Source organism: Cellulomonas hominis (assembly GCF_014201095.1).
Classification (GTDB): Bacteria; Actinomycetota; Actinomycetes; order Actinomycetales; family Cellulomonadaceae; genus Cellulomonas; species Cellulomonas hominis.
This window is the reverse complement of the sequence record NZ_JACHDN010000001.1, coordinates 55,405-281,252: the sequence shown is the minus strand read 5'-3', so window position 1 is coordinate 281,252 and position 225,848 is coordinate 55,405. Positions and strand designations below refer to the sequence as shown.

Below are 225,848 nucleotides of genomic sequence, written 5' to 3'. Positions count from 1 at the left end.
GCGGGGCTCGTGGTGTCGCTGGACCTCATCTACGGCACGCCGGGGGAGTCCCTGGACGACTGGCGGGCGTCCCTCGAGGCCGCGCTCGCGACCGGCGTGGACCACGTGTCGGCGTACGCGCTGGTGGTCGAGCCCGGCACCCGGATGGCGGTGCAGGTGCGCCGAGGCGAGCTGGCGCTGCCCGAGGAGGACGACCAGGCGGCCAAGTACGAGCTCGCCGACGACCTGCTCACCGAGGCCGGGCTGCACTGGTACGAGGTCAGCAACTGGGCGCGCACCCCCGCGGACGCCTGCCGGCACAACCTCGCCTACTGGCGGAACGACGACTGGTGGGGGGTCGGCCCCGGGGCCCACAGCCACGTGGGCGGCGTCCGCTGGTGGAACGTCAAGCATCCGCGCGCCTACGCCGCCCGGCTCGCCGAGGGCGTCAGCCCGGCCGCGGGGCGCGAGACGATCGAGCACGAGTCGGCGCAGCTGGAGCGGGTCATGCTCGGCGTGCGGCTCAGCGAGGGGCTGCCGCTCGACTCGCTCAGCGCCCGCGCGCGGTCCGCGGTGGGCTCGCTCGTCGCGGACGGGCTGGTCGACGGCCGCGCCGCGCTCGGCCGGGGGGACGTCCCGGGCGCCCGCGTCCTGCTCACCCGGCGGGGGCGGCTGCTCGCGGACGCCGTCGTGCGGACCCTCGCGGACTGACGATCAGCTGACGAAGCGGATGGTCACCGGGTAGCGGTACCACTCGTACCGGCCCGCGGCGACGGCCGCGAGGATCTGGAACACCAGCTGGCAGACGCCGACCACGGCCAGGACGGGCGAGCCGATGCCGAACGTGACGAGGGCGAGGATCCCGGCCGCCACGTAGGCGATGACCACCGTGATCTGGAAGTTCAGCGCCTCCTTGGCCTGGTCCTCCAGGTAGGGACCGCGGCCCCGGAACACCAGCCAGACGACGAGCGGCGCGACGAAGCTGAAGAACAGCCCGCCGAGGTGCGCGAGCACCGCCCAGGTGCGCTCCTCGTCGGGGCGCAGCGGCGGCGGCCCGTAGGCGGGGTGGGGCGGGGGGTAGGTCACGACGTGCTCCCGGGTCGACGGCGGTGCGGCCGTCCCGAGCGTACCCAGCCGAGGGCCCGGGGAGGCCGGCGGGCGGGGTCCGCGGACAGGGGTGTCCGGTTCGTCCGGATCGTGGCACGCCCGGCGGGTTCCTTGACACGCGACCTGCGGCTTCGGTTCGCTGACGCGACGGACGAGCGACGTCCGGACCAGGAGGACTCTGATGCGCGAGAACCCCGGCACGAACCCGCCGCGCGACGACGACCCGTCGACGCCCGCGCCGCCGCCCCCGCCGAGCACCCCGGAGCAGCCGGGCACGCCGGCCCCCGAGCCGCAGTCCCCGCCCGCCGCGCCGCCGGTCCCGCCGGCCGAGCCCCCCGCAGCGCCGCCCGTGCCGCCCGCGCCGGAGACCGCCCCGGGCGGGGCGTACCCGCCGCCCCCGGCGCCCGGATACGGCCCGCCCGCCGGCGGGTACCCGCCGCCGCCCTCGGGTGCCGGCTACGGCCAGCCGCAGGACCCGTACGGCCAGCAGCCGTACGGCGCCCCGCAGCAGCCCTACGCGCAGCAGCAGCCCTACGGCCAGCCCGCGGGCTACGGCGCCCCGGCCCCCGCGGGCGTCGGCGAGGCGTTCAACTGGGGCTGGACCAAGTTCACCCAGAACGTCGGCCCGATCGTCCTGGCGGTGCTCGCGTACCTCGCGGTCATCTTCGTCGTGTCGATCATCGCGTTCTCGCTCTTCGCGGGCGGCGCGGCGGCCAGCACCGACGCGTACGGCAACCTCCGCCCGGGCGGCGGGTTCGTGCTCGGGTTCGGCACGCTCGTCGTGCTGGCGATCTACGTGCTGCTCACGGCGTTCATGCAGGCGGGCGTCACGCGTGCCTCCCTGGACGTGGCGAACGGCCGGCGCCTGGAGTTCGCGAGCTTCTTCCGGTTCGAGAACCTCGGCGCCGTGGTCGTGGCGGTGCTGCTGGTCGGTGCCGGCACCGCGGTCGGCACGCTGCTGTTCGTGCTCCCGGGCCTGGTGTTCGCGTTCTTCGCCCAGTTCACGCTGTTCTTCGTGCTGGACAAGGGCCTGGGCGCGGTCGACGCGCTGAAGGCCAGCTTCACGCTGGTGAACCGCAACCTCGGCACCGTGGTGCTGCTGTTCCTCGCGGTCTACGCGGCGAACCTGGTGGGCGCCGCGGTCTGCGGCATCGGCCAGCTCGTCACGTACCCGCTGGGCCTGCTGGCGACGACGTACATCTACCGCCGCCTGCAGAACGAGCCGGTCGCGGCCTGACCCCGCGCCCTCGGCGCCGTCCCCGTCCACCGGGGGCGGCGCCGTCGTCGTCTCAGGGCGCGGTGACGAAGTCGATGAGCTCCTCGACCCGCCCGAGCAACGACGGCTCCAGGTCGGCGTACGTCCGCACGCTGCGCAGGATGCGCTGCCAGGCGCGCGACGTCGGCCTGCTCGTCGGCGGGCCAGCCCAGCTCGCGCAGGATGCCGCGCTTCCACTCGGTGCCGCGCTCGATCGTCGGCCACGCGGTCAGCCCGATCCGCTCGGGGCGCACGGCCTGCCACACGTCGACGTAGGGGTGCCCGAGCACCAGCACCGTGCCGGCCGGGGCGGCCCGCACGGCCTCGTCGGCGATCCGGCGCTCCTTGGACCCGGCGACCAGGTGGTCGACCAGCACCCCGACGCGCCGCCCCGGCCCGGGGCCGAACTCGCGCAGCGCGTCGACGAGGTTGTCCACGCCGTCCAGCAGCTCGACGACGACGCCCTCCGCGCGCAGGTCGTCGCCCCACACCTTCTCGACGAGCTCGGCGTCGTGCTTGCCCTCGACCCAGATCCGGCTGCCGATCGCGACCCGCGCGCGCTGGTCCGGCGCCGCCAGCGACCCCGACGCGGTGCGCCGCGGCCCGGTCGGCGCGGCGGGGCGCGGCGGGACGAGCTCGACCGGCCTGCCGTCGACCCAGAACCCCGGCCCGAGCCGGAACGTCCGCGTCTTCCCGCGCCGGTCCTCCAGGACCACGACGTGCTCACCGCCGGACTTCTCCACCCGGACGACGGCGCCGACCCAGCCCGTCGTGACCTCCTCCACCACCAGCCCCGGCTCGGCCGGGGTGGGGACGGAGGTGGGGCGGCGGTGGCTGCTCGGGGAGGAGCCGGACAGCACGTCGGGTCCGTAGCGGTCGGTCACCCGCGGCAGCCTAGGTGCCGACCCGGCGCGGCCGTGATACGACACGACGGTGACGTCGCCGCAGCAGGCCCCCGCCCCGGACGCCTCGGACCCGGACGCCCCCGACCCGGACCGGTGGCGCGCACTCGCCGTCTGCCTGGCGATCGGGTTCATCACGATGCTCGACGTCTCGATCGTCAACGTGGCGCTGCCGTCGATCGAGCGCAGCCTGGACGCGGGGGCCAGCCAGCTCCAGCTCGTGGTCGCCGGGTACACGCTCGCGTTCGGCCTGGTGCTGGTCCCGGCGGGGCGCCTCGGCGACGCGCGCGGCCGGCGGGCGCTGTTCCTCGTCGGGCTGTCCGGGTTCGCCCTGACCAGCCTGGGCGCCGGCCTGGCGCCGTCCGACGAGGTGCTGGCGGGGATGCGGCTGCTGCAGGGCGTCAGCGCGGGCCTGCTGAACCCGCAGGTCGTGGGGACGATCCAGCAGCTGTTCCGCGGGTACGAGCGCGGGCGCGCGTTCGGGTTCTTCGGCGCGACCATCGGGGTGTCGACCGCGATCGGGCCGCTGCTCGGCGGGCTCATCATCCAGGCGGCGGGCCCGGAGGACGGCTGGCGCTGGGTGTTCTTCGTCAACGTCCCCGTGATCGCCGTGGTGCTGCCGCTCGCCGTGCGGTTCCTGCCGCGGGGCCGGGTCGGCGTCCCGGCGGGCGTGGCGGGCCCGGGCGGCCGGCCGCGGCTCGACGTCCCGGGGCTGGCGCTGGTCGCGCTGACCACGACGGCCGTGATGGTCCCGTTCGTGGTGACGTCGGGGTCGGGCGGCGACGACCCGGCGCGCTGGTGGTGGCTCGCGGCGGCCGCCGCGCTCGCGGTCGTGACGGTGGTGTGGGAGCGGGGGTACCAGCGGCGCACGGGCGCGGCGGTGCTCGACCCGCGGGTGCTGGGCGAGCCCTCGTTCCGCAACGGCGCCCTGCTCGGCATGGCGTACTTCGCGGGGTTCACCGCCGTGTTCCTCGTCACCACGCTGTACCTGCAGCAGGACGCCGGGTTCACGCCGCTGCAGGCGGGGCTCGTCGGCATGCCGTTCGCGGTGGCGTCGGCGGTCGCCGCGCAGCAGTCCGGCCGCCTGGTCGCGACCCGGGGCCGGGCGCTCGTCGTCGTCGGCCTGGTGCTGGTGCTGCTCGGCCTGCTGGGCACCGACCTCGCGATCCGGCTGGTCGACCCGCCCGCGGTCGGGTTCGTCGTCGCCGCGACGCAGATGGTGGCCGGTGCCGGCAGCGGCCTGGTGATCGCACCGAACCAGACGCTCACGCTCGCGCACGTGCCGCTCGACCGCGCGGGTGTGGCGGGCAGCATGCTCCAGGTCGGGCAGCGCATCGGCTCGGCGCTCGGCGTGGCGGTCGCGCTGTCGACGTACTACGCGGCGCTGGCGTCCGGGCTGGCCGGGAACCAGGCGGCCGGCCGCGCGCTGCTCATCACCGTGGTGCTGGTGGCGGTGGCGCTGGTGATCGGCGTCGCGGACCTCGTCGCCCGCCGCCGGGACGCGGCCCGCGAGCCCGTCACGACGACCGCTCGCGGAGCCGAGTAGAATTGGCACTCGGACCGGGGGAGTGCTACCAGCGCTGGCCCCGGTGGGGCGCGCGAGGTGTCGGGAGGTGGCGATGAGCGAGGACCGCAGGCTGGACGTGCTGCGGGCGATCGTCGAGGACTACGTCGCGACCCGCGAGCCGGTCGGCTCCCGCGCCCTCGTCGAGCGGCACTCCCTGGGCGTCTCCCCGGCGACGATCCGGAACGACATGGCCGCCCTCGAGGACGCCGGCTACATCGTGCAGCCGCACACCTCGGCCGGGCGGGTGCCGACCGACACGGGCTACCGGCTGTTCGTGGACCGGCTGGCGACGGTGAAGCCGCTGTCCGCCCCGGAGCGGCGGGCCATCGAGTCCTTCATGGAGGACGCCGCCGACCTGGACGACGTCGTGGACCGCGCGGTCCGGCTGCTCGCGCAGCTCACGCACCAGGTGGCCGTCGTGCAGTACCCGTCGCTGCGCCGGACCGCGGTGCGGCACGTGGAGCTCGTCCCCGTGGGGGAGCGGCACCTGCTCGTGGTCATCATCACCGACCACGGCCGGGTCGAGCAGCGCACCCTGGAGCTCGCGGACCCGCTGGACGCCACCGTCGTGGCCCGGCTGCGCACGCGGCTCAACGTCGCGGCGGCGGGCCGGCGGCTCGCCGAGCTGGACGGCGTGCTCGCGGACCTGGCCGACGCGTTCGCCGACGCCGACGCCCCGCTGGTGCGCGCCGTGGTCGGCGTGGTCGAGGACACGCTGGCCCGCGAGAGCGAGGAGCGCGTCGTGATGGCCGGCACCGCGAACCTCGTCCGGGGCGGCGGCCACGACTTCGCGCACACGATCAGCCCGGTGCTCGAGGCGCTCGAGGAGCAGGTGGTGCTGCTGCGGCTGCTCACCGAGATGGCCGAGGACGAGGCCGCCGTGTCCGTCCGGATCGGCCGCGAGACGCAGCACGAGGGGCTCGTCGAGACGTCCTTCGTGACCACCGGCTACGGCGGCCCGGGCGACGGCGGGGGCGCGGCCGTGGCCCGCATCGGCTCCGTGGGCCCGCTCCGCATGGACTACCCCGGCACGATCGCGACGGTGCGTGCCGTCGCGCGGTACCTCTCCCGGATCCTCGCGGGATGAGCGCCGCCGGTCCCCGACCCGCGCCGGCGCGCGCGACCGACACAGGAAGTGACGAGTGAGCGACTACTACGAGGTGCTCGGCGTGCCGCGCGAGGCGACGCCCGAGCAGATCAAGAAGGCCTACCGCCGCCTGGCCCGCGAGCTGCACCCGGACGTGGCCGGGGCGGACGCCGCGTCGGAGGAGCGGTTCAAGGACGTCTCCCGCGCGTACGACGTGCTGTCGAACCCGGAGAAGCGCCGGATGTACGACATGGGCGCCGACCCGGCGTCCCCCGGCGGCGGGATGGGCGGGGGCTTCGGCTTCCAGGACATCTTCGAGACGTTCTTCGGCGCCGCGGCGGCCGGCGGGCCGCAGCGGGGGCCGATCCCTCGGGCGCGGCGCGGCCAGGACGCGCTCGTCCGGCTGGACATCGACCTCGCCGAGGCGACGTTCGGCACGCACCGGGAGGTCCCCGTCGAGACGGCCGTGCTGTGCCCGACATGCGGCGGCACCTGCTGCCGCCCCGGCACGTCGCCGCGCACCTGCGACGTCTGCGGCGGCCGCGGCAGCGTGCAGCGCGTCGCCCGGTCGTTCCTCGGCCAGGTGATGACCTCGCAGCCGTGCGCCGCGTGCCACGGCTTCGGCACGGTGATCCCCGAGCCCTGCACCGAGTGCGCCGGCGAGGGCCGCGTGCGCTCGCGCCGGACGCTCGAGGTCGACGTCCCGGCGGGCGTGGACACCGGCACCCGCATCAAGCTGACCGCGCAGGGCGAGGTCGGCCCGGCCGGCGGCCCGGCGGGCGACGTGTACCTCGAGGTCCGGGAGCGCCGGCACGACACGTTCGTCCGCGAGGGCGACGACCTGCACTGCACGCTCCAGGTCCCGATGACGGCCGCCGCGCTCGGCACCGTGCTGACCCTGGAGACGCTGGACGGCCCGAAGGACGTCGACCTGCGCCCGGGCACGCAGCCGGCCCAGGTCGTCACGCTGCGGGGCCTCGGCGTCGGCCACCTCCACGCCGGCGGCCGCGGCGACCTGCACGTGCACGTCGACGTCCAGGTGCCGACCGCGATGGACGACGAGCAGTCCGAGCTGCTGCGCCGCCTCGCGGCCCTGCGCGGCGAGGAGCGCCCCGAGGCGCGCCTGTCGGCGTCCAGCCCCGGCGTGTTCGCCAAGCTGCGCGACAAGCTCTCCGGGCGCTGAGCCGGTGACCGCACCCGTCTTCCTGGCCGAGCCGGGCACGCTCTCCGCGCTCGCGGCCGGGGACGCGTACCTGCTCGACGGCACCGAGGGCCGGCACGCGGGCGTCGTGCAGCGCCGCGCCGCCGGGGAGCGGGTCGACGTCGTGGACGGCGCGGGTACCCGCGTGGTCGGCGAGGTCGAGTCGGTCGGCCCCGAGGGCGTGCACCTGCGGGTGCGCGAGGTCGTCGTCGAGCCGGTGCCCGCACCGCGGCTGCTGCTGGTCCAGGCGCTCGCCAAGGGCGACCGGGACGAGCTGGCGATCGAGGCGGCGACCGAGGTCGGGGCCGACGGCGTCGTGCCGTGGCAGGCGGAGCGCTCGATCGTGGTCTGGCGCGGCGACCGGGCGGCGAAGAGCCGCGCCAGGTGGCTCGGCACGGTGCGCACGGCCGCGAAGCAGTCCCGCCGCGCGCACGTGCCCGCGGTGGACCTGGCGCTCGACACGGCGGCCCTCGCCCGGCGGGCCCGCGAGGTCGTCGAGGCCGGCGGCGCGGTGCTGGTGCTGCACGAGGAGGCGACGGTCCCGCTGGCCGCGGTCGCGCTCCCCGCCCCGGGGACCGTCGCGGACGTGCTGGTCGTCGTCGGCCCGGAGGGAGGCATCGCGGAGCGCGAGGTCGCGGCCCTGGTGGACGCCGGGGCGGTGCCGGTCCGCCTGGGCCCGCACGTGCTGCGCACGTCCACGGCGGGCCCGGTCGCCCTCTCCCTCCTGGCGGAGCGCCTGGGCCGCTGGTCCTGACCGGCCCGCGCGCGCGAGCGCACACCGGGGCGCCTCCCCGCGCACCCGGGACGTCGGTCCTGGGCCGTACGTCTCATCCGTGACGCGCGTCACGGTCCTAGCGTCGAAGGTGGCAGCGAAGGCGCTCTCACCAGGGAACCGACCGTGAACACTGAAGTCCGGACCGGCAACGACGAGCACGGGGCGAGGGCTGCGGCCTCCTCGCCCGCACCGAGCGGGGCGCGCCGGCGGCGCGCCCTCACCGGCGGGACCGCCGCGATCCTCACGCTCCTGCTGGCGGGCTGCGCGTCCTCCGGCGAGGCGGGCGAGGGCGGGGTGCACGGCGGCGAGGCGAGCCTCGTCCTGCCCGACCTGGGCGCGGTCACCGTGCTGGGCGGCGTGTCCGGGCGGCTGCTGCTGGGCCTCGGCCTGGTGGTGTGCGTGCTCGGCCTCGCGTTCGGCGTCGCGACGTACGTGCAGCTGCGCAAGCTGCCGGTGCACGCGGCGATGCGGGAGATCTCCGAGCTCATCTACTCCACGTGCCGCGCGTACCTCACGCAGCAGGGCAAGTTCCTCATGCTGCTGTGGGTGTTCATCGCCGCGGTGATCGTCGTCTACTACAAGGCGCTCGTCGGGTTCGAGTGGGGCCGGGTCGCGATGATCATCGCGTTCAGCCTGCTGGGCATCGCCGGGTCCTACGCGGTCGCGTGGTTCGGCATCCGCGTGAACACCTTCGCGAACTCCCGCACGGCGTTCGCGTCCCTGCGCGGCCGGCCGCTGCCGGTGCACCGGATCCCCATGCAGTCGGGCATGTCGATCGGCATGGTCCTCATCAGCCTCGAGCTGGCGATGATGCTGGTCATCCTGCTGTTCCTGCCGGCGGACGTGGCGGGCGCGTGCTTCATCGGGTTCGCGGTCGGCGAGTCGCTCGGCGCCTCGGCGCTGCGCATCGCGGGCGGAATCTTCACGAAGATCGCCGACATCGGCTCGGACCTCATGAAGATCGTGTTCAAGATCAAGGAGGACGACGCCCGCAACCCCGGCGTGATCGCCGACTGCACCGGCGACAACGCGGGCGACTCGGTCGGCCCCAGCGCGGACGGCTTCGAGACCTACGGCGTCACCGGCGTCGCGCTCGTGACGTTCGTCCTCCTGGCGGTCGACAGCCCCGCCGTCCAGGCGACCCTCCTGGTCTGGCTGTTCGTGGTCCGCGCGGTCATGGTCATCGCGTCCGCGGTGTCCTACCTGGCGAACGACGCCTGGACCCGCCGCCGGTACGCCGGGGTCGACCGGATGGACTTCGAGAAGCCGCTCACCTCGCTGGTGTGGCTCACCTCGGCGGTGTCGATCGCGTTCACCTACCTGACCACGTGGGCGGTGCTCGGGCACATGGACGGCGCCGGCGCCGGGCTGTGGTGGAAGGTCGCGACGATCATCTCCTGCGGCACCCTGGCGGGGGCACTCATCCCGGAGCTGGTCAAGGTCTTCACGTCGACGAACAGCCGGCACGTCCGCGAGGTCGTCACGTCGTCCCGCGAGGGCGGGCCGTCGCTCAACATCCTGTCCGGCCTGGTCGCCGGCAACTTCTCGGGCTACTGGCTCGGCATCACCGTCGTCGGACTCATGGGCGGAGCCTTCCTCATCAGCGAGCAGGGCCTCGACCAGCTCATGGTCGCCCCGGCGGTGTTCGCGTTCGGGCTCGTGGCGTTCGGCTTCCTCGGCATGGGCCCGGTGACCATCGCGGTCGACTCCTACGGCCCGGTCACCGACAACGCGCAGAGCGTCTACGAGCTGTCCCTCGTGGAGGAGGAGCCCGGCGCGGCCGAGAAGATCGACGCCGAGCACGGCTTCCTCCCGCAGTGGGAGAAGGCGAAGCGGATGCTGGAGGAGAACGACGGCGCCGGCAACACCTTCAAGGCCACCGCGAAGCCGGTGCTGATCGGCACCGCCGTTGTCGGCGCCACGACGATGATCTTCTCGATCATCGTCGCGCTCACCCAGGGCCTCACCACCGGCCTGGAGAACCTCTCCCTGCTGCACCCGCCGTTCCTGCTCGGGCTCATCACGGGTGGCGCGATCATCTACTGGTTCACCGGCGCCTCCATCCAGGCCGTCACGACGGGCGCCTACCGCGCGGTGGAGTTCATCAAGGGGAACATCAAGCTCGACGGCAGCACCCGCGCGAGCGAGGAGGACTCCCGCAAGGTCGTGGAGATCTGCACCCAGTACGCCCAGAAGGGCATGCTGACGATGTTCCTCGCGATCTTCTTCGCGACGCTGGCGTTCGCGTTCGTCGAGCCGTTCTTCTTCATCGGCTACCTGGTGTCGATCGCGGTGTTCGGCCTGTACCAGGCGATCTTCATGGCGAACGCCGGCGGCGCCTGGGACAACGCGAAGAAGATCGTCGAGGTCGACCTGCACGCCAAGGGCACCGCGCTGCACGACGCGACCATCGTCGGCGACACCGTCGGGGACCCGTACAAGGACACCTCGTCCGTCGCGCTGAACCCGGTCATCAAGTTCACGACCCTGTTCGGCCTGCTGGCCGTCGAGCTCGCGGTCAGCCTGGCCGACGAGGGCCGGGGCACCCTGGTCCACGTGCTCGCCGCGGTGTTCTTCGTGGCGTCCGCGTTCTTCGTGTACCGCTCGTTCTACGGCATGCGGATCGGCAGCACCCCGGCGGGCGACGACGAGCCCGCCGAGCCGGTGGACGGCGGCACGCACGACGCCGACGAGGCGCCCGTCCCGGTGTCCGCCCGCGCCGGCGGCGCCGGCCTGCCCCGGCAGACCGCCAGCGAGGACGACGCCCTGCCCGACAACGTCGTGGACGACGCCGACACGCTGGTCGAGGGGCGGTGACCCGCCGTGGTCCGCGTCGCGGTCAAGCACGACGCCGCCGGGGTCGACGCTGAGGGCCGGGTCGCCGGCCACGACGCGGGCGCCACGCTGGTCCGGCGGCTGCTGCGGGTGTTCCCGGGGTCGGTGCTCGTCGGCCCCGGGCCCCGGCGGTGCGCGGGGTTCGACATGCTGCCGCTCGAGTTCGTCGACGGGGACCGCACGGTCGTCGTGACGATGGACGTGCTCGACTCGGTGCACGTCTGGCAGACCCTGCGCGCCGGCGGGTGCGAGCAGCCGCGGATCATGAACTTCGTGTGGTGGGACGCCACCCGGTACACGCACGACGTCGAGCGGGCGGCGCTCGCGCTGTCCTGCGCGCTGTTCCCGACCTTCGCGAACTCGTCGCGCACGGCCTCGGAGATCCGGGAGCTCGTCGCCCGGGACACCGTGCCCGCGCTGGGGGAGCGGGCCCGGATCGCCTGGGTGAACCTCGGGTTCCGGGTGGAGCACGTGCAGCCCCGGCGCGAGCCGGACGTCCCCGTGGTGCTGTACCCCGCGATCTACGTCTCCGAGCGCAAGCAGCCGCGGCTGTTCCTCGAGGTCGTGGACCGGGTGCACCGGCGCATCCCGATCCGGGTGGAGGCGCGGCTGCACGAGTCGCACCTCGTGTCGGAGACCGCGATGCGGATGTCCGAGCGCGACTGGTGCTGGGTCGGCCCGCTCACCGCGAACCGCGACTCCTACTGGCAGGCGCTCGCCCGGACCACCGCGTTCCTGGCGACTGCGACCGAGGAGTCCTACGGCCTGGAGTACGTCGAGGCGCTCGCGGCCGGCGCGGTCGGGGTGTTCCCGGACCTGCCGTGGGCGCGGGCGCTGCTGCCGGCGGGCTACCCGTTCCTCTACCGGACGCCGGACGAGGCGGTGGAGGCGCTGCACCGGGCGGTCACCGACACGGCCACCTGCCGCAAGGAGCTCGACGAGGTCGCCGGTGGGTCGTTCGTGGCGTGGCTGATGGCGCACCACGACGACGACACGTTCGACCGGGCGGTCGCCGACCGGGTGCGGGAGTGGTTCGGCACGGACTGAGGCACAGACGCGCGCGGGCCCGGACGACAGCGTGGTCGTCCGGGCCCGCGGCGTGCCGGCTCAGCCCTGGCGCAGCTCCAGGTACCGGGCGATCAGCGCGCGGGTGGACGGGTCCTGCGCGTCCAGCGCGGTGGCGTCGCCCTCGACCGCCGGGGCGATCTCCAGCGCGAGCTTCTTGCCGAGCTCGACGCCCCACTGGTCGAACGAGTCGATGCCCCAGACGACGCCCTGCACGAACGTGATGTGCTCGTACAGCGCGATCAGCTGGCCGAGCACGGACGGGGTCAGCGACGGCGCGAGGATCGACGTCGTCGGCCGGTTCCCGGAGAAGACGCGGGCCGGGACGATGTCCTCCGAGGTGCCCTCGGCGCGCACCTCGTCCGCGGTCTTGCCGAACGCCAGCGCCTTGGTCTGCGCGAAGTAGTTCGCCAGGAACAGCGCGTGCACGTCGGTGCCGCCGTCCTTCAGCGGGTGCGCGGGGTTCGCGACCGCGATGAAGTCCGCCGGGATCAGCCGGGTGCCCTGGTGGATGAGCTGGTAGAACGCGTGCTGGCCGTTGGTGCCGGGCTCGCCCCAGAACACCTCGCCGGTCTCGGTGGTGACGGGGGTGCCGTCCCAGCGGACCGACTTGCCGTTCGACTCCATCGTCAGCTGCTGCAGGTACGCCGGGAACCGGTGCAGGTACTGGGCGTAGGGCAGCACCGCGTGGGTGTGCGCGTCGAGGAAGTTGACGTACCAGACGTTGAGCAGGCCCATGAGGACCGGCACGTTCTGCGCGAACGGGGTGCTGCGGACGTGCTCGTCGACCGCGTGGAAGCCCTCGAGGAGCTCGCCGAACGCGTCCGGGCCGATCGCGATGGCCAGGGAGGTGCCGATCGCGGAGTCCATCGAGTAGCGGCCGCCGACCCAGTCCCAGAAGCCGAACGCGTTCTCCGGGTCGATGCCGAACGCGGCGACCTTGTCCAGCGCGGTCGACACGGCGACGAAGTGCTTCGCGACCGCGGCCGTGCGGGCCTCCTCGGTGTCCTCGATCGCACCGGCGGCGACGAGCCCGCGCCACAGCCAGTCGCGGGCGAGGCGCGCGTTGGTCAGCGTCTCCAGCGTGCCGAAGGTCTTGGACGCGACGATGAACAGCGTCGTCGTCGGGTCGAGGTCCTTGGTCTTCTCGGCGATGTCGGTCGGGTCGATGTTCGACACGAACCGCACCTCCAGGCCGTCCTGCACGTACGGCTTGAGCGCCTCGTACGCCATGACCGGGCCGAGGTCCGAGCCGCCGATGCCGATGTTCACGACAGTCGCGACGCGCTCGCCGGTGACGCCGGTCCACTCGCCGGAGCGCACCTTGTCCGCGAACGCGGCGACCTTCGCGAGCACCGCCTGCACGTCGGCGTCCACGTCCTGGCCGTCGACGACCAGCGGCGGCTCGGCGTCCGCGGGCCGGCGCAGCGCGGTGTGCAGCACGGCGCGGTCCTCGGTGACGTTGATGTGCTCGCCGGCGAACATCGCGTCGAGGCGGGTCTTGAGGTCGACCTGCTCGGCCAGCGCGACCAGCAGGGCCAGCGTCTCGTCGGTGACGAGGTTCTTCGACAGGTCGACGGTCAGGTCCGCGAGCTGGTGGGTGAGGCGGGTCGCCCGGTCCGCGTCGGCGTCGAACCAGCCGCGCAGGTCGGGGGTCAGCGCGTCGCGGTGCGCGGTCAGGGCGGTCCAGGCGCCGGTGGTGGTGGCGTCGACGGGTGCAGTCACGGGGAGTCCCTCTCGGAAGCAGATCCAACGGGACCAACCGTACTTGCGCGCGCCCGCGGCCGAGCAGGACCCGCGGGCCGGCGACCCGCGGGTCAGCCGCCCAGCGCCTCGCGCACCAGCGGGGCGACGCGGGTGCCGAGCAGCTCGATCGCGCGCAGCGACTCCCGCTGGGGGACGCCGGACAGGTCCATCTGGAAGATCTGCCGGTCGTGGCCCAGCACGCCGTGCAGCGCGACGATCCGCTCGGCGACCTCCTCGGGCGATCCCACGAAGTACGCCCCGCCCCTGGCCGCCTGGGACTCGAACGCGATGCGGTTCGGGATGGCGAACCCGCGCTCCGCGGCGATCCGGCGCATCGAGTCCAGCCAGTAGGGGAAGAAGAACTCCCGCGCGGCCTTCGCGTCGTCCGCCACGTAGCCGATCCCGGCCACCTCGACCCGTCGCGTCGCCGGGTCGTGGCCCGCCTCCTCGTGGGCGCGCCGGTAGAGCTGCACCAGCCCGGCGAAGTCCGCGGGGCGCCCGCCGATGATCGCGTAGGACACGGGCAGGCCCAGGCGGCCGGCGCGCTCGGACGACGCGGGGTTGCCGCCGGTGGCGATCGCGATCCGCAGGTGCTCGCCGAGGCCGGGCTTGTCGAGCGGCCGGGGCAGCACCTCGGCGGCGTGCAGCGGCGGGCGGAACCGGCCGGACCAGGTGACGGGGTTGCCGCGGTCGATCCGCAGCAGCAGGCGGATCTTCTCCTCGAACAGCTCGTCGTAGTCGTCGAGGGAGGCCCCGAACAGCGGGTAGGACTCGATGAACGACCCGCGCCCGGCCAGGAGCTCGACCCGGCCGCCGGACAGCAGGTCCATCGTCGCGAACTGCTGGTGGACGCGGACCGGGTCCTCGGTGGACAGCACGGTCACGGCGCTGCCGACGCTGATCCGCTCGGTCTGCGCCAGGGCGGCGGCGATCACGGTCGCGGGGGAGGAGATCGCGTAGTCGGGGCGGTGGTGCTCGCCGACGCCGACGTGGTCGAGGCCGACCTGCTCCGCGAGCCGGACCCGCTCCAGGACGTCCCGCAGCCGCTGCGCGGGGGAGGTGCGCGCGCCGGTGACCGGGTCGGGGTGGATGTCGCCGAAGGTGTACAGACCGAGCTCCATGCCGGTGCAAGGCGGGGGCGGACCGGGGCATTCCCGGCGGGACCTGGGTCCCGGGCGTCGCGGTGTGTCGAGGCGGTGAACCCCCGGTCACGATGTGGTCACGGTCACGGGAACTCCTTGACGCGGATTAGTAAGGAAGGTCTACTAACAAACATGACCACGACGACGCGGTCCGCCGGCCCCGCACCGAGGGGTGTGGGACGGACGCTCCGGCCCACGGCGAAGGTGCTGCCCGAGCACGCCCGGGCGCACAACCGCGCGATGGTCCTCCAGCACCTGTTCCACCAGGGCCCGTCGTCCCGCGCCGACCTCGCGCGCAGCACCGGCCTGACCCGGGTCACCGTCTCCGACCTGGTCTCCGTGCTCATCGCCGAGGGCCTGGTCGCGGAGCTCGGCATCCGGCCCGAGGGGCGCGTCGGCAAGCCCGCGACCCTGGTCGGGATGCGCACCGAGGACCACCAGGTCGTGGCCGTCGACCTGGCCGACGACGCCAGCCTGCGCGGGGCCGTCATGACGCTCACGGGGACCGTCGTCGCCCGGCGCGCCGTCTCGCTCGACGGGCGCACCGGGGACGACGCCGTCGGCGTGCTCGAGGACCTGTGCCGCGAGCTGCTGGCCGCCGCGGACCGCCCCGTGGTGGGCGTCGGCGTCGGCTCGCCCGGCGTCATCGACTCGTCCGGGTTCGTCGTCGCCGCCCCCAACCGGGGCTGGTACGACCTGCCGCTCGCCGCCCTGCTCACCGAGCGGCTCGGCCTGCCGGTGCAGGTCGCGAACGACGCGAACACGCACGCGCTGGGGGAGTACACCTACGGCGGCGCCACCGGCACCGGCCTCATGGTCGTCACCGTCGGCCAGGGCGTCGGCGCCGGCATCGTGCTGGACGGCGCGCTCGTGCGCGGCCGGGCGCACGCGGCCGGCGAGATCGGGCACGTCACCGTCGTCGACGACCGCGACGTGCGGGCCGGCGACCCGCTGCCCCTGCCGTGCGCGTGCGGGCGCGCCGGCTGCCTGGAGACCCTGCTCTCCCTGCCCGCGCTGCGCCGCGCCACCGCCGGTCGCAGCCCCCAGGAGTCCGACGCGGTGCTCGCGTCGGTCGGACGGAAGCTGGGCATCGCCCTCGCTCCCGTCGTCAGTGCGCTCAACCTCGCCGAGGTGCTGCTCTCGGGTCCCCCGGAGCTGCTGGACGGGGCCCTGAGGGTGGAGGCGCTCGCCACCGTCCGGGCCCGGACCATGCCCCTGCTGGGGCAGGACCTCGTGCTGCGGATGGGCTCGTTGGACGAGGACGGGGCGCTCTCCGGCGCCGCGGCGCTCGTGCTGTCCGGTCAGCTCGGGGTCACGTGACGACCCCGAGCCGACCGCTTGCAGTGCCGGTATCACCACCCCGGCGACGCCCGGACGGGCCTCGCCTCGCATCAGGGAGGAACACCAACGTGAAGATCGTACGGATGGCAGCCGTCGGTGTGGCGGCGGCGCTCGTGCTGACCGCCTGCTCGTCGGGCGGCGACGACCCGTCGACCACCTCGGACGGCACGCCCGAGGCCGCCGACATCACCCTCTGGCTCGCGGGCGCGGACACGCCCGACGAGCTCCGCGACTACCTCAAGACGACCTTCGAGGAGGAGAACCCCGGCTCGACGCTCACGATCGAGGAGCAGGACTGGGGCGACCTGGTCACGAAGCTCACCACCGCGCTGCCGGACGCCGAGAACTCCCCCGACGTCGTGGAGATCGGCAACACGCAGTCGCCGACGTTCACCACGGTCGGCGCGTTCCGCGACCTGACCCCGCTGTACGACGAGCTGGGCGGCGACAACCTGCTCCAGTCCTTCGTCGAGGTCGGCAAGGCGGACGGCAAGAACTTCGCGCTGCCGTACTACTTCGGCTCGCGCTACATGTTCTACCGCAAGGACATCTGGTCGGCGGCGGGCATGGAGCCCCCGACGACCCTCGCGGAGTTCGCCGAGGACGTGACGAAGCTCCGCACCGACAGCCAGTCGGGCTTCGCGATCGGCGGCCAGGACTGGCGCAACGGCATCTCGTGGGTCTTCGCCAACGGCGGCGAGCTCGCCACCGAGGACGGCGGCGAGTGGACCTCCACGCTGTCCGACCCGAAGACCATCGCGGGCCTCGAGCAGTGGCAGGCCGTGTACCAGGGCTCGTCGAACGTGCCGGCCACCGAGCGCGACGTGGCGTACTGGGACTTCCTGAACGACGGGACGGACGGCGCCGCGCCGGCCGCCGCGACGATCATGGCCCCGGGCTGGGCGCGCTGGTCGATCGGCGACCTCACCACGAACGACGACGGTGAGGAGGTCCGCGACGGGATGGCCGACACGAACAAGTTCGGCATCTTCGCCCTGCCGGGCGCGGACGGCGGCCTCGCGCCGGTGTTCGCGGGCGGCTCGAACATCGCGATCTCGGCGAAGTCCCAGCACCCGGAGCTCTCCGAGAACCTGCTGCGGATCATCTTCTCGCCCGAGTACCAGCAGATGCTCGGCGAGAACGGCCTGGGTCCGGCGAACAAGGAGTACGTCGACGCGCTCGGCGACGACGAGTTCGCCTCCACGATGATCGAGACGGCTGCCGCGTCCAAGCTCACCCCGGCGGCGCCGGGCTGGGCCGCGGTCGAGGCGGCGTTCGTCTACGAGGAGCTGTTCCAGAAGATCGCCGAGGGCGGTGACGTGACCGAGCTCGCCGCGCAGTACGACGAGCAGATCACGCCGATGCTGAACGGCAAGTGACCCTCCGCCGGCCGCGGGGCCCTCACGCCCCGCGGCCGGCGCGGTCCGGCTCGTCGCCCGTCAGGAGAGGTCCCATGTCCACGACCGAGGCGCGCCCCGCGCCGCCCGCCGCCCCCGCGCCCGCCGCCCGCCGGCGCCGCGGCCCCCGCACCACCCCCTACGTCCTGCTCGTGCCGGCCGTCGCCGTGCTGGCCCTCGGGATGGGCTACCCGCTGTTCTGGCAGGTGGTCACGTCGCTGCAGGAGTTCGGCCTGGCCCAGCAGTTCGGGCAGCCGCCCACGTTCGTCGGGCTCGACAACTACGCCCGCATCTTCACCGACGACGCGCTCTGGGCCGTCGTCGTCCGCTCGATCGTGTTCTGCCTGGTCAACGCCTTCGTCACCGTCGGGATCGGCATCCTGTTCGCGCTGCTGATGAAGGCCGTGCACCCCGTCGTCCGGGTCGTGCTCCAGGTGTCCCTGCTGCTCGCATGGGCCATGCCGCTGGTCGCCGCGGTGACCGTCTGGAAGTGGCTGTTCGACTGGCGCACCGGCGTCATCAACTGGCTGCTCGTCCAGATGGGCTTCGACTCGTTCGACGGGCACTCGTGGCTCGCGCAGCCGCTGTCGTTCTTCTTCGTCGCGACCGTCGTCATCGTCTGGATGTCGGTGCCGTTCGTCGCGCTGTCGGTGTACGCCGCGCTGACCCAGGTGTCCGACGAGGTGCTCGAGGCCGCCCGCATCGACGGCGCCCGGCCCGCGCAGATCTTCTGGCACGTCACCATGCCGCTGGTCCGCCCCGTGCTGTCCATCGTGCTGCTGCTGCAGATCATCTGGGACCTGCGGGTGTTCGCGCAGATCCGGCTGCTGCAGGACAGCGGCGCGCCCGTCAGCGAGACGAACCTGCTGGGCAACTTCATCTACGAGCTGGGCATCGGCCGGCAGGACTTCGCCGGCGCCGCGGCCGTCTCCATCTTCGTGCTCGCGCTCACCGTCCTGCTGAGCTGGCCGTACGTCCGCAGCCTGCTGAAGGAGGACCGATGAGCGCCACCACCTCGACGCCCGGCCCCGTCGCCGCCGGCCCCGCCCGGGCCGGCACCCCCGCCGCCCCGGCCGGCACCCCCGGCCGGCGCGCCACCGGGCCGCGCCTCACCCGCCGCCTCGGCCGCGTCGCGCTCGGCGCCGTCGCCGTCCTGGTCGCCCTGCTCTGGGCGTTCCCGGTCTACTGGATGGTGCTGTCCGCGCTGACGCCGAACGCCCGGCTGCGGTCCGCGACGCCCTCCTTCCTGCCGACCAGCCCGACGCTCGGCAACTTCCGCTCGGTGCTCGACGGCGACTCGTTCGCCTCCGCGCTGCGGATGAGCCTGGCGATCACCGGCACCACGGTCGTGGCGGTCCTCGTGTTCGCGTTCCTCGCGGCGCTGGCCATCAGCCGGTTCCGGTTCCGCGGGCGCCTGACGTTCGTCATCGCCGTCCTGTTCGTGCAGATGCTGCCCGCCGAGGGCCTGTTCATCGCGCAGTACAAGATGCTCTCGTCCGCGAACCTGCTGAACAGCGTCATCGGCGTCTCGGTGCTCTACACCGCGGCCGTCGTGCCGTTCACGATCTGGATGCTCCGGGGCTTCGTCGCCGGCGTGCCCATCGAGCTGGAGGAGGCCGCCATGGTGGACGGCCTGTCCCGCACGAAGGCGTTCATCCGGATCACGTTCCCGCTGCTGGCCCCCGGGCTGGTCGCCTCCGGCGTGTACGCGTTCCTGCAGGCCTGGAACGAGTTCACCGTCGCGCTGGTCGCCCTGCCCGCGGAGTCCGCGCGCACGCTGCCCCTGTGGCTGCGGTCGTTCCTGGCCGCCAGCGCGAACCGGGGCGTCGACTGGGGCGAGGTCATGGCCGCGTCCACGCTGATCGCGGTCCCGGTGATCATCTTCTTCCTCATCGTGCAGGGCAGGATGACCTCGGGGCTCGTGTCCGGAGCGGTGAAGGGCTGACGTGGACGAGGTGATGACGGTCCCGGCGGCGGGCGCCCCCGCCACCGGGCCGGGTACCGGCTGGTCCGTCGGGCTCGACGTCGGCGGGACCAAGACGCTCGGGGTGCTCGTCGCCCCCGACGGCACGAGCGGTCCCGGGCTGCGGCTGGAGTCGCAGCGCGGGTCCCTCGCGGTCGCCGCCACCGCGGCGCAGGCCGTGCGCCGGCTGCTCGACGAGGCCGGGCTCGCGCCGGACGACCTGGACGGCGTCGGCATCGGGCTGCCCGGGATCGTCGATCCCTCGACCGGGCGCGTCGAGCACGCCGTGAACCTCGGCATCCAGGGCGCGTTCCCGCTCGCCGACCGGGTCTCCGCCGCGCTCGGCGGGGTGCCGGTCCGGCTGGAGAACGACCTCAACGTCGCGGCGCTGGGGGCGGCGCACCTGCTGCCCGACACGGCGCCGGACCTCGCGTTCCTCGCGCTCGGGACGGGGCTCGCCGCGGGGCTGGTGCTCGACGGCCGGCTGCGCCGGGGTGCCAGCGGCGTCGCGGGGGAGATCGGGCACCTCGTGCACGTGCCCGGCGGGCTGCCCTGCCCCTGCGGCCAGCGCGGCTGCCTCGAGCAGTACGCTTCCGGGAGTGCGCTGGGCGCCGCCTGGCCGTCGCCGGACGACCGCCCCGCACCCGTCGCGCTGTTCGCGGCGGCCGCCGCGGGCGACCACGGCGCGCTGGCCGTGCGCAGCCGGTTCGCGGAGGCCGTCGCCGCGGCCGTGCGGGTGCTGCTGCTGACCACCGACGTGGCGCACGTGGTCATCGGCGGCGGGGTGAGCGAGCTCGGCGACCCGCTGCTCGAGGTCGTCCGCGCCGAGCTGGACCGGCAGGCCCGGGACTCGGCGTTCCTGGCCGCGATGCAGATGGCGGAGCGGGTCACCCTCGCCCCGCGCGGAGTGCCGGTGGGCGCCGTGGGTGCCGCACTGGTCGGACGGAAGGAGTCCTGATGGAGGTCGTCATCGCACCCGGGCCCGAGCTGGCCCGGCTCGCGGCGGACGCGATCGAGCGGGTGCTGCGCGCCCGCGCGGCGGAGGGGGGCCGCGCCGTGCTCGGCGTGGCCACCGGCTCCAGCCCGCTGGCGGTGTACGACGAGCTCGCGCGCCGGCACACCGAGGAGGGCCTGTCCTTCGCCGGCGTGCGCGCCTTCATGCTGGACGAGTACGTCGGCCTGCCCGCCGACCACCCCGAGCGCTACCGCAACGTCATCGAGACCGAGTTCGCGTCCCGCGTCGACATCGACCCGGCCGACGTGCACGGCCCCGACGGCCTCGCCGAGGACCTGCCCGCCGCGTGCGCCGCGTACGAGGCGGCCATCGCGGCCTCCGGCGGCGTCGACGTGCAGCTGCTCGGCGTCGGCACCGACGGGCACATCGCGTTCAACGAGCCCGGCTCGTCCCTCGCGTCCCGCACCCGGATCAAGACGCTCACCCGGCAGACCCGCGAGGACAACGCCCGGTTCTTCGACGGCGACGTGTCCCGCGTCCCGACGCACTGCCTCACGCAGGGGCTCGCGACGATCATGTCCGCCCGGCACCTCCTGCTGCTCGCCACCGGCAAGCACAAGGCCGAGGCCGTGCACCAGATCGTCGAGGGCTCCGTCAGCGCCATGTGGCCGGGCACCGTGCTGCAGCACCACCCGCACACCACCGTCCTCGTCGACGAGGCCGCCGCGAGCCGCCTGCAGCTCGCCTCCTACTACCGCGAGACGTTCGCGGCGAAGCCGGACTGGCAGGGCATCTGATGGCCGGGCACCGGATCTTCGGCACGCCGTTCGGGTCGATCTACCCGCTCTACGTGCAGAAGGCCGAGCGCAAGGGCCGCACCCGCGAGGAGGTCGACACCGTCCTCACGTGGCTGACCGGGTACGACGAGGCCGGCCTCGCGGAGGCGGTGGGCGACGAGCGGGACCTGGAGACGTTCTTCGCGCAGGCCCCCGGCCTGAACCCGGACGCGGCGCTCATCACGGGCGTGGTGTGCGGCGTGCGGGTCGAGCAGATCGAGGACCCGCTGATGCAGAAGATCCGGTACATGGACAAGCTCGTGGACGAGCTGGCCCGCGGAAAGCGCCTGTCGAGCATCCTCCGCACCTGAGCGCGCGGGGGTCGCCCCGGAAGCACGAGGTCGTCGGTTCCGCCCGAGGTCGTCGGTTGCGCACCCCCTCTGAGCGGCGCAACCGACGACCTGGGCGTGCGTCATCCACAGATCGAGGCGGGGCGGCCCGTTCGGGGCTACGGGCGGGCATGGTCGGGGGATGACCTCCGAGAAACCGAACCCGGTGCTGCTGGTCCGTGACGCCCCGCCCGGCGGGGGGCGGCTGCGGACGCGTGCGGGGCTGGAACGGGTGCGTCGAGGGGCGTACGTGGCGCGGCTGCCCTCGCAGGGGCCGGCGCGCGACCGGCGCGCGCTGGCTCTGGCCCGCATCCGGGCGGTGCACGCGCAGCTGCAGGTGGCGAAGTGGTTCAGCCACGAGTCCGCCGCGCTGCTCTGGGGCTGCGACACCGTCGGCCTCAGCGGGCTCGTCCACGTCACCCAGGCGACCCGGCCGCGCTCGCGCGGTGACGACCCCGTGGTGCGGCACCACACCGACCTGCCGGCGCACGAGCGGGCGGAGGTCGGCGGGCTGCCCGTGACGAGCCTCGCGCGGACCGTCGTCGACTGCGCGTGCTCGCTCCCGGCCGACCGGGCGCTCGTGATCGCGGACTCCGCGCTGCGTCTCGGTCTGGACCCCGGCGAGTCCGCCACCGTGCTCGCCTCACGGTCCGGCGGGCGCGGGGTGGCGCGGGCGCGGGAGATCCTCGCGTCGGCCGACGGACGCGCGCAGTCGCCGGGGGAGACGCTCACGCGGCTGGCGCTGCTGTCCGGCGGTGTGCCCGCACCCGACCTGCAGGTGGAGGTCGCAACCCGGCGCGGGCGGTTCTTCGTCGACCTCGCCTGGCCCGCTCGACGGGTCGCGCTCGAGTTCGACGGGCTCGTGAAGTACTCCGGCGCCTTCGGCGGGACGGCGCCGGAGGTGGTGTTCGCCGAGAAGCAGCGCCAGGACGCGATCGAGGACGAGGGCTGGCGTGTGCTCCGCGCGACATGGCCGGACCTCCGCGACCCGGCAGGGCTGTCGGCGCGCGTGGCCCGCGCCCTGGCGAGCCGGCCCCGCTGACCGCCCCGACCGGTGGTTCCGGCGAGGTCGACGGTTCCGCCCGAGGTCGTCGGTTGCGCACCCCGTCCGGCAGGCGCAACCGACGACCTCGGGCCCGGGCCCACGCCCGGGCCCGGGGGGTGTCCGAGGGGGGACGTACGATGGGCGGCATGAGTGAGCCCCTGCCTCCGAACGCCGAACCGGACCGACTCTCGGACCCCGGCACGGGCGGCGGGGCGACCGGCCTGCTCGAGCGGGTCGAGGAGACCCAGGCCGTCGAGCCGGGCGACCACGAGCGCTTCGCGCACTACGTGCGCAAGGAGAAGATCATGGAGTCGGCGATGTCCGGCAAGCCCGTGGTCGCGCTCTGCGGGAAGGTGTGGGTCCCGGGCCGGGACCCGAACAAGTTCCCCGTCTGCCCGGTGTGCAAGGAGATCTACGAGGGCCTCCGCGAGCCGCAGGACGGCGACGACGGGCCCGGGGCGGGCGGCGGCGGGGGACGCCGCTGGGGCTTCGGCCGCGGCAAGGGTTCGGGCGACTCCTCCGGCGGACAGTGACCGCCGCGGACCGCCCGTCGTCCGCATCCGCCTCGCACGCCTCCACGTCGGCTGCCTCGCACCTGCCGCCGGCGTTCCCGGGGCGTGCGCCGTGGGGGACGGCGGGGAAGCTGCGTGCCTGGCAGGCCGAGGCGCTGGAGCAGTACCTGACGACCGCGCCGCGGGACTTCCTCGCCGTCGCGACGCCGGGCGCGGGCAAGACGACGTTCGCGCTGCGGATCGCCACCGAGCTGCTGCAGGCCGGGATCGTGCGCCGGGTGACCGTCGTCGCGCCGACGGAGCACCTCAAGCACCAGTGGGCCGACGCCGCCGCGCGGGTGGGCATCAAGCTGGACCCCAACTTCAAGAACGCCCAGGGCCGGCACGGGCACGGGTTCGACGGCGTCGCGCTGACCTACGCGGGCGTCGCGGCGAAGCCGGCCCTGCACGCCGCCCGCACGACGGCCGCGCCGACGCTCGTGATCCTCGACGAGGTGCACCACGGCGGTGACGCGCTGTCGTGGGGCGACGCGGTCCGCGAGGCCTTCGAGGGCGCGACCCGGCGGCTGTCGCTGACCGGGACGCCGTTCCGGTCGGACACCGCGGCGATCCCGTTCGTCGAGTACGAGCGCGGGGCGGACGGCATCCGGCGCAGCAAGGCCGACTACACCTACGGGTACTCCGAGGCGCTGCGGGACCACGTGGTCCGGCCGGTGCTGTTCCTCACGTACTCGGGGTCGATGCGCTGGCGGACGAAGGCCGGCGACGAGATCAGCGCCCGGCTCGGGGAGCCGCTGACCAAGGACATGACCGCCCAGGCGTGGCGCACGGCCCTCAACCCCGAGGGCGAGTGGATCCCGTCGGTGCTGGCGGCCGCCGACCGGCGCCTGACCGAGGTCCGCCGCTCGGTGCCGGACGCCGGCGCCATGGTGATCGCCACGGACCAGACGGACGCGCGCGCCTACGCCGGGCACCTCGCGCGGCTCACCGGGAAGTCGCCGACGGTCGTGCTGTCCGACGACGACGGCGCGAGCGCCCGGATCGACGAGTTCTCGGCGTCCGACGACCGGTGGCTCGTCGCGGTCCGCATGGTGTCCGAGGGCGTCGACGTGCCGCGGCTCGCGGTGGGCGTGTACGCGACGAGCGCCGCGACGCCGCTGTTCTTCGCGCAGGCCATCGGCCGGTTCGTGCGCGCCCGCAAGCGCGGCGAGACGGCGTCGGTGTTCCTGCCGAGCGTCGCGCCGCTGCTGGCCCTGGCGAACGCGCTGGAGGTCGAGCGCGACCACGCCCTCGACCGGCCGCTGACCGCGGAGGAGCAGGGCGAGGGCTACAACCCCGAGGACGCGCTGGTCGCGGACGCCAACCGGTCCGAGAAGGCGTCGGACGCGCTGCAGGGCACGTTCGAGGCGCTGGAGGCGCAGGCGTCGTTCGACCGCGTGCTGTTCGACGGCGGCGAGTTCGGTACCGGCGCCGACGTCGGCTCGGAGGAGGAGCTCGACTTCCTCGGCCTGCCCGGGCTGCTGGACGCGGACCAGGTGACGACGCTGCTGCGGCAGCGCCAGGCGAGCCAGCTCAACGCGAAGAAGGGCAAGGGCCAGCCCGGTCCCGACCGCGCCGAGATGGACCACCGGCGGCAGGCGGAGCTCCGCAAGGAGCTGTCGCAGCTGGTCGGGGCGTGGTCGCGGCGCAGCGGGCAGCCGCACGGCGCCGTGCACGCCGAGCTCCGGCGCCGGTGCGGCGGGCCCGAGGTGCCGCTCGCGGACCCCGCCCAGCTCGAGGCCCGCGTGGCGATGGTGCGCGGCTGGTTCGTCGGCAAGCGCTGACCGACGCGTTCCCGCAGGTGAGCGCACCGGATTAGCACCGCTGATGCGTGCCCGCAACCGGAGCGTTCGACGTGCCGACCTGGCGTTTCGGTGAGAGCGTCGTCCTCATGAACAGGGAGTTCGCCGGTTCCGGCCGGCGGACCACGGAGCAGGGGGACGAAGGGAGCGACACATGCCCGCGTGGCTGATCCTCATCATCATCGGTGTGGTCCTGCTGATCCTGGGTGTGGCCGTGGAGGCCGCGAAGTTCCTGCTGTGGATCGGTATCGCCGTCCTGGTCGTGAGCCTGATCCTGGGCCTGGTCGGCCGGGGCCGCTCGCGCGTGTAGCCGCGCGGCTGCCGCAGACACGGAGCCCGCACCCCCCTTCGAGAGGGTGCGGGCTCCGTCGTGTCCGGGGCGGCCATTCGGCCTCCACTCGGCCGCCGGTCGGCCGCCGACCGGCGCGGTCAGAGCGTCAGCGTCACCGTGGGCAGGGCCGCCTCGTCGGCGGACAGCCGCCGCGCCCCGCGGGGCAGCTCGTCCCGGGAGGCCGCGTGCCGGGCGGTGGCCGCGGCGACGCCCTCGGGGCCGGTCCACCCCGGGCGCACCTCCCCGTCCGTCACCAGCGGCACCACGAGCCCTCGCAGGTCGGCCTCGGCGGGCGCCCACGCGCGCACCGCCTCGTCCTCGCCGCTGACCACGACCTCCGCGACGGCGCGCCCGGACTCGTCCAGGCGCCTGGCCGCCGACTTCCGCCCGCCGACCGACCCCTTCGCGACCGAGGCCTTCGCGACCGGCTCCAGCGTCCCGTCGCGGCCCTCGCGGGCGACGAGCTTGTAGACCATGCCGCACGTCGGGGCCCCCGAGCCGGTGACGAGCGAGGTCCCGACGCCGTAGGAGTCGACGGGCGCGACCGCCAGCGCGGCGATGGCGTACTCGTCGAGGTCGGACGTGACGACGATCCGGGTGTCGCGGGCGCCGAGCCCGTCGAGCTGCGCCCGGACCTCCTGCGCGAGCACCCCCAGGTCGCCGGAGTCCAGCCGGACCGCGCCCAGGCCGGTGCCCGCGGCGGCGATCGCCCGCTCCACCCCGCGCCGCACGTCGTAGGTGTCCACCAGCAGCGTCGTGCCGGGGCCCGAGGACGCGACCTGCGCGGCGAACGCGGCCTCCTCGTCGTCGTGCAGCAGGGTGAAGGCGTGCGCGGCGGTGCCGATGGTCGGCAGCCCGTACCGGCGGCCCGCCTCGAGGTTCGAGGTGCCGGCGAACCCGGCGACCGCGGCGGCCCGCGCGGCCGCGACGGCCGCCTGCTCGTGCGCGCGGCGCGCGCCCATCTCCAGGCAGGGCCGGCCGATCGCGGCGCTCGTCATCCGGGACGCCGCGGACGCGACGGCGGAGTCGTAGTTGAGGACGGACAGCACGACGGTCTCGAGCAGCACCGCCTCGGCGAACGTGCCCTCGACGGTCAGGACGGGGGAGTGCGGGAAGAACATCTCGCCCTCGGCGTACCCGCTGACCGAGCCGGTGAACCGGTAGCCCGCGAGGTAGTCGAGCGTCGCGTCGTCCACCACGCGCTCGCGGGCCAGCCAGTCGAGCTCCTCGGGGCCGAACCGGAAGTCCGCCAGCGCCTCGAGCACCCGGCCGGTCCCGGCGAGCACCCCGTACCGGCGTCCGTGCGGCAGCCTCCGGGTGAACACCTCGAACACGCACCGGCGCCCGGCCGTCCCGTCGGCGAGGGCGGCCTGCAGCATGGTGAGCTCGTAGCGGTCGGTCAGCAGCGCGGTGCTCGACGACGTCATGACCACACGGTATGCGGGCGGGCGGCCGTGCGCCGCACCCGGGGGCACCTACAGTGGACGGGTGTCGATCGCACCCGAGCAGATTGCCCACGCGGAGAGCGCCCTCGGCGACCCGTGGGTGACGATCGTGTGGAACGACCCGGTCAACCTCATGTCCTACGTCACCTACGTGTTCCGGTCGTACTTCGGCTACTCGCAGACCAAGGCGGAGCGGCTCATGCTCGAGGTGCACGAGCAGGGCCGGTCCGTGGTGTCCTCGGGGAACCGGGAGCAGATGGAGGTGCACGTGCAGGCCATGCACGGCTTCGGGCTGTGGGCGACCCTGCAGCGCAGCGGGGCGTCGGCGTAGTGCGGGCGTTCCGGCGGGAGGGCGACCGGTTCGTCGCCGAGATGGAGGCCGGCGAGCGGGACGTGCTGGCCACGGTGGTGTCGGACGTCGCGGAGCTGCTCGGCATCGGCGAGCGGCTGGAGACCTGGGAGCCGGTGCACCCCGACGGGGAGGACCACGACGTCGACGGGCCGGGCCGGCCGGACTGGGCCCGGATGGCGCACCTGCCGTACCGCACCCCCGAGGACCCGGCGGTGCGCCGGCTGCTGCCCGACGCGTCGAGGGACGACCGGGAGGTCGCGCGGGAGTTCCGCCGCCTCACCGAGGACGACCTGCGCCGGGAGAAGGCCCTGCGGCTGGTCGAGGTGTACCGGGCGCTGATCGCGGACGACGTGGACCCCGCCACCGGCGAGCGGTACCGGGCCCGGCAGTCCGACACCGCCGTGGTCCGGGTGCGCGCGCACCGGGCGCCGGCGTTCGCCGCCGCGCTGACGGACATCCGGCTCGTGCTCGGGGAGCGGCTCGGCGTGACCGACGAGGAGGCGAGCGCGGCGCTCGAGGACGAGGTCGTGCACGCCGACCCCGCGGCCGACGACCACGCGGCCCAGGCCCGGCACTACCTCGGGTCGGTGTTCCTTGCGCTGGGCTGGTGGCAGGAGACGCTGATGGCCTGCCTGCTGGCGGACCTGCCGGACGGGCCGGGCCGCGACGAGCCGGGCCGGGACGACCCGCGGACGGGGCTAGGCTCGGGGTCGTGAACGACGCACCCATCGGGATCTTCGACTCGGGGGTGGGCGGGCTCACCAACGCGCGGGCGATCATCGACCAGCTCCCGCACGAGGCCGTGCTGTACATCGGCGACACCCTGAACACCCCGTACGGGCCGAAGCCGCTCGCGGCGGTGCGCGCCCACGCGCTCGAGGTGATGGACGACCTCGTCGACGCCGGGGTGAAGATGCTGGTCATCGCCTGCAACACCGCGTCCTCGGCAGTCCTGCGGGACGCGCGCGAGCGGTACACCCTCCGCAAGGGGCTCCCCGTGGTCGAGGTGATCCTGCCCGCCGCGCGCCGCGCCGTCGCCGCCACCCGCAGCGGGCACATCGGCGTGATCGGCACCCGCGCGACCATCGAGTCGCGGGCGTACGACGACGCGTTCGCCGTCGCGCCCGGCGTGCAGCTCACGACGCAGGCGTGCCCGCGGTTCGTGGAGTTCGTCGAGGCGGGCATCACGTCCGGCCCCGAGCTGCTCGGCGTCGCGGCGGAGTACCTGCAGCCGGTGAAGGACGCGGGCGTCGACACGCTCGTCCTCGGCTGCACGCACTACCCGCTGCTGACCGGCGTCATCTCCTACGTGATGGGCGAGGACGTCACGCTGGTGTCCAGCGCCGAGGAGACCGCGAAGGACGTGTACCGCACGCTCGTCGCGCACGACCTCGAGCGCGACCCGGCCGCCGGGCCGCCCGAGCACCGGTTCCTCGCGACCGGCGACCCCGAGCCGTTCGCGGCCCTGGCCCGCCGGTTCCTCGGGCCCGAGGTGCGGCACGTGGAGGAGCGCGCCGCGCTGCGCTGAGGGCCGGAGCCGCCCGTGCCGGCCCGCGCCGCCCCCGCTGCGGCCGTGACGAGCGCCACGTCCCCGGCAGGACCCTCGTCCGCACACGGCCGGGGCCCGCACGGCATCATGGCTCCGGGGCCGTCGCAGGACGGGGTCGTCCCGGCCCCCTGTCGCGCAGGGGAGAGGTGCCGATGAGGCTCGTGGTCGTGGGCAGTGCCGGGTCGTTCCCGGGCCCGGACGCGGCGGCGTCCTGCTACCTGGTCCAGGCCGAGGGGCCGGACGGGTCGGGCGGGACGCGCACGTGGAGCGTGCTGCTCGACCTCGGCAACGGCGCGCTCGGCCCGCTGCAGCGGTACCTGGAGCCCGCGACGCTGGACGCGGTCGCGATCAGCCACCTGCACGCGGACCACGTCGCTGACGTCGTGGTGCTCGGCGTCATGCTCCGCTACGACCCGCGCGGGGCCCGGCCGGGGCCCCTGCCGCTGTGGGGGCCCGACGGGACGCGCGAGCGGCTGGCGCAGCTGTCCGGCCACGACCCGGCGACCGACACCGCCGACCACCTCGCGCTCGGCACCTGGCGCGCCGGCGAGCCGGTGCGGGTGGGGCCGCTCACGCTCGAGCCCGTGCCGGTGGAGCACCCGGTCCCGGCGTTCGGGCTCCGCGTGACCGGACCGTCGTCCGCCGACCCGGGCCGGACCGTCACGCTCGCGTACACCGGCGACACCGACGCGTGCCCCGGGCTGGACGACCTGGCCCGGGACGCGGACCTGCTGCTCGCCGAGGCGGCCTACCTGGAGACGACCGCCGGGGCACCGCGGGGCGTGCACCTCACGGGCCGCCGCGCGGGCGAGGCGGCGGCGCGCGGCGGCTCCCGCCGGCTGCTGCTCACGCACCTCGTGGCGTGGAACGACCCGGCCGCGAGCCTGGCGGAGGCCGCGGCGGCGTACGCCGGCCCGGTGGACCTGGCCCGCCCGGGCCTGACCGTCGACCTCTGACCCGTGGTCCGCCGGGACCCGGGCCCGGGCCCCTCTGTCGGCGGACTGCGGGGTCGGCGGGCCGCGGGGTGGCGGGCGGCGGGCCGGGGGGTGTCCCCGGGCCGGGCTACCCTCGGGGGCATGACCACCGACTCCCCGACCTCGTCCGCCGCGCCCGCGACCGCCCCGCGCGCCGACGGCCGCGCCCCGGACGCGCTGCGCCCGATCTCGATCACCCGCCGGTACCTCGACGCGGGCGAGGGCAGCGTCCTGGTGGAGTTCGGCGGCACGAAGGTGCTGTGCGTCGCGTCCTTCACGGCCGGCGTGCCGCGCTGGCGCAAGGGCTCCGGCGAGGGCTGGGTGACCGCGGAGTACGCGATGCTGCCGCGCTCGACGAGCACCCGCTCGGACCGCGAGTCGGTGCGCGGGAAGATCGGCGGCCGCACGCACGAGATCTCCCGGCTGATCGGCCGGTCGCTGCGCGCCGTCGTGGACGTCGCCGCGCTGGGCGAGAACACGATCGTGCTGGACTGCGACGTGCTCCAGGCGGACGGCGGCACCCGCACCGCGGCCGTGACGGGCGCGTACGTGGCGCTCGCGGACGCGGTGGCGTGGGGCGTCGCGCAGAAGCAGGTCGACCGGAAGCGCACCGTGCTGCGCGACTCGGTGGCGGCGGTCAGCGTCGGCATCGTGGACGGCCGGCCGGTGCTGGACCTGCCGTACGTCGAGGACGTGCGCGCCGAGACCGACATGAACGTCGTCGTCACCGGGTCCGGGCACTTCGTCGAGGTGCAGGGCACCGCGGAGCACGCGCCGTTCGACCGCGCCGAGCTCGACGCGCTGCTGGACCTCGCGCTGGTCGGCACGTCGGAGCTGGCGCGCGTGCAGGCCGAGGTGCTGGCCCTGCCGGGCGACGCCCCGGTGACGGTGCGCGGCGGCTCGGCGGTGCGCGCGTGACCGGCCCGGCCCGCCTGGTCCTCGCCACCCACAACGCCCACAAGGTCGGCGAGCTGCGGGCGATCCTCGTCCCGGCGCTGCCGGACCTGGACCCGGACTCCGTGGTCGGCGCGCGCGACGTCGGCGCGCCCGAGCCGGTCGAGGACGGGGTGACCTTCGCCGAGAACGCCCTGATCAAGGCGCGCGCGCTGGCCCGGCACACCGGCCTGCCCGCGGTCGCGGACGACTCCGGCCTGTCGGTCGACGTGCTCGGCGGGGCGCCGGGCATCTTCTCGGCGCGCTGGTCCGGCCGGCACGGCGACGACCGCGCGAACCTCGACCTGCTGCTCGCGCAGCTGTCGGACATCTCCCCGGAGCACCGCGCCGCGCGGTTCACGTGCGCGGCGGCCCTGGTCACCCCGGACGGGGTCGAGCACGTCGAGCTCGGGCACCTGCCCGGCACGCTCGCGACCGCCCCGCGGGGCAGCCACGGCTTCGGCTACGACCCGGTGCTGGTGCCCGAGGGCGACACCCGGACGTGCGCGGAGCTGGAGCCGGCCGAGAAGAACCGCATCTCGCACCGCGGCCAGGCGTTCCGCGCGCTGGTGCCCGCGATCGTCGCCGCGCTCGGCGGCCCGCGGGACGGCTGAGGCGCCCGTGGCCGACGTCCACCTGGTCGCGGACGCCCTGACGTTCGGCTACCCGGGCCGCCCGGTGCTGAACGCGGTCGGCATGTCCGCGTCCGCCGGCGACCGCGTCGGCGTGGTGGGGGAGAACGGCGCGGGCAAGACGACGCTGCTCCGGCTGCTGGCCGGGGACCTGCTGCCGACGTCCGGCGAGGTGCGCCGGGCGGGGTCCGTGTCCGTGGTGCAGCAGGAGCTCGACGTGGCCCCCGGCGCGACGGTCGGCGACCTGGTGCGCCGCACGCAGCGGCACGTCCGGGAGGCCGCTGAGCGCCTGGACGCGGCCGTCGCGGCGTTCGACCACGAGCGGGGCGACCTCGCGGCGCTCACCGAGGCGCTGGCCGCGGCGGAGCGGCTCGCGGCCTGGGACGTCGACCGCCGGGTGGACGAGGCGCTGACCCGGTTCGGCGCGCCGCGCGACCCGGCGCGCCGCCTGGACACGCTCAGCGTCGGCGAGGCGTACCGGGCGCGGCTGGCGTGCCACGTCGCCGAGCGGGCGGACGTGCTGCTGCTGGACGAGCCGACGAACCACCTCGACGTCGGTGGCATCGAGTACCTGACCGCCCAGCTGCAGCAGTGGCCCGGCGTGGTGGTCATCGTCACGCACGACCGGCGGCTGCTGGACGACGTGATGACGGCGATCCTCGACCTCGACCCGTCGATGGACGGGCGGCCGGTGCTGTACGGCGCGACCCGGTACGCGACCTACCGGTTCCAGAAGGACCAGGCGCTGCGGCGCTGGCGCGCCCGGTACGCCCAGGAGCGCAAGCGGGCGGCTCGCCTGGCCGAGCGGCTGGACGCGTCCTACGAGGGCCTGTCCGACGAGTGGCGCCCCGCGAAGGGCTCCCAGAAGCACCGCCGCGCCACCCGCGCCCGGATCCACGTCAAGGCCGCCGACCGGCTGGTGCAGAAGCTCGAGGCCGAGGCCGTCGAGGTGCCCGTGCCGCCGCCCGCGCTGACGTTCCCGGACCTGCCGAGCCTGCCCGCGGACTACCGCGGCGGACCACTGCTGGAGCTGCGCGCGCCGCGCGTCACGGGGCGGCTGGACCTGCCCGGTGTCCGGGTCGACCTCCCGCCCGCCGGCCGGCTGCTGGTCACCGGCCCCAACGGGTCGGGCAAGTCCACCCTGCTGGGCGCCCTGACCGGGCAGGTCGCGCTCGACCGGGGGCACCGGTCGGTGGCGGACGGGGTGCGGCTCGGCGTGCTGGTGCAGGACGACGACAGCCCGGCGCGCCTGGCCATGACCGGGTTCGAGGCCGCCGCCCGCCGCGCGCTGGACCTGCTCGGCTCCGGCGCGCTCGACCCGGCGCACGTGCTCCCGGTGGCCGCACTCGGGCTGCTCGAGGAGGAGGACCTGGACCGGCCGCTGCGCGAGCTGTCGGTCGGGCAGCGCCGGCGGTTCGAGCTCGCGGCCGCGCTGGTGGCCGCGCCGCACGTGCTCGTGCTGGACGAGCCGACCAACCACCTGTCGATCGCGCTCGTCGACGAGCTGACCGAGGCGCTGCGGCTGACCTCGGCGGCCGTGGTGGTGGCGACGCACGACCGGGCGATGCGGGTGGACCTCGCGGACTGGCCGGCGATCGAGCTCTGAGGTGCCGCGCCGGCCGGGCCCGCCGTCAGACGGCGGGCGCCTCGGGCCCCGGCGCGGCGCTCGGCACCCGCGGCGTCCCCGGCAGCACCCGCTCCAGCAGCCGCACGAGCGCCGCGAGCACGAGGAAGCCGGCCGCGACGACCGCCGTGTTCAACGCCGCCGCGCCGTACCCGATCGCTCCGACGTCGAGGAACGGGTACGGGTACCAGCCGCTCGCCGCCCCGTGCAGGAACGTGTACGCGATCCAGGTCAGCGGGAACACGACGGCCCACCCGACGGTCGCGCCGCCGAACCGCGGCCGCGGACCGACCAGCAGCCACGCCAGCCAGGCGCCGACGGGCGCGACGGTGTGCAGCAGCAGGTTCGCCACCGCGCCGCTCGGCGTGAGGGGCAGCCCGGCGCCGGCGAGCACCGCGTGGTAGACGACGCCCGTGACCGCGATGCACAGCAGCGCGTCCAGGTGCAGCACGGCCACGACCCGGCCGGCGCGCGCGGGCCGGCCGGCCAGCAGCGCGGACGCGACCAGCACGAGCACGTTCGACTGGATCGTGAAGTAGGACAGCAGCCGGACCACGCGCTCGCCCGTCGTGCCGGCGTCCCCCGGGTCCTCGACCAGCGCGCGCACCAGCTCGGTCGCGACGCCCGCTCCCGCCGCGAGCGCGACCAGCGGGCGGGCCGGCGCGGCGGCACTCACCGGGGCCGGCCTCAGGGCATCCGGCCGACGTGCGCCATGGCCTGCCGCAGCAGGAGGCCCTGGCCGCCGTTCATCTCGACCTGCACCTGCTCGCTGCACGCCTCCTCGGGCGTCAGCCAGGCCAGGTCGAGCGCGTCCTGCTGCGGCCGGCAGTCGCCGGTCACCGGCACGACGTAGGCCAGCGACACGGCGTGCTGCCGGGGGTCGTGGTACGGCGTCACGCCCGGGGTGGGGAAGTACTCGGCGACGGTGAACGGCTGCGGCGTCGGCGGGACCTGCGGCAGCGCGACCGGGCCCAGGTCCTTCTCGATGTGCCGGAGCAGCGCGTCCCGCACCCGCTCGTGGTACATGACGCGCCCGGAGACCAGCGCCCGGGACATCACGCCCTCCGGGGTGACGCGCAGCAGCAGCCCCACGGCGACGACGTCGCCCGAGTCGTCGACGCGCACCGGGATGGCGTCCACGTACAGCAGGGGCAGCGAGCGGCGGGCCGCGGCGATCCCCTCGGGGCTCAGCCAGCCGGAGGGGCGCTCGGGCTCGCGGGGCAGGTCGGCGGTGTCGGTCACGTGGCAGTTCTACCCCGCGACCGGCCTGGGAGCCCACCCCGACGCGCCCGGGCGCGCGGACGGTGGTGCGGCCGGGAATACTGGAACGGTTCCGGGCGCTCTACTGGCGTCAACCCGACAACAGGAGGCGTTATGGCCACGACCGAGCTGACGGCCGAGAGCATCCAGAAGACGATCAGCGAGAACGACATCGTCCTGGTGGACTTCTGGGCCGACTGGTGCGGCCCGTGCAAGCGCTTCGGACCGATCTTCGAGCAGTCGTCGGAGCAGCACCCCGACGTCGTGCACGCCAAGGTCGACACCGAGGCCGAGCAGCAGCTGGCTGCCGAGCTGCAGATCACGTCGATCCCGACCCTGATGGCGTTCCGCGAGGGCATCCTCGTGTTCAACCAGGCGGGTGCCCTGCCGGCGCCGGCGCTGGAGCAGGTCGTCGACGCGGTCAAGGCGCTGGACATGGACGACGTCCGCGCGCAGATCGCGGCCGCCGGGGCCGCGCAGAACTGAGCCCCCGCGCACCGAGCGCGCCGCGGCCCCGCACCCCCGAGGGTGCGGGGCCGCGGTCGTGTCAGTGCCGGAACTGCGCCACGCGGGTCGTGAGCTCCTCGGCCATGCGAGCGAGGTCGGCGATCGACTCGCCCATCCGGCCGAGCTCCTCGGTGCTGCCCGCGGCCGCGTCGGCCACCCCGGTGATCGTCGCGGCGATCTCACCGGACCCGGTCGCGGCGTCCCCGACGGACCGGGTCATCTCCGACGTCGTCGCGGTCTGCTCCTCGACGGCGGACGCGATCGTCGTCTGGTAGTCGTCGATCCGGGCGATGATCTGCCCGATCTCCCCGATCGCGGCGACGGCCCCGTCGGTGTCGGCCTGGATGGCCTCGACGCGGCGCGCGATGTCCTCGGTCGCCTTCGCGGTCTCCTGGGCCAGCTCCTTGACCTCGCCGGCCACGACGGCGAAGCCCTTGCCCGCCTCGCCGGCCCGGGCTGCCTCGATCGTCGCGTTGAGGGCGAGCAGGTTGGTCTGCTCGGCGATGCTCGTGATGACCTTGACCACGTTGCCGATCTCGGCCGAGGACGTGCCGAGCCGGGTGACCTGCTCGTTGGTCCGGGCGGCCACCGCGGTCGCCTGCCCGGCCACGCCGGCTGCCTCGGAGGCGTTGCGGGCGATCTCCCGGATGCTCGCGCCCATCTGCTCGGCGCCGGCGGCCACGGTGTGCACGTCGCGGTTCACCTGCTCGGCGGCTCCGGCGACGACGCCCGCCTGCTCGGAGGTCCGGTCGGCCGTGGACACCACCTGGTGCGCGGACCGGTCCAGCCGGCCGGCGGCCTGGGCGACCGTCTGCGCGGTCCCGACGATGCCGGACACCGTCTCGCGCAGCGCCGCGGTGGCGTGGTCGAGCGCGGCGGCGGTGCGGCCGATCTCGTCGGCGCCGGTGACGCCGCTGGTCACCGTGAGATCGCCGCCTGCCAGGGCCTGAGCGGCGTCGGCCACCCGGTTCAGCCGCCGGCTGAGGCGCCGCGCCACCACCACGCCGGTCACGGCCGGCAGGACCGCGGCGATCGCGAGCGCCGCGAACTCGAGCTGCACGCTGCGGTCGCCGGCCGCGGTCGCCGCCCGGGCGGCCTCCTCGGCGGTGCTCGCCTGGGCGTCGATGAGCTCGTCCACCCGGTTCGCCGCCTCCCGTGCGGCGGTGTCCGCGCCCTGGCTGGAGCCGGCGAGGTCGCGGTACATGCCGAGCGCCTCGCGGACGTCCGCGGCGATCGAGGTGAGCTCGTCGGTGAGGTCGGGCATCGCCGTGTACTCGTCGAGCGCGGCGAGGGCTCGCCGATCGCGGCGCCCCGGTCGTCGGCCAGCGCGGACGCGCGGAACGGGTCCCCGTCCTCCTGCGCGGCGCGCATGTCGCTGCCGATGGCCTGGGCGCCGCTGAGGTGCGACGCCACCTGGCTGGCGAGCACCAGCCCGGCGACGTGGTCGGCGTACATCTGCTCGGTCCGGGCGGTGCTCTGCCACAGCGTGAGGATCGAGATCCAGCCCAGGAGGCCGGTCATGGCGACCGCGGTCGACACGGTCAGCAGGATCTTCCCCGTGAAGCCCATCCCGCGCCGCCGCGGGGCCGGCTGCGGCTCCACCGCCGCCGTCGCCTCGTCCGGTTCCGTCGCGATCGTCGCCGTCATCGTCGGCCTCTCGTCGTGCCACCGCGGCCGTCCTCGCCCGCGTCGGACGTCGTCGGACGTCCCGCCTCCCTGTCGAGCGGGTGACGCGCGGTCTGAGCGGACGGGCGACGGGTCACCCGGACGGGCCCGTGTCGACCGGCGCATCCGGGTGGTGAGCGGTTCGGGCGGGTGAACCGCCTCCCGCGGACGGGGGAGTGCGGGAGACGGGAGTCGAACCCGCACGCCCTTCCGGGCACCAGGACCTAAACCTGGCGTGGCTGCCGTTACACCACTCCCGCGCGCTGGCTACTGTGCCAGACGCCGGCGCTCAGTCGATGCCGAGGTCGCGCCGCAGCTTGGCGACGTGGCCGGTGGCCTTGACGTTGTACTGCGCGAGCTCGACGGTGCCCTCGGGGTCGACGACGACGGTCGAGCGGATCACGCCCGTGACGGTCTTCCCGTACAGGGACTTCTCGCCCCACGCGCCCCAGGCCTCGAGCACGGCCTTGTCGGGGTCGGACGCGAGCGGGAAGGTCAGGTCCTCGGCCTCGGCGAACCGGGCGAGCGCGGGCACGGCGTCCGGGGAGACGCCCACGACGCGGTAGCCGTGCGCCTGCAGCGACGCCAGCGAGTCCCGGAAGTCGCAGGCCTGCTTGGTGCAGCCCGGCGTGCCGGCGGCCGGGTAGAAGTACACGACCACGTGCTGCCCCCGGAGGTCCGACAGGGTGACGGAGCCGCCGTCGGCCGTCGGGAGGGTGAAGTCGGGGGCGGTGTCGCCGGCGGCGAGGCGGGGCATGGCGTCTCCTGCGTCTGCGGGTGGGGTGGGCGCCGCCAGCGTACGTCGCACCGCCGACGCAGTACCGTCGGGCGGGTGAGTGCACAGCGCCCCGAGACCCCCGCCGCCCGCCCCGAGCTGCCCATCCGGATGCTCAACGACCGCCTGCTGGTGCAGCTCGACCAGGACGCGTCCGAGCGCCGGTCCACGGCGGGCATCGTCATCCCGGCGACGGCCGCGGTCGGCAAGCGGCTGACCTGGGGCGCCGTCGTCGCGGTCGGCCAGCACGTCCGCCAGGTGACCGTCGGGGACCGGGTGCTGTTCGACCCGGACGAGCGCGCCGAGGTCGAGCTGGAGGCCCGGACCTACCTGCTGCTCCGCGAGAAGGACGTGCACGCGGTGGCCGAGCCGCGCGGCGACGGGCAGGGCACCGGGCTGTACCTCTGAGCAGGCACGACCCGCCGTCCCGGCACTGTTGCGCGCCCGCGGGACGGGTGTTCCCATGGTCGCCAGGAACGAGCTCGGGGGAGTGGACGTGAGGGACGACGAGGCGCGGCCGGACCGGGGCGAGGGTGCCGGCGAGCCTGCGGCGCAGGAGGACGCGGCGGCGGTCGTGATGGACCTGCTGGCGGAGCACGTGCCGCTGACCCTGCTGGCGGACCTGGCCGTGGCCGAGCCGCGGTCGGACGCCATCCTCGAGTCCGAGGGGCTGCCGGAGGACGCCTGGTGGGAGGACGACGCCGCCCCCGCGCGCCCCGAGCCCCGCGCGGAGGACGACGTCCCCGCCGACCCCGACGCCGCCGTGGACCCGCACCCGGCGTGACGTGCGCCACTGCGGGGCCGTGGAGGGCGGATCGGATTCGCGTTCCGGGCGGGGGCGGTGCTAGCGTTCTCAATCGCGCGCCATTAGCTCAATTGGCAGAGCAGCTGACTCTTAATCAGCGGGTTCGGGGTTCGAGTCCCTGATGGCGCACAGCGGGAGGCCCCGGCCGGTGGAGACACCAGCCGGGGCCTTCGTCGTTTTCGCCCCCGCCGCCGCATCCCCTGCCGCTACGCTGGGGCGCACTCGTGTGCGGGAGCGCTCCCACACCCGCTGACCTCGAAGGAGAGCGTCCGGTGTCGTCCCTGTCCCGTCCCCCCGTCCCCGCCGGCGCGCGCTTCGCCGGCCCCGTCCTCGACCGCCGGACCGCCCTGGGTCTCGGCGCGGCCGCCGCCGGCGCGGTGCTGCTCGGCGGCTGCTCGTCCACCCCCGCCCCCGACCCGGCACCGAGCGCCTGGGCGCCCCCGTCGGCGCCCCTGACCTTTCCCGCGGGATACACCTGGGGCGCGGCGACGTCGGCCTTCCAGGTGGAGGGCTCCACCACCGCGGACGGCCGCGGCCCGTCCGTGTGGGACACCTTCTGCGCCACCCCCGGCAAGATCCGCTCGGGCGCCACCGGCGACCCCGGCGCCGACGTCTACCGGCGGTGGGCCGACGACATCCGGCTCATGACGGAGCTCGGGATCGGGTCCTACCGGTTCTCGGTGTCCTGGCCGCGCGTGCAGCCGACGGGCTCCGGCGACGTGAACCAGGTCGGGCTCGACTGGTACCGCCGGTTCGTCGACGGGCTCGTCGACGCGGGCATCCGGCCGGCCATCACGCTGTTCCACTGGGACCTGCCGCAGGCGCTGCAGGACGCCGGGGGCTGGGCGGTCCGGGACACGGCGCAGCGGTTCGCCGACTACGCCGGGATCATGGTTGACGCCCTCGGCGACACCGGGGCGGACTGGTTCACCATCAACGAGCCGAAGACCCACGCCTACGTCGGCCACTGGTACGGCGCGCACGCGCCCGGCCTGAAGAACCCGCAGACCGCCGTCACGGCGGTGCACCACCAGCTGCTGGCGCACGGGCTCGCGGTGCAGCGGTTCCGCGACGCCGGGGCGGACGGGCGGATCGGGATCGCGCTGAACCTGCTGCCGGTGTACCCGCTGGAGGGCGCCGAGGAGGCCGCCACCCGGGTGGACGCCGCGGAGAACCGGCTGTTCCTCGACCCCGTGCTGACGGGCTCGTACCCCGACGACGCGATCGGGATCCTCGCGGGCCAGGTCCCCGCCGAGCCCAGCCGGTTCGAGGCGCTGATCGAGGACGGGGACATGGAGACCATCAGCACCCCGTCGGACCTGCTCGCGATCCAGTACTACGGCGTCACCGGCGTGGCGACCACCGGCGCGCAGGTGACCATCCACCCGACGTCGGCGGCGTCCTGGCAGCAGATCTGGCCCGAGGGCCTCTACGACCTGCTGACCCGGCTGCGCGACGAGTACCCCGCGATCCCGCTGCTGCTCACGGAGAACGGCATCCCGGACGAGTCCGCGGCGCTCACCACCGACGACCCCTACCGGACCGAGTACCTGCGCACGCACTTCCAGCAGGCCGCGCGGGCCGTCGCCGACGGGGTGCCGCTCGAGGCGCACTACGTGTGGTCGTTCCTCGACAACTTCGAGTGGGGCGAGGGGTACGAGCAGCGCTGGGGCATCGTCGGCGTCGACTTCGACACCCAGGAGCGCACGCCCAAGGACAGCTTCCGCTTCTACCAGCAGGTCATCGCGGACAACGCCGTCCCGCCGGCCTCCTGACGCCGGGACGCCAGGATCCGTCGGCGCACGGGCGCCCCGAGCCGGCGGATCCTGCGGTCTCGGTGAGCCGGGGTTCGTCAGTCCGCGTCGGGGGTGCGGGCGCGGCCGGCGCGGGCGCGGACGTCGTCCGCGAGCTGCTGGGCCTGGGCGTGGACGAGCAGGCGCAGCACCTCGTACCGCCGCGCCACCTCGGCGTCGGTCGCGTCTCCGTCACGGGCCGCGACCCACTCGCGCTTGGCGGCGCGGATGTCTGCGTCCGTGACGTCGATCCGCCACTCGTCCGGTTCCATGGGACAAAGGTCCCACCGGCAGGAGGGTCGGCACAGGGGAACGGGGCAGTTTCACCCGGGTGTGGTCCGGCGACGGCTCAGTTCACCTGATCGCCGTCCGACGCGCGCTGGTCGTCCTGCCCGTCGACATGCCGTCCCGCCGACCTGCCGTCCCGCCGCCGGCAGGCCACGATGGAGCGACCGCGCACCCCAAGAACGGAGCGAGCACATGAGCGAGGACAGCCAGCAGCCCGGGTCTGGCGACCCGGGGGCCGTCACGTACGACGTCGTGGTGGTCGGCGCCGGGGCCGTGGGCGAGAACGCCGCCGACCGGGCGGGGCGGCTCGGCCTCTCGGTCGCCGTCGTCGAGCACGAGCTCGTCGGCGGCGAGTGCTCCTACTGGGCCTGCATGCCCTCCAAGGCGCTGCTGCGCCCCGGCGCGGTCCTCGCGGCCGCGCGTGCGGTCCCGGGCGCCGCCGAGCTGGTGTCCGGGACGCCGGACCCGCAGCAGGTGCTCGCCCGGCGCGACGAGTTCACGTCGCACTGGGACGACCACGGCCAGGTCGAGTGGCTCGACTCCACCGGCATCGCGCTGCTCCGCGGCACGGCGCGGTTCACCGGCGCGCGGACGCTGCTGGTCGAGACCGAGGACGGAGACGTCCGGGTGACCGCGCGGCACGCGGTCGTCCTCGCGACCGGGAGCGAGCCGGTGATCCCGCCGGTCCCCGGCCTCGCGGAGGCGCAGCCGTGGACCTCCCGGGAGGCCACGGCCGTGAAGGACGTGCCCGCGCGGCTCGCGATCCTCGGCGGCGGCGTGGTCGGTGTCGAGATGGCCGTCGCCTACCGCGACCTCGGCGCCGAGGTGACGCTGCTGGTGCGCGGCGACCGCGTGCTCACGGGCTCCGAGCCGTTCGCGGCCGACGAGGTGGCGACCGGCCTGCGCGACCTCGGCGTCGACCTCCGGTTCGGCACCTCCGCGACGTCGGTGCGCCGCGACGAGGCCGGCGTGCACCTGAGCGTGACGGGGCCGCAGGGGGACGACGAGGTGCACGCCGACGAGGTGCTGGTCGCGACCGGACGGCGTCCGCGGACGACCGACCTCGGGCTGGAGGTGCTGGGGCTGGAGCCCGGCGCGGCGCTCGCTGTCGACGACGCGCTGCAGGTGCCCGGCGTCGACGGGGGCTGGTTGTTCGCCGTCGGGGACGTCACGGGACGCACCGCGACCACCCACCAGGGGAAGTACGACGCCCGGGTGGCCGGCGACGTGGTGGCGGCGCGGTACTCGGGCGACGACGCGGCTGCCGGGTCCGAGACCGGTGCGCGGCCGTGGACCCGGTACCGGGCCAGCGCCGACGCGGCCGCCGTGCCGCAGGTCGTGTTCACCCGGCCCGAGGTCGCCTGGGTGGGCCGGACCGAGCGGGAGGCGCGGGACGCGGGGATCGGCGTGCGCACGGTGCAGTACGCGATCGGGTCCGTGGCGGGGGCGTCGGTCGCGGCCGACGGGTACGCCGGGACGGCGCAGCTCGTGCTGGACGACGCGCGGGGCGTGATCGTCGGGGCGACGTTCACCGGGCCGGACGCCGCGGAGCTGATGCACGCCGCGACCGTCGCCGTCGTGGGGGAGGTGCCGCTGGACCGCCTGTGGCACGCGGTGCCGGCGTACCCGACGGTGAGCGAGGTCTGGCTGCGGCTGCTGGAGTCGGCGGGGCTGTAGGGCCGCGCCCGGGCCTCGGACGCGAGGACGGGGCGGGCCGGGCGCGGAGTGGTCCCCGTCCGGCCCGCCCCGTCGTCGTGGTGCGGGAGCCGCGCTCGGCGTCAGCTCGCGAGCGAGCCGTCGCTCGACAGCACCAGCCCGATCGAGGCCTCGCCCTGCCGCACCGCGTCGCCGATCAGGCCGAAGTCGTACGACCGGAACTCGGTGAACGTCAGCCCGTAGGTCTCCTCGAGGCCCGGCTGGCAGAACGGCCGCTCCGGGCACTCCGCCGGCCCGGCCAGCACCAGGCCGCCGCCGCACGCCGTCGCGAGGTCGGACAGCGTGGCGACGTCGTGCTCCTCGGCGAACGCCGACGTGACGGCGAACGCGTTCTGGTCCTGCGCCGCGGAGACCGCGCCGAACGTCAGGCCCGCGTCCGTGCCGAGCGTCGTCAGGGCCTCGACGGTCGCGTCGGGGTCGGAGCTGGCAACCGGCTCGGCGTCCGGCCCGTTGGCGCTCGTGTTGAGGAACTCCGCCAGCGTCGCCGCGTACTCGGGCGTGAGCGTGATCTGGCCGCTCTGCAGGGCCGGCAGGTAGGTCTCGCGGTTGCCGATGGTCTGCACCTCGGCGGTGTACCCGGCGGAGCGCAGCACGGCGGCGTAGATCTCGCCGAGCGTCGCGCTCTCGGAGAAGTTCGCGGCGCCGACGACGACGCTCTTCCCGGTCCCCGCCGACGTGTCGGCCGCGGCCAGGCCCTCGTCCTCGACGAACTGGGCGGCGGCCTCGGAGGAGGTCTGCCGGTCGATGTCGACGGCCTTGTTCAGCGCGATGAGCTTGTCCGTGTCCAGGGCCTCGGAGACCGTGTCCAGGAGCGGGATCAGGCCCGGGTCGGCCTGGGCGGCCGCCGCGTTGACGGCCGGGATGACGTTGTCGGCGTTCTGCAGGCCCTGGTCGTCCTCGAGGACGACGAGCTGGTCGCCCGCCACCGGCTCGCAGACCGCGCCGGAGGCGTCGCCGCCCGAGGTCGGGTCCGCGGTGCCGCCGCCCGAGCCGGGGTCGCCGCACGCCGCGACGAGGAGCAGGATCCCGGCCGCCGCGGCGGGGAGGGTGGTTCGACGGAGGTTCATGTGCGTTCCTCTGTTCTCGGGGTGTCGGGCACACGGACGGGATCGCGCCGCTCATGGAACCGGCGATCCGGGGGGTCGGCAACCGCTGCGGCCGACGACGGGCGCCGGCGCCGGGCGGCCGCGCGCATCGGCGCGGGGGTCAGGGCGCGCTGCACGAGCGCGAGCACGGCCTCGACGACCAGGCAGAGCCCGGCGACCAGCACGGCCCCGGCGACCACCTGGCCGTACCGCTGCAGGGCCATGCCCTGCACGATGATCGAGCCCAGGCTGGTGCCACCGACCAGGGCGGCCAGGGGGACCGTCGCCAGCACCTGCGTGGTGGCGGTCCGCAGCCCGGCGCCGACCAGCGGCAGCGCGAGCGGCAGCTCGACGAGCGCGAGTGACCGCGCGCCGGACATGCCCACGCCGCGGGCGGCGTCGCGCACGTCGCCGTCGACCTCCATCAGCCCGGTGAACGTGTTGCTGAGGATGGGCGGCACGGCGAACACCGCCACCGCGAGCACGGTCGCCGTGGCGCCGAACAGCCCGGTCGACGCGAAGATCGTCAGCAGCGCGAACGTCGGCAGGGCGCGCGAGGTGTTCGAGAGCACGACCGTGAGCGCGCCGCCGCGCCGCCGGTGGCCGAGCCAGATGCCGGTCGGCAGGCCCACCAGCGCGGCGAGCAGCACGGCCAGCCCGCTGATCCGCAGGTGCTCCGCGGTGAGCGCGAGCACGCCGTCCCGGCCGGTCCAGTTCAGCGGGTCGTTGAGCCACGCGACCGCGTCCTGCAGCACGTCCACCGCTCAGGCCTCCCGTCCGCGCGCCCAGGGCGTCACCGCGCGCCCGATCAGCCAGAGCACGAGGTCGAGCACCAGCGCGAGCGCGAGGCACAGCAGCGTCGCCGTGAGGATCTCCGCGTGGTACTTGTTGTTGCGGAAGCCGCGGAACATGAGGTTGCCCAGCCCGCCGTACCCGACGACGACGCCGACGGTGACGAGGGCGACCGTGGTCACCGTGGCGAGCCTGATGCCCGTGATGATCGCCGGCAGCGCGTTCGGCAGCTCGACGGTCAGCAGCAGCCGCAGCCGGCCGTACCCGAGGCCCCGGGCCGCGTCCCGCACGCTCTCGTCGACGCCGCCGAGCCCGACCAGCACGTTCCGGACGAGCACGAGCAGCGCGTAGACGACCAGCCCGACGAGGACCGGCGTCCGGCCGATCCCGGTCCAGGGCACGAGCACCGTGAACAGCGCGAGCGACGGGATCGTGTACAGCACGCCGGTGGTGCCGACGATCGGCGCGGCCAGCCGGGGCCGCAGGTGCGCGAGCATGCCGAGCGGCAGCGCCACGGCGCAGGCGATGAGCACCGCCTGGACGGTCAGGCTCGCGTGCTGCTCCAGCGCCCGGCTGATGTCGCCCCAGTTCCGCTGCACGTAGTCCCAGGACAGCCACGGGTTCGCGGCCGGGTCGCCCGCCACGGTGGCGAGCGCGCCGGTGGCGGCCGAGGTCAGGGGTCCTGTCACCCGCTCGACGCTACCGGCCACCACCGACACGCGCGGCCCGGCGTGTGTCGGTGGCCGCGGGTAGCGTCGTCGCCATGGCGACGGCGATCGGGTTCGAGCACGTGCGCAAGGAGTACCCGGACGGGACGGTGGCCGTCGGCGACCTCTCGCTCGAGGTGCAGGAGCACGAGCTGCTCGCGCTCGTCGGGCCCTCGGGGTGCGGCAAGTCGACGACGCTGCGGCTGGCGAACCGCCTGGTCGAGCCGTCGTCGGGCCGCATCCTGCTCGACGGCGAGGACGTCACCGACGTCGACGCCGTCGCGCTGCGCCGGCGGATCGGCTACGTCATCCAGAACGTCGGCCTGTTCCCGCACCGCACCGTCGAGCAGAACGTCGGCACCGTCCCGCGGCTGCTCGGCTGGGACCGTGCCCGCACCCGCGCGCGGACCGGGGAGCTGCTCGAGCTCGTCGGGCTGGAGCCCGGCCGGTACGCCCGCCGCTACCCGCACGAGCTGTCGGGCGGCGAGCGGCAGCGCGTCGGCGTGGCCCGGGCGCTGGCGACCGACCCGCCCGTGCTGCTCATGGACGAGCCGTTCGGCGCGGTCGACCCCGTCGGCCGGCGGCGGCTGCAGGGGGAGTTCCGCCGGATCCAGCAGGAGCTCGGCACGACGGTGATGCTCGTCACGCACGACGTGGACGAGGCCGTGCGGCTCGCCGACCGCGTCGCGGTGCTGAGCCGGGGCGGCCGGCTCGAGCAGCTCTCCGACCCGGTCCGGCTGCTGGCCGCGCCCGCGAGCGCCGCCGTCGCCGACCTCGTCGGCACCGGGGCCGGGGTCCGGCTGCTCGCGCTCGGCGCCGTCGAGCGCCGCGACCTGCGGCCGGCCGGGGGAGCGCCCGCCCCCGACGCGTCGACGCTGCGCGTCGGCGACCCCCTGGATGCCGCGTTCGCCGCCCTGGCCGCCGAGCCGTCGGGGCGCGTGCCCGTCCGGGACGGCGGCGCGGTGGTGGGGGAGCTCGACGCCGCGGGCCTGCTCGCCGCGCTGCACCGCCTCGTGGACGACGCGCAGGAGCGGGGGCCGGCCGTCGCCGAACCGGAGCCGTCCGCCGGGGCGCGTGGGTAGTCTGCCCAGGGTGAGCACACGGATCGCCCTGGCCACCTGCGCCGCCCTGCCGGACCTCGACCCCGACGACGCGCCGCTCGTGGCGGCGCTCCGCGACCGGGGACTCGAGGTGGAGTCGCCCGTGTGGAACGCGGGCGACGTCGACTGGTCCTCGTACGACGCGGTCGTCGTCCGCTCCACCTGGGACTACACCGAGCACGCCCGCGACTTCCGCTGGTGGACCCAGCGGGTCGGCCAGGCGACGCGGCTGATCAACCCCGCCCAGGTGCTCACCTGGAACATCGACAAGATCTACCAGCGCGCCATGGAGGCGGCCGGGCTGCCGATCGTCCCGACCATCTGGATGGACCCGGCGCGCAACTTCAACGCCCGCGCGATCCACACCCGGTTCCCGGCGTTCGGCGACTTCGTCATCAAGCCGACGATCAGCGCCGGCTCGCGCGACACCGGGCGGTACGACGCCAGCCAGACCCCGTCCCGCGCGCTGGCCATCCAGCACGTGAAGCGCCTGCTCGACCAGGGCCGGCACGTCATGGTGCAGCGGTACCTGCGCGAGGTCGACACGGTGGGCGAGACGGCGCTGGTCTACTTCGACGGCGAGCTCAGCCACGCGGTCCGCAAGGCGCCGCTGCTCGAGGGCCCGTACCGCGAGGGCACGATGGACGGCGTGCTCTACAAGGAGGAGGTCATGACGGCCCGCGAGCCCTCCGCGGCGGAGCTGGCCGTCGGGCAGCGCGTGGTCGACGCGATCGGCTCGCTCATCACCGGCGTCGAGCAGCCCCTCGCGTACACGCGCGTGGACCTCATCCCGGACGACGAGGGCAACCCGGTCGTCCTCGAGCTCGAGCTGATCGAGCCCAGCTTCTTCTTCGCGCAGGCCCCGGGCGCGGTCGACCGCTTCGCGGACGCGATCCTCAAGCGCCTCTGACGACCCCGGGCGGGCGCGAGGTCGGCGGTTGCGCCCGAGGTCGTCGGTTTCGCACCCCGTCGCGCGGGCGCAACCGACGACCTCGGCGGGGCTCCGCCCGGCCGGGGGGCCGGGACGACGAACGGGCGCCGTACCCGAGGGGTACGACGCCCGTCCGTGCTGGGGTGCCTGAGTAGGAGGTTCGGCAACTCCGCCCCCAAGACAAAGACCCTGGTCAACCGCCTAGACCGTGGGGTCTACGAGGTCTCTCGACGTCCCCAGGATACCGCTCCGAAGGACGATCGTGGCCCTGTTGTGAGGACTGTCGAGACGGCTCAGACTTTTCTCACCGCCTCCGAGGTGGACGCCCTCGTCGGCGACTACCTGGCCGGGATGAGCGTCAAGGCGCTCGCTGAGAGGTACGGCATCCACCGCGCAACGGTGTTCTCCCACCTGCGCCGCCGCAACGTGCCGAGCCGCCGCCCGGGGCTGGGGATCGACGAGAAAGCAGAGGCAGTGCGCCTCGCCCGAGCAGGTGTCTCGATGCGCGCCATCGGCCGTCGGATGGGAGCGGACCGTAAGGCCGTACGCGCAGCACTGGTCGAGGCGGGACTCATCGTGGACGAGGCGCGATGACTCGTAGCTGCGGTTCCGAATTGCTGATCCGTCGGTAGCGCTCGGCGCACCTCGTCGGTAACGAGCGCCGAGAGGAACCGATGATGACCAGCTTGGGTGATGTCGCGAGCGACGAGCGCACCGCGAGGATGGTGCTGTCCATGCTGGTCGAGCCCAATGACCCTGTGACAGGTCGCATCCTGTCCAGGCTGGGAGCAGTCGAGACGCTTTGGCTCGCTGAGCGTGACGGTGCGGTGGTGGGGCTGAGCCCCGTGGACGCGGAAGTCTGGCGCGACCACCTCAGCGTGCCAGGTGCGAATGAACTGGCCGCGCGTGTCGACCAGGTGCAGCAATCAGGCGTTCGAGCGCTCATCCCAGGCGATAGAGAGTGGCCCACCGCAGTCGACGATCTTGGTGAAGTCGCCCCCCACGTGCTGTGGACCCGCGGTGCGTCATCCTTCCTCTCGCGTCCGGTGAGCGATCTCGTCACGATCACCGGCGCTCGGGCATGCACCTCCTACGGAGAGTATGTTGCCCGGGAGCTCGCCAGTTCCGTTGCCGCCGACGAACGGGTTGTCGTCGCGGGAGGTGCCTACGGGATCGAAGGCGCGTCTCACCAGGCCGCGCTCGCCGCAGGTGGCGACACGATCGCCATCCTCGCCAACGGAGTTGATCGCCCGTACCCTGTCGGCCATCGCGACCTGCTCGATTGCGTCGCCGATGTCGGCCTTCTCGTTAGCGAGGTTCCGCCCGGTGCCGTTCCAACCCGACACCGGGTCATCGCCCGCGCCCGACTGATGGCTGCGCTGTCCTCCGCGTCGGTCATCGTCGAGGCGGGCGCTCGATCTGGCTCGCTGCTGGTTGCCCAGCGAGCCGGCGAGCTCGGCCGACGTGTCGGTGCCGTCCCCGGTCCAGTCACGAGCGCTGTGAGTGTGGGACCGCATCGTCTGCTGCGCAATGGCATCAAATCCTTGGTGGCGGACACTTCGGATCTTGCCAGGTTGGTGGAACGAGACCAGACGCCGCGAGTAGGGCTCGACATGGAGCTCGTCCGCCCTTCTTCGCCCGCTCGGACGCGCACGCTGTAGCGCGCCGGTCAGCGGTGGACGCCGGAGCCTGAACTCAGCGAGAGCTTCGAGTGAGCTCACCCAGTGGCACATCCTCGGAGAGCTCCTGCCGCTGCGCGCGGTACTCACGGGCGCGAGCCCTTACGAGGAGAACGACGCTCACTGGGCCGATGGCCATCATCTTGAGAGCGTTCCAGAGGCAGACCAGCACGACGAGGTGGAGCCATCCTGGGCCGCCGTTCTCGATGAGTGTGGTGCACCAGAAGGCGATGGCCAGGTAGGGACCGGCCAGGAGCATCGCGGGGACGCCCCACTTCAGTCCCTTCCTCGTGCGGATCAGATCGAGCAGGATGTTGCTCGGCATGTAGCAACGCAGGAAGTAGCGAACCTCGGCGCTGGCTGTCGGGCCCGTCGGCGTAGGAGGCGCATGGCGTTGATGATGACGATGAGGACGGATGCTTCGTGGACGAGCATGCCGATAGCCATTGTGACGCCGCCGAAGAGGACGCCGACGAGCAGCAGGGTGACGGTGATCATGGCGATGGTGATGTTCTGGCGCATGTTGTTGACGGTGCGTTTGGCCAGCGATATCGCTTCGGGGAGTTTGAGCAGGTCGTCGCCCATGAGGGCGATGTCGGCGGTCTCGACGGCGACGGCTGATCCGGCGGCGCCCATGGCTACACCGATGTTGGCGGTGGCCAGGGCGGGGGCATCGTTGACGCCGTCGCCGACCATAGCCACGGTGTGTCCGCGGCGTTGCAGCGCGGCGACGGCGTCGAGTTTGTCCTCGGGCAGCAGACCGGCGTGGACCTCGTCGATGCCGGTCGCGGTGGCCACGGCGTGGGCGACCTGGGGGGCGTCGCCGGTGAGCATGACGACGGTGCGCACGCCAGAGTGGTGCAGGCGGTCGACCATCGCTGCGGCATCGGTCCGCAGAGCGTCGGCGACGGCAATGACGCCTGCGACGGTGTCGTCGATGGCGACGATCATCGGTGTCTGCCCGGCGGCGGCGAGTTCTTCGGCGACGCGGGTTGCTTGGAGGGTGTCAGGCAGGTCGTAGTGCTCCAGCAGCGCGGCGTTGCCGATCAGGACCCGGTGCTGGCCGGCGGTGGCGGCGATGCCCTTGCCGGGCACGGGCTCGGTGTGGTCGGCGAGCCCGACCGGGGCGACGCCGGCGTCGGCCGCGGCGTCCAGGATCGGGCGGGCGAGGGGGTGTTCGGAGCCGGCCTCGGCGAGCGCGGCCCATCGCAGGACGCCGGTGCGGTCGAGGGCTGGATTGAGCACGATGACGTCGGTGAGCTGGGGTCGGCCTTCGGTGAGGGTCCCGGTCTTATCGACCGCGACGGTGTCGATCTTGGCTGAGGTCTCCAGGAACTCCCCGCCCTTGATGAGGATGCCGTCCCGGGCGGCGCGGCCGATCCCGGCGACGATCGAGACCGGGATGGAGATCACCAGGGCGCCGGGGCAGCCGATGACCAGCAGGGTCAGCGCCAGCACGACGTCGGAGGTGATCAGGCCGACGGCGAGTGCGCCGACCATGATGGCGGGGGTGTACCAGGCTGAGAAGCGGTCCATGAATTGGGCGGTGCGGGCCTTGGCGTCCTGGGCCTCCTCGACCCGGTGGATGATCCTGGCCAGGGTGGTGTCGGCCCCGACGCCGGTGGCAAGCACCTGCAAGAAGCCGCTACGGGAGACGGTGCCGGCGAAGACGTGATCGGCCTCGGACTTCTCCACCGGGATCGATTCGCCGGTGATCGAGGCCTCGTCGATGCTCCCGGTGCCGGCCACGACCTCGCCGTCGACGGGGACCTTGGCGCCGTTCTTGACCAGCACGATCTCGCCCATCGCGACCTCATTGGCAGGGACTTCGACCTGATGGCCGTCCCGCAGCACGACCGCCGCATCGGGAGCAACGGCCACCAGCTCGGCCAATGCTGAACGTGTCTTGTTCAGCGTGGCCGCTTCTAGTGCGTGGCCGACGGCGAACAGGAAGGTGACGGCCGCAGCCTCCCAGTACTCGCCGATGATGATCGCTCCGATCGCGGCCACGCTGACCAGCAGGTCGATCCCGATCGCGCGAGTGAGCAGGGCGCGGGTGGCCTTGATGACGATGGGGGTGCCTGCAACGGCTGCCGCAGCCACCATCAGCGCATTCACGAGGAGCTGCTGGTCGAACAGCCGCTCGGCCAGGATGAAGACGACGATCAGCAGTCCCGAGACGCCGGGGATCGCCCAGCGGCGGTGCAGGAGTGCGGTCAGTGTTCTCATGGTGGTTTCCTTCGCGTTCTTGGGTGGCGGTTCACTTCGGATCGATGGGTGTCGGCGCCCAGGGGTATCCGTAGGCGCCGACTTCGGGATCAGGGCTGGGCTAGAAGGTGGCCGGTCGTGCCACGTAGCCGGCCTTGGCCACCGCAGCCACCAAGTCCTCGACGCTCGCCAGCGCCGGATCGTGGTCGACCTCAATGCGAGCCGAGGCGAAGTGCACCTTCACCGCCGACACGCCGTCCAAGCGCCCCACCTGCTTCTCGATCTTGGCCACGCACGAGGGGCAGGAGAAGCCCTCGGCCCGCAGGACGGTGCGTGTGGAAGAAGCGTTCGTCGTCATGATCATCATCCCTTTCGATGACGGTTCCGCCCGGAGTTGGGCTGGTACTCATGACGCTACGAACGGTCCGGCAGGGTCACCATGACGCAGATCAAGTAACCGCAGATTCCTCCCAGGATCGGGTTCATCGTGCTCCGGGTGAACTCGGCGAGTCGTCTGAGACCGCTCGGTTGGCGGAGGGTTCTGCATCCACACGCACCCACGCGTGCAGCCGCACTGACCTCAGTTGTGCATGAGAAGGGTCGGGTGTCCGACCGGAGATGGTCAGGCGTCGCGCAGCGAGTGGAGGGCCTTGGGGTCGCGAACGGCGATCCATCGTCGGCCCGAGTCGATCAGGCCCTCTCGTCGCCACCCGCTCAACAGCCGGCTGACCGACTCAGGCGCAGCGCCGGTCATCGAGGCCAAATCCTCACGTGTCAGCGGCACATCGAGCAGGGTGCCGCCGTCCCAGGGGCGGCCCATCTTGTCCGCGATCAGCAGCAGCATGGCCGCTAGGCGCTGCTCCAACGGTGCGCCCGCCAACAGATGGACCGCCTGTTGTGCCTGGCTCAACCTGCGGGAGACACCCCTGAGGGTGGCCCTGGCCACGGCGGGGAACCTCTCCATGATCGCGTCGAAGTCATGAGCCTCTAGGCCCAACAGGCACGAGGCGGAGACCGCCCAGGCGGTGTCTGAGTAGACGTCCTCGCCCAACGCGGGAACAGCACCGAGGAAGTCGCCCGGAGCGCACAGGTCGAGGATCGTCTCGCGGCCATCGAGGGCTGGGCGTACCGCCTTGACGGCCCCCGTGGCCACGACATACATCCTTGTCGCCGATGCTCCGGCGTGATACACGACCGCTCCAGCCTCAAAGGCATGAGCCTGACAGCGCCGATCGACCTGGGCGATATCGTGAACGTCCAGGTCCGCGAACAACGGCACACGTGCCAGCATCCGCAACCGCACGCCCGGTGTGCAGACATGAGGGTCGGCGGTGGGGACCACCAAGGGTGTGCTTCGTCTCTGTGCCACCTCGGCCCCCTTTCGTCTGTCTCAAGGCTAGAGCAGGCCCCGGATCAGCCGGACGCCACGCGGCGCGGGTCCCCGCAAGCACGTGCAGGCAGTCGTCACGGGAAGGTCGTGAACCGCCCCGGGTTCAGCGGAGGCTCGGTTCTCTGGTTTCGGCCGTCACGACGGCCGGGTTCTGACGGTAGTGGTTCATCTCGTGCTCGGCGGGTGGGATGTCGCCGAGCTCGGTGTGCAGGCGACGGTTGTTGAACCAGTCGACCCACTCCAGGGTCGCGATCTCGACGTCGTCCAGGGTCCGCCACGGGCCGCGGCGACGGATCAGCTCGGTCTTGAACAGCCCGATCGTGGACTCGGCGAGGGCGTTGTCGTAGGCGTCCGCGACGGTCCCGATCGACGCGCGGATCCCGAGGGCCGCGAGGCGCTCGGTCAGCGCCAGGCTGACGTACTGAGACCCGGCATCGCTGTGGTGGATCAACCCGGTCAGGTCCGTGATCCCGGCCCGGCCGCGGGCCCAGGTCGCCATCTCGAGGGTGTCGGTGACCAGGGCGGCGCGCATGTTCGTGTCGGCCTTCCAGCCCACGATCATCCGGGAGAACACGTCGATCACGAACGCGACATAGGCGAACCCGGACCAGGTGCGGACGTAGGTGAAGTCCGCGACCCACAACTCGTTCGGTGCCGTCGCGCTGAACGCCCGGTTGACCAGGTCACCTGCCCGGATCCCGTCCTTGCCCGGGATCGTGGTGCGCTTCGACCGGCCGCGGACCACCCCGTGCAGGCCGCCGGCACGCATGAGCCGCTCGACGGTGCATCGGGCGACGGTGTGCCCGAGCCGGTGCAGGTGCTTCCACATCTTCCTGGCCCCGTAGACGCCGTAGTTCGCGGCGTGCTCGACCGCGATCACTTCGCTCAGCGCGGCGTCGGTCACCGATCGCACCGAGGGCGGGCGGGACTTGGCGGCGTAGTACGTGCTCGGGGCGACCTGCAGCTGGACGCAGATCGGCTCGACCCCGAACTCGGCACGGTGGGTGTCGATGAACTCGACTACCTGGGTGACGGGCGGTCGAGCTCCGCCGCGAAGAAAGCCGACGCGCTCCGCAAGATCGCGTTCGCCCGCCTCAGCTCCCGGTTCTCCCGCTCCAGCTCGGCCAGCCGCTGCGCGTCGCTGGTCGTGGTCCCGGGCCGGTCGCCGGCGTCGATCTCGACCTGGTTGACTCACCCGCGCAGCGTCTCTGGATTGATCCCGAGCTGCTCACCGATCCGCCGGCACGCCGCCGGACGAGTCACCGGGTCCTTCTTCGCGTCCAGCACGAGCCGGACCGCGCGCTCACGCAGCTCGTCCGGATACTTCCTCGGTGCAGCCATGACCCTCATCCTCCGTGGGTTGAGAGCCTCCATGGAAGCCGGGGCGGTTCAGGACGAGGCGACTGCACCCGGCAAGCGATGCTGATCGAGCAGGTCGAACGGCTCATCGAGCGCTTCTACGCCAAGGTGCAGCTCGACCCGGAAACGATCGAGGCGGTCTCGGCGATGATTCACGCCCGGTTCGACGAGATGATGGCCGAAGGCGCCGCCGAACTCGCCGACCTCGCGTCCCGGAGAACCCAGCTCGAAGGCGAGCAGCAGAAGCTGCTCCAAGCCCACTACGCCGGCGCCATCCCACTCGACCTCCTCAAGCGCGAGCAGGACCGGATCACCGCCTCGTTGGAGACCATCGAACACAGGATCAGCGCGCACCACGGCCACTACACGGCTGCGCGAGAGAACCTCGACGACTCCCTGAAACTGCTGTCCAACGCCGCCGACATCTACGAGCACGCCGACGACGCGAACCGTCGGCTCATCAATCAGGCGCTGTTCAAGACGATCTACATCGACGAGGACAACGACGTGCGCGTCGGCTACCGCAACCCGTACGACGGGCTGAGCCTGTCCGGCCTCCATGCCGACGCCCTGAGCTGGGCCGCCGAGGCAAAGAAGATGGGCCAGGCGCGAACCGCGACCAAGGGCGGACCCTTGGTCGCAAGTTCACACCTGACCCATTTGGGGTGGCTAACGGGACTTGAACCCGCGACCTCCTGGACCACAACCAGGCGCTCTACCACCTGAGCTATAGCCACCATCGCCCGCCCCGCCCCCGGGGGGACGAGCCGTGCACGACCCCGGCGAACCGGGGCCGACGAAAAGTGTACCGGGTCTTGCGGGGTCCTCAGGACGCGGGGGTCGAGGACCGGTGCGCGGCGGCCACGGAGGTGGCCTCGACCTGCGCGGCGACGGCCTTCGCGGCCTTCGAGTCGGGACCCGGCTGCGGCACGAGCAGCGCCGCCCGGTAGTACCGGAGCTCGTCGATGGACTCGAGGATGTCGGCCAGCGCGCGGTGCCCGCCGTGCTTCTGCGGGGAGGCGAAGTAGACCCGCGGGTACCAGCGGCGGGCGAGCTCCTTGATGGAGGAGACGTCGATCACCCGGTAGTGCAGGTGGCCGACGAGCTCGGGCATGTCGCGGTCGAGGAACACCTTGTCGGTGCCGACCGAGTTGCCCGCCAGCGGCGCCTTGCCGGGCTCGGGCACCCACTGCCGCACGTAGTCGAGGACCTGGGCCTGCGCGTCGGCGAGCGTCGTGCCGGACGCGAGGGCCTCCAGCAGCCCGGATGTGGTGTGCATCGTGCGGACGAACTCGCCCATCTGGGCCAGCGCCTCGGCGGGCGGCGCGATGACGACGTCGACGCCGTCGCCGAGCACGTTCAGCTCGGAGTCGGTGACGACGGCCGCGACCTCGACGAGTGCGTCGGACACGGAGTCGAGTCCGGTCATCTCGCAGTCGATCCACACGATGCGGTCGCTGCTGCCGTTGCCGTTGCCCAGGGTGCTCACCGGATCAGGGTACGGGTGAGCCCGCCGGACCGTGGTCCGACGGGCTCACCGGTGGGTCAGCGGATCCCGGCGACCGCCGTGGTGCCCGCGAGCAGGGTGCGCAGCGACGGCTGCGTCCGGCGGGGTTCCGGGGGGCGGCCGCGGGTCCCGTCGGCCGGTCTGGCCTCGCGCCGGCGGCTCAGGCGGGCCGCCTCCAGGCGCTCGGCGTGGTCCGCCCGGATCAGGTCGAAGGTGAGGGTGGGGTGCATGGTGGTGGTCCTGTCGTGCTGCTGGGAGGGGCCTGGCCGGGCCCCGGGACGCACCGCGGTGATCCCTACGGTTCCACCGCGCACCCCGCGCGGTCACGCGATTTTCCCCTCAGCGCGCCAGGGCGAAGCCGCCGGCCCAGGTGGTCTGCTCCGACGCGGCGAGCGTCATCTGCAGGAAGCCCAGCGCCTCCAGCTCGCGCGCGCGCCGGAGCGGGCCGGCGTCGGCCGCACGCAGGCCGCCGCCCTCGACGACGCCGGCGAGCGCGGCCTTGGCGTCCGCGTCGTCGCCCGCGATCAGCACGGTGGTCGGCTGGTCGCCGACCGTCCCCGCGGCGAGGGCGCCCGCGAAGGTCGTGTTGAACGCCTTGAGCACGCGCGCCTGCGGGAGCCGGTCGGCGAGCTCGGCCGTCGCGGAGGACGCGGCCGGGACCACCAGCGCGTCGAAGGTGGCGAAGTCGACCGGGTTCGTGACGTCGACCACGACCTTGCCGGCGAACCCGTCGGCGTACCGGTCGGCGACCTCGGCGAGGGCGGGGTAGGGCAGGGCCAGCACGACGATCTCGCCCGTGACGGCGTCGCCGACGGTGCCCGGGGTGATGGCGGGGTCCACGGCGGCGGCCGCGGCGGGGTCGCGGGTCAGCACCTGGACGTCCGCGCCGGCCCTGAGTGCGATCCGCGCGACGGCGCTGCCGATGTTGCCCGCTCCGATGATCGTGACGCTGGTCATGTCCTGCTCCTCCGGTCGGTCCGCGACGGGTTGTTGTCGCTTCAACTGATTGTGCGCCTCGACGATTGAAGCGTCAACTGTTCGGGTAGGATGGGCGCCATGACCGAGGACCCGCGCTGGCTGAGCACCCGCGAGCTGCAGGCGTGGACGCGCCTGGAGGCGGTGGCGGAGCTGCTGCCCGCCGCCCTCGACCAGCAGCTGCAGCGTGACGCCGACCTGTCGCACTACGACTACCTGGTGCTCGCGAAGCTCTCCGAGGCGCCCGGCCGCACGCTGCGGATGAGCGCGCTCGCCGCGAGCACCAACGCGACCTTGCCGCGGCTGTCGCACGTCGCGGCGCGGCTCGAGGCGCGCGGCTACCTCACGCGCGCCCGCAGCGCCGACGACCGCCGCGCGACGCTGGCCGCCCTGACCGACGCGGGCTGGGCGAAGGTGGTGGCGACCGCGCCGTCGCACGTCGCCGAGGTGCGCCGCCTCGTCGTGGACCGGCTCACGCCGGAGCAGGTCGACCAGCTCGACGCGATCGCGCTCGCGGTGCTCGGGGCGCTGGACCCGGAGAACCGGCTCCAGGCGCAGAGCCCGCTCGCGGACCCCTCCGACGCGTGCGGCAACGCGGCCGGGGCGGCCTGAGCCGGAGCCGTCAGGCCGGACCGGCGGCCCGGCCCGCCCGGCGCCGGGCGCGGCGCTCGCGCCACCGGTGCCAGACGCCGAGCACCAGGGCCTTGAGCCGGTCGGTCAGCCGCCGCACGGCGGGGAACTCCGTGCCGAGGATGCCCAGGCCGAGGAAGATCATCAGCCAGCCGGGGCCCGGCAGGACGAGCAGGGCGATGCCGACGAGGACCACGGTCACACCGACCGTCGTCACGACGATCTTGTAGGTCAGCCGCAGCCACGGGGTGCGGTCCAGGCGCGCGCGCAGGCGGGCCAGCGCGCGGTGCGCACCGGTGTCGGTGCGCTCGCCGGCGGCGATCTCGGCGGCCAGGCCGTCGTCGGGCATGCGTGCTCCGGGGGGTCGGGGTCGTCAGAGAGTAGACGTCCGGGCGCGCGTGGGTGTTCCCGGGCGCCCGGTCCGGGCCGGGCGGGACCACTCAGTGCGGCACTCAGCCGGGCGGTCGGTGGCACCTAGCGCCACCCCGATCCGACCCGGTCCCGGCACTCAGGGGCCCGCGCGGCGCTCTCCTGGATGGCGCCTCCGCCGGCGGACCCTGCCCGGAGGCGTCAGCCGCCCCCACCCCGGGAGACCTGCGATGCCCCGCGCCCCTCACCTCCTCGCCGCCGTCGCGCTCGCCGCGGCCTCCGCCGTCCTCCCGGCCGCGGCGCCCGCCGTCGCGGCCGAGCCCCCCGCGGCCGGCACGGGCGTGGTCGACGAGACCTGGGGTGCCCCGGCCGACAACGACCTGTTCACCCTCTCCGCGACCCGGTGGGACGCGACCGCCGGCCTGGGCACCGCGGCGGTGGGCACGGGGGCGATGACCGTCACCGCCAAGCAGGACGTCACCTTCCGCCTGTCGAGCTGGTACACCGACCCGGAGGGCGTCACCCTGCACCTGTCCGGCGTCTGCCCGCGGTCGATCTGGAGCCAGACCGTCGCGATGCGGGCGGGGGACACCTGCGCGATGTGGCTCACCTACGGGCCGCGCGCGACGGGCGCCTGGCACTCCTACGTGACCGGCCTGACCGTGAGCGCCACCACGCCGGACGGCGCGACCGCGAGCGCGTACGCCGGCCAGACGCTCTCGGTCCAGCACGTCCTCGTCGAGCCGGAGGACCTGGGCTTCGGCGAGGTGCTCGTCGGCGACACCGCCGAGCGCGCGTTCACGATCCGCAACATCACGCCCGGCCCGGTCGAGGTCGACCTGTCCGGGTTCCGCGCCCCGTTCGCCCTGGCCGACGGCGAGCCCGGCGCGCTGGTGGTGCCGGCGGGAACGGCTGCCGCTGTCCGGCTGGTCCTGCGTCCCACCGCGCCGGGCCCGGTGTCGTCGGGCTGGGACACCCGGTTGCCGACGCACGCCGTCGGTGACGCGACCGTCGTGTCCCGGCCCTACGCGCCCCTGCGGCGCGGCGTCGGGGTCCCGCGGACCGCGGGCGTGTCCGGGGCGGCCGTCGACCTGGGCGCGGTGCCCGAGGGCACCGAGGTGTCCGCGCCGCTCGAGGTGACGAACACCGGCGTCGTGCCCGTCACGCTCAGCGCGCGGGCGGATGCCGGCGTGCGCGCGGACCTGCCGGCGGGGGCCGTCGCGCCGGGGGAGTCGGTGACGGGCACGGTCGCGTGGACCGCCGGCGCGGACGACCTGGCCGCGACCGTGCGGGTGGTGGCCGTGGACGACGCGCCCGCCGGTGTGACGGCGGCCGACCCCGCCGAGGCCCTCGTCCCGGTGACCGGGACGGTGCGGGCGGAGCCCGTCCCGCCGGGTCCCGGCCCGGTGGACCCCGAGCCGGAGCCGGCGCCCGAACCATTGCCGGCCGGCCCGGAGCCGGCGCCGCTCCCCGCGGACCCGGCGCCGGCCGCAGCGGACCCGGCGGACCCCGGGGCCGCCGTGGTCGCCTCCGGGGTCCTGGCGACCACGGGCGGCCTCGTCGGCACCGGCGCGGCCGTGCTCGCGCTGCTCGCCGGCGCGGTGCTCGTCGCGGTCCGCCGCGCCCGCGCCTGACCCCCGGGGCGTGGGCCCGCACCGCTGCGCCCGCGGCCCCGCCCGCACCCGCTGGCCTGCGCTGCAACGCACCTGCAACCGTCCCCGACCTACGGTCGCCGCACGGCGCACCGCAACGACGCGGTGCCCCCGGCCGCCGCCGCACCCCGGCGCCGGCCGGCCGTTCTGCACGGAGGGCGCACATGACCGTCTACGCAGCGCCGGGCCAGCCCGGCAGCCCCGCCACCTACCGCGAGCGCTACGACCACTGGATCGGCGGCGAGTTCGTCGCCCCGGCGTCGGGCCGGTACTTCGAGAACCCGTCGCCGGTGACGGGCCGGACGTTCACCGAGGTCGCGCGCGGCGACGCCGACGACATCGAGCGGGCGCTGGACGCCGCGCACGGGGCCGCGCGGTCGTGGGGCCGCACGACGTCGACCGAGCGCGCGGTGATCCTCAACAAGATCGCCGACCGCATCGAGCAGAACCTCGAGATGCTGGCGGTCGCCGAGACGTGGGAGAACGGCAAGCCGGTCCGCGAGACGCTGGCGGCCGACCTGCCGCTCGCCGTCGACCACTTCCGCTACTTCGCAGGGGCGGTCCGGGCGCAGGAGGGCTCGATCTCGGAGATCGACGCGGACACGATCGCGTACCACTTCCACGAGCCGCTCGGCGTGGTCGGGCAGATCATCCCGTGGAACTTCCCGCTGCTCATGGCGACGTGGAAGCTCGCCCCGGCGCTCGCGGCCGGGAACGCCGTCGTCATGAAGCCCGCCGAGCAGACGCCCGCGTCGATCCTGCTGCTGATGGAGCTGATCGCGGACCTGCTGCCCCCGGGCGTCGTCAACGTCGTCAGCGGGTTCGGCGTGGAGGCCGGCAAGCCGCTCGCGTCCAGCCCGCGGATCCGGAAGATCGCGTTCACCGGCGAGACCACGACCGGCCGGCTGATCATGCAGTACGCCAGCCAGAACATCATCCCGGTGACGCTGGAGCTCGGCGGCAAGAGCCCGAACATCTTCTTCGAGGACGTCGCGAGCGCGAAGGACGACTACTACGACAAGGCGCTCGAGGGCTTCACGATGTTCGCGCTCAACCAGGGCGAGGTGTGCACCTGCCCGTCCCGCGCGCTCATCCAGGAGTCGATCTACGACGGCTTCCTCGCCGACGCCATCGCCCGCACCGAAGCGGTGAAGCAGGGCAACCCGCTGGACACGGAGACGATGATCGGCGCGCAGGCGTCGAACGACCAGCTCGAGAAGATCCTGTCGTACATCGACATCGGCAAGGCGGAGGGCGCCAAGGTCCTGACGGGGGGCACCCGCGCGGAGCTCGACGGCGACCTGGCCGGCGGCTACTACGTCACGCCGACGATCTTCGAGGGCAAGAACTCGATGCGGATCTTCCAGGAGGAGATCTTCGGCCCGGTCGTCGCGGTGACGTCGTTCTCCGACTACTCGGACGCGATCCACACGGCGAACGACCCCCTGTACGGGCTCGGGGCCGGCGTGTGGTCCCGCGACGGGTCGATCGCGTACCGGGCGGGCCGGGACATCGAGGCGGGCCGCGTGTGGACGAACTGCTACCACGCGTACCCCGCGGCGGCGGCCTTCGGCGGCTACAAGGGCTCCGGCGTCGGGCGCGAGAACCACAAGATGATGCTCGACCACTACCAGCAGACGAAGAACCTGCTGGTGTCCTACTCCGGGCAGAAGCTCGGGTTCTTCTGAGCCGGCGCGCACGCCCCGCGGCCCGGGCCGGGTGCGACCGGCCGGGCCGCGGGGCGGCGGGAGGAGGGCACGTGGACGACGGCACGACACCCGCGGCGTCCCGGGTCGCGCTGACCCCGGCCGCCGCGGACCTGCTCTGCCGGCTGCACGCGCAGCACGGCGACCTGATGTTCCACCAGTCCGGCGGCTGCTGCGACGGGTCCTCGCCGATGTGCTACCCGGCGGGCGACCTCATCACCGGCGACGCCGACGTGCACCTCGGCGACCTGCGGGTCGACGACGACGTCGCGGTCCCGGTGTGGATGAGCCGGGCGCAGTTCGCGTACTGGCGGCACACGCACCTGACGATCGACGTGGTGCCCGGGCGCGGGGCCGGGTTCTCGCTGGAGGCGCCCGAGGGGGTGCGGTTCCTCATCCGCTCGCGCCTGCTGACGGACGACGAGTGGCGGGCGTCGGCGGCCGCGGGGGAGGCGCCGACGCTGCTGCACGGATCCGCCTGAGGCGGGGGATGGCGCCCGCGCGCGCGGCGGGCGAGACTGGCGGCGCGACGACGACGTCGAAGGGGGTGGGCGTGCCGACCGACGGGCTCGACCCGGCTCGCCCCGACGCGACCGCCGTGGCGCGCGTGCGCGCCGCCCACGAGCGGTTCGTCACCACCGGGACGCCCGTGCCGGGCATCCGTCCCGTCGTCGCGGACTCCTGGCTGCGGAGCCTGCGCAGCGGCATCGACCCCGAGCGCCCGGCCCCTCCGGTCACGCTGACCGACGCCGACCTGCGCGCGTACCGGCGGGAGCACCCGCTGCGCGCCGCGCTGCCCGTGGTGCGCGGCCTGCTGCTGGACGCGGCGGTCGGCGAGGGGTTCGTCGTCGCGCTCGCGGACGTCGACGGCCGGCTGCTCTGGGTGGCGGGCGACCCGGGGGTGCGCCGCGCCGTCGAGGGTGTCGGGTTCGTCGAGGGCGCCGCCTGGGACGAGCGGCACGCCGGGACGAACGCTCCCGGGACCGCGCTGGCCACCGGGCACGACGTGCAGGTGCACGCCGCCGAGCACTGGACCCGCGCCGTGCACCCCTGGTCCTGCACCGCCACCGTCCTGAGCGGGCCCGACGGGCGGATCCTCGGGGCGCTCGACGTCACCGGGCGGGAGGCGGCCGCCTCCGGCCTCATGCTCTCCCTCGTGCGGGCCACCGCCGCCGCCGTCGAGGCCGACCTCCGCGCCCGCAGCCTCGCCCGCGGCGTCGCGCTGCCCGCGGCCGCCGGCCCCGCGACCCGGCTGGAGGTGCTGCGGCCCGGGTCCGGCGTCCTGGTCCGGCCCGGCGAGCCCGCGCGGCCGCTGTCCCTGCGGCACGCCGAGCTGCTGCTCCTGCTCGCCGAGCACCCGCGCGGCCTGCACGCCGACGAGCTCGCCGTCCTGCTGCACCCGGACGCCATGTCCGACGTCGCGGTCCGCGCCGAGGTGTCCCGGTTGCGCCGCGCCGCCGGGTCGCTGGTCGCGCACTCCCGGCCGTACCGGCTGGCGGAGCCGCTGGGCACCGACGCCGCCGCCGTGCGCGACGCCCTGGCCGCGGGGGACGTGCGGGCGGCGCTGGACCGCTACGCCGGGCCGGTGCTGCCGCGCTCGCGCGCCCCCGGGGTCGAGCGGGTGCGCGACGCCCTGGCGTCGGACCTGCGCGCCGGGGTGCTCGCGGCGGGCGACGCCGTCGCGCTCGAGCGGTGGCTGGACCGCGACGAGGGCGCGGAGGACTGGCAGGGCTGGGAACGACTGGTGGCGGTCACCGCGCCGGGGACCGCGGCGCACGCGCGGGCGGTCAGCCGGCTGGAGCTGCTCGTGCGGTGGCTGGGGGCGGGGCCGGCGACGCACCCGTGGCGGTGAGACCCCGGGGGCGCGCGCGGCCGGGATGACGTAGCGTGCGTGGGCATCCGCACGTCGAGCGTCCGCTCATGCCCCCGGCTGGGAAGTCGACCCCCAGCCGTCCGGAGATCGCATGACCGCCGACGCACCCACCGTCCGCCGCGGCCAGGCCGCCGCCACCGGCTCCTACCAGGAGCTCTCCCAGCGGGTCCGCGAGGCCGGGCTGCTGTCCCGCACCCGGGCGTTCTACGTCTGGCTGCTCGTCGGCCTCGGGCTCGCCCTGGTCGCGCTGGCCGCCGGGGCCGTGCTGCTGGGGGACTCCTGGTTCCAGCTGCTGATCGCCGCCGGGCTGGGCGTCGTCCTGACGCAGGTCGCGTTCGTCGCGCACGAGGCGTCGCACCGGCAGGTGTTCGCGTCCGGTCCCGCGAACGACCGGCTCGGCCGGGTGCTCGCCAACGGCGTCGTCGGCATCAGCCACCAGTGGTGGATGTCCAAGCACTCCCGGCACCACGCCAACCCGAACCGGGTCGGCAAGGACCCGGACATCGCGCCGGACACGATCGTGTTCCTCCCGCAGGACGCCGCGTCCCGCGGGCGGGTCATGGCGGCGCTGGCGCGGATCCAGGGCTGGGCGTTCTTCCCGCTGCTCACGCTCGAGGGGCTGAACCTGCACGTCACGTCGGTGCGGTCCCTGCTCGCGGCGGAGCGCGGGGCGGCGCGCACCCGCGAGCTCGTCATCATCGCGGTGCGCCTGAGCGTGTACGTCGCGCTCGTCCTCTGGCTGCTGCCGACCGGGCTCGGGTTCGCGTTCCTCGGCGTGCAGCTCGCCGTCTTCGGCGTCTACATGGGCGCGTCGTTCGCGCCGAACCACAAGGGCATGGCCGTCATCCCGGAGTCGAGCCGGCTGGACTTCCTGTCCAAGCAGGTGCTCACGTCCCGGAACATCTCCGGCGGCGGCGTGATGAGCGCGCTCATGGGCGGGCTCAACTACCAGATCGAGCACCACCTGTTCCCGAGCATGCCGCGCCCGCACCTCGCGCGCGCCCGCCGGCTGGTCCGGGAGCACTGCGCCCGGCACGACGTGCCGTACACGGAGACGACGCTGCTGCGGTCCTACGCGATCGTCGTGCGGTACCTCAACGAGGTCGGCCTCGCGGCCCGCGACCCGTTCGACTGCCCGCTCGTCCGGAAGTTCCGGGCGGTCTGAACGCACGACCGGCCGCCCCGCACGAGGCGGGACGGCCGGTGGGCGCGCGACGTCAGGCCGGGCGGATGTTCGCCGCCTGCGGGCCCTTGGGGCCCTGGGTGACGTCGAACTCGACCTGCTGGTTCTCGTCGAGGGTGCGGTAGCCGCCCGTGCTCTCGATCGCGCTGTAGTGCGCGAACACGTCCGGGCCGCCGTCGGCCGGGGCGATGAACCCGAAGCCCTTCTCGGCGTTGAACCACTTCACGGTCCCGATGGCCATGGTGTCTTCTCTCATTCGAACGGAGGGGCCGCGGTCGCGACCCCTCGAGCCGCGCCCCGGCGGGCGCGGACAGCGGGGGAGGCGTGCACGGGCCGTGCACGCCGGGGCCTGCGCCGCGGGGCGCAGGAGGTCGGTGGCGTCCTGCCGGGTGGCGGCGGTGCCGACGGGGCGGGACAGGTGGTCGAACACGCGGTGGCGGTCGCCCTCGCGGGCCACCATGCCGGCGTACTCGCCGTCGCGGGTGGCGACCCAGAGGTCGTCGGCGGCCTGGCGCCAGGACAGGCGCGGCGCGGCCGGGGAGGTGGCGGGGGAGACGGCCGCGAAGGCGGCCGGGGAGATCGTGCGGAAGGGCTGGACTGGCCGCGGGGCGGCCGTGGACTGCGTGATGATGACTGCTCTCACTCCGCGGCGCGGAGGTGGTGGTACGGGCGGGTCTGGACGGCCGGGCATCGACGCCGAGGAGCCGTTCGCCGCAGCGGGGAGGTCTCTCGTCCCCGCGGATCGAGTGCGGCCATCGTACACGGGGCCGCGGCGGGCCCCGCCGGCGTCGGGGCGGCGGTGGTAGGTTCGCCCCCGTGGAGATCGAGGTCGACAGAGGCTAGCCGCCGCGCCGCGGTGGCCTGCACCCGGGTGGACGGCGCGACGCGCGCCGGCCGATGAGCGTCCCCCCGCCGGACGCGCCCCGAGGCCTCGACGTACCCCTGCGCGGACCCTTCGCGCGCCGCACCCCCGGTGCGCGCGCGCCGTCCCCCGACCGCAGCACCCACCCCGAGGACCCCGCATGTCCAAGCCCGCCATCGTCCTGCACGACGTCACCTTCGCCTGGCCCGACGGCGCCGTCGCGCTCGCGCACCTCGACGGCACCCTCACGACCGGCCGCACCGGCCTGGTCGGCCGCAACGGCGCCGGCAAGTCGACGCTGCTCCGGCTGGTCGCCGGCCTGCTCGCGCCCAGCTCGGGCCGGGTCGAGACCACCGGCGACGTCGGCTACCTCCCGCAGACCCTGACCCTGCGCCGCGACGCCACGGTCGCCGAGCTGCTCGGCATCGACGGGGTGCTCGCGGCGCTGCGCGCCATCGAGGCCGGCGACGTCGACGAGCGGCACTTCGACGCCGTCGGCGACGACTGGGCCGTCGAGTCCCGCGCCGACGAGGCGCTGCACCAGATCGGCCTCGGTGGCACCGACCTCGACCGGCGCGTCGCCGAGGTGTCCGGCGGCGAGGCGATGCTCATCGCCCTCACCGGCCTGCGCCTGCGCCGCACCCCGATCACCCTGCTCGACGAGCCGACCAACAACCTCGACCGCCCGACGCGCGCCCGGCTCGCGGAGCTCGTCGACCAGTGGCCCGGCACCCTCGTGGTCGTCAGCCACGACCTCGAGCTCCTCGAGCACATGGACGCCACGGCCGAGCTGCACGACGGCGCCCTCGACACCTACGGCGGGCCGTACAGCGCCTGGCGGGAGCACCGGGACCAGGAGCAGGCGGCCGCCGTGCAGGCCGCCCGCTCCGCGCAGCAGGCCCTCCGCGTCGAGAAGCGGCAGCGCGTCGAGGCCGAGACCACGCTCGCCCGGCGGGCACGCACCGCGCGGGCGACGCAGGCCTCCGGCGGCATCCCGAAGATCCTCGCCGGCAACCGGGCCTCGCGCGCCCAGGCGTCGGCGGGCGCGCTGCGGTCCACGCTCGACGGGCGGGTCGAGGCCGCGCGGGCCGCCGTCGACGCCGCCGACGCGCGCGTCCGGGACGACGAGCACATCCACCTCGTCCTGCCCGACCCCGGCGTCCCGCGCGGCCGGCGCCTCGCCGAGCTGCACGACGAGGACCGCACCCTGGTCGTCCAGGGGCCCGAGCGGGTCGCGCTCGTCGGCCCCAACGGCTCGGGGAAGTCCACGCTGCTGGCGCAGGTGGTCCACGGGACCGCGCCTGTCCCGGGGCGGCCGCACGGGCGGCTGCTCACCGACCGCGTCGGGTACCTGCCGCAGCGGCTCGACGGCCTGGACGACGACGCCGGGGCGCTCGAGAACGTGCGCGCCGTGGCGCCGGGGACGCCGCCCGGGACGATCCGCAACCAGCTCGCCCGGCTCCTGCTGCGCGGCGACGCCGCCGACCGGCCCGTGCGCACCCTGTCGGGCGGGGAGCGGTTCCGGGTCGCGCTCGCGCGGCTGCTGCTCGCCGAGCCTCCCGCGCAGCTGCTCGTGCTGGACGAGCCGACGAACAACCTCGACATCGCGTCCGTCGAGCGGCTGGCCGAGGCGCTGGACGCGTACCGGGGGGCGCTGCTCGTGGTCAGCCACGACGCGGCGTTCCTGCGGCGGATCGGGGTGGGGAGCGTCGTGGAGCTGGACGGCAACGGGCGGATGCGGCAGGTGGGGGAGGTCGGGTGAGGGCCCGGGTCAGTTGAGGCCCGACGTCACCAGCACCCGGGCGTAGTACCGCGGCCGGACGACGTCGGGGCTCGCGATCCACTCGCCGTCGACGGTCAGGCCGCCGAGCCGGAGGTGCCGGCCCGCGGCGAGCGGGGCGTCGTCCGCGTCGGGGAGGTGCAGGTGCTGGTGCGCCAGCGGGGCGCCCGCGAGGTCGGTCAGGCTCAGCGTCCAGCGCACCTGGCCGCCCTCCGGCGCGGCGGCGTCGAGCATGACGACCCGCGCCCGGCCGCACACGGAGGCCGCGAGCTGGTCGAGCCGCTGCGCCAGCGGGCCGAGGCCTCTGCAGTCCACGGGGGCAAGCCAACTCCTGCGGTGCCTGTCACGGCAAGGGGTCGGGCGGGTGGAGGGTGCCCCCAGCAGGACTCGAACCTGCAACCGACGGATTAGAAGGCCGTTGCTCTATCCATTGAGCTATGGAGGCGCGACCCGCCCCCGCGCGGGGAACCGGTCCGGTCCAGGGTACGCGTCCGGCCGCCCCCGTCCCGCGCGTGACCGCGGCACGGATTCGCAGGTCGCACGGCGCGGAGGTTTGGCCGGGGCCCTGTGGACGGGCGAGGATGTGGACGTGAATGCGCAGGCGGGGAGCTCGGCCGCGAGGGACGTCCTCGACCGGCCGCTCGCCGCCACGTCCCTGCTCGACGCGCTGACCGACCTGCTGCGCGACGTGCGGGCCACGGCGTTCCCGCTCGACGTCCCGGGGGCCGAGTCCGCGCGGGCGTCCCGGACGCGGCTGGTCGACCAGCTCGCGGACCACCTCGTGCCCCGGCTGCGGCAGCTCTCGGCGCCGGCGATCGTCGTGGTCGCGGGGTCGACGGGCGCCGGCAAGTCGACGCTGGTGAACTCCCTGGTGGGGGAGGAGGTCAGCGAGGCGGGCGTGCTGCGGCCGACCACCCGCCGGCCGGTGCTGGTGCACCACCCGGAGGACGCCGAGCTGGTGCGCGAGCACCCCGTGACGGACGCCGTCGACGTCGTGGCCTCGGACCGGGTGCCGCGCGGGATCGCGCTGATGGACGCCCCGGACGTGGACTCGGTGCTGGAGAGCAACCGCCGCTCGGCGCACCGGCTGCTCGAGGCCGCCGACCTCTGGCTGTTCGTCACGACCGCGGCCCGGTACGGCGACGCGCTGCCCTGGCGGGTGCTCGGCGAGGCCACGGACCGCGGGGCGTCGGTGGCGATGGTGCTGAACCGCGTCGACCCGGCGTCGCTGCCGACCGTGCGCGGGGACCTGCTGGAGCGGCTGCGCGGGCACGGGATGCAGGGGTCGCCGCTGTTCGTGGTGCCGGACCTCGGGCCGCACGAGGGGTTGCTGGACGCCGCGCGGGTCGCGCCGATCACCCGCTGGCTGACCATGCTGGCCGGGCCGGACCGGGCGCGGACCGTCGTGGCCCGGACGCTGCGGGGCTCGCTGGCGGCGCTGCGGCCGTGGGTGGACGAGCTCGCCGAGGCGGTCGACACGCAGGCCGAGGCGGCGACGACGATCCGGGAGGCGCTGGACGACGCGGTGCGCGGACCCGCCGAGGAGGCTCGCCGGACGGTCGCCCGCGGCGCCGTCGCGCAGGGCGCGGCGCAGGCCCGGTGGGCCGAGCTCACCGCGCCGGGTGCGCCGCTCGCCGACGTGGTGCGGGGGTCGGGGCGGGTGGACCGCTCCCGCCGCACCGGGCGTGAGCGCGCGACCGCCGTGCTGCCGCTGGTGCAGGACCTGGTGTCGTCCGCGGCGTCCACGCTCGCCGCCGTGGGGGCCGCCGCCGAGCGGGAGCTGCGCGACGCCCTGGCCACCGGCCCGGCGGGCGGGACGTCGGTGGCCGCCGACTGGCCGGACCGCGCCGCGGACCGGCCGCGCGAGGTCGAGCGCGCCGCGCGCGAGTGGGTCGCCGGGGCCGTCGAGGTGCTCGATGACGCATCGGCCGTCGAGCCGGCCCCGGGCGCCGACCGCGCCGCCCGTCGTGCCGCCGCGAAGGCCGGCAAGCGGGCCGCGGCCGCCCGGCGGGCGCTCGGTGACGAGGGGCTCGCCGCGCTCGCGCTGGCCGCCGCCGCGGGACTCGACGCCGCCGGCCGGATGCTGGTGGACCTGCTCGGCGCGCAGGGCAAGGCGGCCGTCGCCGCGCTGCGCGACCGGCTGGCCGAGCACGCCGCCGACCAGGCCGGGCGCGAGCGCGACGCGGCCGCCGCCGTGCTGGACCGTCCCGAGCTGCGCCCGGACGCGGCCTCGCTGCTGCGCCTGCGCCTCGCCGTCATCAAGGGGCTGACATGACCGACGAGCCCGTGGTCCCCGCGTCCGAGGCCGACCCGCGCAGCGACACCGCCGCGCTCACCCGCCGGCTCGCCCGGCTGGACGAGGCCCTCGCCGTCGGCGGCGACCGCATCGACGCCGCGACCGCCACCCGCGTCCGGGCGATCGGCGACCAGGTCCGGGCCCGGCTCGCGCTCGGGGTCGACCACACCGTCGTGGCGCTGCTCGGGGGGACGGGGTCGGGCAAGTCGAGCCTGTTCAACGAGATCTGCGGCCTGGACTTCGCCGAGGTCGGGGTCAAGCGGCCGACGACCGCGCACGCCGCCGCCTGCGTCTGGGGGAGCGGCGGCGAGGCGCTGCTCGACTGGCTCGAGGTCGAGCCGGACCGGCGGATCGAGCGGGAGAGCGCCCTCGACGGCGAGACCGAGGCGCCGCTGCGCGGGCTCGTGCTGCTCGACCTGCCGGACCACGACTCGATCGAGCCCGCGCACCGCGCGGCGGTGGACCGGCTGCTGCCGATGGCCGACCTGCTGGTCTGGGTCGTCGACCCGCAGAAGTACGCCGACGACGCCCTGCACTCCGGGTACCTGCGCCGGCTCGTCGGGCACGAGGGCGCAATGATCGTCGTGCTCAACCAGGTGGACACCGTGCCTGCGGAGCAGCGGGAGCCGCTGGTCGCGGACCTCGGGCGGCTGCTGGTGGAGGACGGGCTCGCGGGCGTCGAGGTCCGCACCGCCTCCGCCCGGACCGGCGAGGGCGTCGCGGAGATGCGGGACACCCTGGCGCGCGTGGTCGCCCGGCAGAGCCTGGCCGCCCGCCGGGGGTCCGCCGAGATCGCCGACGCGGCGCGGCTGGTGTCGGCGGAGGTCGCCGACGCCGAGCCCGCCGACGAGACCCTGGACGTCACCCCGGTCGCGATCACGCTCGCGCAGGCGGCCGGGCTCCCGGCGATCGCCGACGCCGTGGCCGCTGTCGTGCGCGGGAGCGAGGACCCGGTGCCGTCGTTCGTCGCCGTGCAGCCGGGCGCCGTCGCGCTCGCGCGCGGGCAGTGGGCCGACAGCGTGACCGCGCGGCTGCCGCGCCGGTGGGCGGAGTCCGTGCGCGCGGGGCTGGCGGGGACCGACGAGATCCGGGCGGACGCCGACGAGGCGCTGTCCCGGGTCGCGGTCGTGGCGCGGCGGTCGGGGCTCGCGGCGACGCTGTCCGCCCTGACGTTCGTGCTCGCGGTGTCCGCGGTGATCGCGCTGGCCATCGGCACCGGGCTCGCGCTCGGCAGCGGCGGGGTGGCCGACGCGCTGCGCCCGGCGTGGCCGCTCGCGGTGGTGCTCGCCGCGCTGGCGGTGCTGTGCGGGGTGCTGGCGGTGCGCGCCCGGCGCTCGGCGGCGCTGCGGCGGGCCGAGGGGGTCCGGCGCGACGGGCGCGTGGCGCTCGAGGGGGTGGCCGAGCGCTGCCTGGCCGCGCCGACGCGCGCCGTCCTCGCGGAGCACCGGCGGGTCCGTGAGCTGCTCGCGGGGGCGCGCGAGGGCTGAGGCCGCGGCCAGGATCCGCGTGATCACGGGTCACCGACTCCTCCACAGGCGGCGACGGCGTGCGTGGTCCCCAGGTCGGGCGGTGCGCGGGCCCACAGACCCCGGTCGACGCGGCAGCGTTCCCGTCACGGCCGGCCCGTCCGGGCGCCGGCACGGACGAGGAGGACGCATGGCGGTCAACGAGCTCAGCCTGACGGTGGTCGGCTGGGTGGGCAGCGAGCCCACCCTGCACGTCAACGACGAGGGGCGGGTCCCGTTCACGAAGTTCCGGCTCGCCAGCACGCCGCGCGTGTACGACCGGGAGCAGGACGCGTACGTCGACGCCCCGACGAACTGGTTCACGGTCAAGGCGTTCCGGAGCCTGGCGAGCAACGTCGCCGCGTCGGTGCGGCGGGGCGACCCCGTCGTCGTGCACGGGCGGCTCCGGCTCGACGACTGGACCTCGCCCGAGGGGCACACCCGCACGACCGCCGAGCTCGTCGCCGAGGCCGTCGGGCACGACCTGGGGCGCGGGCGGACCGACTTCATGCGGACGGTGCACGACGGGGGCCAGGCGGGGAGCCACGCGGCGGGCGCGGCGGGCGGCGCGGCGGACGGGCGGGCGGCGGACGCGGAGGCGGGCGCCGGCGAGGGGCTGCGGCTCGCGGCGCCGGTCGACCTCAGCGGGGCGACGGTGCTGGACGACGAGCCGGCGACCGGGACCTGAGCCGCCCGCGGGCGGGGTGCGGGCGGGGCGCGCGAGGACGTGCCCGCGCGCCGGCGGGCGGGGTGGTCGCGGGGGCCGTGTCCCCAGCGCGCGGATCGCCTAGGCTGGGGGACCGCGACGTCGCCCGGCACCCCGCCCGACCGCCCGCCCCCGCGCGGACGCGACGCGACGCGCACCACCTGAGCACCCGACGAGCACCGAGGCGGACGAAGAGCCAGTGGCTGAGTTCATCTACAGCATGTACAAGGCGCGCAAGGCGCACGGCGACAAGGTCATCCTCGACGACGTCTCGCTGAACTTCCTGCCCGGCGCCAAGATCGGCGTCGTCGGGCCGAACGGCGCGGGCAAGTCGACCATCCTCAAGATCATGGCCGGGCTGGACCAGCCCTCGAACGGCGAGGCGCGCCTCAGCCCCGGCTACACGGTCGGCATCCTGCAGCAGGAGCCGCCGCTGAACGAGGAGAAGACGGTCCTCGGCAACGTCCAGGAGGGCGTCGCGGAGATCAAGGGCAAGATCGACCGGTTCAACGAGATCTCCGCCCTCATGGCGGAGCCCGACGCCGACTTCGACGCGCTGCTCGCCGAGATGGGCCAGCTCCAGGAGGCCATCGACGCCGCCGACGCGTGGGACCTCGACGCCCAGCTCGAGCAGGCGATGGACGCCCTGCGCTGCCCGCCGCCGGACGCCGACGTGTCCGTGCTGTCCGGCGGTGAGCGCCGCCGCGTCGCGCTGTGCAAGCTCCTGCTCGAGAAGCCCGACCTCCTGCTGCTCGACGAGCCCACCAACCACCTCGACGCCGAGAGCGTGCTGTGGCTCGAGCAGCACCTCGCGTCGTACCCGGGCGCCGTGCTGGCCGTCACCCACGACCGGTACTTCCTCGACCACGTCGCGGAGTGGATCTGCGAGGTCGACCGCGGCCGGCTGTACCCGTACGAGGGCAACTACTCGACGTACCTGGAGAAGAAGCAGGCGCGCCTGGAGGTCCAGGGCAAGAAGGACGCGAAGCTCGCGAAGCGCCTGAAGGACGAGCTGGAGTGGGTCCGCCAGTCGGCGAAGGGCCGCCAGGCGAAGTCGAAGGCCCGCCTGGCCCGCTACGAGGAGATGGCGGCCGAGGCGGACCGCACCCGGAAGCTGGACTTCGAGGAGATCCAGATCCCGCCGGGCCCGCGCCTGGGCAACGTCGTGCTCGAAGCCACGGACCTGCAGAAGGGCTTCGACGGGCGCACGCTCATCGACGGCCTGAGCTTCACGCTGCCGCGCAACGGCATCGTCGGCGTCATCGGCCCGAACGGCGTCGGCAAGACCACGCTGTTCAAGACGATCGTCGGCCTGGAGCCACTCGACGGCGGGTCGCTCAAGGTCGGCGAGACCGTGTCGGTGTCGTACGTCGACCAGTCGCGCGGCGGCATCGACCCGAAGAAGACCCTGTGGGAGGTCGTGTCCGACGGGCTCGACTTCATCAAGGTCGGGAACGTCGAGATGCCGTCCCGCGCGTACGTCGCGTCGTTCGGCTTCAAGGGCCCGGACCAGCAGAAGCCCGCGGGCGTGCTGTCCGGCGGCGAGCGCAACCGCCTGAACCTCGCGCTCACCCTCAAGCAGGGCGGCAACCTGCTGCTCCTCGACGAGCCGACCAACGACCTCGACGTCGAGACCCTCGGCTCGCTGGAGAACGCCCTGCTCGAGTTCCCGGGCTGCGCCGTCGTGGTGTCCCACGACCGGTGGTTCCTCGACCGGGTGGCGACGCACATCCTCGCCTACGAGGGCACCGAGGAGGACCCGGCCAGCTGGTACTGGTTCGAGGGCAACTTCGCCTCGTACGAGGAGAACAAGGTCAGCCGGCTCGGCGCCGACGCGGCCCGGCCGCACCGGGTGACGTACCGCAAGCTCACGCGCGACTGACGCGCACCACCGCCGGCGGCGGGCGCCCGAGGAGGGTGCCCGCCGCCGTCGTGCGTCCGGGGGCGGGCGGTGGACCCATGGGCGACGGGGGTCCCCTGGGCGCGGGGCCGTCGCCGAGTGGAGGGTTCTGCCCGACACGCCCGGCGTGTCGCAGCAGAAGCCTCCTCTCGACGTGCGGGCCACTCGGCGTGCGGGCCTGACGGCGCGCGCGGGCCTGCGCGTCAGCGCAGCGGCTCGCTCGCCCGACGGCCGGGCGTCCCGGCGGGCGGACCGGCAGACTGGCCCCATGGCCGACCCGACGCCCCCCGCGGACCCCGCGCCGCCGACGGTCGCGACCGCCGCCCTGGTCGACGCGCTCGAGCGCCTGCACCTGCGCCTCGGTGACCTCCCGCTCCCGCTGGACGTCCCCGGTGCCGCCGACGCCCGCGCGGACCGGGCCGCCGCCGTCGCGCAGCTCGACGACTACCTCCTCCCGCGCCTGCGCGCCGAGGGGGCCCCGCTGCTCGTCGTGGTCGGCGGCTCGACCGGGGCGGGGAAGTCGACCCTGCTGAACTCCCTGCTCGGCGAGCGGGTCAGCGTCCCGGGCGTGCTGCGGCCGACGACCCGCTCGCCCGTGCTCGTGCACCACCCGCTCGACGCCCGGTGGTTCACGGGGGACCGGGTGCTCCCGGGGATGGCCCGGGTCACCGGTGCGGCCCCGGGGGTGGCCGAGTCCGGGGACGACGGCGCCGCCGCCCTGCGGCTGGTCCCCAGCGAGGCACTGCCCCGCGGGCTGGCGCTGCTCGACGCCCCCGACGTCGACTCGGTGGAGGTCGCGAACCGCCGGCTCGCCGCGCAGCTGCTCGCCGCTGCGGACCTGTGGCTGTTCGTCACGACGGCCGCCCGGTACGCGGACGCGGTGCCCTGGGACCTGCTGCACGGCGCGGCCGAGCGGCACGCCCAGGTGGCGCTGGTCGTCGACCGGGTGGACCCGGGGTCCGAGGCGGCGGTCGCGGACCTGCGCCGGATGCTCGACTCGGACGGGCTCGTGGACGCGCCGCTGTTCGCCGTGCCGGAGGGGCTGGACGACGGCGGGATGCTGCCCGAGGCGGCGGTCGGGCCGGTGGCGGCGTGGCTGTCGGACCTGGGTGGGGACGCGGCGGCGCGCCGGTCGGTCGCGGTGCTGACCAGGGACGGCGCGGTGGACGACCTGGTCCGGCGGGCGGCGCGCCTCGCGGACGCGGCGGACGAGCAGGTCGCGGCGGGCGCCCGGCTGCGGGCCGCCGTCGACCGGGCCTACGGGGACGCGCGGGCGCAGGTGGCCGCCGCGACCTCGGACGGCGCCCTGCTGCGCGGCGAGGTGCTGGCGAGGTGGCAGGAGTTCGTCGGGACGGGCGACCTGGTGCGCGCGGTCGAGCGGCGCGTCGGGCGGGTGCGGGACGCCGTCACCGGGTTCCTGCGCGGCCGTCCCGCGCCGGTGCCGCCGGTCGAGCAGGCGATCGCGCACGGGCTCGCGGCCGTGGTGCTCGACGCCGCGGACGGGGCGGCGGAGCGCACGCACGCGGCGTGGCGCGGGGACCCCGCGGGCGCGGGGCTGCTGCCGGACCTCGACCTGTCCCGGGCGTCCGCCGCGCTGCGGGCCGAGGTCGACGGGCAGGTGCGGGCCTGGCAGGCGGACGTGCTCGAGCTGGTGCGCGAGCAGGGCGCGGAGCGGCGCGGGACGGCGCGGGCGCTGTCGTTCGGCGTGAACGCGCTCGGGGTGAGCCTCATGGTCCTGGCGTTCGCCTCGACGGGCGGGCTGACCGGCATCGAGGTGGGCATCGCCGGCGGCACTGCCGTCGTGGCGCAGAAGCTGCTGGAGGCGGTGTTCGGCGACGACGCGGTGCGCCGGCTGACGGCGACGGCGCGCGAACGGCTGGACGAGCGCGTCCGCGCGGTGCTCGCGGGCGAGGCCGACCGGTACACGGCGCAGCTCGACGCGCTCGGCCTGACGGCGGGCGACGCGCTGCGGGCCGTGACGGACGCCGCGCGCGCCGCCTCGGGGACGGAGCGGGCGGCGCGCGGGACCGGGTCGCAGGACGACCGCCCCGCGGCCGCACCGCACCGCCTGCGGGGCGCCGACGCCGCCCCGCCGCCGGAGGACGCGCCCCCGGCACCGCGGCGCCCGGGGTTCTGGCGCCGGCTGCTCGGCGGGGCGGACGCCGGATGACCGCGCTCGCGGACCGCGTCGCCGCCCTCGCCGCGGCGCTCGACGCGGGGGAGGGCCGCCTGCCGGCCGACGTCGTGGCGGACGGGCGCGCCGTCGTCGCGCGGGCCGGCGAGCGGGTGGCGCTCTCGGCGGAGCACACCGTCGTCGCCCTGGCCGGCGCGACCGGATCCGGGAAGTCGTCGCTGCTCAACGCCCTGGTCGGCCGGGAGGTCGCGCGCGCGGGCGTGCAGCGGCCGACCACCGGTGAGGCGCTGGCCGTGGTGCGGGGCGCCGGGGCGGAGCCGCTGCTGGACTGGCTCGGGGTCCGGCAGCGGCACGCGCTGCCCGACGAGCCGGGTCGCGGCGGCCTGGTGCTGCTCGACCTGCCCGACCACGACTCGGTCGTGCGGGAGCACCGGGTCCGCGCGGAGCACCTCATCGCCCGCGTGGACCTGCTGGTCTGGGTGGTCGACCCGCAGAAGTACGCCGACGCCGCGCTGCACGAGCGGTACCTGCGGCCGCTGGCCCGGCACGCCGACGTGCTGGTCCTCGTACTCAACCAGGCCGACCGGCTGGACCGGGCGGAGACGGATGCGGTGCTCGGCGACCTGCGCCGGCTGGCCGCCGAGGACGGGCTCGGGCCGGTGCGGGCGCTGGCCGTGTCGGCGCGCACGGGCGACGGGCTGCCGGACCTGCGCGCGCTGCTCGACGCCGCGGCGGCCCGCCGGGAGGCGGCGAACCGCCGGCTGACCGCGGACGTCGAGGTCGCGGCGCGCCGGGTGCTGGAGGCGTGCGGGGAGGGTGCGCCGCGCCGACGCGGGCGGCCCGCCGACGACGGTGCGCTCACCGCGGCCCTCGCGGACGCCGCCGGGGTCCCGCTCGTCGTGGACGCCGTGCGCCGGGCGTCCGTCCGCCGAGCGACCGCCTCCGCCGGCTGGCCCCCGGTCCGCTGGCTCCAGCGTCTGCGCCCCGATCCGCTGCGCCGCCTGCACCTGGACGGCGAGGCGCGCGCGGCGGTCGAGCGCACGTCCCTGCCCGTCCCCGGGCCGGCCACCCGGGCGGCCGCGGCGACGGCGGTCCGGCGGTCGGTGGACGCGACGACCGCGGGCGCGCCGGACGCGTGGGCGCTCGCGGTCCGTTCGGCGGTGGGTGCGCCGGACCTCGGCGACGACCTGGACCGGGCGGTCGCCGGGACGCCGCTGCTCGCGGAGCGCGCCCCGGGCTGGGCCCGCGGGCTGGGGCTCGTGCAGTACGTGCTGCTCGGGGCGGCGGTCGCAGGGGCGCTGTGGCTCGGCGTGCTCGCGGTCCTCGCCTACCTGCGGCTCCCGGAGCCGCGGACGCCCGAGTGGGGGCCGTTCCCCGTGCCGACGGCGCTGCTCGGCGGCGGGCTGCTCGCCGGGCTCGTGCTCGCGCTGCTCGCCGGGCTGGTCGCGCGGCTCGTGGCGCGGCGGCGCGCGCGGCGGGCCCGGGCCCGGCTGCACGCGGCGGTCGCGGCGGTCGCCCGTGAGCGGGTCACCGGACCCGCGGAGGCGGTGCTCGCCGACCTCGCGACCTGCCGCGAGCAGGCGCGCCGCGCCGCGGGCGACCGGCGGCGGTGAGACGGACGCGACGGGCCGCCGACGCCCGCGTCCCGTCGCCGCGGGTGCAGGATGCTCGGGGAGCCCGGTCGGGGCTCGGCGACGGACGGAGGACGGATGAGGCTGCAGGTGCCGGTCCAGCTGCGGTGGTCCGACATGGACGCGTACGGGCACGTGAACAACGTCGAGCTGCTCCGGCTGCTCGAGGAGGCGCGGATCGAGGCGTTCTGGGCGCACCCTGCGCCGGCGCCGGGGCCCACCGCGCCCGACCGTCCCGCGTGGCCCACCGCCGTGCTGGACGCCGGCCCGGGTGCGGCCACCGCGACGCTGGTCGCCCGGCAGGAGGTCGAGTACCTGCGGCCCCTCGGGTACCGGCGGACGCCGGTGGTGGTCGACATGTGGATCGGGCACCTCGGCGGCGCGAGCATCGACGTCTGCTACGAGGTGCACGACGGCGACCCCGCGGCGACCGACGCCGCCGGCCCGTACGCCCGGGCGGTGACCACGCTGGTCCTGGTCGACCCGGCGAGCGGGTCGCCGCGCCGCATCGGGGACGTCGAGCGCGCCGCGTGGCTGCCGTACGTGGAGTCCCCGCCGGTCTTCCGCCGCCGCGGACGCTGACCCCCGGGCGCAGGGGATCCAAAGCACGGGCGACAGCGCGCGGCGGGCGGGCGCCGGTCAGCGGTCCCTGCGGGCGCGCTCCGCGGTCTCGGCCGCGCGGGCGATGTTCCGCTGCATCCCGCCGAACACCACGCCGTGGAACGGGTACACCGACCACCAGTAGAGCTGCCCGAGCAGCCCGTGCGGGTGGAACACCGCACGCTGCGCGAACGTGGTCGGCGCGCTCGTCCACCGGTCGGAGCCGGGGTCGGCGCCGTCGTCGTCGGGCTCGACACGCAGCTCCAGCCACGCCAGCCCGGGCACCCGCATCTCGGCCCGGAGCCGCAGCAGCCGCCCCGGGTCGACCTCCTCGACGCGCCAGAAGTCGACGGCGTCGTCCACGACCAACCGGCCCGGGTCCCGCCGCCCGCGGCGCAGGCCCGGGCCACCGACCAGCCGGTCCGCGAGCCCGCGCACCCGCCACGCGAGCGACCAGGAGTACCAGCCGCGCTCACCCCCGACCGCCTCGAGGACCCGCCACAGCGCCGCGGGGGAGGCGTCGACGGTGGTCCGGCGCTCGTCCACGTAGAGGGAGCCGCCGGCCCAGTCGGGGTCGGAGGGCAGCGGGTCGCTGGGCACGCCGGGCAGGCTCGCCGACGACCACCGGGTCGTCACGTCGGCCTCCCGGACCCGCGCGAGCGCGAGGCGCACGGCCCGGTCGAAGCCGATCAGCCCGCCGGGCGGGTCGGGCACGTGCTCGGCGACGTCGTGCTCGCCGCACACCACCTCGTGCACCAGCGACTCGACGAGCGGCCGCGCGAGCCCCGACGGGACCGGCGTCACGAGCCCGACCCACAGGCTGGACAGCCGCGGGGTGAGCACACCGACGCCGACGATCACCCGCCGCGGCAGCCCGGCGACGGCGGCGTACCGCTGCATCATGTCGCGGTACGTGAGCACCTCGGGGCCGCCGATGTCGAAGGCCCGGCTGACGTCCGGCGGCATCGCGGCCGAGCCGACCAGGTAGCGCAGCACGTCCCGCACGGCGATCGGCTGGATGCGGTCGTCGACCCAGCGGGGCACGGTCATCGCGGGCAGCCGCTCGGTGAGGTACCGCATCATCTCGAACGACGCGGACCCGGACCCGAGGATCACCGCGGCGCGCAGCACCGTCGTCGGGACGCCGGACGCGAGCAGGATGTCCCCGACCTCCCGCCGCGACGCCAGGTGCGGGGACAGCTCCTCGACGTCCGGGGCGAGCCCTCCGAGGTAGACGATCCGCCCGACGCCGGCCTCCCGCGCCGCACGCCCGAACGTCAGCGCGGTCGCCCGGTCGCGCTGCTCGAACCGCCGACCGCTGCCGAGGGAGTGGATGAGGTAGTACGCGACGGCCACCCCGTCCAGGGCGTCGCGGATCTGCCCGGAGTCGCCGGCGTCGGCCTGCGCGACCTCGACCGCGTCGTACCAGGGCCGGCCGCGCAGCCGCTCCGGGCGGCGGGCGATCGCCCGCACCCGGTAGCCCGCCGCGAGCAGCTCGGGGACCAGCCGCCCGCCGACGTAGCCCGTGACGCCGGTGACCGCGACGAGCGGGGCGTCGGGACGGGGCCGCCCGTCGGGGCCGAGCCCGGGGACCAGCCCGGGCAGGGTGCGGGCCACCGGCTCGGGCAGCAGGTCGTCGGCGACGGGGGAGGTGTCGGGCACGGTCGCAGTGTCCGCCGGGCGCCGCGGTGCCGCATCCCGGCCGCGGCGCCCCGGCGCCCTCGCGCCCCCTGCGCCCGCCGGTGCGATGATCGGCCGCATGACGGACGCGACGGGCACCGGACCGGACTGGGCGGCGGTCGACGAGTACCTGGTGGCGACGCTGGTCGACGAGGACCCGAGCCTCGCGGCGGCGCGCGACCACGGCAGGGCCGCCGGGCTCCCGGCGATCGAGGTCGCGCCGACCCAGGGCAAGCTGCTCGCGCTGCTCTGCACGATGACCCGGGCCCGCCGGGTGCTGGAGTTCGGCACGCTCGCCGGGTACAGCGCGCTGTGGTTCGCGCGCGCCGTCGGACCGGAGGGGCACGTCACCACGCTCGAGCTCGACCCGGCGCACGCCGCGGTCGCGCGGGACAACCTGGCGCGCGCCGGGGTGGCGCACCGGGTCGAGGTCCTCGAGGGGCCGGCCGAGCGGTCCGCGCAGGCGCTGGCCGACGCCGGCACGGAGCCGTTCGACCTGGTGTTCATCGACGCCGACAAGCCGAGCAACGCCCGGTACCTGGAGCAGGCCGTCGCGCTGTCCCACCCGGGGACGGTGATCGTGGTCGACAACGTGGTCCGGGCCGGGGCCGTGGCCGACGCGGGCTCCGACGACCCGCGCGTGCTGGGCTCGCGCCGGGTGCTCGCGGCGCTCGCGGAGCACCCGCGCCTGGACGCGACCGCGCTGCAGACGGTCGGGTCGAAGGGCTGGGACGGGTTCGCGCTGGCGGTCGTGACGCACTGACGCGGGCGCCCGTGCCCCGGGGCCGCCGGACGCCCGGCCGCCCGGCCCGCGGGGCCCGTCAGCCCGCCAGCAGTGCCAGCGTCTCCTTCTCCGCGACCGCCTGCGACCGCGTCGGCCGGATCGTGCTGCCCTGCGCCCAGAGCTCGACCACCCGCGGGTCGATGTAGGACGCGCGGCACACCGCGGGGGTGTTCCCCAGCTCGGTCGAGACGTCCTTGACGACCTGCGCGACGACCCGCCGCCGCCCGCGCTCCGACGCCGGCGCCGGCCCGGAGGCCGCCAGCCCGCGCGCGGCGAGCACGGTGGCGTGCCACGTCCGGAAGTCCTTCGGGCTCGCGTCCGGGCCGAGCCGCAGCTTCACGTCGGCGCCCACCTCGGCGCTCGTGATGTCGTGCCACCCGTCGTCGTCCTGCCACGCCAGCAGCTCCGGACCGCCGCCGCGCCGCCGCATCAGCGTGCCGACCAGTGCCGCGACCTGCTCGTCCTCGACGACGACGTCCCGCACCTGACCCGACTTCGCGGGGTAGCGGAACCGCACGGCGTTCTCGGCGCCGTCGTCGTCGGTGAGCACCTGCACGTGCTCCCGGCGCAGCGTCGCCAGGCCGTACGAGCCGTTCCGCTGCGCGTAGCCCTCGCCGCCCGCCCGGAAGTACGCGAGGTCGAGCAGCCGGAACGACAGCGCCAGCGCCTTCGCGCGGGGGAACCCGGGCAGGGCCAGGTCGCGGCGCACCGAGCGGCGCGCGGACGGCAGCCGGCGGGCGACGTCGAGCACGTGGTCGTGCTTCAGCCGGTCGCGGCGCCGCCGCCACTGCTCGTGGTAGAGGTACTGCCGCCGCCGGGCGTCGTCCAGGCCGGCCGCCTGGATGTGCCCGTTCGGCCACGGGCTGATCCACACGTCCTGCCACGCCGGCGGGATGGCCAGCGCGACGATCCGGTCCAGGTGCTCGGGGTCGCTGATCCGGACCAGGTCCGCGTCCAGGTAGGCGAACCCCCGCCCCGCACGGCGCCGGGTCCACCCCGGGGAGTCGATCCGGACCCGTCGCAGCCTCACCACGCAGACACGGTGCCCCCGGTCCGCGGGTTCCGCCAGCGGAGGGGCGTCAGTCCGGGACCCGGACCATGCCCTCCTGCGCGATCGTCGCGACCAGCACGCCGTCGCGGCGGAACACCCGGGTGCTGCCCAGGCCGCGGCCGCCCTGCGCGGTGGGGCTGTCCTGGTCGAACAGCAGCCAGTCGTCCACCCGCACGTCCCGGTGCCACCACATCGCGTGGTCCAGGCTCGCCACCGACAGCCCCGGGGTCAGCCAGGACAGGCCGGCGCGGCGCAGCACCGGCTCGAGCATGATCTGGTCGCACGCGAACGCCAGCACCGCGCGGTGCAGCAGCGCGTCGTCGGGCAGGGCGCCCTTGGTGCGCATCCACACCCGCTGCCGGCCGTCGGGCGCGGGCGCCGGGCCGAGGTACAGCGAGCCGCCGACGTGCCGGACGTCGAACGCGCTCTCGTGCGTCCAGAACCGGGCGAGCGGGTGGTCGAGGTGGCCCATCCGGTCCATCGCCGACTCGACGTCCTCCGGCGCGGGCACGTCCGGCATCGGCTGGCCGAGCTCGACGCCCGGCTGGTGCTCCTGGAAGGACGCGATCATCGACAGGATCGGGCCGTCGCCCTGCGCCGCGTGCGTGCGGCGGGCCGAGAAGGACCGGCCGTCGCGCAGCCGCTCCACCGACAGGTCGATCGGCCGCGTCGTGTCGCCGGCGCGCAGGAAGTACCCGTGCAGCGAGTGCGGCAGCCGGCCCTCGGGCACCGTGCGCCCGGCGGCGACCAGCGCCTGGGCGATCACCTGGCCGCCGAACACCCGGCCGTCCGGCTTCGGGAGGTTCGAGGCGGTGAACTCGTCCGTCCCGGCCGGCGCGACGTCCAGCAGGTCCAGGAGGGCGGCGATCGGGTCCGTGGTCGGGGCGGTCGCGCCCGGGGCTGCTGCGTCGGTCACGCCGGTCAGGATCTCACGGGTGCGAGGCGGTGTTGACGAGTGAGTGGGCCGCCCGCTCCAGGTAGTCCCAGAGCACTGCGTGGTGCATCGGGGGCAGCCCGAGCGAGTCGACCGCGTCCCGCATGTGGGCGAGCCACCGGTCCCGGGCGTCGGTGTCGACGGGGAACGGGGCGTGCCGCATCCGCAGCCGGGGGTGCCCCCGCTCGGCCGAGTAGGTGGTCGGGCCGCCCCAGTACTGCTCGAGGAACATCGTCAGCCGCCGGCGGGCCGGGCCGAGGTCTCCTGGCGGGTACATCGGGGCGAGCACCGGGTCGGCCGCGACGCCCTCGTAGAACCGGTCGACCAGGCGGACGAACGTGTCGTGGCCGCCGACCTGCTCGTAGAACGCGTCGCGCTCCCGCGGCTCGGCCGGGGTCGTGACGGCGGTCAGGGGCAGCGCCGTCGGTCCGGACCCGGGCGCGGGGTGCTGCGAGGGTGGCGGCTGGGCGGTCATGCCGCCAGTGTCGCACCGCGGGCGGCCGGACCCGCGCCGCGCGGACTAGGGTGGACGGCAGGCGGCCGCCCCCCGGCGGCCCGCGGGGGGATGGCGGCAGATCCGGCACACGACGGGGGTTCGATGAGCAAGGCAGAGCAGATCCTGGTGGCGCTGGGCGGCGGCGGCAACGTCGTCGACCTGGAGCCGTGCATCACGCGGCTGCGGGTCGAGGTGACCGACCCGCAGCAGGTCGACGACGCGGCGCTGAAGGCGACCGGCGCGTTCGGCGTCGTGCGGTCCGGCCGCATCGTGCAGGTCATCGTGGGCCCCGAGGCGGACAACCTCGCTGCGGAGCTCGACACCCTGCGCTGACGCGGCCACGGAGCCCCGGGACCGACGACGGTCCCGGGGCTCCGTCGTGCCCGGGCCGCGCCGCGCCGGCCTGGCCGCGCCGGCCTGGCCTGCTCTGCCCTGCCCTGGTCCACCCCGCACTGGTCCGCCCGCGCGGGGATCACCGCGCCTCGGCTCCCACCGAGTGGAGGGTTCTGCCGCGACACGCCGGGCGTGTCGGGCAGAACCCTCCACTCAGCGGGCTGGGCGGGCTGGGCGCGCTGGGCGGGCTGGGCGCGCTGGGCGGGTCCAGCGGGTCCACCGCGCCCGGCGGGTCGGGGTCAGCGGTCCTCCTCGGGGGCCGGCTCGACGTCGGCGCCGCCCGCGAGACGCTCGCGGTGCGCGTCCAGGAGCTCCCGCTGGCCGGCGAGCGGCACGCCCGCGGCCTCCAGCGCCTCGCGGACGGACGCGCGCAGCGCCCGGGCCACGGCCCACTGCCGGGACGGCGCGGTCCGCTGGGTGACGCGCACCGTGACGGCGTCGAACGTCAGGTCCTCCGCGGTCGTGACGCTCGCGGAGCCCTCGACGGCCTCGCCGAGCTCGGGGTCCTCCGCGAGCCGCGCGGCGGCGGCGACCAGGATCTCGCGCACCTCGTCGAGGTCGGCGAAGTAGTCGACCTTCACCTCGACGACGGCGTTCGCCCAGCCCTGGGTCTTGTTGCCGACGCGGAGCATCGAGCCGTTCGGGACGTACCAGAGCGTGCCCTCGGAGTCGCGGATCTTCGTCACCCGCAGCCCGACGGCCTCGACGGTGCCCTGCGCGGGCCCCGCGTCCACCACGTCGCCGACGCCGTACTGGTCCTCCAGCAGCATGAAGAGGCCGGACAGGAAGTCCTTCACCAGGCTCTGGGCGCCGAAGCCGAACGCGACGCCGACGATCCCGGCCGACGCGATGAACGGGGCGATGTTCACGCCGAGCTGGTCGAGGATCAGCAGCACCACGATCGACCCGATGACGATGCCCGCGGTGGACCGCAGGACCGAGCCGATCGTGCGCGCGCGCTGGGTGCGGCGGGCGTTCGCCACGGGGGTGACCTTGCGCAGGGCGGCGGCCACCTCGGCACCGCCGAGCGGGCGGACGATGCCGCGCTGCAGCAGGGAGGTGCCGTCGGCGATGTGCTCGGTGACGGCCTTGATGAGGCGCCGGACCAGCAGCAGGCTGACGCCGCCGATCACGATGATGAGCGCGATGCGCAGGCCGGGGCCGAGCAGCCAGTCGACGACCGCGTTCGCGCCGTCGGTCAGCTGCTCGGTGGGGGCGGGCTCGTCGGCGAAGGGCAGCACGGAGGGGAGGGACGACCAGATCACCGGGCCACGCTAGCCGCCGGACCGGTCCGCGCGCCGCCGCCCGGGCCCCCGCGCCCCGGGACCCGCACCCACCCCGCACACGGCCCGCACACACCCTCGGGGCGGGGCGGGCGCGGCGGGGCGGTCGTGCGCCGAGGTCGAGGGCTCCGCGCCCCGCTCCGGCGTGTCGCCGTGGCGTGCCGCGCGAGACCGTCGACCTCGGCGCCCGGACCCTCCGCGCTCAGCGCCCCGCGAGCCCCGTGCGGTCCGCCACGAACTGGAGCTGCTCGACCGTCAGCGCGACCGTGCGCGACAGCGCCCGCCCGCCGTGCCCGACGCCCTTCTCCCGCCGCACCAGCACCGGCGCGTCGGCGACGGGCGCCGACGTGGCCGCCTGGAGCGCCGCCGCGAGCTTGCGGGCGTGCAGCGGGTCGACGCGGGTGTCGCCGTCGAAGATCGTGAACAGCGTCGACGGGTACCGGGTGCCCTCGACCACGCGGTGGTACGGGGAGTACGACAGCAGCCAGTCGAGCTCGCGCGGGGTGCCGGCGTCGCCGTACTCGTCGGTCCAGGTCACCCCGAGGCCGAACCGCTGGTACCGGACCATGTCGAGCAGCGGCGCGGAGCAGACGACGGCGGCGAACAGCCCGGGCTGCTGGGTCAGCGCGGCGCCGACGAGCAGGCCGCCGTTGGACCCGCCCCAGCACGCCAGCCGGTCCGGCGTGGTCCAGCCGGTGTCCACGAGCAGCCGGGCCACGGCGTGGAAGTCGTCGAACACGTGCTGCTTGTGCGCGCGGCGCCCGGCGCGGTGCCACGCCTCGCCCTCCTCGCCGCCGCCGCGCAGGTTCGCGACGACGTAGACGCCGCCGGCCTCGACCCACGCGAGGGTGGTCGCGGAGTACGCCGGGTCCAGGGAGATCTGGAAGCCGCCGTAGCCGTAGAGGATCGTCGGCGCGGGGGCGATCGGGCGGCCGTCGGCGTCGAGCGCGTCGGCCCGCGCCACGACGAACGCCCGCACCTCGGTGCCGTCGTCGCTGGTCGCGACGAGGCGCTGCACCCGCACGTCCGGCAGGTCGGCGACCGCCCCGGGCGGTGCGGCCCAGAGCGTCGTCGCGCCGGTGCCGGCGTCGTACCGGTGCACCTGCGTGACCGTGGTGTGGTCGGTGTAGGTGAACCACACGTCGGGGCCGCCGTCGGGCCGGGTGACGAGGCCGCCGACCGAGCCCAGCCCCGGCAGCGCGACCGTGCCGGCCTCGCCCGGCAGCCGCTCGCCGGTCGCGGGGTCGTGCGCGGTGACCTCGCTGACCGCGTGCCGGCGCCAGGCCGCCAGCAGCCGCAGGGGGGTCGTGGCGTCGCCGCCGCCGTCCACGACGGCGACGTCCTCCAGCACGGCCTCGGGGTCCTCGGGCAGCAGCGTGCGCCAGTGCGGGACGCCCGGCTCCTCGGGGTCGGCGACGGCCAGGCGGCCGCGGTCCGCGTCGAGCGTGGTGTGCAGGTACAGCCGGCCGTCGCGGCCGACCCACGCGCCGATCTCGGCGTCGTACCCGACGGCGACCTCGCGGAACGCCGGGACCGTGCCGGGCTCGGTCGCGGCGAGGTCGGCGATCCACACGTCGGTGCGCGGCGCGGTGCCGGCGGAGGCGTCGACCAGCAGCCAGCGGCCGTCCCGGGACACCGAGACGCCGTAGTAGTTCGTCATGTCGAGCCCGGCGCCGAAGACCTCGAGGTCCTCGGCGGCGTCGGTGCCCACGACGTGCCGCCACACCCGGCGGTGGTACTGCCGCTCGTCCTCGGGCAGCAGGCCGGGCGCCAGCCGGCGGACGTAGAAGAAGGCCCGGCCGCCCGGCTCCCAGGCGACGGGGGAGTACCGCGCGCGGTCGACGGGCCCGTCCACCGGCTCGCCGGTCGCGACGTCGAGCACGTGCAGCACGCTCTCCTCGGTGCCGCCGTGCGACACCTGGTAGGCGAGCAGCTCGCCCTCCTTGCTGGGCTGCCAGGCGTCCAGCGTCGTCGTGCCCGCGGGGTCGATCGCCACCGGGTCGACCAGCACCCGCTCGCGCTCGCCGCCGGGGGCGTCCGGGTCGGGCTCGGCCACGACGACGACGGCGTGCTCCTGGTCGCCGGTGCGCCGGGTGAAGAACCGCCGCTCGCCGCGCCACGCGGGCGGGCCGACGAACCCGGCGCCGAGCAGGGCGCCCAGCCGGGCGGTCAGCGGGCCGGTCGCCAGCGGGCCGTCCGCCAGGTCGCCGGCCGTGACCCGGGCGCGGTACGCGGCGTACAGGTCGTCCTGCGCCGTCGACCACGCCTCGGTCTCCTCCGACGCCGCGTCCTCGAGCCAGCGGTACGGGTCGGCGACGGCGCGGCCGTGCAGGTCCTCGACCAGGTCGAGCCGGCGGGCGGCGGGGTAGCCGGCGGCGGCGCCGGGCGCGGCGGAGGTGGCGGTGGCGTCCGTGGTCATGCGCGCCACCCTACGGCGCGGCCCGGCGACGCCCCGGCCTGCGCGGCGACCCGGCACGGGGCGGTCCGCTCTGGCAGGATCGGCCTGTGGCCGAAGACACACCGCCTCCGTCGGAGTCCTTGGTGCGCCTCGCGCAGGCGCACGGCGTCGCCCCCGAGTTCCAGGAGTTCAACGGCGGGATGCGCCGGGTGCCCGCCACGACGCTGGTCGCCGTGCTCGGGGCGCTGGGCGTCGACGCCACGTCGCCCGAGCGGGTCGAGGTCGCGCTGCGGCACGCCGAGGACGCCCCGTGGCGCCGCGTGCTGCCGCCGGTCACGGTGCTCCGGCAGTCGCAGGAGGCGCACGTCCCGGTGCACGTCACGCACGGCGACCCGGTGCAGGCGTGGATCGAGCTCGACGCCGCCGAGGGGCACGGCCGGCGCGCCGCCGGGGCGGAGCCGGCGCGGGTCGACCTGGAGCAGGCGGACGTCTACGTCGAGCCCCGCACCGTCGACGGCCGGGAGGTCGGCCGCGCGACGTTCGTCGTCCCGCCCGGGCTGCCGCTCGGCTGGCACCTGCTGCGCGCGACGGGCCCGTCCGGCGACGCGGCGGCCCCGCTCGCGGTGACCCCCGACCGGCTGGAGCTCCCCGCGGCGCTGGACGAGAAGCGCGCCTGGGGGCTCATGGTCCAGCTCTACTCGGTGCGGTCCAGCCGGTCCTGGGGCGCCGGCGACCTGCGCGACCTCGCGGACCTGGCCTGGCTGTCCGGGCACGAGGCCGGCGCGCAGTTCCTGCTGGTCAACCCGCTGCACGCCGCGGAGCCGGTGCCCCCCGTCACCCCGTCGCCCTACCTGCCGACCACCCGGCGGTTCGTGAACCCGCTGTACCTCCGCGTGGAGGACGTGGACGAGACCGCGTACCTGTCGTCCGCCGACCGCGCGCTCGTGGAGTGGTCCGCCGAGCAGGCGCTCGCCCTGGACGCCGACGAGGGCCCGATCGACCGGGACGTCGTCTGGGCCGCGAAGAAGGCCGCGCTCGACGTGGTGTTCGCGGTGCCGCGGTCCGCGGCCCGGCAGTCGGCGTTCGAGGACTTCCGGCGCCGCGAGGGCCGGGGGCTCGAGGACTTCGCCCTGTGGTGCGCGCTCGTCGAGCAGCACGGCCCCGGACCCTGGCCGGCGGACCTGCGCGACCCGGCCGCCCCCGGCGCGCTGCGGGCCCGCACGGAGCTCGCGGACCGGGTGGAGTTCTTCTGCTGGCTGCAGTGGCTCGCCGACGAGCAGCTCGCGACCGTGCAGCGGACGGCCCACGGCGCCGGCATGTCGCTCGGGGTGATGCACGACCTCGCGGTCGGCGTGCACCCGTCCGGCGCGGACGTCTGGGCGCTCGGTGGCGTGCTCGCCCGCGGCGCGTCCGTGGGCGCCCCGCCGGACATGTACAACCAGCAGGGCCAGGACTGGTCGCAGCCGCCGTGGCACCCCGAGGAGCTGGCCCGCGTCGCGTACCGGCCCTACCGGGACATGCTCCGCACGGTGCTCCGGCACGCGGGCGCGGTGCGGATCGACCACATCATCGGGCTGTTCCGGCTGTGGTGGATCCCGCAGGGCAACAGCCCGGCCGACGCCACGTACGTCCGGTACGACCACGACGCCATGATCGGCATCCTCGCGCTCGAGGCGCACCGCGCCGGCGCCGTCGTCATCGGCGAGGATCTCGGCAACGTCGAACCCTGGGTCCGCGACTACCTGTCCGAGCGGGGTGTGCTCGGCACGTCCATCCTCTGGTTCGAGAAGGACGGCGAGGGCCGGCCGCTGCCGCCCGAGGACTACCGCCGCCTCGCCCTGTCCTCCGTCACGACGCACGACCTGCCGCCGACCGCCGGGTACCTCGCCGAGGAGCACGTCGCCCTGCGCGAGCGCCTGGGCCTGCTGACCGAGCCGGTCGAGCAGGTGCGGCGCGCCGCGCGCGCCGAGCGGGAGGCGATGCTGGCCGCGCTGCGCGAACGCGGGCTGGTGGGGGACGACCCGTCCGAGCGCGAGGTCGTCGAGGCGCTGCACCGGTACGTGCTGCGGACGCCGAGCGTGCTCGTCGGGGTGTCGCTCGCGGACGCCGTGGGGGAGCGACGGGCGCAGAACCAGCCCGGCACCGACCGGGAGTACCCGAACTGGCGGGTGCCGCTCGCCGACGGCGCGGGCCGGATGGTGCTGCTCGACGACCTGTTCCGCACCGCCCGGCTGCGCTCGCTCGCCGCCGTCCTCGCCGAGGGCTGAGACCGGCCCGTGCCCGCACGTCCTGCCGTCGCGCCGCCGCGCCGTGTCCGCGTCGTCGGCAACTCCGGCGCCGGGAAGACGACGTTCGCCCGCGCGCTCGCGTGCCGGCTCGGCGTGCCGCACCGGGAGCTGGACGAGGTGTTCTGGGGCCCGGGCTGGGTCACGAAGGACCCCGACGTCGCCCGCGGGATCCTGCGGGACTTCCTCGACGGCGCGCCCGACGGGTGGGTGGTCGACGGCAACTGGAACGACGCCCGGCAGGGGCTGGCCGACGACGCGGACGCCGTGCTGTGGCTCGACTACCCGCGGCCCGTGGTGATGGCCCGGGTGCTGCGCAGGACGGTCGCGCGTGCGGTGCTGCGGCGGCCGGTCTACCACGGCAACCGGGAGTCGCTGACGTCGCTGCTGCGCACCGACCCCGAGCAGAACATCGTGCTGTGGGCGTGGACGGAGCACGCGGCGTACCGGGAGCGGTACCAGCGCCTCGCGGCGTCGGGGGAGGTGCCGGTGGTGCGGCTCCCGAGCCCGCGGGCGGCCCGCCGCTGGCTCGCGTCGCTCCCGCCGGCCTGACCCCCGGCGCACCGCCCCGCGCGCCCGCCCCGGGCGCCCGCCCCGGGCGCTCGCCCCGCTCGCCCGGCCGGCTCACGCACCCGCCGCGCGCCCGGCGCCCGCCCGCCGAGATCGGCCGGCCGCGCCGAGATCGGTCGCTGCGACGACCGATCTCGGCCGGAGTGACCGATCTCGGCGGCGTCGGGTGGCACGACGACGCGCCCGGCCCCGCGCGGGGACCGGGCGCGTCGTCGGTGCGCGTCCGGGGCCGTCAGACCTCGTGGTAGTGCCGGTCCGCGGCCTGGGCCGCGAGGGTCCGGCGCACGCCGTCGCGGGCCTCCACCACCAGCCGGCGCAGCGCGGGGGCCGCGTCGGGGTGCGCCGCGAGCCAGGCGTCCGTGGCGCCGGCGACGTCCGCCTCGGCGTCGTCCGCGAGCTCCGTCGGGTACAGGCCGGTGACGATGTTCTGGGCCATCTCGTTCGTCTTGCCGGCCCAGACCGTCTCGAGGACCTCGAAGTACGGCGCGACGTACGGCCGCAGCAGCGCGCGGTCGTGCACCCGGCCGAAGCCGCCGATCGTCGCGGCCTGCAGCGCGTTCGGCAGGGCGTCGGACTCCACGACGGCGGCCCAGGCGGCGGCCTTGGCGTCGGCCGTGGGGATCGCGGCGCGGGCGGCCGCGGCGGCGCGCTGGCCGGTCGCGGTCGGGTCGGCCTCGAGCTGCGCGTCGATCTCGGCCGCACCGGCGCGGCCGCCGGTGACCAGCGAGGTCAGCAGCTCCCAGCGCAGGTCGGTGTCGATGGACAGGCCGTCCAGCCGGGTGCCGCCGTCCAGCAGCGCCGCGACCGCGTCGAGCTGCTCGGGGGTCGAGGCGCGCAGCGCGAAGGCCTTGACGAGCTGGAGCTGGGTGTCGCTGCCGCCGGGGGCGTCGGTCGCGAGGGTCCACAGCCGGTCGGCCGCGGCCACCTCGGTCGCGGTGCGGTGCTCGGCGGCGACGTACAGGTCGAGCGCGGTGTGCAGCTGGCGCAGCAGGACGAGGACGACGGAGGAGTCGGTCTCGTGGGCGATGTTGCCGAGCAGCAGGTCGACGTAGTCGCGCGCCGGGGTCTCGCCGTCGCGGGTGGCGTCCCAGACCGCCGCCCACACGAGCGTGCGGGGCAGCGACTGCGTGAAGCCGCCGAGGTGCGCGATGGCCGTCGCGAGCGACCGCTCGTCCAGCCGGACCTTCGCGTACGCCAGGTCGTCGTCGTTGAGCAGCAGCAGGTCGGGGCGCTTCTCGCCGACCAGCGCGGGGACCTCGGTGCGCTCGCCGTCCACGTCGAGCTCGACGCGCTGCACGCGCTCCAGGCGGCCGTCGACGACGTCGTAGCCGCCCACCACCAGGCGGTGCGGGCGCTGGACGGGGTGCGTCTCGGGCACCTCCTGGCGCACGGCCAGCGCGGTGATGCGCTCGACGCCGTCCGCGCCGATCTCGGAGGCGATCTCCGGGCGGAGCAGGGTGACCCCGGACTGCTCGAGCCACAGCGCGGACCACGCGGACAGGTCGCGGCCGGAGGTGGCCTCGAGCTCGGTCAGCAGGTCGCGCAGCTCGGTGTTGCCCCACGCGTGCTTCTGGAAGTACTGCCGGACGCCGGCGAAGAACTGGTCCTGGCCGACCCACGCGACGAGCTGCTTGAGGACGCTCGCGCCCTTGGCGTAGGTGATGCCGTCGAAGTTCACCTCGACGTCCTCGAGGTCGCGGATGTCCGCGGCGATCGGGTGCGTGGAGGGCAGCTGGTCCTGCCGGTACGCCCAGCCCTTCTCCAGCGAGGAGAACGTCGTCCAGGCGGAGGTCCAGCGGGTCGCCTCGGCGGTCGCCAGGGTCGACGCGAACTCCGCGAACGACTCGTTCAGCCACAGGTCGTCCCACCAGCGCATGGTGACGAGGTCGCCGAACCACATGTGCGCGAGCTCGTGCAGGATCGTCACCGCGCGGCGCTCGACCGTGGCCTCCGGCACCTTGGACCGGAACACGTACGACTCGAGGAACGTCACCGCGCCGGCGTTCTCCATCGCGCCCGCGTTGAACTCCGGGACGAACAGCTGGTCGTACTTCGCGAACGGGTACGGGAACGCGAACTGCTCCTCGTAGAACGCGAAGCCGGCGCGCGTGATGTCGAGGATGTTGTCGGTGTCGAGGTGCTGGGCCAGCGAGCCGCGGCAGTACACGCCGAGGGGGATCGTGCGGCCGTCGCTCGACGTGAGCTCGCCGTGCTCGTGGTGGTACGGGCCCGCGACGACCGCGGTGATGTAGGACGAGATCCGCGGGGTGGGCTCGAACGTCCACGTCGCGGAGCCGTGGTCCGCGCCGCCGTTGCGGTTCGCGCCGCCCTCGACCGGGACCGGGGCGCCGGCCTCGGGGGAGTTGGACACGACGACCCAGTGCGCCGGGGCGGTGACCGTGAAGGCGAAGGTCGCCTTGAGGTCGGGCTGCTCGAACACCGCGAACACGCGGCGGGAGTCGGCGACCTCGAACTGCGAGTACAGGTACACCTCGTCGTCGACCGGGTCGACGAACCGGTGCAGGCCCTCGCCGGTGTTCATGTAGGCGCAGTCGGCGACGACGACGACCTCGTTCTCGGCGGCCAGCCCGTCCAGCCGGATGCGGGAGTCGGCGACCACGTCGGACGGGTCGAGCTCGACGCCGTTCAGCACGACGCGGTGCACGGACGGGGCGATCAGGTCCAGGAACGTGCTCGCCCCGGCCTCGCGGCTGGTGAAGCGCACGGTCGTGGTCGACCCGAAGGTCGCCGGCCCCGTGGTCAGGTCGAGCGTCACGTCGTACGACTGGACGTCCACCAGGGCGGCCCGGGTGCGGGCCTCGTCACGGGTCAGGTTCTCAGCGGGCACGCGCAGGTCTCCTCGTGGGGTTGGGTCAGCGGCCGTCGCCGCATCATTCCACCAACCGGCGGCAGGTGTGCGCCGGGGGCGGGCGGGGGGACCCGGCGTGACAGGGGCCGGGGGTGTCGGGGCATGATGGCGGGCGGCGGTCGTCCGGGCAGGGGCGGTCGCACGCGCACGCCGCCAGGCACGACCCGCACCGACCGCTCGTGAGGAGCACCTCCGTGACCGACACCCAGCCGCGCCCCGCCCGTGACACCGCGGACTTCTGGTTCGACCCCGCCTGCCCGTGGGCGTGGATGACCTCGCGGTGGATGGTCGAGGTGCAGCAGGTGCGCGAGGTCGACGTCCGCTGGCACGTGATGAGCCTGTCGGTGCTCAACGAGGGGCGGGACCTGCCTGAGGAGTACCGCGAGCTCATGGACGACTCCTGGGCCGCCGTCCGCGTGCTGACCGCCGCGCAGGAGCTGTACGGCGCGGAGCACCTCAAGCCGCTGTACGACGCCATGGGCACCCGCCGGCACCCGGGCGGCCGGAAGGACACCGCCGCGATCATCCGCGAGTCCCTGGACGAGGCCGGCCTGCCCGCCTCCCTCGCCGCCTACGCCGACACCGACGAGTTCGACGAGCAGCTCCGGGCGTCGCACGCCGAGGCCATCGCCCTGGTCGGCGACGAGGTCGGCACCCCGGTCGTCGCGGTCAACGGCGCCGCGTTCTTCGGCCCGGTCATGACGCCCGCGCCGAAGGGCGAGGACGCCGGCCGGCTCTGGGACGGCTTCGTGCTCGTCACCGGCGTGCCCGGGTTCTACGAGCTGAAGCGCACCCGCACCAAGGGCCCCGTCTTCGACTGAGCCGACCGGAGGCACACCATGGCATCGCTGGCGAACCTGAGCCGCGGCGTGAAGATCTTCATCGCCGTGGACGTCCTGCTGCTGGTCGGGCTGCTGGTCGCGGCGGTCGTCGTGCTCGGCGGCGGGTCCGGCGACGGCGGACCGGAGCCGGCCGCGTCGACCTCGGCGCCCGCGGGCGGGGCGGCGACCGCGGGGTCCGGGGGCGGGGCCACGTCCGACACCGCGCAGTCCTTCGCGTCCCCGACCGGGAACATCTCCTGCACGATGTCGCCCGACGGGGTGACCTGCTCGATCGCGCACATCACGTTCACCCCGCCGGCCGTCGAGGGCTGCACGGGGACCACCGGGCACGTCGTCGTGCTCAACACGTCCGACGGCGTCACGACCCCGTGCGTGGACGGCCCCGGGCCCGCGGTCGCGTCGGCCGACGTGCCGGTCCTGGACTACGGCCTCAACCAGACGGTCGGGCCGTACACGTGCTCGTCGGCGACGAACGGCATGTCCTGCGTGGTGGACGAGACGGGCGTGGGCTTCCGCGTCGCGACCGCGGAGCTGGCCACCCTGCCCTGACCCGGGTCGACCGGTCCCGGCCAGGCGCGGGTGGGGCGGGCCGGCCCTGGGTCGGCGGAGTGAGGTCGGGCCTGGTCCCGCGAGTGGAGCGTTCTGGCGCGACACGCCGGGTGTGTCCGGCGAAACCCTCCACTCGGCGCGGGGCGCGCGCCCCGGCCCGCTGCGGCGCGCCGGGGTCAGGCGGGCGGGACCGCCGGGACCGCCGGGTCGGCCGGGCGGGGGCCCGAGATCGCGACCAGCAGCGCCCCGGCCACCGACACCACCACGATGCCCGCGACGGCCGGGGCGCCGATGCTCTGCCCGAGCACCACGAGCGCGACCAGCGCACCCATCGCCGGGTCGATGCTGAACAGCGTGCCGACCACGCGCGCCGAGGTCAGCCGCCCGGCGAGGGTGTCCACCGAGTACGGGATCACCACGCCGATGACCGCCGACACCGCGAGCACGCCCCACTGCCCGGGCTGCACCTCGCCGACGTGCCCGACGCCGAACGGCAGGGCGACGACGGCGGCGACGCACACGGACAGCGCGAGGCCGGACAGCCCCTCGTCGGCCTTGCCGACCTTGTCCGCGAACACGGTGTACAGCGCGAAGAACACCGCGGCGGACAGCGCGAACGCGTACCCCGCGAGGTCGAAGTACCCGCCCGGGCCGGAGATCAGCCCGACGCCGACCAGGGCCGCGACCGCGCACAGCCCCTCCTTGACCCGCCGGGACGCGAGCAGCGCGACGGCGCACGGGCCGAGGAACTCCAGCGTCACCGCGACGCCGAGCGGGATGCGCTCGATCGCCGCGTAGAGCGAGAGGTTCATCGCGGCCATCGCGACGCCGTAGACGACGACGCCGACCCACGCGGTGCGGGAGCGCCCGCGCAGCCGCGGCCGGAGCACCGCGAGCAGCACCAGCGCCGCGATCACCAGCCGGAGCGAGCTCACCGGGGCGGACCCCAGGGAGTCGAACAGGCTGGCCGACAGGGCGGAGGACGTCTGGATGCCGAGGGAGCCGACGGCGATGAGCCCCATGGCCTGCAGGACGCGCCGGCGGTCGACCGGCGCCGCGGGGGCGGGAGCGGGCGCGCCGGGGTCGGCGGCCGGGGTGCCGGCCGCGGTCGTACCGGTCGTCACCAGATCCGCACCCGCTCCTCGGGCGCCAGGTACAGCCCGTCCCCGGGCTGCACGTCGAACGCCTGGTAGTACTCGTCCACGTTCCGCACGACGGCGTTGCAGCGCACCTCGTCCGGGGAGTGCGGGTCCACCGCGAGCCTGCGGATGACCTCCTCGTCGCGGCCCTTCGCGCGCCACACCTGCGCCCAGCCGAGCAGCACGCGCTGCACGGCGGTCAGCCCGTCGACCACCGGCGCCTCGTCGAGGGAGGTGCCCAGGGCGATCCGGTACGCCTTGAGCGCGATGGACAGCCCGCCGAGGTCGCCGATGTTCTCGCCGATGGTGAGCGCGCCGTTGACGTGGTGCGACCCGTTCAGCTGCGCGGGGGAGAAGCCGTCGTACTGCGCGATCAGCGCGGAGGTCCGCTTCTCGAACTCCGCGCGGTCGGACTCGGTCCACCAGTCCTCGAGGCGGCCCTGGCCGTCGTACTTGGAGCCCTGGTCGTCGAAGCCGTGCCCGATCTCGTGCCCGATGACCGCGCCGATGCCGCCGTAGTTCACGGCGTCGTCCGCGTCGGCGTCGAAGAACGGCGGCTGCAGGATCGCCGCGGGGAACACGATCTCGTTCATGCCGGGGTTGTAGTAGGCGTTCACGGTCTGCGGCGTCATGAACCACTCGTCGCGGTCGATCGGCTTGCCGATCTTGCCGAGCTCGTAGTCCTGCTCGAACGCGGCGGCGCGGCGCACGTTGCCGACGAGGTCGTCCGCGCGGACCTCGAGGCCGGAGTAGTCGCGCCACTTCACGGGGTACCCGATCTTCGGCGTGAAGGCGTCGAGCTTCGCGAGGGCCTTGGCCTTGGTCTCCTCGCCCATCCAGTCCAGGCCGGTGATCGACTCGCGGTACGCCTCGACGAGGTGCCCGACGAGCTGCTCCATCCGCTCCTTGTGCGCCGGCGGGAAGTGCCGGGCGACGTAGACCTCGCCGACGGCCTCGCCGAGCACGCCCTGCACCAGCGAGACCCCGCGCTTCCACCGGTCCCGGAGCTCCTGGGCGCCGGTCAGGGTGCGGCCGTGGAAGTCGAAGTTCGCCTCGACCAGCTCGGACGACAGGTACGGCGCCCGCGAGGTGATCGCGTGGTACGCCAGCCAGGCCTGCCAGTCCGCGACCGGCTCGGACGCCCAGAGCCCGGCGAACGCGGTGGCGAACGACGGCTCCCGGACGACGAGCTCGTCGAGCGACCCCTCCGGGGCGCCGAGCGCGCGGGCCCAGGCCGCCCAGTCGAGCCCGGGCGCGGTGGTGGCCAGCGCCGCCAGGGTCGTCGGGTTGTAGGTGAGGTCGGCGTCGCGGTCCTTCACCACGTCCCAGTGCCCGGCGGCGATCTTCGACTCGAGCGCGACGACCCGGCCGGCGGCGTCGTCCGCGGCGGCCTCGTCCGCGGCCCAGCCGCCGAGGCGCAGCATCCGGGCCACGTGCGGGCGGTACGCCGCGAGGACCGCCGCGTACTGCTCGTCGCGGTAGTACGACTCGTCGGGCAGGCCGAGGCCGGACTGGTACAGGTAGACGACGTACCGCTCCGGGTCCTTGGCGTCGTTGTCCACCCAGAAGCCCGCGCCCCCGGCGGCGCCGGTGCGCTGCAGCGCGCCCAGCACGTCGGTGAGCTGCTCCCGGGTGGTCGCCGCCTCGATCGCCTCGAGGTCGGGGCGCAGCGGCTCGACGCCGGCGGCCTCGACGGCGTCGGTGTCCATGAAGCTCGCGTACAGCGCGCCGATCTGCGCCTGCACGCCGGTGGCGTCCGCGGCCGCGCCGGCCTCGGTGATGATGTCCCGGACCTGCTCCTCGGCCTGGTCGTGCAGGGCGCGGAAGGAGCCGTCCATGGCGCGGTCGGCGGGGATCTCGTGCTCCGCGACCCAGCGGCCGTTGACGTGCGCGTACAGGTCGTCCTGCGGGCGGACGGCGGGGTCGAGGGCCGTGAGGTCGATGCCGCTGCGGGTCATGGTGGGGAGGGGTCCCTTCTGTCGCGCGGGCGCACGGACGCGCACCGGGGGTCAGCCTAGGCCGCCGGACCCGTGCGGCGCGGGCGTCGTCCACAGGCGCCTTCCCCGGGGCGGGTAGGCCGGACCCGGGACCATTGTCCTAGGCCGGGGCCGCTGGTATCCAGGACGGACGCCGCTGGGGCAGGAGCAGGCCCATGTCGTCCTTGCTGTACCGGATCGGACGCGCCGCCTACCAGCGGCGTGCCACCACGCTGGCGGCCTGGCTGCTGCTGCTCGTGCTGGTCGGCGGGGCCGCTGTGCTGGGCGGCGGCACGCTGCAGAACTCGTTCGCCATCCCGGGCACGGAGTCCCAGGAGGGGCTGGACGCGCTGGACCAGCGGTTCCCGCAGGCGGCGGGCGCGACCGCGCAGATCGTGTTCGTCGCGGACGACGGCGCGACGCTGGACGACCCCGACGCGCGGGCCGCGGTCGAGCAGGTCGTCGCCGCCGTCGGCCAGGTCGAGCACGTGCTGCAGGTCTCCGACCCGTTCGCCGACGGGGCGCCGCCGAGCGCGGTCTCGGACGACCGGCGCTACGCGCAGTCGAACGTGCAGCTCGACGAGGTGCTGACGGACCTGCCGGACGGCCTGGGCGACGAGCTCGAGGCCGCCGCCGTGGTCGACCCCTCCGCGCCGCTCACCGTCGACCTCGGCGGGCAGGTCTACACCGTCACCGGCGTGGAGATCGGCGTGACCGAGCTGCTGGGCGTCGGGGTCGCGGTGCTCGTGCTGGCGGTCACGTTCGGGTCGCTGCTCGCCGCCGGGATGCCGCTGCTCACCGCGCTGCTCGGGGTCGCGGTGGCGCTCGCGGGCATCCTCGCGGTCTCCGCGGCGGCGACGATCAGCAGCACGACGCCGACGCTGGCGCTGATGATCGGGCTGGCGGTCGGCATCGACTACGCGCTGTTCATCCTCACCCGGCACCGGCACCAGCTCGCGCACGGCATGGCGGTCGAGGAGTCGGCCGCCCGCGCAGTCGCGACGGCCGGGACGGCGGTGGTGTTCGCCGGGACGACGGTCATCATCGCGCTGATCGGGCTGTCCGTCGTGGGGATCCCGTTCCTGTCGGTGATGGGGATCGCGGCGGCGTGCGCGGTGGCGATCGCGGTGCTGGTCGCGGTCACGGTGCTGCCCGCGCTCATGGGGCTCGCGGGCGAGCGCCTGCGCCCGCGGCCGACGTCCCGGGCGGCGCGGAGAGAGCTGGCCGACCCCGCGAGCGGCGGCACCATGGGCTCGCGGTGGGTGCACGTGGTGACCCGGGTGCCGCTGCTGACGGTCGTGCTCGTGGTGCTCGGCGTCGGGGTGCTCGCGATCCCCGCGTCCGACCTGCGCCTCACGCTGCCGGACAACGGGAGCGCCCCCGACGGCTCGCCGCAGCGCACGACGTACGACCTCGTCGCCGAGGGGTTCGGGCCCGGCTACAACGCGCCGCTGCTGGTGACGGCCGACATCATCGCGAGCACCGACCCGAAGGGCGCCGTCGAGGGCCTGGCCGGCGACCTCGCGGCGCTGGACGGCGTGGTGGCCGTGCCGGTCGCGACGCCGAACCCGTCCGCCGACACCGCGCTGTTCCAGGTGATCCCGGAGGGCGGCCAGGCCGACCCCAGCACGCAGGCCCTGGTCAAGGAGATCCGCGCCGACGCGGACGACCTGGTCGCCCCGTACCCGGGCGTGCGCGACCTCCTGGTCACCGGGCAGACCGCCGTCAGCGTGGACGTGTCGCAGCGGCTGGGCGCGGCGCTGGTGCCGTTCGGGGTGGTCGTCGTCGGGCTGTCGCTCGTGCTGCTGCTGATCGTGTTCCGGTCCGTGGCGGTCCCGGTCAAGGCGACGCTCGGCTACCTGCTGTCGGTCGCGGCGGCGTTCGGCGCGACGGCCGCGGTGTTCGAGTGGGGCTGGGGCGCGGACCTCATCGGCGTGGCGCTGGTCGGGCCGGTCATCTCGTTCATGCCGATCATCGTCATGGGCGTGCTGTTCGGGCTGGCGATGGACTACGAGGTGTTCCTCGTGTCCCGGATGCACGAGGAGTACGCCGCGCACCGCGAGCCGCGCCGGGCCGTCGTCACGGGGTTCACGGCCAGCGCCCGCGTGGTGTCGGCCGCCGCGATCATCATGATCAGCGTCTTCGCGGCGTTCGTGCCGAGCGGCAGCGACATCGTGCAGCCGATCGCGTTCGGGCTCGCGGTGGGCGTGGCGGTGGACGCGTTCGCCGTGCGGATGACGCTGGTGCCGGCCGTGCTGACCCTCCTCGGCCACCGCGCCTGGTCGATGCCGCGCTGGCTGGACCGGCACCTGCCGTCGCTCGACGTCGAGGGTGCCGCGCTCGCGGAGCAGCTCGCGCACGAGGCGTGGGTCGCCGAGCACGGCCCGGCCCCGGTGCGCGCGGACGGCGCGGTGCTCGCGACGCCCGACGCGCCGCGCGAGCCGGCGTCCCGGCCGGTCGACCTCGTGCTCCGGCCGGGGGAGGCGCTGCACGTGGCGTCGGCGGACCCACGCCTCGTGGACGCGTTCCTGCTCGCGGCGGCCGGGCGCGGCGGGCCCGTCGCCGGGCACCTCGCGGTGCTGGACCACCCGCTGCCGGCGCAGGGCGCGGCGGTGGCCGCGCGGGTGGCGCTGGTGCTGCCGGGCGCCGGCGGCCCGGGGACGGTGGGGGAGCACGTGGCGTCCGGGGAGCCCGGACGGCGGCAGGACGCCCGGACGCGCCGGGTGCTGGCCGTGGCCGGGTGGCTGCTGGCCGGGGACCCGGGGGCCGACGTCGGGTCGACCGCACCGCCGTTCGGGGCCGGGACGCCGCTCGGGGCGCTGACCCCCGGGGAACGGGCCGTGCTGGACGTCGCGCGGGCCGCCGCGGGCCGTCCCCCCGTGCTGGTCGTGGCCGCCGCGCCCGACGACGGCGGCGCGACCGGGCGGGCGCTGGCGCTGCTCGCCGCGCGCGGGGCGACCGTGCTCGCCGCCGGGCCGGTGCCCGGGGCGCGGCGGCTGCTCCTGGTGCCCGCGGGGGCTCCGGGAGCGCGGGGGGCGCACGTCGCGGACGGGACGCCGGTGCCGGCCGCCGCCCCCGCCCCGGGCCCCGCCCCGCCCGGCACCGACGGCCGCGTCGGCGCCGCGCCGGCCGATGACGAGGGGATCCCCCGATGAGCGCGCACGCCCGCCGCGGCCGCGGCCGGATCACCCTGGCCGTGGTGCTGCTGCTCCCGCTGGCGGTCGGCCTGGCGCTGCTCGGCTCGCTCGACGGCCGCCTCGACCGGGTCGACGAGGTCCCCGCGGCGGTGGTGAACGCCGACCAGATCGTCACGACCGGCGAGGGCGCCGACGCGCAGACGGTCGCCGCCGGCCGGCTGCTCGCCGCGAACCTCACCAACCCGCCGGCGGGGACCGACGTGGGGTCCGCCTGGGAGCTCACCGACGCCGACGACGCCGCGACCGGGCTGGCGAGCGGCGGGTACGCCGCGGTCGTCACGATCCCCGAGGACTTCTCCGCGGCCGTGTCGTCCGCCTCGACCGACGACCCCGTGGCCGCGACCGTCCAGGTGCAGGGCGACGACGCCCGGTCCGCCGTGGCCGCGCTGCTCGCGGAGCAGGTCGCGACCGCCGCCGCGGGCGCCATGGGGCAGCAGATCACCAGCACCTACCTCGACGACGTCTACCTCGGCTTCAACCAGATCGCCGACCAGATGGACCAGGCCGCCGACGGGGCGCAGCAGGCAGCGTCCGGCGCGACCTCGCTGGCCGACGGCACCGGGCAGCTCGCGGGCGGCGCCGGCGCGCTGGCCTCCGGGACCGCCGAGGTGGCGCGCGGTGCGGACAGCCTCGCCGGCGGGGCGGGCGCGCTGTCCGGCGGCGCGGCGCGGGTGGCGTCCGGGGCGACGGCGCTCGCGGGGGCCACGAACCAGGTCGCGTCCGGTGCGGGGGAGGTGAACGCGGGCGCCGCGGACCTCGCCGCCGCCCTCGACGCGATCGACCAGCGGGTGCACGACCTGCCGCCCGCTGCGGCCGCCCTCGGCGCGGACGCCGCGGCGCTGGACGCGCTCGCGGGCACGCTCGCGACCCTCGCGGCCGACTGCGCCGCGGGGACGGCCGGCGCGTGCACGGCGCTGCAGGCCGCGGCGGCGCCCGACGGGGCGCTGCGGTCCCTGGCGTCCGGGATCGGCTCCCGGGCGGACGGCCTCGCCGCCGCGGGCGGGGGCGTCGTGGCGGGCCTCGACCAGCTCACCGCGGCGGCCGACGCCGTCGCCGGGGGCAGCGGGCAGGTCGCCGTCGGTGCCGGGCAGGTCGCGGCCGGCGCGGCGACGCTCGCCTCCGGGGCGTCCGGGGTCGCCGACGGGGCGGCGGAGCTGTCCACCGGCGCGAGCGGGCTCGCGCAGGGGGCGGGGGAGACCTCGGCCGGTGCCGCCGAGGTCGCCGGGGGCGCCCGGTCCGCCGCCGACGGCGCCGCGTCCCTGGCCGGCGGGGTCGGGGAGCTCGCGGGCGGGCTGACCTCCGGCGCGGGGCAGGTGCCGACGTACGACGACGACCAGCGGGACACCCTCGCGTCCGTGGTGTCCGCCCCGGTCGTCGCGGAGGACACCACCGTGCCGCTGGCCGACCAGGACGCGATCGCCGGGCCGCTCGTGGTGCCCGCCGCGATCTGGCTCGGGGCGCTCGCGGCGTTCCTGGTGCTGCCGGCCGTGCCCCGGCGCGCGGCCTACGAGCCCGCCGGGGTGCTGCGCGTCGCAGTGCGCGCGTGGCTGCCCGCGGTGGCGGTCGCGGCGGTGCAGGCGCTGGTGCTGGTCCTGGCGGTGCCGCTGCTCGGCGTCGGCGCCCGCAACCCGGTCGGCGCGGCGCTGTTCGCCCTGGCCGCGGCGGCGGTCTTCGCGGCGGTGAACCAGGGGCTCGTCGCGCTCTGGGGCCGGGCCGGGCTGGTGGTGTCGCTGGCGTTCCTCGCGCTGCAGGTGGCGTGCGTCGGCGTGCTGATCCCGCTGCAGACCGCCCCGCCGGTGTTCCGGGAGCTCAGCGGGTTGCTGCCGCTGCCGCAGGCCGCCGAGGCGCTGGGGGTGCTGGTGCTGGGGCTCGAGGGGTCGTGGATCCAGCCGCTCGTCGGGCTGCTGCTGTGGGGGGTGGCCGGGTTGGCGGCCGCCGCGCTGGTGGTGCGGCGGGCGCGGGCGCGGGTGCCGCGGCGGGACCTGGCCGCGGCCCGTCTGGTGGACGGCACCCGGCACGACGTCGCGCGCGCCGCGTGACGGACGGTCCGCCGGGCGCCCGCGGCGTGCGGCAGGATGGGCCCATGCGTATCCATGTCGCCGCCGACCACGCCGGCTACGAGCTCAAGGTCGCGCTCGTCGAGCACCTGCGCGCCGCCTCGCACGACGTCATCGACCACGGTGCCGCCGAGTACGACCCCCAGGACGACTACCCCGCGGTGTGCTTCGCCGCGGGCGAGGCCGTCGTCGCCGACCCGGGCAGCCTCGGCGTCGTCATCGGCGGCTCCGGGAACGGCGAGCAGATCGCCGCGAACAAGGTCACCGGGGTGCGGGCCGCCCTCGCCTGGAACTCCGCCACGGCCACCCTCGCCCGGCAGCACAACGACGCGAACGTCGTCGCCATCGGCGCCCGGCAGCACTCGGTGGACGAGGCGATCGAGCTCGTCGACGCGTTCGTCGCGGAGCCGTTCAGCCAGGACCCCCGCCACCAGCGCCGCATCGACCAGCTCGCGGCGTACGAGGCCTCGCGCTCCTGACGGCGGCGGGGCGGGACCGGCTCGGTCCCGCCCCGGTGCGCGCCAGCACACCCCGCGTCGGGACACCTCGCGTCAGAACACCTCGCGTCAGAAGACCCAGGGGCACACCGGCGCGACGGGCCAGCCGAACGCCGTCGCCGCGCGGTGCAGCACGTCCGGCCGCGCGGCCGTGACCTGGCCGACCGCCGCGAGGGCCGCGAGGCTGCGCCCGCCCAGATAGGCGGCGCCGAGCTCGCGCACGTCCAGCTCGAGGTCAGGGGCGCCGTCGGCGCGCTCGACGCGGGCCGGGTACGTGCCGTCCGGGCCCGCCTCGCCGGTCACCAGCCGCCAGGTGCCCGCGTTCGCCGGCAGCAGCGCGTCCCGGACGCCGAGCGTCACGTCGACGGGGGCGGCGTACCGGCGCGCGGCCAGGGCGGCCGGCACGTCGAGCAGCCGCACCCACAGGTTGTCGGTCACCTTCGGCACCGGGCGGCGGGTGTCCACCAGCAGCGCCAGCAGGGGGTCGTCCACCGCCAGCATCCCGGTCGTGACGGACGCCGTGAGGTCGAGGTCCACCAGGAACGACCAGAGCCGGTGCGCGGCGGCGGCGTCCACGGCGGCCGAGAACCGGACCGCCACGGTGTACCCGGGGCCGCCGTCCTCCCACTTCTGCGTGCGCCGCACGATCGCGAACGCGCGCGGCTCCCCGGCGGCGTCGTGCACGGTCACGAGGCGCGCGGGTTCGCCGCCGCGCCGCCACGCGGGCGGATCGGCGACCGCGACCCGGCGCAGCGCGTCGGACCCGCGGCGGATCCAGCCGGGCCGGCCGTGGGCCGCCGCCGCGTACACCTGCTCGACGAGGCTCTCGTGCCGGGCGGGGTCGAGCGAGGCGAAGCGGACGGTGAGGTCGGCCGAACCCGGCACCTCGCGGAGGGCGGCGCCGCGGGGCAGCGTGAGCTTGAGGTCGTCCGACGCCGAGCCGTACCCGAACCGGCCGTAGATGCCGGGCTCCGCGGCGAACAACGCGGACACGATCTCGCCGCGGGCGATCGAGCGGTCCAGGTGGGCCCGGATCATCGTGGACAGCAGCCCGCGGCGTCGGTGGTCGGGGCGGACGCCCACCCAGGTCAGCCCCGCGCACGGCACGGCGGCGTCGCCGGGGACCGGCAGCGCGAACGCGTACGAGCCGTGCACCGCGACGAGCTCGCCGCCGTCGGCCTCGATCGCGACGGCGCGCTCGACCGGCACGGCGAACGGCACGGCGGCCTCGGTGGCGGGGTCCGGCGCGGGCTCGGCGAACGCCATCGCGTCGACGCCGCGGTACTCCTCGACGCGGTCCGGGGTGATCTCGGTCAGCCGGTAGCCGGCGGGTGCGGGGCTCATGCGGCCATCCTGGCCGGAGGGGGCGCCGCGCGGCACGCCGTTTTCGCTGGTGGCTCCACCCGGCGCGGGGTCTGTCCCGCCCGCGCGCGGCTCGTTACCCTCGCCGCATGAGCCTCCCGGACGGACCCGCCGCGGTCCCGCGGCGCCGCCGGGCGACGAGCGTCCTCGAGCGGCTCCGGGGGCTGCTGCACCGGTCCGGGCTCGGTTCGCAGCAGGCGCTCACCGCGCTGCTCGTGGGCCTGACGCTGGTGGCGTCCGCGGGCATCGTGCTGACCCGGCCGTGGGTGCCGCCGTCCACGTTCATCCTCATCGAGCTGCTCGGCGCGTTCCTGCTGCGCATGCGCGGCATGGTGGTGCTGTGCGCCGCGATCGCCGTGCAGGTCGTCGTGATCCCGCTGGCCGGGCTGGGCGAATTCACCCCGGGGACGTTCGTGCTGCAGGGCATCGCCATCGCGGCCCTGCTGACCTTCGCCGCGCACCGGGAGCGCCTCGGCCTGCAGGGTGCGCCGGGGGACCTCATGATCGTCGACCTGCGCGACCGGCTCGCCGCGCACGGGGTCGTGCCGCCGCTGCCGGACGGCTGGCGGGTGCAGACGGCGCTCCGGTCCGCGCACCGGGAGGCGTTCTCCGGCGACTTCGTCGTCACGGCGACCCGGGCCCAGGGACGGGTGCTGGAGATCGCGCTGGTCGACGTGTCCGGCAAGGGCCAGGACGCCGGCGTGCGGTCGCTCCAGCTCTCCGGGGCGCTCGCCGGGCTGATCGGTCAGCTGCCGAGCGAGGAGTTCCTGCCGGCGGCCAACGCGTACCTGCTCGGGCAGGACTGGGAGGAGGGGTTCGCCACGGCGGTGCACCTCACCGTCCACCTGGCGACCGGCGAGTACACCGTGGCGTCGGCCGGCCACCTGCCGCCGGTGCACCTGCACGCCGGGTCCGGGGTGGTCGAGCTGCTGTCGACCGTGGGCAGCCCGGCCCTCGGGATCGTGGCGGGCGCCGCGTACGGGCAGGTCCACGGGCGGATCGAGCCCGGCGACGCGCTGCTCCTCTACACCGACGGGCTGGTCGAGACCCCCGGCGGCGACCTCGACCTCGGCATCGACCGGCTGCGGGGCGCCGCCGAGGACGTGCTGGCCACCCGCCGCGGCGGCGCCGACGACGTCATCACCCGGATCGGCGCGAGCGAGGGGGACGACCGCGCGCTCGTCCTCGTCCGGAAGGACTGACGTGGACGAGGCGTACCTCGAAGCCGTGCTCGACGTGGTCGACACCATCCCGCCGGGCCGGGCGATGACCTACGGCACGATCGCCGAGGTCGTCGCCGACCGCCTGGTCGCCGAGGGGCTGCCGGCTCGCGGGGGACCGCGCCAGGTCGGCCAGGTCATGTCCCGCGGCGGGTCCGGGGTGCCGTGGTGGCGGGTGGTGAACGCCGCCGGCTCGCCGCCCGCGCACCACGCCCGGGCCGCCCTGGAGCACCTGCGCGCGGAGGGCACCCCGCTGTCGGCGGACGGCACCCGCGTGGCCCTGCGCCGCGCGATCTGGTTCCCGGACGACTGACGGCCGGGGCGGCCCGCGGCGGCGGCGGCCCGAGGCGGCACCAGGCGATCAGCCGGGGTCCCCCGCGCGATGCCCGGCTGAGCGCAGCGTGCCCCTTCGCGCGGGCCGGCCGGCGGTCAGTGCGCTACGCGCGCGGGGGCCGGGGCGGTCGTGCCCGCGGGCGTGGCGGAGGGCGTGGCCGCGCGGGTGCGGCGGTCCGCCACGCGGCGGAACAGGACAGCCGCCAGGACCGCGCCGCCCGCGAAGATGCCCGCCGACCACGCGTACGCGGTGTCGAAGCTGTGCAGCGCGGCCTCGGCCAGCACCTCCGGCGTCGCGGGGGCGTGGGCCGTCACGTAGGCGGTCGCCGCCGTGGCCGCCAGCGTGTTCAGCAGCGCCGTGCCGATGGCGCCGCCGACCTGCTGGCTGGTGGACACCAGCGCGGACGCCGCACCGGCCAGCCGCGGCGGGACGCCGAGGGTCGCGAGCTGGAACGAGGCGGGCATGATCGACGCCATCCCGATGCCCATGAGGATCAGCCCCGGCAGGACGCGGGTGTACGGGCTGTCGACCTCGAGCGTGGTGAACGTGAGCATCCCGGACGCCGCGAGCAGCATCCCGATCGGCACGAGCAGCTTCGGCCCGAACCGGGGGATGAGCAGGTTCGACTGGATCTGCGCCGTGATGATGATCGACACCACCATCGGCAGGAACCCGACGCCCGTCTGCATGGGCGTGAACCCGAGCGTGGACTGCAGGTAGTACGTGAGGAACAGGAACACGCCGAACATGCCGGACCCGGCGACCAGGATCGACAGGAACGACGCGCCGCGGTCCCGGTCGAGCACGACCTCGAGCGGCAGCACCGCGTTCGCGGCGGTGCGCTGCCGGATCACGAAGCCCACGAGCAGCACGACGCTGGCGGCCAGCGGCACCCAGGTGAGCGGGGAGTCCCAGCCCTGCGGCTCGGCCTGCGAGAACCCGAGCACCAGGGCGAACAGGCCGCCGGAGCCGAGCACCACGCCGGGCACGTCGAGCCGGTGCCCGGCCGCGCCGCCGCCGCGGGGCAGCAGCACGATGCCGGCGACGAGCGCGACGGCGGCGATCACGACGTTGACGTAGAGGTTCCAGCGCCAGTCGAAGTTCTCGGTGAGGTATCCGCCGAGCAGCAGGCCGATGGCGCCGCCCATGCCGGCGATGGCGCCGAAGATCCCGAACGCGCGGCCGCGCTCCTTCGGGTCGGTGAACGTCGTCGTGAGGACGGACAGGGCGGCCGGGGCCAGCACGGCGCCGAACACGCCCTGGAGCGCGCGGGCGGCGACCAGGAGCTCGAAGGTGCCGGCCGCGCCGCCGAGCGCCGAGGCGACGGCGAACCCGACGAGGCCGAGCAGGAACATGCGCCGCCGGCCGAACATGTCGGACAGCCGCCCGCCGAGCAGCAGCAGGCTGCCGAACGCGAGGGCGTACGCGGTGACGATCCACTGGCGGTCGTTGTCGCTGAAGCCGAGCTCGGCCTGGGCGGACGGCATGGCGATGTTCACGATGGTCGCGTCGAGCACGACCATCAGCTGCGCGAGGGCGACCGTGGCGAGGACGAGCCAGCGGCGGCGTCCGGGGGGCGCGGCGAGCGCGGCGGTGGGTGAGGACATGGGTGCGCTCCATGAGGCGTCGGTGGGGGTGTCGGAGATCCGACGATAATCCAAGACCGACGAGTTTCGAAACCCCCGAGTCTCGATTTGTTTCCGGGACGCGCGGCGGGCAGAATGGCCGCGACGGGAAGGAGCCGGCATGGCAGCGCGCGACGACGACGCGCCCTCCGGCGAGCCCCGGCGCCGGCCCGGCCGCCGCCGCGACGAGTCCAAGGACGACGCGATCCTGCAGGCCACGCGCGACCTGCTCACCGAGCGCGGGTACGACGCGATGACGATGGACGCCGTCGCCGAGCGTGCCGGCGCGGGGAAGTCGACCGTCTACCGCCGCTGGCCGTCGAAGGTCCAGCTCACGGTCGACAGCCTGCTGTGCGTGAAGCAGCCGACGATCGACGAGCTGCCCGACGAGGGCTCGCTGCGCGGGGACCTGCTCGGGCTCGCCACGCTGGCCCACCGGTTCAAGAACGACGAGCTCATGTCCGGCCTGCTCAGCGCGATCCGCGAGAACGAGGAGGTCGCGTCCGTGTTCCACGAGCAGTTCGTGGCCGGGCGGGTGCGGCTGATGCGGGCCGTGCTCGAGCGCGCCCGGCAGCGCGGCGAGACCTCCCCGGACGCCGACCTCGACATGCTCGCGGCGGTCGGGCCGGCGATGATCCACTACCGCAAGGCGGTCGCCCACCTGCCGGTCGACGCCGCGTTCGCGGAGCGGCTGGTCGACTCGGTGCTGCTCCCGCTGGCCACGGGGCGGCTCACGGCGGCCCCGGACCCGGCCCTGGTCGCCGGCGCCCGCTGACACCGCCGGGCGTCCGCTGACCCCCGCCGCCCGCCCGCGCCCACCCCGGCCACGCCGAGTGGAGGTTTCTGCCCGACACGCGCGGCGGGTCGCGCCAGAAACCTCCACTCAGCGGGAGAGGGCGGGGGGCCGGTGGGGCCGGTCCGGCGGCGCGGGCGGCGTCAGGAGAGCGCGCGCCGCGAGCTGATCACCCCGGTGTCGAAGCCCGCGAGGTGCAGGCCGCCGTGGAACCGCGCGTGCTCGATCTTCACGCACCGGTCCATCACCACGTCGAGCCCGGCGGCCTCGCCGCGCCGCGCGACGTCCTCGTGCCAGGACCCGAGCTGCAGCCACAGGGCCTTCGCCCCGACCGCGAGCGTCTCGTCGAGGACGGTCGGCAGGTCGTCGTGCCGCCGGAACACGTCCACCAGGTCCGGCACCACGGGCAGCGCGTCGAGCGACGGGTACACCGGCTGCCCGAGGATCTCGGACTCCCGCGGGTTCACGAGGTACAGGTCGTACGGGGAGCTGGACAGCAGGTACGTCGTGACGAAGTACGACGCGCGGGACGGGTTGTTCGACGCGCCGACGATCGCGATGGACCGGGTGCGGCGCAGCAGCGCGAGCCGCTCGGGCGCGGACGGGCCCTGCCAGGTGCGGGCGGGGGCGGGGGTGCTCATCGCGTGGCCTCCGGGAGGGCGCAGGTGTCGGCGGCTCCGGCGGCAGCCGCAGCAGAGTGGACGGTTCGAGCGGACACGCCGTCGGCGTGTCGGTCCGGACCGTCCACCGTGCGGTCAAGGGTGCCGGTGGGGGCCGGGGCCGTGGCCGCCGTCAGGGCCTGGTCCAGGTCCCAGAGGATGTCCTCCGGGTCCTCCAGCCCGACGCTGATCCGCACCAGGTCCTCCGGCACCCCGGCGGCGGCGAGCTGCTCGGCGGACAGCTGCTGGTGCGTCGTCGACGCCGGGTGGATGACGAGGGTCCGCGCGTCGCCGACGTTCGCGAGGTGGCTGGCGAGCTGGAGCTCCTCGATGAACCGGCGCCCGACCTCGCGCCCCTCGCGGTCCGGGGTCGCGGCGAGCCGGAACGCGAACACCGACCCCGGCCCCAGCGGCAGGTACCGGGCGGCCCGGTCATGGTGCGGGTGCGACGGCAGCCCGGCCCAGTGCACGGCGGTGACGCGCGGGTCCGCCTGCAGCCACTCGGCGACCGCCCGCGCGTTCGCGAGGTGCGCGTCGAGCCGCTGCGGCAGGGTCTCGACGCCCTGGAGCAGCTGGAACGCGGACTGCGCCGACAGCGACGGGCCGATGTCCCGGAGCTGCTCGGAGCGGAGCTTGGTGAGGAACCCGTACTCGCCGAAGTTCTCCCACCACTTCACGCCGTTGTACGACGGCACGGGCTCGGTCATCTGCGGGAACTTGCCGTTGCCCCAGTCGAACCGCCCCGACTCGACGACGACGCCGCCCAGGGTGGTGCCGTGCCCGCCGAGGAACTTGGTCGCGGAGTGGATGACGATGTCCGCGCCGTGCTCGATCGGCCGCACCAGGTACGGCGTCGAGAGCGTGGCGTCCACGACGAGCGGGACGCCCGCGGCGTGCGCGACCTCCGCGAGGCCGGCCAGGTCGGCGATCTCGCCGGACGGGTTCGCGACGACCTCGGTGTAGACGACCTTGGTCTCCGGGCGGATCGCGGCGGCGTAGTCCGCGGGTTCGGTGCCGGCCACGAACGTGGTGTCCACGCCGAACCGGCGCAGCGTGACGTCGAGCTGCGTCACCGTCCCGCCGTAGAGCTGCGCGGAGGCGACGACGTGGTCCCCGGCGCCGACGAGGGCGGCGAAGGTGATGAACTCGGCGGCCATGCCCGACGCGGTGGCGACGGCACCGATGCCGCCCTCCAGGGAGGCGATGCGCTCCTCGAACGCCGCGACCGTCGGGTTGCCGAGCCGGGAGTAGATGTTCCCGTACTTCTGCAGCGCGAACAGGTTCGCGGCGTCCGCGGTGTCGCTGAACACGAACGACGTGGTCTGGTAGATCGGCACGGCGCGGGCGCCGGTCGCGGTGTCGGGGATGGCCCCGGCGTGCAGGGCCCGGGTGCGGAACCCGAAGCGGTGGTCCGACGTGCGGGGCACTGGCGAGCTCATGGGGTACTGGCCTCCTCGGCCGGGGTGGCGGGGCGGGTGACGGGGCGGGGCAGCAGGGCGGCGATCTGGTCCACCGCCCAGGGGTTCTGCAGGGACGTGCGGTCACCGAGCGGGCGGCCGTCGTGCAGCTCGGCGAGCAGCCTGCGCAGGATCTTGCCGGACCGGGTCTTGGGGACCTCGGGGACGACCAGCACGTGGCGCGGCTTGGCGACCGGGCCGATCTCGCGGGCCACCTGGGTGCGCAGCACCTCGCGCAGGTCCGCGGCGGCCGCGAGCCAGGCGTCGACGTCCTCGACCGGGCCGGGGGCCACCGCGGGGACGACGAACGCCGCGACCGCCTGGCCGCCGACGGCGTCGGTGACGCCCGCGACGCCGGCCTCGCCGACCGCGGGGTGCGCGACGAGCGCGGACTCGATCTCGATGGTGGACAGCCGGTGCCCGGCGACGTTCACGACGTCGTCGACGCGGCCGAGCAGCCAGACGTCGCCGTCGGCGTCCCAGGACGCGCCGTCGCCGGCCAGGAAGTACCCGCGCTCCGCGAACGGTCGCCAGTACGAGTCCCGGTACCGCGCCGGGTCGCCCCACACCGTGCGCGCCATCCCGGGCCAGGGCCGGTCGATGACGAGGTACCCGCCGGAGCCGCGCGGCACCTCGTCCCCGTGGTCGTCCACGACCCGCGCCGAGAACCCCGGGAGCGGTCGGGTGGCCGAGCCCGGCTTCAGGGTCGTGACGCCGGGGAGCGGGGCGATCACGGCGGCACCGGTCTCGGACTGCCACCAGGTGTCGACCACGGGCGCGCTGCCCGCACCGAGCTGGGTCCGGAACCACACCCAGGCCTCGGGGTTGATCGCCTCGCCGACGGTCCCGAGCAGCCGGATGCTCGACAGGTCGTAGCCGTCGGGCAGGCCGTCGGGGAACCAGGTCATGAACGTCCGGATCAGCGTCGGCGCCGTGTAGTAGACCGTCACGCCGTACCGCTCGATGACCTCGAGGTGGCGCTCGCGGTGCGGGGTGTCCGGCGTGCCCTCGTAGATCACCTGCGTCAGGCCGTTGCTCAGCGGGCCGTAGATCTCGTAGGTGTGCGCGGTCACCCACGCCAGGTCGGCGGTGCACCAGTGCACGTCGTCGGGCTTCGCGTCGAACATCGCCCAGTGCGTCCAGGACGCCTGCGTGAGGTAGCCGCCGGTGGTGTGCACCAGGCCCTTGGGCCGGCCGGTGGTGCCGGAGGTGTAGATGATGAAGAGCGGGTGCTCGGCGTCGAACGCCTGCGCCTCGTGCTGGTCGGGGGCGGTGTCGACGACGTCGTGCCACCAGACGTCGCGGCCCTCGGTCCAGGCGACGTCCTGCCCGGTGCGCCGGACGACGAGCACGTGCTCGACGTGGTCGAGACCGGCGACGGCCTCGTCGGCGGCGGACTTCACCTCGACGGCCCGCCCGCGGCGGAACTGCCCGTCGCTGGTGACCAGCACCTTCGCGCCGGTGTCCTGCACCCGGAACCGCACGGCCTCCGCGGAGAACCCGCCGAACACCAGGGAGTGCACGGCGCCGATCCGGGCGATCGCGAGCGTGACGATCACGGTCTCCGCGATCACCGGCAGGTAGACGACCACCCGGTCGCCGGGCCCGACGCCCAGGTCGGTGAGCGCGTTCGCCGCCCGCGAGACCTCGCGCTGCAGGTCCGCGTACGTGTACGACCGGCGGTCGCCGCGCTCGCCCTCGGCGTGGATCGCGACCTTGTCGCCGCGGCCGGCCGCGACGTGCCGGTCGACGCAGTTCACCGCGGCGTTCAGCCGGCCGCCGGCGAACCACTGCGCCTCGGGGACGGTGAGCGCGCCGTCCGGGCCCGGCGCCGCCGGGGACCAGGTGTGCGCCGTGTGCCAGGGCTCGGCCCACTCCAGCCGGCGCGCGGCGTCCTCCCAGAACCCGACCGGGTCGGCCTCGGCCCGCGCCAGCAGGCGGGCGTGCTCCGTGGGGCCGACGTTCCAGCCACCCGCCGGGGCGGCCGGCGGCGGGTACGTGCGGGACTCGGTCTGCAGGGCCGTGAACGTCGTCACGCCCACCTCCTCAGCAGGGACTTCTCGGCCAGGCCGATGAGCGCGTCGGTCGACTTGCCCAGCAGCGCCAGCAGGACGATCGCCAGGATCATCCGGTCGACGCGGCCGTTGTTGCCGGAGTCCATGAGCAGGAAGCCCAGGCCCATCGACGACGCGATGAGCTCGGCGGCGACCAGGAACAGCCAGGACTGGGCCATCGCGAGGCGCAGGCCGGCGACCACCGACGGCAGCGCCGCCGGGAGCTGCACGCCGGCCAGCAGCCGCGGCCCGCGCAGCCCGTACGCGCGCCCGGCCTCGACCAGGTGCGCGTCCACGTGCCGCAGGGCCGCGACCACCGTCGTGTACACGGGGAAGAACGCGCCGATCGCGATGAGCGTGATCTTGGAGTCCTCGCCGATCTTCATCCAGAGGATGAGCAGCGGCACCCAGGCCAGCGACGGCACCGCCCGGACCGCCCCGAGGACCGGCTCCAGCAGCGCCCCGGCGACCCGCGACAGCCCGACGAGGGACCCGACCGCGAGGCCGAGCGCCGCGCCGACCAGGAAGCCGAGCAGCACCCGCTGGGTGGAGATCGCGACGTACGGGCCGAGCAGCCCGCGCTCCGCGAGGTCGACCGCGGCCGTCCACACCGAGGCCGGGCTGGGCAGCTGGTACGGAGCGGCCAGGCCGGTCGTCGTCACCCACTGCCAGACGGCGACCAGGATCACCGGGACGACCAGCCCGACGGCGACCCGCACGGGCCGGCGCGCGAGCGGGCCGCGGTGCGCGCGGCCGGGCAGCCCCGTGCTGAACGGGTTGAGGCCGGGCCGGAGCCGGCCGCGCGCGTCGGTGACGGGCGCGGCCGAGCCCGTCACCGTGGCCCCGAGTACCTGCGTCATCGGTCCGCGATCGTCGCCGGGTCGGCGCCCTCGGCGAACGACGGCTCGAACAGCTCGTCCAGCGCGGCGTCGATCAGCTCCTGCGACGCGACGTCGCCGGACTCCACGAAGATCGGGCCGACCACCTCGAGCACGGTGCGCTGCGCCTCGCCCGGCACCGGGTCGATGTCCAGGGTCGTGCGCTCGGTGATGACCTTCTCCGCGACCGCGGGGTCGATCCCGGCGACCTCGGCGAGGATCGCGACGACCTCGTCCGGGTTCTCCTGCGCCCAGGCACGCGCCTTCTCGTAGGCGTCCACGACGACCTGCGCGAGGTCCGGGCTGGCGTCGAGGAAGTCCTGCGTGGCGTTGAGGAACCCGAACGTGTTGAAGTCGACGTTCCGGTAGACCAGCTGCGAGCCGGCGTCCGCCTCGCTCGCGGCCATCAGCGGGTCCAGGCCGGACCAGGCGTCGACGGAGCCGTTCTCCAGCGCCGCCTTGCCGTCCGCGTGCTGCAGGTTCTGCACCTCGACGTCGGCCGGGTCGACGCCCGCCTCCTCGAGGGCCTGGAGCAGGAAGAAGTACGGATCGGTGCCCTTGGTCGCGGCCACCGACCGGCCCGCGAGGTCCTCGACGCCCGTGATGTCCGAGCCCTCCGGGACCACCAGGGCGGCCCACTCGGGCTGGGAGTAGATGTCGATGGTCCGGATCGGCGAGCCGTTCGCCCGCGCCAGCAGCGCGGCCGAGCCCGCGGTGGAGCCGACGTCGACCGCCCCGGCGCGCAGCGCCTCGTTGGCCTTGTTCGAGCCGGCGGACTGCACCCACTCGACGGTCACGTCGTCGCCGAGGGTGTCCTCGATCCAGCCCTGGTCCTTGATGACGAGGCTGAGCGGGTTGTAGGTCGCGAAGTCGAGCGTGAGCGTGTCGGCGCTCCAGCCCTCGCCGGCGGTGGCGTCGTCGCCGGACCCGGAGCCCGGGTCCGCCTGCGCCGAGCCCTCGCCGGCGACGCAGCCGCCGAGCAGGAGGGTCGCGGCCAGGGCGGCGACGCCCAGGGCGATGGGGCGGCGTGCGCGCGTGCGTGCGGTCATGTCGTCTCCTGTGGTGGCGGTGGGTCAGATGGAGTGGTGCAGGTCGGGGTCGTGCACGTGGTGGTGGGTCGGGACGCCGAGGCCGTCGAGCAGCTCGGCGCGCAGCTCCGCGAGGCGGGCGTCCGCGCGGTCCCGCGGCCGGTCGCCGGGGACCTCGATGACGGAGCGCACCGAGGTCCCCGTCGCGTCCGGGGCGCCGAGCAGCACGACGCGGTCGGCCAGGTACAGGGCCTCCTCGACGTCGTGCGTGACCAGCAGGACCGTGGTGGGCCGGTCCGCGTGCACGTCGAGCAGGAGGTCCTGCATCCGGAGGCGGGTGAGGGCGTCGAGCGCGCCGAACGGCTCGTCGAGCAGCAGGACGCCCGGGCGGCGGGCCAGCGCCCGGGCCAGCGAGGCGCGCTGCGCCATGCCGCCGGACACCTGCCGGGGCCGCAGGTCCGCCGAGCCGGCGAGGCCCACGAGGTCGAGCAGCGTGGCGACCTGCGCGCGGGCCGGCGCCCGGGGCGTGCCGCGGGGGACGCCCAGCGCGACGTTCTGCGCGAGCGTGCGCCAGGGGAGGAGCCGGGGCTCCTGGAACGCCACCGCGGTGCGCGCGTCGTACGGCGCGACGGGGGAGCCGCCGAGCAGGATCTCCCCGGCGTCGGGTGCGTCCAGGCCGGCGACCTGGCGGAGCAGCGTGGACTTGCCGCAGCCGGACGGGCCGATGACGGCGACGACCTCGCCCGCGGCGATGTCGAGGTCGACGCCGGCGAGCACGGTGCGCGGGCCGGTGGGCGTCGGGAAGGTGCGGCCGACGCCGTGGAGCCCGACCGGGCGCGCGGCGGGGGCGTCGGCCGTGCCGTCGAGGGCGCCGGCGGCTGGCGCGGGCGCGGCGGGCGCAGGGCGGGTGGCGGAGGTCATGGGGGTTCCCGGGCGTCGGGCCGCGCGGGGCGGCGCGGGCTGCTGAGGTGGGCCCGTGGGGGCCGGGTGCTGCGGGGCTGTCGCGGGGGCGCGGCGGGCGGCGCGGCGTGCGCGCCCGGGGCAGCGGCGCGGACGGGCCGACCGGACGGCGGAGGCGTCAGGCGGCGGTGTCGCGGCGACAACAGCGACAGGACGCGGGCATCGGCAGGCCCGGGCGCTGGGTCGTGCGCGGGTGCGTCGACCGGGCCACGGGCCGCCTCCTCTCGTCTGTCTCACCCAGCGAGACGCGACCGTTCACGTCTCGGGATCGGTCCGACAGTAGCGATGGTCCGCCTGGCGGACAACCCGCCGCGCCCGCCGGTCTCGCCCCGTGGGACGGCGCACGCCCGGGGGCCGCGCACCCGGGGCGCGCCGCGCGCCGGGGGGTATGTCGCGAGCATCTGCGCGTGTCGCGTCATGCCCCGGATGCGCGGGGGACACCCCCCTCGGTGGTCAGCAGGCGGTCGGTCGGGCCGGTGGCGTGCCGGTGGGGTGCGGGTGGTCGGTGGGCCGGGCGCGGCGGGGCGGGTGCGGCGGGCCCCTGGCACCGGTGCACCGAGGGGGTGCGATGCGCGCATCCGCGTGCGTCGCGTCGCGCCCCGGATGCGCGCGGGATGCCACCTCGGCGGGCAGTCGGGCGGGACGGCCGGCGACAGCGAGCGCGGTGGTGGCGTGAGGTCAGCGACGGCCGGCGCGCAGCACCGCGTGGACGACGAGGCCGGCGACCAGGCCCCAGAACGCGGCCGACACCCCGCCGACGCTCACGCCGGACACCGTGACGAGGAACGTCACCGCCGCGGCCTCCCGGTGCCCGGCCGGGCCGAACGCGCCGCCGAGCGCCGACGCCATCGTCCCGACCAGCGCCAGCCCGGCCGCCGCGACCACCAGCCCGGCGGGCGCCGCCAGCGCGACCGCGGCGACCGCCGCCGATCCGGCCCCCAGCACCAGGTACCCGCCGCCCGCGACGACCGCCGCCCGCCAGCGCCGGCTCGGGTCCGGACCGCCCTCCGGCCCGGCGGCCAGCGCCGCGCTGATCGCCGCGAGGTTGATCGCGTGCCCGCCGAGCGGGGCGGCCAGCACGGTGCCGAGGCCGGTCACGAGCATCACCGGCCGCAGGGGTGCGGCATACCCGAACCCGGACAGCACCGCGAGGCCGGGGATGTTCTGCGACGCCATCGTCACGACGAACAGCGGCACGGCCACCGACACGACGGCCGACCAGGACGGCTCGGGCGTGGTCCAGGTGAGCGACGGCAGCAGGTCGGCGGGGGCCAGGGCCCGGACCTCCGGCGACGCCACGGCGATCGCGACCGCCAGCGCCATCGCGGCCGGGGTCGCCCACCTCGGGGCCACCCGCAGCAGCACCAGCCAGACCAGCACGACCGGCCCGACCAGCAGCGGCCGGTCGACCACGGCCCGCACCGGCCCGAGGCACAGCTCGACCAGCACGCCCGCGAGCATCGCGTTCGCCAGCGGCACCGGGATCAGGCGCACCCAGCCCTCCAGCCGCCGCCACAGCCCGACCGCCGCGAGCAGCACCCCGCACAGCACGAATCCGGCCACCGCCTGCGCCCAGCCGCCCGCCGCCGCGCCGGTGGTCGCGAGCAGCGCGGCGCCCGGCGTCGACCACGCGACGGTGATCGGCAGCCGGGTGCGCCACGCGAGCAGGACCGTCGCCGCGCCCATCGCCAGCGTGACCGCGAGCAGGCCGGACGCCGCCTGCGCGGGGGAGGCGCCGACCGCGCGCAGCCCGTTGAGGACGACGGCGAACGCGCTGGTGAACCCGACCAGCGCCGTCACGACCCCGGCGGCGACGTGCGTCGCGGCGTCCCCGCGCGTCCCGGGGGCGGCGGGCGAGGCCTCGACGGCGGCGGACGGGGGCGGCTGCGTCACGCGGCGGACGGTAGCCGAGCCGTGTGTCGGGGGCGTTGCGCGTCCGGCGCGCGCCCTCAGGCGTCCGCGAGCAGCCCCGCGATCGTCGGCAGCTGCTCCGGTGCGGCCTGCACGAGCAGCGTGGTCACCACGGTCCCGCGCCACGCGGCCGCCTGCGCCCGGACGTCCTGCGGCGTCCCCACCAGCGCGACGTCCCGCACCAGCTCGGTCGGCACCGCCGCCGCGGCCCGCGCCCGGTCGCCCGCCAGGTAGTGCGCCTGGATCTCCGCGCACGCCTCGGCGTACCCGAGCCGGGCGATCGCGTCGGCGTGGAAGTTCGCCCCCTTCGCGCCCATCCCCCCGGCGTACAGCGCGACGAACGGCCGCACCGCGTCGGCGGCGCGCTCGACGTCCGGGCCGAGCACGACGGGCACCGTGGCGGTGACCTCGAACTCCTCGACCGGCCGGGTGCCCGCGGCGCGCCGGGCGAACCCGTCCGCGAGCCGCTCCCGGACCTCCGCGTCGAGGCGCGGCGCGGAGAACAGCGGCAGCCAGCCGTCGGCGATCTCGGCGGCGAGCGCGATGTTCCTCGGCCCCTCCGCGGCCAGGTGGATCGGCAGGTCCGCGCGCAGCGGGTGCACGGTCGAGCGCAGCGCCTTGCCGAGCCCCGCGCCCTCCTCGGCGGGCAGCGGCAGCCGGTAGAACGCCCCGTCCGCGCGGACCGGTGCCTCGCGGCGCAGCACGTCCCGCACGATCGCGACGAACTCCCGGGTGCGCGCCAGCGGACGGGGGTAGGGGAGTCCGTACCAGCCCTCGACCACCTGCGGCCCGGACACCCCGAGCCCGAGCGTGAACCGGCCGCCGGACAGGTGGTCCAGCGTCAGGGCGGCCATCGCGGTCGCGGTGGGGGTGCGGGCGGCGATCTGCGCGACGGCGGTGCCGAGCCGCACCCGGGACGTCGCGGCGCCCCACCACGCGAGCGGGGTGAACGCGTCCGAGCCGTACGCCTCGGCGGTCCACACGGAGTCCAGCCCGAGGTCGTCGGCCGCGCGCACCGCGTCCGCCGCCCCCGGCGGGGGACCCGCGGACCAGTAGCCGGTGTGGTACCCGAGCCGCATCCCGACCTCCTCCGGGCGGCGCGCCGGTGCGCCGCCCGGCCCATGCTGCCCGATGCCCCGCCTCCGCGCCGAGTACCGCCGCCCGCGCCGGGCGCCGCCACCGGTGCGCCGAGATCGGGCGCCCCGCCCGAGATCGGGCCTCAGGGAGCCCTGTCTCGGCCGGGCGGTCCTCTATCGGCGTCCCGCGTCGGCGGTCCCGCGTCGGCGGTCAGGCCCGGGCGCGGGCGCGGTCCGCCAGCGTCGTCAGCAGCGCCGCGCCGGTCGCCGCGTCGTCCACGGTCACCACGAAGCAGCGGCCGTTGGTGCGCTCGACCTCGATGCCCTCGCCGGTCCGCACCACGTATCCGACCCCGCCGCCGAGCCGCACCCGGTACCCCCAGCCGCCGAAGTCCCGCAGCGGGTGCACCTGGGTGACGGCGACGCCGACGACCTCGTCCAGCGGGATCCGGTACCGCGGCCAGCCCAGCGGCGAGCGCGCGGTGAGGCCGGTGCCGTCGACCGTGACGACCACCACCGCGGTGGCCAGCACGAGCGCGCCCAGGCCCGCGGCGAGCAGGTACATCGCGGGCAGGTCGCCGACCGCGGCGGACGTCCCGACCCCGACGGTGGCGAGGCCGCCGACCCCCAGCGCGACCCGGCTCACCACCCGGTTCGTCCACACGGCCCGCTCGTGCGCCCCGAGCACGACGCGCGGCCCGTCGACCGGTCCGGGCTCGGTCGCCGGCGCCCGCGGGTCGCGCGGCATCAGCAGCGCGCAGAGCCCGCCCACGACGATCCCGGCGACGACGGCGACCGTGATCACCGGGTCGATGTCGGGTGTGAGCGCCGCGTCCTCGAGCCCGCGCTGCACGCCGATCATGCCGCCGACCAGCACGGAGCCGAACACCGACATCCCGGTCCCGAACCCGACGGCGATCCGCCGCGTCATCGACTCCCGGCCCAGCAGGACCGCGGCCAGCCACGCGCCGACCGCCACCGGGCCGAACACCCCGAGCAGCAGCGCCACCTGGCTCTCCACCGACCCGAACCCGTCGGGACCCTCCGGCTCGAAGTGGATCGCCACCGGGTCCGGCAGGTCCGGACGCCAGGACAGCACCAGCAGCGCCGTCGCGACCAGCACGGCCAGCGAGGGCACCAGGCCGAGCAGGGTGCTCGCTCCGCGGTGCGGGACGGGGGTGCGGGTGGTGCTCATCGGTCCTCCTGCGAGGTCAGGGCGTCCTTGACCAGTCCGAGCGTCGTGCCGGGGGCCAGTCCGTGCCGGCGGGCGGCCCGCACGAGCGCGGTGACGGCGTCGTGCACGGGGCCGAGGTCGTCGGTGGCGCGCTCGGCCACGACCGCCCCGCGCCCGCGCCGCAGCTCGATCAGGCCCTCGTCGCGCAGGTCCTGGTAGGCGTGCAGCACGGTGTGCAGGTTCACCTCGAGCGACCGCGCCAGGTCGCGCGCCGCAGGCAGCCGGGTCCCGGGCGTCAGCTCGCCGCGCAGCACCGCGCCCCGGACCTGGCCGGCGAGCTGCGCGAACAGCGGCTCGGCGGAGGTGGGGTCGATGCGGAACAGCATGCCGCCAGCCTAGTTGTTCGAGGACAACTAGAACAACTTACGAGGCCGACATCGGCGCGCTCTACTGTGTGCCCGGGTCGCGCGCACGCGGCCCGTACGCCGCACGGAAGGACGCCACATGCCCGGCGCATCCCACCACATCGCCCTCGTCGCCCACGACAACAAGAAGGTCGAGCTGCTCCGCTGGGCCGAGTTCAACCGCGGCACCCTGTCCCGGCACCACCTCTACGCGACGGGCACGACCGGCACGATGCTCGAGTACGAGCTCGGCCTGCCCGTCACGCGGCTGCTCTCCGGCCCGGTCGGCGGCGACCAGCAGATCGGCGCCAAGATCGCCGAGGGCGTCATCGACATGCTGGTGTTCTTCTGGGACCCGCTGGAGCCGCAGCCGCACGACCCCGACGTCAAGGCGCTGCTGCGCATCGGCGCGGTGTGGAACGTCCCCATGGCGAGCAACCGCGCCACGGCGGACATGCTCATCTCGAGCCCGATGCTCGCGGAGTCCTGGACGCACCGCCCCGACCTCACCCCGCGCGGCTGGGACGGCAGCGCCCCCACCGCCTGAGCCCGGCCGAGCGCCGAGGTCGGCGGTTCTGCGCGGCACGCCGACGCGACACGCCGGGGCGTCCGGCGAGACCGTCGACCTCGCGCGGCGTGGCGAGCCCCCGGCCCGGTCAGATGTAGATGGCCGGGTCGTCGATCTCCGGCTCCGGCGGGGACGCCGGCGGGCGCTGGCGGATCCGCGCCGGGACGCCCACCGCGATCGCCCCCGCCGGCACGTCCTTGAGGACCACCGCGTTCGCGCCGACCTGCGCGTCGTCGCCGATCCACACCGGCCCGAGCACCTTCGCCCCGGCGCCGACCACCACGCGGTCGCCGACCGTGGGGTGCCGCTTGCCGCGGGTCATGGTCTTGCCGCCGAGCGTCGCCCCGTGGAACAGCACCACGTCGTCGCCCACGACGGCGGTCTCGCCGACCACCACGCCCATCCCGTGGTCGATGAACAGCCGGCGCCCGATCGTCGCGCCGGGGTGGATCTCCACCCCGGTCACGGCGCGGGACACCTGGGACAGCAGCCGCGCCGGCAAGCGCAGGCCCGGCCGCTGCCACAGGCGGTGCGCCACCCGGTGCACCCACACGGCGTGCAGGCCCGGGTAGGCGAGCGCGACCTCCACCCCCGACCGCGCGGCGGGGTCCCGGCGCTGCGCGGCGTCGAGGTCCTCCCGCAGCGTCCGCGCGAACCGGCGCGCCCGGCGCCAGTGCTCGCGCAGGTCCGCGCCCGGGCGCAGGTCCGGCGCGGCCGGCTGGGGCACGCCCCGCGGGCCGGGCACGGCTGCGCCGTCGGGGCGCGGCAGTCGGGTGGTGGAGGTCATGGCGGGTCCGATCAGTCCAGGAGGTCGGAGTACAGGATGGAGGAGAGGTAGCGCTCGCCGAACGACGGGATGATCGCGACGATCAGCTTCCCGGCGTTCTCGGGACGCTTGCCCAGCTCGATGGCGGCGTGCAGCGCCGCGCCCGAGGAGATGCCCACGAGCAGGCCCTCCTCCTTCGCGGCCCGGCGGGCCACCGCGACGGCGGTCTCGGCGTCGACGTCGATGATCTCGTCGTAGACCTCGGTGTCGAGGATCTCCGGGACGAAGTTCGCGCCGATGCCCTGGATCTTGTGCGGGCCGGGCGCGCCGCCGTTGAGGATCGGCGACTCGGCGGGCTCGACGCCGACGATCTTCACGTCCGGCTTGCGCTCCTTGAGCACCTGGCCGACGCCGGTGATCGTGCCGCCGGTGCCGATGCCGGCGACCAGGATGTCGACGGCGCCGTCGGTGTCGGCCCAGATCTCCTCGGCCGTCGTGCGGCGGTGGATCGCCGGGTTGGCCTCGTTCGCGAACTGGCGGGCCAGGATGGCGCCCGGGCGCTCCGCGACGATCTCGTTGGCCCGGTTCACGGCGCCCTTCATGCCCTCGGACGCCGGCGTGAGGATGAGCTCCGCGCCGTAGGCCCGCAGCAGCGCGCGGCGCTCCTTCGACATGGACTCCGGCATGGTGAGCACGACGTCGTAGCCGCGGGCCGCGCCGACGAACGCCAGCGCGATGCCGGTGTTGCCGCTGGTGGCCTCGACGATCGTCCCGCCCGGCTTCAGCTCGCCGGACGCCTCCGCGGCGTCCACGATGGCGACGCCGATGCGGTCCTTGACCGAGCTGGCCGGGTTGTAGAACTCGAGCTTGCCGACGACCGTCGCGCCGACGCCCTCGGTCAGCTTGTTGATGCGCACCAGCGGGGTGTTGCCGATGAGCTTCGTCGCGTCGTCGTAGATGCGTGCCATGTCCTCAGGTCCTCCGTACGGTGGGTGGTGTCCGTGGGGTGGTGCGGGGCCACGGTGCGGGCGCGCGCCGGCACCGGGGGTCGGGGCGAGCGCTGGCCCGGCGGCGTCCGGGCCCCTCAGGGCCTCGGCGCGTGCGACCGGGCGGCCAGCGCTCTACAGACAGCGACAGGTGCGCTGGGTGGGGGCGCCCGCGGGGCGCAGCGAGGGACGCGCGGTGCTCGACGCGGTGACGCGCATGCCCGGCTCCCTCTCCCGTACGGTCGGCGTCAGAGCCGACAGGCCTGACAGTAGCCCCAACGCGCGAACCGCCACAAAGATGCCCGGATGCACCCGTCCGGGTGACGGCGCAGGTGGCCGGGCTCCTGGTCACCGGTCCACCGTGCGCCGGACCCGGGCCGGCCGCCACCCGGGCACGGGTCGCGCGCGGGCCGGGTGCGCGGTGGCACGATGCCGGGATGACGGTGGACGACGCGGTTCCGGACGTGCTCGGCGGCGACTGGGTGCAGCGCACCCTGCACCTGCGCCCCGACGGCCAGGGGTCCGCCGTCGCGACGCTGGTGCACCGCCGCGACGCCGCGGCCGACCGCACGCGACCGGCCGTCCTCTACGTGCACGGCTTCGTCGACTACTTCTTCCAGACCCACGTCGCCGACGCCCTCGCCGACCGCGGCTACGACCTGTACGCCCTGGACCTGCGGGACTACGGCCGCTCGATCCGCCCGGGCCGCGAGCCGAACGACACCCGCTCGCTGGCGACCTACGCCGAGGAGCTCGACGCCGCCGTCCGCCTGGTCCGCGCCGAGCACGACCGCGTGGTGCTGCTCGGCCACTCCACGGGCGGCCTGGTCGCCGCGCTGTGGGCGCACCACCGCCGCGGGCGCGGCCTGGTCGACGCCGTGGTGCTCAACAGCCCGTGGCTGGACCTGCGCGGCTCGGTCCTGGAGCGCACGGCCCTCACGTGGCTGATCGTGCACGCGGTCGGCGTGGTCGCCCCGCGGCTGGTCGTCTCGCACCTCGGCCCTGACTACGGGCGCGCGCTGCACGCGGGGTCAGGCGGCGAGTGGGCGTACGACCTCGCGTGGAAGCCGCACGAGGGCTTCCCGGTGCGGGCGGGCTTCGTCCGCGCCGTGCGCCGTGGCCACGCCGAGGTGGCGCGGGGGCTCGACGTCGACGTGCCGGTGCTCGTGCTCGCCTCGGACGCCAGCGGCCCCGACGACCGGTGGCACGACGGGCTGCTCACCACCGACTCGGTGCTCGACGTCGCGGACATGCGGCGGCTCGCGCCGCGGATGGGGGAGGACGTCACGTACGTCGAGGTCGCCGGGGGAGCGCACGACCTGGCGCTGTCGCCGCTGCCCGCGCGGACGCGGTATCTCGACGAGGTCGTGGGCTGGCTGGACGTGACGCTCGCAGGGGGCTGACCGGTCAGAACAGCGGCCAGGGCACGGCGGGCATGTCGCCCTCCGGTCCCGGGAACCGCCCCTCGCGCAGCAGCCGCGCGCAGCGGCCGGCGAGCGCCGTCACCTCCGCCTCGGCCAGCAGACCCGCCAGCGCCGCGCCGAGGTCCCCGTCGAGCCCGCCGGCGACCCGCTCCACCCCGGCCTGCTCGCCAGGGTCCAGCGGCTCGCCGACCCACCCCCAGAGCACGGTCCGCAGCCGCGGCTCGACGTGGAAAGTCACGCCGTGGTCGACGCCGAACCGGTGCCCGTCCGGCATCGGCAGCACGTGGCCGCCCTTGCGGTCGGCGTTGTTCAGCAGCACGTCGAGCACGGCCATGCGGCGCAGCGCGGGGGAGTCCTCGTGCACGAGCACGACCGGGCGGCCCTCCTCGTCCGTGCCCTCCAGCACGGCACGCGCCCCGTCCCCGACGCCGTCCCCCGCCGGGACCACGTCCACCGGGTCCTGCGCGGCGTCGGGCTCCTGCCAGAGCTGCACCATCCCGGGCCCCAGCGGCCCGTCCCGCAGCCAGGTGCGCGGCACGAGGCCCCACCCGGTCGCCTCCGAGACGAGGTACGCGGCGACCTCGCGCCGCGCGAGCGTCCCGTCCGGGAAGTCCCAGAGCGGCTTCTCGCCCGCCACGGGCTTGTAGACGAGGTCGGTCCCGTCGACCCGCGCGAGGAAGGTCGCGTTCGACGCGGTGGTGATCCGGCCGACGACCTCGAGCGGGCCGTCGAGGCCGGCAGCGGTCACCGGTCGCCGTCGGCGGGGCAGACGTGGCCCTCGGCGTCCACGGGCTCCCCGCACGCGGGGCAGATCGGCCGTCCCGCGGCGACGACCCGGCGGGCCCGCTCCGCGAAGGCGCGCGCGGTCCCGACCGGCATCCTGAGCACCATCGCCTCCGGCGGCTCGGTGCCGGCGAGCGCCGCGGCCTCCTCCTCCGTCTCGGCCTCGACCATCGGGTACGCCTCGATGACGACCTGGGCGGACCGCTCGTCGAAGTACATGCGCAGCTGGCCCATGCGGAAGTCCTCCTCGACCGGCTGGTCGAGCGGGTCCGCGTCGAAGAGCTGGACCGCGGCCCGGTCGAGCTCGGCGAGCTGCTCGGCGTCCCCGGTCCAGCGCGTGTCGATCAGCTCGTCGACCGCGTCCGCGATCCCCTGCGACAGCTGCTTCTCCAGCGCGACGCTCGTGATGCGCGAGCCGGTGCGGGCCTGCAGGTAGAACGTGCGCGACCCGGGAGGGCCGACGGTGCCGATGACGGCGCGGTCGGGGGAGTCGTACTCGTGGACGAGCGTGGCCATGCCCCCATGCTAGGAGCGGGCACCGACACCGTCGCGGTCGTCCACAGGCCCGGTTCCGCCGCCGACCGGCGCGTCGCCCGCGGGTGCCGCCGCGCGCAGCCAGGACAGGTCGCCCGCGTCGGTGTTGGTCGCGACGACCTCGGGCCGCTGCGGGCCGTACCGCACGACCGACACCGACGCGGGTCCGGCCGCGAGCCGCTGGAACAGATCGAGGTGCATCCCGAGGGCGTCGGCCAGCACCGCCTTGACGATGTCGCCGTGCGTCACCGCCGCCCAGACCGCGCCGGGACCGTGCTCGGCCTCCACGGCGGCGTCGGTCTCCCGGACGGCGGCCACCGCGCGGGCCTGCATGGCCGCGAGCGACTCCCCGCCCGGGAACGTGGCGGCGCTCGGCTGCACCTGCACCGTCGACCAGAGCGGCTCCCGCGCGAGGTCGGCCAGCGCCCGGCCCTGCCAGGCGCCGTAGTCGCACTCCGTCAGCCGCGCGTCCACCCGGGTCGGCGGTGCCGGCTCCTGCCGTTCCACGAGCGCGCGGGCGGTCTGCCGGCACCGCTCCAGCGGGCTGGTGACGACGGCGACCAGCGGGACGCCCGCGAGCCGGGCCGCCGCGTGCGCCGCCTGCTCCCGGCCGACGGCGTCCAGCCGGACCCCCGCGGTGCGCCCGGCCAGCAGGCCGGTGGCGTTCGCGGTCGTGCGGCCGTGGCGGACGAGGAGGACGGTGGCCATGGCGCGAGCCTAGGCGCGCGCCACGGCCCGCCCCCGCCCGGCCCGGTCAGGCGACCTCGCGCCCGTGCGCCGTGAGCGCCCAGATCACGAACACGTCCAGGGCGATGACGACCAGCCCCCACAGCGGGTAGTAGGGCAGCCACGCGAACGTCGCGACGCCGCTGACCACCGCGACGATGACGCCGATGGTCCGGGCCCAGACGGCGCCGCTGAACACGAAGAACCCGGCCAGCGCGACCAGCGCGCCGAGGATCAGGTGCACCCAGCCCCACGTCGTGACGTCGAACTGGAACACCCACTCCTCGCCGGCGACGTAGAACGTGTCGTTCACCAGGGCCACCAGGCCCTGGAAGACGTGCATGACGCCGATCATGATCATGATCGTCCCCGCGAAGACCGTCAGGCCGACGGCCAGGCTGCTGCGACGCTCGCTCATCGGTGTCCCCCTCTCGTTCCGGGGCTGCGCCGGTCAGGAGGGCGCGCAGCCGGGACCGACGCTAGGGAGCGGGCGCGGGCGCGGGCATCACCCGGTGCGAGTAGGTGCGGGGAGCGGATGACGGGAATCGAACCCGCGTAGCCAGTTTGGAAGACTGGGGCTCTACCATTGAGCTACATCCGCGCAGGCCCGGACGCCGGGCCGCCGGACCAGGGTACCCGCTCCGGCGGCCCGCCCCACGCCACTAGACTCGCCGCCACGGGATGTGGCGCAGGTTGGTAGCGCGTCCGCTTTGGGAGCGGAAGGTCGTGGGTTCGAATCCCGCCATCCCGACCTCGCGCGGCCCTCGGGCGCCGCCCGCCGCCCGCGTGCGGAGCAGCACCGCGGCCGTGCCCAGCAGCACGAGCACGACGCCGGCGACCGCCGCCCGCGCGGCAGGGACGCCGGTGGCCGCGAGCACCTGCGAGGCGGGGGCGTCGTCCTGCGCGGCCAGCACCTCCGAGCGCACCTCCTCGGCCGCCGCTGTGCCAGCCGCCGTGCCCGGGTCCGCGGGACCGACCGGATCGGTGGTGCCGCCCGGGCCCGTCGGGCCGCTGGGGTCGGTCGGCCCGGCCGGGTCAGCCGGGTCCACGGGGTCGACCGGGTCCACGGGGTCGACCGGGTCGCTCGGGTCGACCGGCGGCACCGGGTCCACGGGGTCGTCCGGGTTCACCGGCGGCACCGGGTCGACGGGGTCGGTGGTCCCGCCGGCGGGCCCGCCGCAGCGCACCTCGCCCGTCCAGTGGTAGTTCGTCCCGTGCACCTGCACCCACTCGATCTGCCACTCGCCCTCGGTGGGCACGGTGCCGTTCCGGAACGCGGACCAGGGCAGGACCACCGTGGCGCCGGCGTGCCCGTCGGGGAAGGCCGCCCGGTACGCGTCGCCCTCCAGCTTGTACTGGAGCGTCCCGAACGAGAACCGGACGTTGACCTCGAGGACGCCCTGCTGGCTCTCGGGCAGGTCCGCGGGGAACGTGATCGTGATGCCGTCGCAGGTGGGGGCGTCGTACTGCCAGTCCCAGTCGAAGTCCGCGGCGGTGGCGACCGCGGCGGTGGCCGGGCCGGTGGTGTCGGGGGCGGCGGGGTCGGTCAGGTGGTCGGTGGCGGCGCCGGTCAGCGTCAGGGAGGCGGCGACGGCCACGGTCATCAGGGTGTGCATGGTGGGCTCCTCGTCCGGGATCGGGCGCGCTCGACCGCCCGCAGGAGCTCCCGTCCGTGGGCGCGCGGGAGCGCCGCGTCGGGTCGACGGCGGTGGTGGCGGCCGGGAGGCGCGCGAGGGTGCGACGGGGCGCCGGGCGCGTGCCCGGGGGTGTCGCGGGGTGGTGGGCCGCTCCGCGTCGTGCGGTGCGGCGACGGCGGCCGGTGGCCGGCTGCCTCAGCTCAGACGAGTTCCGGCGGGTCGGCGACGACCAGACGGGTGCTCAGGACTCGGGACAGGCTGTGCATCGGATGTCCCTCCCTTGGTCCCCGGGGCTTCGGGGGACGACGATCCAAACGCACCGGGTGGGTGGGAAGGCGGGTCGATGGTCCCAGCGGCGGCGACGGGCGTGGCCCGCTACGCGGACGCGACCGGTCGGCCTGCGGCGCTCCGGCTGGCGGCGACCAGCCGGCGGACCATGACCACGGCGACCGGCAGCAGCGCCAGGTACAGCAGCCGCGCCCGCGCGAGCGCGTCGCCCGCGTCCCCGCCCGCGCCGCCGATCCACGCGAAGGCGGCCGTGGTCGCGAGCGCCATCCCGACGGACTCCGCGACCACGACGGCCGACGCCATCCGGTCGTCCGAGATCCCGTCGTCGGCCTCCGGCCGTGCGAGGCACCGGCCGAGCAGGTCCGGGTACACCGTGCCCATTCCGGCCCCGAGCAGCGCGCCGCCGAGCAGCAGGCCGGCGAGGGCGGTCCCGGCCGCGCCGGCGGCCAGGGTGGTCGCCAGCAGCACGCCGACCCCGGCGGTGATCGAGGACCCCGCGGTGACCGCCCGGCGCCGCAGCCGGGCGTCGTCCGCCGCGGGGCGCGACCCGGTCCACAGCGCGGCGACGGCCCAGCAGAACCCGGGCGCCGCGACGACGAACCCGTACCGCGAGGCCGGCAGCCCGAACGCGTCGTGCGCGACGACCGACAGCACCATGGACGCGCCGAAGTACACAGCCGCCGTGACGCCGAGCGCCGTCAGCGCGGCCCGCCGCCCGTCCGGGGCGCGCAGCGTGCCGGCGGGCAGGATCTGCGCCGCCGCGCCGACCATGAGCCCGCCGCCGGCCAGCACGGCCAGGCCCCACCACGCGCCGAGCGGCAGCGAGAGCACGGCCGACCCCGCCGCGAGCACCAGGGCCCAGCCCCAGGGTGCCGGCTCGGGCGGGACCTCCTCGGCGCGTTCCGGCATCGACCGGGCGACGAGCAGGCGGGCCAGCAGCAGCAGCGGCAGGTAGAGGACCATCGCCCACCGCCAGCCGAGCGTCGACGCCACACCCGCCGCGTACACGGGGCCGAGCACCGAGGAGAAGACCCAGACCCCGGACATCGCCGCCAGGACCAGCTGCCGGTACCGCGGGGGCAGGCCGCGGCCGATCGCCCCCATGCCGACCGTGGCGAGGGCGCCGGCCGCCGCGGCGCGCACCGCGGTCCCGCCGAGGAACACCGCCGTCGACGGCGCCAGCGCGCACACGACCGCCCCGGCGACCGTCACCAGGGTGAGCGTGATCATGAGCCGGCCCACCCGGAACCGGGACAGCAGCCACGCCCCCAGCGGCATGGTGAGGAACATCGGCGCCTGGGCGGCGGCGTCGAGCGGGCCGTACAGGTGCGCGCCGTCGAGCTCGGCCGCCACCAGGGGCAGCACGGTCTGCGACAGGTAGCGCTGCATGCCGGCCAGGAACTCGACGAGCACCAGCGACGCCGCCAGGGTCGCGGCCCCGCGGGCGCCCCGCACCGGTGCCCCCTCGTGCGCCGTCATCGGCCCCCTCCGGCCCGTCGTCCGCCTGGCGTCGCCCGTGAGCCTACGGAGGGCGGCGGGCAGGCGCGACGGACCGGCCGCGGCCGCGAGCCCGACGTGGTGGGATGCGGGCACCGGCACGTCCACGACCCGGAGGCCCCGATGACGCGCACGACGGACCGACCCGCCACCCCCGCCCCCGCCGCCCGCGCCCCCGCCGGCGCCCTCCGCACCGCCGGGCGCCTCGCCCTGGGCGCCGCGCTCGTCTTCGCCGGCTCCAGCCACCTGACGTTCGCCCGGCAGGAGTTCCAGGCCCAGGTGCCCGCGTGGGTGCCGGTCGACGACGACGCCGTGGTCCTCGCCTCGGGCGTGGTGGAGATCGGGCTCGGCGCGGCGCTCGCGGCCGCCCCGCGGCGGTTCCGGGCCCCGGTGGGGTGGCTCGCGGCCCTGTTCTTCGTGGCGATCTTCCCCGGGAACCTGTCGCACTACGCGACCCAGACCGACGCGTTCGGCCTGGACACCGACACCAAGCGGCTGGTGCGCCTGCCGTTCCAGCCGCTGCTCGTGGCGTGGGCGCTGTGGTCGACGGGGGCGTGGCGGTCCTGGCGGGCGGCCCGCGCGGGGCGCTGACGGCCCGCGCGCCCGCTTTGGCGGCCGGGCGAGCCCGTGGAGTAGGATCGGCGGGCCGGTGCGGCGAGCCATGCCCGCACGCGCCGAAGCGTGCCGACCACGGGGGAGCGAGGAACCGCCTCGCCGGTGCGCCCAGCGCCCCGCCGGACCCCCGGCGCAGACCGTCCGAGCAGTTGGAGACCACTGAAGTGAAGAGCGCCGTCGAGACCCTGGAGCCCACCAAGGTCAGGCTGACCGTCGAGGTTCCGTACGACGAGCTCAAGCCGAGCATCGATCACGCCTACGCGCACATCGCGGAGCAGGTGAACATCCCCGGCTTCCGCAAGGGCAAGGTCCCGCCGCGGATCATCGACCAGCGCGTCGGCCGCCCGGCGGTCATGGAGCACGCCGTCAACGAGGGCCTGTCCGGCTTCTACGCCGAGGCCGTCCGCGAGCACCAGCTGCGCCCGCTCGGCCAGCCCGAGGTCGACGTCACGAAGGTCCCGGGCCTGGTGCCCGGCGACACCGACGGCGACCTGGTGTTCACCGCCGAGGTCGAGGTCCGCCCCGAGATCGAGGTGCCGGAGCTGGACGGCCTGTCGGTGACGGTCGACGCCTCCGAGATCACCGACGAGGACGTGCAGGGCCGCCTGGACGCGCTGCGCGAGCGCTTCGGCACCCTGGTCGGCGTGGACCGCCCGGCCGCCGAGAAGGACTTCGCGGTCATCGACCTGTCCGCCAAGATCGACGGCGAGGAGGTCGACACGGTCTCCGGCGTGTCCTACCAGATCGGCTCGGGCAACATGCTCGAGGGCCTGGACGAGGCGCTGACCGGCCTGTCCTCCGGCGAGACCACCACGTTCGAGACCACGCTGGTCGGCGGCGACCACGCCGGCGAGACCGCGCAGGTCACGGTGACCGCGACCTCCGTCAAGGAGCGCGAGCTGCCCGAGGCCGACGACGACTTCGCCCAGATGGCGTCGGAGTTCGACACGGTCGAGGAGCTGCTGGCGGACCTGCGCGAGCAGGCCGGCCGCATCAAGGCGCAGAACCAGGCCGTCCAGGCCCGGGACGTCCTGCTGGAGCAGCTGCTCGAGCAGATCGAGATCCCGGTCCCGGCCGGCGCCGTCGAGGCCGAGGTGCACCGCCACCTGGAGTCCGAGGGCCGTCTCGAGGACGACACCCACCGCGCCGAGGTCACCGAGCAGGCCCAGACCGCGCTGCGCAACCAGATCCTCCTGGACACCCTGGCCGAGAAGCTCGAGGTCAAGGTCAACCAGGGCGAGCTCGTGGACTACCTGGTGAGCGCGTCCCGCCAGTACGGCATGGACCCGAACACCTTCATCCAGACGATCGACCAGCAGGGCCAGATCCCGGCGATGGTGGCCGAGGTCGCGCGCTCCAAGGCGCTGGCCGTGGCGCTGCGCCGCGTGGCCGTCGTCGACGCCGCCGGTGCGGCCGTGGACCTGTCGGAGTACATCGGCTCCGACGAGGACGACGCCGCGCTGTCGGCCGCCGAGGACGCCGTCGCCGAGGCGACCGCCGAGTCGGCTGAGGCCGAGGCCCCGGCGGAGGACGCCAAGGCCTGAGCCCCGCGCTCCCCGAGGAGGGCCCCGCACCGCACCGGTGCGGGGCCCTCCTGCGTCCCCGTCGGTCGCGCCGCCGCGCCGCGCCGTGCGCCGTCAGCGAAACGGGGGGTGAGCGGGACGAAGACCCCCGGGGGCGGGCGTTAGGGTCGCTGCAAGCAACCAAGCCTGACGAGGGAGCCTTCGTGAACGACCAGACGCCGGCGATCGCCCGGGCCGAGTCCGGTGGACTCGGGCTGAACGACTCCATCTACAACCGGCTCCTCAAGGAGCGGATCATCTGGCTGGGTTCGGAGGTCCGGGACGAGAACGCGAACGCCATCTGCGCGCAGATGATGCTGCTCGCGGCCGAGGACCCCGACAAGGACATCTTCCTGTACATCAACTCGCCCGGCGGCTCCATCACGGCCGGCATGGCGATCTACGACACCATGCAGTACATCCAGCCCGACGTCGCCACCGTGGCGATGGGCATGGCCGCGTCGATGGGGCAGTTCCTGCTCTCGTCCGGCGCGAAGGGCAAGCGCTACGCCACCCCGCACGCCCGCGTGATGATGCACCAGCCGTCCGGCGGCATCGGCGGCACCGCGACCGACGTGCGGATCAACGCCCAGCTGATCCTGCACATGAAGACCGTCCTCGCGTCGCTGATCGCCGAGCAGACCGGCAAGTCGGTCGAGCAGATCACCGCCGACTCGGACCGCGACCGCTGGTTCACGGCCCCCGAGGCGCTCGAGTACGGGTTCGTCGACAAGGTCGTCACCCACGCCGGCGCCGTCACCGGTGGCGGCGGCACCGCGTCCTGACGCGCCCCGCCGACCGACAGACTTCCGAGAAGGAGAACCCGTGAGCACCGAGTCGCAGTTCATCGCCCGCGCCGGGCGCCTCGCCGGCGGCTGGGGCGGTTCCGTCCAGTCGCCGTCGTCCCGCTACGTGCTGCCGCAGTTCGAGGAGCGCACCGCGTACGGCTTCAAGCGGCAGGACCCGTACACCAAGCTGTTCGAGGACCGCATCATCTTCCTCGGGGTGCAGGTCGACGACGCGTCCGCGGACGACGTCATGGCCCAGCTGCTCGTCCTGGAGTCCACGGACCCGGACGGCGCGATCACCCTGTACATCAACTCGCCCGGTGGCTCGTTCACCGCGCTGACCGCGATCTACGACACGATGCAGTACATCAAGCCGCAGATCCAGACGGTGTGCCTCGGCCAGGCGGCCTCCGCCGCCGCGGTCCTGCTGGCGGCCGGTACGCCGGGGCGGCGGCTCGCGCTGCCGAACGCCCGCGTGCTGATCCACCAGCCCGCGATGGAGGGCGGCGGCTACGCGCAGGCCTCCGACATCGAGATCCACGCCAACGAGCTGATCCGGATGCGGGAGTGGCTCGAGGAGACGCTGGCCCACCACACGGGCCAGCCGCTGGAGAAGGTCCGCCAGGACATCGAGCGCGACAAGATCCTCACCGCCGCGCAGGCGCACGAGTACGGGATCGTCGACCAGGTGCTGCAGAGCCGCAAGGGCGTCGTCCCGACGACCGTCGAGCCCTGACCCGCACCCCGCCGGGCCGTGCCGCGACCGCGGACGGCCCGGCGGGACGGGTGACGCCGGGCGACACGCCCGGCCGCAGGACGCGCGCAGGCTGACACCGGGCGCCTCGTGGTGTGCAATGGAGCGATGAGGTCCCGGCAGGGACGACGCGACCGAGGGTCGCACCGAGGGAGGGAGAGGCACGTGGCTCGCATCGGGGACGGAGCTGACCTTCTCAAGTGCTCGTTCTGCGGCAAGTCGCAGAAGCAGGTCAAGAAGCTGATCGCCGGACCGGGCGTCTACATCTGCGACGAGTGCATCGAGCTCTGCAACGAGATCATGGAGGAGGAGCGGGCCGAGGCCACCGAGATCGGGATGGTCGAGCTGCCCAAGCCGAAGGAGATCTTCGCCTTCCTCGAGCAGTACATCGTCGGCCAGGAGCCCGCCAAGCGGTCCCTCGCGGTCGCCGTCTACAACCACTACAAGCGCATCCAGGCCGGCGAGGCGACCCCCACCGTGGGCACCGCCCAGGCCGAGGACGCGGTCGAGATCGCGAAGTCGAACATCCTGCTGATCGGCCCCACCGGCTGCGGCAAGACGTACCTCGCGCAGACCCTCGCGCGGATGCTCAACGTCCCGTTCGCGATCGCGGACGCCACGGCCCTCACGGAGGCGGGCTACGTGGGCGAGGACGTCGAGAACATCCTGCTCAAGCTCATCCAGGCCGCCGACTTCGACGTGAAGAAGGCCGAGACCGGGATCATCTACATCGACGAGATCGACAAGATCGCCCGCAAGAGCGAGAACCCGTCGATCACGCGGGACGTGTCCGGCGAGGGCGTGCAGCAGGCGCTGCTGAAGATCCTCGAGGGCACGACGGCGTCGGTGCCGCCGCAGGGCGGCCGCAAGCACCCGCACCAGGAGTTCATCCAGATCGACACGACGAACGTGCTGTTCATCGTGGCCGGCGCGTTCGCGGGGCTGGACGAGATCATCACCTCGCGCGCCGGGCGCCGGGGGATCGGCTTCGGGGCGCCGCTGCACACCGCGGACGACCGCGACGTGTACGGCGACGTCATGCCGGAGGACCTGCTGAAGTTCGGGCTGATCCCGGAGTTCATCGGCCGCGTGCCCGTCATCACGACGGTGTCGCCGCTGGACCAGGGTGCGCTCGTGCGGATCCTCACCGAGCCGCGCAACGCCCTGGTGAAGCAGTACCAGCGGATGTTCGAGATCGACGGCGTCGAGCTCGAGTTCACGGACGACGCCGTCGAGGCCATCGCCGACCAGGCGCTGCTGCGCGGCACGGGTGCCCGCGGCCTGCGCGCCATCATGGAGGAGGTCCTCCAGCAGGTGATGTTCGAGGTGCCGAGCCGCGACGACGTCGAGCGCGTCGTGGTGAACCGCGAGGTCGTGCTGGAGAACGTCAACCCGACGCTGGTGCCGCGGCCGGTCAAGCGCACGCCGCGCGAGAAGAGCGCCTGAGCCCCGGCGCACGCCCCCTACGATCGAGGGCGTGACGACACCTCCGCCGCCCGAGCTCGCCCGCCTGCGCGGGAGCATCGACAACATCGACGCCGCGCTGATCCACCTGCTCGCGGAGCGGTTCAAGGCCACCCAGCAGGTCGGCGTGCTCAAGGCGCGGCTCGGCCTGCCGGCGTCCGACCCGGGCCGGGAGGCGCAGCAGGTCGCGCGGCTGCGGGATCTGGCGCACCAGGCGGACCTCGACCCGGTGTTCGCGGAGAAGTTCCTCGCCTTCATCGTCGAGGAGGTCATCCGGCACCACGAGGCCATCGCCGCCGGCCCGGACGGGCAGCGGCCGGACGACCAGCCCGCGGGCTGACACGCCGCGCCGACGCGCCGGGCCGGTGCCGCGACGCGCCGCCGAGGGGTGGCGCGACGGCCCCGGGTGTCAGAGGGTGGGAGAGGTCAGGACGGTCGGCCGGTGCGGCCCGGCAGGTGCCCGCCGGTACGACCGACGCATCCGAGACCTCGGAGGTCGCACGTGGAACTGCACTGGCTCAAGCCCCTGCTCGGCCGTCCCGCCCCGTTCGTGACGGTCCATCTCGACGCCACCCGCGCCGACGCGTCGGGCGACGAGGAGGTCGCAGGCCGCTGGCGGTCCCTGCGCCGGGAGCTGGAGCGGTCGGGTGCCGCCGCGGCGGTGCTGGACGAGATCGAGGAGCGGGTGACGCGGCCGACCGGGGTGGGCGGGCCGCACGGGCGCGTGGTCATCGCCGACGGCGGGGGCGTCGTCGTGGACCGCGTGCTCAAGGAGCCGCCGGCGCAGTCGACGGCCGTGCTCGACCAGGTGCCGGTGCTGCTGCCCGCGGTGCGGGCCGCCGACCAGGCGACGCGGTTCCTGCTGGTGGAGATCGACCGGCAGGGCGCCGATCTCACGTGGTCGGACGGCTCCGGGCTGCGCGAGGCGTCGAAGGAGAGCGTCGAGGGCGACCACGACGTGCTGCACAAGGCCCGCGAGGGCGGCGGCTGGGCGCACCGGCGGATGCAGATGCGCGCCGAGGACTCCTGGGAGCGCAACGCCGAGACCGTCGCGGCGGACCTGGACCGGCAGGTCGTCGAGAAGAAGCCGGAGATCGTCCTCGTCACCGGCGACGTCCGGGCGGTGTCGCTGCTGTGCCACGCGGTCGGGGCGCGCACGAAGGACCTGCTGGTCGAGGTGCCGGGCGGCTCGCGCGCCGACGGCGTCAAGCAGGACGTCTTCCACCAGCGGGTCGCGGAGACCCTGGAGCAGTTCCGGCACCGCCGCCGGGAGGAGACCCTGGAGCGCTACCGGTCGGAGCTCGGGCGCGGGGGGGCGGCGGTGACCTCCGTGGACGACGTCGTCGCGGTGCTGCAGCGCGGCCAGGTGCGCGAGCTCGTGCTGCACGAGGACGTCACGCTGCCGGGCTCGTCGCTGGCCGACCGCACGCTGTGGGTCGGCCCGGAGCCGCTGCAGATCGCCACGAGCGAGGGCGACCTGGCGGGCATCGGCGTCACCGAGGGGGCCCGGCGGATGCCGGCGGACGTCGCGCTGCTGCGCGCGGCGCTCGGGCAGGACGCCGGGCTGACGATCGCGACCGACGGCGCCGTCGAGGTGCTGGACGGCGTGGGCGCGGTGCTGCGGTGGAACGACGGGTCGACGCCGAGCGAGTCCGTGCCGACGCAGTCGGCGGACCGGCGCCGGCTGCGCGACGTGGTCTGACGAGCGACCGCCGACGGCGATGGCCGGCGGCCCGGGTGCGGGTCGCCGGCCATCGCCGTGCGCGGGACCGGCCGGGCTACTTGTCCCGGGTGTCGACGTAGAGCTCCTCGACGTCGGCCGCGAAGTCCTCCAGCACCAGCGCGCGCTTCACCTTGAGCGACGGCGTCAGGTACCCGTTCGCCTCGGTGAAGTCGCCGTCGAGCACGCGCACCTTGCGGATGGACTCCGCGCGGGACACGGCCTCGTTGGCGCGCGTCGCGGCGCGGTCCAGGGCGGCGAGCACCTCGGGGTGCTGCGCGGCGGTGCGCACGTCCATCGGCGGCAGGCCGTGCATGGACAGCCAGCCGGGGAGCATGTCGGCGTCCAGGGTGACGAGCGCCCCGATGAACGGCCGGCCGTCGCCGACCACGACGACCTGGCTGACGAGCGGGTGGCCGCGGAACCGGTCCTCCAGGACGGCCGGGGCCACGTTCTTGCCGCCCGCGGTGACGATGAGCTCCTTCGCGCGGCCGGTCAGCCGCAGGTAGCCGTCGTCGTCGAGGGTGCCGATGTCGCCCGTGGCGAACCAGCCGTCGGCGTCCAGCACCTCGGCGGTCGCCTCGGCGTGGTCGTGGTACCCGCGGAACACGTGGGGGCCCTTGGCGTACACGTTGCCGTCGTCGTCCACCCGCAGCGACGTGCCGGGGTAGGCGGGGCCGACGGTGCCGATCTTGATCAGCCCGGGCCGGTTCACGCTGGACGGCGCGGTGGTCTCGGTGAGGCCGTAGCCCTCGAGCACCACCAGGCCGAGCCCGCGGTAGTAGTGGCCCAGGCGCTCGCCGAGCGGGGCGCCGCCGGAGATGGCGTACCGCAGGTTGCCGCCCATCGCGTCCTTGAGCTTGCGCAGCACGAGCGTCGTCGCCAGCGTGTGCGCGGCCCGGAGCTGGGGCGACGGGCCCGCGGTGGAGTCGAGCGCGCGGGAGTACGTGATGGACACCTTCGCGGCCCAGCGGAACATCTTGAGCTTGAAGCCGTGGCCGGCCTTCTGCTCGGCGGAGTTGTAGACCTTCTCGAACACCCGGGGCACCGCGAGGATGTACGTGGGCCGGAACGACGCGAAGTCCGCGAGCAGGTTCCGGGTGTCGGGGGTGTGGCCCAGGGGGGAGCCGGCCTCGATCGCCACCATCTGGATGAACCGCGCGAACACGTGCGCGAGCGGCATGAACAGCAGGGTCCGTGAGCCGGGCGTGGCGCACACCTCGGCCAGCGCGGCGACGCCGTTGCGGGCGTTGTCGACGAAGTTGCCGTGCGTCAGCTCGACGCCCTTCGGCCGGCCGGTGGTGCCGGAGGTGTAGATGATCGTCGCGAGGTCGTCCGCGGCGGCCAGCGAGCGCCGGCGCTCGATCTCCGCGTCCGCGACCCCGGAACCGCCCGCGACGAGCTGCGCGAGGCCGCCCTCGTCGATGACGAAGACGTCGCGTACGCCCGGGAGCGCGCCGCGGACCTGGCCGACGACCGCAGCGTGCGCGGCGGTCTCCACGACCACCAGCGAGGCGCCGGAGTTCGCCAGGATCCACTCGACCTGCTCGGCCGACGACGTCTCGTACACCGGCACGCCGACACCCCCGGCGAACCACACGGCGAAGTCGGTCAGCGTCCACTCGTACCGGGTGCGCGACATGATCGCGACGCGGTCGCCCGGCTCCAGCCCGCGGGCCACGAGGCCCTTGGCCAGCGCCGTGACCTCCGCGACGAACTCGGCGACCGTGACCGGCGCCCAGGACCCGCCCAGGCCGGCCGACCGCTCGATGATGACGCTCGACGCGCCGCGCGCCAGGCGCTGCAGCAGCAGGCCGGGGACGTTGAGCGTCGGGTCGTGCGGGACGGGGGTGTCGGCGCTGAACTCGCGCATCGGTGCTCCTGGTCGACGGGGCTGGGGCCACGGGCCGGCCGCGGCGTGCGCGACGGTGCCGTCCCGCATGCTATCCGGCGACCCGCGACCCCCAGGCAGGACGTGCGGCGACGCTCAGGCGGCGCCCGTGTGCGTCGGGTCCAGCACGCGCTGCAGGAACGACCGCGTGCGGGCCTCGCGCGGGTCGCCGATCACCTGGTCCGCCGGGCCCTGCTCGACGATGACGCCGCCGTCCATGAACACGACCCGGTCGCCGACCTCGCGGGCGAACGCCATCTCGTGCGTCACGACCATCATCGTCATGCCGCCGTCGGCCAGGTCCCGCATGACGGCGAGCACGTCGCCGACCAGCTCGGGGTCCAGGGCGGACGTCGGCTCGTCGAACAGCATGAGCTGCGGGTCCATCGACAGCGCCCGGGCGATCGCCACGCGCTGCTGCTGGCCGCCGGACAGCTGCGAGGGGTGCGACCCTGCGCGGTCCGCGAGCCCGACCCGGTCGAGGTTCGCCATCGCGATCCTGACGGCCTCGGCCTTCGGCCTCTTGAGCACCTGCACCTGCGCCATCGTGCAGTTCTCCAGCACCGTCTTGTGCGCGAAGAGGTTGAACTGCTGGAACACCATGCCGACGTGCGTGCGGACCCGGTCGATGTCGACGTCCGGGTCGGTGACGTCCACGCCCAGGACGTCGATCCGCCCCGCGGTCGGCTGCTCGAGCAGGTTCACGCAGCGCAGCAGGGTCGACTTGCCGGAGCCCGAGGGGCCGATCACGCAGACGACCTCGCCGGCGTGCACGTCCAGGTCGATCCCGGTGAGCACCTCGCGCTCGCCGAACGACTTGTGCAGGCCGTCGATGTGCACGACGGGGGCGGGGTCGGTCATGTGCGGCTCCTCGCGCCGGTGCGCTTCTCCAGGTACCGGGCGAGCTGCCCGAGCGGCAGGGTGATGAGCAGGTAGCACGCGCCGATGAGGAACAGCGGCGTGAGACCACCGGTGGCGCTGTTGAGCGCGTCGCGGCCGATCTTCGTCAGGTCGAACTCGTCCGTCGCGAGCCCGAGCAGGAAGACGAGCGACGTGTCCTTGGTGAGCAGGATGAACTCGTTCGTCATCGGCGGGAGCACGATGCGGAACGCCTGGGGCACCACGACCGAGCGCAGGGTGCGGGCGTGCGACATGCCCAGGGACCGGGCCGCCTCGACCTGGCCGCGCGGCACGGCCTGCAGTCCCGCCCGCAGCGTCTCGGCGATGTAGGCGGCCGAGACGAGCCCGAGCGCCAGCGCGGCCTTGGTGGTGACCGACCCGATGTTGATGCCGAACGCGATCGGGACGGCGTAGCCGAACGACACCATGACCAGCAGCGCCGGGATGCCCCGGAAGAACTCGATGTAGATCGTCGCGATCCACCGGTAGAGGCCGACCGACGACATCCGCATCAGCGCGAGCAGCGTGCCGAGCGACAGACCCACCGAGAAGCCCGCCAGCGTGTACTTCAGCGTGTTGAGGAACGCCTGCGGGATCTGGGTCGCGATGTACCGCGCGGCCTCGACGTTGAAGAAGTTGGTGCCGACGTTCTCCCAGTCGACGAGCGACGCGAGGACGGCGAGCACCACGACGAGCAGGACGTACTGCGCGACCCGGAACGCGCGGGCCCGGCGGCGCGGGCTCCACCGGCGCCGGGACGCGGCGAGCGTCCCGGGCGCCGTGGTGGAGGACGGCGACGTCACGTCAGCTGTCCGACGACGCCACCGGCGCCGTGCCGATGTACTGCGTGTACAGCTCGTCGTAGGTGCCGTCCTCGCGGATCCGCTCGAGCGTGCCGTTCACGGCGTCGAGGAGGGCCGTGCTGCCCTTCTTCACGCCGAGGCCGTACTGCTCGCCGGTGGAGAAGTTCGCGGAGACCTCGAAGCCCTCGGTGACGAACGGGCCGAGGACGGCGATGTCGTTGATCGCGGCGTCGACCTGGCCGGTCTTCAGCGCCTGCACCTGCAGGCCGAGGTCCTCGAACTGCACGGTCTGCAGGCCGTTCTCCTGCGCCCAGGTCTCGCCGGTCGTGGCCTGCTGCACCGCGATCGACTTGCCCTCCAGCGCCTCCAGGGAGTCGATGTCCGAGCCCTCGGGGACGAGCAGGCCCTGGTCGGCGTCGAAGTACGGCTCGGAGAAGTCGAACTTGGCCTGGCGCTCCTCGGTGATGGTGATGCCCGAGGCGACGATGTCGCAGTTGCCGGTGTTGAGGTCGGCGCCGGACTGGATGCCCTCGAACGGCGTGACCTTGGTGACGAGCTCGACGCCGAGGTCCTTCGCGACCTCGCCGACGATCGCCATGTCGAGGCCGACGATCTCGCCGTCCTCCTCGTACTCGAACGGCTCGAACGGCGGGTTCGTGCAGACGGTCAGCGAGCCCTCCTGGACGAGCGCGACGCCGCCGTCGGCGGTCGGGTCGCCGGAGCCGGCGTCGTCGCCACCCCCGCAGGCGGCGAGCAGCAGGGTGGCCGCGAGGGCGGCGGGCAGAGCGGCGAGATGACGGGTGCGCATCGGGGGAGACTCCTCGTGTGGAAACCGGCCGCAAGACTATACGTCGGCGACAATACGTATGCATAACCGGTCGTGGTGGGACGAGAGTCCCAGGATCCCACGCTTCCCGCACGGCGGCCGGAGCACTCAGGCACCCCGGACGCGCGGAGGGCGCGCACCCCGCGAGGCGCGCGCCCTCCGGCCGGCTCAGGCCGTCGGCTTCTGCTTCGGCTCCGGCGGCAGCAGCTCGGCGTCGCGGGCGACGACGGCGGCCTCGGGGCCGTCCGGCACCTCGACCACGTCGAGCGTCCCGGTCGCCCGGCCCGCGGCGCGGACGTCGCCCAGCGCCACCTGCACGCCCGGCAGCAGCGCCGCCGGGACCTCGAGGCGGGCCCGGACGATCTCGGTCCGCATCGAGACCTTGGCCTCGGACTTCACCTTGCGCAGCGCGGCCAGCGCCGCACCCGCCGCCCCGACGACCGCCGGGTCGCCGTCGCCGGCCGCGGCCCGCAGCGGCTCCGCGTCCGGCCACGGGGCGCGGTGCACCGAGCCCTCGCGCCACCACGACCAGACCTCCTCGGTCGCGAACGGCAGCACCGGGGCGAACAGCCGCAGCAGCACGTCGAGGGCGATGCCGAGCGCGGCCCGGGCCGAGGCGGTCGCCGGGTCCACGTCGGCCGCCGCGGCGCCCGCCCCGTACGCGCGGTCCTTGACCAGCTCCAGGTAGTCGTCGCAGAACGTCCAGAAGAACGTCTCCGTCAGCTCCAGGGCGCGGGTGTGGTCGTACGACTCCAGGGCCGCCGTCGCCTTGTCGACGACGTCCGCGAGGCCGGCGAGCATCGCGCGGTCGAGCGCGTCGGTGACCAGAGCGGGGTCCAGCGACGACGCGCCCTGCTCGGCCGGGCCGAAGGACAGGGCGAACTTCGACGCGTTGAGCACCTTGATCGCCAGGCGGCGGCCGATCTTCATCTGGCCGACCTCGAACGCCGCGTCCGTGCCGAGGCGGGCGCTCGCCGCCCAGTACCGCACCGCGTCCGAGCCGTGCTCCTCGAGCAGGCCCATCGGGGTGACGACGTTGCCCTTGGACTTCGACATCTTCTTGCGGTCGGGGTCGAGGATCCAGCCGGAGATCGCGGCGTCCCGCCACGGCAGGCAGCCGTGCTCCAGGTGCGAGCGGACGACCGTCGAGAACAGCCAGGTGCGGATGATGTCCTGCCCCTGGGGGCGCAGGTCCATCGGGAACACCCGCTCGAACAGGTCGGGGTCGGACCGCCAGCCGCCCGCGATCTGCGGGGACAGCGACGACGTCGCCCAGGTGTCCATGATGTCCGGGTCGCCGACGAAGCCGCCGGGGACGCCGCGCTGCTCGGCCGTGTAGCCGGCGGGGACGTCGGAGGACGGGTCGACCGGGAGCTGGTCCTCGGCCGGGAGCAGCGGGTGGTCGTAGTCGGGCTCGCCGTCGGCGTCCACGGGGTACCAGACGGGGAACGGCACGCCGAAGAAGCGCTGACGGGACACCAGCCAGTCGCCGTTCAGGCCGCCGACCCAGTTCTCGTACCGCACGCGCATGAAGTCGGGGTGGAACCCGAGCTCCTGGCCGCGGGCCAGGAGCGCCGCGCGCAGGTCCTCGTCGCGGCCGCCGTTGCGGATGTACCACTGCCGGGACGTGACGATCTCGAGCGGCTTGTCGCCCTTCTCGAAGAAGTTCGCCATGCGGTCGGTCTTCGTCGGCTCGCCGTCCAGGTCCCCGGACTCCCGGAGGCCCGCCACGACCGCCTCGCGCGCGGAGAAGGTCGTCCTGCCCGCGATCTCCTCGTAGGTCGCTCGGCCCGCGTCCGTGGTCACCCACTCCGGGACCTCGCGCAGCAGGCGGCCGTCGCGGCCGATCACCGAGCGGGTCGGCAGCTGCAGCTCGCGCCACCACTGCACGTCGGTGAGGTCGCCGAAGGTGCAGCACATCGCGATGCCCGCGCCCTTGTCGGGCTCGGCGGCCGGGTGCGCGAGCACCGGGACCTCGACGCCGAACAGCGGGCTGGTCACGGTGGTGCCGAACAGGTGCTGGTAGCGCTCGTCGTCGGGGTGCGCGATGAGCGCGACGCAGGCGGGGAGCAGCTCCGGGCGGGTGGTCTCGATGTGGACGGGCGTGCCGTCCGCGCCGTGGAACGCGACCCGGTGGAACGCGCCCGGGTACGGCCGCGCCTCGAGCTCGGCCTGCGCCACGGCGGTCTGGAACGTCACGTCCCACAGGCCCGGGGCCTCCGCCTGGTACGCCTCGCCGCGCCCGAGGTTGCGCAGGAACGCCTGCTGCGCGACGGCGCGGGCCTCGGCGGAGATGGTCTGGTACGTCATCGCCCAGTCGACCGACAGGCCCAGCCGGCGCCACAGCGCCTCGAACTGCTGCTCGTCCTCGACGGTCAGGCGCTCGCACAGCTCGACGAAGTTGCGGCGGCTGATCGGCACCTGGTCCGCGGCCTTGACGCTCTTGCCCTCGCCGCCGACGTGCGGGGGCTCGAAGTCCGGGTCGTAGGGGAGCGACGGGTCGCAGCGCACGCCGAAGTAGTTCTGCACGCGCCGCTCGGTGGGCAGGCCGTTGTCGTCCCAGCCCATCGGGTAGAACACCTCGGCCCCGCGCATCCGGCGGTACCGGGCGACCACGTCGGTGTGCGTGTACGAGAAGACGTGGCCGACGTGCAGGGAGCCGGAGACCGTGGGCGGCGGGGTGTCGATGGAGTACACCTGCTCGCGCGTGGCCGAGCGGTCGAACGTGTACGTGCCCTGCTCGGTCCAGGCGCCGTCCCAGCGCTCCTCGACCCCGTCCAGCGAGACCCGGTCCGGTACCTCGCGTACCCCGCGTACGCCCGCCACGGGGGCGGTCGAGGGGGCAGGGGCGTGCGAGGTGGGAGACAGGTCGGTCATGGTCACCCATCCTCCCAGAAACTCGCCACGCCCCGGACCGCGGCGCGGCGTGCGGGCCGAGGGGGCGGGTTCCGCGCATCCGGGCTCGTCCCGGCATGCCCCGGATGTCCGCAGGGTGCCTCGTCGGCGGGGGCGCGGGGCGCGGGGCGCGGGGGAGGGTGGGGTGGGGGTGGCGCCGGGGTCAGGCGGCCGCGACCGCTTCGCGGCCCGTGAAGCGGCGGACCGTCGCGCGCGTGCCGCCCTCGGCGCGGCGGGCGAGCGCCAGGCCGACGACCGCCGCGCCGAGCAGCGGGCCGACGCCGCACGCGACCATGCCGGCCCGCGCGCCGAGGTGCTCGCACACCCAGCCGATCAGGGTCCCCGAGATGCCCTGCGCGCCGAGCAGCACCAGCACGTACAGCGCCATGACGCGCCCGCGCAGGTGCGGCGCGACCGTCGTCTGCACCAGCGTGTTGCTGCCCGTGAGGTACAGCAGCGTCGCGAGGCCCATGGCGATGAGCAGCGCGATGAACACCGGGCGGGTCGGGGCCGTGGCGGCGACGAGCTGGACGGCCCCGATCACCGCGGCGAGCAGCACCAGGTGGGTGATCCGGCTGCTGCGGCGGCGGGTGGACAGCAGCGCGCCGCTCAGTGCGCCGACGGCCAGCATCGAGGTGAGCAGCGCGTACCCGCCGGCGTCGGCCACGAACACCTCGTCCGTGAACGACGCGAGCACGGTCGCCATGTTGACGCCGGTCAGCGACACGAAGCCGCCGAGCACGACCGACCAGAGGATCCGCGGGGTGCGGCGCACGTAGGCCAGGCCCTCCCGGAGCTGCCCCTTCGCGCGGGCGACGACGGGCGGCGCGGTGAGCTCGGCGGCCCGCATCGCGACGAGCAGCCCCACGGCGGCGAAGCACGCGACGCCGTTGACCGCGAAGGTCCAGCCCTCGCCGACCGCGACGATCAGCGCGCCGGCGACCGCGGGCCCGACGAGACCGCCCAGCTGGAACACCGCCGAGTTGATGCTGATCGCCTGGCGCAGGTGCTGCGGCCCGGCGATCTCGTGCACGAACGCCTGCCGGGCGGGGTTGTCGAAGACGGTCGCGAGGCCGCCGACGAATGCCCCGACCAGCACGTGCCAGGCCTGGATGTGCCCGGTGAGCGCCAGCACCGCGAGGGTCGCGGTGGAGAGGCCGAACACCGACTGGGTGACCATGAGCACCTTGCGGCGCGGGTACCGGTCGGCGACGACGCCACCGACCAGCCCGAGCGCGAGCATCGGCACGAACTGCAGGGTCACCGTGAGGCCCACGAGCGCGGCGGAGCCCGTCAGGCTGAGCACGAGCCAGTCCTGCGCGACGCGGGCGGCCCACCCGGAGGTGTTGGTCAGCACCTGCGACGCGACGTAGAGGCGGAGGTTCCGCACGCCCAGCGCGGCGATCGTCGCGTTGCGGGGGCGCGGCACGGGGGGCTGTGCGGCGGCGGCGTCGGCGGGGCCGTCGACCACGGGGCCGTCGACCACGGGGCCGTCGACCACGGGGCCGTCGACCACGGGGGCGGGGCGGCGGTGGAGGCCGAGGCGCGGGCGGTGCAGCGTCCGGCTCGGGCGGACCCGCGCCGGCGTCGCGGCGGTCCGGGCGGGGGTCGAGGTGCGGGTGCGGGTCGGGGACGGGGACGGGCGGCGAGCCGGTGACACAGGTGTTCCTTGCTGACGTGGTGCGGCGGGGTTCGGTGCGGAACGGGTCCGGTACGAGGCGGTGCCTCCACGGTACGTCGCCGCAGGCAATTTCTCGACGTCATAGCCGCTATCAGTGTGATGATGTTCCGTAATGACGTCGGGGTGTCGCCGCAGGCCGGGGCGGCGCCCGTCCGCCACGGAGGTGCCCGTGTTTGACCCCGACCAGCTCCGCACTTTCCTCGCGGTTTCCGAGACGTTGAACTTCACGCGCGCAGCGGCCCGGCTCGGTCTGTCCCAGCCCACGGTCAGCCAGCACGTGCGCAAGCTCGAGGACGCCGCCGGCCGCCGGCTGCTCGACCGGGACACCCGCGGGGTGCAGCTCACCGACGACGGTCAGGCCATGGCGTCGTTCGCCCGGACGATCCTCGCGGCGCACGACGAGGCCACCCGCTACTTCACCGGCTCGGCGATGCACGGCCGGCTCCGGTTCGGCGCGGCCGACGACCTCGCCCTCGCGCAGCTGCCGCGCGTGCTGCGGGACTTCCGGCGCCTGCACCCGCGGATCAATCTCGAGCTCACCGTCGCGCAGAGCGGGGCGCTGCACCGCCGGCTGCGGGCGGGCCAGCTCGACCTCGTCTTCATCAAGGAGGCGACCGGCCAGGCGGAGGGGCAGCTGGTGCGGCGGGACCGGCTCGTGTGGGTCGCGCTGCCCGGGACGCCCGTGGACGCCGAGGCGCCCGTCCCGCTCATCACCTACCAGGGGACGTCGCTCACCCGGCAGGCCGCCGTCGCCGCGCTGACCGAGGCCGGCCGGCCCTGGCGCATCACGTGCAAGACCGTCGAGGTGAACGGCGTGCTGGCGGCGCTGCGCGCGGGCATCGGGATCGCGGTGCTGCCGCAGAGCCTCATCCCCGACGACCTCGTGCAGCTCCCGGCGGGGCTGGGGCTGCCGGAGCTCGGGGACGTCGACATCACCCTGGTGGCGAACCCGCAGTCCCCGCGGGAGCCGATCGAGGCGCTGACGGGGGCGATCCTCGGGACGTCGGCGCGCTGACCGGCCCGGCGCCGGCTCAGCCGGGCGGGTCCCCGATCCGCTCCAGCGCGTCGACCACCAGGTCCCAGAACCGCTCCCGGTCCAGCCCGACCGCCACGGACGTCCGGCACCCCTCGGGCGCCGGGCCGCGCAGGTCGACCACCGTCATCCCGGTGGTCAGCTCGCCCGCGAGCTCGACGTCCACCGGCGCCCGGCGCACCGTCAGCACGGACGGGTCGATGACGTAGGCGAGCGCGCACGGGTCGTGCACCGGCGGGTGCGGGAAGCCCATCGTCTCCCGGTAGGACCGCCCGAAGAACTCGAGCAGCTCCACCACGAACCGCGCCGGCGCGGTGCCGACCCCGGCGATCCGGGCGACCACGTCCGGCGTCGCGAGCGCCTGGTGCGTGACGTCCAGCCCGACCATGACGACGTCCCACCCGGCCCGCATGACGACGCGCGCGGCCTCGGGGTCGGCGCGGATGTTGAACTCCGCGACCGGGGTCCAGTTGCCCGTCCGGTGGGCGCCGCCCATGAGCACGACCTGCCGCACGCGGTCGACGATCCGCGGCTCGGTGCGCGCCGCCAGGGCGATGTTGGTCAACGGCCCGGTCGGCACGAGGGTCACCGTCCCGGGGTCGCGCGTCATCACCGTCTCCACGATGACCTCGACCGCGTGCCGCGTGTCCACGACCAGCACCGGCTCGGGGAGCACCGGGCCGTCCAGCCCCGACTCCCCGTGGATGCTCGCCGCGTGGTCCCGCTCCCGGACCAGCGGGCGGTCCGCGCCCGCCGCGAACGGCACCCCCGTGATCCCGCCGACCCGGGCCACGGCCAGGGCGTTCCGGGTGACGCGGTCGAGGGACTGGTTGCCGGCGACGGTCGTGACGGCCAGCAGCTCGACCTCCGGGCTGCCGTGCGCGAGCAGCAGGGCGACGGCGTCGTCGTGCCCGGGGTCGCAGTCCAGGACGATCGCGTGCGGCATGCGGCCTCCTCGCCGGTCGGTCCCCGAGCGTCGCAACCGGCGGGGGAGCAGGTCAAGGGCCACGTCATCCCGGCGACGCCCGTCGGGAATCCGCCGGACACACGCGCTGGTTACGCTCGACGGAGGCCCGCGACCACGCGGCGCCGGGGCACGTGAGGGAGAGCGTTCGTGGCACAGGGTGTGGTGGCCGAGGGCCTGCAGGTCGGGTACGCGGCGATGCTGGAGCAGTTCCACCCGACGGAGGCCGTGGAGCTGTCGGCGTACGCGGAGCAGCAGGGGTTCCTGGGCACGATGGCGGCCGACCACTTCCAGCCGTGGGTGCCGCAGCAGGGGCAGTCGGCGTTCGTGTGGAACGTCCTGGCCGCGCTCGGCGAGCGCACCACCGGCGACATGGGCCCGGGCGTGACCGCGCCGACGTTCCGGTGGCACCCGGCGATGGTGGCGCAGGCGTCCGCGACGCTGGCGGCGATGTACCCGGGCCGGCACTGGCTGGGGCTCGGCTCGGGCGAGGCGCTGAACGAGCACATCACCGCCCAGTACTGGCCCGAGGCCCCCGAGCGCATCAACCGGATGTTCGAGGCCATCGAGATCATCAAGAAGCTGTTCGCGGCGTCGATCGCCGGCAAGGACGTCAAGCACGCGGGGCAGTTCTACAAGCTCGAGTCGACCCGCCTGTGGACGATGCCGGAGGTCGCCCCGGAGATCCTCGTCGCCACCGCCGGGCCCGTGACGGCCAAGCGCGCCGGCCGGCACGCGGACGGGCTGATCACCGTGGGGGCGCCGCTGGAGAAGATCAGCGGGCTGTTCGGCAAGTTCGACGAGGGCGTCCGCGAGTCGGGCCGCGACCCGCAGGACCTGCCGAAGGTGCTGCAGCTGCACCTGTCCTGGGCGGAGACCGACGAGCAGGCGCTCGAGAACGCGATGGTCGAGTGGCCCAACGGCGGCATGAAGTTCCCCAAGGGCGACATCCGCTCGCCGTTCGACTTCGCGCAGATGGCCAAGCTCGTGCGCCCCGAGGACTTCGAGGGCCGCATGGTCATCTCGTCCGACCCGGACGTGCACCGCGCCGAGATCCAGAAGTACGTCGACCTCGGGTTCGACCGCGTCTACCTGCACAACGTGGGCCGCAACCAGCGCGAGTGGATCGACGTGTTCGGCCGTGACGTCCTGCCGAAGCTGGTGCGCTGAGTGACGGACTCGACCGCCGCGGACCTGCTGACCGCCTGGGGTGTCCCGGGCATCGGCGAGGTGCGCCCGGGGGACGACCTGGCCGCTGTGCTCGGCGACGCGCTGGCCGCGGACGCCGCGGCCCGGCCGGCCACGGCGCTCGCGGACGGCGACGTGGTCGTGGTGACGAGCAAGATCGTCTCCAAGGCGGAGGGGCGCGTCGTGCGGGCGGCCGACCGCGAGGCCGCGATCACCGCGGAGACCGTGCGCGTCGTCGCCACGCGCGAGCACGCCGCCGGGGTCACCCGGATCGTCGAGAACCGGCTCGGGCTGGTCATGGCCGCCGCCGGCGTCGACGCGTCGAACACCGAGGACGGCACCGTCCTGCTGCTCCCGCTCGACCCCGACGCGACGGCGCGGGCGCTGCGGGCGGCGCTGGCGGCGCGGTTCGGGGTGCTCCTCGGCGTCCTCGTCACGGACACCGCGGGGCGGCCGTGGCGGCAGGGTCAGACGGACATCGCGATCGGCGCGGCGGGCGTGCGGGTGCTGGACGACCTGCGCGGCACGACCGACACGCACGGGCGGGCGCTGCAGGTGTCCGTCGCGGCGCTCGCGGACGAGATCGCGGCCGCCGCGGAGCTCGTCAAGGGCAAGGCCACCGGCCGGCCGGTCGCGGTCGTGCGGGGGATGGCGCACGCCGTCACCGCCGAGGACGGGCCGGGCGCGCGGGTGCTGGTGCGGGTGGGACCGGACGACATGTTCGCGGAGGGCAGCGCGGAGGCGTACGCCCGCGGCTGGAAGGACGCGACGGGGGCGCACCCCGGCGGCTGACCGCGCCTCAGACCGCGCGCGCCAGAACCGCGAGCCACGGGGCGTCGTCGCGCCACGGGTCGCCTGCCAGCGAGGAGCCGGTCGCCTCGATCCGGAGCCCCGCCGCCGCGAGCACCGGCGTGAGCGTGCCCGGCACGTAGTCGTGGAACCACATCCGGTACGTGGTGACGTCGTCGTCGGTCAGCACGGTGTACTGGCGGCACCGGACGTCGTCGTCGTACCGGTGCGTGCGGGCGAGCACGAGGTGCGGGCCGGGGCGCCACAGCCCGCCGTCGGCCCTCTCCCACGCGTCCCCGTCGTCCGCGGCGCCTTGCACCGGGGTGGAGACGTCGAGGGCCAGCGCGCCGCCCGGGGCCAGCGCGGCGCGGGCCCGGCGCAGCAGGTCGTCGCGGACGTCGTCGGCGAACGTCGAGAGCTCGCCGTAGGCCTGGAGCACCAGGTCGAACCGCCCCGGCTCGTCCAGCGTGCGGAAGTCCTGGCGGCGGTACTCGATCGCCAGCCCCGCCCCGGCCGCCGCACGCCGGGCGTGCGCGAGCGACCGCTCGCTCAGGTCCACGCCGGTGACTGCGCAACCGAGGGCCGCCAGCCGCTGCGCGTACAGCCCCGGCCCGCACCCGAGGTCGAGCACCCGGGTGCCCGGACCGGCGAGGCCGGACGCGGCAAGGTGCGCGACGGTGCGGTCGATCTCCGCGGGGCGGCGGCTCGCGGCGTCGTGGGTGGGGTCGAGGTGCGCGGCCAGCAGCTCGCCCGAGATGTACGGGTCGTCCCAGAACGGCGCGTCGGACGGCTGGAACGGCGCGGGCCGCGCGGTCGCGGCGACGAGGGCGTCGAGCACGCCCCGCATCCTGGTGGGTGCGCCGGCGCGGGAGCGAGCGCATTTCCGCGGGACCCCGGGCGGCGAGAGTGCACGGGCGCGGCCGGGCGCACCCCCGGTCCGCCCGGCCGCACTCCCGGCGGGCGGGCGCGGCCCGTCAGGCGCCGGCGGCCATCTGCGCGGACTGGCCCGTGGCGCCCGGTTCGCCCGCCGGGATGGGCTCGGCGATGACCGCGGTGCCGTACGCGCAGACCTCGCTGAACTGGCCGATCGCGTCCGTGTCGAACCGCATCGCGACGATGGCGTTCGCGCCGCGCTGCTGCGCCTCCTCGGTCATCCGGCGCATCACCTCGTGCCGGCTCTCGTACATGATCCGGGTGTACTCGGGGAGCTCGCCGCCGCCGATCGACCGGATGCCCGCCGAGAACGTCGCGCCGAGGTTCGTCGCGCGGACGGTCAGGCCCATCACCTCGCCGAGCACGGCCTGGATCCGGTAGCCGGGGATCTGGTCGCTGGTCACCACGATCATGCGGCGATCGTGCCACGCCCGGGCGCCGGCGGGTCAGGCCTTCGCGCGCGCGGCGGCCTTCGCGGCCTGCTTCGTCTCCCGGACCCGGCGGAGGGAGTCGGGGTCGCGGACGTCCGCGATGGACCGCGGCACGTCGTCGCCGTACGCGCCCGCAGCCTCCCGCCAGCCGGCCGGGGCCACGCCGCGCTGCTTCGCCAGGAGGGCGAGGAAGATCCGCGCCTTCTGGTCACCGAACCCCGGCAGTGCCTTGAGCCGCTTCAGGACGGTGGCGCCGTCCGGGTCGCCGTCCGACCAGATGCGGGTGACGTCGCCGTCGTACTCGTCGACCACCGCGCGGGCGACCGCCTGGATCCGGCCGGCCATCGAGCCGGGGAAGCGGTGCACCGCGGGCGGGGTGGCGCACAGGGCGGTGAACGCCTCGGGGTCGGCGTCGGCGATCCGGCGGACGTCGAACCCGTCCATCCGGGCCGCGATCTTCGCCGGGCCGGCGAACGCCGACTCCATCGTGACCTGCTGGTCCAGGAGCATCCCGGTGAGCAGGGCGAACGGGTCGGTGTCGAGCAGGCGGTCCGCGTCGGCGTCGCCGGTCAGCCAGAGCGTCATGCGCCGATTCTCGCACCGCACCGCGGGGCGGTCACGGACGGGTCACGGGGCCGCGGACCGGCTCGACGGTCCCGCTCGGCCAGCGCACGTCGGGGCACTCCGAGGCGGTGCGGCAGAACGTCGTCGGCGGGTGCGCGTTCCAGCCCAGCGGCAGGGCGACCAGCCCGGCGACGCAACCGACGAGGGTCAGCACGGACATCACGCGGTCGCGCATGCGCATGTCGCACCCTCCTCGCGGTCCGGCGTGCCGCGCGGTCCGCGACGCTCACCCCTCCCATCGGCCGCCGCGGGCCCGCGTCCAGCGCCCGACCGGGTGACGCGGCGCCGGGGCGGCGTGCCACGATCGTGCAGAGGCCCCGGGAGGAGCGGACATGGGTGAGGTCGCCGAGTACGTCGCGACGCTGGACGGGCCCGCGCGGGACGTCGTCGGGCGGCTGCTGGACCGGGCGCGGGCGCTGGTGCCCGAGGCCGAGGAGGGCCGGTCGTACGGGCTCGCCGCGTACCGGTACCGGGGCCGGCCGCTGGTGACGGTGGTGGCCGGGCCGCGCGGGTACACGGCGTACCCGTTCAGCTCGGACGTCACGGCGTCCGTGCTGGCGACGCTCGACGGGTACGACGCCACGAAGGGCGGGATCCGGTTCACCGACGACCGGCCGCTGCCGGACGCGGCGCTGGACGCGCTGGTGCGCGAGCGGCGGGCGGAGATCGACGCGGCGCTGGACCGGCCGCGCTCGCGCTGACCGGCGGGCGGCCGGCGCCGCCCGGGTCACGTCCGGCGCTGCCCGGCTGCGTCCGGCGCTGCCCGGCTGCGTCCGGCGCTGCCCGGTCGTGGCTCGGCCGTCGCCCGGTCCCGTCCGCGTCCAGGTGCCGCGCGCGCCGGCCGACCCCGGGGCGTGCGCGCCACGGCAACGCCGAGTGGAGGGTTTCGACGCGACACGCCGGGCGTGTCGTGCGCGAACCCTCCAGTCGGCGACCCCCGCCCGGGCGGGGACGTCCGCAACCCCGGGTAGCCGGCGTCCCCGACCCCCGGGGGGATCGGCGGCCGGACACCGGCCCGATACGCGGAGCGCGTAGGGTGCCCGGGTGCTGCACGGTCGGTGGGTCCTGGTCGTCCCGGTGAAGGACGCGCGGCGGGGCAAGTCCCGGCTCGCCGACGTGCTGGAGCCGGGCGCCCGCGCGGCGCTCGTGCGGGCCATGGCGCTCGACACGGTCGAGGCGGTCCTCGCCGCCCCGCGGGTCGCGCGTGTCGTCGTGGTGACCGCCGACCCCGAGGTCACCGCGCAGGCCGGCGCGCTGCCCCGGGTCCGGGTGCTGCCCGAGCCCGCCGCGTCCGCCGACGACCCGCCCGGCGGCTGGGACGCCCTGAACCGCGCGGTGTCCGCCGGGGTGGCGGCCGCCCGCGCCGAGGCGCCGGCCGCGCACGTCGGGGTGCTGCTCGGGGACCTGCCCGGGCTGGACCCCGCCGAGGTGGATGCGGTGCTGGCCGCCGCCGAGGAGCACCCGCGCGCCGTTCTGCCGGACGCCGACGCGACGGGCACGACCCTGCTGACGGCGGCCCCGGGGGAGCCGATGGAGCCCCGCTTCGGCGGCGGCTCCGCGGCGGCGCACGCGGCCCTCGGCCACGCGGTCCTGGACGTCCCCGGGCCGTCGCCCCTCCGCCACGACGTCGACGTCCCGGCGGACCTGACGGCGCTCACGGCACGCGGCGTCGGCGGCCGCACGGGCGCCCTCCTGCGCCGCCTGGCCCCGCTGCGCTGAGCGCACCCGCACCCGCTCGGCACCCGCACTCCCTGCCGCACGCCACCTCTGTGCCGAGATGGACCCGCTCCGCCGAGGTGGGGCCCTGCACGGACCGCTCTCGGCCGGCCGCACCCATCTCGGCGCGGGCGCCGGGCGCCGTCTGGCGCGTGGCGGGCGCCGGGCGCGAGGCCCCGGGCGGCGGCGGGGTGTCAGCGGGCGACGAGGGACAGGGCCTCGGCCGCGATGCGGGCCGTCGCCGGGACGTCCCGCATGAGCGTGTCCGTCGCCGCCGTCGCCCAGCCGTCGCGCGCGAGCGCCGCCGCCGCGTCCGCGTCGGCGTCGTCCACCAGCCACGCGTCCAGCACCCCGCCCGCGCCGCGCCGGCCGTAGTGCCGGGCGACCGCCTCCGCGGTGGCCTCGACGCCGATCGCCGCGAGGCACTCCGCCGCCATGCCCCGCACGGGCGCCCCGCCGATGATCGGCGACACCCCGACCACCGCGGCCGGCGTGATCGCCAGCGCGTCGCGGATCCCCGGCACGGCCAGGATCGTCCCCACCGACACCACGGGGTTCGACGGCGGCAGCACGACGACGTCCGCGGCCGCGATCGACTCCAGCACCCCGGGCGCCGCCGTCGCCGCCGCCAGCCCCACCTGGACGAACCCCCGCGCCGGGACCGAGGCCCGGTGCCGGACCCACCACTCCTCGAAGTGGATCGGCTCGCCGGCGCCGACGTCGACGTGCGTCTCGACCGGCTGGTCCGACATCGGCAGCAGCCGGACGCCCTGCCCGGCCAGCCCCCACCGGGCGGACAGCCGCGCGGTCGCCTCGGACAGCGTCAGGCCCTCGCGCAGCCACTGCGTGCGGGCCAGGTGCGTCGCGAGGTCGAGGTCCCCGAGCGTGAACCACTCCCACCCCACGCCGTAGGCCGCGAGGTCCGCGGACACCCGGGAGGTCTCGTCGCGCCGGCCCCAGCCCTGCTCCTCGTGCACGGCGCCGCCGAGGGTGTACATGAGCGTGTCGAGGTCGGGGCACACCCGCACGCCGTGCAGCCACATGTCGTCGCCGGTGTTGGCGACCACCGTGACGTCGGCGGGCTCGCCGCGGTCGGCGAGCAGGGCCAGCAGGCCGCGGGTGAACCGGGCGCCCCCGACGCCTCCGGACAGGACGGTCAGCCTCACGGTGCTCCTTCGACGGCGGCGCGGGTGCGGGCGGCCAGGGCGGGCGCCGGGACGCGGTCGGGCGCAGGGGCGTCGCCGAACGCGATCACCGGCCGGCCGGTCCGCGGGTGGGTGAGGACCTCGGCGTCCACGCCGTAGACGCGGCGCACCAGGTCGGCGGTCAGCACCTCGCGCGGGTCCCCGGCGGCGACCAGGCGCCCGCCGGACAGCACCAGGACGTGCGCGCAGTACGCCGCCGCGAGGTTGAGGTCGTGCAGCGCGGCGACGGTCGTGCGGCCGAGGTCGCGCACGAACCGGAGCAGCGAGAGCTGGGCGCTGACGTCCAGGTGGTTGGTGGGCTCGTCGAGCAGCAGCAGGTCGGGCTCCTGCGCGAGGGCGCGGGCGACGTGCACCCGCTGCCGCTCGCCGCCGGAGAGCGCCGACCACGCCCGGTCCGCGAGGTGCGCGGCGTCCGCGGCGGCCAGCGCCCGGTCGACGGCGTCCTCGTCGGGGTCCGAGCCCCAGAGCGTCCGGTACGGGATGCGGCCGAGGGCCACGACCTCGCGGACGGTGAGCGGCACGGTGGAGGAGGACTCCTGCTCGAGCAGGGCGATCCGCCGGGCGCGCTCGCGCCGCGCGATCGTGTGCACGGGCACGTCGTCGACCAGCACCGCGCCCGCCTCGGGGTCGAGCAGCCCCGCGACCAGCCGGAGCAGCGTCGTCTTGCCCGCGCCGTTCGGGCCGAGCAGGCCGGTCAGCGCGCCGGGCGGCGGGGTCGCGTCCACGCCGTCGACGACCCACCGGCCGCCCAGCCGGGTGCCGACGCCGGTGATGCTCAGGTCCATGCGCTGCCCCTCCCGCGCCGCAGCAGCACCGCGAACACCGGCACGCCGATCAGCGCCGTCACGATGCCGACGGGCAGCTCGCGCGGGTCGAACAGCGTGCGGGCGCCGGTGTCGGCCCACACCAGGAAGATCGCCCCGGTGACCGCCGCGACCGGCAGCAGCCGGCGGTGCGCCGGGCCGGTCAGCGCCGACACGGCGTGCGGCAGCACCAGCCCGACGAACCCGATCGACCCGCTGACCGCGACCATCGCCCCGGTCAGCAGCGCGACCAGGGTCATGAGGATCCACCGGGTGCGGTCCACGTCGATGCCGAGCGCCGCCGCCGCGGTGTCCCCGAACGCGAACGCGTCCAGCCGCACCGCCGAGGCGACCAGCACCGTGCCGACCAGCACCAGCGCCGACCCGGCGATCGCGACGGACTGCCACGTCGACCCCGCGAGGGAGCCGAGCAGCCAGTTGAGGATCTCCCGGTAGGAGTCGCCGGTCGCCGACCAGAAGATGACGAACGACGTCCCGGCCGCCGCGAGCTGGGACACCGCGAGCCCCGCCAGCACCGCGCGGCCCGGGGTCAGCACGCCGCCGACCCGCGCGAGGCTCAGCGTCGCGACCAGCGCCGCCAGCGCGCCCCCGAACGCCGCGACCGGCAGCAGCAGCCCGACCCCCACGACCAGCACCGCGACCGCGCCGAGCGACGCCCCGGAGGACAGGCCCAGCAGGTACGGGTCGGCGAGCGGGTTGCGGGTCAGGCTCTGCATGACGGCGCCGGCCAGCGCCAGCCCCGCCCCGACCGCCGCGCCCGTCAGCACCCGCGGCAGCCGCAGGTCCCAGACGATCGCGTCGGTCAGCACCGGCACCCCGCCGTCCGAACCCGACGCCGGGCCGAGCCCGAGGTGCCCGGCGATGCTCCGGGCGACCTCGGCGACGGCGATGTCCGCCGGGCCGATGGTCACGCACACGAGGACGGTCGCGACCAGCAGCGCCAGCCCGACCAGCAGCGTCGCGGCCAGCGGCGGGCGCCACGGTGCGCGACGCCCCTGCTCGGGCGCGGTGCCGGCCGTCGTCGCGCGGGGTGCCTGCGTGGTCATCGGCGTGCTCAGCCCTCCAGCGCCGCGAGCTGCTCGGACAGGTCGGCGACCGCCTGGGCGTTGCGCACCCCGGCCTCGGCCGCCGGGAACGGCACGGTCAGGTAGCGGTGCTCGCGCACAGCCGTGAGCTGGGCGGTCGCGGGGTTGCCCTCGAGCAGGGCGATCTTGGAGTCCGCGGTGTTCCAGGTGGCGTCGACGAGCACGATGACGTCGGGGTCCGCGGCGACGATCTGCTCCCAGCCCGCCGAGGTCCAGGTGTCGTGCACGTCCGCGAAGATGTTGGTCAGACCGGCGGCGTCCATCATCATCTGCGGCGCGCCGATGCCCGCCCCGACGTACGGGGTGTCCGTCCCGGACGAGTACCAGAGGGCCGTGGTCTCCTGCGCGGGCGGCGTCACGGCGTCGAGCTGGGCCTGCTGCTCGGCGATCAGCTCCTCGGCGCTGTCCTGGGCGCCGAACAGGGACGCGACCTCGCGGATCTCGTCGAACAGCCCGTCGAACGTCAGCGGGTCCGGCATGTACCCCTCCTCCTTGCACGCGGCGGGGGAGACGTACGTGCCGATGCCGAGCTGCTGCAGCGCGGACCGCTCGCCGGCGCCGTCGTCGGAGAAGTTCGACTCCCACCCGGCGTACACGAAGTCCGGCTGCGCCTCGAGCAGGGCCTCCTGGCCGGGCACCTTGTCGGACAGCACGGGGATCGCGTCGTACGCGGCGGCGAGGTCGTCCGGCACGGGGCCGTCGGCGAACGCCGTGCCGACCAGCCGGTCCCCGAGGCCGAGCGCGAGGAGCATCTCGATGGACGTGGACTTGATGGCGACGACCCGCTCCGGCGGGCTGTCGACGGTGACCTCGGTGCCGCAGTTGTCGACGGTGACGGGCTCGAACGCGGCGGCGGAGGTCTCGGCCGGGGCGGGGGTGCCGCCGGCCTCGGACCCCGAGCCGCCGCCGCACGCGGCCAGCGCGAGGACGGTCAGCGCCGCGGGGACGGCGAGGAGGAGGCGGGAACTGCTGCTGCGCACGAAGGCCTCCTGACGGGGTGCGGCGACGGCGCGCGGCACCGGCGCTCGCGGGGTGCCGCGGTCCGACGGTGGACGCTGGGGGACCCCGCGCGGCGGTCTCGGTCCGCGGGGCCGGGGGAGGGTGCACGTCGCGCCCGGTGGCTGCGCCGCCCATGCGCGGGCGGCGACGTCCAGGCCACATCCGGCCTGGTCCGGGGCCCACCCTACGCCGCCCGCGCCGCGCTCTCGCGCGCCCGGACGCCGAGACTGCAGGATCCGCGCTGCGGGACGCGGGCGGTTTCAGGCGGCGGTTGCAACGAGTAGGTCGTTGAGTCGTTGTGCGGGATTCTGCCAGCCGAGGGTTTCGCGGGGTCGGCCGTTGAGCTCGCGGGCGACGGCGTCGAGGTCGTCCTGGGTGTAGGTGCGGAAGTCGGTCGAGGACCGGGGGAAGTACTGGCGCAGCAGCCCGTTGGTGTTCTCGTTGCTTCCGCGCTGCCAGGGCGAGTGCGGGTCGCAGAAGAACACCCGGCAGCCTGTGGCCAGGGTGAACGCCGCGTGCTGGGCCATCTCGGATCCCTGGTCCCAGGTCAAGGTCTTGGCCAGCTCGCCCGGGACCCGGCCCATCAGGTCGATCAGGACCCGGGTGACCTCCTCGGAGACCCGGGAGTTCGGCAGCGCCCCCAGCATCACGAACCGGGTGGACCGCTCGACCAGCGTGATGATCGCCGAGGACCCCCGCGCCCCGATCACCAGGTCACCTTCCCAGTGCCCCGGGACCGCCCGATCAGCGGCCTCGGCGGGTCTGGTCGAGATGTTCAGGTCCCCGATCCAGGTCTTCGCGCCCCGGCCGGCCGACGCAACCCGTGACTGAGGTCGGCGCGCTGCGCGCCCCGAGCGCAGCGCGACCTGCCGGTCCAGCTCCGCGCGCATCCCGCCGCGGGCCTGGTAGTAGATCGCCTGGTAGATCGTCTCGTGGGACACCCACTGCTCCGGTCGGTCGGGGAACTCCTGACGCAACCAGTGTGCGATCTGCCGAGGCGACCACCGTTGCGCGAGCTTGGCGGCGACCACCGGCCAGAGTCGACCCGGGAACGGCGCGCGACCCTTGACGTTCGCGTTCCCGATCAGCTTGCCGGCCCGGGGGCGCCGCGCGCGCCGGGCGGCCCGGGCGTGGGCGTTGCCGTGGGCGTAGACCCACCGGTAGGCCCCGCCGCGACCGGCCCGACCCGAATGAGCACCACCAGGATGCCGCGACCCGGCCCCACCCAAGTGCATACCCCGGTAGGAGTTGTTCCGCGTGACCTCACGCCAGACCGTCGAGCGATCACGCCCGATCGCCCGACCGATCGCCGGGAACGTCAGCCCCTGACCGAACAACACCTCGATCTGCGCCCGCTCCTGCAGCGACAACCTCGAACCAGCCATGCCACGCACCCTCCCGGTGAGGACCACGTTGCAACAACCACCTGACGCCAAGGCGGTGGGCGCAGTCGAATCCTGCAGTCTCGGCGGAGCGGGGGGCGGGCGCGGCGGGTGCGCGCGGGCGCGGGCGGCGCGGCGGGGTCAGGGGGCGGCAGCGAGGGCCAGGGCGCGGGCCGTGCGTGCCACGACGTCCGGGCCGCCCGCGAGAGCGCCGACCGTCACCCGGACGTGGCCCGCACCGTCGTCCTCGGCCGGCGGCGCCGCGCGGAACGGGCGCCCCCGGGCGACGCGGACCCCCGCGGCCTCCAGCCGGACCAGCGCGGTGGCCTCGTCGGCGACGGGCACCCACATGTTGATCCCGTCCCCCGGCGGGACGACCAGCCCGTGCTCGGCGAGCGCCGTGCTGAGCGCCCGCTGGCGCGCGTAGTACAGCCGCCGGGCCTGCGCGACGGCGGCCAGGGCCTCGCCGTCCACCAGCAGGTCCGCGAGCAGGCGCTGCAGCAGCCGGCTGGTCCAGCCGGGGCCGAGCATCCGGCGCGCGACCACCCGGTCCAGCACCGCGGCCGGCCCGCCGACGGCGGCGATCCGCAGGTCCGGGCCGTGCGACTTCGAGTAGGACCGGACGTGCACGACCCGGTCGGGCAGGTGCGTGCCGAGGGAGACGTCCGCGGAGGACGCGATCTCCCCGGAGTGGTCGTCCTCGACGACGTGCACCTCGGCCCCGGGGGTCGCGGCGACGTGCCGGCGGATGACGGCGGCGAGCTCCCGCGCCCGGGTCGGCGTCATCGAGACCCCGGTGGGGTTGTGCGCGCGCGGCTGCAGCACGATGAGCTCGGCGCCGGTGCGCAGCGCCGCCTCCAGGGCGTCGGGCCGCAGGCCGTGCCGGTCGAGCGGGACGGGCACGCGCTCCAGGCCGAGCTGGTCGCACAGGTCGAACACGGGCGGGAACCCCGGGTCCTCGACGACGACCCGGTCCCCGAACCCGGCGAGCTGCTCCAGGGTGCGGCTCATCGCGTCGACCGCGCCGTCCACGACGGTGATCCGCTGCGGCGTGAACGGCCAGGACGCGCGCAGCAGCCGCATCAGCGGCTCCACGACGGGCGCCCCGAGGTAGGTGCCGGTGCCGGCGGCGGGCGTGGCGGCGGCGACGCGGCCGAGGGCGCGCTCGAGGGGCGGCAGCAGGTCGGGGTCGGGCGTGCCGGTCGACAGGTCGAGCCGCAGCGCGGGCCGGGGAGCGGCGTCGGCGCGGCCGCCGGCGGCCATGTCCCGGTACCGCGGCGGCAGCCAGGAGGCCGGCTCCGGCAGCACGACGGTGCCCGCCCGGCCGCGCGACGTCACGAGCCCGACGGCCGCCAGCGCCTGCCAGGCGCCGGACACGGTCGCGGGGCTGACGCCGAGGTCCGCGGCGAGCCGCCGGACGGTGGGCAGGCGGTCGCCGGGTCGCAGCTCGCCGCTGCGCACCAGCCGCGACACGGCGGCGGCGATCCCCCGAGGACTGCGGTCCTCCACGTGCTGGGCCACGTCCATGCCGGTCATCGTCCCCCGCGCCGGCGGCCTCTCCCGACCGCGCGCGGCAGTGTTTACCGGCCCGTCATACGCGTTCTCGCGACGGTAACGCCCAGAAACCGCGCAGAAATGTTCAACCCCCACAGTCACATTCCCATCGGGGTCAGGCACCCGCCGCGGACGATGCGGTGGCCCCCCGACCGGGACGATCAGCGGAGGTTTCACATGGCAGTCGTGCGCGTCGCCTTCACCCAGGCCACCTGGACCGGCGACAAGGAGTCGATGATCCAGCTCCACGAGGACTGGACCCGCAAGGCGGCCGCCGAGGGCGCCCAGGTGATCGGCTTCCAGGAGCTGTTCTACGGCCCGTACTTCGGCATCACGCAGGACACGAGGTACTACGAGTACGCCGAGACCATCCCCGGCCCGACCACCGACCGGTTCAGCGCGCTGGCCAAGGAGCTCGGCATCGTCATCGTGCTGCCGATCTACGAGGAGGACCAGCCCGGGGTCCTGTACAACACCGCGGCGGTCATCGACGCGGACGGCACCCTGCTCGGCACGTACCGCAAGCACCACATCCCGCACCTGCCGAAGTTCTGGGAGAAGTTCTACTTCCGTCCCGGCAACCAGGGCTACCCGGTCTTCGAGACCGCCGTCGGCAAGATCGGCGTGAACATCTGCTACGACCGGCACTTCCCGGAGGGCTGGCGGGTGCTCGCGCTGAACGGCGCGGAGATCGTGTTCAACCCGAACGCCACGGCCCCCGGCATCTCGAACAAGCTGTGGGAGGTCGAGCAGCCCGCGGCCGCCATCGCGAACGGGTACTTCGTCATCGCGAACAACCGCGTGGGGCTCGAGGACAACGAGTACGGCGACGAGGCGGTGAACTTCTACGGCTCGTCGTACGCGGTCGGACCGGACGGCAACTACGTCGGCGAGGTCGGCTCGTCCTCGGAGAACCAGCTGCTGATCCGCGACCTCGACCTGGACCTGATCCGGACGACGCGCGAGCGCTGGCAGTTCTTCCGCGACCGCCGGCCGGACGCCTACGGCCCGATCGTGGCGCCCTGACCCGGGGAGGACGACGCATGAAGACCCTCATCACCGGCGGCACGGTCGTGAACGCGACGGGCTGCGGCGCCGCCGACGTGCTGATCGACGGCGAGACGATCGTCGCGCTGCTGCAGCCCGGCTCGACCGCCCTCGGCGTCGACCTGTCCGCGACGGTCGACCGGGTGATCGACGCGACCGGCAAGTACGTCATCCCCGGCGGCATCGACGCGCACACCCACATGGAGATGCCGTTCGGCGGCACGTTCGCCTCCGACACGTTCGAGACCGGGACCACGGCCGCGGCCTGGGGCGGGACCACGACGATCGTCGACTTCGTGGTGCAGTACCCGCACGAGAACCCGGTCGACCAGTACGCCCTGTGGCACCAGAAGGCGGCGGGGAACTGCGCGGTCGACTACGCGTTCCACCAGATCCTGTCCGACGTGCAGGACTCCTCGCTGCACGCGATGGACGAGCTGATCGCCGAGGGCGTGACCAGCTTCAAGCTGTTCATGGCCTACAAGGGCGTGTTCCTGTCGGACGACGGGCAGATCCTGCGGGCCATGCAGAAGGCGTCCGACAACGGCGCGATGATCATGATGCACGCGGAGAACGGGTCGGTCATCGACACCCTCGTGCAGCAGCACGTCGCCCGCGGCGAGACCAGCCCGTACTACCACGGGATCTCCCGGCCCTGGCAGGCCGAGGAGGAGGCGACGCACCGCGCGATCATGCTCGCCCACCTCACCGGCGCGCCGCTCTACATCGTGCACGTCTCGGCGAAGCAGGCGGCCGAGCAGATCGCCCAGGCGCGCGACCGCGGCCAGAACGTGTTCGGCGAGACCTGCCCGCAGTACCTGTACCTGTCGCTCGAGGACCACCTCGGCGCGACCGGGCAGCAGTGGGGCGACTTCGAGGGCGCCAAGTACGTCTGCTCGACGCCGCTGCGCTCGAAGCACGAGGGCCACCAGCACCAGATGTGGAACTCCCTGCGCACGAACGACCTGCAGCTCGTCTCGACCGACCACTGCCCGTTCTGCATGAAGGACCAGAAGGAGATGGGGATCGGGGACTTCTCCAAGATCCCGAACGGCATCGGCTCGGTCGAGCACCGGATGGACCTGCTGTACCAGGGCGTCGTCACCGGCGAGATCTCGCTCGAGCGCTGGGTCGAGATCTGCTGCACCACACCGGCCCGGATGTTCGGCATGTACGGCCGCAAGGGCGTGCTGGCCCCGGGCGCGGACGCCGACGTCGTCGTCTACGACCCGAACGGGCACACGTCCATCGGCGTCGGGAAGACCCACCACATGGCCATGGACTACTCCGCCTGGGAGGGCTTCGAGGTCGACGGGCACGTCGACACGGTGCTGTCCCGCGGCGAGGTCGTGGTCGACGGCGGCGCCTTCCTCGGCCGCGCCGGCCACGGGAAGTACGTCAAGCGCGGACTGTCCCAGTACCTCATCTGACCCGCCCGCACCCAGACGGAAGGAGGCGCGCCCATGGAGTTCGGCGTCGTCATGCAGAACGACCCGCCCGCGTCGCGGGTGGTGGACCTGGCCCGCCAGGCGGAGACCCACGGCTTCGACTACGTGTGGACCTTCGACTCGCACCTGCTCTGGCAGGAGCCGTTCGTGGTGTTCTCGCAGATCCTCGCGGCGACCCGCAAGGTCAAGGTCGGGCCCATGGTGACCAACCCGGCCACCCGGGACTGGACGGTGCTCGCCTCGTCGTTCGCCACGCTCAACGAGATGTACGGCAACCGGACCGTGTGCGGCATCGGCCGCGGCGACTCGGCGGTCCGCACGCTGGCCGGGAAGCCGTCGAACCTCGCGACGCTCCGGGAGTCGATCCACGTCATCCGCGAGCTGGCGAACTCCCGGGCGGTGGAGCACAACGGCCGGAAGGTGCAGTTCCCGTGGAGCCACGGCTCCGAGCTGGAGATGTGGGTGGCCGCGTACGGCCCGCTCGCGCTCAAGCTCACCGGCGAGGTGGGGGACGGGTTCATCCTGCAGCTCGCCGACCCGGACATCGCGGCGTGGATGATCCGCACCGTCCGGGACAGCGCGGAGGCGGCGGGCCGGGACCCGGACGCGATCAAGTTCTGCGTGGCGGCCCCCATGTACGTCGGCGACGGCGACTCCCCGGCGGCCCGGGCGCACATGCGCGAGCAGTGCCGGTGGTTCGGCGGCATGGTCGGCAACCACGTCGCGGACATCGTGGCGAAGTACGGCCAGGGCTCGTCCGTGCCGAAGGCCCTCACCGACTACATCGAGGGCCGGCAGGGCTACGACTACAACGAGCACGGCCGCGCCGGGAACTCGCACACGCAGTTCGTGCCGGACGAGATCGTCGAGCGGTTCTGCCTGCTGGGCAGCCCGCGCGAGCACGTCGAGAAGCTGCAGGCACTGCGCGAGCTCGGGGTCACCCAGTTCGCCGGGTACCTGCAGCACGACAACAAGGACGAGACCCTGCGGATGTACGGCGAGCGCGTCATCCCGGCGATGGCCGAGCACGTCGTGGCGACGGCATGACGGCCGGCACGGCCGAGGCGGCGGTCGGCGCCCCCGCGCGGCCCCGGTGGGTCCGGGCCCCGCTGCCCCGGGCCGTCCGCGCCCTGCGCCCGGTCGCGCTCGGCCTGGCCGCCCTCGTCCTGCTCGCCGCCCTGTGGGAGCTGGTCAAGGCGGTCGTCCCCGAGCAGGGGTGGTCCGTCGGCGAGCGGCTCGTGCTGCCGCGCACCAGCGACCTGGCCATGCCGCACGTGTCCGAGATGATCGCCCGTCTCGGGGAGCCGCTGACCGCGCAGCCGGGGGCGGACCCGCTGTGGCTGGCCGTGCTGCGCGCCGGCGCGACCAGCCTGCGGATCGCCGCGGTCTCCTGGGTGATCGGCGTCGTCGTCGGCTTCCTGCTGGCGCTGCTGATGACCCGGTTCCGGGTGGCGCGCTCCGCGGTGCTGCCGCTGGTCGTGCTCAGCCAGACGGTCCCGCTCATCGCGCTGGCCCCGCTGGTGAAGGGCTGGGGCTCGAAGCTCGAGCTCGGCTTCACCTGGGAGCCGTGGATGTCGGTGGCGGTCATCGCCTCGTACCTGGCCTTCTTCCCGGTGGCGGTCGGCGCCCTGCGCGGCCTGACCTCCCCGGACGCCCTGCACCGCGAGCTGTTCGCGGGCTACGCCGCCTCGTGGACCCAGACCCTGGTCCGCCTGCGGCTGCCCGCGAGCGTGCCGCACCTGCTGCCCGCCCTCCGCCTGGCGGCCACGAGCGCCGTGCTCGGCGTCGTCGTCGCGGAGGTCTCGACCGGGATGCCCGGAGGTATCGGACGCATGATCCTCGAGTTCGCCAACTTCGCCAGCAGCGACCCCGCCAAGCCGTGGGCGCCCATCTTCGGGGCGGTGCTGCTCGGCCTGGTCGCCTCCGGCGCCGTGGCCCTGCTGGGCACCGGCCTGCGCCGCTTCCGCCGGGCGGAGGTGGCCGCGTGAGCGCCCCCGCCCCGGCCGCGGCCGTCGCGCCCGCCGCCGGCACGGCCCCCGCGGTGACGGTCGCCGGGGTGTCCCGGGTGTTCCCCGCGGACGGCGGACGGTCCGTCACCGCCCTGGAGCACGTGGACCTCACCGTCGGCGCCGGGGAGTTCGTCTCCCTCATCGGCCCGTCGGGCTGCGGCAAGTCCACGCTGCTGCGGCTGATCGCGGACCTCGACCGGCCGACCGGCGGCTCGATCTCCGTGTTCGGCCGGCCCGCCGAGCAGGCGCGCCTGGCCCACGACTACGGCATCGCGTTCCAGCAGGCCGGCCTGCTGCCGTGGCGGACGGTCCGGGCCAACATCGAGCTGCCGCTGTCCCTGCACGGCGTCGGCCGCGGTGCCCGCCGGGAGCGGACCGACGAGATGCTCGCGCTGGTCGGCCTGACCGAGTTCGCGGACCACTTCCCGGACCAGCTGTCCGGCGGCATGCAGCAGCGCGTCGCGATCGCCCGGGCGCTCGCGGAGCGGCCCAGCCTGCTGCTCATGGACGAGCCGTTCGGCGCCCTCGACGAGATGACCCGCGAGCGGCTGCAGTCCGAGCTCGTGCGGATCTGCGCGGAGACGCAGGCGGCGGTCGTGTTCGTCACGCACTCGATCCCGGAGGCCGTGTTCCTGTCCGACCGCGTCGTGGTGATGTCCGCCCGGCCGGGCCGGATCGCGGGCATCGTGGACGTCCGGCTGGGCCGGTCCGGGGAGCGGGGCGACGACCTGCGCGAGGACGAGGCGTACTTCGCGGCCGTCACGGCGGTGCGCGAGGCGCTGCACGGCGGCGCCGAGGGCGTCCCGAGCCGCGGGGTGGAGACCCGGTGAGCGCCGGCTGGTCCCGCGCCCTGCACCGGGCCGCGCCGGTGCTGCTGGCGGTCCTGCTGCTCGCCGCGTGGCAGGCCGTGGTCGTCGTCGGCGAGGTGCCGGCGTTCCTGCTGCCGAGCCCGACGGCCATCGCGGGGGAGTTCGCGGAGTTCCTCCCGACGATCGCCTCCGCGGCGCTGGTCACCGGGACGAACGCGCTCGTCGGGCTGGTGCTCGGCGCGGTGGTCGCCATCGCGGCGGCGGTGCTCGCCTCCGCGGTGCGGACCGTCGACGCGCTGCTGAACCCGGTGGTCGCCGGGCTCGCCGTGGTGCCGATCGTGGCGCTCGCCCCGGTGCTCTACACGATGTACGGCGCCTCGGTGGAGACCGGGCGGCAGATCGTCGTGGCCGTCGCCGTGGCTGTGCCGGTCTTCGTCAACACGCTGCGCGGCCTGCGCCAGGTGCGCCCGGTGCACCGGGACCTCATGCGGGCCTACGCCGCCACGCCCCGGCAGGCGGTCCGGGCCGTGACGATCCCGACGGCGCTGCCGTTCGTGTTCACCGGCCTGCGGCTCGCGTCGTCGCTCGCGGTGATCTCCGCGATCGTCGCCGAGTACTTCGGCGGCCCGCGCAGCGGCATCGGCTCGTTCATCACGACGGCCGCCGCGGGGTCGAACTACGCCCGCGCGTGGGCGTACGTGCTCGGCGGCGTCGTCGTCGGGCTCCTGTTCTACGGGGTGACCCTCGCCGTCGAGCGACGGGGGAGCCGCGGGGTGCGCACCGGCTGAGGCCCGCACCCACCAGCACGTCCCGCGGTCGGGGGTCCGCGGGCGACCCGGCTGCCGACGGCGCCAGACGGGCAGGTAGCACGCACGTCACGAGGCAGGACGGAAAGGGGACGACATGAGGATCACCACCACGAGGCGGGGCCGGCTCGGCGCCGGCGCGCTCGTCGTCGCGGCGGCGCTCGCGCTCACCGCGTGCTCGAGCGGCTCGGACGACGCCGACGCGGGGTCGGGGTCGGGCGACGAGACGTCGGCGTCCGGCGAGCTCACGCCGGTCAAGCTCCAGCTCCAGTGGCTGACGCAGGCCCAGTTCTCCGGCTACTACGCCGCGCTGGACCAGGGCTACTACGAGGAGGAGGGGCTGGACGTCGAGATCCTCCCGAGCGGCGGCGACATCGTGCCGCAGGACGCCCTCGCGAACGGTGAGGTCGACTACGCGGTCGCGTGGGTGCCGAAGGTGCTGGGCTCCATCGAGCAGGGCGCCGACATCACCAACGTCGCGCAGATCTTCGAGCGCTCCGCCACGCTGCAGGTGTCGTTCGCGGACGCCGGCATCGACGCGGTCGCGGACCTCGAGGGCAAGAAGATCGGCTCCTGGGGCTACGGCAACGAGTGGGAGCTGTTCGCGGGCCTGAACAAGGCGGGCGTCACCGACTTCGAGATCGTCCAGCAGGCGTTCGACATGAACGCGTTCCTGGCGGGCGACATCGACGCGGCGCAGGCCATGACCTACAACGAGTACGCCCAGCTCCTCGAGACCGAGAACCCGGAGACCGGCGAGCTCTACCAGCCCGAGGACTTCAGCGTCATCGACTGGAACGACGAGGGCACCGCCATGCTCCAGGACGCCATCTGGGCGGACGCGGGCCGGCTGGCCGACGACGCCGAGTACGCCGAGACCACCGTGGCGTTCCTCAAGGCGACGCTCAAGGGCTGGATGTACGCGCGGGACAACCCGCAGGAGGCCGCCGACATCGTCACGGCCGCCGGGTCGACGCTCGGCACCAGCCACCAGCTCTGGATGACCAACGAGGTCAACAAGCTCATCTGGCCGTCGACGTCCGGCGGCATCGGGATCATCGACGAGGCCGCGTGGGACGCCACCGTCGAGATGGCCAAGCAGACCTCCAACGAGACCGGCGCGACCATCATCACGGCCGACCCGCCGGACACGGCCTACACCAACGAGTACGTGCAGCAGGCGCTGGACGAGCTCACCGCCGAGGGCGAGGACGTCGAGGGGGCGGACTTCGCCCCGATCGAGGTCACCCTCAACCCCGGCGGCAACTGACCGGCGACCCGGGCCGGGGACCTGCCCGTCCCCGGCCCGGGCCGTCGCCCGCACCTGGACCGCACCCGCAGCGCACACCGGAAGGCACCGCACCATGACCGCACTCGACGCCGACGGGCGGCTCGCACTCGAGCTCGACCGGGCGCACGTGTTCCACTCCTGGTCCGCGCAGGGCGCGCTGCACCCGCTCGTCGTGGACGGGGCCTCGGGCTGCGAGGTGCACCTGGCCGACGGGCGCACGATGCTCGACTTCAGCAGCCAGCTCGTGAACACCAACATCGGGCACCAGCACCCGCGGGTCACCGCCGCCATCGCCGAGCAGGCGTCCCGGCTGGCCACGATCGCCCCCGCGCACGCCGTGCTGCCCCGCGGCCGGGCCGCCGAGGCGATCCTGCGGCACGCGCCGGAGGGCTTCTCGAAGGTGTTCTTCACGAACGCCGGCGCCGACGCCAACGAGAACGCCATCCGGATGGCGCGGCTGGCCACCGGGCGCGACAAGATCCTGTCCTTCTACCGGTCGTACCACGGCAACACCGGCGCGGCCGTCGTCGCGACCGGCGACTGGCGGCGCGTGCCGAACGAGTACGCGCGCGGCCACGTGCACTTCTTCGGGCCGTACCTGTACCGCTCCGAGTTCTGGGCCGCGACGCCGGAGCAGGAGACCGAGCGGGCGCTGCATCACCTGGAGCGCGTCATCGTCTCGGAGGGCGCGTCGTCGATCGCCGCGATCCTCCTGGAGACGGTCGTCGGCACCGGGGGCGTGCTGGTCCCGCCGCCCGGCTACCTGGCCGGCGTCCGCGCGCTCGCCGACCGGCACGGCATCCTGCTGATCCTCGACGAGGTGATGGCCGGGTTCGGCCGCACCGGGTCCTGGTTCGCGTTCGAGCAGCACGACGTCGTGCCGGACCTCGTGACCTTCGCGAAGGGCGTGAACTCCGGCTACGTCCCCGCCGGCGGCGTCCTGATCTCCGACCCCGTCGCCGCCGTGTTCGACGACCGGGTGTTCCCCGGCGGGCTCACCTACTCCGGGCACCCGCTCGCCATGGCCGCGATCGTCGCCACCATCGAGGCGATGGAGGACGAGAAGGTCGTCGAGAACGCCGCCCGCGTCGGCGCCGACGTGCTCGGGCCGGGCCTGCGCGCCCTCGGCGACGCGCACCCGTCGGTCGGGGAGGTGCGAGGGACCGGCGTGTTCTGGGCCGTCGAGCTGGTCGCCGACCGCGCGACCCGCGAGCCGGTCGGGGCCACCGGGATGGCCGCCGTCAAGGCGGGACTGCTGGACCGCGGGCTGCTGCCGTTCGTGCAGGACAACCGCATCCACGTCGTGCCGCCGTGCGTCGTGTCGGACGCCCAGGTCGCGACGGCGCTCGCGGCGTACGACGCGGTGCTGACCGAGCTCGACGCCCGGCTCTGACCCCCGCCCGTCACGTCCCCGACCCACTGAGTAGCCTCGTCGGCGAAGACCGACCCACCTGGGAGGACCCCGCATGTCCAGCACGTCCGCCACGCCCACCCTCCGCGCCGTCGTCACCGGCGCGTCCAGCGGGATCGGCGCGGCCACCGTCCGCCGCCTGCGCGCAGACGGGTGGGAGGTCGTGGCCGTCGCCCGCCGCGCCGACCGGCTCGCGGCCCTCGCCGAGGAGACCGGCGCCGAGGCGTTCGTCGCCGACCTCACCGACGACGCCGACGTCGCCCGCCTCGCCGCCCACGTCGAGGCCACCGGCGGGCTGACCTCGCTGGTCAACAACGCCGGCGGCGCCCTCGGGCTGGACCGCGTCGCGGACGCCGACCTCGAGGGCTGGCGCCGGATGTACGACCTCAACGTGCTGGGGACGCTGCGCGTGACGAAGGCGCTGCTCCCGGCGCTCACGGCCAGCGGCCGCGGCGACGTGCTGGTCGTGACGTCGACCGCCGCGATCGCGCCGTACGAGGGCGGTGCGGGCTACACGGGTGTCAAGCACGCGGAGCGGATGCTGACCACGACCCTGCGCCTGGAGCTGATCGGCGAGCCGGTGCGGGTCATCGACATCGCGCCGGGCAACGTCGCCACCGAGGAGTTCTCGCTCGTGCGCTTCGGGGGCGACGCGGCGCGGGCGGCCAAGGTGTACGAGGGCTACCAGCCGCTGGTCGCGGACGACGTCGCCGACGTCATCGCGTTCGCGCTGACCCGGCCGCACCACGTCAACATCGACACCCTCGTGGTCCGCCCGCGCGCCCAGGTCAGCAACACCCAGATCGCCCGGAACGCCTGACGCGCCCGCGGCGGGAGCGTCAGGCGCCGGCGCTCACCGTGCCCTCGAGCTCGTCGGCCCGGCGGATGTGCCGCGTGACCCACGGGGACAGCGCGAGCAGCCCGACGGCGAACAGCAGCGCCACCGCGCCGATGCCGCCGAAGTAGGCCGTGTCCGAGGTGCCCTCGGTGGCCTTGATGAGCTGCGCCGTGATCGCCTGCCCGGCGGCCGGGGCGAGGAACCAGACCGCCATCGCCTGGTTCCGGAACGCCCGCGGGGCGAGCAGCGTGGTCGCCGCGAGGCCGACGGGGGACAGGCACAGCTCGCCGAGCGTCTGGATGACGTAGACGACCACCAGCACCCACGCGGGGGCCTTGCCGTCGCCGATCCACGCGGACGCGGCGGCCATCACCAGGAACGACAGCGCCGCCAGGCCGAGGCCCATCGCGAACTTCGTCGCGGTCGGCGGGCGGTCGTGCGTCTTCGTCCAGATCCAGGCGAACACCGGCGCCAGGATGATGATCGACAGCGGGTTGACCGACTGGAAGAACTCCGGGCTGATCGTCACGCCGAAGAACGACAGCTCGGTGCGGTTCTGCGCGAACGCCGCCAGCGTGGTCGCCGCCTGCTCGAAGATCATCCAGAACAGCATCGCCGCGACGAACAGCGGGATGTACGCGATGACCCGCGGCCGCTCCGCGTCGGTGACCTTGGGTGAGCGGTACATCGCCACGAAGTACGCCACCGGGGCGAGGAACGCCAGGTAGGACATCGTGTCGATGAACGTGTCGAGGTTCAGCCCGCCGGACACCAGCGCGGCGACCGCCACGACCGCCACGACCGCGAGGACGAGGAGCCCGAACCCGCGCACGAGCTTCGGGCGCTCCTCGGGGCGGATGGGGTTCGGCGCGGAGCCGCCCGCCCGGCCCAGGTACTTGCCCCCCGCGACGAAGAACACCAGCGCGATGCCCATGCCGACCGCGGCCACGAGGAACCCGGCGTGGTACCCGCCCCACGCCCGCGCGGCGCCGACCAGGAACGGCGCGGTGAACGAGCCGATGTTGATGCCCATGTAGAAGATCGAGAACCCGGAGTCGCGGCGGGGGTCGTCCCGTGCGTACAGGTCGCCGACCATGCTCGACACGTTCGGCTTCAGCAGGCCCGTGCCGAACGCCACGAGCGCGATGCCGAGGTAGGACGTCGGCGCGCTCGGCAGTGCGAGGAACACGTGCCCCGCGGCGATGATGATGCCGCCGATCAGGGTCGAGCGCCGCGCGCCGATCAGCCGGTCGGCGACCCAGCCGCCGATCACCGACAGCAGGTACACGCTCGTGCCGTAGATCGACACCAGCGCGAGGCCGGTGCGCTCGGCGATGCCGAGGCCGCCGTCCGCGACCGAGTCCGTCAGGTAGTACAGCAGGATGGCGCGCATCCCGTAGTAGCTGAACCGCTCCCACAGCTCCGTGGTGAACAGCGTCATCAGCCCGCGCGGGTGGCCGAAGAACGCCCGGTCGCCGGCGAGCTCCCCGGCCGCGCGGCCGTTCGCGTCGGCCTCGCGTTCCGGCGCGCTCATCGCGTCGCCCCCGTCTGCGAGCAGGAGCGGCACGCGCGCGCCGGGCGTCGTGCGGGGGTTCGGCGGGTTGTCATGGTGTTCTCCTGCACTCGTCTGGCCGAGCGCACGCCCGCGACCCTGAGCGGTCCCGGGGCTCGCGCGCAGCGGCGGGACCCGCCTCCCAGGATGTGACCGCCCCTCGCAGGGCGGCAAGACGAACGTCCCGGTGTGCGGGCGGACACGGGCGGATCTGGGTGGTCGTGGCCCGTCGACCGCGGGGACCGAGGGCGCCGCTTGCGGATCCGGGTGCCCGTCGCGGCGTGCCCTCTGAGTAGTCGGCGCCGGCGGGTGAGTGCTCTGGTCACGGCGGATCGTCCACGAACCGGTACTTCACGCGGACGTCGGCGAGGGGCACGACGAAGGTCGACCCGGACTCGGTCCACGTCTCGGGCACGAGCAGCAGCGTGGCGTCGCCCGCGGCGAGCAGCCGCAGCCCGCGGTACCGGTACGCGAAGCCGGACCCGCTCGCGGGCAGGGCCTGCTCGCGCACGGTCTCGTCGCCCGGGAACAGACGGCCCGGGGTGTCGAGGACCACCTCCGGCAGGTCCGTGAGGTCGGCGGCGAGCAGGCGGGCCGATCCGCGCCCGGACCGTTCGGCGACCGTCGCCGTCGCCCACAGGGTCGCCACCAGGACGACGAGCAGCAGCAGCACCCGCTCCACGCGGAACCCGGTCGCGCCGGGCCGCCAGGCGAGAACCCGCTCGACGGTGAGCGCGCCGGACCCGAGCAGCAGCGACGTGACCAGCGGGTACGGGAGCCAGTCGAGCAGGGGCCGGTACAGCGCCACCAGCGCGACCCCCGCCGTGAGGAGCAGCACGCCCACCGCGCCGGCCACGCCCCGGACCCGGCGCACGGTGGCCGCCGGCGCGTGCGCCAGCCACCGCCGCACCAGCCCGTCGCCCCAGACGAGTGCCGCGGTGACCAGCAGCAGCGTCAGCCCCGGCACGAGCAGGGACTGCGGCGCCCGCATCACGAACTCCTGCGTGGTGTAGCCGAGCGTGTCGACGTCGACGCCGAAGTACCGGAACTGCGCGCGCGTCGCGACGTAGCCGAAGTAGAACAGCAGCGCCGTGACCAGGGTCGCGGGCGCCACCACGCCGCTGAGCACGCCCCACACCTGCCCCCACCCCGGGGCGCCGGGTCCGGGCGGCGGCTCCGGCGCGGGCTCCGGGACGGCCGGCGCCGGAGCCCGCCGCCCGGAGCGCACTCAGCCCCCGCCCGTCGGGTCGGTGCCGGGCGCGTCGGCGGGATCGTCCGGGGGATCGTCCGCGGGCTCGCTCGCCCCGGGGTCCTCCGGCTCCGTGCTCCCCGCGTCGCCCGGCCCCTGTGCCGGCACGAAGACGAACGGCACCCCGCCGGCGGTCGGGCCCCACCGCTCGCGGAGCTCGGCGCACACCGCGGCGTCGTCGCACGCCAGCGTGCCCAGCAGCCCCACCTCGACCCCGGTGGCCCCGGGCGCCGCCCGGAACCGCACGGCGCAGCTGTACGACGAGGAGTCGACCAGGCCGGCGCACGCCGGGTGGTCGCTCCCGCACGCGCCGGGGAGCAGCGCGGTCCCCGACGGCTCCAGGACGACCTGCTCGACCGTCGCCCGGACCCCCTCGGAGGCGCCGAAGACCTCGACGCAACCGACGCCGTCGTCCAGCTCGACCGGGCCCCCGCCGCCGACCGGCAGCCCGACCAGGACGACCTCGCCGCCGCCGGCACCACCCTTCGAGGGCGGCTCCTCGGCCCCGGGGTCGGCCGGGTCGTCGGGGTCTTCGGGGTCGTCCGGGGCGGAGGACGTGGCCGGCGCGGAGGTCGCCGGCGGGGTCGAGGGGCCGTCGCCGGCGTCGTCCGCCGAGGGTCCCGAGCAGCCGGCCAGCGCCAGGGCCGCCAGCAGGACGAGGGCCCCGACGGGCCGGGTTCCCGTGCGCATCACACCGCCCCCTCGGGGTGTGGCCGTCACCGCGTGCGGCCGGCGCTAGTTGTACTGACCCGTTGCGTTGTTGACGCGGTCGATGGGTGTGAGTCCGCCGATGCCGAGGTGGGGTCGTTCCAGGTTGTAGTGCTGGAGCCAGGCGGGCAAGGCTGCGGCGCGGTCGGCGTTGGATGACCAGATGCGGGAGTAGGCCCACTCAGTGGCCAGGGTCCGGTTCAGCCGCTCGACCTTGCCGTTGGTCCAGGGGCAGTGCGGGCGGATGAACTTCTGCACGATGCCCAGGTCGGCCGCGGTCTGGTGGAAGACGCGGGAGTTGCGGTAGGCGAACGCGTTGTCGCTGATCACCCGCTCGACCCGGACGCCGTGATCTGCGTAGAACCCCGCGGCGCGCGCCAGGAACCCCGCGGCGGTCGCGCCCTTCTCGTCGGGGTGGATCTCGGCGTAGGCCAGGCGGGAGTGGTCGTCGATCGCGGTGTGGACGTAGTCGTAGCCGATCCCGCGGCCGCGGACCTCCTCCGAGCGGCCGTGGGCGCGCCAGCCACCGCCGTCGGGGATCCGCCCGAGCTTCTTGACGTCGATGTGCACCAACGACCCCGGGTGCGGGTGCTCGTAGCGGTTCGCCGACCGGCGGGTCGCCCGGATGACCTGCCCGGTCACGGGGTCGCAGTCAGCCAGGCGCGGGACCCGGTGGCGGTGCAGGATCCGCCCGACGGTCGAGGCCGGCAACCCCACTAGACGCCCGATCGCGACCGGCCCGCGACGGCTCAGCATCCGGGCGATCCGCACCCGGGTCTCGACGCAGGCGCTGGTCCGACGCGGATGGCTGCGGGCCACGCTCGACCGGTCAACGAGCCCGGCGGGCCCCTCGGCCTGGAACCGGCGCCACCACCGCCACGCGGTCGTGCTGGACACACCCATCTCCGCAGCGACGTGCGCGACCGGACGCCCCGCGCCGATCCGCTGGACCATGGTCAACCTGCCGGCAGGCGTCAGCCGGGCGTTAGCGTGGGCCATGAGAGACCTCCGTTGGTCAGAGTCGGTTCCTAGACAGCTCCAACTCGACCCGGAGGTCTCTCTTCACGTCAACAACGGTCTTGGTCAGTACAGCTAGTCCGCGGGGTCGCAGGGCCGATCCGCCCCGTTCGCCCCAGGACGCGCGATCGTCCAGGGGCTCCCGTCCCGGAACCCGCACCTGCGCGACCGGCATGGTGAGTGCGTCGCGACCGCCTCTAGCCATTTGTGGAGTACAGAACTACGATGAACATCCGGTGGACGGGCGGCGCCGACAAGCATGGCGTCTCACGCGAGGACGCGGTCAACGCGATGCTCCGGCACCAGTTCCGCATCTCGCCGTTCGGGTCGTCGCGGGTTCCCGGCCGGGCAGCGCCTGACCTGTTCATCGGGCCGGGACTGGACGGTCGCCTGCTGGAGGTCATGGCGGAAGTCGCCGACGGGCGCCTCGTCGTGTTCCACGTGATGGATGCCAGACCGAAGATCCTCGAAGCCGCCAGGAGGGCGCAGTGAGCACGACGACCGGACCCGGACGTGCCGGTGACGACGACTACTACGAGCGGCTCGCCGCCGAGGTCGGCGCAGACGACTGGCAACTCCCGACGGACGCGGTCGTGACCCCCGGACGCGGTGAGCTGCCGGGCCGCGACCACCTGGCGCCGTTCCTCAGCGACGACGAGATGGAGGCGGCCACGCGACGAGGACGTGGCCGTCCTCGTCTCTCCGCGTCCGGTTCCGGCCACTCGCCCAAGCGGCAGGTCCGCCTTCCCGTCGAGGTCGACGCCGCCCTGGTGAGGCTCGCGCGCGACCAGGGGCGCACGCCCAGCGCGGTCATGCGCCAGGCGATCGAGGACTACGTCCGCAGCGCGTGAGCCCTGCAGCGGGCCGGACGTCTCAGCGGGCGGACCCCGGCTACCCCGTGACGACGCCGCCGTAGCCCAACCCGAACCCGATCCCGTACGCGTTCCCCGCCGCGTCGACGTACGGCTCCGTGTCCCCGCCGACGTCCTCGAGCTGCGCCTCGAACGCGTCCATCGACGCCGGGAACGCCATCGGCAGCCGCCCCTGCGGCTCGTGCAGCCCCAGGGCGACCTCGACCAGCGCCGCGTCGCTCACCCCGAAGCCGACGAGGACCGCGTCGGACGCCGCCTCGAACTCCGCCGGGACCGTCGGGTTCGTGGCCTTGAGCACGGTGACGACGGGGATGTCCCGGCCCGACGCGCCGACGGCGGCGACCGCCCGCTCGAACGCGTCGAGGTCCGCCTCGTTCGCGATCCGGGAGGTCGCGCCGTAGTACGAGCGGTTCTCGCGCGTCCCGTCGGGCAGGACGTCCCCGGAGATCGACACGCGTCGCACGTGCTCGCCGTCCGCGGTGTACGGGCGGTACTGCAGGGACAGCGGGTACCACTCGCCGGTCGCGTCGTCGTGGCCGACCGGGCTGAAGTGCGTGCCGTTGACCGGGCTGCGCATGCCGACCAGCACGAGGTCCACGTCGGTGAGGTCGGGGGCCGTGTAGCCGACGACCCGGCCGTCGGCGTCGAGCACCGCCTCGTCCGTCACCACGGCGCCGACGTGCTGCTCCAGGGCGGCGACGTCGAGGCCGGGACCCTCGGGCGGGACGACGCCGCCGAGCTTGCCGCCCAGGTCGAGGGTGGAGGTGCGCGGGACGTAGACGGTCGCGCCCCGCCACGCGTCCGCGTCCGCCGGGGCGACGGTCCCGTCGGAGTTCTTCAGCATGACGACCGAGTCGAGCTGCGCCTCGTAGCCCGCCGCGACCTTGTCGGCGGACCCGGCGATCGCGCGGGACTCGTCGAGGTCGAGGTACGGGTTCTCGTACAGCCCCGGCTGGAACATCATCCGGAGGATGCGTGCCGCGGACTCGCGGAACCGGGTGTCCGCGTCGACGCCGACGCGGCCGGCGTCGTAGTCGGCCTGCCACAGGTCGTACGCCGCCAGCACCGGCGCGACGTCGTTGTTGCCGCCGACCATGTCGTGCCCGGTGCGCAGGACGGCGTCGTGCCGCTCGTCCTCCGTGAGGTCCTCGACGCCCCAGCCCGTCCCGCCCGTCGAGCCGGCGTCGGAGATCGACCGGGTGACGTTCCAGTCGGTGATGACGACGCCGTCGTACTCCGCGCGCAGCTGCGCGATCCGGCCCGTGTCGTACGCCGCGCCCGTGCGGTCGGCGAACAGCGGCTCGCCGTCGGGACCGACCACGATCGAGTAGGAGGTCATGACGGACGCCGAGTCCAGCGCGCCGAGGAAGGCCTGCGTGTGCGTGGCGAAGTTCCCGCCTGGGTACACGGCGTACTTGCCGGCGTCCGTGTGCGGCTCGCGGCCGCCCTCGCCCGGGCCCTCGCCGGCCCAGTGCTTGATCATCGCGTTGATGGACTCGGGCCCCCAGCCGTCCACGCCCGGGGAGCTCTGGAACCCGTCGACGTTGGCCGCGGCGAACGCGGCGGTGAGCTCCGCGTCCTCGCCGAACGTGCCCTCGGTGCGCAGCCAGCGCGGGTCGGTCGCCAGGTCGATCTGCGGGCTCATGGCCGTCGCGATGCCCAGCGCCCGGTACTCCGCGGAGATCGTGGTGGCGAACTCGTGCACCGTGCCGACGTCGCGCGTCGCGGCGAGCCCGAGGTTCGAGGGCCAGCGCGAGAGGTCGTCGCCGGGGGAGTTGTACCCGGCGGCGCCCGCCGTCGAGCGCGGGTCGGACGTGAAGTTCACCGGCACGTACGGCCGGTCCGCCGTGGCGAGGGACTCGACGAACGCCTGCACCTCGTTCGACCAGGTGACGTTCGCGTCCACGTCGTTCGGCCCGGCGTTGAGCACGCTCCGGACGTGGGACTCCGCGAGGTACTGCTCCTGGTGGGCGGTGAGACCGTCCGCGGGGGAGTGCTCCTGCGTGCCGTACAGCATGAGGCCCGCGAGCTGCTCGGTCGCGAGCTCCCCGGCCAGCGCCGCGGCGCGGTCGGCCGGCGACTCCCGCCAGTCCTCCCAGGTGTCGAGCGTGCCGTTGGCGTTCATGTCCTTGAACGCCACCGTCCGGCCCCCGACCCGCTCGGACAGGAGCTCGACGCCGCTGCCCGCCCCGTACGACAGCACCGGGGCGTCGCCGGGGTTGGTCACGACGACGAACGTCGTCCGGCCGTCGGTGACCTCGCGGGTCGTGAAGGCGTCCTCCGGGGTGCCGCCCGTGCAGGCGGCGACCGCCAGCAGGGCCGTCCCGGTGAGCACCGCCGCGGTGGTGGTGCCGCGTCGCGTGCGCGCTGTCGTCATCGACGGGTCCTCGTCTCCTGGCCACGGTGCCCGGGGGAGCCCGGGGAGACCACCACAGCGCGCGCCGACCGGCCCAGGGGGCCGTCGTGCACACACGGTCGGCGGGGATGGACGAACGGTCGCCGCGTGGCCGCCGGCGTCAGGGGACGGCGGGGTCCGGCACGTCGGCGCGGCGGTCGATCACGTACTCCGCGAGGCCCTCCGGCAGCGGCGCGCCGCCCGGGCCGCCGCCGTCGCGCAGCCACGCCTCGAGGACGCCGGTGGCCTGGTCCCCGGCCAGCCGCTCGAACCACACCGGCTCCGCGCCGGCCCGCCGCCGCGCGCCGGAGGGCCGGGCGACGACGACGTCCCCGCGCTCGCACTCGTCGAGGCACTCGACGAGCGTCAGCCGGGCGGCGCCGCGGTCGGCGAGCGCGCGCAGGCGCGCCATCTGGCCGCCGGGCAGCGGGTCCCCGTCGCCGAGGGTCTCGCCGGCGCACAGGGAGCACGCGGTGACGCCGGGGAGGGCGCGCTCGGGGCAGGACGGGGTGTCGGGCACCGCACGAGGATAGGGGCGTCGCCGCGCAGATCAGTACGGGCGCGGACACAGAAGACCCCCGCCAGCCTCGGGCTGACGGGGGTCGGGTGCTCCCTCGACTGGACTCGAACCAGTAACCGTCCGATTAACAGTCGGATGCTCTGCCAATTGAGCTACGAGGGATCGCGCGGGGAAAACTCTAGCAGCCCGCCGAGGGTGCTCCGGACACCGGGACATCGGGACCCGGAACTTCCTCCGGCCGGGCCCGCGGCGTGGGAGCATCGCCGTCGGGTCGGCCGGGAGCAGCGTCGCGGCAGGCCACGGACGTCGGGGCGAGGACGGCCGCCGGAGCCGAGCGCACGAGAGCGAGCACCATGACCTACCCCCCGGGTACGCAGTTCTTCCCCGAGCCGGACGAGCCCGTCGACCCCGCCCTGGCGGCGCTGCTGCGGCAGGTCGCGGAGCAGCGGGCGCAGGACCCGCTGATCGGGGCGCGGGTGGCCGCCCAGGAGGTCGCGCGGCGCCTGATGGCGGCGCTCGGCGACCGTCGCGGCGTGCATGCGGAGTCGCTGCTCTGCACGGCCGGTGCCCTCGCCGGGTACGCGTGCCAGAGCGCGGTGCGTGACCTGGCCGTCCTGCAGGGCGTCCCGGCAGGGCAGGTGTTCGTCACGGTCCAGGACGCCGCGGGGCGCTCCTACCTGTTCGGCGACCGCCTCAACGGCCCGCTGCTGGAGGACGGCCTGTCGGTGTGGTCGGTGGTCGCGGGCGCCGCCGGCACCCTGGGGCGTGCCGACGAGGTGCCGGACGTGGTCGAGATCGTGCGAACGGTGTCCGCGACGCTCGGCCGGCCCGAGTGGGGGCGCTCGCTGCTTCCCGCCGGGAGCGCGCTCCAGGCGCCCCCCGCCGAGCTCCTCGCGGCGATGTGGCCGATGACCTCCGGTGTCGTGCGCGCGCTGACGGCCGACCCGGCGCTGTGGCACGTCGCCTACGCCGCGGCGGCCGCCGCCCTGCTCGAGTGGGTGGTGGGCCACGGCACCCTGTCCGTGCGGGACGGCGTGACGATCACGATGGAGTCGGCGATCGCGATGTCGAAGGTCGTCCTCCCGGCCGGCTGAGCGCCGCCGCCCCGGGCGAGCGTCAGGCGCGCAGGCCCGCGGCCGCGCGCACCCGGGCCTCGGCCTCCTCGATCAGCGCGACGACGGCCGGGTCCGCCAGGTCGACGCGCCCCGAGCCGATGGACTGCGTGAACAGGTCGCCGTCGGCGCCGCGGCGCAGCACGACGCGGACCGGGCCCGCGCCGGGGGGTGTGACGGTCTCGACGTGCACGACCGACGACTGCACCCGCTCCCGGAACGTCTGCGCGAAGGCCACGGGCAGCGGCGGGGTCAGGGGCAGCTCCTCGGCGGTGCCGGTGACCCAGTGCACGGTGATCGCCGCGGGGTCCGGGACGAACGACGCCCGGTCGACGTCGGTCCACGCGTGCCGGGTGACCTGGGTGGCGTCCACGACGTAGAGCGCCCGCCGGGTCGCGGCGAGCCAGCGGCCGCCGGAGGCCTGCGCGCAGGCGAGCACCTTGTCGCCGGGCGGGAGGTCCAGCGACCGGCGGACGTCGTCGGGCAGGGCGTGGCGGCGGGAGAACATCGGCACGAGGCCCCACCGTAGTCCGCCGGGCTGGGAGCTCCCGGTACCCTGGCCGCCACCGGGGCCAGTAGCTCAGCCGGTCAGAGCAGCGGACTCATAATCCGTCGGTCGTGGGTTCAAGCCCCACCTGGCCCACCCGGCCGCCGCCCGGCCGTCGCCCGGTCGCAGAGTGGAGGGTTCGGACCGGCACGCCGACGGCGTGTCCGCCCGGACCTTCCACTCCGGCCAGTCGCCCGGGCTCAGTCCAGGTGCCAGACCTCGACCGCGTCCCGCCACGGCCCCGCGCCCGCGGGCGTGCCGGAGCCCCACGGGGCCTGGCACGGGTCGGTGTGCCGCCACCACTCCTGCGTGACGGGGTCCGCGGCGACGCCGGCCATGTCGGCGGCGTGGTCGTCCCCGGTGTACTCGTACGTCGCGAACAGCGTGTCGTCGACGAGGAAGATCGTGTAGTTCCGGACGTGGTGCGCGGTGAGGGTGGCCTCGACCTGCGGCCAGACGGCGGCGTGCAGGCGCAGGTACTCCTCGCGCTTCTCGGGGCGCAGGCGGACGATCTGGCCGTGGCGCTCGACGGTCACGGGGTCTCCTCGGTGTCGGGGTCGGCGGGAGCGGCGGGGGCGGCCGGCTCGTCCGGGTGCGTCAGCGCGTACCGCTCCACGCCCACCAGGTGCACGGCCATCCGCAGCCGCGCGAGGTCGGGGTCCCGGGACCGCAGCCCGGCGAGGACGTCCCGGTGCTCGCGGTGCGCGTCGTGCATGGACCCGGCCTCGGTGACCGTGCGCCACAGCCGGGTGCGCAGGGTGTGGCTCATCAGCCCGTCGACGAGCGCGGCGAGGGCGCCGTTGCGGCCGGCGACGGCGATGGCCCGGTGGAACGCGGTGTCGGACTCGATGGCGGCGGCGAGGTCGTCGGCGTCCGCAGCACCCGGCCCCGCCAGCCGCGCCTCCGCGTCCGCGAGGATCGCCTCCATCGCGTCGAGCTCGGCGTCGGTGGCGTGCCGGGCGGCGAGCGCGACGGCCTCGGACTCGAGCACCCGCCGGACGGCCAGCAGGTCGGCCGCCCGGTGCGCGGGCGTGATGTCTGCGAGCAGCCCGACGGGCCCGAGCAGGTGCGCGGGCTCCAGGGAGGTGACGTAGGTGCCGGCGCCCTGGCGGGTCTCGACGATCCCGAGCGTGGCCAGCGCGCGCACGCCCTCGCGCAGGGAGCCGCGGGAGACGCCGAACCGGGCGGCGAGGTCGCGCTCGACGGGGAGCCGGTCGCCGGGCGCGAGCATGCCCTCGGTGATCATGGCCTTGATGCCGTCGATGACGACGGCGGTCTGCGAGGCCGGCGGCAGCGCGGTCACGCGGCACCTCCGGCGGGCAGGCGGTACCAGCGCGCGGCGGTCCCGCCCCACAGGGCGTCGGCCTCCGCGTCGGACAGCCCGACGGCCCGCGCGGCGTCCTCGACCCGCCGGACCTGGTCGGCGTACGACGCGCCGCCCAGCAGCATGACGGGCCAGTCGGAGCCGAACATCAGCCGGTCCGCCCCGAACCGGGACGCCGCCTCCGCGAGGTAGGCGGGCAGCGCGGGGACGTCCGGGCCGGCGGTGAGCGTCGCGGTGCCGGAGACCTTGCACGCGACGTTCGGCGCCTCGGCCAGCCCGGCGACGAGGCGCCCCCAGTCGCGCGCCGGCATCGCGTCCAGGGACGGCTTGCCCAGGTGGTCCAGCACGTACCGGACCTCGGGCGTCCGGTGCACGAGCTCCGTCGCGGAGGCGATCTGGTCCGGCTCGACCAGCAGGTCCACCGCGAGCCCGGCGGCCCCGGCGGCAGCGGACCGGGCGCGCGCGGCGTCCGACCCGAGCCAGGCGCGGTCGTCGCGGAACTGGGTGAGGTCCCGCAGCCCGACCAGCCACCGGGCACCCGGGTGCGCCAGCAGCGCGGCGATCTCGTCCTCCGGGTGGCCCTCGCCCGGGATCCACCCCACGACCCCGAGCACGTGCGGGTCGGCGGCGGCGAGGTCGAGCAGCTCCGGGGTCTCCGCCGCGACGGGCACGGTCTGCACGACGACGGCCGCCTCGACGCCCGTCCCGGCCGCGGCCGCGGCCCAGTCGGACCGCGTGAACGTCTGCCCGATGACCGGCGCCTCGTCGGGGCCGATCCAGGGCTGCGGGCGCACGCCCAGGTCCCAGACGTGGTGGTGGGCGTCGAGGCGCATCCCTCAGCCCCCGACGGCGGCGCGGTAGTGGGCCTGCATGGCCTCGCGGACGATCGTGGTGTCCAGGCCGGTGGTGAGCATCCGGGCGCCGCGGGCGCGCCAGTCGCGGACCATCTGCAGGTCGGTGCAGTGCACGGCGGGGATCTTGCCGTGCGCGAGCGCGGTGTCGACGACGTGCTGGATCATCGCGGCGACCTCGGCGTCGTCCCGGTAGGTGACCTGGCCGTGGCCGGTGGACAGAGCGAGGTCGTACGGGCCGACGTAGAGCACGTCGACGCCGTCGACCGCGGCGATCCGCTCGACGTCCGCGAAGCCCTGCGGGGTCTCGATCATGGCGATGCAGAGCGCGTCGTCGTTCGCGCGGTCGGGCGGGGTCACGCCGTCGAGGTCCGCGAAGATCGGGCCCCAGGACCGCCGCCCGCGCACGCCGGTGCCGCCCGGGAGCCCGGGGTAGCGCACGGCCTCCGCGGCCGTCGCCGCCTGCTCGGCGCTGTCGACCATCGGGAGCACGACGCCGCGCGCGCCGAGGTCGAGCGCCCGCGAGATGACGGCGGTCTCGGAGGAGGGGACCCGCACGATCGGCGTGGTGCCGCTGCCCGCGAGGAACCGCAGGACGACGGGGAGCTCGCTCGCGGTGACCAGGCCGTGCTGCATGTCGATGCACGTGTAGTCGAACCCGGCGCGGGCGGCGAGCCCGATCGTCACCGGGTCGGCCAGGGTCGTCCACACGCCGTGCGCGGTGCCGCCGGCCTCCCACAAGCTCTTCATCACGCGCTCCTTGTCTGATGTCTCGGGCCCTACGACCGACCCGGTCCGCAGTCTAGCCGGGCATCCCGGGGTTGAGAGGGTCGATTCATCAGACCTATAGTCACCGGCATCCGACCCGGAGGAGACACGATGAGGACCCGCTCGGTCGCCGGCGACCTGGCCCTGACGGAGATCGGGCTGGGCGCCGCCCAGTTCGGGAACCTGAACCGCGAGACGACCGACGAGGCGTCGACCGCCGCCGTGGACCGCGCGTGGGAGGCCGGCATCCGGTACTTCGACACCGCGCCGCACTACGGCCTGGGCCTGTCCGAGCGCCGGCTCGGCGCCGCGCTCGCCGGCCGTCCGCGCGACGAGTTCGTGCTGTCCACGAAGGTCGGCCGGCTGCTGGTGCCCGACCCGCACGGCGCTGGCCGGACCGACGACGAGGGCTTCGTCGTGCCCGCGACCACCCGCCGCCGGTGGGACTTCTCCCGCGACGGCGTGCTGCGGTCCGTCGAGGAGAGCCTGGTCCGGTTGGGCCTGGACCGGATCGACGTCGCCTACCTGCACGACCCGGACGACCACTGGGACGCCGCGTCCACGACCGGCGTCGGCGCGCTGATCGAGCTGCGCGACCAGGGCGTGGTGCGGGCGGTCGGCGCCGGGATGAACCAGTCGGCGATGCTCACCGAGCTCGTGCGGCGCTGCGACGTGGACGTCGTCATGCTGGCGGGCCGGCTGACCGTGCTGGACCAGACGGCGCTCGCGGACCTCGTGCCCGTGGCGGCGGAGCGCGGCGTCGGCATCGTCGCGGCGGGCGTGTACAACTCCGGCATCCTCGCCTCGCCGACGGTCCCGGACGACGCGCACTTCGACTACGCCCAGGCGCCGGCGGAGCTGCTGGCCCGCGCCCGGGCGATCGCGGCGGTGGCCGGCGAGTTCGGGGTCGCCGTCCCGGAGCTCGCGGTGCAGTACGCCCTCGCGTTCGACGTCGTGGCCTCCGTCGTGCTGGGCACCCGGACGGCCGCGCACGTCGACGCCGCCGTCGAGCGGTACCGCGCCACGGTGCCCGCCGAGCTCTGGACCGCGCTGGTCGCGCAGGGGCTGCTGCTCCGCGTGCCCGGCGAGCACTGACCACCCACCACCGAGAGACACGGACCCATGACCACCATCACCGGCGTGCGCGTGCACGACCTGCGCTTCCCGACCTCGCTGTCCGCCGACGGCTCCGACGCGATGAACAAGGACGCCGACTACTCGGCCGCCTACGTCGTGCTGGAGACCGACGGCGACCTGGAGGGCTACGGGTTCACGTTCACCATCGGCCGGGGGAACGACCTGTGCGCCGAGGCCGCCCGGCAGCGCGCGCTGCCGCTGATCGGCCGGGACGCGGACGCGCTGCTCGACGACCTGGGCGCGACCTACCGGGAGCTCGCCGCCGACTCGCAGCTGCGCTGGCTGGGCCCGGAGAAGGGCGTCGTGCACCTGGCGATGGCCGCGGTCATGAACGCGCTGTGGGACATGGCGGCCCGGCGCGCGGGCAAGCCGCTGTGGCGGCTGCTGGTGGACATGAGCCCGGAGGAGCTCGTCGCCGCGACCGACCTGCGCTACCTGCCCGACGCGCTCACCGCCGACGAGGCCGTGGCGATGCTGCGCGAGCTCGAGCCCACCCGGGCGGCGCGGATCGCGGAGCTCGAGGCGCGCGGCGGCTACCCCTGCTACACGACCTCGGCCGGCTGGCTCGGCTACTCCGACGACAAGCTCCGCCGGCTGCTGCAGGAGGCGGTGGACGCGGGGTACAAGCATGTGAAGCTCAAGGTCGGCGCGGACCTGGAGGAGGACGTCCGGCGGCTGCGGATCGCCCGCGAGGTCGTCGGCTGGGACGTCCGGCTGATGATCGACGCGAACCAGGTCTGGGACGTGCCGCAGGCGATCGAGTGGGTGCAGCGGCTCGCGGAGTTCGAGCCGTTCTGGATCGAGGAGCCCACCAGCCCCGACGACGTGCTCGGCCACGCCGCGATCCGGAAGGCGGTCGCGCCGATCGGGGTGGCGACGGGGGAGCACGGCATGAACCGCGTGCTGTTCAAGCAGCTGTTCCAGGCGGAGGCGATCGACTTCTGCCAGCTCGACTCCGCGCGCCTCGCGAGCGTGAACGAGATCCTCGCGGTGTACCTGATGGCGAAGAAGTTCGGGGTCCCGGTGTGCCCGCACGCGGGCGGCGTCGGGCTGTGCGAGCTCGTGCAGCACCTGTCGATCGTCGACTTCGTGGCGGTGTCCGGGACGCTGGAGAACCGGGTCACGGAGTTCGTGGACCACCTGCACGAGCACTTCGACGACCCGTGCCTCGTGGAGAACGGGAACTACCTGCTGCCGTCGCGCCCGGGCTACAGCGCCCGCATCCACGAGGAGTCGGTCGCGACGTACCAGTACCCCGACGGCACCTACTGGGCCACCGCGCGCGCCTGACCCGGGCTCCGCACGTCCGCAGTGGAAGGTTCGAGCGGACACGCCCCCGGCGAGTCCGCTCGAACCTTCCACTGCGCGCGCTGGTGGCGCGGCGGGTTTCAGCCGTGCAGGAGCTCGGCGTCGGTGGGGTCGCCCGGGAACGCGGGCGCGTCGAGCGGCCGGGTCCAGTAGCTCCACCAGCCCCAGCCGCCGCCGACCGGCTGCCAGCCCGCACCGTCGGGTCGCCCGCCCCAGGTGCGGGCGTGCTCCCAGTGCCGGTCGTCGCGCTCGAGCACGTGGTAGAGCGGGCCGTAGCCGACGCTGTGCCAGCCGTACCGCTCCGCGCGGGCCAGCGCCGCCATCTCGTTGAACGCGCTCAGCGGCCGCAGCACCCGCCGGTTCGGGGCGGCCGGCGGCTCGTCCGGCGCCGGGCGCCCGTACCGCTGCTGCGCGGCCTGCCGGGTCATGCCGAGCACGGCACCGATCTGCTCCCAGGTGCACCCGGCGCCCCGGGCGGACTCGACGGCCGCGGCGAGCAGGACGTCGGTCTCGGACCGGGCCGCGCGGGCGAGCGCCACCAGCTCGAGGTGAGCGCCGGCGTCCCGGGCGAGGCGCTCGCCGAGCGTCGGGTCGGCGGCCTCGAGGGCGGCGGCCAGGTGGTCGCGCAGGGTCGGGGCGGCGGAGTGGGCGTCCGGGTCGGCGGTCATGGTGTCAACGATGGCTTGACACGGTCCGGGTGTCAAGGGCTGGTTGACACGGGTGCCGGGTCGGGTGCGGCCCGGAGCCGCTGACCCTAGGCCCGGGGAAGGGAACGCGGTAACCTCGAGGCGACATCCCGGACGGCCCCAGTTCCGGGGGCTGACCAGCCGGGATGCCGTGGCACGTCGACAGGTTCCAGCGGTCCCACCCCGTCGGACATCGGAGCAGCACGTGACCCTGTGGCAGTCGTTCCTCCTCGTCGTCCAGGTCGTGCTCGTCCTCGCCCACCTGCCCGTGCTGGTCACGTCGCGCGCGCTGGAGACGGCGTGAGCGCCCGGGTGCGCGGGGCGCGCGCGCTCGCCGCCGTCGCCGCGGTCGCGCTGCTGGTCGCCTGCGGCGGCGGGGACCCGTCGGGCACCGACGACACCGCCGGGGCTGCCGCGGGGTCGTCGGACGAGCCGACCGCGCAGGAGCCCACGCCGGAGCAGCTGACGCTCGAGGCCGGCTCGTCCGTCGTCGGCCTGCCGGACGGCGCCGGTGAGCAGCCCGCCGACGCCGTGGCCGCCGCGGGCCGGACGGCGGACGACTCGCTGGTGTACGTCGTCACCCTCGGGTCGAGCACCTGCCCGGCGGTCCCCGACACCAGCGCGGAGGCGACCGGCGACGCCGCGGTGGAGGTCACGTTCCCCGACCCGGGGACCGGCGCGTGCACCGCGGACTTCGTGCCCGCCACCACCGTCGTCGCGCTGCCGGAGACGATCGACCCGGAGCAGGACCTCACGGTGACCATCGGCACGCTGGGCGAGGTCGTGCTGCCCGCGGGCTCCGACGCGCTCGTCTGGGCCACCGCCGCCGGGTGAACCGCTGAGCCGGCGGGCGCCGGGACCCGGCGACCGCTCCGGCGCGCCGCCGTGTCCCCGCGTTCCGACGGTGCTGTTCGCGTGGCTGCTCCACCGGCTCGTCACCCGGCCGGTGGGCACCGTCGACCGGACGGCGGCCGGCGCGGCGCCCCGGCTCGCGGCCACGGCTCGGGGCCGCGGCGCCGGGGTCCTGGCGGTGGCGGACCCGGACGGTCAGCGGGTCCGAGCACGCCCCGGTGACCGCCGCGCAGCGCGCGCCGGGAAGGTGACCGCGGCGGTGAGCACGAGCAGCCCCGCGACCACGGCGACGACGTTCTCCTGCAACGCCACGATCGCGCGCCCGACGTGCGGGACCGACCCGAGCACCTGACCGACCTCCGTCACCGTGTACGGCAGCGCGTCGGGCTCGGTGTTGGCGTCGCCCTGCAGGCGCAGCGTGGTCGCGCCGCCCGTGCCCGGCGCGGTCTCGATCACGCGGTGGGTCACCAGGCCGCGGCCGTCCGTGCGGGGGACGGTGACCACGTCGCCGACCGCGACGGACTCCGCCGGCACGGTGCGCGCGAGGGTCACCGCGCCGACCGGGATGCCCGGGGCCATCGACCCCGACACCACGACCGCGGGCCGGACGCCCAGCGCCAGGCACGCGGCCACGGCGAGCAGGCTCAGCACGCCGACGACGGCCGCGAGGTCGAGCAGCAGCCGCTGCGCGCGCCGGGCGGCCCGGGTGCCGGCGCGGGGCCGGGCCGCAGCGTGCTGCTGCTGCTCGCGGCGGGCGCGTCGGGTCGGGGCGCCGGCGGGGGTGCGCTCGGTGGCCACGGCGGTCACGCGGTCTCCTCGGTCGAAGTGGCGTCGAGGCGGACGGTCAGCCGGGCGAGGCCGCCGTTCAGCGCCTCGGTGGCGGGGACGTCGAGCAGGTGCACGCGGACGGTCACGGTGGTCCAGGACCCGGCCGCGCCCTCGGACCACGCCGCGCCGTCCGCCACGGCCGCGCCGCCGCGGGCCGTCAGGACGCCCAGGTCGGCCGGCGTGCCGGGGGTGGCGCCGTCGAGCAGCGCGCCGCCGTCGGGGCCGAGGACGGTCACCCGGAGGTGGGGCGTGATGTCCGGCGTGCCCGCGACGGGCGCGGCGGCGACGGTGGCGCTGAGCGCGGCGGCGATCGAGGCGTGGTTGTTCGCGATGCGCAGGGTGGTCTCCACGGTGCGGCCGGGGACGAGCAGGTCCCGGTCGGGCAGGTCCACCGCGAGGGGCGTCCCCGGGGCGGCCTGGCGCGCGGTGCCCGCGGCGTCGACGAGGACGACGTCGAACGGGTCATCCGAGCCGACGCCGCCCGCACCGAGGCCGAGGCGCGCGGCGTCGGTGAAGGCGGCCGACGTGACGGCCGAGCCGGCGAGCATCCCGGCGACGAGCGCGACGGCGGCGACGAGCGCGGCCAGGCCGGCGCGCCGGACGGGGAACCGCGGGGCCGTCGCGGCGGGCGCGGGGGCGAGGTGGCGGCTCATGCGGACGCTGCCGCGGTGCCGGGCATGACGAGCGCGGTGAGACCCTGCGAGGGCGTCGTCGGCGTCGTCGTGGTCGCGAAACCGTTCCGGACCACCCGGTGCGTGTTGTGGCTGCCGCCCTGCGTGGTGCCGCCCCAGAGCACGAGCGTGCCGTCGGCACGCAGCGCCATGCCCGAGTAGCCCGTGCCGGCGAGCAGCTCGACCTGGCCGAGCGCGGTCATCCGGGTGGGCGTGCGGATGTTGGCGTTCGACGTCGCCCCGGTGCTCGGGTGCGGGCCGTACGAGTAGGAGTAGCGCCCCCACACGTAGGCGTAGCCGTCGCTGCCGAGCACGAGCACGTAGTCCTCCGTCGTGGCGACCTGCCGGGCCGTCACCCCCGCCGCGAGCGTGATCGCGGTCGGGGTGTTGTTGGCGGCGGACCCGCCGTCGGTGCGGCCGGTGCCCCACTCGACGTAGTTGCCCCAGGTGAGCAGGGTGCCGTCGTCCAGCACCGCCTGGCTGCCGTAGTAGTGCCCGGTGAGCGACTGGAGCCGGCAGGTGTCCTCCGGGGAGCCCGCGACCACGCCGACGGCGTCGCAGCCGGTGGTGGTGAGCGCCGACAGGGCCTGCGACCGGGTCGGGGTCGAGCGGGAGGTGGTCACGTTGTCCCCGGACGGGTCGCCCGCGTAGGCGCCGGCGCCGTTGGCCCAGCCCCACCACAGCACGCCGGTCGTGGCGTCGCCGGCGACGGTGTTGCCGCGGATCGCCCAGCCGTTCCACACGCCGGCGCCGATCGAGTGCACGCCGGTGAGGATCCGGGTCGGCGTCGCCGCCGAGGCCGTCGCGGTGCCCTGGCCGGTGACGCCCCGCGACTGCGCGTAGCCCCAGGTGTAGAGGTCGCCGGTGTCGGTGAGGGCCATGAACACCGAGGCGCTCGACACGAGGTCCACCACGGTGCCCGGGATGCTCACCTGGCCGGGGCGGTTGAACGGGACCGCGTTGGTGCGGCCCATGATGTTGTGGACCTGGTTGCCGCCCCAGGTGTAGACGCGGCCGTCGTCGGACAGCGCGGCGAGGCCCGAGTAGCTGACGTCCGCCGGGTAGTAGTTGTCGAGGCTGACGCCGGCCAGCCGCACCGCGCGGCGCGCGCCGTCGGGGTGCCCGTCGGACGGCAGCGTCACCAGGCTGATCGTCGCGGCCGAGTCGACGGTGGTCGTGCCCGTGCCGGACAGGCCGTTGCCGCGGTAGCCCCAGACGGCGATCGTGCCGTCGTCCTGGACGGCGGCCGCGGTGCCCGCCAGGTAGGTCTGCTGCGGGACGAACCGGGTGGTCGGGGACGCGAAGACGTCGGTGACGGCCTCGGCGCGGTCGGTGTAGGCGGCGGTCGTCGGCGCGGTGGACGCGACGACGGCGACGACGGCGAGCGCGGCGGCCGCGAGGCCGGCCAGGGCGCTGCGGGTGCGGGTCACGAGTCCTCCTCGGTGCGGGACCGGCGGCGGGCGGCGACCAGCAGCAGGCCGGTCAGCAGCAGGACGAGGGCGGCGAGGCCGGCCGCGACGGCGCGGGCGCCGGTGGTCGCGAGGACGCCGGACGTGGTGGGGGCGTCCTGCTCCGCGACCAGGCGGAAGGTCAGCGTGAGGCCGGCGCCCTGCGCGGCGTCGCCGGCGGAGGCGGGCAGGGCCGCGGTGCCGTGCACCGTCACCGGCGTCGCGCCGAGCCGCCCCAGCGGGACGACGCGGCCGCGCAGCTCGGCGGCGGTGCCCTCGGCGAGCACGGCGCCGTCGGCGTCGGCCAGCGTCAGCCGCAGCGCGTCGGGGCCATCCGCGAGCGGGCCGTCGCCGCCGTCGAGCACGAGGGCGAGGTCGCTGGGGCCGGCGCCCTGCGCGGCGCGCGCGGTGACGTCGAAGGCGGTTGCGTGGCCGGGGTAGGGCACGTCGAGCCGCGCGGTGCTGGTGCTGCCGGCGACGAGGTCGACGGCCGGGGCGGTGTCGGCGGGCGCGACGGATGCGGGGGTGAGGGCGAGCAGGCCGGCGAGGGCCAGGGCGGCGGCGGTCATGCGGTGCTCCCGTCCAGGCGCAGGCCGACGACCATCGCGCGGTTGAAGTAGTAGGGGTTGCCGAGCGCCGGGTCGAGGGTCACCGCGACCTGGACGCGCCGGGCGACGCCGGTCTCCCAGTCGTCGATCACCACGGGGTCGAGGTCCGCGGCGCGGTCCGTCGCGACGACCTCGCCGTCCACCGAGACCGTGAACCGCGCGACGTCGAACGGGTCGGCGCCCGGGCCGGAGAAGCCGGGGTCCGTCGGCAGGGGCGCCGTGCGGGCGTTCCGCACGGTCAGGGTGATCGTGCCGGTCGCGCGGGTGGTCGTCACGACGTCCACCTCGATGGCCGGGGCGCCGCCGGGGCCGGGGACGACCGTGTCGATCACCAGGGGGTCGGGGTTCCCCTGGACGACCGCGCCCGACCCGTCGACGAGCGCGATGTCGAACGCGCCGCCGACCGGGCCGAGGTCGGCCTCGGCCGCGTCGGTGAACGCGGCGTGCGTCACGGCGGTGCCGGCCGCGAGCAGGAGGACGCCGGCGACGCCCCCGAGCGCGAGGACCGGGCGGCGGGTCACGCGGAGGGTGCCCGGGGCGCGGTGGCGCGCGGTCACCGGCTCGTCCCCTCGAGCAGCACCTGGACGCCGGTGCGGGCGCCGACCCAGCGTCCGTCGCCCGTGGCGGGCAGGGTGAGCGACAGGTCAAGGACGCGGACGTCGGAGCCGTGCGGGCCGACCGCGCCGGGCAGGGTCACGCGGACCGCGCCGGCCGGGCCGGACGCGAGCAGGGCGCCGTCCTCGCGGACTGCGGCTTCGAGGGCGCCGAACAGGTCGGTGCCGGGGCTGGTGGGGTCCGGGTCCGCCAGCGCGAGGACCACGGTGGCGTCGGTGCCGGAGGTGTTGCGCACCGCCACCCGCACGTCCACCGAGCCGCCGGGGGCGAGCTCGTCGCTCGCGAGGTCGAGCGTCCAGGCCGCGTCGCTCGCGTGCCAGTCGGCCGCGGCGGGGCGCCAGCCCGGGGAGCCGCTGCCCGCGGACTCCAGGGCGAAGGTCACGCCCTCGAAGTCGACACGCACCTCGTCCGTGCCGACCACCCGTGCGGCGGTCAGCCCGACGAGCAGGCACAGCGGCAGGGCGAGCACCGCCGCGCGGCGGGTCGTGGTGCGCATCGGGGTCCTCTCGTGCTGGTGGGGCGGGGTCGGGGGTGTGGCCGGCCCTGCCGGGCGGAGGCGGGTCCGCCCGGCAGGGCCGGTGCGCGGCGGGACGCTCAGACGGAGGTGCCGTCGAAGGTCGCCTGCAGGAACGCGCCCTTGCCGGACAGCGTGTTGTCGCCGAACGCGGCGCCGGACTCGCTCTGCGACAGCAGGGCGACGGTCAGGGTGACCGTGCTCTCCTCCTCGGCGGCGAGCTCGTTCAGGACGACCGCGGACGCCTCGGCGAAGGTCAGGCCCGACTCGGCCACGGGGGTCGCGTCGCGCGAGGTCCCGGGCATCGCGACGTCGAACCGCAGGCTCGACAGGTAGTTCGCGTCGGTCACCCGGCCGGCGCCGGCGTCGTCCGCCAGCTGCGAGAGCGTCAGGGAGAGGGACGAGGCGAAGGCGGTCGAGTCGTTCCGGACCGGGATCTCGACGCTGATCGGGGTGGAGCCCGGGAACACGGACTCGGCGCCGGAGATCGCGATCGGCACGCCGGCCGCGTCGTCGGCCTCCTGCCAGGTGCCGGCGACGAACGTGCCGTCGCCGTCGGTGCCCCCGACCTGGATGTTGTAGGTGCTGTCGGAGCCGCCGATGCCGCCGCTGCCGAGGTTGAGGCGGGCGACGTCGGTGAAGGCGGCGGTCGTGAGGAGCGCGGCGACGCCGGCCAGGGCGCCCCAGGCCACGAGGGCCTTGCGGCGGCGCGAGCGGTCGTCGGTGGGCTGATCGGTCATGCGGGACTCCTGGCGGATGCAGTCGCGCCGGGTCGGCGCGAGTGGTGAGGGGGTCGCTACCAGGGGACGCGACGGGGACCACTCAGGCGGGTGTGACGTGGCCCATGAGTGGTGGCGGGTGCCCGACGTCCAGGGACGGGACCGCTCAGGCGGCGTCCACTCTGCTGAGTGGAGGGGTGAGCGACGTCAGTAGGTGGTGCGTCTGAGTGGACCGACTAGGTGGTGCCGGTGCGCGTGCGGGGGACCCGGGCGGCGACGCGCCGGGCGTGGTCCCCAGGCTCCCGGCGGCGGCGTGGTGATCGGCGCGGCCGTCGCTACAGTCGGCCGACACAGAGGAAGGGCCCGGTGCTGGCACAAGTGGCGTCCCGCAGAGTGGTGTGCGAGCCCGGCCTTGATCGGGCATCGTCGTAGACGTGTAGGCGGTCACCGCGTGATTCTTCGAGAGACCTACCAAGTCGACTCGAGAGAAGGACCCGCGATGACCGCTGGACCCAGTCTGGACCCTGCCCGCTTCCTGCACGAGCACCTGAGCACGGCCAGCCCCGACCTGCTGCGCGAGCTGCTGGGCGTGTTCATCGACACCCTGATGGGCGCCGAAGCCGACGCGATCTGCGGCGCTGACTACGGCTCCCGCTCTGCGGAGCGGACCAACGTGCGCAACGGCTACCGGCACCGCGACTTCGACACCCGGGTCGGCACGATGGACGTGGCGATCCCCAAGCTGCGCGCCGGCACCTACTTCCCCGACTGGTTGCTAGAGCGCCGCCGGCGCGCGGAGGCGGCGCTGACTAGCGTCGTTGCAACCTGCTACCTCCTGGGCGTCTCGACCCGGCGGATGGACAAGCTCGTCGAGTCGCTCGGGATCACCAGGCTGTCGAAGTCCCAGGTCTCGCGGATGGCCGCGGACCTGGACGAGCAGGTCGCCGCGTTCCGCACCCGTCCGCTGGACGCCGGCCCCTACACGTTCGTGGCGGCCGATGCCCTGAGCGTGAAGGTCCGTGAGGGCGGACGGGTGGTCAACATCGCGGTCATGGTCGCGACCGGGGTCAACGCCGACGGGCACCGAGAGATCCTGGGCATCGACGTGTCCACCGCGGAGGACGGGGCCGGGTGGTTGACGTTCTTCCGAGACCTGACCGCCCGCGGCCTGACCGGGGTCAAGCTGGTGACCTCTGACGCGCACTCCGGGCTGGTCGCCGCGATCGGCGCGACCCTGCCCGGCGCGACCTGGCAGAGGTGCCGCACCCACTACGCGGCGAACCTGATGTCGACCTGCCCGAAGTCCTCCTGGCCGTGGGTCAAGACGCTGCTGCACAGCGTCTACGACCAGCCCGACACCGACGCGGTCCACGCCCAGTTCGACCGGCTGCTGGACGCCGTCGCCGACAAGCTCCCGGCCGTCGCGGACCACCTCGAAGCGGCCCGGGCCGACGTCCTGGCGTTCACGTCCTTCCCGAAGGAGGTCTGGCGCCAGATCTGGTCCAACAACCCGAACGAGCGTCTCAACCGCGAGATCCGCCGCCGCACCGACGTCGTGGGGATCTTCCCCGACCGCACCTCGATCATCCGCCTGGTCGGAGCCGTGCTCGCGGAGCAGCACGACGAATGGGCCGAAGGACGCCGCTACCTCGCCCTGGACGTTCTTGGCCGATCCCGGCTCACTGCCCTGCCAGACCCGCCGGAGGTGACCACGCCCCAACTCCCGGCGCTCAGCGCCTGAACCCGAAGATCACGCGGAAGCCGTCACACACCACGCCCGGGGACTTGACCCTGGCACACCGGACCCTTCGCGCCCGCTCGACAGTTCCTCAGGAGACCTGACATGCAAGCACGGCCATCTTGGCATGCCCGGAGGGCGACGTCAGTCGTCCTCGCCGGGGCGCTCGCGGCCGGGGCGACGTCCGCCCTGGTCCTCGCCCCGAGCCCGACGACCGCGCAGGCGCGCGTGCCCGCGCACGGCATCACCATCACGCCGCAGGGCTACGGGCCCGTGCACCTGGGCCCGCTCGAGGGGCCGGCCGGTGCGGAGGAGCACGGCTACTGCCTCCAGGCGCGCGTCACGGCGTCCGGTCCGGCGGACGTCCCGCTCGGCATGGAGTACGTGGACGACGCACCGCTCGCCGCGGCGCTGGCGCGCCACCGGGGCGACGCGGACGACCTGACCCAGGCGGCGATCGGCTACGCCGTGCACCAGCGTCAGGAGCGACCGGGGTCGATGGCCGGCGGCGTCGTGGAGGTCGCCAAGCTGCTCATCGCGGCGGCGACCCCGCAGGCGGTCAAGGACCGCGCGGACGAGTTCCTGGCCGAGGGCGCGCGGACCGCCGGGCCGTACACGGCTCGCGCCGGCGTCGTCACCGGGCAGGGCACCCGCACCGGCACGATCGAGGGGATCGTCCTGGTCGGCGCGGCCGGCCTGCCGGTCGCGGGCGCTCCCTTCGAGGTGCGGCTGACCGGGCCGGCGGTGTTCGACGCCACCGGCACCGGGCGCTACGCGGGGGTGTCGGGGGACCAGCCGGTCACGCTGGCGTGGACCGCCACGGGCACCGGCGCCGTCGGGTACGAGGTCGAGTTCGACGACGCGGGGCGCACCACCGTCACCGTCGTCGACCTGCCCGGGAACCGCCAGGACCAGCTCACCTACGGCAACCGGCCCGAGCACGACCTGCGCGTCGTCGAGGTGCCCGGCCCGGAGTTCCCCGTCGTGGGCGACTTCCGACCGCGCGCGACGACCACCGTCCAGGACGTGCGGGTGGCGGACGGCGGGCCGCTGGTGGACGTGGTGGAGTTCGCGGCCGCGCCGGACGACGAGTGGATCGCGATCGACGGGGACCCCGTGGACGTCCCGGCGCACGTGACCTGGTACGGCCCGTTCCCCGAGCCGCAGCCCCAGGCGGACGCCCCGCCCGCGGACGCGCCGGTGGCGGGGGTCGAGCGCGTCGTCGCCGACGGCCCCGGCCCGGTGACCACGCCCGGCACCGTGCGCTCGACGGGGGACGGCTTCTACACGGCCGTCGTCTCGATCCGGGTGGCGGACGCCGGGGCGTCGGCGCCGTACCTCCGGGAGGACTTCACCGCGCCGTTCTTCGAGGCCGCCGAGACGGCCGTCGACCGGTACTCCCTCGCGCACGAGTCGGAGACCCGGGAGTTCAACGTGGTCCCCGGCGGGCGGGCCTTCGACCGCATCACCGTCACCGGCTACCCGGACGGCCACGGGTCGTTCGGCGGGCTGGGCCCGTGGCAGCCGGACCTCGGCGAGGCGACCGTCACCGTGTACGGCCCGCTGCCCGCGCTGCCGACCGGCTCCGAGGTGCCGGAGGGCACGCCCGTGCACTGGGCCGACACCGTGGCGGCGGTCGACGGGGTCTACCAGGTGGGCTACGACGAGGCGCACCCGGTCGTCGCGCCGTCCGCCGCCACCCACCCGGGCGGTGACTACTTCGTGTTCGTCTACGCGTTCGCCGGCGACGACCGGGTCGAGCCGTTCGTCAGCCCGTTCGACGACCTGCGCGAGGTCTTCTTCGTGCCCGGCCCGCCCGAGGTCGTCGTGCCGCCCGAGGCCGTGACGCGGGCGCAGGACACCGCGCCCGCCGGCGGGACCATGCACGACGTCGCGCTCGTCACGGGGACGACCGAACCGGGCGACCACCTGGTGTTCGCCGCGTACGGGCCGCAGGACCCCGCGGCCGAGCCCGTGTGCGACGGGTCCACGCTCCTGTGGACCTCCGACCCGGTCCAGGTCGCGGGGCCCGGCTACTACGACTCCGGGACGGCGCCCGCGCCCGGACGGGCCGGGGCCGTGTACTGGGTGGAGACGCTGACCCGTTCCGACGGCACCGTCCTGGACCGGGGCGACTGCGGGGCCGTCGCGGAGACGACCCTGGTCGTCGACGCGCCCGCGGTCCGGACCACGGCGCTGGCCTCGTCGGACGCACCGGAGACCGGGGCCGAGGTCTGGGACGCGGTCACGGCGACGGGATCGTTCCCCGCCGGCAGCGTCGCCCGGGTGGACCTCTTCCACGCGGCGCCCGGCGCGGAGCTCGTGTGCACGGAGCCCGTCTGGACGACGACCGTCCCGCTGACCGGCGGTGCGGGGGAGTACCGGACCGCGCGGTACGTCACCACTGCCCCGGGGACGTACGGGTTCGTCGAGCGGACGACGGGACCCGATGGGGAGGTGCTCTCCGAGGGCACCTGCGGCGAGGAGTCCGAGACCCTCACCGTCGCGGCGGCCCCGCCGCCGCTGGCCGTCACGGGCGCGGACCTGCGGGTCGCGGGCGGCGTGGCCGTCGCGCTCGTCGCGGCCGGGGCCGTGGTCGTGATGCACCGGGCTCGCGTCCGGAGGGCGCTCGACGAGGCCGAGGGGCTCGACGGCTGAGGTCGTGGGCGCGACACCTGCGGGGGCGGGGCCGCGCGGGAGACCGGGCGACCCGCCTCCGCAGGCCACCCGCCTCCGCGGGCCGCCCGCCCCCGCGGGCCGCCCGCCCCCGCAGGCCACCCGCCCCCGGGGGTCGCCCGCCCCTCGCGGGTCGACCGCCCCTGCAGGTCACGCCCCCACGCGGGTCTACGATCGCCCGCAGGGCCCAGGGCTTCGGGCGAGCCGGCACGGGCCGCGCTCCCCGCCGGAGGGGCCCGCGACGACCAGGAGGATGGGGCGGATGACGCGGGGCCGGCTGCGCGTCCTGCTCGGGGCGGCGCCCGGGGTCGGGAAGACGTACGCGATGCTCGAGGCGGGCCGCGACCTGCGCGCGGACGGCACGGACGTCGTGGTGGCGGTGGTCGAGACCCACGGTCGCGGGGCGACCGCGGCGCTGCTGGAGGGCTTCGAGGTCGTGCCGCGCGTGCGCGTGGAGCACCGCGGCGTCGCGCTGACGGAGATGGACCTGGCGGGGGTGCTCGCCCGGCGGCCGCAGGTGGCGCTGGTCGACGAGTACGCGCACACGAACGCCCCGGGGTCCCGCCACGACAAGCGGTGGCAGGACGTCGCGGAGCTGCTGGACGCGGGCATCGATGTCCTGACGACGGTGAACATCCAGCACATCGCGTCCCTGAACGACGTGGTCCGGACGATCACCGGTGTCCCCCAGCGGGAGACGGTGCCGGACCGGGTGCTGCGCGCGGCGGACCAGATCGAGCTGGTGGACCTGGCGCCGCAGTCGCTGCGGGACCGGCTGGCGGAGGGCCACGTGTACCCGGCGGAGCGGGTCGACGCGGCGCTGTCGAACTACTTCCGCCTGGGCAACCTCACGGCGCTGCGCGAGCTCGCGCTGCTGTGGCTGGCGGACGAGGTGGACTCGGCGCTGCGCAGCTACCGCGCGGAGCACGCGATCGACGTGCCGTGGGAGGCGCGCGAGCGCGTGGTGGTCGCGCTGACCGGCGGGCCGGAGGGGGAGACGCTGCTGCGCCGGGGTGCGCGGATCGCGGCGCGGTCGGCGGGCGGTGAGCTGCTCGCGGTGCACGTCAGCGCGCAGACGGGGCTGCGGGACGCGGACCCGGAGGCGCTGGCCGGGCAGGTGGCCCTCACCGAGCAGCTCGGCGGGACGTACCACCAGGTGGTCGGCGAGGACGTGCCGCGGACGCTCGTGGAGTTCGCGCGGTCGGTGGACGCGACGCAGGTGGTCATCGGCATCAGCCGGCGGGGCCGGCTGGCGGCGGCGCTGTCGGGTCCGGGCATCGGGGCGACCGTCATCCGGCTGGCGGGGCCGATCGACGTGCACATCGTGAACCACGCGGCGGCGGGCGGGCGGCTGGCGCTGCCCCGGCTGGTCGGCGGCGCGCTGACGGCGCGGCGGCGGGCGCTCGGCTTCGGCCTGTGCCTGGTCCTCGGCCCGCTGCTCACCTGGGTGCTGGAGGCCACGCGGACGGAGACGTCGCTGGTCGGCGACGTGCTGACGTACCAGATCCTCGTCGTGGTGGTCGCGCTGGTCGGGGGGTTCTGGCCGTCGCTGCTGACGGCGGTGCTGTCGGGCGTGAGCCTGGACTACTTCTTCATCGAACCGGTGCAGACGGTGACGATCGCCGAGACGCGGCACGTGCTGGCGCTCGGGCTGTACGTGGTGAACGCGCTCCTGGTGAGCGCGGTGGTCGACCTGGCGGCCCGGCGCAGCCGCGCGGCGCAGCGCGCCCGGGCGGAGTCCGAGCTGCTGGCGACCGTGGCGGGCGGGGTGCTGAGCGGGCAGGACGCCGTGACCGCGCTGCTGGACCGGGCGCGGGAGGCGTTCGGGCTGGCGGGCGTGCGGCTGCGCGCGGGCGACGAGGTGCTGGCGGAGTCGGGCACCGTCCGGGCGGGCGCGCCGACGGTGGACGTCGACGAGCACACGGTGCTCGCCCTGGACGACGGGGCGCCGGACGCCCCGGGCGCGGACACGGCGGACGTCGACGGCGCGGGCGGGCGGCTGCTCGGCGTGGTGGTCACGCAGGTGGCGGCGGCGCTGGAGCACCAGCGGCTCAGCCGCACCGCGGACGCCATCGGCCCGCTGCGGGAGACCGACCAGGTGCGCAGCGCCCTGCTGTCCGCGGTGAGCCACGACCTGCGCCGCCCGCTGACGGCTGCGACGACGGCGGTGGGCAGCCTGCGGTCCGCAGACGTCGACTGGTCGCCGGCCGACCGGGAGGAGCTGCTCGCCACGGCGGAGGAGAGCCTCGCGACGCTCACCGGCCTGGTGACGGACCTGCTCGACGTGAGCCGGCTGCAGGCCGGCGTGCTCGGCGTCTCCTGCCGCCCGACGGACGTGGACGACGTGATCCTGCCGGCGCTCGACGAGCTCCGGCTCGGCCCCCACGACGTGCACCTGGAGCTCGACCCCGCGCTGCCGCCCGTGACGGCGGACCCCGCGCTGCTGCGCCGCGTGATCGTCAACGTGCTGGCCAACGCGGTGCACGTGAGCCCGCCGGGGGTGCCGGCGCGGGTGCAGACCAGCGCGTTCGCGGACCGGGTGGAGATCCGGGTGGTGGACCACGGGCGCGGGGTGCCGGCCGACCGGCGGGCGGACCTGTTCCTGCCGTTCCAGCGCCTCGGCGACACCGACAACGCGACGGGGCTCGGGCTGGGTCTCGCGCTGTCCCGCGGGTTCACCGAGGGCATGGGCGGCACGCTCACGCCGGAGGACACCCCCGGCGGCGGCCTGACCATGGTGATCGCGCTGCGCCAGGCCGACGGTGGCGCGGGGGAGGAGGAGGCGTGAAGATCCTCATCGCCGACGACGACCCGCAGATCCTGCGCGCCCTGCGCATCACGCTGCGGGCCCGCGGGTACGAGATCCTCACGGCGACGGACGGCACCGCGGCGCTGAACCAGGCGATCGAGCACAAGCCCGACCTGTACCTGATCGACCTCGGGATGCCGCGGCTCGACGGGGTCGAGGTGATCCACGGGCTGCGCGGCTGGACGAGCGCGCCGATCCTCGTGCTGTCCGGGCGCACCGGCTCGGCGGACAAGGTGGAGGCGCTGGACGCCGGCGCCGACGACTACGTGACCAAGCCGTTCGGGGTGGACGAGCTCCTGGCCCGGATCCGGGCGCTCACCCGGCGGGTACCCGGGCAGGACGCCGAGCCGCTGGTCCGGATCGGGGACGTGACCGTCGACCTCACGGCCACGACCGTCACGCGCGACGGCAGCCCGCCCGAGCCGGTCCGGCTGACGCCGACGGAGTGGCGGATCCTCGAGATCCTCGTCCGGAACGCCGGCCGTCTCGTGACCCGGCAGACGCTGCTGCAGGACATCTGGGGCTCCGAGCACGTCACGGACACGGGCTACCTCCGGCTGTACCTGTCGCAGCTGCGCAAGAAGCTGGAACCGGACCCGGCGGCACCTCGGTACCTGCTCACGGAGCCGGGGATGGGCTACCGGTTCGACCCGTCGGGCGGGGCGGCCTGACGCGCTCCCGTGCCCCGGCGATGTGAGCGCCCACATCCGTGACCAGCGCGGCTGTCCGCTCTCGGGCGGTACTTGCCGATCTGTCCGATTTCTGTATAGTTCTCCGCGTTGAGCGACAACGGCAAACCTGCCGCAAGGCAGGGACGCAAAGCCACGGGGCCCTCTGGGCCAGCCGGGCTACCGAACCGACTAGGAGTCACCACCATGACGTACCCCCTCGAGGCCCAGCTCCCGACGCAGGCGACGTCCTCCCTCCTCACCCCGGGTGAGGTCGCGGTCATGTTCCGCGTGGACCCGAAGACCGTCACCCGCTGGGCCCAGGCCGGCAAGCTGTCGGCCGTGCGCACCCTCGGCGGCCACCGCCGCTTCCTCGAGTCCGAGGTCATGGAGCTGCTCGGCGCGGTGCCGCAGCAGGTCGCGCGCTACTGAGACCACGCGAGGACCCCCCGGGCCGGATCGGCCCGGGGGGTCCTCCGCTGTCCGGGGGACGGTGGTTCAGAGCGGCTCGACCAGGGTGGCGAGCACGGCGCGCCGGACCTCGGCCACGGTGCGCTCCGGCTGGAACGCCAGCCACTCCAGGCCCGCGACGAGGGTGGCGCCGAACATGGCCGCCGCGGTGAGCGACGGGTCGCGCCCGGGCCAGGACTCGGCGACGACCTCCGCGAACACCGCGAACGACTCGTCGCGCACCTGGCGGATCGAGTCCTGCCAGTCGCGTCCGGTGCGGAACACCTCCGCGACCAGCACCTTGGCGAAGTCGGGGTGCGCGTGGATCTGCTCGAGCAGCTCGTGCACCAGCGCCCCGACGGCCTCGCGCCCGGACCGGCCCTCGACAGCGCCCCGCAGCGCGGCCGTCAGCCGGCGCTGGCCCTCGCCGAGCACGGTCTCGAACAGCGCGGACTTGGACCCGAAGTTGTAGTAGACGCTGCCCTTGGCGACGCCGGCGCGCTCGGCGATGTCGTCGACGGACGTGGCGGAGAACCCGCGGTCCGCGATGAGCGCGACGGTCGCGGCGGTGATCGCCTCGCGGGTGCCCCCGCCGCGCGCGTCGTCGGTGCGCCGCGGCCCGGCCGTCCGCGGTGCGGGTGCATCGGGGGCGGCCGGGCCGTCGGTGGTGCGCATGGTGCTCAGCCTGTCAGATCGTCAGGGCGGGGTGCAGGCGGGACAGGCTCCACGTGCGGAGCCGCCCGGCGCGCCACGCGGTCAGGGCGAGCGAGCCCAGGAGGACCACGCCGAGCACCGCCACGGACAGCCACAGCCGCCCGTCGACGCCACCGGTGATCGTCTGGCGCAGGCCGGTGACGGCGTAGCTCATGGGGAGCAGCGGGTGGATCGCCCGGAAGAAGGCCGGGGTGGTCTCCACGGGGTAGGTGCCGCCGGACGACGCGAGCTGCAGCATGAGCAGCGCGAGGATCGCGACCTTGCCGGCGGCCGGGCCGAGCACCGCGACGAGCATCTGCTGCAGGGCCAGGAACGTCGCCGCGACCAGCAGCGTGAACCCGATGGTGCCGAGCGCCGTGGACATCTCCAGGCCGACGCCCCAGTGGATCACCGCGAGCATCACCGCGACCTGGGCGACGCCGATGGCCAGCGCCGGCAGGTACCCCGCGAACGCGGTCCGCCAGCCGGCCGCCGGGGTGGCCAGGGCGCGCGACGGCAGCGGCCGGAGCAGCAGCCAGGTGATGAGCGCGCCGACGAACAGCGCCAGCGGGATGAAGAACGGCGCGAAGCCCTCGCCGAAGCCCTCCGCCTGCGCGAGGTCGTCGGAGGACAGCGACACCGGGGAGGAGATCACGTCCGCCCGGGCGGTGCGGGTGGCGTCGGAGTCGTCGGGGATCTGGGCCGCGCCGTCGGACAGGCCGTCCGCGATCTGCTGCGCGCCGTCGCCCACCTGGTCGGTGCCGTCGGCCACCTGCCCCGCGCCGTCCGCGAGGGTGCCGGTGCCGGTCGCGAGCTCGGCCGCGCCGTCCGCGAGGTCGTGCGAACCGGTCTGGAGGCGTGTGGCGCCGGCGGACAGGGTGCTCGTCGCGCCGGCGAGCTGCTGGGCGCCGGACGCGACCTGGGAGGTGCCGGCGGACAGCTGCGACGCGCCGGCCGCGAGCTCGCCCGACTTCGTGGCGAGGGTGCCGAGGCCGGTGCTCAGGGCGCCGGCGCCGGCGTCGAGGTCGTGGGCGCCCTGGACGAGCTTCGTGAGCTGCTGGGCGGCCGCGGCCTGCTCGTCCGCGTCGGGGAGCCCGAGGCCGTCGACGGTCGTCTGCAGGGTGGTGAGCGCGGCCTGGATCTGCCCGGCGGTGGCGAGGTCGCCTGCCGCGGCGTTCTGCTGCGCGACCTGGGTGAGCGTGGCGCCGAGGGTGCCGAGCGACCCCGTGAGCGTCTGCGCCGCCGCGGACATCGCGGTGGTCGACGCGGCGAGCGTGTCGACGCCCTGCCGGACCGCGTGCGCGCCCCCGGCCAGCGTCGTGGACGACTGCGCGGCGGTCGACGCGCCCGAGGCGAGCTGCCCCGCGCCGGCGGCGAGCGTCGCGGCGCCCTGGGCCGCCTGGCCCGCGCCGGAGGACAGCGTCGCGGCGCCCGAGGCGAGCTGCCCCGCGCCCGACGCCAGGGTGTCCGTGCCCGTGGCGAGCGTGCCCGAGCCGTCGGCCAGCCGGGCGGCGCCGTCCGCGGCGCTGACCGCCCCGTCGGCGACCTGGTGCGCGCCGGTGGACAGGTCGCCGCTCGCGGCGCGGAGGGTGAGCGCGCCGTCGGCGGCCGTGGCGAAGCCGTCGCGGGCGGAGCCGAGGCCGACCAGCATCGTGTCGACGGCCTGCTCGCCGATGGTGGCGGACACGGCGGACTGCACCTGCGCCATGGCGGTGCGGCCGAGGGTGGAGGCGAGGAAGGAGTTCGCGTCGTTGTACGTGACCTGGAGCTGCGCCGCGGTCGGGTCGTCGCCGCCGGCCGAGGCGATGTCGGCGGAGAAGTCGGCGGGGATCGTGACGGCGAAGTAGTAGGTGCCGTCCGCGACGCCGTCCGCGGCGTCCTGCGCGTCGGTGAGGCGCCAGTCGAGGTCCCCGGAGTCGACGAGCTGGTCGGTGACCTCGGTGCCCGCGGCCAGCGGCTCGTCGTCCAGCGTGGCGCCGGTGTCGGCGTTGACCAGGGCGACGGGCAGGCGGTCCATGTTGCCGGTCGGGTCCCAGAAGGCCCACAGGTAGAGCGCGCCGTACAGCAGCGGCACGAGGACCATCGCGCCGACGGCGAGGCGGGGCAGCAGCCCGCGGCGGAACCGGCGCAGCTCGGTGCCGGTGGAGGTGAACGAGAGCATGGTGGGCGTCCTGGTTCAGGCGGCCGGGACCGCGTGGGGTCCGGTGGCGAGGGTGATCTGCTGGGGGAGGCCGGCCCACTGCATGCGGGCGACCTCGTCGAGGGAGGCGACGGAGGCGACGACGGTGGTGCCCGCGGCGGCGATGGCCTCCAGGCGGGTCCACACGGTCTGCCGGCGGCGCGAGTCGTGCACCTGGTCGACGTCGTCGACGACGAGCAGGGCGGGGTGCTGCGCCATCGCCAGGGTGACCCGCAGCAGCATGGCGTCGACCTCGTCGAGGTCCCAGACGAGCGTGCTGGTGCGGGGCAGCGGGCGCTCGCCGAAGACGGGCGCGGCGAGCCGGGCGAACCCGGCCTGGTCGAGGCGCGGGGTGCGGCGGTACCACGGGCTGAGCCACGCGAGGCGCTCGCGCACGACCTCGCCGACGGTGACGGACTCGTCGAGCTCGTCGATGCCGGCGAAGCCGGCGATGGCGGCGCGGCGCTGCACGGCGGTCCGGCGACGGGGCAGCGGCTCGCCGAGCACGGTCAGCCGGGAGCCGGCGTCCGGCACCATCCGGCCGGCCAGGGTGAGCAGCAGGCTGGACCGCCCGCCGCCCTGCGGGCCCTGCACGACGGCGAGGGTCCCGGCGGGGACCTCGAGGTCGACCGGGCCGTAGACGGTGCCGCGCGCGCCGTTCAGCCGCAGGTCGCGGGCGTGCACGGCGATCACCGGGGGAGCCGGCGGGGTGCCGGTGGCGTGGGCGGGGCGGGCGCTGGGTGATGTCGATGTCACGGGTCTCCGACCCTTCGTTGCACTGACTGGTCAGTACAAAGATAGGACGATCCGTCCGCGACGTCACGCCGGGTGCCCTGTTCCGCGGATCACAGCGCGGGCATGGAAGAATCGCGGGCATGGCGATGAGAGAGATCCGCGTGGTGGGCGACCCGGTGCTGCGCACCCCGTGCGAGCCGGTGACCACCATCGACGCCCGGGTCCGCGGCCTGGTCGAGGACCTGCTGGAGACGGTGGACCACGACGGCCGCGCCGGGCTGGCCGCGAACCAGATCGGCGTCGGGCTGCGCGCGTTCTCCTGGAACATCGACGACGAGCTCGGCTACGTGCTGAACCCGACGATCGTGGAGCTGTCCGAGGACTACCAGGACGGCGACGAGGGCTGCCTGTCGGTGCCGGACCTGTGGTTCCCGACCCGCCGCGCCTGGTACGCCCGCGTGGTCGGCACCGACCTCGACGGCAAGGAGGTCGTCGTCGAGGGCGTCGAGCTCATGGCCCGCTGCCTGCAGCACGAGGTGGACCACCTGGACGGGCACCTGTACATCGACCGGCTCGACCGGTCCGTGCGGAAGAAGGCGATGCGCGCGATCCGCGAGACGCTCTGACGCGCCGACGAGGGCCGGGGCACCCGGAGCACTGGTGCTGACCGGCCCTCGTCGGGCATGCTGTGCACTGCACGCCGCGAGTCCGTGCATCAGGCCCGGGCATCGGGACGAGGTCGTTGGGGAAGGCGAACCTCGAGCCGATCCGGGAGGGATGACATGGCAGGTGCGATCACCCGCGGTGTTCTTTTCGTGCACTCAGCGCCGCGCGCGCTCTGCCCCCACCTCGAGTGGGCGGCGGGCAACGTGCTGGGCACGCGCGTGTCCTTGGAGTGGACCGAGCAGCCCGCGGCGCCCGGCATGTTCCGCGCCGAGCACTCGTGGCAGGGCGCCCAGGGCACCGGTGCGCGCGTCGCGTCGGCCCTGCGCGGCTGGACGCACCTGCGCTACGAGGTGACGGAGGACGCCAGCCACGGCAGCGACGGCGCCCGCTGGAGCCACACCCCCGAGCTCGGCATCTTCCACGCGCAGACCGACGTGCACGGCAACGTCGTGGTCCCCGAGGACCGGATCCGCGCCGCGCTCGACACCGGCGACCCGCGGACGATGCGCGACGAGCTGGCGCTGGCCCTCGGGCAGGCGTGGGACGACGAGCTGGAGCCCTTCCGGTACGCCGGCGCCGGTGCACCCGTGCGCTGGCTGCACCGGGTCGGCTGAGGACCCCGGGAGCCCAGGGCGGGCGCCTCGCGCATTCCCAGGGGATCTTCAGGAAGCGTGCCTAGCGTCGATCACCTCAGACGATGTGATCGAATTCAACGAGCCCGGCCGCTCCGGGATCGCGAGGAGGGCACGACCATGGCGCACTCGCTCCGACGCCGCACCCTCGGCCTGCTGTCCGGCCTCTCCGTCGTCGTGGCGGTGGCCGCGTGCGGGGAGGGCGCCGGGGCCGCCACGGAGGACGACGCCCCGAGCAGCAGCCAGGCGGACGCCTCGTCCGACGCGGGCACCGGCGCCTCCGACGACGCCGCCGCCTCGGGCGACCTCGCCGACGGCACCTACGAGGCCGAGGGCTCGTACAGCACCCCCGGCGGGCAGGAGTCCATCGCCGTCGAGCTGACGATCGCCGACGGCGTCGTCACCGACGTCACCGTCACCCCGGAGGCCACCGGCGGCAACGCCGCCCGGTTCCAGGACGAGTTCGCGTCCGGCATCGCCGACGAGGTGGTCGGGCAGGAGCTCGCCGGGCTGTCGGTCGACAAGGTCTCCGGGTCCTCGCTGACCGGCGACGGGTTCAACGCGGCGCTCGACCAGATCCGCGCCGATGCCGCGGCCTAGCGTCGTCTTCCAGGCCATCGGGACCGGGTGGCAGCTCGACACCCCGGAGCCCCTGCCGGCCGACGTGCTCGCGGCCGTGCACGACCGGATCGCGCGGTTCGATCAGGACTGGTCCCGGTTCCGCGCCGACTCCTGGGTGGCCGAGGTCGCGCGCGGCGGGGCGGGCACCTACCGGCTCCCCGCCGACGCCGGCCCGCTGCTCGACGCGTACGACGTCGCGGACCGGTGCACCGGCGGTGCGGTGAACCCGCTGGTCGGGCGCGCGCTGGAGGACCTGGGCTACGACGCGGGGTACTCGCTGCGCCCGCGTCTCGACGCCGGGGGCGCGCTCGCCACTCGGCCCGCGCCGCCCTGGCGGACCGCCGCGCACCGCGCCGCCGGCACGCTCACGCTCGACGAGCCCGCGCTGCTCGACGTCGGCGCGGGCGGCAAGGGCTACCTCGTCGACCTCGTCGCCGGGGTGCTCGCCGAGCACGGCCTCGCGGAGCACGTCGTGGACGCCGGGGGCGACCTGCGCGCCGCCGTGCCCGAGCCGCTGACCGTCGCGCTCGAGGACCCCCGCGACCCCGCACGGGCGGTCGGGGTGGTCCGGCTGGCGGGCGGCGCGCTCTGCGGGTCGGCCACCAACCGCCGGGCCTGGGGGCCGGGGCTGCACCACGTGGTCGACGCCCGGACCGGGCTGCCCACCGCGGACGTCGTCGCGACGTGGGCCACCGGCCCCACCGCGCTCGCCGCGGACCTGGCGGCGACCGCGCTGTTCTTCGCCGAGCCCGACCTGGTCGCGTCGCGGTTCGGGGTCCGGTACGTCGTGCTGCGCGCGGACGGCGGCATCCGGTGGTCGCTGGACCTGGACGGGGAGGTGTTCGCGTGAGCGGCTGGGTGGAGGAGCGGCTGGGCCGGGTGACGATGTACCGGCTGCTCAGCCTCGGTCTGGGGGCCCTCGCCGCGGTGGCGCTGCTGCTGTCGCTCGCGGGCGTGCTGTTCGTCGAGCCGGGGCCGCTCGTGGTCAGCGCGCTCGTGGCCGTGGCGGCGTCGGTGGCGAGCGCCTGGCTGCTCGCCGCGGCGTTCCGCACCCGCGCGCACACCGAGTCGGCGGTCATCACCGGCCTGATCCTGCTGTTCCTGTTCTGGCCGACGCTGGAGGCCCGCTACCTCGGGACGCTCGCGCTGGCGGCGGTGCTCGCGAACGCCTCGAAGTACCTGCTCGCCTGGCGCGGGCGGCACGTGCTGAACCCGGCCGCGGCCGGCGCGCTGCTCGTCGGGCTCACCGGCTGGGACGCCACGACGTGGTGGGTCGCCGACCGGTGGCTGCTCGTGCCCGTGCTGCTGCTGGCCGCCGTGGTCGTCGTGCGGACCCGGCGGTACGCGCTGGTGGGCACGTTCGTCGTCGTCGCCGTGGTGGCCGTGTCGGTCCGGCTCGTCGTGGAGGGCGCCGCCGGGCTGGACGCCGTGACCACCGCCCTGGTGTCGTACCCGGTCCTGTTCCTCGGCGGCGTCATGCTCACCGAGCCGCTGACCCTGCCGCCCCGCCGGTGGCAGCAGCTCGTCGAGGCCGGCGTCGTCGGCGTCCTCATGGCCGTGTCGTACCACGTCGGCCCGCTGTACTCGACGCCCGAGGCCGCGCTGGTCGTCGGCAACCTGCTCGCGTTCGCGTGGGGCCAGCGCGGCGCGGTCCGGCTCACCCTGACCCGGCAGACCCGGCTGACGCCCCGGACGGTCGAGCTCGCGTTCCGGGCCGACCGGCCCGTGCGCTACCTGCCGGGGCAGTACCTCGAGCTGACCGTCCCGCACCCGCGTCCCGACGCCCGCGGCACCCGGCGGGTGTTCAGCGTGTCCTCCGCGCCCGCCGCCGACGAGCTGACGGTCGCCCTCACCGTCCCGGAGCGGGCGTCGACCTACAAGCGCGCGCTCGCCGGGCTGCCCGTGGGCGCGCGGCTGCGGGCGACCGGGCTCGGCGGGGACTTCGTGCTGCCCGCCGACCCCGCGCGGCCGCTGCTGCTCGTCGCCGGCGGCATCGGCGTGACGCCGTTCGCGGCGCACCTGGCCGCGCTGGCGGCCGCGGGGGAGCAGCGGGACGTCGTCCTGCTGTACTCCGTGACCGAGCACGCCGACCTGGCGTACGCCGAGCCGATCCGGGCGGCGGGGGCCCGGGTGCTCGTGCTGTCCCCGACGCCGGACCAGGACGGGCTGCCCGCCGGGTGGCGGCACCTGGGGGAGCGGCGGCTGTCGGCGGAGGTGCTGGAGGAGGCCGTGCCGGACCTCGCGCAGCGGGACGCCTACGTGTCGGGGCCGCCGGCGATGGTCGACGGCACGCGGGCGCTGCTCCGGCGGGCCGGGGCGCGGCGGGTCCGCACGGACGCGTTCACGGGCTACTGACCCCCGCGCCGTCCACCCTGCGCCGTCCACACGTGCGCCGAGACAGGTCGGTAGCCCCGAGACAGGGCCGCAGAACGACCTGTCCCGGCCAGGGCGACCTCCCTCGGCGGAGCAGCGGGGTCGGGCAGGGCGCGAACGGGCGCGTGCGGTCCCGTGGGTCAGGCGTTCGTGACCACCAGGGCCACGTTGTGCCCGCCGAAGCCGAACGAGTTGTTCACCACCGCGATGTCGCCCGCCGGCAGGGCGCGCGGGGTGTCGCGCACGAGGTCGAGCACGAGCTCCGGGTCCGGCTTCTCGACGTTGATCGTCGGCGGGGCCTGCCGGTCCTGCACGGCCAGCACCGAGAACACCGTCTCGAGCGCGCCGGCACCGCCGAGCAGGTGCCCGGTCATCGACTTGGTGGCCGACAGCGCGACGCCGTCCGCGTCGGAGCCGAGCGTCTCGCGGACCCCGCGCGCCTCGATGAGGTCGCCGACGACCGTCGAGGTGGCGTGCGCGTTGACGTGCTTGACGTCCCCGGTCGCGACCCCGGCGTCCTTCAGGGCCATCCGCATCGCGGCGATCTGCCCGCGGCCCGTCGGCTCGGGGGAGGTGATGTGGTAGCCGTCGGAGGACAGGCCGACGCCGGAGATCGCGGCGTACACCTTCGCGCCACGGGCGGCCGCGTGCTCCTCGGACTCCAGGACGACGATGCCGGAGCCCTCGCCGATGACGAAGCCGTCGCGGTCCACGTCGTACGGCCGGGAGGCCCGGGCCGGGTCGTCCGTGCGGGTCGACAGCGTGCGGGAGGCGGCGAACGCGGCCATCGGCATCGGGTGGATCGTGGCCTCGGTGCCGCCGGCGATGACGACGTCGGCGCGGCCGCTGCGGATCATGTCGACCGCGTAGCCGATCGCCTCCGCCCCGGACGCGCAGGCGGAGACCAGGGCGTGCGCCCCGGCGCGGGCGCCGAACTCCAGCTCGACGTACGCGGACGGCGAGTTCGGCATGAGCATGGGGACGGTCATCGGCAGGACGCGGCGGGCGCCCTTCTCGCGGAGGGTGTCCCACGCGTCGAGCGTGGTCCAGATGCCGCCGATGCCGGAGGACACCACGACGCCGAGCCGGTCGGGGTCCACCTCGGGGGTGCCCGCGTCGGCCCAGGCCTCGCGCGACGCGATGATCGCGTACTGCGCGGACGGGTCCATCTTCTTGATCTCGGGCCGGGGGAGGACCTCCTCCGGGCGCACCGCGAGGGTCGCGGCGAAGTCGACCGGGAGGCCGTAGGTCTCGGCCCAGTCGTTGTCCAGCGTGCGCGCGCCCGACGTGCCGGCCAGGGCGGCCTGCCAGGTCGTGGGGACGTCCCCGCCGAGCGGGGTCGTGGCGCCGAGTCCGGTGACGACGACTCGCGTGCTCATGGGTGCTCCTCGGGGGGTGTCGGGCGGGTGGTGCGGGGATGCCGGGGCGGTGCGTCCGCCCCGGACGCGACCGGGGTCCGCGCGGGTGCCTTGACGGACCCGGCGCGGACCCCGGTCGGTGCGGCTCAGGCCTGGGCGTTCGAGATGAACGACACCGCGTCGCCGACGGTCGCGAGGTTCTTGACCTCGTCGTCCGGGATGCGGACCTCGAACTTCTCCTCGGCGAGGGTGACGATCGTCATCATCGACAGGGAGTCGATGTCCAGGTCGTCCGTGAACGACTTCTCGGGCAGGACCGAGTCGGTCGGCAGGCCGGTCTCCTCGCTGACGATCTCGGCCAGGCCGGCCAGGATCTCCTGCTCGCTGTGCGCCATCGGTGTCTCCTTGGTTGTGCGGTGCGCCACCGCCGGCGGGCGGTCGCGGTAACGGTCGATGAACGGTACTGCGGTGGCGGCCCCGTCAGGGCAGCACGACCACCTGGGCGGCGTAGACGAGGCCCGCGCCGAAGCCGATCTGCAGGGCCAGGGCCCCGCTGGACACCTGTCCCTCGCGGAGCAGCCGCTCCGTCGCGAGCGGGATCGAGGCGGCCGAGGTGTTCCCGGTGTCCGCGATGTCGCGGGCGACGGCCACGGTCTCGGGGAGCTTGAGCTGCTTGATCATCTGGTCGATGATCCGCATGTTCGCCTGGTGCGGGATGAACGCGTCGATGTCGTCGGCGGTCACGCCGGCGGCGTCCAGGGCCTTCTGCGCGACGGGGGCCATCTGCCAGACCGCCCACTTGAAGACGCTCGGGCCCTCCTGGCGCAGGGTCGGCCAGCCGGCCCCGTTGTCGCGGACGTCGATCCAGGAGTGCGTCTGGCGGATCGCCTGCGACTGGCTGCCGTCCGAGCCCCACACGGTCGGGCCGATGCCGGGCGTGTCGGACGGGCCGATCACGACCGCGCCCGCGCCGTCGCCGAGCAGGAAGGAGATGGAGCGGTCCGTCGGGTCGATGAAGTCGCTCATCTTCTCCGCGCCGATGACGAGCACGTGCCGGGCGGAGCCGGCGCGCACCAGGGCGTCCGCCTGGCCGATGCCGTAGCAGTAGCCGGCGCACGCGGCGGAGACGTCGAACGCGGCGGCAGGGGTCGCGCCCAGCCGGTCGGCCAGGATCGCGGCGCCCGACGGCGTCTGGTGGAAGTACGTGACCGTGGCGAGGATCACGGCGTCGATGTCGGAGCCCTGCAGGCCCGCGTTCTCGATCGCCTGCCGGCCGGCGCGCTCGGCGAGGTCGAGCACGTCGGTGTCCGCGCCGGAGCGAGCGCGGGTGACGATGCCGGTGCGCTGGCGGATCCACTCGTCGGAGGAGTCGATCGGGCCGACCAGGTCGTCGTTCGGCACGAGGTGCTCACCGCGGGCGGCCCCCAGGCCGAGGATCCGCGTGTGCGCGGGGCCGGTGGCCTGGGTCAGGGTGGGGCGGGTCACTGGGCGGTCTCCCGGGAGTCGTCGGTCGGGTCGGGCGCGAGGGATCCGCCCGCGTGGCGGGCCACCAGGTCCCGGGCGGCGGGCAGGTCGGCCGGCGAGGTGATCGCGACCGTCTCCACCCCGGGCAGGCTACGCCGCGCCAGGCCCTTGAGCACACCACCGGGGGCGAGCTCCAGCAGGCCGGTGACGCCGAGCTCGGCGAGCGTGGCCTGGCACAGGTCCCAGCGCACCGGGGAGGCGATCTGGGAGACCAGGCGGGCCACCACGTCGGCGCCCGTCGCGTCGGAACCGTAGGCGGCGCCGTCGGCGTTGCTCAGCAGCGCGGTGCGCGGCGCGGCGCTCGGCCAGCCCGCGGCGACGGCGCCGAACGCCTCCAGCGCGCCCTGCATGTAGGGGGTGTGGAACGCGCCGGCCACCTGCAGCGGCACCACGCGGGCGCGGGCCGGCGGGTTCTCGGCGAACCGGGCGATCGCCTCGAGCGAGCCCGCCGCGACCGTCTGGCCGCCGCCGTTGACGTTCGCGGGCCACAGGCCGGCCGCCTCGATCGCCGCGGCGACCTCGTCCGGGTCGCCGCCGAGCACGGCGGTCATGCCGGTCTGCTCGGCCGCGGCGGCCTCCGCCATGAACCGCGCGCGGTGCGACACCAGGCCGACGGCGCCGGCGTCGTCGAACACGCCCGCGACGGCCGCCGCGGCGAACTCACCGACCGAGTGGCCGGCGGTCGCGCCGACGGCCACGGGCCCCTCGTCCTCCAGCGCCCGCAGCGCCAGCAGGGACGTCGACACGATCAGCGGCTGGGCCACCGCGGTGTCCCGGATCGTGTCGGCGTCGGAGGTCGTCCCGTGGGTCAGCAGGTCGACGCCCGCGGCCTCCGAGAGGACCGCCAGGCGGTCGGCGGTGCCGGGCAGCTCGAGCCAGGGGGCGAGCATGCCGGGGGTCTGGGCGCCCTGTCCGGGGCAGACGATCGCGAGCACCCGACCACTCTGCCCGGCGTCCGCGCCCCCGCCCGCTCACGACGCGTACCAACCTGGGATGCACGGCTTGTGCGGCTCCCACAACTCCGGGCGTCTCAGGCGGGGTGGTCCAGGCGGCCCACCGCGAGGGCCTGCTGCAGCACGTACGCCTCCCGGGCGTCCAGCGGGTCCCAGCCGGTGACCTCGGCGACGCGCCGCAGGCGGTACCGGACGGTGTTCGGGTGCACGTACAGGGTGCGGGCCGCGGCCTCCAGCGAGCGGCCGGCCGCCAGGTACGCGGTCAGGGTCTCGAGCAGCGAGCCCGTGCTGGCGAGCAGCGGCACGTACGCCTGCTGCACCAGCACCGCCCGCGCGGACGCGTCCCCGACCAGCACGCGCTCCGGCAGCAGGTCGTCCGCGAGCACCGGGCGGGGCGCCTGCGGCCACGCGTGCACGGCCGCCAGCCCGGCCAGCGCGGCGCGGGCGGACCGGGCGGCGTCGGCGAGGTCGTCGCCGGTGGGGCCGAGCACCACGGGCCCGGGCCCGAACCGCGGCAGCAGCCCCGCGGCGGCCTCGCGCAGGTCGCCCGTGCCGCCGAGGAACACCACGAGCCGGTCGCCCTGGATGCCGACGAGCGCGTCGTCGGCGGCCCGCCGGGTCGCGCGGCGCAGGTCCGAGGTCCGCACGTCGTCCAGCGGGGAGGCGGTCGTGCCCACGACGACGAGCGTCCGCCCGCGCCCGGACCAGCCGAGCGCCGCGACCCGGGAGCGCAGCGAGTCGTCGACGTCCCCGCGCAGCAGCGCGTCCACGACCAGCGCCTCGAGCCGGGCGTCCCACGCGCCGCGCACCTCCGCGGCGCGGGCGTAGACCTCGGCCGCCGAGAACGCCACCTCGCGGGAGTAGCGCAGCACCGCCTCGAGCAGGTCGCGCTCGCCGCCCGGGGCCGCCAGCCGGTCGGCGTGCGCCTCGACCACGTCCACCACGACCCGCACCAGCTGCAGCGTGTGCTGCAGCGAGATGGAGCGCGTGAGCTCCGGCGGGGCGGTCGCGAAGATCTCCCCGACGCCGTGCGGCGGCTTGGAGGGATCGGCGAACCAGGTCACGAACGCCGTGATGCCGGCCTGCGCGACCAGCCCGACCCAGGACCGGTCGTCCGCGGGCAGCGCCCGGTACCAGTCCAGGTCCTCGTCCAGCCGGCGCATCGCCGCCGCCGCGAGCACGCCGCTGCCGTCCCGGACCCGGCGCAGCGTCTCGCCGTTGCTGGCGTCCGGGGCGGTGGCAATCCGGCCGGCGCGGGTGCGGGTGCGGGCGGGGGACAGGCCGTCGGCGTCGCCGGGGGGCGCGGGCGGGGGGCTGGGCTGGGCTGCGGGCGTCGCGGCGGTGCGGCTGGGGTCGGCCATGGGGCGAGCATAGGTGCTGGGCTTGTGGGGAACCGACAAAGACCGCGCCCGCGTCGCCGGCCACCGCCGGTCGTTCGACCAGTGCGCGACGGGTGCAGCGGATAGTGTCGATCCATGGCACTGCTGTCCCGACTGCGCCGACTCCTGGGCCGACCCGCACCCACGTCCCGTGTCGGGGCGCGCCGGCCCACGGGCGCCCCGCGGCACGGTGACCTCCCGCAGGAGGACGCCCTGCGCTCCCGCCTCGGCGACGACCCCAACGACGAGCGGGCGTTCGCCGCGCTGGCCGAGATCGTCCGCCGGCACGCCGTCACCGGCTCCGACGACGACCCGCTGACCGCCGAGGCCGACGACGCCGAGAAGCAGCGCGCCGCCGACCTCGCCGTGTGGTCCCTCGGCGAGGAGCTCGCCGGGAACCCCCGCGCCTGGTACCCCCTGGTCGAGGTCGCGCGGCTGTCCGTGCGCGACGACCTCGAGGGCACCGTCCGCCGCCTCACCACCGCCGCCGAGCGGGACCCCTCCGGCCGGGCGCTCGTCGCCGGCCTGCGGCTGCTGCGCGAGGCCGGGCTCCCGGTCGACGCGCTGTCCCTCGGCACCGGGCACTGGCACCCCCGCGAGCACGACCCGGAGGTCGGGCGCGAGCTCGTGCTCGCCGCGGTCGAGGCAGGGCGGCCGCTCGACGCGAAGCAGCACCTGGCGTCGCTGGACCTGTACCCGAAGCAGGACGACATCGCGCACCTCCGGCGGGAGCTGACCCGCCTGGTCGAGCAGGCCGAGCGGCACGCGGGCGCCTGACGCCCGCCGCCCGGCCGCCGGCGTTGGTGCGAGGGCGCCCCACGGCGCCCGGGTACCCGCGCCTCACGTCCCCGGCGCGACCGCGGGGTCGTGCAGGGCGTCGAGATCGGTCGTCCGCGCCGAGATCGGTCGCCGGGGCTGCCGATCTCGGCGCGGAGTGCCGATCTCGGCGCCCGCCGCGCGGGCGACGCCCGGGCGCGCCCCGGGGCGTTCTCGCGACGGGCGCACCACCCGCGGCGGCAGGAGCGCATCACCGACGACGACGGGCCCCGCACCTGCTCGGTGCGGGGCCCGTCGCCGTCAGGCCGGGGTGCGGGTCAGGCGTCGCCGCCCGCGTTGCCGGAGGTGCCGGCGGTCACGTCGTGCAGGCGGTACCGCTCGATGGCCTGCGCCGGGGCCTCCGGCGCGACCTTGCCCTCGCGGGCGAGCTGCTGCAGGACGCGGACCACCGTCGACGGCCCGTCGATCTTGAAGTGCCGGCGGGCGGCGGCGCGGGTGTCGGAGAACCCGAACCCGTCGGCGCCGAGCGTGGCGTACCGGCCCGGGATCCACTGGCGCACCTGGTCGGCCACGAGGTGGTCGTAGTCGGTGGTCGCCACGAACGGGCCCTCGGCGCCCTGGAGCTTCGCCGTGAGGTACGGCACCCGCTCCTCCTCGCCCGGGTGCAGGAACGCGTGCTCCTCGGCGGCGAGCGCCTCGCGGCGCAGCTCGTTCCAGGAGGTCACGGACCAGACCGCGGCCTGGACGCCCCAGTCCTCGGCGAGGAGCTTCTTCGCCTCGAGCGCCCACGGCACCGCCACGCCGGAGGCGAGGATCTGGGCGCGCGGCCCGTCGCCCTCCGCCGGGGACAGCTGGTAGATGCCCTTGAGGATGCCCTCGACGTCGACGTCCTCCGGCTCGGCCGGCTGGACGATCGGCTCGTTGTAGACCGTCAGGTAGTAGATGACGTCGGGGTCGCGCCCGTCGTCGCCGTACATCCGCTGCAGGCCGTCCTTGACGATGTGGCGGATCTCGTACCCGTAGGCCGGGTCGTAGTGCACGACGTGCGGCATGGTGCCCGCGAGCAGCGGGGAGTGGCCGTCCGCGTGCTGCAGGCCCTCACCGGTCAGCGTGGTGCGGCCCGCGGTGGCGCCGACCAGGAACCCGCGGGTCATCTGGTCGCCGGCCGCCCAGAACTGGTCGCCCGTCCGCTGGAACCCGAACATCGAGTAGTAGAAGTAGAACGGGATCAGCGGCTCGCCGTGCGTGGCGTAGGACGTGCCGACCGCCTGGAACGCGGACGCCGACCCCGCCTCGTTGATGCCGGTGTGCATGATCTGGCCGGCCTCGGACTCCTTGTAGGAGAGCATGAGGTCGCGGTCCACGGCGAGGTAGTTCTGGCCGTTCGTGTTGAAGATCTTCGCGCTCGGGAAGATCGAGTCCAGGCCGAACGTGCGGGCCTCGTCCGGGATGATCGGGACCAGGCGCTGCCCGATCTCCTTGTCCTTGATGAGGTCCTTGAACAGCCGCACGAGGGCCATCGTCGTGGCGACCTCCTGGTGCCCGGAGCCCTTCTTCAGCAGCTCGTAGGACTTGTCGCCCGGGAGGGTCAGCGGCTTGTGCGTGGTGCGGCGCTCCGGCACGTACCCGCCGAGCGCGCGGCGGCGCTCCTGCAGGTACTGGATCGCCGGGTCGTCCTGGCCGGGGTGGTAGTACGGCGGCAGGTACGGGTTCGCGTCGATCTGCTCGTCCGAGATCGGGATGTGCAGCGAGTCGCGCAGCGTCTTGAGCTCGTCGGCCTTGAGCTTCTTCATCTGGTGCGTGGCGTTGCGCCCGGCGAAGCCCGAGCCCAGGCCGTAGCCCTTGATGGTGTGCGCGAGGATGACGGTCGGCTGGCCGGTGTGCTCCCGCGCCGCCTTGTAGGCCGCGAAGATCTTCCGGTAGTCGTGGCCGCCGCGCTTGAGCGCCCAGATCTCGTCGTCCGTCATGCGCTCGACGAGGGCCTTGGTGCGCGGGTCGCGCCCGAAGAAGTTCTCCCGGATGAACGCGCCGTTCTCGGCCCGGTACGTCTGGAAGTCGCCGTCCGGCGTGGTGTTCATCAGGTGCACCAGGGCGCGGTCCTTGTCCGCGTTGAGCAGGGCGTCCCACTCGCGGCCCCAGATGACCTTGATGACGTTCCAGCCCGCGCCGCGGAACTGCGCCTCGAGCTCCTGGATGATCTTGCCGTTGCCGCGCACCGGGCCGTCGAGGCGCTGCAGGTTGCAGTTCACGACGAACGTCAGGTTGTCGAGGTTCTGCTGGGCGGCGTGCTGCAGCATGCCGCGGGACTCCGGCTCGTCCATCTCGCCGTCGCCGAGGAACGCCCAGACGTCCTGCTGGCTGGTGTCCTTGATGCCGCGCAGGTGCAGGTACTTGTTCGTCCACGCCTGGTAGATCGCGGAGGACGGGCCGAGGCCCATCGACACCGTGGGGAACTCCCAGAAGTCCGGCATCAGGCGGGGGTGCGGGTAGGACGGCAGGCCGCCGCCCGGGTGCGAGACCTCCTGGCGGAAGCCGTCGAGCTGGTGCTCGGTCAGCCGGCCCTCGAGGAACGCGCGGGAGTAGACGCCGGGGGAGGCGTGGCCCTGGAAGTAGACCTGGTCGCCGCCGCCGGGGTGGTCCTTGCCGCGGAAGAAGTGGTTGAGGCCGACCTCGTACAGCGTCGCGACGGACGCGTAGGAGGAGATGTGGCCGCCGACCGCGACGCCGGGCCGCTGCGCGCGCGTCACCATGACGGCGGCGTTCCAGCGGTTCCACGACCGGAACTTGCGCTCCAGGACCTCGTCGCCCGGGAAGTACGGCTCCTCGTGCACGCCGATGGTGTTGACGTAGGGCGTGTTCAGGTCGGCCGGGATGGCGACGTTCCGCTCCCGCGCGCGCTTGAGCATGTTCAGCAGGACGTACCGCGCCCGCGGGCCGCCCTTGTCGTCGATGAGCCCGTCGATGGACTCGACCCACTCGGAGGTCTCCTCCGGGTCCACGTCGGGTACCTGGCTCAGCAGGCCGTTGATGAGCGGCCCGCGCTCGTCCTTCGAAGCCACCAGTGCTCCTCGCCTCTCCACGCGGGGGGCCGGTCGGCCCCGGTGCGCATCTCGGCCCGCCGACGTGCGCGCCACGTTCCGGTGCGCTCGCCGCGGGCGGGTAGTAGGACCATTGTCCGTCGTCCCGGGGGCGAAAGTCTCCCAGTCGGGCTCCCGGGTTGCGTGACGTCGGTGACAATCGGGCCGCCGGGGCGTGGTCCGGGTCACGTCCGGGCACGTCAGAGGCCCTGCGAGGGCCGTCCGGCCGCCCGCATCGTGGGCCACGCGTCCCGGATGCTGTCCGCCGCCCTCCGGGTCCCGGCGTCCGCACGGTGACCAGGGGCGCCGCCGTCGCGCGCCGCGGGTGACTTGCCACGCCACGGGGGCGTGCGGTGGGCTACCGTTCGGTGATCGAACGGCAGGCCGCCGCACCGGCGGCGCAGACGGAAGGAACGGTTCGGGACGTGGCATCCAGCACGGGCGACACCCCGCAGGGGGCGGGTCGTCTCGGGTTCACCGCGGGGCAGGTGGTCCAGGAGTTCGGGTACGACGACGACGTCGACGAGGACCTGCGCTCCGGCGTGGAGGACATCACCGGGGCCGAGCTGGTCGACGAGGACTACGACGACGTGGTCGACGGCGTGGTCATCTGGTTCCGGGACGAGGACGGCGATCTCGCGGACACGCTCATGGACGCCATGACGGTCCTCGACGACGGCGGGCAGATCTGGGTCCTCACGCCGAAGCCGGGCCGCGGCGGGCACGTGGGGCACGACGACATCGAGGAGGCCGCCACCACGGCGGGCCTCCACGCGACCAGCACGTTCTCCATCGCGGGCGACTGGTCGGCCACCCGGCTCGGCAGCCGCGGCCGGGGGCGCTGACGTCGCCGCTCGGCGCCGGTGACCGGGCGCCGCGCCTGACCCTGCCCGACACGCACGGCACGCCGGTGGCGGTCGGCGGGGCGGGGGAGCAGTCGACGCTGCTCGTCTTCGTGCCCTACGCGTTCACGCGCACGTGCACGTCCGAGCTCGGCGAGCTGCAGGCCGGGCTCGGCGAGCTGGGCGACGCCGGCGTGCGCGTGGTCGCCGCGTCCTGCGACCCCGCGCCCGCACTGCGGGCCTGGGCCGAGCAGGAGGGGCTGACGTTCCCGGTGCTGTCCGACTTCTGGCCGCACGGCGCGGCGGCGCGCGCCTACGGGGTGCTCGACGAGGCGTCGGGGGCCGCGCGGCGGGGGTCGTTCCTGCTGGACGGCGACGGGGTCGTGCGGTGGTCGCTGGTGCACCCCGGGGGCGTGGCGCGGCCGTTCGCGGCGTACCGGGAGGCCGTGGCCGGGCTGTGACGCACGCCCCGGTAGGCTGACGCACCGCAGACGAGGGCCTGTAGCTCAGTTGGTCAGAGCGCCGCGCTTACACCGCGGAGGTCGCCGGTTCGAGACCGGCCGGGCCCACCCGACCCAGGTACGTTCGTGCGATCAGAGCGAGCATGCCCGCGCCCCTGGCCGAGACGGTCTCCGCGGACGCCGGATACCTCGCGGGCTCGGTCGCCGGGCACCGGCTGGACGAGGACGAAGCGGCCGATGCGTCGACCTGGTGGCCGGGCGGCCGCGGGAGTGGTCAGGCGCCGCCCACGCGGACGAGTCCCGTCTCGTAGGCGAGAACCACGGCCTGGACGCGGTCGCGCGCCCCCAGCTTCGGCAGGATGCGGGCCAGGTGGGTCTTCACCGTCGCCTCCGACACGTACAGCTGCTCGGCGATCTCGCGGTTCGAGCGGCCCTCGCCGACGCAGCGCAGCACCTCGAGCTCCCGCGGGGTCAGCACGGCCAGCCGGGGGTCCGTGCCGTCGTCCGACCGGTCGTCGTGCGCGGGCAGGGCGCGGGCGAACATCTCGAGCATCCGCCGGGTGATGCGCGGTGAGACCACCGCGTCGCCCGCCGCGACGGTCCGCACCGCCGCCACCAGCTCGGTGGGCGCGGCGTCCTTCACGAGGAACCCGCTGGCGCCGGCCCGCAGCGCCGCGAAGGCGTACTCGTCGAGGTCGAACGTGGTGAGGACGAGCACCCGCACGTGGGGGTCGGCCGTGACGATCTCCCGCGTGGCCTCGATCCCGTCGGTTCCCGGCATCCGCACGTCCATGAGGACGACCTGGGGCCGCAGGGCCGCCGTCTGCTGGACGGCTGTGCGCCCGTCGCCTGCCTCGCCGACGACCTCCAGGTCGCCGGCGCTCTCCACCATGAGGCGGAAGCCCATGCGGACCAGTGGGTGGTCGTCCACCAGCAGCACCGTGATCATGCGCCCTCCTCCGCGTGCGGCAGCACGGCCCGGACGCGCCAGCCGGACTCGTGCGGTCCGGCCTCGACAGCGCCGCCGAATGCCGCGGCGCGCTCCCGCATCCCGAGCACGCCCCGGCCCGCGCCCGTGCCCGCCGGGACGGCACGTGCGTCGCCCAGGTCGGTCACGACGAGCTCCACCGACACGCCGGTCCGGCGCACGGCCAGCTCGGCGCCCGCGGTCCCCGGCGCGTGCCTCAGCACGTTGGTCAGCGCCTCCTGGGCGATGCGGAACACGGCGAGCTGCAGGGCCGGGGGCAGCGTCGCCAGGCCCCGGTCGTCGAGGCCGGTCGCGTCCAGCGCGAGGCCGGCGGTGCGGAACCGGTCGGCGAGCGCGCCCAGGTCCCCGGTGCCGGGCTGCGGGGCGAGCGGCGCCACCGGCGGTCCCGAGGCTGCCCCCGTGCCGGGTGCCTCCTCGTGCAGGACGTCCAGGACCCGGCGCATGTCCCGCAGCGCCGACTGGCCCGTCGCGACCAGCTCGCGGAGCGCCGCCCGGGACCGGTCCGGCGCCTGGTCCAGCGCAGCGGCCGCACCACCGCCGAGAGTCACCATCACCGAGACGCTGTGCGCCACGACGTCGTGCATCTCGCGGGCGATGCCGGCGCGCTCCGACGCGCGGGCGAGCTGCACGCGCTGCTCCTGCTCGCGGGCCAGCGCGTTCGCCTGCTCGACGAACGCCGCGAGGTGGAGCCGCCGGTTCCGCGCGTTGGTGCCCGTCGCGACGGCGAGCAGCGCGAGCACGAGCACCGGCGCGGCGGTCTGGAACCAGACGGTGCTGCCGAGCCCGCGGCCGCCCCCGTCCGGGTCGAGACCCGCCATGAGGGAGCCGACGACGCGGGGCAGCGGGAGCAGCCACGCGGCGACGAGCAGCGCAGCGACCGTCCCGGCGAGGACGCTCCACGTGACGAGCGGCTCCCGCCGGGTCGCGACCGCGAACAGCGCGACCGCCGTCCCGACCTCGAAGCCCGACGTGGTGCCGGTCGCCGCGAGTGCGCCGACGCCGAGCAGCGTCATCGCGACCGCCACGGGCACGGGCCGGCGGCGCCGCAGCAGCACCGCCACCACCCCCGCCGCCGTCAGACCGAGGGAGGCGAGCTGCATCTGCAGCACCCGGTCACCGCCGAACCGCGCGTGCAGGGAGTACATCGAGTCCGCGCCGACGCCCACCAGCAGCGCCCACCCCGCGAAGCCGGCGGCCAGGAGCAGGTCCACCACCACCGGTCGCCGCCGCAGGAACCGGCGGACCGGTCCGAGGGGGCGCGCGGACAGCTCGGTGAAGGTCGGCGGGGCGGGTGCCTCGACCACACCCGTCCTTTCGTGCGCAGCCACGTCCGTACTCTCCCAGACCTGGCGCGTCAGGCATCCCGGCGGCGCAGCAGCACCGAGGCGGCCACCAGCACCACCGCGACCCAGGCGAGCATCACGCCGTAGCCCTCCCAGGGTGACAACGTCGTCGTGCTCGACGTGGTGATGACGGACCCCACCGCGTCGGACTGCAGCAGACGGTTGCCGGCGCTCGCAGGCAGGAACGAGGCGAACGTCTGCAGCGGCGCCCACGGCACCGCCCCGAGGCCGTTCTCCAGGACGAGCAGCAGTCCCAGCACGGTCGCGATGCCCGCCGCAGAGCTGCGCACGATCGCGCCGATGCCGAACGCCAGGGCCGTCGCCGCACCGAGGTAGAGCGGGACGCCCCAGAGGATCCGCAGGTCGTCCGCGCGGGTCGGGTCGATCGACATGCCGGTGCGCTCGAACCACGGCGTCCCGGCGGCCCACGCGAGGGCCACGCCCAGCAGCGACGCGACCATCACGACCGCCACGGTGACGAGCAGCTTGGCCCACAGCGCCTGGAGCCGGCGGGGTGCGGCGGTCAGCGTCGAGCGGATCTGCCCCGTGCTGTACTCACCGGCGATCGACAGCACCCCGAGCGTGCAGAACACCAGCTGGGCCAGCGCGACGCCGGACGTCACGTAGACGGCACCGACCAGGTACGGGGAGCCGACGGCCTCGGGCACCGTGGAGATGCTCGAGAAGCGCATCGCGGCGAACGCCGGCAGGAACGCCACCCCCACGAGGAGGGACCACCACGTCGACCGGAGTGTCCGCAGCTTGATCCGCTCGGCGGCGACGAGGCGCCCGAACGTCACGGGCTGTGCGACGGGGACCGAGCGGACGGGCGGGTCGGCGAGCGGGGTGAACGTGGTCATCGGGTACCTCCCGTGGTGCGGGCCGTGCTGGTCGCGCGCGTCGCGCGGGTGCCGGACGGGCCGGGGGAGCCCGAGCGGTACTCGACCTCCGTGGCGGTGAGCTGCATGTAGGCGTCCTCGAGGGAGACCTGGACGGGGGCCAGCTCGTGGAGCACGACCCCCGCGGTGGCGGCGATCTGCGCGACCTCGGGGGCTTCCGCGCCGGTCACGTCGAGCAGGTCGGGTCCGATGGTCGAGACCTGGACACCCGGCAGGGTCTGCAGCGCGGTCGTGAGCGCAGCCGCCGTCGGTGTCCGCACCCGGACCACCCGCGTCCCCGCAAGCCCCACCACCTCCGCCACCGGAGCGTCCGCGAGCACCCGCCCTCGGCCCAGGACGATCAGGTGGTCCGCGGTCAGCGCCATCTCGGACATGAGGTGCGACGACAGCAGCACCGTCCGGCCCTGCGCAGCCAGGCCGCGCAGCAGGTTCCGCACCCAGGCGACGCCCTCCGGGTCCAACCCGTTGACCGGCTCGTCCAGGATCAGCGTCCGTGGGTCGCCGAGCAGAGCCGCGGCGATGCCGAGCCGCTGCCCCATGCCCAGCGAGAACGTCCCGGCCCGCTTGCGCGCGACCGCCAGCAGGCCGGTCTCCTCCATCACCGTCGTCACCCGCCGCGCGCCGATGCCGTGGGTCGCTGCCAGCGCCAGCAGGTGCGCCCGTGCGGACCGCCCGGGGTGGACCGCCTTCGCATCGAGCAGCGCCCCGACCTCGCCCAGCGGAGCGCGGTGGTCGGCGTAGCGGCGGCCGTTCACGGTGACGGAGCCCGCGGTCGGGCGGTCGAGCCCGACGATCATCCGCATCGTCGTGGACTTGCCCGCGCCGTTCGGACCCAGGAACCCGGTGACCACGCCGGGACGCACCGTGAAGCTGATGCCGTCGACGGCCACTGTCCCGTCGTACGTCTTGGTCAGGCCCGTGGCCTCGATCATGCGCCCTCCTACGTTCGGTGTGCGTCGAACGTAGGAGCGGGACCCGGGGCGCCGAGACCTCCCACGGGACGAGATGTCGCAGGGGCGCGCGTACAACGGCTGGATGACGCGGTCATCCCGACGCCCGTCGTGTGCACGGCGGTGGTGGTGGACCGGCGGCCCGAGGGAGCCCGCCCGGCGCCCTCACGGCGCCGGCGTGATCCCCCGGGTGCGGATCGCCTCGGCGATCTCCTGGACGTACCGGTCCATCCCCACGAGCGCGTCCCGCTCCCACGGGTCGAGCGCCTCGGAGTACAGGTTCAGCGCCACCGTGGTGTCCGCGTCGACGATCGCGGGAAGTGCCGCGGCCGACCGGAACCCGCGGTCGAGGGCCGCGCTGCGCCAGGCCGGCCACCGCTCGTCCGCCGCGACGTCGAGGACGAGCTCGCCGCGCAGCTGCTGGATCGCGGTGACGCAGGGGCCCTCGCCGGCGGCGATCTCCACCTTGTCGCAGTGCGCGGCGCGCTCGCCGCTGCTCGCGGCGTACCGCAGCAGGTGCACCTGGCGGACGATGATGCTGCACTCCGTGGGCACCCGCAGCCGTGCCGACGCCCCCTCGGCGAACGCGTCCAGGTGGGCGAACGAGCCGTCGCGGTCGTACATCTCGAGCATCTGCGCCTCCTCGTCGGCGCCGAAGTGTCTCACGCGCGCGGGCGCTCAGGACTCGACCCCCGTGGCGCCGTGCGGCGCGCCGACGGGCTTCGACTCGGGCGAGCCGCGCTCGCGGAGGTAGATCGCGAACACCACCATGCACAGCACCGCGAGGAACTCGGACTGCCAGTTCTGCAGGGTGCGGCTCCAGAAGTCCGGCAGCGTGAGGTACTCGGTCCAGGTGACAGGGTCCTGCAGGTCGCGCATCTGCTCCTCGGAGTACGCGACGGCGCCCGTGAGGGACTGCGCGAGCCAGGAGCCCAGGAAGACCGCGCCCATCACGAGGGTCAGGGAGTGCGAGTAGACCGAGAGCCGCCACCCGGTGCGGCGGGCCCAGGACGGGGAGTCCTCGCCCGCGTGCCGTCCGACGCGCTGGTCCTCGTCGCTCTCGCGCCCGGCCCGGTCGAGGCTCTTGGACTCGGGCGAACCGCGCTGCAGCAACCACACGGTGGCGCCGATGAAGAGCAGGAACTGCAGGAACTCCGACTGCCAGTTCTCGGTGAGGTCGACCAGGAAGGCCGACGACGTGACGTACTGGCCGAGCGTGAGCGGGTCCAGGTCCGCGGCGACCTGCTCGCGGTTGACCAGCGCCAGACCGCTGGCCGCCTGACCGACGACCGCCGCCAGGAAGATCGCGCCGAAGAACAGGCTCAGGCCGTTCTCACGCAGGACGCGCGGGGTCCGGCGGGTCATCGCTGCACCAGCGCGATCAGGACGCTGTAGATGAGGCCGAGCGCGACCACGGCCAGGGTCGCGACGAACAGGGCGCGCTGGGTCCTCACTCCGCCACCTCGCAGTCGTAGGGCCGGTCCGGCCGCGCCGTGCACGCCGCGGCGGTGATGACCCAGCCGGGTCCCGACCGGGCCAGGAAGAGCGTGTCCGTGCCGAGCGCGACCTGCGCCTGCCGCCCGGCGACGCGCACCGCCGCGCCCCCGGACGTCGCGCCCGCCGCGTCCGCCCGGTCGCGGAGGTCGTCGCCGAGGTCCCCCGAGGTCAGGGCCTCCGGGCACGGCGACCCGGCGTCGTCCTCGACGGCCGCGGCGACCGCCGGCGCCAGGGCCGCGCACGCCGCGGCCCCGTCCCCGTCGGCGATCGCCGTGTAGAAGCCCGTCGCGGTGTCTGCGGCCTCGTCGCGCGGCGGGGCGCAGGAGCTCAGCGCCACGCCGACGAGGGCGGCGAGCGCGAGAGCGCCGGAGCGTACGGACATGCCCGGATCGTCGCAGGCAGGCGACCCGGCAGCATCTCGAGCGGCGCGGGCCGGGCGCGGTGCCCGGGCTCAGCCGCCCAGGCGGACGGGGTCCTCCCACGTGCCGTACAGCACGTGGTCCAGCACGACGAGCCCGCCCCGGCCGGCCTGCGGCAGGGGCGTCGTCCAGAGCCGCTCCCCGGAGTCGAGCGACCAGGCCCGCAGCGCGTCGGCGTCCTCGGACGTCCGGACGCCCATCAGGAGCCGGCGGCCGTCGGTCATCGGCCACGGCCAGAACCCGTCGGGGTCCGCGCCCCCGGGATTGCGCGGCGACCGCCACCGCGTCACGCCCGTGGCCACGTCGAGCGCCCACACGTCCTCGGCGTCCGCGCCGTACAGGACGTCGCGGAGCAGGATGAGGGACACCCCGGTGGTGCCCGGGAGCTCGGTCTCCCAGGCCGGGACCCCGGTCGCGTGGTCGACCGCCCGCAGCCGCTGCGTGGTCCCCCCCAGGTCGGTCAGCAGCTCCAGGCCGGGCGAGCTCCCGTCGTCGACCGTGAACCACGCGGGCGCGCCGACCGCGACGGCGTCCCCGGTGCCGTCGGCCCCGCCCAGCCGGGTGAGGCCGTCGGCCCCCGTGACGACGAGGCGGTCGCCGCGGCCCACCTGGACCGCCGAGCCGGCGGCCTCGAGGATGCCGTCGGACCTCCGGGCCGCCCACGAGTACGGGCCGCAGGTCGTGACGACGTGCGCGTCGGTCACCTGCAGCTGCGGAAGCGACTCCGTCTGCCCGTCGACGGTCCCGGGGTCCGCGGGCAGCCCCGTCGACCACCGCACGCGGCCCGTGACGGCGTCCTCGGCGGAGAGCCGCACGACGCCGCCGGACACCTCGACGACCACGAGGTCGCCGCCGGCGGTCTGGGCGCTCGCGGCGGGCGCCATCTCCCGCTCGGCGAGGACCGCCCCGGTGGCCGTGTCGAGCGTGACGAGCCGGGTCCTGGCCGGTGCGCCGAGCATCCACCCGTCGGTGTCGTCGCCCGTCGGCGGCAGCCGGTCCACCACCAGGCACGTGACCCGGCGCACGTCCGGGCCGCCCGTCGAGCACGACGGCCACTCCTGGGGGCCGCCCTCCGGCGGCTGAGCGCCCTGCGTGCCCTCGGCGCCGGCCAGCGACGTCTCCCAGCGCACGTCGCCGGTCGCGGCGTCCAGGCCCTGCACCGCCGGGAGCCGGTCCGGCCCGACCACCGGGAGCACGCGGACCTCGCCCGCGTCCAGCCCGAGCAGCGTCGGGGCCGGCGTGGCGGTCAGGTCGCGGTCCACGTCGTAGCCGATCACCCCGGGCACGGCCCGCGCCGCGGCGACCCGGTCGCCCGCCCGCGCGTCGAGGACGAGCTGGGTGCCGACGACCGCAGCGACGAGCACGAGCGCGACGGCGCCGCCGCGCAGCAGGTGCCGCCGGGTGAGCCGCAGGCGGCGGACCGCGGGGGCGGTGCCGGGCGCGGGCGCGTCGAGCGGCTCGAGCTCGACGTCCTGCATCCGGTCGCCCACGGCGTCAACCTAGTGCGGGTGCGGCCCGTCGCGGGCGGGTTCCGGACGGCGGTCGGTGGCGCGCGGCGACCCCGCCTCCCGGCAGCGCTCTGCCAGCGTCGCGAACGCCGCGGCGAGCTCCGGCGGGCCGGTCACCTCGACCCGGGCGTCGAAGCGCAGAAGCGACGCCGCGAGCGCCGGCCACGACCAGGAGCCGGTCGTGAGCCGGCAGCGACCGGCGTCGACGGGCTCGACCACGCCGTCGCCCGCGAACGGGGCGACCTCTCGCGCGGGCAGGTCCAGGACGACGGTGCCGCGGCAGGGCCAGTCGTCCGTCGGGGCGGCCCCGCGGAACCGGGCGGCGACGAAGCGGGCGACGTCGCCACCGGGGACGTCGCGGGCGGGGAAGCGGGCGCCGGTGTGCGGACGGAGCGCCATCCGGTCGGCGCGGAACAGCCGCCAGTCGCCGCGGTCGAGGTCCCAGGCGACGAGGTACCAGCGCCCCCGCGCGGCGACGAGGTGGTGCGGCTCCGCGCGGCGCGGCGGGAGGGGCGCGGTGCCACCGGGGCCGGGGTCGGGGTCGCCGTAGTCGAACCGCACGACCTCGCGGGCCCGGACGGCGGCGGACAGCGCGAGGAGCGCCTCGGTGGCGGGCACGGCGGCGAGGGCGGTGGCGGGCGGCAGGGCCGTGTACCGCAGGGCGTCGGCGCGTCGGCGCAGCCGTGGGGGCATGACGCGGCGCAGGGTCCGGTCGGCGCGCTCGGCGGCGTCCTCGACACCGGCGCCGAGCAGCGGCACGGCCTGCAGCGCCACGGCGATCGCGGTGACCTGCTCCTCGTCGAGGAGCAGCGGCGGGAGCTCCGCCCCGGGCTCGAGCCGGTAGCCCCCGGCCGAGCCGCGCGTGGTGCCGACGGCGTAGCCCATCGCGCGGAGCCGGTCCACGTCCCGGCGCACCGTCCGGGCGGTCACGTCGAGCCGGTCGGCGAGCTCGGGCCCGGGCCACTCGCGGCGGGTCTGGAGCAGCGAGAGCAGGCGCAGCAGCCGCGCGGTGGTGGTGGCCGGGCTCATGGCCCCGACCCTACGGCGCGATGAGGACCGTACCTGTCCTGATGGCCTGCGACGGTGTCGGTCCCGCCGCACCCCGCGGTGGCACCCACGACGAGGAGCACGCCATGAGCATCGCCACCACGACCCACCTGAACTTCCGCGGCCGGGCGCGCGCCGCGCTCGAGCACTACCGGTCCGTGTTCGGGGGCGACCTCGCGGTCGTCACGTACGCCGACGCGCAGGCGGTCACCGCGCCCGAGGAGGCCGACCAGGTCATGTGGGGGCAGGTCGCCTCCCCGGACGGGTTCCGGGTGATGGCCTACGACGTGCCGTCGCACACGCGCCACGAGCCGGGCGTGATCCCGGTGTTCGTCTCGGTGCGCGGCACCGACGCCGACAAGCTCACCGGCTACTGGGAGCGGCTCGCCGCGGACGGGACCGTGGTCGTGCCGCTCGGCCCGGCCGGGTGGGCGCCGCTGTACGGCATGGTCCGCGACCCGTTCGGGGTCACCTGGGTGCTGGACCTCGCGGTCGACCGGGTGGGCTGACGGTGCACGGGGCGCTCGACGACCTGGAGCAGCGGCCCGCCCCCGTCGGCTCCGCCGCCCTCACCCGGCAGGCATGAGGCGCCAGCCCGTGCCGGGGGAGATGCTGGTCCCGGGCCGGGCCGGGCCGGGCCGGGCCGGGCCGGGCCGGGCCGGGCGTCGGGCAGCCACGGCGCCGGCCCCGCCGCGGCAGCGCACGCCCTCGGGAGGTCGCGATGCTCTACCACATCCGGGTCGTCGGCCCCGCGCGCGACCTGACGG

211 protein-coding genes, 9 tRNA genes, 2 pseudogenes, 1 riboswitch and 1 other annotated feature (2 of these 224 only partly in view) are annotated in these 225,848 nt (G+C 75.2%); of the genes and pseudogenes, 110 read left to right on the top strand and 112 right to left on the bottom strand.

Going from position 1 to position 225,848, the window contains the following annotated elements:
- Positions 1-690: the 3' portion of a radical SAM family heme chaperone HemW gene (hemW, locus tag HNR08_RS01380; RefSeq protein ID WP_146836201.1), read on the top strand. It extends 555 nt beyond the left edge of the window; the window shows 690 of its 1,245 coding nt (coding positions 556-1,245); the start codon falls outside the window, past its left edge; the stop codon is at positions 688-690.
- A gap of 3 nt (positions 691-693) precedes the next feature.
- On the opposite strand, the gene HNR08_RS01375 is transcribed toward hemW, so the two are convergent.
- The gene (locus tag HNR08_RS01375; protein WP_146836204.1) at positions 694-1,065 is read right to left on the bottom strand and encodes a DUF4870 domain-containing protein; all 372 of its coding nucleotides are present in this window, start codon (positions 1,063-1,065) and stop codon (positions 694-696) included.
- A 202-nt stretch (positions 1,066-1,267) separates the two neighbouring features.
- Here HNR08_RS01375 and HNR08_RS01370 point away from each other — a divergent pair, with 202 nt between their 5' ends.
- Complete coding sequence (locus HNR08_RS01370; RefSeq protein ID WP_146836207.1) at positions 1,268-2,323, top strand: DUF7847 domain-containing protein; 1,056 nt, start codon at positions 1,268-1,270, stop codon at positions 2,321-2,323.
- 52 nt (positions 2,324-2,375) lie between these two features.
- Here the strand turns inward: HNR08_RS01370 and HNR08_RS01365 are convergent.
- Positions 2,376-3,225 (bottom strand): annotated as a pseudogene (locus HNR08_RS01365) (DUF3097 domain-containing protein).
- Positions 3,226-3,274: 49 nt separating this feature from the next.
- Between HNR08_RS01365 and HNR08_RS01360 the strand changes: the two are divergent.
- From HNR08_RS01360 to HNR08_RS01335, 6 genes are all read left to right on the top strand, one after another.
- Positions 3,275-4,789: an MFS transporter gene (locus HNR08_RS01360; RefSeq protein ID WP_246803016.1), complete on the top strand. Its 1,515-nt coding sequence runs from the start codon at positions 3,275-3,277 to the stop codon at positions 4,787-4,789.
- Positions 4,790-4,862: 73 nt separating this feature from the next.
- Positions 4,863-5,897, top strand: a complete 1,035-nt coding sequence (gene hrcA / locus HNR08_RS01355; RefSeq protein WP_146836210.1) for a heat-inducible transcriptional repressor HrcA — start codon at positions 4,863-4,865, stop codon at positions 5,895-5,897.
- 55 nt (positions 5,898-5,952) lie between these two features.
- Positions 5,953-7,080, top strand: a complete 1,128-nt coding sequence (gene dnaJ, locus HNR08_RS01350; RefSeq protein WP_146836213.1) for a molecular chaperone DnaJ — start codon at positions 5,953-5,955, stop codon at positions 7,078-7,080.
- A gap of 4 nt (positions 7,081-7,084) precedes the next feature.
- The gene (locus HNR08_RS01345) at positions 7,085-7,852 is read left to right on the top strand and encodes a 16S rRNA (uracil(1498)-N(3))-methyltransferase (protein ID WP_146836216.1); all 768 of its coding nucleotides are present in this window, start codon (positions 7,085-7,087) and stop codon (positions 7,850-7,852) included.
- 144 nt (positions 7,853-7,996) lie between these two features.
- Complete coding sequence (locus tag HNR08_RS01340) at positions 7,997-10,690, top strand: sodium-translocating pyrophosphatase (protein WP_222596008.1); 2,694 nt, start codon at positions 7,997-7,999, stop codon at positions 10,688-10,690.
- 6 nt (positions 10,691-10,696) lie between these two features.
- On the top strand, positions 10,697-11,755 hold the full coding sequence (locus HNR08_RS01335; protein ID WP_146836219.1) for a glycosyltransferase: 1,059 nt from the start codon (positions 10,697-10,699) through the stop codon (positions 11,753-11,755).
- A gap of 60 nt (positions 11,756-11,815) precedes the next feature.
- Here the strand turns inward: HNR08_RS01335 and pgi are convergent, their stop codons facing one another.
- Positions 11,816-13,498 carry a glucose-6-phosphate isomerase gene (gene pgi / locus HNR08_RS01330; protein ID WP_146836222.1) on the bottom strand — a complete coding sequence of 561 codons (1,683 nt, stop codon included), beginning with the start codon at positions 13,496-13,498 and terminating at the stop codon, positions 11,816-11,818.
- A gap of 92 nt (positions 13,499-13,590) precedes the next feature.
- Positions 13,591-14,640: an LLM class flavin-dependent oxidoreductase gene (locus HNR08_RS01325; RefSeq protein WP_146836225.1), complete on the bottom strand. Its 1,050-nt coding sequence runs from the start codon at positions 14,638-14,640 to the stop codon at positions 13,591-13,593.
- Between the two features lie 153 nt (positions 14,641-14,793).
- Between HNR08_RS01325 and HNR08_RS01320 the strand changes: the two genes are divergently transcribed.
- The 11 genes from HNR08_RS01320 to HNR08_RS01270 all read left to right on the top strand — a co-directional run bounded on the left by HNR08_RS01320 (position 14,794) and on the right by HNR08_RS01270 (position 25,190).
- Positions 14,794-15,981: an ROK family transcriptional regulator gene (locus HNR08_RS01320; protein ID WP_146836228.1), complete on the top strand. Its 1,188-nt coding sequence runs from the start codon at positions 14,794-14,796 to the stop codon at positions 15,979-15,981.
- A 104-nt stretch (positions 15,982-16,085) separates the two neighbouring features.
- Positions 16,086-17,381, top strand: coding sequence for an extracellular solute-binding protein (locus HNR08_RS01315; RefSeq protein ID WP_146836231.1), 1,296 nt, complete (start codon positions 16,086-16,088; stop codon positions 17,379-17,381).
- Between the two features lie 74 nt (positions 17,382-17,455).
- Positions 17,456-18,403, top strand: a complete 948-nt coding sequence (locus HNR08_RS01310; protein WP_146836234.1) for a carbohydrate ABC transporter permease — start codon at positions 17,456-17,458, stop codon at positions 18,401-18,403.
- Positions 18,400-19,344 carry a carbohydrate ABC transporter permease gene (locus HNR08_RS01305; protein ID WP_146836237.1) on the top strand — a complete coding sequence of 315 codons (945 nt, stop codon included), beginning with the start codon at positions 18,400-18,402 and terminating at the stop codon, positions 19,342-19,344. The genes HNR08_RS01310 and HNR08_RS01305 overlap by 4 nt, the downstream gene beginning before the upstream one ends.
- A 1-nt stretch (position 19,345) precedes the next feature.
- The gene (locus HNR08_RS01300) at positions 19,346-20,320 is read left to right on the top strand and encodes an ROK family protein (protein ID WP_246803017.1); all 975 of its coding nucleotides are present in this window, start codon (positions 19,346-19,348) and stop codon (positions 20,318-20,320) included.
- Positions 20,320-21,114: a glucosamine-6-phosphate deaminase gene (gene nagB / locus HNR08_RS01295; RefSeq protein ID WP_146836240.1), complete on the top strand. Its 795-nt coding sequence runs from the start codon at positions 20,320-20,322 to the stop codon at positions 21,112-21,114. Before HNR08_RS01300 ends, nagB begins: the two co-directional genes overlap by 1 nt.
- Complete coding sequence (locus tag HNR08_RS01290) at positions 21,114-21,464, top strand: DUF2200 domain-containing protein (protein WP_146836243.1); 351 nt, start codon at positions 21,114-21,116, stop codon at positions 21,462-21,464. Before nagB ends, HNR08_RS01290 begins: the two co-directional genes overlap by 1 nt.
- Before the next feature lie 160 nt (positions 21,465-21,624).
- Positions 21,625-22,524: a hypothetical protein gene (locus HNR08_RS01285; protein ID WP_146836246.1), complete on the top strand. Its 900-nt coding sequence runs from the start codon at positions 21,625-21,627 to the stop codon at positions 22,522-22,524.
- Positions 22,525-22,673: 149 nt separating this feature from the next.
- The gene (locus HNR08_RS01280) at positions 22,674-23,060 is read left to right on the top strand and encodes a DUF3039 domain-containing protein (RefSeq protein ID WP_146836249.1); all 387 of its coding nucleotides are present in this window, start codon (positions 22,674-22,676) and stop codon (positions 23,058-23,060) included.
- On the top strand, positions 23,057-24,862 hold the full coding sequence (locus HNR08_RS01275) for a DEAD/DEAH box helicase (protein ID WP_146836251.1): 1,806 nt from the start codon (positions 23,057-23,059) through the stop codon (positions 24,860-24,862). Before HNR08_RS01280 ends, HNR08_RS01275 begins: the two co-directional genes overlap by 4 nt.
- A 172-nt stretch (positions 24,863-25,034) precedes the next feature.
- The gene (locus tag HNR08_RS01270) at positions 25,035-25,190 is read left to right on the top strand and encodes a hypothetical protein (RefSeq protein WP_168430254.1); all 156 of its coding nucleotides are present in this window, start codon (positions 25,035-25,037) and stop codon (positions 25,188-25,190) included.
- 119 nt (positions 25,191-25,309) lie between these two features.
- Here HNR08_RS01270 and HNR08_RS01265 read toward each other — a convergent pair whose 3' ends face one another.
- Positions 25,310-26,638, bottom strand: coding sequence for a nicotinate phosphoribosyltransferase (locus HNR08_RS01265; RefSeq protein WP_146836253.1), 1,329 nt, complete (start codon positions 26,636-26,638; stop codon positions 25,310-25,312).
- Here HNR08_RS01265 and clpS point away from each other — a divergent pair.
- The 7 genes from clpS (at position 26,637) to HNR08_RS01230 (ending at position 32,702) form a co-directional block, all read left to right on the top strand.
- Complete coding sequence (gene clpS, locus HNR08_RS01260) at positions 26,637-26,987, top strand: ATP-dependent Clp protease adapter ClpS (protein WP_146836255.1); 351 nt, start codon at positions 26,637-26,639, stop codon at positions 26,985-26,987. The genes HNR08_RS01265 and clpS overlap by 2 nt on opposite strands.
- Positions 26,951-27,724 carry a DUF2017 family protein gene (locus tag HNR08_RS01255; RefSeq protein WP_246803019.1) on the top strand — a complete coding sequence of 258 codons (774 nt, stop codon included), beginning with the start codon at positions 26,951-26,953 and terminating at the stop codon, positions 27,722-27,724. The genes clpS and HNR08_RS01255 overlap by 37 nt, the downstream gene beginning before the upstream one ends.
- Positions 27,721-28,536 (top strand): glutamate racemase, encoded by an 816-nt coding sequence (gene murI / locus HNR08_RS01250; protein WP_146836258.1) that lies wholly within the window; start codon positions 27,721-27,723, stop codon positions 28,534-28,536. The genes HNR08_RS01255 and murI overlap by 4 nt, the downstream gene beginning before the upstream one ends.
- Positions 28,537-28,709: 173 nt before the next feature.
- Entirely contained in the window at positions 28,710-29,513 is an 804-nt protein-coding gene (locus HNR08_RS01245) for an MBL fold metallo-hydrolase (protein ID WP_146836261.1), read from the top strand.
- Positions 29,514-29,633: 120 nt separating this feature from the next.
- Positions 29,634-30,449, top strand: coding sequence for a ribonuclease PH (gene rph, locus HNR08_RS01240; protein ID WP_146836263.1), 816 nt, complete (start codon positions 29,634-29,636; stop codon positions 30,447-30,449).
- Entirely contained in the window at positions 30,446-31,078 is a 633-nt protein-coding gene (gene rdgB, locus HNR08_RS01235; protein WP_146836266.1) for an RdgB/HAM1 family non-canonical purine NTP pyrophosphatase, read from the top strand. The genes rph and rdgB overlap by 4 nt, the downstream gene beginning before the upstream one ends.
- Positions 31,079-31,085: 7 nt before the next feature.
- A complete protein-coding gene (locus HNR08_RS01230; protein WP_246803020.1) occupies positions 31,086-32,702 on the top strand; it encodes an ATP-binding cassette domain-containing protein in 1,617 nt (538 codons plus the stop codon).
- A 25-nt stretch (positions 32,703-32,727) separates the two neighbouring features.
- Here the strand turns inward: HNR08_RS01230 and HNR08_RS01225 are convergent, their stop codons facing one another.
- Together HNR08_RS01225 and HNR08_RS01220 are read right to left on the bottom strand one after the other, a co-directional pair.
- Positions 32,728-33,396 carry a Pr6Pr family membrane protein gene (locus HNR08_RS01225; RefSeq protein WP_246803021.1) on the bottom strand — a complete coding sequence of 223 codons (669 nt, stop codon included), beginning with the start codon at positions 33,394-33,396 and terminating at the stop codon, positions 32,728-32,730.
- Positions 33,397-33,407: 11 nt separating this feature from the next.
- A complete protein-coding gene (locus tag HNR08_RS01220) occupies positions 33,408-33,962 on the bottom strand; it encodes an NUDIX hydrolase family protein (RefSeq protein WP_146836269.1) in 555 nt (184 codons plus the stop codon).
- Between the two features lie 132 nt (positions 33,963-34,094).
- Here HNR08_RS01220 and trxA point away from each other — a divergent pair, with 132 nt between their 5' ends.
- Entirely contained in the window at positions 34,095-34,466 is a 372-nt protein-coding gene (trxA, locus tag HNR08_RS01215; protein ID WP_146836272.1) for a thioredoxin, read from the top strand.
- Between the two features lie 61 nt (positions 34,467-34,527).
- Here the strand turns inward: trxA and HNR08_RS01210 are convergent, their stop codons facing one another.
- The 3 genes from HNR08_RS01210 to bcp form a co-directional block, all read right to left on the bottom strand.
- Positions 34,528-35,751, bottom strand: a complete 1,224-nt coding sequence (locus HNR08_RS01210; RefSeq protein ID WP_146836274.1) for a methyl-accepting chemotaxis protein — start codon at positions 35,749-35,751, stop codon at positions 34,528-34,530.
- Positions 35,752-36,329: 578 nt separating this feature from the next.
- Positions 36,330-36,412 (bottom strand) — tRNA-Leu (locus HNR08_RS01205).
- Positions 36,413-36,441: 29 nt separating this feature from the next.
- The gene (gene bcp, locus HNR08_RS01200) at positions 36,442-36,909 is read right to left on the bottom strand and encodes a thioredoxin-dependent thiol peroxidase (RefSeq protein ID WP_146836277.1); all 468 of its coding nucleotides are present in this window, start codon (positions 36,907-36,909) and stop codon (positions 36,442-36,444) included.
- 129 nt (positions 36,910-37,038) lie between these two features.
- Between bcp and HNR08_RS01195 the strand changes: the two genes are divergently transcribed.
- The 4 genes from HNR08_RS01195 (at position 37,039) to HNR08_RS01180 (ending at position 39,507) form a co-directional block, all read left to right on the top strand.
- Complete coding sequence (locus HNR08_RS01195; RefSeq protein ID WP_146836335.1) at positions 37,039-37,335, top strand: GroES family chaperonin; 297 nt, start codon at positions 37,039-37,041, stop codon at positions 37,333-37,335.
- Between the two features lie 88 nt (positions 37,336-37,423).
- Positions 37,424-37,711: a hypothetical protein gene (locus tag HNR08_RS01190; protein ID WP_146836280.1), complete on the top strand. Its 288-nt coding sequence runs from the start codon at positions 37,424-37,426 to the stop codon at positions 37,709-37,711.
- Positions 37,712-37,788: 77 nt separating this feature from the next.
- Positions 37,789-37,861: transfer RNA gene (locus HNR08_RS01185), tRNA-Lys, on the top strand.
- 143 nt (positions 37,862-38,004) lie between these two features.
- On the top strand, positions 38,005-39,507 hold the full coding sequence (locus HNR08_RS01180; protein ID WP_246803022.1) for a GH1 family beta-glucosidase: 1,503 nt from the start codon (positions 38,005-38,007) through the stop codon (positions 39,505-39,507).
- A gap of 77 nt (positions 39,508-39,584) precedes the next feature.
- On the opposite strand, the gene HNR08_RS01175 is transcribed toward HNR08_RS01180, so the two are convergent.
- The gene (locus HNR08_RS01175; RefSeq protein WP_146836283.1) at positions 39,585-39,797 is read right to left on the bottom strand and encodes a hypothetical protein; all 213 of its coding nucleotides are present in this window, start codon (positions 39,795-39,797) and stop codon (positions 39,585-39,587) included.
- A 208-nt stretch (positions 39,798-40,005) separates the two neighbouring features.
- Between HNR08_RS01175 and HNR08_RS01170 the strand changes: the two genes are divergently transcribed.
- Entirely contained in the window at positions 40,006-41,490 is a 1,485-nt protein-coding gene (locus HNR08_RS01170; protein WP_146836285.1) for a dihydrolipoyl dehydrogenase family protein, read from the top strand.
- A 101-nt stretch (positions 41,491-41,591) separates the two neighbouring features.
- Here the strand turns inward: HNR08_RS01170 and HNR08_RS01165 are convergent, their stop codons facing one another.
- From HNR08_RS01165 to HNR08_RS01155, 3 genes are read right to left on the bottom strand one after another with little or no spacing between them, the layout of a single operon-like run.
- Positions 41,592-42,596: a glycine betaine ABC transporter substrate-binding protein gene (locus tag HNR08_RS01165; protein ID WP_146836288.1), complete on the bottom strand. Its 1,005-nt coding sequence runs from the start codon at positions 42,594-42,596 to the stop codon at positions 41,592-41,594.
- Positions 42,593-43,375 (bottom strand): ABC transporter permease, encoded by a 783-nt coding sequence (locus tag HNR08_RS01160; protein WP_146836291.1) that lies wholly within the window; start codon positions 43,373-43,375, stop codon positions 42,593-42,595. Before HNR08_RS01160 ends, HNR08_RS01165 begins: the two co-directional genes overlap by 4 nt.
- A 3-nt stretch (positions 43,376-43,378) precedes the next feature.
- Positions 43,379-44,095 (bottom strand): ABC transporter permease, encoded by a 717-nt coding sequence (locus HNR08_RS01155; RefSeq protein WP_146836294.1) that lies wholly within the window; start codon positions 44,093-44,095, stop codon positions 43,379-43,381.
- 74 nt (positions 44,096-44,169) lie between these two features.
- Here HNR08_RS01155 and HNR08_RS01150 point away from each other — a divergent pair, with 74 nt between their 5' ends.
- The 4 genes from HNR08_RS01150 to HNR08_RS01135 all read left to right on the top strand — a co-directional run bounded on the left by HNR08_RS01150 (position 44,170) and on the right by HNR08_RS01135 (position 47,805).
- Positions 44,170-45,195, top strand: coding sequence for an ABC transporter ATP-binding protein (locus tag HNR08_RS01150; RefSeq protein ID WP_146836297.1), 1,026 nt, complete (start codon positions 44,170-44,172; stop codon positions 45,193-45,195).
- A 10-nt stretch (positions 45,196-45,205) separates the two neighbouring features.
- Positions 45,206-46,123, top strand: a complete 918-nt coding sequence (locus HNR08_RS01145) for an ATP-grasp domain-containing protein (protein ID WP_307724254.1) — start codon at positions 45,206-45,208, stop codon at positions 46,121-46,123.
- Positions 46,124-46,462: 339 nt separating this feature from the next.
- Positions 46,463-46,738, top strand: coding sequence for a hypothetical protein (locus HNR08_RS01140; RefSeq protein ID WP_183834726.1), 276 nt, complete (start codon positions 46,463-46,465; stop codon positions 46,736-46,738).
- Between the two features lie 80 nt (positions 46,739-46,818).
- Positions 46,819-47,805 (top strand): DNA-processing protein DprA, encoded by a 987-nt coding sequence (locus tag HNR08_RS01135; RefSeq protein ID WP_246803024.1) that lies wholly within the window; start codon positions 46,819-46,821, stop codon positions 47,803-47,805.
- A 34-nt stretch (positions 47,806-47,839) separates the two neighbouring features.
- Here HNR08_RS01135 and HNR08_RS01130 read toward each other — a convergent pair whose 3' ends face one another.
- The 10 genes and pseudogenes from HNR08_RS01130 to HNR08_RS01085 form a co-directional block, all read right to left on the bottom strand.
- Positions 47,840-48,148, bottom strand: a complete 309-nt coding sequence (locus HNR08_RS01130; protein WP_146836301.1) for a hypothetical protein — start codon at positions 48,146-48,148, stop codon at positions 47,840-47,842.
- Positions 48,121-50,052 (bottom strand): heavy metal translocating P-type ATPase, encoded by a 1,932-nt coding sequence (locus HNR08_RS01125; RefSeq protein WP_146836304.1) that lies wholly within the window; start codon positions 50,050-50,052, stop codon positions 48,121-48,123. The genes HNR08_RS01130 and HNR08_RS01125 overlap by 28 nt, the downstream gene beginning before the upstream one ends.
- A gap of 100 nt (positions 50,053-50,152) precedes the next feature.
- Positions 50,153-50,389, bottom strand: a complete 237-nt coding sequence (locus HNR08_RS01120) for a heavy-metal-associated domain-containing protein (RefSeq protein WP_146836307.1) — start codon at positions 50,387-50,389, stop codon at positions 50,153-50,155.
- A 264-nt stretch (positions 50,390-50,653) separates the two neighbouring features.
- Positions 50,654-51,310, bottom strand: coding sequence for a Crp/Fnr family transcriptional regulator (locus HNR08_RS01115; protein ID WP_221286293.1), 657 nt, complete (start codon positions 51,308-51,310; stop codon positions 50,654-50,656).
- A 214-nt stretch (positions 51,311-51,524) separates the two neighbouring features.
- A pseudogene (locus tag HNR08_RS01110) lies at positions 51,525-52,762 on the bottom strand (IS3 family transposase).
- Positions 52,371-52,484 (bottom strand) — a sequence feature (AL1L pseudoknot). Its footprint overlaps the pseudogene before it by 114 nt.
- 48 nt (positions 52,763-52,810) lie before the next feature.
- On the bottom strand, positions 52,811-53,341 hold the full coding sequence (locus tag HNR08_RS01105; RefSeq protein WP_183834724.1) for a hypothetical protein: 531 nt from the start codon (positions 53,339-53,341) through the stop codon (positions 52,811-52,813).
- Between the two features lie 100 nt (positions 53,342-53,441).
- Positions 53,442-53,517 (bottom strand) — tRNA-His (locus HNR08_RS01100).
- An 89-nt stretch (positions 53,518-53,606) separates the two neighbouring features.
- Entirely contained in the window at positions 53,607-54,269 is a 663-nt protein-coding gene (gene orn, locus HNR08_RS01095) for an oligoribonuclease (RefSeq protein WP_276509380.1), read from the bottom strand.
- Positions 54,270-54,325: 56 nt separating this feature from the next.
- Positions 54,326-54,517: a hypothetical protein gene (locus HNR08_RS01090; RefSeq protein WP_146840104.1), complete on the bottom strand. Its 192-nt coding sequence runs from the start codon at positions 54,515-54,517 to the stop codon at positions 54,326-54,328.
- Between the two features lie 109 nt (positions 54,518-54,626).
- Positions 54,627-55,244, bottom strand: coding sequence for an NADPH-dependent F420 reductase (locus tag HNR08_RS01085; RefSeq protein ID WP_146840102.1), 618 nt, complete (start codon positions 55,242-55,244; stop codon positions 54,627-54,629).
- Between the two features lie 99 nt (positions 55,245-55,343).
- On the opposite strand from HNR08_RS01085, the gene HNR08_RS01080 reads away from it, so the two are divergent.
- Positions 55,344-55,874 carry a MarR family winged helix-turn-helix transcriptional regulator gene (locus HNR08_RS01080; protein WP_146840100.1) on the top strand — a complete coding sequence of 177 codons (531 nt, stop codon included), beginning with the start codon at positions 55,344-55,346 and terminating at the stop codon, positions 55,872-55,874.
- A gap of 10 nt (positions 55,875-55,884) precedes the next feature.
- Here HNR08_RS01080 and HNR08_RS01075 read toward each other — a convergent pair whose 3' ends face one another.
- Positions 55,885-56,241 (bottom strand): PGPGW domain-containing protein, encoded by a 357-nt coding sequence (locus HNR08_RS01075; protein ID WP_146840099.1) that lies wholly within the window; start codon positions 56,239-56,241, stop codon positions 55,885-55,887.
- A 250-nt stretch (positions 56,242-56,491) separates the two neighbouring features.
- On the opposite strand from HNR08_RS01075, the gene HNR08_RS01070 reads away from it, so the two are divergent.
- The 5 genes from HNR08_RS01070 to HNR08_RS01050 all read left to right on the top strand — a co-directional run bounded on the left by HNR08_RS01070 (position 56,492) and on the right by HNR08_RS01050 (position 62,657).
- Entirely contained in the window at positions 56,492-57,895 is a 1,404-nt protein-coding gene (locus tag HNR08_RS01070) for a choice-of-anchor D domain-containing protein (protein ID WP_183834722.1), read from the top strand.
- Between the two features lie 182 nt (positions 57,896-58,077).
- Entirely contained in the window at positions 58,078-59,601 is a 1,524-nt protein-coding gene (gene exaC / locus HNR08_RS01065) for an acetaldehyde dehydrogenase ExaC (protein WP_146840095.1), read from the top strand.
- Positions 59,602-59,672: 71 nt separating this feature from the next.
- On the top strand, positions 59,673-60,101 hold the full coding sequence (locus tag HNR08_RS01060) for a DUF779 domain-containing protein (protein ID WP_146840093.1): 429 nt from the start codon (positions 59,673-59,675) through the stop codon (positions 60,099-60,101).
- A 71-nt stretch (positions 60,102-60,172) separates the two neighbouring features.
- Positions 60,173-61,471, top strand: coding sequence for a sigma-54-dependent transcriptional regulator family protein (locus tag HNR08_RS01055; RefSeq protein ID WP_221286292.1), 1,299 nt, complete (start codon positions 60,173-60,175; stop codon positions 61,469-61,471).
- A 112-nt stretch (positions 61,472-61,583) separates the two neighbouring features.
- Complete coding sequence (locus HNR08_RS01050) at positions 61,584-62,657, top strand: fatty acid desaturase family protein (RefSeq protein WP_146840091.1); 1,074 nt, start codon at positions 61,584-61,586, stop codon at positions 62,655-62,657.
- 52 nt (positions 62,658-62,709) lie between these two features.
- On the opposite strand, the gene HNR08_RS01045 is transcribed toward HNR08_RS01050, so the two are convergent.
- Positions 62,710-62,916: a cold-shock protein gene (locus HNR08_RS01045; protein WP_146840106.1), complete on the bottom strand. Its 207-nt coding sequence runs from the start codon at positions 62,914-62,916 to the stop codon at positions 62,710-62,712.
- Between the two features lie 781 nt (positions 62,917-63,697).
- On the opposite strand from HNR08_RS01045, the gene HNR08_RS01040 reads away from it, so the two are divergent.
- A complete protein-coding gene (locus HNR08_RS01040) occupies positions 63,698-65,299 on the top strand; it encodes an ABC-F family ATP-binding cassette domain-containing protein (protein ID WP_146840089.1) in 1,602 nt (533 codons plus the stop codon).
- Between the two features lie 9 nt (positions 65,300-65,308).
- Here HNR08_RS01040 and HNR08_RS01035 read toward each other — a convergent pair whose 3' ends face one another.
- Positions 65,309-65,632: a hypothetical protein gene (locus tag HNR08_RS01035; RefSeq protein ID WP_146840087.1), complete on the bottom strand. Its 324-nt coding sequence runs from the start codon at positions 65,630-65,632 to the stop codon at positions 65,309-65,311.
- A gap of 57 nt (positions 65,633-65,689) precedes the next feature.
- Positions 65,690-65,762 (bottom strand) — tRNA-Arg (locus HNR08_RS01030).
- A gap of 144 nt (positions 65,763-65,906) precedes the next feature.
- Here HNR08_RS01030 and HNR08_RS01025 point away from each other — a divergent pair.
- The 7 genes from HNR08_RS01025 to HNR08_RS00995 all read left to right on the top strand — a co-directional run bounded on the left by HNR08_RS01025 (position 65,907) and on the right by HNR08_RS00995 (position 76,071).
- Complete coding sequence (locus HNR08_RS01025; protein ID WP_183834719.1) at positions 65,907-67,592, top strand: GTPase domain-containing protein; 1,686 nt, start codon at positions 65,907-65,909, stop codon at positions 67,590-67,592.
- Positions 67,589-69,100, top strand: a complete 1,512-nt coding sequence (locus HNR08_RS01020; protein WP_146840085.1) for a GTPase — start codon at positions 67,589-67,591, stop codon at positions 69,098-69,100. Before HNR08_RS01025 ends, HNR08_RS01020 begins: the two co-directional genes overlap by 4 nt.
- Before the next feature lie 169 nt (positions 69,101-69,269).
- Positions 69,270-69,806: a single-stranded DNA-binding protein gene (locus tag HNR08_RS01015; RefSeq protein ID WP_146840083.1), complete on the top strand. Its 537-nt coding sequence runs from the start codon at positions 69,270-69,272 to the stop codon at positions 69,804-69,806.
- Between the two features lie 217 nt (positions 69,807-70,023).
- The gene (gene ettA / locus HNR08_RS01010; protein WP_146840081.1) at positions 70,024-71,706 is read left to right on the top strand and encodes an energy-dependent translational throttle protein EttA; all 1,683 of its coding nucleotides are present in this window, start codon (positions 70,024-70,026) and stop codon (positions 71,704-71,706) included.
- Positions 71,707-71,992: 286 nt separating this feature from the next.
- On the top strand, positions 71,993-73,894 hold the full coding sequence (locus HNR08_RS01005) for a GTPase domain-containing protein (protein WP_183834717.1): 1,902 nt from the start codon (positions 71,993-71,995) through the stop codon (positions 73,892-73,894).
- The gene (locus tag HNR08_RS01000; RefSeq protein ID WP_146835695.1) at positions 73,891-75,471 is read left to right on the top strand and encodes a GTPase; all 1,581 of its coding nucleotides are present in this window, start codon (positions 73,891-73,893) and stop codon (positions 75,469-75,471) included. The genes HNR08_RS01005 and HNR08_RS01000 overlap by 4 nt, the downstream gene beginning before the upstream one ends.
- Before the next feature lie 96 nt (positions 75,472-75,567).
- Complete coding sequence (locus HNR08_RS00995) at positions 75,568-76,071, top strand: acyl-CoA thioesterase (protein ID WP_146835693.1); 504 nt, start codon at positions 75,568-75,570, stop codon at positions 76,069-76,071.
- Positions 76,072-76,128: 57 nt separating this feature from the next.
- On the opposite strand, the gene HNR08_RS00990 is transcribed toward HNR08_RS00995, so the two are convergent.
- A complete protein-coding gene (locus HNR08_RS00990; RefSeq protein WP_246802997.1) occupies positions 76,129-77,751 on the bottom strand; it encodes an SDR family oxidoreductase in 1,623 nt (540 codons plus the stop codon).
- Between the two features lie 97 nt (positions 77,752-77,848).
- Here HNR08_RS00990 and HNR08_RS00985 point away from each other — a divergent pair, with 97 nt between their 5' ends.
- Positions 77,849-78,532 (top strand): O-methyltransferase, encoded by a 684-nt coding sequence (locus tag HNR08_RS00985; protein WP_146835690.1) that lies wholly within the window; start codon positions 77,849-77,851, stop codon positions 78,530-78,532.
- Between the two features lie 58 nt (positions 78,533-78,590).
- Here HNR08_RS00985 and HNR08_RS00980 read toward each other — a convergent pair whose 3' ends face one another.
- Genes HNR08_RS00980 through HNR08_RS00970 form a run of 3 tightly spaced genes read right to left on the bottom strand, consistent with a single transcriptional unit; the run spans position 78,591 to position 81,013 of the window.
- The gene (locus HNR08_RS00980) at positions 78,591-79,586 is read right to left on the bottom strand and encodes a DNA topoisomerase IB (RefSeq protein ID WP_146835687.1); all 996 of its coding nucleotides are present in this window, start codon (positions 79,584-79,586) and stop codon (positions 78,591-78,593) included.
- A gap of 46 nt (positions 79,587-79,632) precedes the next feature.
- A complete protein-coding gene (locus HNR08_RS00975; RefSeq protein WP_146835683.1) occupies positions 79,633-80,520 on the bottom strand; it encodes an acyl-CoA thioesterase in 888 nt (295 codons plus the stop codon).
- A 13-nt stretch (positions 80,521-80,533) separates the two neighbouring features.
- Positions 80,534-81,013 (bottom strand): globin, encoded by a 480-nt coding sequence (locus tag HNR08_RS00970; protein WP_146835680.1) that lies wholly within the window; start codon positions 81,011-81,013, stop codon positions 80,534-80,536.
- Between the two features lie 123 nt (positions 81,014-81,136).
- Between HNR08_RS00970 and HNR08_RS00965 the strand changes: the two genes are divergently transcribed.
- Positions 81,137-81,367 carry a PTS sugar transporter subunit IIB gene (locus HNR08_RS00965; protein ID WP_146835677.1) on the top strand — a complete coding sequence of 77 codons (231 nt, stop codon included), beginning with the start codon at positions 81,137-81,139 and terminating at the stop codon, positions 81,365-81,367.
- Between the two features lie 299 nt (positions 81,368-81,666).
- Here HNR08_RS00965 and HNR08_RS00960 read toward each other — a convergent pair whose 3' ends face one another.
- Both HNR08_RS00960 and HNR08_RS00955 read right to left on the bottom strand, forming a co-directional pair.
- Positions 81,667-82,692, bottom strand: coding sequence for a mechanosensitive ion channel family protein (locus HNR08_RS00960; protein ID WP_246802996.1), 1,026 nt, complete (start codon positions 82,690-82,692; stop codon positions 81,667-81,669).
- A gap of 220 nt (positions 82,693-82,912) precedes the next feature.
- On the bottom strand, positions 82,913-85,129 hold the full coding sequence (locus tag HNR08_RS00955) for a prolyl oligopeptidase family serine peptidase (protein ID WP_146835674.1): 2,217 nt from the start codon (positions 85,127-85,129) through the stop codon (positions 82,913-82,915).
- A gap of 86 nt (positions 85,130-85,215) precedes the next feature.
- Between HNR08_RS00955 and malQ the strand changes: the two genes are divergently transcribed.
- Both malQ and HNR08_RS00945 read left to right on the top strand, forming a co-directional pair.
- A complete protein-coding gene (gene malQ / locus HNR08_RS00950; RefSeq protein WP_146835671.1) occupies positions 85,216-87,375 on the top strand; it encodes a 4-alpha-glucanotransferase in 2,160 nt (719 codons plus the stop codon).
- A 9-nt stretch (positions 87,376-87,384) separates the two neighbouring features.
- Entirely contained in the window at positions 87,385-87,945 is a 561-nt protein-coding gene (locus HNR08_RS00945) for a P-loop NTPase family protein (RefSeq protein WP_146835668.1), read from the top strand.
- A gap of 250 nt (positions 87,946-88,195) precedes the next feature.
- On the opposite strand, the gene pepN is transcribed toward HNR08_RS00945, so the two are convergent.
- Complete coding sequence (gene pepN, locus HNR08_RS00940; RefSeq protein WP_146835665.1) at positions 88,196-90,811, bottom strand: aminopeptidase N; 2,616 nt, start codon at positions 90,809-90,811, stop codon at positions 88,196-88,198.
- A 215-nt stretch (positions 90,812-91,026) separates the two neighbouring features.
- Here pepN and HNR08_RS00935 point away from each other — a divergent pair, with 215 nt between their 5' ends.
- Both HNR08_RS00935 and HNR08_RS00930 read left to right on the top strand, forming a co-directional pair.
- Positions 91,027-91,653: a mycothiol-dependent nitroreductase Rv2466c family protein gene (locus HNR08_RS00935; RefSeq protein ID WP_276509353.1), complete on the top strand. Its 627-nt coding sequence runs from the start codon at positions 91,027-91,029 to the stop codon at positions 91,651-91,653.
- 18 nt (positions 91,654-91,671) lie between these two features.
- Positions 91,672-92,223 (top strand): hypothetical protein, encoded by a 552-nt coding sequence (locus HNR08_RS00930; protein ID WP_146835662.1) that lies wholly within the window; start codon positions 91,672-91,674, stop codon positions 92,221-92,223.
- 176 nt (positions 92,224-92,399) lie between these two features.
- Here HNR08_RS00930 and HNR08_RS00925 read toward each other — a convergent pair whose 3' ends face one another.
- A complete protein-coding gene (locus HNR08_RS00925; RefSeq protein WP_246802995.1) occupies positions 92,400-93,347 on the bottom strand; it encodes an EamA family transporter in 948 nt (315 codons plus the stop codon).
- Entirely contained in the window at positions 93,344-95,320 is a 1,977-nt protein-coding gene (locus HNR08_RS00920; protein WP_146835660.1) for a M13 family metallopeptidase, read from the bottom strand. Before HNR08_RS00920 ends, HNR08_RS00925 begins: the two co-directional genes overlap by 4 nt.
- A gap of 194 nt (positions 95,321-95,514) precedes the next feature.
- Here HNR08_RS00920 and HNR08_RS00915 point away from each other — a divergent pair, with 194 nt between their 5' ends.
- The 3 genes from HNR08_RS00915 to HNR08_RS00905 are packed head-to-tail and all read left to right on the top strand — an operon-like array spanning position 95,515 to position 101,071.
- A complete protein-coding gene (locus HNR08_RS00915; RefSeq protein ID WP_146835657.1) occupies positions 95,515-98,493 on the top strand; it encodes an MMPL family transporter in 2,979 nt (992 codons plus the stop codon).
- The gene (locus tag HNR08_RS00910; RefSeq protein ID WP_146835654.1) at positions 98,490-100,574 is read left to right on the top strand and encodes a YhgE/Pip domain-containing protein; all 2,085 of its coding nucleotides are present in this window, start codon (positions 98,490-98,492) and stop codon (positions 100,572-100,574) included. Before HNR08_RS00915 ends, HNR08_RS00910 begins: the two co-directional genes overlap by 4 nt.
- Before the next feature lie 44 nt (positions 100,575-100,618).
- Positions 100,619-101,071, top strand: coding sequence for a ribose-5-phosphate isomerase (locus tag HNR08_RS00905; RefSeq protein ID WP_146835651.1), 453 nt, complete (start codon positions 100,619-100,621; stop codon positions 101,069-101,071).
- A gap of 87 nt (positions 101,072-101,158) precedes the next feature.
- Here HNR08_RS00905 and HNR08_RS00900 read toward each other — a convergent pair whose 3' ends face one another.
- A complete protein-coding gene (locus HNR08_RS00900; RefSeq protein WP_146835649.1) occupies positions 101,159-102,433 on the bottom strand; it encodes a GNAT family N-acetyltransferase in 1,275 nt (424 codons plus the stop codon).
- 107 nt (positions 102,434-102,540) lie between these two features.
- Here HNR08_RS00900 and HNR08_RS00895 point away from each other — a divergent pair, with 107 nt between their 5' ends.
- On the top strand, positions 102,541-103,653 hold the full coding sequence (locus tag HNR08_RS00895; RefSeq protein WP_146835646.1) for a PP2C family protein-serine/threonine phosphatase: 1,113 nt from the start codon (positions 102,541-102,543) through the stop codon (positions 103,651-103,653).
- A gap of 1 nt (position 103,654) precedes the next feature.
- Complete coding sequence (locus tag HNR08_RS00890; RefSeq protein ID WP_146835643.1) at positions 103,655-103,984, top strand: MGMT family protein; 330 nt, start codon at positions 103,655-103,657, stop codon at positions 103,982-103,984.
- 116 nt (positions 103,985-104,100) lie between these two features.
- On the opposite strand, the gene HNR08_RS00885 is transcribed toward HNR08_RS00890, so the two are convergent.
- The gene (locus HNR08_RS00885; protein WP_146835640.1) at positions 104,101-105,612 is read right to left on the bottom strand and encodes an MFS transporter; all 1,512 of its coding nucleotides are present in this window, start codon (positions 105,610-105,612) and stop codon (positions 104,101-104,103) included.
- Between the two features lie 139 nt (positions 105,613-105,751).
- Between HNR08_RS00885 and HNR08_RS00880 the strand changes: the two genes are divergently transcribed.
- Entirely contained in the window at positions 105,752-106,405 is a 654-nt protein-coding gene (locus HNR08_RS00880; protein ID WP_146835637.1) for a TetR/AcrR family transcriptional regulator, read from the top strand.
- A 161-nt stretch (positions 106,406-106,566) separates the two neighbouring features.
- Here the strand turns inward: HNR08_RS00880 and HNR08_RS00875 are convergent, their stop codons facing one another.
- The 10 genes from HNR08_RS00875 to HNR08_RS00830 all read right to left on the bottom strand — a co-directional run bounded on the left by HNR08_RS00875 (position 106,567) and on the right by HNR08_RS00830 (position 118,006).
- Complete coding sequence (locus HNR08_RS00875; protein ID WP_146835634.1) at positions 106,567-107,064, bottom strand: CoA-binding protein; 498 nt, start codon at positions 107,062-107,064, stop codon at positions 106,567-106,569.
- Positions 107,061-108,521, bottom strand: a complete 1,461-nt coding sequence (locus tag HNR08_RS00870) for an O-acetylhomoserine aminocarboxypropyltransferase/cysteine synthase family protein (protein ID WP_146835631.1) — start codon at positions 108,519-108,521, stop codon at positions 107,061-107,063. Before HNR08_RS00870 ends, HNR08_RS00875 begins: the two co-directional genes overlap by 4 nt.
- Entirely contained in the window at positions 108,518-110,575 is a 2,058-nt protein-coding gene (acs, locus tag HNR08_RS00865; protein WP_183834715.1) for an acetate--CoA ligase, read from the bottom strand. Before acs ends, HNR08_RS00870 begins: the two co-directional genes overlap by 4 nt.
- Positions 110,572-111,453 (bottom strand): ABC transporter permease, encoded by an 882-nt coding sequence (locus HNR08_RS00860; RefSeq protein ID WP_146835627.1) that lies wholly within the window; start codon positions 111,451-111,453, stop codon positions 110,572-110,574. Before HNR08_RS00860 ends, acs begins: the two co-directional genes overlap by 4 nt.
- Complete coding sequence (locus tag HNR08_RS00855; protein WP_146835624.1) at positions 111,450-112,520, bottom strand: aliphatic sulfonate ABC transporter substrate-binding protein; 1,071 nt, start codon at positions 112,518-112,520, stop codon at positions 111,450-111,452. The genes HNR08_RS00860 and HNR08_RS00855 overlap by 4 nt, the downstream gene beginning before the upstream one ends.
- 24 nt (positions 112,521-112,544) lie before the next feature.
- Entirely contained in the window at positions 112,545-113,420 is an 876-nt protein-coding gene (locus HNR08_RS00850; protein ID WP_146835621.1) for an ABC transporter ATP-binding protein, read from the bottom strand.
- A gap of 717 nt (positions 113,421-114,137) precedes the next feature.
- Complete coding sequence (locus HNR08_RS00845) at positions 114,138-115,352, bottom strand: benzoate/H(+) symporter BenE family transporter (RefSeq protein ID WP_146835618.1); 1,215 nt, start codon at positions 115,350-115,352, stop codon at positions 114,138-114,140.
- Positions 115,353-115,408: 56 nt separating this feature from the next.
- Complete coding sequence (locus HNR08_RS00840) at positions 115,409-116,449, bottom strand: LLM class F420-dependent oxidoreductase (protein WP_146835615.1); 1,041 nt, start codon at positions 116,447-116,449, stop codon at positions 115,409-115,411.
- Between the two features lie 208 nt (positions 116,450-116,657).
- The gene (locus HNR08_RS00835) at positions 116,658-117,641 is read right to left on the bottom strand and encodes an SdpI family protein (protein WP_146835612.1); all 984 of its coding nucleotides are present in this window, start codon (positions 117,639-117,641) and stop codon (positions 116,658-116,660) included.
- Complete coding sequence (locus HNR08_RS00830) at positions 117,638-118,006, bottom strand: GntR family transcriptional regulator (RefSeq protein ID WP_146835609.1); 369 nt, start codon at positions 118,004-118,006, stop codon at positions 117,638-117,640. The genes HNR08_RS00835 and HNR08_RS00830 overlap by 4 nt, the downstream gene beginning before the upstream one ends.
- A gap of 118 nt (positions 118,007-118,124) precedes the next feature.
- Between HNR08_RS00830 and HNR08_RS00825 the strand changes: the two genes are divergently transcribed.
- The gene (locus tag HNR08_RS00825) at positions 118,125-118,571 is read left to right on the top strand and encodes a methylglyoxal synthase (protein WP_146835606.1); all 447 of its coding nucleotides are present in this window, start codon (positions 118,125-118,127) and stop codon (positions 118,569-118,571) included.
- A gap of 109 nt (positions 118,572-118,680) precedes the next feature.
- Here HNR08_RS00825 and epsC read toward each other — a convergent pair whose 3' ends face one another.
- Together epsC and cysK are read right to left on the bottom strand one after the other, a co-directional pair.
- Positions 118,681-119,379, bottom strand: a complete 699-nt coding sequence (gene epsC, locus HNR08_RS00820) for a serine O-acetyltransferase EpsC (protein ID WP_146835603.1) — start codon at positions 119,377-119,379, stop codon at positions 118,681-118,683.
- 11 nt (positions 119,380-119,390) lie between these two features.
- Positions 119,391-120,326, bottom strand: a complete 936-nt coding sequence (cysK, locus tag HNR08_RS00815) for a cysteine synthase A (RefSeq protein WP_146835600.1) — start codon at positions 120,324-120,326, stop codon at positions 119,391-119,393.
- Positions 120,327-120,781: 455 nt separating this feature from the next.
- On the opposite strand from cysK, the gene HNR08_RS00810 reads away from it, so the two are divergent.
- The gene (locus tag HNR08_RS00810) at positions 120,782-121,747 is read left to right on the top strand and encodes an alpha/beta hydrolase (RefSeq protein ID WP_146835597.1); all 966 of its coding nucleotides are present in this window, start codon (positions 120,782-120,784) and stop codon (positions 121,745-121,747) included.
- A 4-nt stretch (positions 121,748-121,751) separates the two neighbouring features.
- Here the strand turns inward: HNR08_RS00810 and HNR08_RS00805 are convergent, their stop codons facing one another.
- The 5 genes from HNR08_RS00805 to HNR08_RS00785 all read right to left on the bottom strand — a co-directional run bounded on the left by HNR08_RS00805 (position 121,752) and on the right by HNR08_RS00785 (position 124,412).
- Positions 121,752-122,516, bottom strand: coding sequence for an SCO1664 family protein (locus HNR08_RS00805; protein ID WP_146835594.1), 765 nt, complete (start codon positions 122,514-122,516; stop codon positions 121,752-121,754).
- Positions 122,513-123,067 (bottom strand): DUF3090 family protein, encoded by a 555-nt coding sequence (locus HNR08_RS00800; RefSeq protein WP_146835591.1) that lies wholly within the window; start codon positions 123,065-123,067, stop codon positions 122,513-122,515. Before HNR08_RS00800 ends, HNR08_RS00805 begins: the two co-directional genes overlap by 4 nt.
- Positions 123,068-123,076: 9 nt before the next feature.
- Positions 123,077-123,793 (bottom strand): MSMEG_4193 family putative phosphomutase, encoded by a 717-nt coding sequence (locus HNR08_RS00795; RefSeq protein WP_146835588.1) that lies wholly within the window; start codon positions 123,791-123,793, stop codon positions 123,077-123,079.
- A 46-nt stretch (positions 123,794-123,839) separates the two neighbouring features.
- Positions 123,840-124,229 (bottom strand): DUF7144 family membrane protein, encoded by a 390-nt coding sequence (locus tag HNR08_RS00790; RefSeq protein ID WP_146835585.1) that lies wholly within the window; start codon positions 124,227-124,229, stop codon positions 123,840-123,842.
- 112 nt (positions 124,230-124,341) lie between these two features.
- A tRNA-Gly gene (locus HNR08_RS00785) sits at positions 124,342-124,412 on the bottom strand.
- A 76-nt stretch (positions 124,413-124,488) separates the two neighbouring features.
- Here HNR08_RS00785 and HNR08_RS00780 point away from each other — a divergent pair.
- Together HNR08_RS00780 and HNR08_RS21210 are read left to right on the top strand one after the other, a co-directional pair.
- Positions 124,489-124,562 (top strand) — tRNA-Pro (locus HNR08_RS00780).
- A gap of 56 nt (positions 124,563-124,618) precedes the next feature.
- Entirely contained in the window at positions 124,619-125,017 is a 399-nt protein-coding gene (locus HNR08_RS21210; protein WP_221286291.1) for a hypothetical protein, read from the top strand.
- An 806-nt stretch (positions 125,018-125,823) separates the two neighbouring features.
- Here the strand turns inward: HNR08_RS21210 and HNR08_RS00770 are convergent.
- Complete coding sequence (locus HNR08_RS00770) at positions 125,824-127,215, bottom strand: MFS transporter (RefSeq protein WP_146835582.1); 1,392 nt, start codon at positions 127,213-127,215, stop codon at positions 125,824-125,826.
- 141 nt (positions 127,216-127,356) lie between these two features.
- Between HNR08_RS00770 and HNR08_RS00765 the strand changes: the two genes are divergently transcribed.
- From HNR08_RS00765 to HNR08_RS00735, 7 genes are all read left to right on the top strand, one after another.
- The gene (locus HNR08_RS00765; protein ID WP_146835579.1) at positions 127,357-127,824 is read left to right on the top strand and encodes a DoxX family protein; all 468 of its coding nucleotides are present in this window, start codon (positions 127,357-127,359) and stop codon (positions 127,822-127,824) included.
- Between the two features lie 188 nt (positions 127,825-128,012).
- Entirely contained in the window at positions 128,013-129,392 is a 1,380-nt protein-coding gene (gene tig / locus HNR08_RS00760) for a trigger factor (RefSeq protein ID WP_146835698.1), read from the top strand.
- 182 nt (positions 129,393-129,574) lie between these two features.
- Positions 129,575-130,195 carry an ATP-dependent Clp protease proteolytic subunit gene (locus HNR08_RS00755; protein ID WP_146835576.1) on the top strand — a complete coding sequence of 207 codons (621 nt, stop codon included), beginning with the start codon at positions 129,575-129,577 and terminating at the stop codon, positions 130,193-130,195.
- 40 nt (positions 130,196-130,235) lie between these two features.
- On the top strand, positions 130,236-130,934 hold the full coding sequence (locus HNR08_RS00750) for an ATP-dependent Clp protease proteolytic subunit (RefSeq protein ID WP_146835574.1): 699 nt from the start codon (positions 130,236-130,238) through the stop codon (positions 130,932-130,934).
- Between the two features lie 183 nt (positions 130,935-131,117).
- On the top strand, positions 131,118-132,398 hold the full coding sequence (clpX, locus tag HNR08_RS00745; protein WP_146835571.1) for an ATP-dependent Clp protease ATP-binding subunit ClpX: 1,281 nt from the start codon (positions 131,118-131,120) through the stop codon (positions 132,396-132,398).
- A 31-nt stretch (positions 132,399-132,429) separates the two neighbouring features.
- Positions 132,430-132,756, top strand: a complete 327-nt coding sequence (locus HNR08_RS00740; RefSeq protein ID WP_371862369.1) for a chorismate mutase — start codon at positions 132,430-132,432, stop codon at positions 132,754-132,756.
- Between the two features lie 162 nt (positions 132,757-132,918).
- Positions 132,919-134,118 (top strand): baeRF2 domain-containing protein, encoded by a 1,200-nt coding sequence (locus tag HNR08_RS00735; protein WP_146835566.1) that lies wholly within the window; start codon positions 132,919-132,921, stop codon positions 134,116-134,118.
- A 76-nt stretch (positions 134,119-134,194) separates the two neighbouring features.
- Here HNR08_RS00735 and HNR08_RS00730 read toward each other — a convergent pair whose 3' ends face one another.
- The 6 genes from HNR08_RS00730 to HNR08_RS00705 all read right to left on the bottom strand — a co-directional run bounded on the left by HNR08_RS00730 (position 134,195) and on the right by HNR08_RS00705 (position 143,111).
- Complete coding sequence (locus tag HNR08_RS00730; protein ID WP_146835563.1) at positions 134,195-136,009, bottom strand: AMP-dependent synthetase/ligase; 1,815 nt, start codon at positions 136,007-136,009, stop codon at positions 134,195-134,197.
- Between the two features lie 114 nt (positions 136,010-136,123).
- The gene (locus tag HNR08_RS00725; RefSeq protein ID WP_146835560.1) at positions 136,124-136,888 is read right to left on the bottom strand and encodes an amino acid ABC transporter ATP-binding protein; all 765 of its coding nucleotides are present in this window, start codon (positions 136,886-136,888) and stop codon (positions 136,124-136,126) included.
- Positions 136,885-137,730 carry an amino acid ABC transporter permease gene (locus HNR08_RS00720; RefSeq protein WP_146835557.1) on the bottom strand — a complete coding sequence of 282 codons (846 nt, stop codon included), beginning with the start codon at positions 137,728-137,730 and terminating at the stop codon, positions 136,885-136,887. The genes HNR08_RS00725 and HNR08_RS00720 overlap by 4 nt, the downstream gene beginning before the upstream one ends.
- A 1-nt stretch (position 137,731) precedes the next feature.
- Positions 137,732-138,538 carry a transporter substrate-binding domain-containing protein gene (locus HNR08_RS00715; protein ID WP_146835554.1) on the bottom strand — a complete coding sequence of 269 codons (807 nt, stop codon included), beginning with the start codon at positions 138,536-138,538 and terminating at the stop codon, positions 137,732-137,734.
- A gap of 186 nt (positions 138,539-138,724) precedes the next feature.
- On the bottom strand, positions 138,725-141,433 hold the full coding sequence (valS, locus tag HNR08_RS00710; protein WP_183834713.1) for a valine--tRNA ligase: 2,709 nt from the start codon (positions 141,431-141,433) through the stop codon (positions 138,725-138,727).
- A gap of 181 nt (positions 141,434-141,614) precedes the next feature.
- Positions 141,615-143,111 carry an MFS transporter gene (locus tag HNR08_RS00705; RefSeq protein ID WP_338075761.1) on the bottom strand — a complete coding sequence of 499 codons (1,497 nt, stop codon included), beginning with the start codon at positions 143,109-143,111 and terminating at the stop codon, positions 141,615-141,617.
- 190 nt (positions 143,112-143,301) lie between these two features.
- Here HNR08_RS00705 and HNR08_RS00700 point away from each other — a divergent pair, with 190 nt between their 5' ends.
- Positions 143,302-144,147 carry a LysR family transcriptional regulator gene (locus tag HNR08_RS00700; protein WP_146840518.1) on the top strand — a complete coding sequence of 282 codons (846 nt, stop codon included), beginning with the start codon at positions 143,302-143,304 and terminating at the stop codon, positions 144,145-144,147.
- Between the two features lie 16 nt (positions 144,148-144,163).
- On the opposite strand, the gene uriH is transcribed toward HNR08_RS00700, so the two are convergent.
- A complete protein-coding gene (gene uriH, locus HNR08_RS00695) occupies positions 144,164-145,111 on the bottom strand; it encodes a uridine-preferring nucleoside hydrolase UriH (protein WP_146840517.1) in 948 nt (315 codons plus the stop codon).
- 168 nt (positions 145,112-145,279) lie between these two features.
- On the opposite strand from uriH, the gene HNR08_RS00690 reads away from it, so the two are divergent.
- Both HNR08_RS00690 and HNR08_RS00685 read left to right on the top strand, forming a co-directional pair.
- Positions 145,280-146,299, top strand: coding sequence for a TIGR03557 family F420-dependent LLM class oxidoreductase (locus HNR08_RS00690; RefSeq protein WP_276509385.1), 1,020 nt, complete (start codon positions 145,280-145,282; stop codon positions 146,297-146,299).
- Positions 146,300-147,109, top strand: a complete 810-nt coding sequence (locus tag HNR08_RS00685; RefSeq protein WP_246803188.1) for a coenzyme F420-0:L-glutamate ligase — start codon at positions 146,300-146,302, stop codon at positions 147,107-147,109.
- A gap of 7 nt (positions 147,110-147,116) precedes the next feature.
- On the opposite strand, the gene HNR08_RS00680 is transcribed toward HNR08_RS00685, so the two are convergent.
- The 4 genes from HNR08_RS00680 to HNR08_RS00665 form a co-directional block, all read right to left on the bottom strand.
- Positions 147,117-147,944, bottom strand: coding sequence for a class I SAM-dependent methyltransferase (locus tag HNR08_RS00680; protein WP_183834711.1), 828 nt, complete (start codon positions 147,942-147,944; stop codon positions 147,117-147,119).
- A gap of 136 nt (positions 147,945-148,080) precedes the next feature.
- The gene (locus HNR08_RS00675; RefSeq protein ID WP_146840515.1) at positions 148,081-148,452 is read right to left on the bottom strand and encodes a YbjQ family protein; all 372 of its coding nucleotides are present in this window, start codon (positions 148,450-148,452) and stop codon (positions 148,081-148,083) included.
- Positions 148,453-148,485: 33 nt separating this feature from the next.
- Positions 148,486-149,055: an HhH-GPD-type base excision DNA repair protein gene (locus tag HNR08_RS00670; protein WP_146840514.1), complete on the bottom strand. Its 570-nt coding sequence runs from the start codon at positions 149,053-149,055 to the stop codon at positions 148,486-148,488.
- A 31-nt stretch (positions 149,056-149,086) separates the two neighbouring features.
- Positions 149,087-149,275, bottom strand: a complete 189-nt coding sequence (locus tag HNR08_RS00665; RefSeq protein ID WP_146840513.1) for a hypothetical protein — start codon at positions 149,273-149,275, stop codon at positions 149,087-149,089.
- A 151-nt stretch (positions 149,276-149,426) separates the two neighbouring features.
- On the opposite strand from HNR08_RS00665, the gene HNR08_RS00660 reads away from it, so the two are divergent.
- The gene (locus HNR08_RS00660) at positions 149,427-149,795 is read left to right on the top strand and encodes an iron chaperone (RefSeq protein ID WP_146840512.1); all 369 of its coding nucleotides are present in this window, start codon (positions 149,427-149,429) and stop codon (positions 149,793-149,795) included.
- Between the two features lie 343 nt (positions 149,796-150,138).
- On the top strand, positions 150,139-150,813 hold the full coding sequence (gene cofC / locus HNR08_RS00655; RefSeq protein ID WP_246803187.1) for a 2-phospho-L-lactate guanylyltransferase: 675 nt from the start codon (positions 150,139-150,141) through the stop codon (positions 150,811-150,813).
- Positions 150,814-151,004: 191 nt separating this feature from the next.
- Here the strand turns inward: cofC and cofD are convergent, their stop codons facing one another.
- The 6 genes from cofD to HNR08_RS00625 form a co-directional block, all read right to left on the bottom strand.
- Positions 151,005-151,976 (bottom strand): 2-phospho-L-lactate transferase, encoded by a 972-nt coding sequence (cofD, locus tag HNR08_RS00650; protein ID WP_146840511.1) that lies wholly within the window; start codon positions 151,974-151,976, stop codon positions 151,005-151,007.
- A complete protein-coding gene (locus HNR08_RS00645) occupies positions 151,973-152,800 on the bottom strand; it encodes a putative F420-0 ABC transporter ATP-binding protein (RefSeq protein ID WP_146840510.1) in 828 nt (275 codons plus the stop codon). The genes cofD and HNR08_RS00645 overlap by 4 nt, the downstream gene beginning before the upstream one ends.
- Entirely contained in the window at positions 152,791-153,885 is a 1,095-nt protein-coding gene (locus HNR08_RS00640) for a putative F420-0 ABC transporter permease subunit (RefSeq protein WP_146840509.1), read from the bottom strand. Before HNR08_RS00640 ends, HNR08_RS00645 begins: the two co-directional genes overlap by 10 nt.
- Positions 153,886-153,893: 8 nt before the next feature.
- A complete protein-coding gene (locus HNR08_RS00635; RefSeq protein WP_146840508.1) occupies positions 153,894-154,904 on the bottom strand; it encodes a putative F420-0 ABC transporter substrate-binding protein in 1,011 nt (336 codons plus the stop codon).
- A gap of 279 nt (positions 154,905-155,183) precedes the next feature.
- The gene (locus HNR08_RS00630) at positions 155,184-156,308 is read right to left on the bottom strand and encodes an IS30 family transposase (protein ID WP_183834709.1); all 1,125 of its coding nucleotides are present in this window, start codon (positions 156,306-156,308) and stop codon (positions 155,184-155,186) included.
- A gap of 138 nt (positions 156,309-156,446) precedes the next feature.
- Positions 156,447-157,832, bottom strand: a complete 1,386-nt coding sequence (locus HNR08_RS00625) for an aminotransferase-like domain-containing protein (protein WP_146840606.1) — start codon at positions 157,830-157,832, stop codon at positions 156,447-156,449.
- 204 nt (positions 157,833-158,036) lie between these two features.
- Here HNR08_RS00625 and HNR08_RS00620 point away from each other — a divergent pair, with 204 nt between their 5' ends.
- The 9 genes from HNR08_RS00620 (at position 158,037) to HNR08_RS00580 (ending at position 167,500) form a co-directional block, all read left to right on the top strand.
- Positions 158,037-158,885: a nitrilase-related carbon-nitrogen hydrolase gene (locus tag HNR08_RS00620; protein ID WP_146840605.1), complete on the top strand. Its 849-nt coding sequence runs from the start codon at positions 158,037-158,039 to the stop codon at positions 158,883-158,885.
- Positions 158,886-158,902: 17 nt separating this feature from the next.
- Positions 158,903-160,336, top strand: a complete 1,434-nt coding sequence (hydA, locus tag HNR08_RS00615) for a dihydropyrimidinase (protein ID WP_146840604.1) — start codon at positions 158,903-158,905, stop codon at positions 160,334-160,336.
- A 33-nt stretch (positions 160,337-160,369) separates the two neighbouring features.
- Positions 160,370-161,401, top strand: coding sequence for a TIGR03842 family LLM class F420-dependent oxidoreductase (locus HNR08_RS00610; protein ID WP_146840603.1), 1,032 nt, complete (start codon positions 160,370-160,372; stop codon positions 161,399-161,401).
- Positions 161,398-162,342, top strand: coding sequence for an ABC transporter permease (locus HNR08_RS21385; protein ID WP_146840602.1), 945 nt, complete (start codon positions 161,398-161,400; stop codon positions 162,340-162,342). Before HNR08_RS00610 ends, HNR08_RS21385 begins: the two co-directional genes overlap by 4 nt.
- On the top strand, positions 162,339-163,193 hold the full coding sequence (locus HNR08_RS21380) for an ABC transporter ATP-binding protein (protein WP_146840601.1): 855 nt from the start codon (positions 162,339-162,341) through the stop codon (positions 163,191-163,193). Before HNR08_RS21385 ends, HNR08_RS21380 begins: the two co-directional genes overlap by 4 nt.
- On the top strand, positions 163,190-163,960 hold the full coding sequence (locus tag HNR08_RS00595) for an ABC transporter permease (RefSeq protein WP_146840600.1): 771 nt from the start codon (positions 163,190-163,192) through the stop codon (positions 163,958-163,960). Before HNR08_RS21380 ends, HNR08_RS00595 begins: the two co-directional genes overlap by 4 nt.
- 115 nt (positions 163,961-164,075) lie before the next feature.
- A complete protein-coding gene (locus tag HNR08_RS00590) occupies positions 164,076-165,248 on the top strand; it encodes an ABC transporter substrate-binding protein (RefSeq protein ID WP_146840599.1) in 1,173 nt (390 codons plus the stop codon).
- A gap of 94 nt (positions 165,249-165,342) precedes the next feature.
- Entirely contained in the window at positions 165,343-166,662 is a 1,320-nt protein-coding gene (locus HNR08_RS00585) for an aspartate aminotransferase family protein (RefSeq protein ID WP_146840598.1), read from the top strand.
- Between the two features lie 73 nt (positions 166,663-166,735).
- A complete protein-coding gene (locus HNR08_RS00580) occupies positions 166,736-167,500 on the top strand; it encodes an SDR family NAD(P)-dependent oxidoreductase (protein WP_146840597.1) in 765 nt (254 codons plus the stop codon).
- Positions 167,501-167,519: 19 nt separating this feature from the next.
- On the opposite strand, the gene HNR08_RS00575 is transcribed toward HNR08_RS00580, so the two are convergent.
- The 4 genes from HNR08_RS00575 to HNR08_RS00560 form a co-directional block, all read right to left on the bottom strand.
- Positions 167,520-169,052, bottom strand: coding sequence for a peptide MFS transporter (locus HNR08_RS00575; protein ID WP_146840596.1), 1,533 nt, complete (start codon positions 169,050-169,052; stop codon positions 167,520-167,522).
- Between the two features lie 340 nt (positions 169,053-169,392).
- Positions 169,393-170,199 (bottom strand): hypothetical protein, encoded by an 807-nt coding sequence (locus tag HNR08_RS00570; protein WP_221286288.1) that lies wholly within the window; start codon positions 170,197-170,199, stop codon positions 169,393-169,395.
- A 99-nt stretch (positions 170,200-170,298) separates the two neighbouring features.
- On the bottom strand, positions 170,299-171,009 hold the full coding sequence (locus HNR08_RS00565) for a hypothetical protein (protein WP_146840594.1): 711 nt from the start codon (positions 171,007-171,009) through the stop codon (positions 170,299-170,301).
- Positions 171,010-171,054: 45 nt separating this feature from the next.
- Entirely contained in the window at positions 171,055-172,026 is a 972-nt protein-coding gene (locus HNR08_RS00560) for an IS481 family transposase (RefSeq protein WP_183834707.1), read from the bottom strand.
- Between the two features lie 243 nt (positions 172,027-172,269).
- On the opposite strand from HNR08_RS00560, the gene HNR08_RS00555 reads away from it, so the two are divergent.
- Entirely contained in the window at positions 172,270-172,536 is a 267-nt protein-coding gene (locus HNR08_RS00555) for a hypothetical protein (RefSeq protein ID WP_146840411.1), read from the top strand.
- Complete coding sequence (locus HNR08_RS22530; RefSeq protein ID WP_146840410.1) at positions 172,533-172,895, top strand: CopG family ribbon-helix-helix protein; 363 nt, start codon at positions 172,533-172,535, stop codon at positions 172,893-172,895. The genes HNR08_RS00555 and HNR08_RS22530 overlap by 4 nt, the downstream gene beginning before the upstream one ends.
- 40 nt (positions 172,896-172,935) lie before the next feature.
- On the opposite strand, the gene HNR08_RS00545 is transcribed toward HNR08_RS22530, so the two are convergent.
- From HNR08_RS00545 to HNR08_RS00535, 3 genes are all read right to left on the bottom strand, one after another.
- Positions 172,936-175,293 carry a glycoside hydrolase family 3 N-terminal domain-containing protein gene (locus tag HNR08_RS00545; RefSeq protein WP_146840409.1) on the bottom strand — a complete coding sequence of 786 codons (2,358 nt, stop codon included), beginning with the start codon at positions 175,291-175,293 and terminating at the stop codon, positions 172,936-172,938.
- A 139-nt stretch (positions 175,294-175,432) separates the two neighbouring features.
- On the bottom strand, positions 175,433-175,831 hold the full coding sequence (locus tag HNR08_RS00540; RefSeq protein WP_146840408.1) for a hypothetical protein: 399 nt from the start codon (positions 175,829-175,831) through the stop codon (positions 175,433-175,435).
- Positions 175,832-175,920: 89 nt separating this feature from the next.
- Positions 175,921-175,993: transfer RNA gene (locus tag HNR08_RS00535), tRNA-Asn, on the bottom strand.
- A gap of 191 nt (positions 175,994-176,184) precedes the next feature.
- Here HNR08_RS00535 and HNR08_RS00530 point away from each other — a divergent pair.
- Complete coding sequence (locus HNR08_RS00530) at positions 176,185-176,925, top strand: hypothetical protein (protein WP_146840407.1); 741 nt, start codon at positions 176,185-176,187, stop codon at positions 176,923-176,925.
- 22 nt (positions 176,926-176,947) lie between these two features.
- On the opposite strand, the gene HNR08_RS00525 is transcribed toward HNR08_RS00530, so the two are convergent.
- Complete coding sequence (locus tag HNR08_RS00525) at positions 176,948-177,451, bottom strand: hypothetical protein (RefSeq protein WP_221286412.1); 504 nt, start codon at positions 177,449-177,451, stop codon at positions 176,948-176,950.
- Between the two features lie 61 nt (positions 177,452-177,512).
- Here HNR08_RS00525 and HNR08_RS00520 point away from each other — a divergent pair.
- A tRNA-Ile gene (locus HNR08_RS00520) sits at positions 177,513-177,586 on the top strand.
- Between the two features lie 104 nt (positions 177,587-177,690).
- Here HNR08_RS00520 and HNR08_RS00515 read toward each other — a convergent pair.
- The 4 genes from HNR08_RS00515 to HNR08_RS00500 are packed head-to-tail and all read right to left on the bottom strand — an operon-like array spanning position 177,691 to position 180,415.
- On the bottom strand, positions 177,691-178,026 hold the full coding sequence (locus tag HNR08_RS00515; RefSeq protein ID WP_246803180.1) for an L-rhamnose mutarotase: 336 nt from the start codon (positions 178,024-178,026) through the stop codon (positions 177,691-177,693).
- A complete protein-coding gene (locus HNR08_RS00510) occupies positions 178,023-178,793 on the bottom strand; it encodes a FadR/GntR family transcriptional regulator (protein ID WP_246803179.1) in 771 nt (256 codons plus the stop codon). The genes HNR08_RS00515 and HNR08_RS00510 overlap by 4 nt, the downstream gene beginning before the upstream one ends.
- Positions 178,790-179,647, bottom strand: coding sequence for an amidohydrolase family protein (locus HNR08_RS00505; protein ID WP_146840405.1), 858 nt, complete (start codon positions 179,645-179,647; stop codon positions 178,790-178,792). The genes HNR08_RS00510 and HNR08_RS00505 overlap by 4 nt, the downstream gene beginning before the upstream one ends.
- 3 nt (positions 179,648-179,650) lie before the next feature.
- A complete protein-coding gene (locus HNR08_RS00500) occupies positions 179,651-180,415 on the bottom strand; it encodes an HpcH/HpaI aldolase family protein (protein WP_146840404.1) in 765 nt (254 codons plus the stop codon).
- 129 nt (positions 180,416-180,544) lie between these two features.
- On the opposite strand from HNR08_RS00500, the gene HNR08_RS00495 reads away from it, so the two are divergent.
- Both HNR08_RS00495 and HNR08_RS00490 read left to right on the top strand, forming a co-directional pair.
- A complete protein-coding gene (locus HNR08_RS00495) occupies positions 180,545-181,528 on the top strand; it encodes an aldo/keto reductase (RefSeq protein WP_146840403.1) in 984 nt (327 codons plus the stop codon).
- Between the two features lie 27 nt (positions 181,529-181,555).
- Entirely contained in the window at positions 181,556-182,860 is a 1,305-nt protein-coding gene (locus HNR08_RS00490) for an L-fuconate dehydratase (protein ID WP_146840402.1), read from the top strand.
- Positions 182,861-182,958: 98 nt separating this feature from the next.
- Here HNR08_RS00490 and HNR08_RS00485 read toward each other — a convergent pair whose 3' ends face one another.
- The gene (locus tag HNR08_RS00485) at positions 182,959-183,546 is read right to left on the bottom strand and encodes a hypothetical protein (protein ID WP_146840401.1); all 588 of its coding nucleotides are present in this window, start codon (positions 183,544-183,546) and stop codon (positions 182,959-182,961) included.
- Between the two features lie 318 nt (positions 183,547-183,864).
- Here HNR08_RS00485 and HNR08_RS00480 point away from each other — a divergent pair, with 318 nt between their 5' ends.
- A complete protein-coding gene (locus HNR08_RS00480) occupies positions 183,865-184,398 on the top strand; it encodes a hypothetical protein (RefSeq protein WP_146840400.1) in 534 nt (177 codons plus the stop codon).
- Between the two features lie 213 nt (positions 184,399-184,611).
- Here HNR08_RS00480 and HNR08_RS00475 read toward each other — a convergent pair whose 3' ends face one another.
- The 7 genes from HNR08_RS00475 to HNR08_RS00445 form a co-directional block, all read right to left on the bottom strand.
- On the bottom strand, positions 184,612-185,223 hold the full coding sequence (locus tag HNR08_RS00475; protein WP_183834705.1) for a signal peptidase I: 612 nt from the start codon (positions 185,221-185,223) through the stop codon (positions 184,612-184,614).
- Positions 185,220-185,897 carry a hypothetical protein gene (locus HNR08_RS00470; RefSeq protein WP_168432044.1) on the bottom strand — a complete coding sequence of 226 codons (678 nt, stop codon included), beginning with the start codon at positions 185,895-185,897 and terminating at the stop codon, positions 185,220-185,222. The genes HNR08_RS00475 and HNR08_RS00470 overlap by 4 nt, the downstream gene beginning before the upstream one ends.
- Positions 185,894-187,345 (bottom strand): RCC1 domain-containing protein, encoded by a 1,452-nt coding sequence (locus HNR08_RS00465; protein ID WP_146840398.1) that lies wholly within the window; start codon positions 187,343-187,345, stop codon positions 185,894-185,896. Before HNR08_RS00465 ends, HNR08_RS00470 begins: the two co-directional genes overlap by 4 nt.
- Entirely contained in the window at positions 187,342-187,932 is a 591-nt protein-coding gene (locus HNR08_RS00460) for a hypothetical protein (protein ID WP_146840397.1), read from the bottom strand. The genes HNR08_RS00465 and HNR08_RS00460 overlap by 4 nt, the downstream gene beginning before the upstream one ends.
- Positions 187,929-188,528, bottom strand: a complete 600-nt coding sequence (locus HNR08_RS00455; RefSeq protein ID WP_146840396.1) for a hypothetical protein — start codon at positions 188,526-188,528, stop codon at positions 187,929-187,931. The genes HNR08_RS00460 and HNR08_RS00455 overlap by 4 nt, the downstream gene beginning before the upstream one ends.
- Positions 188,525-189,082, bottom strand: coding sequence for a hypothetical protein (locus HNR08_RS00450; protein WP_146840395.1), 558 nt, complete (start codon positions 189,080-189,082; stop codon positions 188,525-188,527). Before HNR08_RS00450 ends, HNR08_RS00455 begins: the two co-directional genes overlap by 4 nt.
- Positions 189,083-189,180: 98 nt before the next feature.
- Positions 189,181-189,840 carry a hypothetical protein gene (locus HNR08_RS00445; RefSeq protein ID WP_146840394.1) on the bottom strand — a complete coding sequence of 220 codons (660 nt, stop codon included), beginning with the start codon at positions 189,838-189,840 and terminating at the stop codon, positions 189,181-189,183.
- Between the two features lie 478 nt (positions 189,841-190,318).
- Here HNR08_RS00445 and HNR08_RS00440 point away from each other — a divergent pair, with 478 nt between their 5' ends.
- From HNR08_RS00440 to HNR08_RS00420, 5 genes are all read left to right on the top strand, one after another.
- Entirely contained in the window at positions 190,319-191,560 is a 1,242-nt protein-coding gene (locus HNR08_RS00440; RefSeq protein ID WP_168432407.1) for an IS256 family transposase, read from the top strand.
- A gap of 102 nt (positions 191,561-191,662) precedes the next feature.
- Positions 191,663-194,215: a hypothetical protein gene (locus HNR08_RS00435; protein ID WP_146838952.1), complete on the top strand. Its 2,553-nt coding sequence runs from the start codon at positions 191,663-191,665 to the stop codon at positions 194,213-194,215.
- A gap of 280 nt (positions 194,216-194,495) precedes the next feature.
- The gene (locus HNR08_RS00430; protein ID WP_146838950.1) at positions 194,496-197,021 is read left to right on the top strand and encodes a DUF4118 domain-containing protein; all 2,526 of its coding nucleotides are present in this window, start codon (positions 194,496-194,498) and stop codon (positions 197,019-197,021) included.
- A complete protein-coding gene (locus tag HNR08_RS00425) occupies positions 197,018-197,713 on the top strand; it encodes a response regulator (protein WP_146838948.1) in 696 nt (231 codons plus the stop codon). The genes HNR08_RS00430 and HNR08_RS00425 overlap by 4 nt, the downstream gene beginning before the upstream one ends.
- 110 nt (positions 197,714-197,823) lie before the next feature.
- A riboswitch (cyclic di-GMP riboswitch) is annotated at positions 197,824-197,898 on the top strand.
- Positions 197,899-197,917: 19 nt separating this feature from the next.
- Entirely contained in the window at positions 197,918-198,142 is a 225-nt protein-coding gene (locus HNR08_RS00420) for a BldC family transcriptional regulator (protein WP_146838946.1), read from the top strand.
- Between the two features lie 66 nt (positions 198,143-198,208).
- On the opposite strand, the gene HNR08_RS00415 is transcribed toward HNR08_RS00420, so the two are convergent.
- Genes HNR08_RS00415 through HNR08_RS00405 form a run of 3 tightly spaced genes read right to left on the bottom strand, consistent with a single transcriptional unit; the run spans position 198,209 to position 201,788 of the window.
- On the bottom strand, positions 198,209-198,835 hold the full coding sequence (locus tag HNR08_RS00415) for a TetR/AcrR family transcriptional regulator (RefSeq protein ID WP_146838944.1): 627 nt from the start codon (positions 198,833-198,835) through the stop codon (positions 198,209-198,211).
- Positions 198,836-198,848: 13 nt separating this feature from the next.
- Positions 198,849-201,014 carry a YhgE/Pip domain-containing protein gene (locus tag HNR08_RS00410; RefSeq protein WP_146838942.1) on the bottom strand — a complete coding sequence of 722 codons (2,166 nt, stop codon included), beginning with the start codon at positions 201,012-201,014 and terminating at the stop codon, positions 198,849-198,851.
- 15 nt (positions 201,015-201,029) lie between these two features.
- Positions 201,030-201,788, bottom strand: a complete 759-nt coding sequence (locus HNR08_RS00405; RefSeq protein WP_146838940.1) for an ATP-binding cassette domain-containing protein — start codon at positions 201,786-201,788, stop codon at positions 201,030-201,032.
- Between the two features lie 119 nt (positions 201,789-201,907).
- Here HNR08_RS00405 and def point away from each other — a divergent pair, with 119 nt between their 5' ends.
- From def to HNR08_RS00380, 5 genes are all read left to right on the top strand, one after another.
- Entirely contained in the window at positions 201,908-202,393 is a 486-nt protein-coding gene (def, locus tag HNR08_RS00400; protein WP_146838938.1) for a peptide deformylase, read from the top strand.
- 156 nt (positions 202,394-202,549) lie between these two features.
- Complete coding sequence (locus tag HNR08_RS00395) at positions 202,550-203,047, top strand: DUF3145 domain-containing protein (protein WP_146838936.1); 498 nt, start codon at positions 202,550-202,552, stop codon at positions 203,045-203,047.
- Positions 203,048-203,185: 138 nt separating this feature from the next.
- Complete coding sequence (locus tag HNR08_RS00390; protein WP_146838934.1) at positions 203,186-203,665, top strand: FMN-binding protein; 480 nt, start codon at positions 203,186-203,188, stop codon at positions 203,663-203,665.
- Complete coding sequence (locus HNR08_RS00385) at positions 203,652-204,536, top strand: FAD:protein FMN transferase (protein WP_146838932.1); 885 nt, start codon at positions 203,652-203,654, stop codon at positions 204,534-204,536. The genes HNR08_RS00390 and HNR08_RS00385 overlap by 14 nt, the downstream gene beginning before the upstream one ends.
- Positions 204,533-206,041: an FAD-dependent oxidoreductase gene (locus HNR08_RS00380; protein WP_246803106.1), complete on the top strand. Its 1,509-nt coding sequence runs from the start codon at positions 204,533-204,535 to the stop codon at positions 206,039-206,041. The genes HNR08_RS00385 and HNR08_RS00380 overlap by 4 nt, the downstream gene beginning before the upstream one ends.
- A gap of 158 nt (positions 206,042-206,199) precedes the next feature.
- Here HNR08_RS00380 and HNR08_RS00375 read toward each other — a convergent pair whose 3' ends face one another.
- The 5 genes from HNR08_RS00375 to HNR08_RS00355 form a co-directional block, all read right to left on the bottom strand.
- The gene (locus HNR08_RS00375; RefSeq protein ID WP_146838930.1) at positions 206,200-207,438 is read right to left on the bottom strand and encodes a beta-ketoacyl-[acyl-carrier-protein] synthase family protein; all 1,239 of its coding nucleotides are present in this window, start codon (positions 207,436-207,438) and stop codon (positions 206,200-206,202) included.
- A 125-nt stretch (positions 207,439-207,563) separates the two neighbouring features.
- On the bottom strand, positions 207,564-207,812 hold the full coding sequence (locus HNR08_RS00370) for an acyl carrier protein (protein WP_146838928.1): 249 nt from the start codon (positions 207,810-207,812) through the stop codon (positions 207,564-207,566).
- An 85-nt stretch (positions 207,813-207,897) separates the two neighbouring features.
- Positions 207,898-208,902 carry a beta-ketoacyl-ACP synthase III gene (locus HNR08_RS00365; RefSeq protein ID WP_146838926.1) on the bottom strand — a complete coding sequence of 335 codons (1,005 nt, stop codon included), beginning with the start codon at positions 208,900-208,902 and terminating at the stop codon, positions 207,898-207,900.
- Positions 208,899-209,876: an ACP S-malonyltransferase gene (locus tag HNR08_RS00360; RefSeq protein WP_146838924.1), complete on the bottom strand. Its 978-nt coding sequence runs from the start codon at positions 209,874-209,876 to the stop codon at positions 208,899-208,901. Before HNR08_RS00360 ends, HNR08_RS00365 begins: the two co-directional genes overlap by 4 nt.
- 95 nt (positions 209,877-209,971) lie before the next feature.
- Positions 209,972-211,255, bottom strand: coding sequence for a PucR family transcriptional regulator (locus HNR08_RS00355; RefSeq protein ID WP_146838922.1), 1,284 nt, complete (start codon positions 211,253-211,255; stop codon positions 209,972-209,974).
- A 114-nt stretch (positions 211,256-211,369) separates the two neighbouring features.
- On the opposite strand from HNR08_RS00355, the gene HNR08_RS00350 reads away from it, so the two are divergent.
- A complete protein-coding gene (locus HNR08_RS00350) occupies positions 211,370-212,050 on the top strand; it encodes a hypothetical protein (protein ID WP_146838920.1) in 681 nt (226 codons plus the stop codon).
- A gap of 317 nt (positions 212,051-212,367) precedes the next feature.
- Here the strand turns inward: HNR08_RS00350 and aceE are convergent, their stop codons facing one another.
- Complete coding sequence (gene aceE, locus HNR08_RS00345; protein WP_146838918.1) at positions 212,368-215,109, bottom strand: pyruvate dehydrogenase (acetyl-transferring), homodimeric type; 2,742 nt, start codon at positions 215,107-215,109, stop codon at positions 212,368-212,370.
- A 443-nt stretch (positions 215,110-215,552) separates the two neighbouring features.
- Between aceE and HNR08_RS00340 the strand changes: the two genes are divergently transcribed.
- The 3 genes from HNR08_RS00340 (at position 215,553) to HNR08_RS00330 (ending at position 216,538) form a co-directional block, all read left to right on the top strand.
- The gene (locus HNR08_RS00340; RefSeq protein WP_146838916.1) at positions 215,553-215,972 is read left to right on the top strand and encodes a DUF3052 domain-containing protein; all 420 of its coding nucleotides are present in this window, start codon (positions 215,553-215,555) and stop codon (positions 215,970-215,972) included.
- Entirely contained in the window at positions 215,930-216,430 is a 501-nt protein-coding gene (locus tag HNR08_RS00335) for a redoxin domain-containing protein (protein ID WP_307724261.1), read from the top strand. Before HNR08_RS00340 ends, HNR08_RS00335 begins: the two co-directional genes overlap by 43 nt.
- 34 nt (positions 216,431-216,464) lie before the next feature.
- Positions 216,465-216,538 (top strand) — tRNA-Val (locus HNR08_RS00330).
- Positions 216,539-216,704: 166 nt separating this feature from the next.
- On the opposite strand, the gene HNR08_RS00325 is transcribed toward HNR08_RS00330, so the two are convergent.
- From HNR08_RS00325 to HNR08_RS00285, 9 genes are all read right to left on the bottom strand, one after another.
- Entirely contained in the window at positions 216,705-217,379 is a 675-nt protein-coding gene (locus HNR08_RS00325; protein ID WP_146838914.1) for a response regulator, read from the bottom strand.
- A complete protein-coding gene (locus HNR08_RS22525) occupies positions 217,376-218,746 on the bottom strand; it encodes a histidine kinase (RefSeq protein ID WP_186812775.1) in 1,371 nt (456 codons plus the stop codon). The genes HNR08_RS00325 and HNR08_RS22525 overlap by 4 nt, the downstream gene beginning before the upstream one ends.
- A gap of 26 nt (positions 218,747-218,772) precedes the next feature.
- Entirely contained in the window at positions 218,773-219,621 is an 849-nt protein-coding gene (locus HNR08_RS00315) for an ABC transporter permease (protein WP_146838910.1), read from the bottom strand.
- Positions 219,618-220,592: an ABC transporter ATP-binding protein gene (locus HNR08_RS00310; protein WP_146838908.1), complete on the bottom strand. Its 975-nt coding sequence runs from the start codon at positions 220,590-220,592 to the stop codon at positions 219,618-219,620. The genes HNR08_RS00315 and HNR08_RS00310 overlap by 4 nt, the downstream gene beginning before the upstream one ends.
- Before the next feature lie 183 nt (positions 220,593-220,775).
- Complete coding sequence (locus HNR08_RS00305; RefSeq protein ID WP_146838906.1) at positions 220,776-221,276, bottom strand: GAF domain-containing protein; 501 nt, start codon at positions 221,274-221,276, stop codon at positions 220,776-220,778.
- A 12-nt stretch (positions 221,277-221,288) separates the two neighbouring features.
- Positions 221,289-221,975, bottom strand: a complete 687-nt coding sequence (locus tag HNR08_RS00300) for a DUF6766 family protein (protein WP_146838904.1) — start codon at positions 221,973-221,975, stop codon at positions 221,289-221,291.
- Between the two features lie 85 nt (positions 221,976-222,060).
- Entirely contained in the window at positions 222,061-222,489 is a 429-nt protein-coding gene (locus HNR08_RS00295; RefSeq protein WP_146838902.1) for a hypothetical protein, read from the bottom strand.
- Positions 222,490-222,558: 69 nt separating this feature from the next.
- Complete coding sequence (locus tag HNR08_RS00290) at positions 222,559-224,016, bottom strand: outer membrane protein assembly factor BamB family protein (RefSeq protein WP_146838900.1); 1,458 nt, start codon at positions 224,014-224,016, stop codon at positions 222,559-222,561.
- 9 nt (positions 224,017-224,025) lie between these two features.
- Entirely contained in the window at positions 224,026-225,063 is a 1,038-nt protein-coding gene (locus HNR08_RS00285) for a helix-turn-helix transcriptional regulator (RefSeq protein ID WP_146838898.1), read from the bottom strand.
- A 104-nt stretch (positions 225,064-225,167) separates the two neighbouring features.
- On the opposite strand from HNR08_RS00285, the gene HNR08_RS00280 reads away from it, so the two are divergent.
- Both HNR08_RS00280 and HNR08_RS00275 read left to right on the top strand, forming a co-directional pair.
- Positions 225,168-225,590 carry a VOC family protein gene (locus HNR08_RS00280; RefSeq protein ID WP_183834701.1) on the top strand — a complete coding sequence of 141 codons (423 nt, stop codon included), beginning with the start codon at positions 225,168-225,170 and terminating at the stop codon, positions 225,588-225,590.
- Between the two features lie 212 nt (positions 225,591-225,802).
- A protein-coding gene (locus tag HNR08_RS00275) for a hypothetical protein (RefSeq protein ID WP_146840884.1) crosses the window boundary here: on the top strand, positions 225,803-225,848 show its start. The gene runs 158 nt beyond the window's last position; only the first 46 of its 204 coding nucleotides appear in the window; it begins with the start codon at positions 225,803-225,805; its stop codon lies off the right edge, out of view.

What these genes read in the sequence shown, in the direction of transcription:
- HNR08_RS01370 (WP_146836207.1), top strand. Translation starts at nt 1,268, where the DNA reads ATGCGCGAGAACCCCGGCACGAACCCGCCGCGCGACGACGACCCGTCG.
- hrcA (WP_146836210.1), top strand. Translation starts at nt 4,863, where the DNA reads ATGAGCGAGGACCGCAGGCTGGACGTGCTGCGGGCGATCGTCGAGGAC.
- HNR08_RS01325 (WP_146836225.1), bottom strand. Translation starts at nt 14,640, where the DNA reads ATGGAGCTCGGTCTGTACACCTTCGGCGACATCCACCCCGACCCGGTC.
- HNR08_RS01320 (WP_146836228.1), top strand. Translation starts at nt 14,794, where the DNA reads ATGACCACGACGACGCGGTCCGCCGGCCCCGCACCGAGGGGTGTGGGA.
- HNR08_RS01315 (WP_146836231.1), top strand. Translation starts at nt 16,086, where the DNA reads ATGGCAGCCGTCGGTGTGGCGGCGGCGCTCGTGCTGACCGCCTGCTCG.
- HNR08_RS01310 (WP_146836234.1), top strand. Translation starts at nt 17,456, where the DNA reads ATGTCCACGACCGAGGCGCGCCCCGCGCCGCCCGCCGCCCCCGCGCCC.
- HNR08_RS01305 (WP_146836237.1), top strand. Translation starts at nt 18,400, where the DNA reads ATGAGCGCCACCACCTCGACGCCCGGCCCCGTCGCCGCCGGCCCCGCC.
- nagB (WP_146836240.1), top strand. Translation starts at nt 20,320, where the DNA reads ATGGAGGTCGTCATCGCACCCGGGCCCGAGCTGGCCCGGCTCGCGGCG.
- HNR08_RS01290 (WP_146836243.1), top strand. Translation starts at nt 21,114, where the DNA reads ATGGCCGGGCACCGGATCTTCGGCACGCCGTTCGGGTCGATCTACCCG.
- HNR08_RS01285 (WP_146836246.1), top strand. Translation starts at nt 21,625, where the DNA reads ATGACCTCCGAGAAACCGAACCCGGTGCTGCTGGTCCGTGACGCCCCG.
- HNR08_RS01280 (WP_146836249.1), top strand. Translation starts at nt 22,674, where the DNA reads ATGAGTGAGCCCCTGCCTCCGAACGCCGAACCGGACCGACTCTCGGAC.
- HNR08_RS01270 (WP_168430254.1), top strand. Translation starts at nt 25,035, where the DNA reads ATGCCCGCGTGGCTGATCCTCATCATCATCGGTGTGGTCCTGCTGATC.
- clpS (WP_146836255.1), top strand. Translation starts at nt 26,637, where the DNA reads ATGACCACACGGTATGCGGGCGGGCGGCCGTGCGCCGCACCCGGGGGC.
- HNR08_RS01265 (WP_146836253.1), bottom strand. Translation starts at nt 26,638, where the DNA reads ATGACGTCGTCGAGCACCGCGCTGCTGACCGACCGCTACGAGCTCACC.
- HNR08_RS01245 (WP_146836261.1), top strand. Translation starts at nt 28,710, where the DNA reads ATGAGGCTCGTGGTCGTGGGCAGTGCCGGGTCGTTCCCGGGCCCGGAC.
- rph (WP_146836263.1), top strand. Translation starts at nt 29,634, where the DNA reads ATGACCACCGACTCCCCGACCTCGTCCGCCGCGCCCGCGACCGCCCCG.
- trxA (WP_146836272.1), top strand. Translation starts at nt 34,095, where the DNA reads ATGGCCACGACCGAGCTGACGGCCGAGAGCATCCAGAAGACGATCAGC.
- HNR08_RS01210 (WP_146836274.1), bottom strand. Translation starts at nt 35,751, where the DNA reads ATGCCCGACCTCACCGACGAGCTCACCTCGATCGCCGCGGACGTCCGC.
- bcp (WP_146836277.1), bottom strand. Translation starts at nt 36,909, where the DNA reads ATGCCCCGCCTCGCCGCCGGCGACACCGCCCCCGACTTCACCCTCCCG.
- HNR08_RS01195 (WP_146836335.1), top strand. Translation starts at nt 37,039, where the DNA reads ATGCTCAACGACCGCCTGCTGGTGCAGCTCGACCAGGACGCGTCCGAG.
- HNR08_RS01175 (WP_146836283.1), bottom strand. Translation starts at nt 39,797, where the DNA reads ATGGAACCGGACGAGTGGCGGATCGACGTCACGGACGCAGACATCCGC.
- HNR08_RS01170 (WP_146836285.1), top strand. Translation starts at nt 40,006, where the DNA reads ATGAGCGAGGACAGCCAGCAGCCCGGGTCTGGCGACCCGGGGGCCGTC.
- HNR08_RS01165 (WP_146836288.1), bottom strand. Translation starts at nt 42,596, where the DNA reads ATGAACCTCCGTCGAACCACCCTCCCCGCCGCGGCGGCCGGGATCCTG.
- HNR08_RS01150 (WP_146836297.1), top strand. Translation starts at nt 44,170, where the DNA reads ATGGCGACGGCGATCGGGTTCGAGCACGTGCGCAAGGAGTACCCGGAC.
- HNR08_RS01135 (WP_246803024.1), top strand. Translation starts at nt 46,819, where the DNA reads ATGATGACCAGCTTGGGTGATGTCGCGAGCGACGAGCGCACCGCGAGG.
- HNR08_RS01130 (WP_146836301.1), bottom strand. Translation starts at nt 48,148, where the DNA reads ATGCCGAGCAACATCCTGCTCGATCTGATCCGCACGAGGAAGGGACTG.
- HNR08_RS01125 (WP_146836304.1), bottom strand. Translation starts at nt 50,052, where the DNA reads ATGAGAACACTGACCGCACTCCTGCACCGCCGCTGGGCGATCCCCGGC.
- HNR08_RS01120 (WP_146836307.1), bottom strand. Translation starts at nt 50,389, where the DNA reads ATGACGACGAACGCTTCTTCCACACGCACCGTCCTGCGGGCCGAGGGC.
- HNR08_RS01105 (WP_183834724.1), bottom strand. Translation starts at nt 53,341, where the DNA reads ATGGAGGCCGGACAGGCTCAGCCCGTCGTACGGGTTGCGGTAGCCGAC.
- HNR08_RS01090 (WP_146840104.1), bottom strand. Translation starts at nt 54,517, where the DNA reads ATGCACCCCACCCTCACCTTCGACCTGATCCGGGCGGACCACGCCGAG.
- HNR08_RS01085 (WP_146840102.1), bottom strand. Translation starts at nt 55,244, where the DNA reads ATGACCAGCGTCACGATCATCGGAGCGGGCAACATCGGCAGCGCCGTC.
- HNR08_RS01080 (WP_146840100.1), top strand. Translation starts at nt 55,344, where the DNA reads ATGACCGAGGACCCGCGCTGGCTGAGCACCCGCGAGCTGCAGGCGTGG.
- HNR08_RS01075 (WP_146840099.1), bottom strand. Translation starts at nt 56,241, where the DNA reads ATGCCCGACGACGGCCTGGCCGCCGAGATCGCCGCCGGCGAGCGCACC.
- HNR08_RS01070 (WP_183834722.1), top strand. Translation starts at nt 56,492, where the DNA reads ATGCCCCGCGCCCCTCACCTCCTCGCCGCCGTCGCGCTCGCCGCGGCC.
- exaC (WP_146840095.1), top strand. Translation starts at nt 58,078, where the DNA reads ATGACCGTCTACGCAGCGCCGGGCCAGCCCGGCAGCCCCGCCACCTAC.
- HNR08_RS01050 (WP_146840091.1), top strand. Translation starts at nt 61,584, where the DNA reads ATGACCGCCGACGCACCCACCGTCCGCCGCGGCCAGGCCGCCGCCACC.
- HNR08_RS01045 (WP_146840106.1), bottom strand. Translation starts at nt 62,916, where the DNA reads ATGGCCATCGGGACCGTGAAGTGGTTCAACGCCGAGAAGGGCTTCGGG.
- HNR08_RS01040 (WP_146840089.1), top strand. Translation starts at nt 63,698, where the DNA reads ATGTCCAAGCCCGCCATCGTCCTGCACGACGTCACCTTCGCCTGGCCC.
- HNR08_RS01020 (WP_146840085.1), top strand. Translation starts at nt 67,589, where the DNA reads ATGACCGACGAGCCCGTGGTCCCCGCGTCCGAGGCCGACCCGCGCAGC.
- HNR08_RS01015 (WP_146840083.1), top strand. Translation starts at nt 69,270, where the DNA reads ATGGCGGTCAACGAGCTCAGCCTGACGGTGGTCGGCTGGGTGGGCAGC.
- HNR08_RS01005 (WP_183834717.1), top strand. Translation starts at nt 71,993, where the DNA reads ATGGCCGACCCGACGCCCCCCGCGGACCCCGCGCCGCCGACGGTCGCG.
- HNR08_RS01000 (WP_146835695.1), top strand. Translation starts at nt 73,891, where the DNA reads ATGACCGCGCTCGCGGACCGCGTCGCCGCCCTCGCCGCGGCGCTCGAC.
- HNR08_RS00995 (WP_146835693.1), top strand. Translation starts at nt 75,568, where the DNA reads ATGAGGCTGCAGGTGCCGGTCCAGCTGCGGTGGTCCGACATGGACGCG.
- HNR08_RS00985 (WP_146835690.1), top strand. Translation starts at nt 77,849, where the DNA reads ATGACGGACGCGACGGGCACCGGACCGGACTGGGCGGCGGTCGACGAG.
- HNR08_RS00970 (WP_146835680.1), bottom strand. Translation starts at nt 81,013, where the DNA reads ATGACCGCCCAGCCGCCACCCTCGCAGCACCCCGCGCCCGGGTCCGGA.
- HNR08_RS00965 (WP_146835677.1), top strand. Translation starts at nt 81,137, where the DNA reads ATGAGCAAGGCAGAGCAGATCCTGGTGGCGCTGGGCGGCGGCGGCAAC.
- HNR08_RS00955 (WP_146835674.1), bottom strand. Translation starts at nt 85,129, where the DNA reads ATGACCACGGACGCCACCGCCACCTCCGCCGCGCCCGGCGCCGCCGCC.
- HNR08_RS00930 (WP_146835662.1), top strand. Translation starts at nt 91,672, where the DNA reads ATGGCATCGCTGGCGAACCTGAGCCGCGGCGTGAAGATCTTCATCGCC.
- HNR08_RS00920 (WP_146835660.1), bottom strand. Translation starts at nt 95,320, where the DNA reads ATGACCCGCAGCGGCATCGACCTCACGGCCCTCGACCCCGCCGTCCGC.
- HNR08_RS00915 (WP_146835657.1), top strand. Translation starts at nt 95,515, where the DNA reads ATGTCGTCCTTGCTGTACCGGATCGGACGCGCCGCCTACCAGCGGCGT.
- HNR08_RS00910 (WP_146835654.1), top strand. Translation starts at nt 98,490, where the DNA reads ATGAGCGCGCACGCCCGCCGCGGCCGCGGCCGGATCACCCTGGCCGTG.
- HNR08_RS00905 (WP_146835651.1), top strand. Translation starts at nt 100,619, where the DNA reads ATGCGTATCCATGTCGCCGCCGACCACGCCGGCTACGAGCTCAAGGTC.
- HNR08_RS00900 (WP_146835649.1), bottom strand. Translation starts at nt 102,433, where the DNA reads ATGAGCCCCGCACCCGCCGGCTACCGGCTGACCGAGATCACCCCGGAC.
- HNR08_RS00895 (WP_146835646.1), top strand. Translation starts at nt 102,541, where the DNA reads ATGAGCCTCCCGGACGGACCCGCCGCGGTCCCGCGGCGCCGCCGGGCG.
- HNR08_RS00885 (WP_146835640.1), bottom strand. Translation starts at nt 105,612, where the DNA reads ATGTCCTCACCCACCGCCGCGCTCGCCGCGCCCCCCGGACGCCGCCGC.
- HNR08_RS00880 (WP_146835637.1), top strand. Translation starts at nt 105,752, where the DNA reads ATGGCAGCGCGCGACGACGACGCGCCCTCCGGCGAGCCCCGGCGCCGG.
- HNR08_RS00875 (WP_146835634.1), bottom strand. Translation starts at nt 107,064, where the DNA reads ATGAGCACCCCCGCCCCCGCCCGCACCTGGCAGGGCCCGTCCGCGCCC.
- HNR08_RS00870 (WP_146835631.1), bottom strand. Translation starts at nt 108,521, where the DNA reads ATGAGCTCGCCAGTGCCCCGCACGTCGGACCACCGCTTCGGGTTCCGC.
- HNR08_RS00860 (WP_146835627.1), bottom strand. Translation starts at nt 111,453, where the DNA reads ATGACGCAGGTACTCGGGGCCACGGTGACGGGCTCGGCCGCGCCCGTC.
- HNR08_RS00855 (WP_146835624.1), bottom strand. Translation starts at nt 112,520, where the DNA reads ATGACCGCACGCACGCGCGCACGCCGCCCCATCGCCCTGGGCGTCGCC.
- HNR08_RS00850 (WP_146835621.1), bottom strand. Translation starts at nt 113,420, where the DNA reads ATGACCTCCGCCACCCGCCCTGCGCCCGCCGCGCCCGCGCCAGCCGCC.
- HNR08_RS00840 (WP_146835615.1), bottom strand. Translation starts at nt 116,449, where the DNA reads ATGCGGCTCGGGTACCACACCGGCTACTGGTCCGCGGGTCCCCCGCCG.
- HNR08_RS00835 (WP_146835612.1), bottom strand. Translation starts at nt 117,641, where the DNA reads ATGAGCACCACCCGCACCCCCGTCCCGCACCGCGGAGCGAGCACCCTG.
- HNR08_RS00830 (WP_146835609.1), bottom strand. Translation starts at nt 118,006, where the DNA reads ATGCTGTTCCGCATCGACCCCACCTCCGCCGAGCCGCTGTTCGCGCAG.
- HNR08_RS00825 (WP_146835606.1), top strand. Translation starts at nt 118,125, where the DNA reads ATGCCCGGCGCATCCCACCACATCGCCCTCGTCGCCCACGACAACAAG.
- epsC (WP_146835603.1), bottom strand. Translation starts at nt 119,379, where the DNA reads ATGACCTCCACCACCCGACTGCCGCGCCCCGACGGCGCAGCCGTGCCC.
- cysK (WP_146835600.1), bottom strand. Translation starts at nt 120,326, where the DNA reads ATGGCACGCATCTACGACGACGCGACGAAGCTCATCGGCAACACCCCG.
- HNR08_RS00810 (WP_146835597.1), top strand. Translation starts at nt 120,782, where the DNA reads ATGACGGTGGACGACGCGGTTCCGGACGTGCTCGGCGGCGACTGGGTG.
- HNR08_RS00800 (WP_146835591.1), bottom strand. Translation starts at nt 123,067, where the DNA reads ATGGCCACGCTCGTCCACGAGTACGACTCCCCCGACCGCGCCGTCATC.
- HNR08_RS00795 (WP_146835588.1), bottom strand. Translation starts at nt 123,793, where the DNA reads ATGGCCACCGTCCTCCTCGTCCGCCACGGCCGCACGACCGCGAACGCC.
- HNR08_RS00790 (WP_146835585.1), bottom strand. Translation starts at nt 124,229, where the DNA reads ATGAGCGAGCGTCGCAGCAGCCTGGCCGTCGGCCTGACGGTCTTCGCG.
- HNR08_RS00770 (WP_146835582.1), bottom strand. Translation starts at nt 127,215, where the DNA reads ATGACGGCGCACGAGGGGGCACCGGTGCGGGGCGCCCGCGGGGCCGCG.
- HNR08_RS00765 (WP_146835579.1), top strand. Translation starts at nt 127,357, where the DNA reads ATGACGCGCACGACGGACCGACCCGCCACCCCCGCCCCCGCCGCCCGC.
- HNR08_RS00730 (WP_146835563.1), bottom strand. Translation starts at nt 136,009, where the DNA reads ATGCGCGAGTTCAGCGCCGACACCCCCGTCCCGCACGACCCGACGCTC.
- HNR08_RS00725 (WP_146835560.1), bottom strand. Translation starts at nt 136,888, where the DNA reads ATGACCGACCCCGCCCCCGTCGTGCACATCGACGGCCTGCACAAGTCG.
- HNR08_RS00715 (WP_146835554.1), bottom strand. Translation starts at nt 138,538, where the DNA reads ATGCGCACCCGTCATCTCGCCGCTCTGCCCGCCGCCCTCGCGGCCACC.
- valS (WP_183834713.1), bottom strand. Translation starts at nt 141,433, where the DNA reads ATGACCGACCTGTCTCCCACCTCGCACGCCCCTGCCCCCTCGACCGCC.
- uriH (WP_146840517.1), bottom strand. Translation starts at nt 145,111, where the DNA reads ATGCCGCACGCGATCGTCCTGGACTGCGACCCCGGGCACGACGACGCC.
- HNR08_RS00675 (WP_146840515.1), bottom strand. Translation starts at nt 148,452, where the DNA reads ATGATCGTGGTGACCAGCGACCAGATCCCCGGCTACCGGATCCAGGCC.
- HNR08_RS00670 (WP_146840514.1), bottom strand. Translation starts at nt 149,055, where the DNA reads ATGACGCTCTGGCTGACCGGCGACGCCGACGCGGACCGCCTGCTCGAC.
- HNR08_RS00665 (WP_146840513.1), bottom strand. Translation starts at nt 149,275, where the DNA reads ATGCGCATGCGCGACCGCGTGATGTCCGTGCTGACCCTCGTCGGTTGC.
- HNR08_RS00660 (WP_146840512.1), top strand. Translation starts at nt 149,427, where the DNA reads ATGGGTGAGGTCGCCGAGTACGTCGCGACGCTGGACGGGCCCGCGCGG.
- HNR08_RS00645 (WP_146840510.1), bottom strand. Translation starts at nt 152,800, where the DNA reads ATGGACCTGAGCATCACCGGCGTCGGCACCCGGCTGGGCGGCCGGTGG.
- HNR08_RS00640 (WP_146840509.1), bottom strand. Translation starts at nt 153,885, where the DNA reads ATGACCACGCAGGCACCCCGCGCGACGACGGCCGGCACCGCGCCCGAG.
- HNR08_RS00630 (WP_183834709.1), bottom strand. Translation starts at nt 156,308, where the DNA reads ATGGCTGGTTCGAGGTTGTCGCTGCAGGAGCGGGCGCAGATCGAGGTG.
- HNR08_RS00625 (WP_146840606.1), bottom strand. Translation starts at nt 157,832, where the DNA reads ATGGACGTGGCCCAGCACGTGGAGGACCGCAGTCCTCGGGGGATCGCC.
- HNR08_RS00620 (WP_146840605.1), top strand. Translation starts at nt 158,037, where the DNA reads ATGGCAGTCGTGCGCGTCGCCTTCACCCAGGCCACCTGGACCGGCGAC.
- hydA (WP_146840604.1), top strand. Translation starts at nt 158,903, where the DNA reads ATGAAGACCCTCATCACCGGCGGCACGGTCGTGAACGCGACGGGCTGC.
- HNR08_RS00610 (WP_146840603.1), top strand. Translation starts at nt 160,370, where the DNA reads ATGGAGTTCGGCGTCGTCATGCAGAACGACCCGCCCGCGTCGCGGGTG.
- HNR08_RS21385 (WP_146840602.1), top strand. Translation starts at nt 161,398, where the DNA reads ATGACGGCCGGCACGGCCGAGGCGGCGGTCGGCGCCCCCGCGCGGCCC.
- HNR08_RS00590 (WP_146840599.1), top strand. Translation starts at nt 164,076, where the DNA reads ATGAGGATCACCACCACGAGGCGGGGCCGGCTCGGCGCCGGCGCGCTC.
- HNR08_RS00585 (WP_146840598.1), top strand. Translation starts at nt 165,343, where the DNA reads ATGACCGCACTCGACGCCGACGGGCGGCTCGCACTCGAGCTCGACCGG.
- HNR08_RS00580 (WP_146840597.1), top strand. Translation starts at nt 166,736, where the DNA reads ATGTCCAGCACGTCCGCCACGCCCACCCTCCGCGCCGTCGTCACCGGC.
- HNR08_RS00575 (WP_146840596.1), bottom strand. Translation starts at nt 169,052, where the DNA reads ATGAGCGCGCCGGAACGCGAGGCCGACGCGAACGGCCGCGCGGCCGGG.
- HNR08_RS00565 (WP_146840594.1), bottom strand. Translation starts at nt 171,009, where the DNA reads ATGCGCACGGGAACCCGGCCCGTCGGGGCCCTCGTCCTGCTGGCGGCC.
- HNR08_RS00560 (WP_183834707.1), bottom strand. Translation starts at nt 172,026, where the DNA reads ATGGCCCACGCTAACGCCCGGCTGACGCCTGCCGGCAGGTTGACCATG.
- HNR08_RS00555 (WP_146840411.1), top strand. Translation starts at nt 172,270, where the DNA reads ATGAACATCCGGTGGACGGGCGGCGCCGACAAGCATGGCGTCTCACGC.
- HNR08_RS00545 (WP_146840409.1), bottom strand. Translation starts at nt 175,293, where the DNA reads ATGACGACAGCGCGCACGCGACGCGGCACCACCACCGCGGCGGTGCTC.
- HNR08_RS00530 (WP_146840407.1), top strand. Translation starts at nt 176,185, where the DNA reads ATGACCTACCCCCCGGGTACGCAGTTCTTCCCCGAGCCGGACGAGCCC.
- HNR08_RS00525 (WP_221286412.1), bottom strand. Translation starts at nt 177,451, where the DNA reads ATGTTCTCCCGCCGCCACGCCCTGCCCGACGACGTCCGCCGGTCGCTG.
- HNR08_RS00505 (WP_146840405.1), bottom strand. Translation starts at nt 179,647, where the DNA reads ATGCGCCTCGACGCCCACCACCACGTCTGGGACCTGGGCGTGCGCCCG.
- HNR08_RS00500 (WP_146840404.1), bottom strand. Translation starts at nt 180,415, where the DNA reads ATGAAGAGCTTGTGGGAGGCCGGCGGCACCGCGCACGGCGTGTGGACG.
- HNR08_RS00495 (WP_146840403.1), top strand. Translation starts at nt 180,545, where the DNA reads ATGAGGACCCGCTCGGTCGCCGGCGACCTGGCCCTGACGGAGATCGGG.
- HNR08_RS00490 (WP_146840402.1), top strand. Translation starts at nt 181,556, where the DNA reads ATGACCACCATCACCGGCGTGCGCGTGCACGACCTGCGCTTCCCGACC.
- HNR08_RS00485 (WP_146840401.1), bottom strand. Translation starts at nt 183,546, where the DNA reads ATGACCGCCGACCCGGACGCCCACTCCGCCGCCCCGACCCTGCGCGAC.
- HNR08_RS00470 (WP_168432044.1), bottom strand. Translation starts at nt 185,897, where the DNA reads ATGAGCCGCCACCTCGCCCCCGCGCCCGCCGCGACGGCCCCGCGGTTC.
- HNR08_RS00460 (WP_146840397.1), bottom strand. Translation starts at nt 187,932, where the DNA reads ATGACCGCCGCCGCCCTGGCCCTCGCCGGCCTGCTCGCCCTCACCCCC.
- HNR08_RS00450 (WP_146840395.1), bottom strand. Translation starts at nt 189,082, where the DNA reads ATGCGCACCACGACCCGCCGCGCGGCGGTGCTCGCCCTGCCGCTGTGC.
- HNR08_RS00445 (WP_146840394.1), bottom strand. Translation starts at nt 189,840, where the DNA reads ATGACCGATCAGCCCACCGACGACCGCTCGCGCCGCCGCAAGGCCCTC.
- HNR08_RS00440 (WP_168432407.1), top strand. Translation starts at nt 190,319, where the DNA reads ATGACCGCTGGACCCAGTCTGGACCCTGCCCGCTTCCTGCACGAGCAC.
- HNR08_RS00435 (WP_146838952.1), top strand. Translation starts at nt 191,663, where the DNA reads ATGCAAGCACGGCCATCTTGGCATGCCCGGAGGGCGACGTCAGTCGTC.
- HNR08_RS00430 (WP_146838950.1), top strand. Translation starts at nt 194,496, where the DNA reads ATGACGCGGGGCCGGCTGCGCGTCCTGCTCGGGGCGGCGCCCGGGGTC.
- HNR08_RS00420 (WP_146838946.1), top strand. Translation starts at nt 197,918, where the DNA reads ATGACGTACCCCCTCGAGGCCCAGCTCCCGACGCAGGCGACGTCCTCC.
- HNR08_RS00415 (WP_146838944.1), bottom strand. Translation starts at nt 198,835, where the DNA reads ATGCGCACCACCGACGGCCCGGCCGCCCCCGATGCACCCGCACCGCGG.
- HNR08_RS00410 (WP_146838942.1), bottom strand. Translation starts at nt 201,014, where the DNA reads ATGCTCTCGTTCACCTCCACCGGCACCGAGCTGCGCCGGTTCCGCCGC.
- def (WP_146838938.1), top strand. Translation starts at nt 201,908, where the DNA reads ATGGCGATGAGAGAGATCCGCGTGGTGGGCGACCCGGTGCTGCGCACC.
- HNR08_RS00395 (WP_146838936.1), top strand. Translation starts at nt 202,550, where the DNA reads ATGGCAGGTGCGATCACCCGCGGTGTTCTTTTCGTGCACTCAGCGCCG.
- HNR08_RS00390 (WP_146838934.1), top strand. Translation starts at nt 203,186, where the DNA reads ATGGCGCACTCGCTCCGACGCCGCACCCTCGGCCTGCTGTCCGGCCTC.
- HNR08_RS00385 (WP_146838932.1), top strand. Translation starts at nt 203,652, where the DNA reads ATGCCGCGGCCTAGCGTCGTCTTCCAGGCCATCGGGACCGGGTGGCAG.
- HNR08_RS00375 (WP_146838930.1), bottom strand. Translation starts at nt 207,438, where the DNA reads ATGAGCACGCGAGTCGTCGTCACCGGACTCGGCGCCACGACCCCGCTC.
- HNR08_RS00370 (WP_146838928.1), bottom strand. Translation starts at nt 207,812, where the DNA reads ATGGCGCACAGCGAGCAGGAGATCCTGGCCGGCCTGGCCGAGATCGTC.
- HNR08_RS00355 (WP_146838922.1), bottom strand. Translation starts at nt 211,255, where the DNA reads ATGGCCGACCCCAGCCGCACCGCCGCGACGCCCGCAGCCCAGCCCAGC.
- HNR08_RS00350 (WP_146838920.1), top strand. Translation starts at nt 211,370, where the DNA reads ATGGCACTGCTGTCCCGACTGCGCCGACTCCTGGGCCGACCCGCACCC.
- HNR08_RS00325 (WP_146838914.1), bottom strand. Translation starts at nt 217,379, where the DNA reads ATGATCACGGTGCTGCTGGTGGACGACCACCCACTGGTCCGCATGGGC.
- HNR08_RS00315 (WP_146838910.1), bottom strand. Translation starts at nt 219,621, where the DNA reads ATGACCACGTTCACCCCGCTCGCCGACCCGCCCGTCCGCTCGGTCCCC.
- HNR08_RS00310 (WP_146838908.1), bottom strand. Translation starts at nt 220,592, where the DNA reads ATGATCGAGGCCACGGGCCTGACCAAGACGTACGACGGGACAGTGGCC.
- HNR08_RS00300 (WP_146838904.1), bottom strand. Translation starts at nt 221,975, where the DNA reads ATGACCCGCCGGACCCCGCGCGTCCTGCGTGAGAACGGCCTGAGCCTG.
- HNR08_RS00295 (WP_146838902.1), bottom strand. Translation starts at nt 222,489, where the DNA reads ATGTCCGTACGCTCCGGCGCTCTCGCGCTCGCCGCCCTCGTCGGCGTG.
- HNR08_RS00285 (WP_146838898.1), bottom strand. Translation starts at nt 225,063, where the DNA reads ATGAGCCCGGCCACCACCACCGCGCGGCTGCTGCGCCTGCTCTCGCTG.
- HNR08_RS00280 (WP_183834701.1), top strand. Translation starts at nt 225,168, where the DNA reads ATGAGCATCGCCACCACGACCCACCTGAACTTCCGCGGCCGGGCGCGC.